Source organism: Variovorax sp. CCNWLW186 (genome assembly GCF_037203865.1).
Classification (GTDB): Bacteria; Pseudomonadota; Gammaproteobacteria; order Burkholderiales; family Burkholderiaceae_C; genus Variovorax.
The window spans coordinates 166,396-390,065 of the sequence record NZ_JBBCBO010000001.1 but is presented as its reverse complement, the minus strand read 5'-3'; the positions used below and the strand labels follow the sequence as shown (position 1 = coordinate 390,065).

The 223,670-nt window shown below is 65.6% G+C and carries 215 protein-coding genes, 3 tRNA genes, 1 other RNA gene, 1 pseudogene and 1 riboswitch (2 of these 221 only partly in view); of the genes and pseudogenes, 85 read left to right on the top strand and 135 right to left on the bottom strand.

From position 1 onward, the window contains the following. From V9K97_RS01930 to V9K97_RS01890, 9 genes are all read left to right on the top strand, one after another. Positions 1-348, top strand: partial view of a DmpA family aminopeptidase gene (locus V9K97_RS01930; RefSeq protein ID WP_337315956.1) — the 3' portion only. The gene continues 720 nt to the left of window position 1, outside the view; the window shows 348 of its 1,068 coding nt (coding positions 721-1,068); its start codon lies off the left edge, out of view; it ends in the stop codon at positions 346-348. Between the two features lie 19 nt (positions 349-367). Then, positions 368-1,186 carry a M55 family metallopeptidase gene (locus tag V9K97_RS01925; protein ID WP_337315955.1) on the top strand — a complete coding sequence of 273 codons (819 nt, stop codon included), beginning with the start codon at positions 368-370 and terminating at the stop codon, positions 1,184-1,186. 267 nt (positions 1,187-1,453) lie between these two features. Next, on the top strand, positions 1,454-3,232 hold the full coding sequence (locus V9K97_RS01920; protein ID WP_337315954.1) for a nitrite/sulfite reductase: 1,779 nt from the start codon (positions 1,454-1,456) through the stop codon (positions 3,230-3,232). Continuing rightward, positions 3,229-3,624 (top strand): DUF934 domain-containing protein, encoded by a 396-nt coding sequence (locus tag V9K97_RS01915; protein ID WP_126746440.1) that lies wholly within the window; start codon positions 3,229-3,231, stop codon positions 3,622-3,624. The genes V9K97_RS01920 and V9K97_RS01915 overlap by 4 nt, the downstream gene beginning before the upstream one ends. 21 nt (positions 3,625-3,645) lie before the next feature. Further along, complete coding sequence (locus tag V9K97_RS01910; RefSeq protein WP_281150693.1) at positions 3,646-4,278, top strand: phosphoadenosine phosphosulfate reductase domain-containing protein; 633 nt, start codon at positions 3,646-3,648, stop codon at positions 4,276-4,278. Between the two features lie 30 nt (positions 4,279-4,308). Beyond that, a complete protein-coding gene (cysD, locus tag V9K97_RS01905; protein WP_337315953.1) occupies positions 4,309-5,262 on the top strand; it encodes a sulfate adenylyltransferase subunit CysD in 954 nt (317 codons plus the stop codon). Continuing rightward, positions 5,262-6,599, top strand: a complete 1,338-nt coding sequence (locus tag V9K97_RS01900; RefSeq protein ID WP_337295872.1) for a sulfate adenylyltransferase subunit 1 — start codon at positions 5,262-5,264, stop codon at positions 6,597-6,599. The genes cysD and V9K97_RS01900 overlap by 1 nt, the downstream gene beginning before the upstream one ends. A gap of 42 nt (positions 6,600-6,641) precedes the next feature. Then, the gene (gene fdxA, locus V9K97_RS01895; RefSeq protein WP_055806301.1) at positions 6,642-6,971 is read left to right on the top strand and encodes a ferredoxin FdxA; all 330 of its coding nucleotides are present in this window, start codon (positions 6,642-6,644) and stop codon (positions 6,969-6,971) included. After that, positions 6,968-8,008: an NAD(P)/FAD-dependent oxidoreductase gene (locus V9K97_RS01890; RefSeq protein ID WP_337315952.1), complete on the top strand. Its 1,041-nt coding sequence runs from the start codon at positions 6,968-6,970 to the stop codon at positions 8,006-8,008. The genes fdxA and V9K97_RS01890 overlap by 4 nt, the downstream gene beginning before the upstream one ends. Here V9K97_RS01890 and V9K97_RS01885 read toward each other — a convergent pair. Beyond that, positions 7,995-9,299, bottom strand: a complete 1,305-nt coding sequence (locus V9K97_RS01885) for an aspartate aminotransferase family protein (protein WP_337315951.1) — start codon at positions 9,297-9,299, stop codon at positions 7,995-7,997. The genes V9K97_RS01890 and V9K97_RS01885 overlap by 14 nt on opposite strands. A gap of 111 nt (positions 9,300-9,410) precedes the next feature. On the opposite strand from V9K97_RS01885, the gene V9K97_RS01880 reads away from it, so the two are divergent. Together V9K97_RS01880 and V9K97_RS01875 are read left to right on the top strand one after the other, a co-directional pair. Then, a complete protein-coding gene (locus V9K97_RS01880; RefSeq protein WP_337315950.1) occupies positions 9,411-10,145 on the top strand; it encodes a TetR/AcrR family transcriptional regulator in 735 nt (244 codons plus the stop codon). Positions 10,146-10,171: 26 nt separating this feature from the next. Further along, positions 10,172-10,279, top strand: a riboswitch (TPP riboswitch). 76 nt (positions 10,280-10,355) lie between these two features. Further along, complete coding sequence (locus tag V9K97_RS01875) at positions 10,356-11,708, top strand: purine-cytosine permease family protein (protein WP_337315949.1); 1,353 nt, start codon at positions 10,356-10,358, stop codon at positions 11,706-11,708. On the opposite strand, the gene thiD is transcribed toward V9K97_RS01875, so the two are convergent. Beyond that, positions 11,662-12,522 carry a bifunctional hydroxymethylpyrimidine kinase/phosphomethylpyrimidine kinase gene (gene thiD, locus V9K97_RS01870; RefSeq protein WP_337315948.1) on the bottom strand — a complete coding sequence of 287 codons (861 nt, stop codon included), beginning with the start codon at positions 12,520-12,522 and terminating at the stop codon, positions 11,662-11,664. The genes V9K97_RS01875 and thiD overlap by 47 nt on opposite strands. Positions 12,523-12,662: 140 nt before the next feature. Between thiD and V9K97_RS01865 the strand changes: the two genes are divergently transcribed. The 6 genes from V9K97_RS01865 to V9K97_RS01840 all read left to right on the top strand — a co-directional run bounded on the left by V9K97_RS01865 (position 12,663) and on the right by V9K97_RS01840 (position 18,084). Beyond that, positions 12,663-13,754 carry an FAD-dependent oxidoreductase gene (locus V9K97_RS01865; RefSeq protein WP_337315947.1) on the top strand — a complete coding sequence of 364 codons (1,092 nt, stop codon included), beginning with the start codon at positions 12,663-12,665 and terminating at the stop codon, positions 13,752-13,754. Then, on the top strand, positions 13,751-13,954 hold the full coding sequence (gene thiS, locus V9K97_RS01860) for a sulfur carrier protein ThiS (RefSeq protein ID WP_337315946.1): 204 nt from the start codon (positions 13,751-13,753) through the stop codon (positions 13,952-13,954). The genes V9K97_RS01865 and thiS overlap by 4 nt, the downstream gene beginning before the upstream one ends. A gap of 34 nt (positions 13,955-13,988) precedes the next feature. Then, positions 13,989-14,816, top strand: a complete 828-nt coding sequence (locus V9K97_RS01855; protein ID WP_337315945.1) for a thiazole synthase — start codon at positions 13,989-13,991, stop codon at positions 14,814-14,816. Further along, positions 14,813-15,745, top strand: a complete 933-nt coding sequence (thiE, locus tag V9K97_RS01850) for a thiamine phosphate synthase (protein ID WP_337315944.1) — start codon at positions 14,813-14,815, stop codon at positions 15,743-15,745. Before V9K97_RS01855 ends, thiE begins: the two co-directional genes overlap by 4 nt. A gap of 11 nt (positions 15,746-15,756) precedes the next feature. Next, entirely contained in the window at positions 15,757-17,919 is a 2,163-nt protein-coding gene (locus tag V9K97_RS01845; RefSeq protein ID WP_337315943.1) for a TonB-dependent siderophore receptor, read from the top strand. An 89-nt stretch (positions 17,920-18,008) separates the two neighbouring features. Continuing rightward, a tRNA-Asn gene (locus V9K97_RS01840) sits at positions 18,009-18,084 on the top strand. A gap of 75 nt (positions 18,085-18,159) precedes the next feature. Here the strand turns inward: V9K97_RS01840 and V9K97_RS01835 are convergent. Next, positions 18,160-18,450: a hypothetical protein gene (locus V9K97_RS01835; protein WP_258505997.1), complete on the bottom strand. Its 291-nt coding sequence runs from the start codon at positions 18,448-18,450 to the stop codon at positions 18,160-18,162. Positions 18,451-18,578: 128 nt separating this feature from the next. Between V9K97_RS01835 and V9K97_RS01830 the strand changes: the two genes are divergently transcribed. The 5 genes from V9K97_RS01830 to V9K97_RS01795 all read left to right on the top strand — a co-directional run bounded on the left by V9K97_RS01830 (position 18,579) and on the right by V9K97_RS01795 (position 26,297). Further along, positions 18,579-18,938 (top strand): hypothetical protein, encoded by a 360-nt coding sequence (locus tag V9K97_RS01830; RefSeq protein WP_337315942.1) that lies wholly within the window; start codon positions 18,579-18,581, stop codon positions 18,936-18,938. Positions 18,939-20,182: 1,244 nt separating this feature from the next. After that, positions 20,183-24,460, top strand: a complete 4,278-nt coding sequence (locus tag V9K97_RS01810) for a YadA-like family protein (protein ID WP_443302354.1) — start codon at positions 20,183-20,185, stop codon at positions 24,458-24,460. 35 nt (positions 24,461-24,495) lie between these two features. Continuing rightward, positions 24,496-25,344, top strand: a complete 849-nt coding sequence (locus tag V9K97_RS01805) for an OmpA family protein (RefSeq protein ID WP_337315941.1) — start codon at positions 24,496-24,498, stop codon at positions 25,342-25,344. A 147-nt stretch (positions 25,345-25,491) separates the two neighbouring features. Beyond that, complete coding sequence (locus tag V9K97_RS01800; RefSeq protein ID WP_337315940.1) at positions 25,492-25,914, top strand: hypothetical protein; 423 nt, start codon at positions 25,492-25,494, stop codon at positions 25,912-25,914. Positions 25,915-26,081: 167 nt separating this feature from the next. Next, positions 26,082-26,297, top strand: a complete 216-nt coding sequence (locus V9K97_RS01795) for a hypothetical protein (RefSeq protein WP_337315939.1) — start codon at positions 26,082-26,084, stop codon at positions 26,295-26,297. Between the two features lie 44 nt (positions 26,298-26,341). Here V9K97_RS01795 and V9K97_RS01790 read toward each other — a convergent pair whose 3' ends face one another. The 5 genes from V9K97_RS01790 to V9K97_RS01770 all read right to left on the bottom strand — a co-directional run bounded on the left by V9K97_RS01790 (position 26,342) and on the right by V9K97_RS01770 (position 31,058). Then, complete coding sequence (locus V9K97_RS01790; RefSeq protein ID WP_258505991.1) at positions 26,342-26,644, bottom strand: hypothetical protein; 303 nt, start codon at positions 26,642-26,644, stop codon at positions 26,342-26,344. Positions 26,645-26,672: 28 nt separating this feature from the next. Further along, on the bottom strand, positions 26,673-28,142 hold the full coding sequence (locus V9K97_RS01785; protein WP_337315938.1) for a DegQ family serine endoprotease: 1,470 nt from the start codon (positions 28,140-28,142) through the stop codon (positions 26,673-26,675). A gap of 103 nt (positions 28,143-28,245) precedes the next feature. After that, positions 28,246-29,577, bottom strand: a complete 1,332-nt coding sequence (locus V9K97_RS01780; RefSeq protein ID WP_337315937.1) for an ATP-binding protein — start codon at positions 29,575-29,577, stop codon at positions 28,246-28,248. Continuing rightward, positions 29,574-30,233 carry a response regulator gene (locus V9K97_RS01775; protein ID WP_126746463.1) on the bottom strand — a complete coding sequence of 220 codons (660 nt, stop codon included), beginning with the start codon at positions 30,231-30,233 and terminating at the stop codon, positions 29,574-29,576. Before V9K97_RS01775 ends, V9K97_RS01780 begins: the two co-directional genes overlap by 4 nt. A 54-nt stretch (positions 30,234-30,287) precedes the next feature. After that, positions 30,288-31,058, bottom strand: coding sequence for an IclR family transcriptional regulator domain-containing protein (locus V9K97_RS01770; protein ID WP_126746464.1), 771 nt, complete (start codon positions 31,056-31,058; stop codon positions 30,288-30,290). A 130-nt stretch (positions 31,059-31,188) separates the two neighbouring features. Here V9K97_RS01770 and pobA point away from each other — a divergent pair, with 130 nt between their 5' ends. Beyond that, on the top strand, positions 31,189-32,370 hold the full coding sequence (gene pobA, locus V9K97_RS01765) for a 4-hydroxybenzoate 3-monooxygenase (protein WP_337316027.1): 1,182 nt from the start codon (positions 31,189-31,191) through the stop codon (positions 32,368-32,370). A 15-nt stretch (positions 32,371-32,385) separates the two neighbouring features. On the opposite strand, the gene V9K97_RS01760 is transcribed toward pobA, so the two are convergent. Together V9K97_RS01760 and V9K97_RS01755 are read right to left on the bottom strand one after the other, a co-directional pair. Next, entirely contained in the window at positions 32,386-32,781 is a 396-nt protein-coding gene (locus tag V9K97_RS01760) for an SRPBCC family protein (RefSeq protein ID WP_337315936.1), read from the bottom strand. Positions 32,782-32,787: 6 nt separating this feature from the next. Continuing rightward, the gene (locus V9K97_RS01755; protein ID WP_337315935.1) at positions 32,788-35,118 is read right to left on the bottom strand and encodes a xanthine dehydrogenase family protein molybdopterin-binding subunit; all 2,331 of its coding nucleotides are present in this window, start codon (positions 35,116-35,118) and stop codon (positions 32,788-32,790) included. Positions 35,119-35,312: 194 nt separating this feature from the next. Here V9K97_RS01755 and aat point away from each other — a divergent pair, with 194 nt between their 5' ends. Genes aat through V9K97_RS01740 form a run of 3 tightly spaced genes read left to right on the top strand, consistent with a single transcriptional unit; the run spans position 35,313 to position 37,678 of the window. Continuing rightward, positions 35,313-36,068: a leucyl/phenylalanyl-tRNA--protein transferase gene (gene aat / locus V9K97_RS01750; RefSeq protein WP_126746466.1), complete on the top strand. Its 756-nt coding sequence runs from the start codon at positions 35,313-35,315 to the stop codon at positions 36,066-36,068. After that, positions 36,065-36,814, top strand: coding sequence for an arginyltransferase (locus V9K97_RS01745; protein ID WP_337315934.1), 750 nt, complete (start codon positions 36,065-36,067; stop codon positions 36,812-36,814). The genes aat and V9K97_RS01745 overlap by 4 nt, the downstream gene beginning before the upstream one ends. Before the next feature lie 30 nt (positions 36,815-36,844). Next, a complete protein-coding gene (locus V9K97_RS01740) occupies positions 36,845-37,678 on the top strand; it encodes an IclR family transcriptional regulator (RefSeq protein ID WP_337315933.1) in 834 nt (277 codons plus the stop codon). Positions 37,679-37,683: 5 nt separating this feature from the next. Here the strand turns inward: V9K97_RS01740 and V9K97_RS01735 are convergent, their stop codons facing one another. The 8 genes from V9K97_RS01735 to V9K97_RS01700 form a co-directional block, all read right to left on the bottom strand. Continuing rightward, complete coding sequence (locus V9K97_RS01735; RefSeq protein ID WP_258505982.1) at positions 37,684-38,886, bottom strand: serine hydrolase; 1,203 nt, start codon at positions 38,884-38,886, stop codon at positions 37,684-37,686. Between the two features lie 114 nt (positions 38,887-39,000). Next, positions 39,001-40,539 (bottom strand): 2-isopropylmalate synthase, encoded by a 1,539-nt coding sequence (locus tag V9K97_RS01730; protein ID WP_258505980.1) that lies wholly within the window; start codon positions 40,537-40,539, stop codon positions 39,001-39,003. A gap of 52 nt (positions 40,540-40,591) precedes the next feature. Beyond that, complete coding sequence (leuA, locus tag V9K97_RS01725) at positions 40,592-42,295, bottom strand: 2-isopropylmalate synthase (RefSeq protein WP_337315932.1); 1,704 nt, start codon at positions 42,293-42,295, stop codon at positions 40,592-40,594. Between the two features lie 184 nt (positions 42,296-42,479). Beyond that, positions 42,480-43,304, bottom strand: coding sequence for a CDP-diacylglycerol--serine O-phosphatidyltransferase (pssA, locus tag V9K97_RS01720; RefSeq protein ID WP_055800083.1), 825 nt, complete (start codon positions 43,302-43,304; stop codon positions 42,480-42,482). A 186-nt stretch (positions 43,305-43,490) separates the two neighbouring features. Further along, entirely contained in the window at positions 43,491-44,507 is a 1,017-nt protein-coding gene (gene ilvC, locus V9K97_RS01715; protein WP_007834233.1) for a ketol-acid reductoisomerase, read from the bottom strand. 53 nt (positions 44,508-44,560) lie between these two features. Next, a complete protein-coding gene (locus V9K97_RS01710) occupies positions 44,561-44,824 on the bottom strand; it encodes a DUF4282 domain-containing protein (RefSeq protein ID WP_157613688.1) in 264 nt (87 codons plus the stop codon). Positions 44,825-44,879: 55 nt separating this feature from the next. Continuing rightward, positions 44,880-45,371, bottom strand: coding sequence for an acetolactate synthase small subunit (ilvN, locus tag V9K97_RS01705; protein WP_012747479.1), 492 nt, complete (start codon positions 45,369-45,371; stop codon positions 44,880-44,882). A gap of 106 nt (positions 45,372-45,477) precedes the next feature. Continuing rightward, positions 45,478-47,262 (bottom strand): acetolactate synthase 3 catalytic subunit, encoded by a 1,785-nt coding sequence (locus tag V9K97_RS01700; RefSeq protein ID WP_258505977.1) that lies wholly within the window; start codon positions 47,260-47,262, stop codon positions 45,478-45,480. Positions 47,263-47,544: 282 nt separating this feature from the next. Between V9K97_RS01700 and V9K97_RS01695 the strand changes: the two genes are divergently transcribed. Genes V9K97_RS01695 through V9K97_RS01670 form a run of 6 tightly spaced genes read left to right on the top strand, consistent with a single transcriptional unit; the run spans position 47,545 to position 51,055 of the window. Further along, positions 47,545-48,111, top strand: coding sequence for an RNA polymerase sigma factor (locus tag V9K97_RS01695; RefSeq protein WP_093019119.1), 567 nt, complete (start codon positions 47,545-47,547; stop codon positions 48,109-48,111). Then, positions 48,108-48,530 (top strand): DUF3619 family protein, encoded by a 423-nt coding sequence (locus V9K97_RS01690; protein ID WP_337315931.1) that lies wholly within the window; start codon positions 48,108-48,110, stop codon positions 48,528-48,530. Before V9K97_RS01695 ends, V9K97_RS01690 begins: the two co-directional genes overlap by 4 nt. Before the next feature lie 60 nt (positions 48,531-48,590). Continuing rightward, the gene (locus V9K97_RS01685; protein ID WP_337315930.1) at positions 48,591-49,448 is read left to right on the top strand and encodes a DUF3106 domain-containing protein; all 858 of its coding nucleotides are present in this window, start codon (positions 48,591-48,593) and stop codon (positions 49,446-49,448) included. A gap of 11 nt (positions 49,449-49,459) precedes the next feature. Then, positions 49,460-50,029, top strand: a complete 570-nt coding sequence (locus V9K97_RS01680) for an RDD family protein (protein WP_157613684.1) — start codon at positions 49,460-49,462, stop codon at positions 50,027-50,029. Then, the gene (locus tag V9K97_RS01675; RefSeq protein WP_258505974.1) at positions 50,026-50,433 is read left to right on the top strand and encodes a diacylglycerol kinase; all 408 of its coding nucleotides are present in this window, start codon (positions 50,026-50,028) and stop codon (positions 50,431-50,433) included. The genes V9K97_RS01680 and V9K97_RS01675 overlap by 4 nt, the downstream gene beginning before the upstream one ends. 31 nt (positions 50,434-50,464) lie before the next feature. Further along, a complete protein-coding gene (locus V9K97_RS01670; RefSeq protein WP_337311156.1) occupies positions 50,465-51,055 on the top strand; it encodes a TIGR00730 family Rossman fold protein in 591 nt (196 codons plus the stop codon). A gap of 26 nt (positions 51,056-51,081) precedes the next feature. Here the strand turns inward: V9K97_RS01670 and V9K97_RS01665 are convergent, their stop codons facing one another. Next, positions 51,082-51,420, bottom strand: coding sequence for a P-II family nitrogen regulator (locus V9K97_RS01665; RefSeq protein ID WP_126746480.1), 339 nt, complete (start codon positions 51,418-51,420; stop codon positions 51,082-51,084). Then, entirely contained in the window at positions 51,417-53,120 is a 1,704-nt protein-coding gene (locus V9K97_RS01660; RefSeq protein WP_337315929.1) for an NAD+ synthase, read from the bottom strand. Before V9K97_RS01660 ends, V9K97_RS01665 begins: the two co-directional genes overlap by 4 nt. A 19-nt stretch (positions 53,121-53,139) precedes the next feature. Between V9K97_RS01660 and V9K97_RS01655 the strand changes: the two genes are divergently transcribed. Then, positions 53,140-54,321 carry a GNAT family N-acetyltransferase gene (locus tag V9K97_RS01655; RefSeq protein ID WP_337315928.1) on the top strand — a complete coding sequence of 394 codons (1,182 nt, stop codon included), beginning with the start codon at positions 53,140-53,142 and terminating at the stop codon, positions 54,319-54,321. Positions 54,322-54,397: 76 nt separating this feature from the next. Further along, entirely contained in the window at positions 54,398-55,150 is a 753-nt protein-coding gene (locus V9K97_RS01650; protein ID WP_337315927.1) for a hypothetical protein, read from the top strand. A gap of 57 nt (positions 55,151-55,207) precedes the next feature. Here the strand turns inward: V9K97_RS01650 and ppa are convergent, their stop codons facing one another. Further along, on the bottom strand, positions 55,208-55,735 hold the full coding sequence (ppa, locus tag V9K97_RS01645) for an inorganic diphosphatase (RefSeq protein WP_021007095.1): 528 nt from the start codon (positions 55,733-55,735) through the stop codon (positions 55,208-55,210). Positions 55,736-55,989: 254 nt separating this feature from the next. Between ppa and V9K97_RS01640 the strand changes: the two genes are divergently transcribed. Beyond that, positions 55,990-58,209, top strand: coding sequence for a sodium-translocating pyrophosphatase (locus V9K97_RS01640; RefSeq protein ID WP_337316026.1), 2,220 nt, complete (start codon positions 55,990-55,992; stop codon positions 58,207-58,209). 13 nt (positions 58,210-58,222) lie between these two features. Beyond that, on the top strand, positions 58,223-58,591 hold the full coding sequence (locus V9K97_RS01635; protein WP_337315926.1) for a nuclear transport factor 2 family protein: 369 nt from the start codon (positions 58,223-58,225) through the stop codon (positions 58,589-58,591). Between the two features lie 37 nt (positions 58,592-58,628). Here the strand turns inward: V9K97_RS01635 and V9K97_RS01630 are convergent, their stop codons facing one another. Further along, positions 58,629-59,264, bottom strand: a complete 636-nt coding sequence (locus tag V9K97_RS01630) for a TetR/AcrR family transcriptional regulator (protein WP_126746486.1) — start codon at positions 59,262-59,264, stop codon at positions 58,629-58,631. Between the two features lie 109 nt (positions 59,265-59,373). Here V9K97_RS01630 and V9K97_RS01625 point away from each other — a divergent pair, with 109 nt between their 5' ends. Further along, positions 59,374-60,222: a metal-dependent hydrolase gene (locus tag V9K97_RS01625; RefSeq protein ID WP_337315925.1), complete on the top strand. Its 849-nt coding sequence runs from the start codon at positions 59,374-59,376 to the stop codon at positions 60,220-60,222. Here V9K97_RS01625 and V9K97_RS01620 read toward each other — a convergent pair. The 8 genes from V9K97_RS01620 to V9K97_RS01585 form a co-directional block, all read right to left on the bottom strand. After that, complete coding sequence (locus V9K97_RS01620; RefSeq protein ID WP_337315924.1) at positions 60,216-60,797, bottom strand: hypothetical protein; 582 nt, start codon at positions 60,795-60,797, stop codon at positions 60,216-60,218. The genes V9K97_RS01625 and V9K97_RS01620 overlap by 7 nt on opposite strands. Positions 60,798-61,013: 216 nt before the next feature. Continuing rightward, positions 61,014-61,244, bottom strand: coding sequence for a hypothetical protein (locus V9K97_RS01615; RefSeq protein WP_012747462.1), 231 nt, complete (start codon positions 61,242-61,244; stop codon positions 61,014-61,016). Beyond that, the gene (locus V9K97_RS01610) at positions 61,231-61,599 is read right to left on the bottom strand and encodes a hypothetical protein (protein WP_126746489.1); all 369 of its coding nucleotides are present in this window, start codon (positions 61,597-61,599) and stop codon (positions 61,231-61,233) included. Before V9K97_RS01610 ends, V9K97_RS01615 begins: the two co-directional genes overlap by 14 nt. Positions 61,600-61,617: 18 nt before the next feature. After that, entirely contained in the window at positions 61,618-62,529 is a 912-nt protein-coding gene (locus V9K97_RS01605; RefSeq protein ID WP_337315923.1) for a DUF6999 family protein, read from the bottom strand. Beyond that, the gene (locus V9K97_RS01600) at positions 62,513-64,468 is read right to left on the bottom strand and encodes a beta-ketoacyl-ACP synthase III (protein ID WP_337315922.1); all 1,956 of its coding nucleotides are present in this window, start codon (positions 64,466-64,468) and stop codon (positions 62,513-62,515) included. Before V9K97_RS01600 ends, V9K97_RS01605 begins: the two co-directional genes overlap by 17 nt. A gap of 3 nt (positions 64,469-64,471) precedes the next feature. Continuing rightward, positions 64,472-65,443, bottom strand: a complete 972-nt coding sequence (locus tag V9K97_RS01595; protein ID WP_337315921.1) for a fatty acid desaturase family protein — start codon at positions 65,441-65,443, stop codon at positions 64,472-64,474. After that, the gene (locus tag V9K97_RS01590) at positions 65,427-66,215 is read right to left on the bottom strand and encodes a sterol desaturase family protein (protein WP_337315920.1); all 789 of its coding nucleotides are present in this window, start codon (positions 66,213-66,215) and stop codon (positions 65,427-65,429) included. The genes V9K97_RS01595 and V9K97_RS01590 overlap by 17 nt, the downstream gene beginning before the upstream one ends. A 9-nt stretch (positions 66,216-66,224) precedes the next feature. Continuing rightward, complete coding sequence (locus V9K97_RS01585; protein ID WP_337315919.1) at positions 66,225-67,799, bottom strand: phospholipase D family protein; 1,575 nt, start codon at positions 67,797-67,799, stop codon at positions 66,225-66,227. A gap of 149 nt (positions 67,800-67,948) precedes the next feature. Between V9K97_RS01585 and V9K97_RS01580 the strand changes: the two genes are divergently transcribed. Together V9K97_RS01580 and V9K97_RS01575 are read left to right on the top strand one after the other, a co-directional pair. Then, a complete protein-coding gene (locus V9K97_RS01580) occupies positions 67,949-68,503 on the top strand; it encodes a peroxiredoxin (protein ID WP_258505954.1) in 555 nt (184 codons plus the stop codon). 48 nt (positions 68,504-68,551) lie between these two features. Continuing rightward, positions 68,552-69,985: an aldehyde dehydrogenase family protein gene (locus V9K97_RS01575; RefSeq protein ID WP_258505952.1), complete on the top strand. Its 1,434-nt coding sequence runs from the start codon at positions 68,552-68,554 to the stop codon at positions 69,983-69,985. A gap of 30 nt (positions 69,986-70,015) precedes the next feature. Here V9K97_RS01575 and V9K97_RS01570 read toward each other — a convergent pair whose 3' ends face one another. Next, entirely contained in the window at positions 70,016-70,900 is an 885-nt protein-coding gene (locus V9K97_RS01570; RefSeq protein ID WP_258508389.1) for a ZIP family metal transporter, read from the bottom strand. 205 nt (positions 70,901-71,105) lie between these two features. Between V9K97_RS01570 and V9K97_RS01565 the strand changes: the two genes are divergently transcribed. The 4 genes from V9K97_RS01565 to moeA all read left to right on the top strand — a co-directional run bounded on the left by V9K97_RS01565 (position 71,106) and on the right by moeA (position 75,044). Then, a complete protein-coding gene (locus V9K97_RS01565; protein ID WP_337315918.1) occupies positions 71,106-71,867 on the top strand; it encodes an SDR family oxidoreductase in 762 nt (253 codons plus the stop codon). 65 nt (positions 71,868-71,932) lie between these two features. Then, positions 71,933-73,084 (top strand): GTP 3',8-cyclase MoaA, encoded by a 1,152-nt coding sequence (moaA, locus tag V9K97_RS01560; RefSeq protein ID WP_337315917.1) that lies wholly within the window; start codon positions 71,933-71,935, stop codon positions 73,082-73,084. Continuing rightward, complete coding sequence (mobA, locus tag V9K97_RS01555; protein WP_337315916.1) at positions 73,081-73,731, top strand: molybdenum cofactor guanylyltransferase MobA; 651 nt, start codon at positions 73,081-73,083, stop codon at positions 73,729-73,731. Before moaA ends, mobA begins: the two co-directional genes overlap by 4 nt. Further along, positions 73,728-75,044 (top strand): molybdopterin molybdotransferase MoeA, encoded by a 1,317-nt coding sequence (moeA, locus tag V9K97_RS01550; RefSeq protein WP_337315915.1) that lies wholly within the window; start codon positions 73,728-73,730, stop codon positions 75,042-75,044. The genes mobA and moeA overlap by 4 nt, the downstream gene beginning before the upstream one ends. Positions 75,045-75,061: 17 nt before the next feature. On the opposite strand, the gene rnhA is transcribed toward moeA, so the two are convergent. Continuing rightward, positions 75,062-75,511, bottom strand: a complete 450-nt coding sequence (rnhA, locus tag V9K97_RS01545) for a ribonuclease HI (protein ID WP_126746501.1) — start codon at positions 75,509-75,511, stop codon at positions 75,062-75,064. Positions 75,512-75,552: 41 nt separating this feature from the next. Continuing rightward, positions 75,553-76,326, bottom strand: a complete 774-nt coding sequence (locus V9K97_RS01540; RefSeq protein ID WP_337315914.1) for a class I SAM-dependent methyltransferase — start codon at positions 76,324-76,326, stop codon at positions 75,553-75,555. Between V9K97_RS01540 and gloB the strand changes: the two genes are divergently transcribed. Then, entirely contained in the window at positions 76,325-77,104 is a 780-nt protein-coding gene (gene gloB / locus V9K97_RS01535; RefSeq protein ID WP_337315913.1) for a hydroxyacylglutathione hydrolase, read from the top strand. The two genes, V9K97_RS01540 and gloB, sit on opposite strands and share 2 nt — an antisense overlap. Then, entirely contained in the window at positions 77,101-78,714 is a 1,614-nt protein-coding gene (locus V9K97_RS01530; protein ID WP_337315912.1) for a transglycosylase SLT domain-containing protein, read from the top strand. Before gloB ends, V9K97_RS01530 begins: the two co-directional genes overlap by 4 nt. 5 nt (positions 78,715-78,719) lie before the next feature. Here the strand turns inward: V9K97_RS01530 and V9K97_RS01525 are convergent, their stop codons facing one another. The 7 genes from V9K97_RS01525 to dnaX form a co-directional block, all read right to left on the bottom strand. Continuing rightward, positions 78,720-79,553: an ABC transporter permease gene (locus V9K97_RS01525; protein WP_126746504.1), complete on the bottom strand. Its 834-nt coding sequence runs from the start codon at positions 79,551-79,553 to the stop codon at positions 78,720-78,722. Continuing rightward, on the bottom strand, positions 79,550-80,365 hold the full coding sequence (locus V9K97_RS01520) for an ABC transporter ATP-binding protein (RefSeq protein ID WP_337315911.1): 816 nt from the start codon (positions 80,363-80,365) through the stop codon (positions 79,550-79,552). The genes V9K97_RS01525 and V9K97_RS01520 overlap by 4 nt, the downstream gene beginning before the upstream one ends. Before the next feature lie 54 nt (positions 80,366-80,419). Further along, complete coding sequence (locus V9K97_RS01515; protein WP_258505943.1) at positions 80,420-81,454, bottom strand: ABC transporter substrate-binding protein; 1,035 nt, start codon at positions 81,452-81,454, stop codon at positions 80,420-80,422. A gap of 147 nt (positions 81,455-81,601) precedes the next feature. After that, positions 81,602-81,994 (bottom strand): MAPEG family protein, encoded by a 393-nt coding sequence (locus tag V9K97_RS01510; protein WP_258505942.1) that lies wholly within the window; start codon positions 81,992-81,994, stop codon positions 81,602-81,604. Between the two features lie 15 nt (positions 81,995-82,009). After that, complete coding sequence (gene recR, locus V9K97_RS01505) at positions 82,010-82,600, bottom strand: recombination mediator RecR (protein WP_126746508.1); 591 nt, start codon at positions 82,598-82,600, stop codon at positions 82,010-82,012. 7 nt (positions 82,601-82,607) lie between these two features. Beyond that, the gene (locus V9K97_RS01500; protein WP_012747441.1) at positions 82,608-82,940 is read right to left on the bottom strand and encodes a YbaB/EbfC family nucleoid-associated protein; all 333 of its coding nucleotides are present in this window, start codon (positions 82,938-82,940) and stop codon (positions 82,608-82,610) included. Between the two features lie 98 nt (positions 82,941-83,038). After that, positions 83,039-84,901: a DNA polymerase III subunit gamma/tau gene (dnaX, locus tag V9K97_RS01495; RefSeq protein WP_337315910.1), complete on the bottom strand. Its 1,863-nt coding sequence runs from the start codon at positions 84,899-84,901 to the stop codon at positions 83,039-83,041. A 122-nt stretch (positions 84,902-85,023) separates the two neighbouring features. Between dnaX and ffs the strand changes: the two genes are divergently transcribed. After that, positions 85,024-85,120, top strand: an RNA gene (gene ffs, locus V9K97_RS01490) — signal recognition particle sRNA small type. Positions 85,121-85,375: 255 nt separating this feature from the next. Next, entirely contained in the window at positions 85,376-85,834 is a 459-nt protein-coding gene (locus V9K97_RS01485) for a restriction endonuclease PLD domain-containing protein (RefSeq protein WP_337315909.1), read from the top strand. 63 nt (positions 85,835-85,897) lie between these two features. On the opposite strand, the gene V9K97_RS01480 is transcribed toward V9K97_RS01485, so the two are convergent. Beyond that, positions 85,898-86,200: a hypothetical protein gene (locus V9K97_RS01480; RefSeq protein ID WP_337315908.1), complete on the bottom strand. Its 303-nt coding sequence runs from the start codon at positions 86,198-86,200 to the stop codon at positions 85,898-85,900. 685 nt (positions 86,201-86,885) lie between these two features. Here V9K97_RS01480 and V9K97_RS01475 point away from each other — a divergent pair. After that, positions 86,886-87,782: a MarR family transcriptional regulator gene (locus V9K97_RS01475; protein WP_337315907.1), complete on the top strand. Its 897-nt coding sequence runs from the start codon at positions 86,886-86,888 to the stop codon at positions 87,780-87,782. Positions 87,783-87,825: 43 nt separating this feature from the next. Then, positions 87,826-88,458, top strand: a complete 633-nt coding sequence (locus V9K97_RS01470; RefSeq protein ID WP_337315906.1) for a hypothetical protein — start codon at positions 87,826-87,828, stop codon at positions 88,456-88,458. 88 nt (positions 88,459-88,546) lie between these two features. Here V9K97_RS01470 and V9K97_RS01465 read toward each other — a convergent pair whose 3' ends face one another. Then, a complete protein-coding gene (locus V9K97_RS01465; RefSeq protein WP_337315905.1) occupies positions 88,547-89,419 on the bottom strand; it encodes a class I SAM-dependent methyltransferase in 873 nt (290 codons plus the stop codon). Positions 89,420-89,528: 109 nt separating this feature from the next. On the opposite strand from V9K97_RS01465, the gene V9K97_RS01460 reads away from it, so the two are divergent. Continuing rightward, positions 89,529-90,218, top strand: coding sequence for a helix-turn-helix domain-containing protein (locus tag V9K97_RS01460; protein ID WP_337315904.1), 690 nt, complete (start codon positions 89,529-89,531; stop codon positions 90,216-90,218). A 55-nt stretch (positions 90,219-90,273) separates the two neighbouring features. Here the strand turns inward: V9K97_RS01460 and V9K97_RS01455 are convergent, their stop codons facing one another. The 6 genes from V9K97_RS01455 to V9K97_RS01430 all read right to left on the bottom strand — a co-directional run bounded on the left by V9K97_RS01455 (position 90,274) and on the right by V9K97_RS01430 (position 100,460). After that, on the bottom strand, positions 90,274-90,873 hold the full coding sequence (locus V9K97_RS01455) for an SCO family protein (RefSeq protein WP_337315903.1): 600 nt from the start codon (positions 90,871-90,873) through the stop codon (positions 90,274-90,276). Between the two features lie 22 nt (positions 90,874-90,895). Then, entirely contained in the window at positions 90,896-91,336 is a 441-nt protein-coding gene (locus tag V9K97_RS01450; RefSeq protein ID WP_337315902.1) for a hypothetical protein, read from the bottom strand. A gap of 33 nt (positions 91,337-91,369) precedes the next feature. Beyond that, entirely contained in the window at positions 91,370-93,283 is a 1,914-nt protein-coding gene (locus V9K97_RS01445; RefSeq protein WP_337315901.1) for a galactose oxidase-like domain-containing protein, read from the bottom strand. 81 nt (positions 93,284-93,364) lie between these two features. Next, positions 93,365-94,609: a TIGR03862 family flavoprotein gene (locus V9K97_RS01440; protein ID WP_337315900.1), complete on the bottom strand. Its 1,245-nt coding sequence runs from the start codon at positions 94,607-94,609 to the stop codon at positions 93,365-93,367. Then, the gene (locus V9K97_RS01435; RefSeq protein WP_337315899.1) at positions 94,606-97,866 is read right to left on the bottom strand and encodes a UvrD-helicase domain-containing protein; all 3,261 of its coding nucleotides are present in this window, start codon (positions 97,864-97,866) and stop codon (positions 94,606-94,608) included. The genes V9K97_RS01440 and V9K97_RS01435 overlap by 4 nt, the downstream gene beginning before the upstream one ends. Beyond that, positions 97,863-100,460, bottom strand: coding sequence for a PD-(D/E)XK nuclease family protein (locus V9K97_RS01430; RefSeq protein ID WP_337315898.1), 2,598 nt, complete (start codon positions 100,458-100,460; stop codon positions 97,863-97,865). The genes V9K97_RS01435 and V9K97_RS01430 overlap by 4 nt, the downstream gene beginning before the upstream one ends. A gap of 158 nt (positions 100,461-100,618) precedes the next feature. Here V9K97_RS01430 and trxA point away from each other — a divergent pair, with 158 nt between their 5' ends. Further along, positions 100,619-100,951 (top strand): thioredoxin TrxA, encoded by a 333-nt coding sequence (trxA, locus tag V9K97_RS01425; RefSeq protein WP_012747433.1) that lies wholly within the window; start codon positions 100,619-100,621, stop codon positions 100,949-100,951. Between the two features lie 178 nt (positions 100,952-101,129). Next, entirely contained in the window at positions 101,130-102,395 is a 1,266-nt protein-coding gene (gene rho / locus V9K97_RS01420; RefSeq protein ID WP_012747432.1) for a transcription termination factor Rho, read from the top strand. A gap of 53 nt (positions 102,396-102,448) precedes the next feature. Here the strand turns inward: rho and V9K97_RS01415 are convergent, their stop codons facing one another. Next, positions 102,449-103,522, bottom strand: a complete 1,074-nt coding sequence (locus tag V9K97_RS01415; RefSeq protein ID WP_337315897.1) for an oxidoreductase — start codon at positions 103,520-103,522, stop codon at positions 102,449-102,451. A gap of 153 nt (positions 103,523-103,675) precedes the next feature. On the opposite strand from V9K97_RS01415, the gene V9K97_RS01410 reads away from it, so the two are divergent. From V9K97_RS01410 to V9K97_RS01400, 3 genes are all read left to right on the top strand, one after another. After that, a complete protein-coding gene (locus V9K97_RS01410; protein WP_019653042.1) occupies positions 103,676-103,945 on the top strand; it encodes a type B 50S ribosomal protein L31 in 270 nt (89 codons plus the stop codon). Between the two features lie 81 nt (positions 103,946-104,026). After that, positions 104,027-105,763, top strand: a complete 1,737-nt coding sequence (locus V9K97_RS01405; RefSeq protein WP_337315896.1) for a hypothetical protein — start codon at positions 104,027-104,029, stop codon at positions 105,761-105,763. Between the two features lie 3 nt (positions 105,764-105,766). Continuing rightward, positions 105,767-107,110, top strand: a complete 1,344-nt coding sequence (locus V9K97_RS01400) for an MATE family efflux transporter (protein ID WP_337315895.1) — start codon at positions 105,767-105,769, stop codon at positions 107,108-107,110. Here V9K97_RS01400 and phoR read toward each other — a convergent pair. Genes phoR through pstS form a run of 7 tightly spaced genes read right to left on the bottom strand, consistent with a single transcriptional unit; the run spans position 107,099 to position 113,757 of the window. Continuing rightward, positions 107,099-108,436: a phosphate regulon sensor histidine kinase PhoR gene (gene phoR / locus V9K97_RS01395; RefSeq protein WP_337315894.1), complete on the bottom strand. Its 1,338-nt coding sequence runs from the start codon at positions 108,434-108,436 to the stop codon at positions 107,099-107,101. The genes V9K97_RS01400 and phoR overlap by 12 nt on opposite strands. A gap of 44 nt (positions 108,437-108,480) precedes the next feature. Further along, a complete protein-coding gene (gene phoB / locus V9K97_RS01390) occupies positions 108,481-109,173 on the bottom strand; it encodes a phosphate regulon transcriptional regulator PhoB (protein ID WP_126746518.1) in 693 nt (230 codons plus the stop codon). Positions 109,174-109,200: 27 nt separating this feature from the next. Continuing rightward, positions 109,201-109,902, bottom strand: coding sequence for a phosphate signaling complex protein PhoU (phoU, locus tag V9K97_RS01385; RefSeq protein ID WP_126746519.1), 702 nt, complete (start codon positions 109,900-109,902; stop codon positions 109,201-109,203). Between the two features lie 16 nt (positions 109,903-109,918). Further along, entirely contained in the window at positions 109,919-110,698 is a 780-nt protein-coding gene (pstB, locus tag V9K97_RS01380; RefSeq protein WP_021007056.1) for a phosphate ABC transporter ATP-binding protein PstB, read from the bottom strand. Between the two features lie 20 nt (positions 110,699-110,718). After that, positions 110,719-111,609: a phosphate ABC transporter permease PstA gene (gene pstA, locus V9K97_RS01375; RefSeq protein WP_126746520.1), complete on the bottom strand. Its 891-nt coding sequence runs from the start codon at positions 111,607-111,609 to the stop codon at positions 110,719-110,721. Then, positions 111,606-112,685 carry a phosphate ABC transporter permease subunit PstC gene (gene pstC / locus V9K97_RS01370; RefSeq protein WP_126746521.1) on the bottom strand — a complete coding sequence of 360 codons (1,080 nt, stop codon included), beginning with the start codon at positions 112,683-112,685 and terminating at the stop codon, positions 111,606-111,608. Before pstC ends, pstA begins: the two co-directional genes overlap by 4 nt. Positions 112,686-112,719: 34 nt before the next feature. Beyond that, positions 112,720-113,757, bottom strand: a complete 1,038-nt coding sequence (pstS, locus tag V9K97_RS01365; protein WP_258505926.1) for a phosphate ABC transporter substrate-binding protein PstS — start codon at positions 113,755-113,757, stop codon at positions 112,720-112,722. 248 nt (positions 113,758-114,005) lie between these two features. On the opposite strand from pstS, the gene V9K97_RS01360 reads away from it, so the two are divergent. Next, a complete protein-coding gene (locus tag V9K97_RS01360) occupies positions 114,006-115,526 on the top strand; it encodes a Ppx/GppA phosphatase family protein (RefSeq protein WP_258505925.1) in 1,521 nt (506 codons plus the stop codon). A 6-nt stretch (positions 115,527-115,532) separates the two neighbouring features. On the opposite strand, the gene V9K97_RS01355 is transcribed toward V9K97_RS01360, so the two are convergent. The 4 genes from V9K97_RS01355 to V9K97_RS01340 form a co-directional block, all read right to left on the bottom strand. Continuing rightward, positions 115,533-116,315, bottom strand: coding sequence for a hypothetical protein (locus V9K97_RS01355; RefSeq protein ID WP_337315893.1), 783 nt, complete (start codon positions 116,313-116,315; stop codon positions 115,533-115,535). A gap of 228 nt (positions 116,316-116,543) precedes the next feature. Then, on the bottom strand, positions 116,544-117,005 hold the full coding sequence (locus V9K97_RS01350; protein WP_185868070.1) for a SixA phosphatase family protein: 462 nt from the start codon (positions 117,003-117,005) through the stop codon (positions 116,544-116,546). Positions 117,006-117,024: 19 nt separating this feature from the next. Then, on the bottom strand, positions 117,025-119,163 hold the full coding sequence (ppk1, locus tag V9K97_RS01345) for a polyphosphate kinase 1 (RefSeq protein WP_258505922.1): 2,139 nt from the start codon (positions 119,161-119,163) through the stop codon (positions 117,025-117,027). 176 nt (positions 119,164-119,339) lie between these two features. Continuing rightward, positions 119,340-120,215: a GNAT family N-acetyltransferase gene (locus V9K97_RS01340; RefSeq protein ID WP_337295925.1), complete on the bottom strand. Its 876-nt coding sequence runs from the start codon at positions 120,213-120,215 to the stop codon at positions 119,340-119,342. 171 nt (positions 120,216-120,386) lie between these two features. On the opposite strand from V9K97_RS01340, the gene V9K97_RS01335 reads away from it, so the two are divergent. From V9K97_RS01335 to V9K97_RS01320, 4 genes are all read left to right on the top strand, one after another. After that, complete coding sequence (locus V9K97_RS01335; protein ID WP_337295926.1) at positions 120,387-122,066, top strand: FAD-dependent oxidoreductase; 1,680 nt, start codon at positions 120,387-120,389, stop codon at positions 122,064-122,066. A gap of 129 nt (positions 122,067-122,195) precedes the next feature. Then, complete coding sequence (locus tag V9K97_RS01330; protein ID WP_258505919.1) at positions 122,196-122,900, top strand: glutathione binding-like protein; 705 nt, start codon at positions 122,196-122,198, stop codon at positions 122,898-122,900. A gap of 35 nt (positions 122,901-122,935) precedes the next feature. Next, positions 122,936-123,012, top strand: a tRNA-Pro gene (locus V9K97_RS01325). Between the two features lie 45 nt (positions 123,013-123,057). After that, positions 123,058-123,134 (top strand) — tRNA-Arg (locus tag V9K97_RS01320). A 73-nt stretch (positions 123,135-123,207) separates the two neighbouring features. On the opposite strand, the gene V9K97_RS01315 is transcribed toward V9K97_RS01320, so the two are convergent. Continuing rightward, the gene (locus V9K97_RS01315; RefSeq protein WP_337315892.1) at positions 123,208-123,678 is read right to left on the bottom strand and encodes a DUF6130 family protein; all 471 of its coding nucleotides are present in this window, start codon (positions 123,676-123,678) and stop codon (positions 123,208-123,210) included. Between the two features lie 309 nt (positions 123,679-123,987). Between V9K97_RS01315 and V9K97_RS01310 the strand changes: the two genes are divergently transcribed. Further along, positions 123,988-126,057 carry a hybrid sensor histidine kinase/response regulator gene (locus V9K97_RS01310; protein WP_337315891.1) on the top strand — a complete coding sequence of 690 codons (2,070 nt, stop codon included), beginning with the start codon at positions 123,988-123,990 and terminating at the stop codon, positions 126,055-126,057. A 100-nt stretch (positions 126,058-126,157) separates the two neighbouring features. On the opposite strand, the gene V9K97_RS01305 is transcribed toward V9K97_RS01310, so the two are convergent. Continuing rightward, complete coding sequence (locus V9K97_RS01305; RefSeq protein ID WP_337315890.1) at positions 126,158-127,051, bottom strand: arginase family protein; 894 nt, start codon at positions 127,049-127,051, stop codon at positions 126,158-126,160. A gap of 301 nt (positions 127,052-127,352) precedes the next feature. On the opposite strand from V9K97_RS01305, the gene V9K97_RS01300 reads away from it, so the two are divergent. Then, positions 127,353-127,877 carry an arsenate reductase ArsC gene (locus V9K97_RS01300; protein ID WP_337295930.1) on the top strand — a complete coding sequence of 175 codons (525 nt, stop codon included), beginning with the start codon at positions 127,353-127,355 and terminating at the stop codon, positions 127,875-127,877. Position 127,878: 1 nt separating this feature from the next. Here V9K97_RS01300 and V9K97_RS01295 read toward each other — a convergent pair whose 3' ends face one another. From V9K97_RS01295 to V9K97_RS01255, 9 genes are all read right to left on the bottom strand, one after another. Continuing rightward, on the bottom strand, positions 127,879-128,793 hold the full coding sequence (locus V9K97_RS01295) for a DNA/RNA non-specific endonuclease (protein WP_337315889.1): 915 nt from the start codon (positions 128,791-128,793) through the stop codon (positions 127,879-127,881). 53 nt (positions 128,794-128,846) lie between these two features. After that, positions 128,847-129,089, bottom strand: a complete 243-nt coding sequence (locus V9K97_RS01290) for a hypothetical protein (protein ID WP_148110632.1) — start codon at positions 129,087-129,089, stop codon at positions 128,847-128,849. Positions 129,090-129,094: 5 nt separating this feature from the next. Further along, on the bottom strand, positions 129,095-130,735 hold the full coding sequence (locus V9K97_RS01285) for a S8 family peptidase (protein WP_337315888.1): 1,641 nt from the start codon (positions 130,733-130,735) through the stop codon (positions 129,095-129,097). Between the two features lie 39 nt (positions 130,736-130,774). After that, positions 130,775-131,329, bottom strand: coding sequence for a phosphatase PAP2 family protein (locus tag V9K97_RS01280; RefSeq protein WP_337315887.1), 555 nt, complete (start codon positions 131,327-131,329; stop codon positions 130,775-130,777). Beyond that, a complete protein-coding gene (locus tag V9K97_RS01275) occupies positions 131,317-132,867 on the bottom strand; it encodes an ArnT family glycosyltransferase (protein WP_337315886.1) in 1,551 nt (516 codons plus the stop codon). Before V9K97_RS01275 ends, V9K97_RS01280 begins: the two co-directional genes overlap by 13 nt. After that, the gene (locus V9K97_RS01270) at positions 132,867-133,868 is read right to left on the bottom strand and encodes a glycosyltransferase family 2 protein (protein ID WP_258505908.1); all 1,002 of its coding nucleotides are present in this window, start codon (positions 133,866-133,868) and stop codon (positions 132,867-132,869) included. The genes V9K97_RS01275 and V9K97_RS01270 overlap by 1 nt, the downstream gene beginning before the upstream one ends. A 153-nt stretch (positions 133,869-134,021) precedes the next feature. Further along, positions 134,022-135,440, bottom strand: coding sequence for a sensor histidine kinase (locus V9K97_RS01265; RefSeq protein ID WP_337315885.1), 1,419 nt, complete (start codon positions 135,438-135,440; stop codon positions 134,022-134,024). Beyond that, positions 135,409-136,095 (bottom strand): response regulator transcription factor, encoded by a 687-nt coding sequence (locus tag V9K97_RS01260; RefSeq protein WP_258505906.1) that lies wholly within the window; start codon positions 136,093-136,095, stop codon positions 135,409-135,411. Before V9K97_RS01260 ends, V9K97_RS01265 begins: the two co-directional genes overlap by 32 nt. 30 nt (positions 136,096-136,125) lie before the next feature. Next, complete coding sequence (locus tag V9K97_RS01255; RefSeq protein ID WP_337315884.1) at positions 136,126-136,863, bottom strand: SDR family oxidoreductase; 738 nt, start codon at positions 136,861-136,863, stop codon at positions 136,126-136,128. A gap of 89 nt (positions 136,864-136,952) precedes the next feature. On the opposite strand from V9K97_RS01255, the gene V9K97_RS01250 reads away from it, so the two are divergent. Then, positions 136,953-137,429 carry a MarR family winged helix-turn-helix transcriptional regulator gene (locus tag V9K97_RS01250; RefSeq protein ID WP_337315883.1) on the top strand — a complete coding sequence of 159 codons (477 nt, stop codon included), beginning with the start codon at positions 136,953-136,955 and terminating at the stop codon, positions 137,427-137,429. Between the two features lie 21 nt (positions 137,430-137,450). Here V9K97_RS01250 and V9K97_RS01245 read toward each other — a convergent pair whose 3' ends face one another. Together V9K97_RS01245 and V9K97_RS01240 are read right to left on the bottom strand one after the other, a co-directional pair. Further along, on the bottom strand, positions 137,451-138,113 hold the full coding sequence (locus V9K97_RS01245) for a carboxymuconolactone decarboxylase family protein (protein ID WP_337315882.1): 663 nt from the start codon (positions 138,111-138,113) through the stop codon (positions 137,451-137,453). Between the two features lie 88 nt (positions 138,114-138,201). Beyond that, on the bottom strand, positions 138,202-138,678 hold the full coding sequence (locus tag V9K97_RS01240; protein WP_258505902.1) for a (R)-mandelonitrile lyase: 477 nt from the start codon (positions 138,676-138,678) through the stop codon (positions 138,202-138,204). A gap of 213 nt (positions 138,679-138,891) precedes the next feature. Here V9K97_RS01240 and V9K97_RS01235 point away from each other — a divergent pair, with 213 nt between their 5' ends. Continuing rightward, positions 138,892-139,800, top strand: a complete 909-nt coding sequence (locus tag V9K97_RS01235; RefSeq protein ID WP_337315881.1) for a LysR family transcriptional regulator — start codon at positions 138,892-138,894, stop codon at positions 139,798-139,800. Here V9K97_RS01235 and V9K97_RS01230 read toward each other — a convergent pair. From V9K97_RS01230 to V9K97_RS01215, 4 genes are all read right to left on the bottom strand, one after another. Continuing rightward, positions 139,788-140,678 carry a LysR family transcriptional regulator gene (locus V9K97_RS01230; protein ID WP_337315880.1) on the bottom strand — a complete coding sequence of 297 codons (891 nt, stop codon included), beginning with the start codon at positions 140,676-140,678 and terminating at the stop codon, positions 139,788-139,790. The genes V9K97_RS01235 and V9K97_RS01230 overlap by 13 nt on opposite strands. Before the next feature lie 82 nt (positions 140,679-140,760). Continuing rightward, entirely contained in the window at positions 140,761-141,438 is a 678-nt protein-coding gene (locus tag V9K97_RS01225; RefSeq protein ID WP_337315879.1) for a helix-turn-helix transcriptional regulator, read from the bottom strand. A gap of 19 nt (positions 141,439-141,457) precedes the next feature. Next, positions 141,458-142,390 (bottom strand): NAD(P)-dependent alcohol dehydrogenase, encoded by a 933-nt coding sequence (locus tag V9K97_RS01220; protein ID WP_337315878.1) that lies wholly within the window; start codon positions 142,388-142,390, stop codon positions 141,458-141,460. Between the two features lie 169 nt (positions 142,391-142,559). Then, positions 142,560-143,516, bottom strand: a complete 957-nt coding sequence (locus tag V9K97_RS01215; RefSeq protein WP_337315877.1) for an AraC family transcriptional regulator — start codon at positions 143,514-143,516, stop codon at positions 142,560-142,562. A 142-nt stretch (positions 143,517-143,658) separates the two neighbouring features. Between V9K97_RS01215 and V9K97_RS01210 the strand changes: the two genes are divergently transcribed. Further along, entirely contained in the window at positions 143,659-144,693 is a 1,035-nt protein-coding gene (locus tag V9K97_RS01210; RefSeq protein WP_337315876.1) for an antibiotic biosynthesis monooxygenase, read from the top strand. Positions 144,694-144,713: 20 nt separating this feature from the next. Here the strand turns inward: V9K97_RS01210 and V9K97_RS01205 are convergent, their stop codons facing one another. After that, positions 144,714-145,712: a tripartite tricarboxylate transporter substrate binding protein gene (locus V9K97_RS01205; RefSeq protein WP_337315875.1), complete on the bottom strand. Its 999-nt coding sequence runs from the start codon at positions 145,710-145,712 to the stop codon at positions 144,714-144,716. A gap of 67 nt (positions 145,713-145,779) precedes the next feature. Next, positions 145,780-146,844 carry a tartrate dehydrogenase gene (locus V9K97_RS01200; RefSeq protein ID WP_337315874.1) on the bottom strand — a complete coding sequence of 355 codons (1,065 nt, stop codon included), beginning with the start codon at positions 146,842-146,844 and terminating at the stop codon, positions 145,780-145,782. A gap of 109 nt (positions 146,845-146,953) precedes the next feature. Between V9K97_RS01200 and V9K97_RS01195 the strand changes: the two genes are divergently transcribed. The 3 genes from V9K97_RS01195 to V9K97_RS01185 all read left to right on the top strand — a co-directional run bounded on the left by V9K97_RS01195 (position 146,954) and on the right by V9K97_RS01185 (position 149,548). Further along, entirely contained in the window at positions 146,954-147,901 is a 948-nt protein-coding gene (locus V9K97_RS01195; RefSeq protein ID WP_337295947.1) for a LysR family transcriptional regulator, read from the top strand. Between the two features lie 65 nt (positions 147,902-147,966). Next, a complete protein-coding gene (locus V9K97_RS01190; RefSeq protein WP_337315873.1) occupies positions 147,967-148,290 on the top strand; it encodes a hypothetical protein in 324 nt (107 codons plus the stop codon). A 115-nt stretch (positions 148,291-148,405) separates the two neighbouring features. Further along, a complete protein-coding gene (locus V9K97_RS01185) occupies positions 148,406-149,548 on the top strand; it encodes a DSD1 family PLP-dependent enzyme (protein WP_337315872.1) in 1,143 nt (380 codons plus the stop codon). A 68-nt stretch (positions 149,549-149,616) separates the two neighbouring features. Here V9K97_RS01185 and V9K97_RS01180 read toward each other — a convergent pair whose 3' ends face one another. Continuing rightward, positions 149,617-149,928 (bottom strand): hypothetical protein, encoded by a 312-nt coding sequence (locus tag V9K97_RS01180; protein ID WP_126747326.1) that lies wholly within the window; start codon positions 149,926-149,928, stop codon positions 149,617-149,619. A gap of 247 nt (positions 149,929-150,175) precedes the next feature. Beyond that, positions 150,176-151,003 (bottom strand): crotonase/enoyl-CoA hydratase family protein, encoded by an 828-nt coding sequence (locus V9K97_RS01175; protein ID WP_337315871.1) that lies wholly within the window; start codon positions 151,001-151,003, stop codon positions 150,176-150,178. Positions 151,004-151,099: 96 nt separating this feature from the next. Here V9K97_RS01175 and V9K97_RS01170 point away from each other — a divergent pair, with 96 nt between their 5' ends. Together V9K97_RS01170 and V9K97_RS01165 are read left to right on the top strand one after the other, a co-directional pair. After that, positions 151,100-152,953 carry a PhoX family protein gene (locus tag V9K97_RS01170; protein WP_337315870.1) on the top strand — a complete coding sequence of 618 codons (1,854 nt, stop codon included), beginning with the start codon at positions 151,100-151,102 and terminating at the stop codon, positions 152,951-152,953. A gap of 26 nt (positions 152,954-152,979) precedes the next feature. After that, the gene (locus V9K97_RS01165) at positions 152,980-153,372 is read left to right on the top strand and encodes a DUF488 domain-containing protein (protein ID WP_337315869.1); all 393 of its coding nucleotides are present in this window, start codon (positions 152,980-152,982) and stop codon (positions 153,370-153,372) included. A gap of 1 nt (position 153,373) precedes the next feature. On the opposite strand, the gene V9K97_RS01160 is transcribed toward V9K97_RS01165, so the two are convergent. Together V9K97_RS01160 and V9K97_RS01155 are read right to left on the bottom strand one after the other, a co-directional pair. After that, positions 153,374-153,982 carry a glutathione S-transferase gene (locus V9K97_RS01160; RefSeq protein ID WP_337315868.1) on the bottom strand — a complete coding sequence of 203 codons (609 nt, stop codon included), beginning with the start codon at positions 153,980-153,982 and terminating at the stop codon, positions 153,374-153,376. Positions 153,983-154,052: 70 nt separating this feature from the next. Continuing rightward, on the bottom strand, positions 154,053-154,955 hold the full coding sequence (locus tag V9K97_RS01155) for an SDR family oxidoreductase (protein WP_337315867.1): 903 nt from the start codon (positions 154,953-154,955) through the stop codon (positions 154,053-154,055). A 146-nt stretch (positions 154,956-155,101) separates the two neighbouring features. Here V9K97_RS01155 and V9K97_RS01150 point away from each other — a divergent pair, with 146 nt between their 5' ends. Next, complete coding sequence (locus tag V9K97_RS01150; RefSeq protein WP_337315866.1) at positions 155,102-155,980, top strand: CoA transferase; 879 nt, start codon at positions 155,102-155,104, stop codon at positions 155,978-155,980. Here the strand turns inward: V9K97_RS01150 and V9K97_RS01145 are convergent, their stop codons facing one another. Continuing rightward, positions 155,981-158,092, bottom strand: coding sequence for an esterase-like activity of phytase family protein (locus tag V9K97_RS01145; protein WP_337315865.1), 2,112 nt, complete (start codon positions 158,090-158,092; stop codon positions 155,981-155,983). It lies immediately after the preceding gene. A 125-nt stretch (positions 158,093-158,217) separates the two neighbouring features. Then, positions 158,218-158,982, bottom strand: coding sequence for a hypothetical protein (locus V9K97_RS01140; protein WP_337315864.1), 765 nt, complete (start codon positions 158,980-158,982; stop codon positions 158,218-158,220). 222 nt (positions 158,983-159,204) lie between these two features. Between V9K97_RS01140 and V9K97_RS01135 the strand changes: the two genes are divergently transcribed. Next, a complete protein-coding gene (locus V9K97_RS01135; protein WP_337315863.1) occupies positions 159,205-159,660 on the top strand; it encodes a DUF1294 domain-containing protein in 456 nt (151 codons plus the stop codon). Between the two features lie 7 nt (positions 159,661-159,667). On the opposite strand, the gene V9K97_RS01130 is transcribed toward V9K97_RS01135, so the two are convergent. Beyond that, positions 159,668-162,058 carry a YgiQ family radical SAM protein gene (locus tag V9K97_RS01130; RefSeq protein WP_337315862.1) on the bottom strand — a complete coding sequence of 797 codons (2,391 nt, stop codon included), beginning with the start codon at positions 162,056-162,058 and terminating at the stop codon, positions 159,668-159,670. Between the two features lie 164 nt (positions 162,059-162,222). Here V9K97_RS01130 and V9K97_RS01125 point away from each other — a divergent pair, with 164 nt between their 5' ends. After that, positions 162,223-163,170 (top strand): bifunctional helix-turn-helix transcriptional regulator/GNAT family N-acetyltransferase, encoded by a 948-nt coding sequence (locus tag V9K97_RS01125; protein WP_337315861.1) that lies wholly within the window; start codon positions 162,223-162,225, stop codon positions 163,168-163,170. On the opposite strand, the gene V9K97_RS01120 is transcribed toward V9K97_RS01125, so the two are convergent. The 6 genes from V9K97_RS01120 to V9K97_RS01095 form a co-directional block, all read right to left on the bottom strand. Continuing rightward, positions 163,157-164,665: a tripartite tricarboxylate transporter permease gene (locus V9K97_RS01120; RefSeq protein ID WP_337315860.1), complete on the bottom strand. Its 1,509-nt coding sequence runs from the start codon at positions 164,663-164,665 to the stop codon at positions 163,157-163,159. The two genes, V9K97_RS01125 and V9K97_RS01120, sit on opposite strands and share 14 nt — an antisense overlap. Positions 164,666-164,680: 15 nt before the next feature. Continuing rightward, the gene (locus tag V9K97_RS01115; RefSeq protein WP_258505879.1) at positions 164,681-165,154 is read right to left on the bottom strand and encodes a tripartite tricarboxylate transporter TctB family protein; all 474 of its coding nucleotides are present in this window, start codon (positions 165,152-165,154) and stop codon (positions 164,681-164,683) included. Between the two features lie 43 nt (positions 165,155-165,197). Continuing rightward, entirely contained in the window at positions 165,198-166,220 is a 1,023-nt protein-coding gene (locus V9K97_RS01110) for a tripartite tricarboxylate transporter substrate binding protein (RefSeq protein WP_337315859.1), read from the bottom strand. A gap of 125 nt (positions 166,221-166,345) precedes the next feature. Next, positions 166,346-167,128 carry a 3-hydroxybutyrate dehydrogenase gene (locus tag V9K97_RS01105; RefSeq protein ID WP_337315858.1) on the bottom strand — a complete coding sequence of 261 codons (783 nt, stop codon included), beginning with the start codon at positions 167,126-167,128 and terminating at the stop codon, positions 166,346-166,348. 76 nt (positions 167,129-167,204) lie between these two features. Beyond that, the gene (locus V9K97_RS01100; RefSeq protein WP_337295962.1) at positions 167,205-168,413 is read right to left on the bottom strand and encodes a patatin-like phospholipase family protein; all 1,209 of its coding nucleotides are present in this window, start codon (positions 168,411-168,413) and stop codon (positions 167,205-167,207) included. 51 nt (positions 168,414-168,464) lie between these two features. After that, positions 168,465-168,914 (bottom strand): CHRD domain-containing protein, encoded by a 450-nt coding sequence (locus V9K97_RS01095; protein ID WP_258505875.1) that lies wholly within the window; start codon positions 168,912-168,914, stop codon positions 168,465-168,467. A 125-nt stretch (positions 168,915-169,039) separates the two neighbouring features. On the opposite strand from V9K97_RS01095, the gene V9K97_RS01090 reads away from it, so the two are divergent. Beyond that, positions 169,040-169,591 carry a DUF924 family protein gene (locus V9K97_RS01090; RefSeq protein ID WP_337315857.1) on the top strand — a complete coding sequence of 184 codons (552 nt, stop codon included), beginning with the start codon at positions 169,040-169,042 and terminating at the stop codon, positions 169,589-169,591. Here V9K97_RS01090 and V9K97_RS01085 read toward each other — a convergent pair. Continuing rightward, positions 169,588-170,505 (bottom strand): YihY/virulence factor BrkB family protein, encoded by a 918-nt coding sequence (locus tag V9K97_RS01085; protein WP_258505873.1) that lies wholly within the window; start codon positions 170,503-170,505, stop codon positions 169,588-169,590. The two genes, V9K97_RS01090 and V9K97_RS01085, sit on opposite strands and share 4 nt — an antisense overlap. Positions 170,506-170,587: 82 nt before the next feature. On the opposite strand from V9K97_RS01085, the gene V9K97_RS01080 reads away from it, so the two are divergent. The 3 genes from V9K97_RS01080 (at position 170,588) to V9K97_RS01070 (ending at position 172,859) form a co-directional block, all read left to right on the top strand. Further along, the gene (locus tag V9K97_RS01080) at positions 170,588-171,178 is read left to right on the top strand and encodes a chromate transporter (protein ID WP_258505872.1); all 591 of its coding nucleotides are present in this window, start codon (positions 170,588-170,590) and stop codon (positions 171,176-171,178) included. Between the two features lie 79 nt (positions 171,179-171,257). Then, complete coding sequence (locus V9K97_RS01075) at positions 171,258-171,866, top strand: chromate transporter (protein WP_337295965.1); 609 nt, start codon at positions 171,258-171,260, stop codon at positions 171,864-171,866. Between the two features lie 27 nt (positions 171,867-171,893). Then, on the top strand, positions 171,894-172,859 hold the full coding sequence (locus V9K97_RS01070; protein ID WP_337315856.1) for an aldo/keto reductase: 966 nt from the start codon (positions 171,894-171,896) through the stop codon (positions 172,857-172,859). Between the two features lie 14 nt (positions 172,860-172,873). Here the strand turns inward: V9K97_RS01070 and V9K97_RS01065 are convergent, their stop codons facing one another. Beyond that, a complete protein-coding gene (locus V9K97_RS01065) occupies positions 172,874-173,395 on the bottom strand; it encodes a GNAT family N-acetyltransferase (protein WP_337295967.1) in 522 nt (173 codons plus the stop codon). A 70-nt stretch (positions 173,396-173,465) separates the two neighbouring features. Between V9K97_RS01065 and V9K97_RS01060 the strand changes: the two genes are divergently transcribed. Together V9K97_RS01060 and V9K97_RS01055 are read left to right on the top strand one after the other, a co-directional pair. After that, complete coding sequence (locus tag V9K97_RS01060; RefSeq protein ID WP_337315855.1) at positions 173,466-174,053, top strand: helix-turn-helix domain-containing protein; 588 nt, start codon at positions 173,466-173,468, stop codon at positions 174,051-174,053. 121 nt (positions 174,054-174,174) lie between these two features. Further along, positions 174,175-174,345: a SoxR reducing system RseC family protein gene (locus V9K97_RS01055; protein WP_148110631.1), complete on the top strand. Its 171-nt coding sequence runs from the start codon at positions 174,175-174,177 to the stop codon at positions 174,343-174,345. A gap of 232 nt (positions 174,346-174,577) precedes the next feature. Here the strand turns inward: V9K97_RS01055 and rlmB are convergent, their stop codons facing one another. The 3 genes from rlmB to V9K97_RS01040 are packed head-to-tail and all read right to left on the bottom strand — an operon-like array spanning position 174,578 to position 177,057. Continuing rightward, positions 174,578-175,324, bottom strand: a complete 747-nt coding sequence (rlmB, locus tag V9K97_RS01050) for a 23S rRNA (guanosine(2251)-2'-O)-methyltransferase RlmB (RefSeq protein ID WP_258505868.1) — start codon at positions 175,322-175,324, stop codon at positions 174,578-174,580. Positions 175,325-175,357: 33 nt separating this feature from the next. Then, positions 175,358-176,338 carry a hypothetical protein gene (locus V9K97_RS01045; protein ID WP_337315854.1) on the bottom strand — a complete coding sequence of 327 codons (981 nt, stop codon included), beginning with the start codon at positions 176,336-176,338 and terminating at the stop codon, positions 175,358-175,360. Then, the gene (locus V9K97_RS01040) at positions 176,335-177,057 is read right to left on the bottom strand and encodes an ABC transporter ATP-binding protein (protein ID WP_126747300.1); all 723 of its coding nucleotides are present in this window, start codon (positions 177,055-177,057) and stop codon (positions 176,335-176,337) included. Before V9K97_RS01040 ends, V9K97_RS01045 begins: the two co-directional genes overlap by 4 nt. Here V9K97_RS01040 and V9K97_RS01035 point away from each other — a divergent pair. After that, the gene (locus V9K97_RS01035; RefSeq protein ID WP_337315853.1) at positions 177,056-177,736 is read left to right on the top strand and encodes an arylesterase; all 681 of its coding nucleotides are present in this window, start codon (positions 177,056-177,058) and stop codon (positions 177,734-177,736) included. The genes V9K97_RS01040 and V9K97_RS01035 overlap by 2 nt on opposite strands. 76 nt (positions 177,737-177,812) lie before the next feature. Here V9K97_RS01035 and V9K97_RS01030 read toward each other — a convergent pair whose 3' ends face one another. The 3 genes from V9K97_RS01030 to V9K97_RS01020 all read right to left on the bottom strand — a co-directional run bounded on the left by V9K97_RS01030 (position 177,813) and on the right by V9K97_RS01020 (position 180,260). Then, positions 177,813-178,016, bottom strand: a complete 204-nt coding sequence (locus tag V9K97_RS01030; RefSeq protein ID WP_126747299.1) for a hypothetical protein — start codon at positions 178,014-178,016, stop codon at positions 177,813-177,815. A 69-nt stretch (positions 178,017-178,085) separates the two neighbouring features. Continuing rightward, complete coding sequence (locus V9K97_RS01025; protein WP_337315852.1) at positions 178,086-179,051, bottom strand: hypothetical protein; 966 nt, start codon at positions 179,049-179,051, stop codon at positions 178,086-178,088. 15 nt (positions 179,052-179,066) lie between these two features. Further along, complete coding sequence (locus V9K97_RS01020) at positions 179,067-180,260, bottom strand: PLP-dependent transferase (RefSeq protein ID WP_337315851.1); 1,194 nt, start codon at positions 180,258-180,260, stop codon at positions 179,067-179,069. Between the two features lie 85 nt (positions 180,261-180,345). Here V9K97_RS01020 and V9K97_RS01015 point away from each other — a divergent pair, with 85 nt between their 5' ends. Further along, positions 180,346-180,798 carry a VOC family protein gene (locus V9K97_RS01015; protein ID WP_337315850.1) on the top strand — a complete coding sequence of 151 codons (453 nt, stop codon included), beginning with the start codon at positions 180,346-180,348 and terminating at the stop codon, positions 180,796-180,798. A gap of 29 nt (positions 180,799-180,827) precedes the next feature. On the opposite strand, the gene V9K97_RS01010 is transcribed toward V9K97_RS01015, so the two are convergent. The 21 genes from V9K97_RS01010 to V9K97_RS00910 all read right to left on the bottom strand — a co-directional run bounded on the left by V9K97_RS01010 (position 180,828) and on the right by V9K97_RS00910 (position 202,120). Continuing rightward, positions 180,828-181,361 carry a hemerythrin domain-containing protein gene (locus tag V9K97_RS01010; protein WP_337295973.1) on the bottom strand — a complete coding sequence of 178 codons (534 nt, stop codon included), beginning with the start codon at positions 181,359-181,361 and terminating at the stop codon, positions 180,828-180,830. 187 nt (positions 181,362-181,548) lie between these two features. Next, positions 181,549-182,073 carry a phosphoribosyltransferase gene (locus tag V9K97_RS01005; protein ID WP_258505861.1) on the bottom strand — a complete coding sequence of 175 codons (525 nt, stop codon included), beginning with the start codon at positions 182,071-182,073 and terminating at the stop codon, positions 181,549-181,551. A gap of 18 nt (positions 182,074-182,091) precedes the next feature. Continuing rightward, positions 182,092-183,423, bottom strand: coding sequence for an adenylosuccinate synthase (locus tag V9K97_RS01000; protein WP_337315849.1), 1,332 nt, complete (start codon positions 183,421-183,423; stop codon positions 182,092-182,094). 23 nt (positions 183,424-183,446) lie between these two features. Then, on the bottom strand, positions 183,447-184,607 hold the full coding sequence (locus tag V9K97_RS00995; RefSeq protein WP_126747291.1) for an ATP phosphoribosyltransferase regulatory subunit: 1,161 nt from the start codon (positions 184,605-184,607) through the stop codon (positions 183,447-183,449). A 44-nt stretch (positions 184,608-184,651) separates the two neighbouring features. Continuing rightward, a complete protein-coding gene (locus V9K97_RS00990; RefSeq protein ID WP_126747290.1) occupies positions 184,652-184,840 on the bottom strand; it encodes a DUF2065 domain-containing protein in 189 nt (62 codons plus the stop codon). Positions 184,841-184,859: 19 nt separating this feature from the next. Next, a complete protein-coding gene (gene hflC, locus V9K97_RS00985; protein ID WP_126747289.1) occupies positions 184,860-185,762 on the bottom strand; it encodes a protease modulator HflC in 903 nt (300 codons plus the stop codon). Positions 185,763-185,778: 16 nt separating this feature from the next. After that, positions 185,779-187,143: an FtsH protease activity modulator HflK gene (gene hflK, locus V9K97_RS00980; RefSeq protein WP_337296127.1), complete on the bottom strand. Its 1,365-nt coding sequence runs from the start codon at positions 187,141-187,143 to the stop codon at positions 185,779-185,781. Between the two features lie 74 nt (positions 187,144-187,217). Beyond that, positions 187,218-188,387, bottom strand: coding sequence for a GTPase HflX (gene hflX / locus V9K97_RS00975; protein ID WP_157613551.1), 1,170 nt, complete (start codon positions 188,385-188,387; stop codon positions 187,218-187,220). Between the two features lie 54 nt (positions 188,388-188,441). Beyond that, positions 188,442-188,687 carry an RNA chaperone Hfq gene (hfq, locus tag V9K97_RS00970; protein WP_012747311.1) on the bottom strand — a complete coding sequence of 82 codons (246 nt, stop codon included), beginning with the start codon at positions 188,685-188,687 and terminating at the stop codon, positions 188,442-188,444. A gap of 164 nt (positions 188,688-188,851) precedes the next feature. After that, complete coding sequence (der, locus tag V9K97_RS00965; RefSeq protein ID WP_337295977.1) at positions 188,852-190,195, bottom strand: ribosome biogenesis GTPase Der; 1,344 nt, start codon at positions 190,193-190,195, stop codon at positions 188,852-188,854. A 48-nt stretch (positions 190,196-190,243) separates the two neighbouring features. Next, the gene (bamB, locus tag V9K97_RS00960; protein ID WP_337315848.1) at positions 190,244-191,386 is read right to left on the bottom strand and encodes an outer membrane protein assembly factor BamB; all 1,143 of its coding nucleotides are present in this window, start codon (positions 191,384-191,386) and stop codon (positions 190,244-190,246) included. A gap of 12 nt (positions 191,387-191,398) precedes the next feature. Continuing rightward, a complete protein-coding gene (locus V9K97_RS00955) occupies positions 191,399-192,091 on the bottom strand; it encodes a YfgM family protein (protein WP_126747285.1) in 693 nt (230 codons plus the stop codon). Positions 192,092-192,096: 5 nt separating this feature from the next. After that, positions 192,097-193,407 (bottom strand): histidine--tRNA ligase, encoded by a 1,311-nt coding sequence (hisS, locus tag V9K97_RS00950; protein ID WP_337295980.1) that lies wholly within the window; start codon positions 193,405-193,407, stop codon positions 192,097-192,099. Positions 193,408-193,422: 15 nt separating this feature from the next. After that, the gene (gene ispG / locus V9K97_RS00945) at positions 193,423-194,700 is read right to left on the bottom strand and encodes a flavodoxin-dependent (E)-4-hydroxy-3-methylbut-2-enyl-diphosphate synthase (protein ID WP_337315847.1); all 1,278 of its coding nucleotides are present in this window, start codon (positions 194,698-194,700) and stop codon (positions 193,423-193,425) included. Beyond that, positions 194,697-195,677 carry a helix-turn-helix domain-containing protein gene (locus tag V9K97_RS00940; RefSeq protein WP_337315846.1) on the bottom strand — a complete coding sequence of 327 codons (981 nt, stop codon included), beginning with the start codon at positions 195,675-195,677 and terminating at the stop codon, positions 194,697-194,699. The genes ispG and V9K97_RS00940 overlap by 4 nt, the downstream gene beginning before the upstream one ends. After that, positions 195,670-196,524, bottom strand: a complete 855-nt coding sequence (gene pilW, locus V9K97_RS00935) for a type IV pilus biogenesis/stability protein PilW (RefSeq protein WP_258505848.1) — start codon at positions 196,522-196,524, stop codon at positions 195,670-195,672. Before pilW ends, V9K97_RS00940 begins: the two co-directional genes overlap by 8 nt. A gap of 4 nt (positions 196,525-196,528) precedes the next feature. Continuing rightward, positions 196,529-197,680, bottom strand: coding sequence for a 23S rRNA (adenine(2503)-C(2))-methyltransferase RlmN (gene rlmN / locus V9K97_RS00930; RefSeq protein WP_337295983.1), 1,152 nt, complete (start codon positions 197,678-197,680; stop codon positions 196,529-196,531). A 21-nt stretch (positions 197,681-197,701) separates the two neighbouring features. Continuing rightward, a complete protein-coding gene (ndk, locus tag V9K97_RS00925; protein WP_258505846.1) occupies positions 197,702-198,127 on the bottom strand; it encodes a nucleoside-diphosphate kinase in 426 nt (141 codons plus the stop codon). Between the two features lie 151 nt (positions 198,128-198,278). Then, on the bottom strand, positions 198,279-200,090 hold the full coding sequence (locus tag V9K97_RS00920; protein WP_337315845.1) for a pseudouridine synthase: 1,812 nt from the start codon (positions 200,088-200,090) through the stop codon (positions 198,279-198,281). Next, positions 200,087-201,007 (bottom strand): SMC-Scp complex subunit ScpB, encoded by a 921-nt coding sequence (gene scpB / locus V9K97_RS00915; RefSeq protein WP_337315844.1) that lies wholly within the window; start codon positions 201,005-201,007, stop codon positions 200,087-200,089. The genes V9K97_RS00920 and scpB overlap by 4 nt, the downstream gene beginning before the upstream one ends. Before the next feature lie 129 nt (positions 201,008-201,136). After that, the gene (locus V9K97_RS00910; RefSeq protein WP_337316025.1) at positions 201,137-202,120 is read right to left on the bottom strand and encodes an RluA family pseudouridine synthase; all 984 of its coding nucleotides are present in this window, start codon (positions 202,118-202,120) and stop codon (positions 201,137-201,139) included. A gap of 56 nt (positions 202,121-202,176) precedes the next feature. Here V9K97_RS00910 and V9K97_RS00905 point away from each other — a divergent pair, with 56 nt between their 5' ends. Continuing rightward, positions 202,177-202,986 (top strand): outer membrane protein assembly factor BamD, encoded by an 810-nt coding sequence (locus tag V9K97_RS00905; protein WP_337315843.1) that lies wholly within the window; start codon positions 202,177-202,179, stop codon positions 202,984-202,986. A 79-nt stretch (positions 202,987-203,065) separates the two neighbouring features. On the opposite strand, the gene V9K97_RS00900 is transcribed toward V9K97_RS00905, so the two are convergent. Together V9K97_RS00900 and V9K97_RS00895 are read right to left on the bottom strand one after the other, a co-directional pair. Next, entirely contained in the window at positions 203,066-205,132 is a 2,067-nt protein-coding gene (locus V9K97_RS00900; RefSeq protein WP_337315842.1) for an ATP-dependent DNA helicase, read from the bottom strand. Further along, positions 205,129-205,332 (bottom strand): DUF465 domain-containing protein, encoded by a 204-nt coding sequence (locus V9K97_RS00895; RefSeq protein ID WP_126747274.1) that lies wholly within the window; start codon positions 205,330-205,332, stop codon positions 205,129-205,131. The genes V9K97_RS00900 and V9K97_RS00895 overlap by 4 nt, the downstream gene beginning before the upstream one ends. Before the next feature lie 106 nt (positions 205,333-205,438). On the opposite strand from V9K97_RS00895, the gene V9K97_RS00890 reads away from it, so the two are divergent. After that, entirely contained in the window at positions 205,439-206,209 is a 771-nt protein-coding gene (locus tag V9K97_RS00890; RefSeq protein WP_157613540.1) for a PP2C family protein-serine/threonine phosphatase, read from the top strand. Between the two features lie 34 nt (positions 206,210-206,243). On the opposite strand, the gene V9K97_RS00885 is transcribed toward V9K97_RS00890, so the two are convergent. The 7 genes and pseudogenes from V9K97_RS00885 to V9K97_RS00855 form a co-directional block, all read right to left on the bottom strand. Then, positions 206,244-206,918, bottom strand: a complete 675-nt coding sequence (locus tag V9K97_RS00885; protein WP_258505840.1) for a hypothetical protein — start codon at positions 206,916-206,918, stop codon at positions 206,244-206,246. Further along, positions 206,915-208,015, bottom strand: a complete 1,101-nt coding sequence (zapE, locus tag V9K97_RS00880) for a cell division protein ZapE (protein ID WP_337295988.1) — start codon at positions 208,013-208,015, stop codon at positions 206,915-206,917. Before zapE ends, V9K97_RS00885 begins: the two co-directional genes overlap by 4 nt. A 4-nt stretch (positions 208,016-208,019) precedes the next feature. Next, positions 208,020-209,450 carry a dihydrolipoyl dehydrogenase gene (gene lpdA, locus V9K97_RS00875; protein ID WP_157613537.1) on the bottom strand — a complete coding sequence of 477 codons (1,431 nt, stop codon included), beginning with the start codon at positions 209,448-209,450 and terminating at the stop codon, positions 208,020-208,022. 13 nt (positions 209,451-209,463) lie between these two features. Next, positions 209,464-210,732, bottom strand: coding sequence for a 2-oxoglutarate dehydrogenase complex dihydrolipoyllysine-residue succinyltransferase (gene odhB, locus V9K97_RS00870; protein WP_337295989.1), 1,269 nt, complete (start codon positions 210,730-210,732; stop codon positions 209,464-209,466). 55 nt (positions 210,733-210,787) lie between these two features. Beyond that, entirely contained in the window at positions 210,788-213,664 is a 2,877-nt protein-coding gene (locus tag V9K97_RS00865; RefSeq protein WP_258505837.1) for a 2-oxoglutarate dehydrogenase E1 component, read from the bottom strand. 178 nt (positions 213,665-213,842) lie between these two features. Next, positions 213,843-215,762: pseudogene (locus V9K97_RS00860) on the bottom strand (propionate--CoA ligase); the annotation flags it as partial. A 158-nt stretch (positions 215,763-215,920) separates the two neighbouring features. Then, on the bottom strand, positions 215,921-216,523 hold the full coding sequence (locus V9K97_RS00855) for an isochorismatase family protein (protein ID WP_337315841.1): 603 nt from the start codon (positions 216,521-216,523) through the stop codon (positions 215,921-215,923). 75 nt (positions 216,524-216,598) lie between these two features. Here V9K97_RS00855 and V9K97_RS00850 point away from each other — a divergent pair, with 75 nt between their 5' ends. Then, positions 216,599-217,405 carry an alpha/beta fold hydrolase gene (locus tag V9K97_RS00850; protein WP_337315840.1) on the top strand — a complete coding sequence of 269 codons (807 nt, stop codon included), beginning with the start codon at positions 216,599-216,601 and terminating at the stop codon, positions 217,403-217,405. 9 nt (positions 217,406-217,414) lie between these two features. Here V9K97_RS00850 and V9K97_RS00845 read toward each other — a convergent pair whose 3' ends face one another. After that, complete coding sequence (locus V9K97_RS00845) at positions 217,415-218,512, bottom strand: PQQ-dependent sugar dehydrogenase (RefSeq protein WP_337315839.1); 1,098 nt, start codon at positions 218,510-218,512, stop codon at positions 217,415-217,417. 274 nt (positions 218,513-218,786) lie between these two features. Between V9K97_RS00845 and V9K97_RS00840 the strand changes: the two genes are divergently transcribed. Continuing rightward, positions 218,787-219,371: a C40 family peptidase gene (locus V9K97_RS00840; protein ID WP_258505834.1), complete on the top strand. Its 585-nt coding sequence runs from the start codon at positions 218,787-218,789 to the stop codon at positions 219,369-219,371. A gap of 89 nt (positions 219,372-219,460) precedes the next feature. On the opposite strand, the gene lpdA (V9K97_RS00835) is transcribed toward V9K97_RS00840, so the two are convergent. The 4 genes in view from lpdA (V9K97_RS00835) to aceE are tightly spaced (at most 49 nt apart) and all read right to left on the bottom strand, a layout consistent with a single transcriptional unit that may run on beyond the window. Next, positions 219,461-221,284, bottom strand: coding sequence for a dihydrolipoyl dehydrogenase (gene lpdA, locus V9K97_RS00835; protein ID WP_258505833.1), 1,824 nt, complete (start codon positions 221,282-221,284; stop codon positions 219,461-219,463). After that, positions 221,281-221,874, bottom strand: coding sequence for an MFS transporter (locus V9K97_RS00830; RefSeq protein ID WP_126747261.1), 594 nt, complete (start codon positions 221,872-221,874; stop codon positions 221,281-221,283). The genes lpdA (V9K97_RS00835) and V9K97_RS00830 overlap by 4 nt, the downstream gene beginning before the upstream one ends. Beyond that, complete coding sequence (gene aceF, locus V9K97_RS00825) at positions 221,871-223,547, bottom strand: dihydrolipoyllysine-residue acetyltransferase (protein WP_337315838.1); 1,677 nt, start codon at positions 223,545-223,547, stop codon at positions 221,871-221,873. Before aceF ends, V9K97_RS00830 begins: the two co-directional genes overlap by 4 nt. A gap of 49 nt (positions 223,548-223,596) precedes the next feature. After that, positions 223,597-223,670, bottom strand: partial view of a pyruvate dehydrogenase (acetyl-transferring), homodimeric type gene (gene aceE / locus V9K97_RS00820; protein WP_258505830.1) — the end only. 2,641 nt of this gene lie beyond the right edge of the window; the window shows 74 of its 2,715 coding nt (coding positions 2,642-2,715); its start codon lies off the right edge, out of view — the gene reads right to left on this strand; the stop codon is at positions 223,597-223,599.

The window sequence follows — 223,670 nt, the reverse complement described above, 5'->3', positions numbered from 1 at the left end:
ATGCTCATTGCCACCGACGCGCCGCTGGACGCGCGGCAGCTGCGCCGGCTGGCGTTGCGCGCTGGCGCCGGGCTGGCGCGCACGGGCTCGGTTTTCGGCCACGGGAGCGGCGACATCGCACTGGCTTTCTCGACCGCCTACACCGTGCCCGACCGGGCCGAACGGCCGATGCCTGCCGTCGCCATGCTGCACGACAGCCTGCTTGACGATATCTTCCAGGCTGCGGCCGACAGCACCGAACAAGCCATCGTCCACGCGCTGTGGCGTGCCACGGCGGTGACCGGCCGCGACGGCCACCACCGGCGGGCGCTTTCGGAGCTGCTGCCGCCCTCTTCCTTCATCTCTTGATCCGCAGGCCTTGCTCCGCATGAAAGTTCTGATCTCCACCGACATCGAAGGCGTTGCCGGCGTCTACCACCAGGAGCAGGTGCGCCCCGGCAATCCGGAGTTCGAGCGTGCCCGCCTGCTGATGGCGCAAGAGGCCAATGCGGCCATTGCCGGCGCCTTCGAGGCCGGCGCCACCGAGGTGCTGGTCAACGATTCGCACGGCGGCTTTCGCAACATGCCGCCCGACGTACTCGACCCGCGCGCCCGCGTGGTCCAGGGCAAGCCGCGGTACTTGAGCATGGTGGCGGGCGTGGAAGAAGGCGTGCAAGCCGTCTGCATGGTGGGCTACCACTCGCGCGCGCAGGGGCGCGGCATCCTCGCCCACACCATCAACAGCTTTGCGTTCGCGGGCATCTGGCTGGGCGACCGGGAACTGGGCGAGGCCGGGCTCTATGGCGCGCTGGCAGGTGAATACGGCGTGCCGGTGGTCATGGCCAGCGGAGACGATGTGTTCATCGCCGAGAACCAGCCGGTCTTCCCGCATGCGGTCTTCGTGCAGACCAAGCGGGCCACGGGGTTCAGCAGCGGCGTGTCGCTTTCACCCGAACAGTCGCGTGCGGCCATCCATTCAGGGGTCAAGCAGGGCCTGGCGGCCAGGGCCAGCGCAGCCCCTTTGGTCTTCAAGGGCCCGCAGGTGGTCACTCTGCGCACCCAGTCACCCGCCATGGCCGATCTTTTCTGCCAATGGCCGTCGTTCGAACGCGTCGATGGTGTGAGCTTGCGTTTCACCGCCGACTCCGTGGAAGCCGCGGTTCGCATGCTGAACTGCTGCTCGGCCATGTCGGCCATGCTGCGCTGAAGCAGCACCCGCACTCTCCCCAAGGCGGGAGTGGACAAAACGCGCAATGCCAATGGGCCTTATCCTAGGCCTGCGGAGCACTCGCGCCCTTATCCAGAATAAGCATTCAACCGCCCGGCAACCCGCATGGGCATTGGAGAATAAGCTTATCCGCATAAGGCGCGAACCAAAAAATAGTTTGCTTCCATAAGGCGTGCTTTCAGAATCTCGGCTTCTTGCTGGGGCGCCCCGTTGGACGTGCGGCACCGCACTTCTTCAAGACTCACGATGTACCAATACACAGATTTCGATCGCCAGTTCGTCCACCAACGGGCAGCCCAATACAGAGACCAGCTCGAGCGCTGGCAAAAGGGCAAGCTCGCCGAAGACGAGTTCCGCCCGCTGCGGCTGCAAAACGGCTGGTACGTGCAACGCTATGCGCCCATGCTGCGCGTGGCCGTGCCGTACGGCGAGCTCTCGAGCCGCCAACTGCGCGTGCTGGCCCGCATCGCCCGCGAATACGACGAGCCCGAAGCCGAGGTCTACAAGAAGGCCATCGAGACGCAGGGCCTGCTCGGCAGCCACAAGCTGCCCACGCACTACGCCCACTTCTCGACGCGCCAGAACGTTCAGTACAACTGGATTCCGCTTTCCAAGTCCGCCGACGTGATGGACCTGCTGGCCTCGGTCGACATGCACGGCATTCAGACCAGCGGCAATTGCATTCGCAACATCACCAGCGACGAGCGTGCCGGCATCGCGGTCGACGAAATTGCCGACCCGCGCCCGTTCGCGGAAATCATGCGCCAGTGGAGCACGCTGCACCCCGAATTCGCCTTCCTGCCGCGCAAGTTCAAGATCGCCATCACGGGCGCCACCGAAGACCGCGCCGCCACCGGCTGGCATGACGTGGGCCTGCACGTGGTGAAGAACGAGGCCGGAGAAATCGGCTTTCGCGTGCAGGTGGGCGGCGGCATGGGCCGCACACCCATCATCGGCACCGTGCTGCGCGAGTTCCTGCCTTGGCAGCAGATCATGAATTACCTCGAAGCGGTGATTCGTGTCTACAACCGCTATGGCCGCCGCGACAACATCTACAAGGCGCGCATCAAGATCCTGGTGAAGGCCGAAGGCCAGCGCTATATCGACGATGTGGAAGCCGAGTACAAGCAGATCATCGAGCACGACGGCGCACCGCACACCATCACGCAGGAAGAGTACGACCGCGTGGCCGCCTCCTTCGTGCCACCGACGCTGGCCACCCGCGTGCTGCAAAGCGCCGAGAAGACCGACGCCGAGCTGCGCGCCCACGCCGCGGACGACGTGCAGTTCGCCCGCTGGCTGGCCCGCAACGTGGCCCCGCACAAGAACCCCGCGCTGCGCGCCGTCACCTTGTCGTTCAAGCGCCTGAAGCAGGCGCCCGGCGATGCATCGGCCGACCAGCTCGACACGCTTGCCGTGCTGGCCGACCGCTTTTCGGCCGGCGAAGCCCGCGTAACGCACGACCAGAACATCGTGCTGCCCTGGGTGCATGCCGAAGACCTGCACGCACTGTGGCTTGCCGCCCGCGCAGCCGGCTTTGCCAGCGCCAACGTGCACCTGCTCACCGACATGATCGCCTGCCCCGGCGGCGACTTCTGCGCGCTGGCCAATGCGCGCTCCATTCCCATCGCCGAAGCCATTACCGAGCGCTACCAGGACCTGGACGAGCTCGACGACCTGGGCGAGATCGACCTGCACATCAGCGGCTGCATCAACTCGTGCGGCCATCACCACAGCGGCCACATCGGCATTCTGGGCGTCGACAAGGACGGCAAGGAGTGGTACCAGGTCACCCTGGGCGGCTCCGACGGTTCCGCCCTCAGCGGCACGCCGCAGGCCGGCAAGGTGGTCGGTCCTTCGTTCTCGGCGGCCGAAGTGCCGGGCGTGATCGAGGCCGTGCTCACCACCTACCGCGACACCCGCGAAAATGGCGAGACCTTCATCGACACGCTGCGCCGCGTGGGCCACGCCCCCTTCAAGGCCGCGGCCAACAGTGCGCGCTTCAAGGTGGAGGAAGCAGCATGAACCGCAAGCTGAACATCCTGGCCGCCGAAGAGCACATCGACGACGGTGACCCGAAGGTGCTGCAACTGCCGAACGATGCCGACCCGCTCGCCATCGAAGTGTGCCTGGAAGACATCGAGCGCATCGACCTGAACTTTCCGAAGTTCACCGACGGCCGCGCCTACAGCCAGGCCTTTCTGCTGCGCCGCCGCCTGGGCTTCAAGGGCGACATTCGCGCCACGGGCGACGTGCTGATCGACCAGCTGGTGCAAATGGAACGCACCGGTTTTTCGAGCGCCGTGCTCAAAGAAGGCGTGGACGCCTCCGACGCGCAGCGCCAGTTCGACCGCTTTGCCGCCTTCTACCAGGGCGACGCGGTGCAGCCGGCGCCGCACTTCGCGGCCAGCAACTGAGCCCGCACAGGAAACTTCGACATGAGCATTGCCACGGACATCGACTTCGCGCGCATCAACACCGAACTCGGCCGCAACGCCGAGGGGTTGGTGGACTGGGCAATCGGCCTCGGCCAACCGGCGATCGTCACCACCAACTTTCGCCCGTTCGAGGCCGTGATCCTGCACATGGTCACGCGCGCCAAACGCGATGTTCCGGTGATCTGGATGGACAACGGCTACAACACCGAGGCCACCTACCGCTTTGCCGACGAGGTGACCAAGCAGCTGGGCCTGGATCTGCATATCTACCTGCCGCGCCGCTCGCGTGCGCACCGTGAAGCGGTGGAAGGCCCGACCCCGGCGCTGGACGATCCGCGCCATGCCGCCTTTACCGAAGAAGTGAAGCTGGAGCCCTTTGCCCGTGCACTGCGCGAAACGGCGCCCAAGGTGTGGTTTACCGCGCTGCGCGCCACCGACACCGCCGTGCGCGCGCAGATGGACCCGGTCAGCGTCAACCCCGACGGCCTGATCAAGGTTGCGCCGCTCTTGCACTGGTCGTCCAAGGATTTGTACGAATACTGCGAAGCGAACGGCCTGCCCAACAACTTCGACTACGTGGACCCAACCAAAGGCGAAGACAACCGCGAATGCGGATTGCATCTTTCGCACTGAGAGCCAACGCCTCACCTAACGCCCCCTCCGATGAACGCCCGTACCGAAGCCGAACTCTTGCTGCCCTCGATGCATTCCCCTGCGCACCTGTCCAACACGCACCTCGATGCGCTCGAAGAAGAAACGATCTTCATCCTGCGTGAAGTCGCGGCCGCCTTCGAGCGCCCCACCCTGCTGTTTTCGGGCGGCAAGGATTCGCTTGTGCTGCTGAAGTGCGCCGAAAAGGCTTTTGGTGTCGGCCGCATTCCCTACCCGTTGCTGATGATCGACACGGGCCACAACTTTCCTGAAGTGACGGCCTACCGCGACCAGCGCGCCAAGGAACTGGGCGCCGAGCTCATCGTGCGCAGCGTCGAAGACTCGATGGCGCGCGGCACCGTGCGCCTGGCCCACCCGGGCGAGTCGCGCAATGCGCACCAGTCGGTCACGCTGCTCGAAGCGATTGAAGAATTCCGCTTCGACGCGCTGATTGGCGGCGCCCGCCGCGACGAGGAAAAAGCGCGCGCCAAGGAGCGCATCTTTTCGCACCGCGACTCGTTCGGCCAATGGCAACCCAAGGACCAGCGCCCCGAACTCTGGACGCTGTTCAACACGCGCCTGGCACCGGGAGAGCACTTCCGCGTGTTCCCCATTTCGAACTGGACCGAGCTCGACGTGTGGCAATACATCGAGCGCGAGCACGTCGGCCTGCCGTCGATCTACTACACGCACAAGCGCGAAGTGGTCGAGCGCCGCGGCCTCTTGGTGCCGGTGACCGAACTCACCCCCCCGCGCGACGGCGAAACGGTGCAGGTGCGCGACGTGCGCTTTCGCACCGTGGGCGACATCACCACCACCTGCCCGGTCGAGAGCCTGGCCGCCGATGCGGGCGACGTGGTGCTCGAGACGCTGTCGGTCGATGTGAGCGAGCGCGGCGCCACGCGCATGGACGACATGACTTCGGAAGCTTCGATGGAGAAGCGCAAGAAAGACGGATATTTCTGATGAGCACGACGACGGCAACCCTCGATAGCAACGCCCTGCACGGCGACACCGGCACCGCCCTGCGCTTCATCACCTGCGGCTCGGTGGACGACGGCAAGAGCACGCTCATCGGCCGACTGCTGGTCGACAGCAAGACCGTGCTGCAAGACCAGCTGGCCGGCGTGCAGCGCGGCGGCGAAACCGACCTGGCCCTGCTTACCGATGGCCTCTCGGCCGAGCGCGAACAGGGCATCACCATCGACGTGGCCTATCGCTACTTCTCGACCGCCAAGCGCAAGTTCATCATCGGCGACGCGCCGGGCCACGAGCAGTACACCCGCAACATGGTCACGGCCGCCTCGGCCGCCGATGCCGCCGTGGTGCTGGTCGATGCCACCAAGCTGGCGTGGGCCGCCGAAGTGGAAGACGGCACTGTGGTCAAGCGCGAGCTGCTGCCGCAAACCCGCCGTCACACGCTGCTGACCCATCTGCTGCGCGTGCAGTCGATTGTGTTCGCGGTCAACAAGCTCGACGCCATCGACGACGCCGCCCTGGCCTTCGAACGCATTTCGACCGCGCTGAACGCCTTTGCCGAAGCGGCCGGCGTGCAGGTGGCCGCCATCGTGCCGATCTCGGCCCTCAAAGGCTGGAACGTGGCCACGCGCCATGCCGACTGGGTGGGCTACGAAGGCCCGAGCCTGCTCGAGCTGCTCGAGGAACTGCCGGTCACCGTGCAGGACGAGGCCGTGCCCTTCGCCTTTCCGGTGCAGTGGGTCGAAAAATTCTCTTCCTCGGCCGACACCTCGCAGGGCCGCCGCGTGTTCTGGGGCCGCGTGGCCTCGGGCCATGTGGAGCCCGGCCAGCGCGTGACGGTGCTGCCCAGCAACCAGACCGCCACGGTCGCCCAGGTGCTGAGCCACACGCGCCAGCCGAAGGTGGTGCATGCGGGCCACAGCGCCGGCATCGTGCTCGACCGCGAGGTGGACGTGTCGCGCGGCGACTGGCTGCTGGCACCCGGTGCCTTCGAGCCGGTGCGCGAAATTACCGCCACGGTCGCCTGGCTCGACGACGAGCCGCTGGTTGCGGGCCGCGTCTACTGGGCGCTGCAGGGCCATCGCTGGGTGAAAGCCAAGGTGGCGCGCATCGTCGACCGGGTGAACATCACGACGCTCGAATCGGAGCCGACGGCACAGCTGGAGGCCAATTCCATCGGCGATGTGGTGCTTGCGCTGCAGCAGCCGCTGGCCGTTCTGCCCTTCACGCAATCGCGGGCATTGGGCTCCCTGGTGCTGGTCGATACGGCCACTCACAAGACCGCTGCGGCCGTGCTCGTGCAGCCTGCCGCCGCAAAGGCCTAAAATCTGGGGTTTTCCCGACCTCACACTGACGCTAAAAGACAAATGACCCACGTCGTCTCTGAAGCCTGCATCCGCTGCAAATACACCGACTGCGTGGACGTATGCCCCGTGGATTGCTTCCGCGAAGGTCCCAACATGCTGGTGATCGACCCGGACGAGTGCATCGATTGCGCGGTTTGCATTCCCGAATGCCCGGTCAATGCGATCTACGCCGAGGAAGACCTCCCGGCCAACCAGATCGCCTTCATCAAGCTCAACGCCGAACTCGCGCTGGCCGACGGCTGGAAGAGCATCACCAAGCGCAAGCCGGCCCTCCCCGACGCCGAAGAGTGGAAAGACAAGACCGACAAGATCGGCGAACTGGTCCGTTGAACCCGGCAGGCGCAGCCCCCATCGAAACCGACGCCCTCATCATCGGCGCCGGTCCGGTCGGGCTGTTCCAGGCCTTCCAGCTCGGCCTGCTTGAGATTTCCTGCCACATCGTCGATGCGCTGCCCGCCGCGGGCGGCCAGTGCGTGGCGCTCTACGGCGACAAGCCGATTTACGACATTCCCGGCACGCCGGTCACCAGCGGACGCGGCCTTGCGCAATCGCTGCTGGAGCAGGTGGCGCCGTTCAAGCCGCAGTTTCATTTCGGCGAACAGGTAGCCACCCTCGCCCGCCAGGCCGATGAGCGCTTGCTGCTGACGACCTCGGCGGGCAAGGCTTTCCTGGCCAAGACCGTGTTCATCGCGGCCGGTGTCGGCGCCTTCGTGCCCAAGCGCATTGCCATCGGAGGCATTGCGCAGTTCGAAGGCAGCTCGCTTTTCTATCATCCCGATTCGCTGGACCGCTTCGCGGGACAGACGGTGGTGGTGAATGGCGGCGACGACGTCGCGCTGGAAACCGCCATTGCGCTCACGGCCATCGCCAAGCAGGTCACGCTGGTGCACCGGCGCGACGGCTTTCAGGCCGACGAAGGCACCGTCGTTTCGATGCGTGCGCTGGTCGCCGAAGGCAGGCTGGCGTTCAAGGTCGGCCAGCCCACCGCTTTCGACGGCAAGCAGCTGCAGATCACCACGCCCGACGCGACCACGGTCGACCTCCCGCTCGACGCGCTGGTCGCCTGCCTTGGCATTTCGCCCCGCCTCGGCCCCATTGCCGACTGGGGCCTGGAACTCGAGCGCAAGCAGGTGCCGGTCGACACCGAAAAGTACGAAACCCGTGAACGCGGCGTGTTCGCGGTGGGCGATATCAACACCTACCCGGGCAAGAAGAAGCTCATCGTCTGCGGCTTTCACGAGGCGACGCTGGCCGCCTGGGGTGCCACTGCCATCGTGTTCCCCGGCAAGGCCGTGCCGCTGCAGTACACGACCACCAGCACCCGGCTGCACGAGCTGCTGGGCGTGGCTGGCACTACTTCCAGCTAGGCAGCAAAGCCCGGTATTCGTCGATGAAGCTGCCGATGGCGGCGACGAAGCGGTCGATGTCCGCGTCCGGCAACGGCAGCGACAGCACGACGAAGCCTCGCGGCGAGGCGTAGATGCCCTGGCTCAGCAGGTGGAAGAACAGCAACTGGCGCACTCGTCCGTCCACCGCCGCCAGATCGTCCACGCGCCGCACTTCCCCTCGGAGGAAATGCGCGTTCATCAGCGAACCCACGCCGGTGAACTGCATGGCCACGCCCTCCTTCGCGCACAGCGCGTTGAGCCGCGCACGCATCGCCTCGCCGCGCTCGGCCAGCGCGCCGGCCGCCTCGGGGGTGAAGAGTTTCGTGAGGCCGGCATACCCGGCGGCCATGGTCATCACGTTGTTGTTGAAGGTGCCCGAATGCGTGAGCGAGCCCGTGCGTGGATCGAACTGCGCCATCACGTCCGCACGCCCGCCGAAAGCCCCGAACGACATGCCGCCGCCGATGTACTTGCCGAGTGTGGTGAGGTCGGACCGGATGCCCAGCTTATTGGCGAGGCCGTTCGGCGCAAGGCGCGAGGTCATGACCTCGTCGAAGATCAGCAGCGCGCCGACCTCCGTTGCGCCGTCGCGAAGCGCCTGAAGGAAGTCGAGACGCCCCGGAATGCAGCCGCTCGCGCCCTGCATCGGTTCGGCCAGGATGGCGGCGATCTCCGGCCCGTGCTTGGCGATCTGCTCGCTCGCAAGCTGCGGGTCGTTGTAGGGCAGCACCAGGAAATCGAAGGGCACGGTCGTCGGCAGAGGCTTGGCACCGAAGCCGAGCACGCCGCCGTGATAGCCGCCCGAGAACACCACGATCTTTCGCCTTCCCGTGAAGTGCAGCGCGGCCGTGAGCGCCATCAGGTTCGCCTCGGTGCCCGAGTTGGTGAAGCGCAATTGCTCGATCTGCGGAAAGCGCTCGCAGATGGTCCTTGCGAGCCGCCCTTCGAGCAGGTTGTGCCCCGTCAGGTTGATACCGCTTTGCATCGCCTCGATGACGGCATCGCGGATCTCGGGCGCCGAGTGGCCGTAGACGCCGGCCGTGTACTCGGCGATGAAGTCCGCATAGCGGTGGCCGTCGGCATCCCAGAGCGCAGCGCCCTCGCCCTTGGCGATGGTGAGCGGAAATGGCGCGTAGAAAAGCACCGAGCGGCTGTTGGCGCCGGGCATGTAGCGCGCCTGCTCCTCGAACTGGCGCCGGCTCGCGGGGTTGCCGTCGGTGAAGCGTCGATGCGCCTCGGCAAGGGCTTGGTCGATTGCGGCGTCGGTCATGGACTGATCCTTCGAAAGTGGAATGGCGGGCTTCCGCCTCCGATTAATTGATCAATGCTCAATTAATATTATTTATACAATCAATTTCCTCGCCGCACAATGGCAGCCTCCATGAAAAAGACCGCCTCCGAGCCCAAACCCAAGACCGCCGGCCGGCCCGTCGGTGGCGGCGCGCTGTCGAAGCGGCGCATTGCCGAAGCCGCCCTGGCGCACATCGACGAGTTCGGCCTCGGCGCTTTCAGCATGCGGGAAATCGCGGCGCGGCTGGGCGTCTATCCGGCCACGGTGCACTGGCATGTGAGCACGCGCGAGGCGCTGCTCGCTGAAGTGGCCGCCATGGTGATGGCCGATGTCACGCCGCCGCCCGGCAAAGAGGCCTGGCAGGAATGGATCGCGCAACTGTTCCGCCGCTGCCGCGCCGCGGTGCGCCGCCACCCGAACGTGGCGCAGTTGCTTGGCGCGCAACTGGTGTCGAACGGCAGCCTGCCCATCGAGCTGGTGGAAGGCGTGCTCGCGGCCCTGGTCGAGGCCGGATTCGAGGGACAACCGCTGCTGGAGGCCTACAACTGCGTGATTGCGGCCATGCTCGGCTTCGTGACGATGGAGTTCTCCCCCCTGCCCTCGGACAACACCCAGGCCTGGGCCGAGGAGCTGCGCGAGCGCGTCCACACCATTCGCCCGCTCGATCACCCGGTGCTCACGCGCAACCTGCCTCTCTTGGCCAACCAGGCCTTCATCGTGCGCTGGGACAACGGCAGCACCGTGCCGCTGGACAGCAGCTTCGAGCGGCATATCCAGATCGTCATCGATGGTTTGGAAGCTTTCGCGCGCAGGCTCGTACAATAGTTTCCGCTTTGCGCCACGGCGCGGAGCACCACCGCTAGGGGTGTCGAACCGGAATCCGTTCCGGGGCTGACTGAGAGAGTCCCTTTGAACCTGACTGAGGTAATCCTCGCGCAGGGAAGCTGGTCCGGCGGCCTGTCGCGTTGTCTCGCGCGATGGCTCCGCCGCCGGAGCCTCGCCCACCTGCCAAACCTTTTGCATTGGAGCAACTGGATGGCACACGACGATAGTTTTTCTTCCGCCAACGAGGCGCTGACGCCATTGCCCGCGTCTCAGCGCGTGTTCGGCTGGCACGACCACGCCTCGCTCTGGTTCAGCCTGGGCGTCGGGCTGCTGGTGATGCAGATCGGCGCCTACCTGGTGCCGGCGGTGGGCACGCGCGATGCGGCCATTGCGATCGTGCTGGGCTCGCTGCTCGGCGCGGGCCTTCTGGCCTGGACTGCGCGGCTGGGCTGCGAAACCGGCCTGGCGAGCGCCGGGCTGATGCACGCCACCTACGGCAGCGCCTTCGCGCGGCTGCCGGTGCTGCTCAACATCGTGCAGCTGGTGGGTTGGACCACCTTCGAGCTGGTGATCATGCGCGAGGGCACGCAGGCCATCGGCCAGCAGGCGTTCGGGCTCACGCTCACCGGGCCGCTGGGCGGCGCCCTTACCACCCTGCTCTGGGGCGCGGTGCTGCTGGCGCTGCTGGCGGGTTCCATGGTCAAGCTGGTGCGGCGCTTCGTCAGCCGCTTCGGCCTGCCGCTGGTGGTGCTTTCGCTGGTATGGCTCACCTGGCAGTTCGCAACGCGGCTCGAGGCAAAGGGTCTTGAAGCCTTCTGGGCCCGGCCGGGTGCCGGCGGCATGGGCATGTTCAGCGCGCTCGACCTGGTGATTGCGATGCCGGTGTCGTGGCTGCCGCTGGTGGCCGACTATGCCCGCCACGGCAAGCGCAATGCGAACGGACGGGGCGGCCTCGGCAGCGCATTCACCGGCACCTGGCTCGGCTACGCGCTGGCCAACATCTGGTGCTACGCGCTCGGCGTGATGGTGGTGAGCGTGGCGGAGCCGGGCACCGGGCTGGTCACCGCCCTGCTGCTCGCACAGGGCGGGCTGGTGGCGCTCGGCCTGATCCTGATCGACGAGCTCGACAACGCATACGGCGACGTGTACTCGGGTGCAGTGTCCACCCACAGCCTGCTGCCGCGCTGGAGCGTGCGCCGCTGGGGCCTGCTGATCGCGGCGCTGTGCACCGGGCTGGCGCTGGTGCTGCCCATGCACACGCTCGAGCCATTTTTGCTGATGCTGAGCTCGGTGTTCGTGCCGCTCTACGGCGTGATCCTGGGGCGACTGGGCACGGGCCGGGCCATAGCATCAGTCGGCAACAACCGCCGCGTCGACCTTGGTGCAGCGCTGATCTGGATTGCCGGCATTGCGGCCTATCACGCTGCCGCCAAGTGGGCGCCCCAGTTCGGCGCCGCGCTGCCGACGCTGGCAGCCACCTTCCTGCTGGCGTGGATCAGCCGGCCCAAGCCGACGCCTACAACGGCAGGCGGTGCGTCGGCACTGGCGCAAAACCGTGGTTGAGCGGACCGTGTCCCTCGCCGATGCGCACGCTCGCACCGGCGGCCATGGCGCCGAGCACGTAGGCGCGCGCGCGCTCCACGGCCTCGGGCAACGCCAAGCCCAGCGCCAGGTGCGCGGCAATGGCGGACGACAGCGTGCAGCCGGTGCCATGCAGATTGCGGCTCGCAATGCGGGCCGAGGCCAGGCGCTTGCGCATACCGCCGCGCCCCAGCAGCACGTCGACCACTTCGTCGCCGGGCAAGTGGCCGCCCTTGAGCAGCACGGCCTGCGCGCCAAGCACCAGCAGTTCTTCGGCCGCGTCGTCGAGCGCATCGATGCCGTCGATGGCATGGCCGATGAGCAGCGCAGCTTCGTCGAGATTGGGCGTGACGACCACGGCGCGCGGAAACAGCTCGCGCACCAGCACCTGCACCGTCTCGGCGGCAATCAGGCGGTCGCCGCTGGTCGCAACCATGACGGGGTCGAGCACCACGTTGGGCAGCCGGTAGTGATCGATGGCCCAAGCCACCACGTCGACCACCTCGGGCGCATGCAGCATGCCGAGCTTGACCGCATCGACGCCGATGTCTTCGACCACTGCCTGGATCTGCGCCTTGAGAAACGCCGGCGGCACGCCGTGGATGCCGGACACGCCGCGCGTGTTCTGCGCGGTGAGCGCGGTAATGGCCGTCATGCCGTAGCAGCCGAGCGCCGCGAAGGTCTTCAGGTCGGCCTGGATGCCCGCACCGCCGCCGCTGTCGGAACCGGCGATCGAGAGCACGCGCACGTAGCGCTGGGGCGCTTGGGGCGCGTTTGGGTGTGCAGCTTGGGTCATGCTGAAAATTATCGGCGACTCGCCTTGCCTTGCTCCCTCCCCTCCCGGGGGAGGGTTGGGGTGGGGGCACGCGGCGTATCCAATGGGCGCCCTGCCCGCCCCCATCCCAGCCTTCCCCCAAAGGGGGAAGGAGCAAAGCCATGAGCCTGCCGTTTCAATCGGTCGCCATCCTCGGCGCGGGGCTGATGGGGCGCTTGCTCGCGGTCACGCTGGCGCGGGCGGGTTGCAAGGTCGAGCTGTTCGAAGCAGGCCGTCCCGAGGCGGAAGGCGCGGCCGCGCGCGTCGCGGCCGCCATGCTCGCCCCGCTGGCCGAGTCGGCCGTGGCCCCGGTGTCTGTCGTGCGGATGGGCCAGTACGCGTTGAGCCGCTGGCCCGAACTGCTGGCGCCGCTGGCGCAGCCGGTGTTCTTCCAGCGCGAAGGCACGCTGGTGTTGTGGCACCGGCAAGATGCTGCCGAGGCAACGCGGCTCGCGCGCGTGCTGGCCCGCACCGGCGTCCAGGTGCCCGAACTCGCCGCGATGCAGACGCTCGACGGCTTGGGCATTGCCGCGCTGGAACCTTCGCTGGGCCAGCGCTTCGCACAAGGGCTCTTTCTTCCGGGCGAAGGCCAGCTCGACAACCGTGCATTGCTTTCCGCACTGCTCGCTACGCTGCAAACCAGCCCCGACGTGAAACTGCATTGGCAGTCGCCACGCGCACCGGAAGATTTTTCTCCGGGCGCACCGGGCCAGCCCGACTGGGTGATCGATTGCCGCGGCCTCGGCGCCAAGCCTCAATGGAATGCACTGCGCGGCGTGCGCGGCGAAGTCATTCGCGTGCATGCGCCCGAGGTGGCACTGCAGCGGCCGACCCGGCTGGTACATCCGCGCTATCCGCTCTACATCGCACCCAAGCCCGGCGGCGTGTTCGTGATTGGCGCGACCGAAATCGAATCGGACGACATGTCGCCTGCCAGCGTGCGCTCCACGCTCGAGCTGCTGAGCGCTGCCTATGCGGTGCACAGCGGCTTTGCCGAGGCCCGCATCCTGGAGATTGCAACGCAATGCCGCCCCACGTTGCCCGACAACCTGCCCGCCATTCGCCAATCGCACCCGCGCGTGCTGCAGATCAACGGCCTGTACCGCCACGGTTTCATGATCGCGCCCGCCGTGCTCGACGCCGCCATGGAGCTGCTGATGCACGGCCGCTCCGTGCTCGCGCAAAGCCTTGGCCTGGAGATTTCCGACACATGACGATCGACGTACTGATCAACGACAAGCCTTTTGCGCTGCCAGAAAGAGCCACGCTGGTGGATGCGCTCGCCGCGCTGAACGCCGTGCCGCCTTTTGCGGTGGCCGTGAACCGCGAATTCGTGCCGCGCTCCGCCTATGCGGCGCGCGCACTGCAACCCCAAGACCGCATCGAAGTGATCCGCCCCGTGACCGGCGGGTGAACAAAGCGACATAGCGACGGAGACAACACACACCATGACCACCTCTTCAATCTCTTCTGTTCCGGACGGCGATCCGCTGGTTCTCTACGGACAGACCTTTCACAGCCGCCTGCTGCTGGGCACCGCGCGCTACCCCTCGCCGGACCTGCTCGAAGCCGCCGTGAAGCGCGCCAAGCCCGCGATGCTGACGGCCTCGCTGCGGCGCCAATCCGCGAGCCCCGGCGCAAGCGACAGCGGCAACGGTTTCTGGGAACTGCTGCGCCGCCTCGCGGTGCCGGTGCTGCCCAATACCGCCGGCTGCCACAGCGTGCAAGAAGTGATTGCCACCGCGCAGATGGCGCGCGAGCTCTTCGATACGCCATGGATCAAGCTCGAACTCATCGGCGACGACTACACGCTGCAGCCGGACACGCTGAACCTTGTCGATGCCGCATCGCAGCTGATTCGCGACGGCTTCCAGGTGCTGCCCTACTGCACCGAAGACCTGGTGCTGTGCCAGCGCCTGGTCGATGTGGGCTGCCAGGCGGTCATGCCCTGGGCCGCGCCCATCGGCACCGGCCGCGGGCCGGTGAACCCCTACGCGCTGCAGTTGCTGCGCGAGCGGCTGAGCGTGCCGATGCTGGTCGATGCGGGCCTGGGCCTGCCCTCGCATGCCTGCCAGGTGATGGAATGGGGCTACGACGGCGTGCTGCTCAACACCGCGGTTGCGCTCGCGCAAGACCCGGTGTCGATGGCAGGTGCTTTTGCAGACGCGGTGCAGGCCGGCCGCGCGGCCTACCGTTCCGGCGCCATGGCCGCGCAAGACTCCGCACAGCCGAGCACGCCGGTGCTCGGTACGCCCTTCTGGCATCACACCGCATGACCGCATTGAACGACCACCGGGCGGTTGCCCACGCCATCGTCGCGGCGCACGGCTTGCGCTTCGGCGCCATCACGGCCGCGGCCGTTTCGGCCGGCAGCTTTTCGTCGGACGACCCCGTGTACCGCGGCGCCAAGCAGGCTTGCGCGGCGCTCGGCTTCATCGAGATCGACGCCGAATGCCTCGCGCTCGCATGGCAGGCACAGACAGTGCGCACCGGCGCATTCGAAGCAAGCCAATGGCCAGAGACCCCGGCCGATTTCGGCATGCGCGCGTTTCCGCCCAATGCGCGCGACGATGCCTTTGCGCCCTGCCCCGAACGGCTCGGCCTGTACGCCGTGCTGCCTGATGCGCAATGGGTCGGCCGCATGGCGCGCGCGGGCGTGCCCACCGTGCAGCTGCGCTTCAAGTCGGACGACGCGGCAATCGTCGAACGCGAAGTGCAGGCTGCGGTCGACGCCGTGCGCGGCACCGGCGCGCTGCTTTTCATCAACGACCATTGGCAGACGGCCATTGCAGCGGGTGCCTACGGCGTGCACCTTGGCCAGGAAGACCTCGATGCGCTTTCACCAGCGCAGGTGCGGCAAATACGCGATGCCGGTTTGCGCCTTGGCGTGAGCACCCACGGCTACGCCGAGATGGTGCGCGCCGACGCGGTGAGCCCGAGCTACATCGCCATGGGTGCGGTGTACCCGACCACCCTCAAGAAAATGGCGACGGCCCCACAGGGCGTGGCGCGGCTTGCAGCGTATGCGCGCCTGTTGCGCGGCTATCCGCAAGTGGGCATCGGCGGCATCGATGCGGTGCGCCTGCCTGAGGTGCTGGCCACCGGTGTCGGCTCCGTCGCCGTGGTGCGCGCGCTTGTCACCGCAGACAATCCGGAGGCCACGGCCGCTCAATGGATGGCCGCCATGAGCGCAGCCGCCGCATGAACAGAACAACAATGACCAAAAAGCAATCTCTTCTTCGCGCATGGCCGCTGTCGCCGGTTTCGCGCGCAACGGCCGCCGCCTTCCTTCTGGCGGCCGGCAGCGCGCAAGCCCAGCAGCCAACAGAGCTGCCCGCCATCACGGTCAACGAAAGCAATGCCTCGCCGCAAGCCGACGTGAGCGGCTTCGGCGACGTGCCGGTGCGCGAGCTGCCGCTCTCGGCCACCGTCATCGACAGCACGCAGCTTCGCGCGAGCGGCGCCCGCCGGCTGGCGGACCTCACGCAGTTCGATTCTTCCGTGACCGATGCCTACAACTCCGCCGGCTACTGGGACTACCTGACCGTGCGCGGCTTTGTGCTGGACAACCGCTTCAACTACCGGCGCGAGGGCCTGCCGATCAGCGCCGAGACATCGATTCCGCTCGACAACAAGGAGCGCGTTGAAATCTTGCGCGGCACCAGCGGCATCCAGGCCGGCACCAGTGCGCCGGGCGGGCTGGTCAACTACGTGGTCAAGCGGCCCACCGAGCAAGACCTGCGCACGCTGCGCCTCGAAACCACCAGCCGCGGCAGCGTGCTGGGCGCGCTCGATCTTGGCGGGCGCTTCGGTGCGAACCGCGAGTTCGGCTACCGCCTCAACGTGGTGAATGAAAACCTGAAGCCGCTCACGCACAACCTCGACGGCAACCGCAACATGTTTTCGCTGGCGGGCGACTGGCGCATCACGCGCGACTCGGTGCTCGAATTCGAGATCGAGCGCAGCCACAAGACGCAGCCGAGCCAGAACGGCTTCAGCCTGCTGGGCAACACGCTGCCCGCGCCGGTCGATCCGAAAATCAACCTCAACAACCAGCCGTGGTCGCAGCCCTCGGAGTTCAATGCGCTCACCGGCAGCGTGCGCTTCAGCCAGGCACTCAACGCCGACTGGCGCTGGAGTGCGCAAATCGGCCAGCAGCGGCTCAAGACCGATGACCGCCTGGCCTACGCCTTCGGCTGCGGCGCCGAAGGCAACTACGACCGCTACTGCTCCGACGGCACCTTCGACTTCTACGACTTTCGCAGCGAGAACGAGCGGCGCACGCAAACCGCCGGCAGCCTGAACCTCAAGGGCAACGTGATGACCGGCAGCGTGCGGCATGAGCTCGGCTTTGGCCTGCTCGCAAGCCGCGTGCGCAACCGCTTTCAGGACCAGGCCTACAACTACGTCGGCACCGGCAACATCTGGGCCACCGCCATCGTGCCGGCGGACCCGACGCTGACCGACGCCAACACCAACCGCGACGAGCGCTCGACCGAGCTTTCGGTGCAGGACGCCATTCGCTGGAACAGCCGCTTCACCACCTGGGTCGGGTTGCGCCACACGCGGCTCGACCGCGACAGCATTCGCACCGACGGCTCGCGCCCCACCGGCTACAAGGACGGCATCACCACGCCATGGGTTGCCGCCAGCTACGCCATCCAGCCCGGGCTGCTGGCATACGCAAGCTGGGGCAAGGGCGTGGAGTCGCAGGTGGTGCCGAACAAGAGCTCGCAGTACACCAACGCCGGCGAAGCGCTTCCCGCACTCACCTCCCGCCAGTGGGAGGTTGGGCTCAAGGGGGGCAGTGACGTTTTCAACTGGCAGCTTGCGTGGTTCGACATCAAGCGCCCGATGACGAACCTCGACGCCTGCAACCGGCTTGGCACCACGCCGTGCGATGGCCGCTACGACGGCAGCGCGGTGCACCGCGGGCTCGAAGCGGGCGCGCAATGGAACACGGGCCCCTGGCGCCTTGGCGGCAGCGTCACGCTCATGGATGCCAAGCGCCGCAACAGCACCGCAGAGCCCGCCGTCAACGGCCAGTGGCCCACCAACGTGCCCAAGCAGGTGCTGCGCGCGCAGGCTGCGTACCGCGTTGCATCGGTGCCCGGCCTCGAGCTGCTGGGACAGCTTTCGCATGAAGGCCGGCGCAACGTTTTGCCCGATGGTTCGATCACCCTGCCCTCATGGACCCGCGTCGATGCGGTACTGCGCTACGACACCAAACTGCGCGGCGTTCAGACCAGCTGGAGCCTTGCCGTCGACAACCTTTTCGACCGCCGCTACTGGAAAGAATCGCCCTACCAGTTCGGCCATGTGTACCTGTTTCCGGGAGCACCGCGCACGCTGCGACTTGGCCTGAGCGTGTCGCTGTGAGCGCCGCTCAAAAAATTTTCAAAAATTTATCGCGGACGTATTCGCGGGTTCGAAAGGCCCAAAAAATCACGCTATAATCTGAGGCTTGTTCCTCGATAGCTCAGTTGGTAGAGCGCCGGACTGTTAATCCGTAGGTCCCTGGTTCGAGCCCAGGTCGAGGAGCCACTAAAAAGCCGTAAAGGCCTCTGAATGCCCCGCTACTTTAAAGGTAGCGGGGCATTTACTTTTTAGGCGGTGCGTTCAAGCCAACGATGAACGCCGCATCTTGTTCCTGGCAATCTGCAGCGTCCTCGCCATTCGACGGGGTTCATGCAGCATCTTGTTGATTTCCGCGAGCCCGTCTTCGGTGATGCGCGTCACGGTCGCTGTCCGGGCAATGTGGTACTTGCCCCACGCGTCGGACGCCGGCGCGATGTCCGCTTCGACAAGCCCGGTTGCTTTCAACACGCTCACGTACTGAACATCTTCGGGTCTCGTCACCACCTTGGGCAGCAAGGCGGTCTGCAGGCTTAGCAAGTAGAACAACGGCATGGCTGAACCTCGTTGGATGCGTTTTTTTCTTCGACGCTGACACTTGCCGCATCGCTCCTTGAGAGAGAACTCGAAGGTATCGCGATGCCCTGCCCGGCCTGTCGGACGGCAGTCCTGGAGCGGGTAGGATGGGAAGAATTCACATTTTTTTGGAGTTGGTCATGAAATGCCTGCTACGCCCTTTGGCCCTTGCCGCCCTCCTGGCCGGCGGCCTGGTGGCTCCCGCCTTGGCAGACCCGCACAAAGACGAAAGCGGCCATGGCTACGGCAAGGGTCGCCACGGAAAGCGCGAACACAAGGAGGAATATTGGGACGGCCGCTGCAAGGTCGAGCGCAAGTGGGAAAAAGGCGGCGAATACAAAGAGGAGCGAAAGTGCAAGGAGCGCGCCGCGCGCCCTCGGCAATATGACGGCCCCTACTATGCGGCGCCCCAGCCGGTGGAGCCGCCCACCGTCGTCATACAGCCTCAGATCGTGATCCGGCCGTAGGCAGCCAGGCACTTGCGCGAGCAACTCGCCGTGCGCCCTCTTCATCAAGCTGCAAAAGGCAGCCCAGCGCCCGAGTCCAATCCAAAAGCGCATCGGACTCGTATCAGGGGCATGTGCACTGAAAGCAGCTTGGATCTGGCGCTAAGGATTGCGGCGCTCAACGCAGTTGCAAACCAGCTGATCGCGGAGTCCGTTTGTCTGCGCGAGCAGGCTGCCAACCTTCGATTCGAATGCACAAGAGTTCGGCGCAACGCTCGTGACCAAGGCGCGACCCCGCTGGAAGTCCCCGGGCAAAAAAAAGCCCAGCCCGAAGGCTGGGCGGAAGCCCTGACGATGTCGCCACGTCAAGGGCCCCGAGAGGAAGAACCAAGGATCGGGGCAACGGCAAAGTAGGTTTGGAGCGCCGGCCGGCTTGTCGGAATTGGCCGACTTGGGGGCCGGAGACCAGCCCGGCAATCATACTGTATGTTTGTACAGTTTTTGACTCATTCGAAGAAGCTGCTTCTTGGACGCGACCCAGCGATCGCCGGGTGCCTGCGCCACTCCGACATTGCACGCGGCTATCAACCCGGCCGGATATGCGCGGCCCATCGGATCGGTTTCAATTGCGATCCTTTATGGCCTTATTGAGCCGACGACATTCATTTGAAATCATAAGTTCGCAACCTCGATGCGAATTCGAAGCGATGCGAAGAGCAAGCTTGTCTTCGACGTGCATACGCAACTCATCCGTAGCATGTTTTAAAAGATACCGCTCGCTATAGTAATAAACCCCAAACAAAGGTCAGGGCAGCAGTATCGATCACGCATTTGCAATGCATCCATCTCCTTTTAATTATCAGACCCGGGTTGCCGCCGATGCTGGCCCTCCCCCTCGAGGGCCAGGCGGCGTCTCGCCTCCTCGGAGACAAGCTCGTGAATGGCAATTAGCCGCTCGGTATCTCATCTACCCGCATGGCGGACGCCTAAGAAACGATGGCTTTTGGATGACAACCAACTTCTACAAGTCGAAATTTAATCATGTATAAACTTAATTCTTATAGTAACTTGATATTACTATTGCCAATTTATTTGTGATTGAAATTCATTATCAATTCAACAATATGACTCCAAAATGAGACATTAACAGTTGCAACGCCTCAACCCTCTTCTAAGATTTGTTTGCAAAACGATATTTCACGATTTTGCAAAATTTGAACAGCCAAGGCCGTTCATTAACACTTTTATACGCATGGATGGGGCATATGAACAGTACTTATCGATCACTTTGGAACGAATCTTTGGGGGCCTGGGTTCCGGCGCCGGAGACCACCAGTGCTCGAGGTAAGCGCAGCGGAAGTTGCGTGGCAGGTAGCGCTGAAGCTGGCACGCAGGCACCGCGGCGCCTGCGTGCGCGGATCACGACCATGCTCATGGCGATGAGTGGACTGGGGTTGGCCTCGTTGGCGCAGGCGCAGTCTGTCACCTGCTTGCCCGCGCCTTACAACGACTACAGCGGCACCGCCTCCTGCATGGGCTATGGAGCGACCGCCGCTGGAGTCGGTGCGACGGCGCTCGGCTCTCTCGCGGCCGCCGACGTCCTTGGTGGACTTGCCGTGGGGTACACGGCCCACACGACGGCGCTGAATGCCATTGGCGTCGGCTTCGGAGCCTATGCCACTGGCGGCAACTCCATTTATTTGGGTGCCCGCACCGCCGCCGGTACAGGCGCGCTGGCTGTCGGCGCGATTGGCATCGGCACCGACGTCGCTTCTACGGGTGTCAATTCCGTTGCCATTGGCGCGGTCTCTCAAGCAACAATCGCGGGCGCGGTGGCGCTGGGCTACAACAGCCAAGCCACAGGGCTGAATGCCACGGCGGTCGGCACCAGCGCAGTTGCAAGCGACTCGGGCAACGTTGCTCTCGGAGTCGGGGCAATCGCCAGTGGACTGGAGAGCACTGCGCTCGGTTATGCAACGCGCGCCTTAGGCGTCAATTCCACAGCGGTCGGCAATCAGGTCACCGCAGCATCCGATGGCAGCATCGCAATCAGCACTAATAACTCCAAAGCTGTTGATGCAGCGTCGAAAAATGCCATCGCCATCGGTTGGGCGGCAACGGTTGCGAACGCTCCTTCAGCCATCGCACTTGGCGACACGGCCACAGCCTCTGGTCTTTATGCTACAGCGATCGGCTTTGAAGCAGTTGCAACGCAACAGGCGGCTCTGGCAATAGGCCGGGGGGCGGAGGCGCAGGCGCCAAACAGTGTGGCTCTCGGTATGCAGGCCGCTGCCACAGGCGCGACTGGATCAGTTGCGCTCGGTTCCCTCTCTACCTCGAGCGGGACCAACTCGACGGCGCTCGGCGTCGGTGCGACAGCCACGGACAACAGCGCCGTTGCCATCGGCACCGCTTCAAACGCAGCCGCGCTGCGCACTCTCGCCATTGGCAGCGGGGCAACTGCGACGGTACTGGATGGCATCGCCCAAGGTACCAGCGCCCAGGCCGGTGGCCAAAATGCCGTTGCCATAGGCTTCCAGTCGGTTGCTTCCAACACCAACTCGGTCTATCTCGGCTCGCGCACCGGGGCGGGTACGGGTGCCCTTGCGGAAAGTACCGTCGCGGTCGGCACGGACGTGACGGCATCTCAGTCTCGCGCTGTCGCCATGGGCTTCCAAAGCAAGGCGACAGCCGCCAACGCGTTGGCCGTGGGTCCCCTGGCCAGCGCCAGTGCCGACAACGCTGTGGCGATGGGCAATGGCGCGATCGCGGACTCGGCGGACGCCGTGGCGATCGGCAACGGTTCGAAGGCTACCGGCGGCAAAGCGGTGTCCATCGGTTCCGGCAACGTTGCCAGCGGCAACGGCGCGGTGGCAATCGGCGACCCGAACACCGCCACCGGCGATGGCGCAATCGCGAGCGGTTTGGACAACACGGCCACCGGCAACGGTTCCGTGGCAATGGGCAACACCAACATGGTGGGCGGTGGCGGCCAAGCGGTCGGCACTGCCGGAACGGCGGCGCAGGGCGCGGTCGGCATCGGCTACCAGAACACGGTGGTCGGCAAGGGCAGCGTTGCGATCGGCAGCACCAGCAAGGCACTGGCCGCAGGCGCGGTGGCGTTCGGCGATACGGCGCTAGCGAACAACGCTGGCGACGTGGCATTGGGTTCGAGCTCCACGACGAGCAAGGCGGTCCCCACGCTCAGTGCAGTGGTCGGTGGCACGACCTACAACTTCGCCGGTACCAATCCCCTGAGCACGGTCAGCGTTGGCGCGCTGGGTACGGAACGCACCATCACCAATGTGGCTGCCGGCAGGATCTCCGGCACCTCGACCGATGCCATCAACGGCTCGCAACTGTTCGGCACCAACCAACAGGTCACGGCGAACACGACTTCGATCACCAACCTCAACAACCAGATCGGCGACATCAACAACGGCGCAGGCATCAAGTATTTCCACGCCAACTCCACCCTCCCCGACTCCCAGGCCGTGGGTGTGAATTCCGTTGCCATTGGCCCGAATGCGGTAGCCAACAACGCCAGCGACGTGGCATTGGGCTCAGGCTCGACGACGACTGCAACAGTCCAGACCGCGAGCACCGTGATTGGCGGCACGACCTACAACTTTGCCGGAGCCACGCCGCTGAGCACCGTGAGCGTTGGCGCGGTGGGTGCCGAGCGCACCATCACCAACGTGGCAGCGGGCCGAATCTCGGGCTCCTCCACCGATGCCATCAACGGCTCGCAGCTGTTCGCCACCAACCAGCAGGTGACGGCGAACACAACGTCGATCAACAACATCAACAGCCAGATCGGCGACATCAACAACGGCGCGGGCATCAAATATTTCCACGCGAACTCCGTCCTGCCCGACTCGAAGGCCCTGGGGACCAACTCTGTCGCCATCGGGCCGAACGCGGTGGCAAACAATGCGGGCGACGTGGCGCTCGGCTCGGGCTCGACGACGACCGCGGCAGTCGGCACGGCCAGCACGGTGATCGACGGGGTTACCTACAACTTCGCCGGCACCACGCCGACGAGCACGGTGAGTGTCGGTGCTGTGGGTGCGGAGCGAACGGTCACCAATGTGGCGGCCGGCAGCATTTCCGCCACCTCGACCGACGCAATCAACGGCTCACAGTTGTTCGCCACGAACCAGTCGATCGAGAACCTGAGCAGCACGGTCACGGCCAACAAGACCCGGTACTACAGCGTCAACTCCACCGGCGGCGGTAACGAGGACAACCTTGGCGCAACCGGCGTCGACGCCATCGCGTCGGGCAAGGATGCGACGGCCACGGTCGACGGCGGCGTCGCACTCGGCTCGGGCTCGGTTTCCGACCGCTTCGTGGCGCCGTCGACCGGCAGCATTCCAGCCGGCAGCAGCCTGATCGAATACAACACCACCGACCGCACGCTGCTTGGCGCGCTCTCGGTCGGCAGCGCGACCACGTACCGCCAGATCACCAACGTGGCCGACGGCACGCAGTCGCAGGATGCAGTCACGGTGCGGCAACTCAGCGGCGCGCTGCAATCGTTCGCCGTCACGCCCATGCTGTATTTCCACGCCAACTCCACAGCTGCGGACTCGCTGGCCATTGGCGCCGAGTCGGTAGCGGTCGGGCCGCAGACGGTGGTCAACGGCAACAACGGCGTCGGCATCGGCAACGGCGCCATCGTGCAGCAAAGCGCGCCGGGCGGCATTGCCATCGGCCAGGGTGCCACTTCGCATCTGGCGGACTCGATCGCATTGGGCACCAATGCATCCGCCGCTGGGGTTCAAGGCGTGGCACTGGGCGCAGGCAGCAGCGTGACGCAAGCGGGCGGCGTGGCATTGGGCGCGGGCTCGGTGGCTTCCACCGCGGCGGGCGTGGCGGGCTTCGTGCCGCCCACGGCCACCGATGCGCAGCGCATCGCCATCGGCGCAACCACCAGCACGCTGGCGGCAGTGTCGGTGGGTGATGCGGCCAACGGGCAGTTCCGGCAGATCACCGGTGTGGCGGCGGGCACGGCCGACAGCGACGCGGTGAACGTCTCGCAGCTGCGCGGGGTGCAAGGCGTGGTGGCGGTGATCGACCAGTCGACGGTCAAGTACGACACCAACCCGGACGGCTCGATCAACTACAACAGCGTGAGCATGGGCGGCAGCGGCGCGACGGGCCCGGTGACTGTGCACAACGTGGCGCCCGGTGTGGCCGGCACCGACGCGGTCAACGTGAACCAGCTGAATGCCGGCATCGCCGGAGCCAACGCGTACACCGATGCGCGCGTCAACTCCCTGGGCGGCGAGATCCGCAGCATTGCCAAGGACGCCAGCGCCGGTGCGGCTGGTGCGATGGCAATGGCCAACATGCCGCAGGCCTACATCCCGGGCAAGAGCATGGTGTCCGCGGGTGTCGCGGGCTTCGACGGCCAGGCCGCGCTTGCCCTGGGCGTGTCGAAGCTTTCGGACAACGGCCGCTGGGTCGTCAAGTTCAGCGGCTCGGCCAACTCGCGCGGAAAGATCGGTGTGGCGGCCGGCGCGGGCTTCCATTGGTAAGCCGGCGGCATCAAAACAAAAGGAACAACATCATCATGACGAAAACGCAATTCCATCGCTTCTCCGCCGCCGCATTGGGAGCCGCCGCCATTCTGGTTCTGCAGGGCTGCAGCTCCTACGTGAGCAAGGGCATCACCGATGACGGCAAGGCCACCGAGGTGGTCTTCCCCAGCGTGGAGAACGACGCCTGGCTGAAGGAAGGCACGTTCCCCAACCTGGACAACCTGCGCGCGGTGGCGCCGGGGGTCACCAAGGACCAGCTGTACGACCTGCTCGGCCGCCCGCACTTTCGCGAAGGCGTGGCGAGCCCGCGCGAGTGGGACTACATCTTTCACTTCCGCAAGGCGGGCGGCGGCGTGACCACCTGCCAGTACAAGGTGATCTTCGACAAGGACTTCAAGGCGCAGACCTTCCACTGGCTGCCCGCCGGCTGCGGCGACGTGCTGGCGTCGCGCGCGGTGCCTGTGGCCGAACGGCCGGCCGGGGCGGCCCCGGCTGCGCCGCGCAAGGTCACGCTGGGCGCCGACGGCCTCTTCCGCTTCGACGGCAGCTCGCTGGCCGACTTGCTGCCCGAGGGCCGGCGCAAACTCGACGCCTTGGCCGGCGAGATCAAGAGCAGCGTCAAGTCGGTGGATGCTGTCAGGGTGACGGGCCATACCGACCGCTTGGGCAGCAGCACCTACAACAACGCCCTTTCACTGGCGCGTGCCAACACCGTTCGCAACTACCTGACGCAGTCCGGCGTGCCGGCGCAGAACGTGCAGGTGCAAGGCAAGGGCGAATCCGAGCCGAAGGTGCAATGCGCGCAAACCAGGCGCGCGGAGCTCATCGACTGCCTGGCGCCAAACCGCCGCGTGGAGATCGAAGTCTTTGGCGGAAGCTGAACGACCTTGCGGGCCCGGCCTGACCACGCCGGGCCCGCTGCGAGGGAAGCCCTTGGCGCGGTAGCCGCGTTACAAACAGTCGCGGCTTTGTCTGACATCTGCGATTTTGAAACAACTCGATCTTCCGTTCTCGATTAGGAGGTTGAGATGGAAGATCGCGACAAGAGAAACGGCCCGGATTCGCAAGCGACAAGGGCTCTTTGGTGGGTGATTGCCGCAATGGCCGCGGTGATCTGCACGCTTGCGCTGCTGCATCTTGCCGTGCAGCGCGAGCGCGCGGCCATGGCCGTCGGCCAGGTCGATTTTCAGCTGCTGCCCGAGGCCGTTGCCGAAGCCTGGAGGGCTACCCCACCCCTCTTGAATCCTGACAGCGCGCCCGCATCATTGATCCCATCAAAAAAACCGGAGGAAGATGATGTCGAGGTCTTCGGATGCGCGCGCCCTCTCGAAGCTCGCCTGGGAGGCGGCGTGGGAACGTCTTGGCAATGCGCTGCAGCCACCGCCGGGCTATCCGGAGCCGACGGCGGAGCAGCTTCAGGAGTGCTTTCGGGTGGCGCAGGAGCAGCTTGAAAACCTGCGCGAGGCCTATGACATCGCACCCCCACGCAAGCCGTGAAGCCGGCCAAAGCCTTCGCGCACGCGAAATATCGCAAAAAGAGGGTATTTCCCAGAGTGCGAGTCAGCCGCTAAACAGTAACGCCGCGTACATTACCGCCAATGTACTATCGGCTTGGTCCATGCACTTGAATTCTTTACTCTTGGTTGCGCTGCTTCTTGTTGCAAGCGGTTTGTTCTGGTGGTGGGCCTTTGGCGGAGGCCTCTTCGCTCTGATCTCCGTCGCGGTGATCGGCGTGGGGGCCGTGCTCTACCTGGCCATGCGCGGGGACAAGGGCATCAAGGACGAGCTCGACGCGCAAGTGCCCCAAAAAGACGCGGGCAACAAAGAGTCCTGAAGCGCGCCCGCCGCGCGGCGCCAGCAGCCTCCGCGGCTTGCGCGTCAGCGCAAGGCAAACGCCAGCGTCACGGCGCCCAGCGCCAGCAGCGCAAGCCCGGCAATGAATACCACCTCGCCCCAGGCTTCGAGGCGGGCTCCCGATTTGCGCGACCGCATCGAGATGAACGACAGCAGCGCGCTGGCCAAAAAGACCAGCGCGTCGATGGCCAGCATGCGGTCGATGACCAGCCGCAGGTCGTCGCGGGGGCCCAGGTGGCCGATCGACATCACGGTCATGCACACGCCGATCATGGTGGCCGACGTGGGCAGGATGTGGGCCGAAAGGCCGCCGATGGATGAGCTCATGTTGTGCGCAAAAGCGTGACGGCGCACCTCAGCCGATGCGAACCGGCACGAAGATCTTGTCTTCGCCGCGCTGGATCAAAAGCGCAACCGACTTGTCGGCCTTGGCCACCACTTCGCGCACCTGCTCCAGGCTCTTGGCGGGCGTGCCGTTGATGGCCAGCAGCACATCGCCCGCCTGCACACCGGCAATGGCCGATGGCCCCGCGACGTCTTCGACCAGCAGGCCGTTCTCGATGGCGGCTTCGCGCTTTTCCTGCGGCTGCAAGGGGCGCAGCGCAAGGCCGAGCTTGCCCTGCCCCACGGCGCTGTCGGCCTTTGCGACCTGCACGGGCTTGTCGCTCGCATCGCCCAGCCTGGCGGAGAGCTCCTGGCGCTCGCCCTGGCGCCACACTTCGAGCGTGACCTTCTTGCCGGGCGTCTGTTGACCGATCACAGCGGGCAGGTCGCCCGACGAGACGATGGGCTGGCCGTCGACCTTGCGAATCACGTCGCCCGCCTTCAGGCCGGCCTTGTCGCCGGGGCCGCCCTTCTCGATGTTGGAGACCAGCGCGCCTTCGGGCTTGTCGAGCTTGAACGAATCGGCGAAGGCCTGGTTCACCTCCTGCACCGCCACGCCCAGCCGCGCATGCGTGGCCTTGCCGGTGGCAACGATCTGGTCCTTTACCTGCACGGCCACATCGATGGGAATGGCGAACGACACGCCCTGGTAGCCGCCGCTGCGGCTGTAGATCTGCGAGTTGATGCCGACCACCTCGCCGCGCGTGTTGAGCAGCGGCCCGCCCGAGTTGCCGGGGTTCACGGCCACGTCGGTCTGGATGAACGGCACGTAGCTGTCGTCGGGCAGCGAGCGGCCCTTGGCGCTCACGACGCCGGCAGTCACCGTGCTCTCGAAGCCGAACGGCGACCCGATGGCCAGCACCCATTCGCCGACCTTCAGGTCCTTGGTGTTGCCCAGCGCAAGCGTGGGCAGGTTCTTCGCGTCGATCTTGAGCACCGCGATGTCGGTCTTGGCGTCGGCGCCGAGCACCTTGGCGCGATATTCGCGGCGGTCGGTCAGCTTGACGGTGACCTCCTTCGCGCCCTTCACGACGTGCGCGTTGGTCATGATGAGACCGTCGGGGCTCACGATGAAGCCCGAGCCCTGCGCCCGCACCGGCACGTCGCGCTGCTGGCCACGCGGGCCCATCTGGCCCTGGAAGCGGCGGAAGAACTGGAACATCGGGTCGTCCGGGTCGATGCCCTGCATCTCGGCCGCGGCCTCGGCGTCCGACTCCTTGGCGGTACCGGTCACGCTGATGTTGACCACCGCGGGGCCGTCTCGCGTGGTGATGGTGGAAAAGTCGGGCAGCGTGACCATTGCGGGGGCGGCGGCAACGGGCGTGGCGTTGGTCGGGGCGCTCACGGCACTGGTGTAGGCGCCGGCACCAACGGCGCCGATCATCCCGGCGGTCGCCAGGGCAAGAACCAGGGCGGAGGGAGAAGTCAGGCGGGTGTTCATTTCTAGCTTTCCTTTCAATGCGTCTGCACGCAAACACGATGAGAGGAATGTCGGCCCGTTGACTTAAGCGCGCCTTAAAGCGCGGCTCGAATTCGAGAAGAGCTCAGGCCTTGGCCGGAAAGCGCACAAGTACCCGCAGGCCGCCCAGGCTCGGTGACGCAGCGAGCGCCACCGTGGCGCCGTGCAGGTCGGCAATCGACTTGACGATGGCCAGGCCGAGCCCACTGCCCGGCGCCTGCGGCTCGCCCGACCGATAGAAGCGGTCGAGCACCCGCCCGCGCTCCTCCTCGGGCAGGCCGGGTCCGCTGTCGTCCACGCTGAGCTCCACGCCGCCGCCTTGGGCCGCGATGCCCACGTCGACGCGCCCGCCTTCGGGCGTGTACTTCACGGCGTTGTCGACCAGGTTGCGCAGCAACATGCGCAGCGCCTCGGGCTGGCCTTTCACCACGGCGGCGTCGTCCGCATGCGAGATGCCGATGTCGATACGCCGTAACTGCGCCGCCGCGACCGTGTCCGAAATGGCCAGCCGCGCGGTTTCGGCAAGGTCGACCGGTTCGGGCTTTGCGCCCGCGGCCATGCTGGCCTCGTGCCGCGCCAGTGCGAGCATCTGTTCGACCAGCCGCGTGGCGCGGTCGATGCCCGCGACCAGCCGGCTCACGGCCACGTCGCGCGCCGCGGCATCGGGCGCGCGCTGCAGGCCTTGCACCTGCAGCTTCAAGGCGGCGAGCGGCGAACGCAGCTCGTGCGCGGCATCGGCGACGAAGTGCTTCTGCGCATCGAAGGCGTGGCGAACCCGGTCGAACAGCAGGTTGAGTTCCTGCACCAGCGGGCGCACTTCGTCGGGCAGGCCTTCTTCGCTCACGGCGGAAAGATCGTCGGCTTGCCGCGATGCAACCTGTTTCCTCACGCGTGCCACGGGCGCGAGCGACAGGCTCACCACCCACCACACGATGAGCATGAGCAGCGGCGCCATGAGCGCCACGGGCGCGATGGTGCGCAGGGCCAGCGCGCCGGCCATGTTGCGCCGCGCCGCCATGTCTTGCGCCACCTGGATGACCAGCCCGCTGGTCTGCATGGAGAACACGCGGTAGGTGGTGCCGCGCGCACGCACGTCGGCAAAGCCCAGCACCGCCAGTTGCGGCAGCGCAGCCTGCTCGGCCGATTCGAAAATGCGCACGCCGTCGGCCGTCCACACCTGCACCACAAACTCGAAGTTCTGCTCGCCGCTGCCTATGCCGCCCACCGCCGCGCTGGGCGGCAGGCCGGCGCGCAGCGAAAGCGCCATCTGCTGCATGTGATAGTCGAAGATGTCGTCGGCCTCCTTCAGCACCGTGCGGTAGGCCACCACCGCCTGCGCCCCGGCGGCCAGCACAATGGCAGCAAGCAGAAACCAGAGCAGGCGCGCGCGCAGCGACCCCGTCAGCGCGCGGATCATGCCTTGGGCACCATATAGCCGACGCCGCGCACATTGCGGATCAGTTCGGCGCCCAGCTTCTTGCGCAGGCCGTGTACATACACCTCGACGGCGTTGCTGCTGATCTCGTCCTTCCAGCTGTAGAGCTTTTCTTCGAGTTGCGCGCGCGACAGCACCATGCCGGGCCGCGCGATCAGCGGTTCGAGCACCGCCCATTCCCGGGCCGAAAGTATCACCGGCTGGCCCGCCACCGAGACCTCGCGAGTGGCGGGATTGATGCTCACCCCCATGTGCTCGTACACCGGCTCGGCACGCCCGGCTGCGCGGCGCAGCAGTGCCCGGATGCGTGCCAGCAGTTCGTCCAGGTCGTAGGGCTTGAGCACGTAGTCGTCGGCGCCCGCGTCGAGCCCTTCGATGCGTTGCTGCACGGAGTCGCGCGCGGTGGCAATCAGCACGGGCATGCGCTGCTTGCGGGCGCGCAGGCTGCGCAGCACCTCGAGCCCGTCGCGGCGGGGCACGCCCAGGTCGAGCAACACCAGGTCGTATTGCTGGGTGCGCAATGCGGACTCGGCCGCCTCGCCGTCTTTCACCCAGTCCACGGCGTATTGCTCGGCGCGCAGCAGATCGAGCACAGCTTCGCCGATCATCACGTCGTCTTCCAGAAGCAGCAGTCGCATGGTTGTTGTGTTCCGTTTCGGGGTTCGAGGCAGCGGCGGCGCGGAAAGTTCAGGCTACAGCAGCGACCTGACCTCGCGCGCGGCCTCGAAGAGCAACGGGAGCATCTCGCGCTGGAGCGTTTCTTCCTGGTAGCGCGTGCCGGAGAGCACCACATTGAGCGCTGCCACGGTGTGGCCCTGCATGTCGCGCAGCGGCACCGCGAGCGCCTGCACGCCCAACTCATGTTCTTCGCTGGCAAAGCAGTAGTCGTTCTTGCGCGTTCGCGAAATCAGCTGGCGCAGACTGCGGGCCTGAGTGGTGGTGTGCGGCGTGAGCCGTGCGAGGTGGCGACCCTTGAGCCACTGCGTGAGCTGGGCGGGCGCCATGGCTGCAAGCAGCACCCGCCCGGTGGAGGTGGCGTGCGCCGGCAGGCGGGCGCCAAGGTGCAAGCCGTACGCCAGCACCCGGGTTGGCGTGCCGTAGCTGCCGCTGCGCGCGATGATGACCACCTCCTCGCCGTCGAGCACCACGGCCGAGAACGATTCCCCGGTTTGTGCCGCAAGGCGGTTGAGCGTGGGCTGCAGCGCACGCGGCAGGCGCGACGAAGCAAGGTAGCTTCCCGAAAAGCGCAGCACCTTGGGCGCCATCCAGAAATAGCTGCCGTCCGTCTCCAGATAGCCCAGGTGGGCCAGCGTCAGCAGGTGGCGGCGCGCGGCGGCCCGCGTGAGGCCGGCGCGCTCTGCGGCCAGGGTGGCGTTGAGGCGCTGGCGCTCGGTATCGAAGCTTTCGAGCACGGCCATGCCCTTGGCAATGCCCTCGATGAAGTCGGCTTTGGCGATGGTCATCTGGTCGAAGTGAGAAGTGTTGCGCGATCATCGCGCAGCCGCTCGCATGATCGCACAGAGCCTCGCCAAGCGCCGCGCCAGCATGCCGCGCACGCCCTACGCTCCGGAAAACCCCATCGGAGACATCCACATGCGCACACAGGTCGCGATCATCGGCGCGGGCCCAGCCGGCCTGCTTCTCGGGCAGCTGCTTTTCAAGGCCGGCATCGACAACATCATCGTCGAGCGCCAAAGCGGCGACTACGTGCTGGGGCGCATCCGCGCGGGCGTGCTCGAGCAGGTCACCATGGATCTTCTGGCGCGCGCTGGCGTCGATGCGCGCGCCAAGACCGAGGGGCTGCCGCACGAAGGCATCGAGCTGCTGTTCAAGGGGGCGCGCCACCGCATCGACATGCACGGCCTCACGGGCGGAAAGCAGGTTACGGTGTACGGCCAGACGGAGGTGACGCGCGACCTGATGGAGGCACGCTCTGCCGAAGGCCTGACCACCGTCTACAGCGCGGCCAACGTGAGCCTTCATGACTTCGACTCGCAGCGCCCGCGCGTGCGCTACGAGAAAGACGGCCAAACGCACGAGATCGAGTGCGACTTCATCGCCGGTTGCGACGGCTACCACGGCGTGAGCCGCGCCAGCGTGCCTGCGGACGCGATCCGGACCTACGAGAAGATTTACCCCTTCGGCTGGCTCGGCGTGCTGGCCGACGTGCCGCCGGTGTCGCATGAACTCATCTATGCCAACACCGAGCGCGGGTTTGCCTTATGCAGCATGCGCAGCGCCACGCGCAGCCGCTACTACGTGCAGGTGCCGACCGAAGAGCGCGTTGAAAACTGGAGCGACGAGGCCTTCTGGAACGAGCTGCGCGCACGGCTCGACCCCGAGGCGCGCGAGCGGCTGGTGACCGGACCTTCGCTGGAAAAGAGCATTGCGCCGCTGCGCAGCTTCGTGGCCGAGCCGATGCGCTTCGGGTCGCTGTTCTTGGCGGGCGATGCCGCGCACATCGTGCCGCCCACCGGCGCCAAGGGGCTCAACCTTGCGACGGCCGACGTGGGGTATCTCTCGCGTGCGCTCGAGATCTTCTACGGCGAAAAAACGCCCTCCGCGCTCGACCGCTATTCGGACCTTTGCCTGCGCCGTGTGTGGAAGGCGGAGCGCTTCTCGTGGTGGTTCACCTCGCTGATGCACCGTTTTCCGGAGACCGGCGCCTTCGGCCAGAAGATCCAGGAAGCCGAGCTCGACTACCTGGTGCACTCGCACGCCGCCTCCACCGCGCTGGCCGAGAACTACGTGGGCCTGCCGCTCGAAGACTTCTAGGCCGGGAGCAGCGGTTTACTTTTCGAGCGTCTTCTTCATCGCAGCGCCGCCCTGGTCCATCATCGGCCCGATGTAAGCGGCAAATTCGTCGGGCAGCACGTCGGTGATCCACACGAAGCGCGAGCGTCCTTCACCATGCGCGAACACCTGCGCCGATGCATGGTGATGGCTCGCCTTGCCGCCGGTGATGGTGTAGGCCAGGCGGCGGTTCGGCTCGTCGATGCCCACGAGCAACTCGCGAGCCACCATGCCGTTGGCAAAGCTCACGATGCGGGCGCCCTGCCCGTCCAGCTTGGCGTCCGTCAGAAAGCCGGGCGCGAGGCGCGTGTGCACGGCACCAAAGTCGCGCAGCGCATCCCATACTTTCGCCGCGTCGGCCTCGACGATGAATTCCTTGTAGATCGTTGCCATGGTTCTTCAATCCACCGTGTGCATGGCCTGCCACACGCGCGCCGGGCTCAGCGGCATATGCAAGCGCGGCGCGCTGGCCGCAAAGCCGTTGCGCGCAAAGGCATCGGCCACGGCGTTGACGATGGCCGGCGTCGCGCCGATGGTGCCCAGCTCGCCCACGCCCTTCACGCCCAGTGGGTTGTTGGTGCAGGGCGTCGACTCGTCCATTTCCATGTGGAACATGGTCTGCACGATGTCGGCGCGCGGCGCGGCGTAGTCCATGAGGCTGCCAGTGACGGGCTGGCCTGTTTCGTGGTCGTACACCACCTGCTCGTAGAGCGCCTGGCCAATGCCCTGCACCGCGCCACCTTCGAGCTGGCCGCGCACGATCATCGGGTTGATCACGCGGCCGACGTCGTTGACCGAGCTGTAGGCAACCACGCTGATCTCGCCCGTGGGCGGGTCGATTTCGATCTCGCAGATGTGGCAGCCGTTGGGCCAGGTCGGGCCGGCCACGGTGCTGGTGGAGTCGACGAAGATTTCGCCATCGGGCTGCTTGCCCGCCAGGGCGAACAGGTCGAGCTCGAGATCGGTGCCGGCCACGTTGAACACGCCTCGGCTATAGACGATGTCGTCGACAGAGGCTTCGAACTCCTGCGCCGCGAGCTCGCGCGCCTTGTCGATGGTGCGCTCGGCGCCAATGCGAACGGCCGAACCGCCGGTGAACAGCGAACGCGAGCCGGCACTGCCGAAGCCGTCGCCGCGGTCGGTATCGCCAAGCACCACGCGCACCTTCTCGATCGGCACGCCGAAGGCATCGACCGCCAGCTGCGCCAGCGACGTGGCAATGCCCTGCCCCATGGCGTTGACGGCCGAGAACACCTCGATCACGCCGTCGGCCTGAACCGAAACCGTGACGCGCTCCTCGAACACGTTGCCGCCGGTCCATTCAAGAAAAGTGGCAATGCCCAGCCCGCGGTGCTTGCCCTGCCGCGCCGATTCGGCCGCGCGGGTTTCGAAGCCCTGCCAGTCGGCGAGCGCCAGCGCCTGATCCATCACCGACTCGAACTTGCCGGTGTCGTAGGTCTGCGCCATCGGGTTCTTGTAGGGCATCTGCTCGGGGCGGATGAAGTTGCGGCGGCGCAGCTCGACGCGATCGATTCCGATCTGGCGCGAAGCCTCGTCCATCAGGCGCTCGATCGTGAAGATGGCCTCTGGGCGACCCGCTCCGCGGTAGGCGCCGGTGGGCGCGGTGTTGGTGAGCACCGCCTTGAAGTGAAAGTCGATGGTCTGGATGTCGTAGACGCTGGTTTGCACCCAGGGGCCGATCAACAGCTGGATGGCGACACCGGTGCCGGTGGCATAGGCGCCCACGTTGGCCAGCGTCTTGATGCGCAGCGCGAGGATTTTTCCGTCGGCATCTAGCGCGAGTTCGGCCCGGGCCTCGATGTCGCGGCCATGCGCGCTTGAAAGAAATTCTTCGCTGCGCTCGGCCACCCACTTCAAGGGGCGCTTGACCTGCAGCGCGGCAAACGCGACTGCGATGTCTTCGGGATAAGCGCCGGTCTTCATGCCGAAGCCGCCACCCACGTCGCCCACCACCACGCGCACCTTCTCCTTCGCGAGGCCGATGGCGGCGCACACGGAGTCGCGCACGCCCGAGGGCATTTGCGTGCTCATGCGAATGGTGAGGCGGTCGGATTCGCCGTCGTAGGCCGCAAGCACCGAGCGCGGCTCGATGGTCAGCGCGACCACGCGCTGGTTGACCACATCGAGCGCGACCACATGGCTGGCCTTGGCAAAGGCGGCTGTCGCGGCTTCGCTGCTGCCGTGCTTCATTTCGGCGGCAATGTTGCCGGTAGCTTCGGCGCACAACTGCGGCGCCCCGTCGGCGGTGGCGCTCGCAAGATCGACCACCATGGGGAGCTCGTCGTAGTCGACCATCAAGGCCTCGGCGGCATCGCGCGCCTGCTGCACGGTTTCGGCCACCACCGCCGCCACCGCCTCGCCAACGAAACGCACGCGCTCGTGTGCCATCGCAAGGCGCGGCGGGCTGGCGCAGTCGCCGCCATCGGCGCGCTTGAAGCCGGCGGCGCCCGGCATGGGCTGCACACCCGCCTCAGCCATTTCGGCGCCCGTGATCACGCGCAGCACGCCGGGCATGGCGGCGGCGGCGGCCGTGTCGATGGACACGATGCGCGCATGCGGATAGGGAGAGCGGAGAAAGACGAGATGCGCCTGTCCAGGCAGCGTGACGTCGTCGGTGTAGCGGCCTGCGCCGGCCAGCAGGCTCTCGTCTTCGAGGCGGCGAACCGCATGGCCGCTACCGAAACGCGTGGGGTTGGAGTCAGTGGTCAACGTGGTCCTCTTGGGCTGGCCTCCGCAAGGCAATGCCGGCCTGGCGGTCCGCTATGGGTCTGTTGTGATATTCCTGTGCGCCGTTGCACCGGGAGCCTGTGTCTCGCAGGCCGCAATCGTTTGCGAGCCGCTGAAGAGTGGCCATTTTCACCCATCCGGATGAAGCTCGCCACGAAGCCGTGTATACCTACGGCATGCAACAACTGCCTTGGCTCGAACCCGGCGACGCACTGCCCGACCCCGCATCCGCATGGGGCGAAACCGACCCCGTGCCCGGCCTGCTCGCGGCCGGCGGAGCGCTCGATGTCGGCACACTGACACAGGCCTACGGCCGCTGCGTATTTCCATGGTTCAGCGAAGACCAGCCGATTCTCTGGTGGAGCCCGGACCCGCGCATGGTGCTGCAGGTGGCCGACTTCAAGCTCCACCGGTCACTGCGCAAGACCCTGGCGCGGTTTGCAGAGGCGCCGGGCTGCGAAGTGCGCATCGACCACGATTTCGCATCGGTCATCAAGGCCTGCTCGCAATCGCCGCGCGTGGGGCAGTCGGGCACTTGGATCGTGCCGGACATGGTGAAGGCCTACTTGGCGCTGCACCGGGCCGGCCACGCGCACAGCGTGGAAACGTGGATCGACGGCGAGCTGGCGGGCGGACTCTACTGCGTTGCGCTCGGGCGTGCGGTGTTCGGCGAATCGATGTTCACCCGCCGACCGGACGCCTCGAAGATCGCGCTGGCGGCGCTGGTGTGCCTGTGCCGCCGGTTCCAGGTGAAGATGATCGATTGCCAGCAGAACACCGCTCACCTGGCGAGCCTGGGAGCGCGCGAAATGTCCCGCGACAGGTTCGTGGCGCATGTGGCCAACGCCCGCCTGCAAGAGGGGCCCCAGTGGCATTTCGAGCCCGTATACTGGACAGAACTCCTTTCCACGCGACCTTCTCAATCGACGTGACGCACCTCAAGGATCTTCCGCTTCACACGCTGCAGTTCTACGCGACGGCGCCCTACCCCTGCAGCTATTTGCCCGACCGCCAGGCCCGGTCGCAGGTGGCCACGCCCAGCCACCTGATTCACAACGACGCCTATTCCGACCTGGTGCTCAGCGGCTTCCGGCGCAGCGGAATGTTCACCTACAGGCCGTATTGCGACGGTTGCCGCGCTTGCATTCCGCTGCGGGTGCTGGTCGACAGCTTTCACGCCACCCGCAGCCAGCGCCGCGCCGTGAAGCAGCACAAGAACCTGCACGCGCGCGTGCTCAAGCTGTGCTTCGTGCCCGAGCACTACCAGCTCTATCTTCGCTACCAGAATGGCCGCCACGCCGGCGGCGGCATGGACCACGACAGCATCGACCAGTACACGCAGTTCCTGCTGCAGAGCCGGGTCAATTCGCGGTTGGTGGAGTTCCGCGAGACGCTGCCCGACGGCAGCGCTGGCGCGCTGAAGATGGTGTCGATACTCGACGTGCTGAACGACGGCATTTCGGCCGTCTATACCTTCTACGAGCCGGACGACAGCGCGGGCTACGGCACCTACAGCGTGCTGTGGCAGATCGAACAGGCCCGGAAACTCGGGCTGCCGCATGTCTACCTTGGCTACTGGATCGAGGGCAGCGCCAAGATGAACTACAAGGCGCGCTTCAGCCCCCATGAACTGCTGATTGACGGACACTGGCAGGGGCCAAACGATTTCACAAGGTAAAATGGCGCCCGGTCCACACCGCATCGCGCCATGAGAAAAAACCAATCCGACGTTCCTGCCGTTCCAGTCATCCAGGTGATCGAGCGCATGTTCGCGCTCATCGACGTGCTCGCCTCCCGCGAGGAGGCGATTTCGCTGAAGGAAATCAGCGAAAAGACCGGGCTGCACCCCTCCACCACCCACCGAATCCTCAACGACCTGGCGGTCGGCCGCTTCGTCGATCGGCCCGAAGCCGGCAGCTACCGGCTCGGCATGCGGTTGCTGGAGCTCGGCAACCTGGTCAAGGGCCGGCTCAACGTGCGTGACGCCGCCCTGGGGCCGATGCGCGAGCTGCACAAGCTCACCCAGCAGCCGGTGAACCTGAGCATGCGGCAAGGCGATGAAATCGTCTATATCGAGCGCTCGTACAGCGAGCGTTCGGGCATGCAGGTGGTGCGTGCCATCGGCGGCCGGGCCGCCCTGCACCTGACCTCGACCGGCAAGCTGTTCCTGGCGGCGGACGATCCGCAGCGGGTGCGCAGCTATGCCACGCGAACCGGCCTGGCGGGCCACACGCGCAACAGCATTACCCAGTTGCCCGCCCTGGAGCGTGAGCTCTCGAAGGCGCGCCAATACGGCATTGCGCGCGACAACGAAGAACTGGAACTGGGTGTGCGATGCATGGCCGCCGGCATTTACGACGACCAGGGCAAGCTGGTGGCGGGCCTGTCTATTTCCGCGCCGGCGGACCGGCTGGATGAAGGCTGGTTGCCCAAGCTGCAGGCCACGGCCAATGAAATTTCGGGGGCGCTGGGCTACAAGGACGCTGCCTCGGCATCCGCTGCTCCAAGCGCAAGCGGCAACGGCTCTTCAGCCGCTGCCTGAGTCGTTCAGCCGGCGACCTGGTAGGTCGCGTTGCTGCGCGAGGCTGCCGGCGAGCCGGTGGAGGCATGCGCTGCCTCGACCCAGCGGCGAACCCGCTCTGCATCGGCAATGCGGCTGTACTTGCCGGCCGAATCCAGGAACACCATGATGAGCTTGCGCCCAGCCACCTTCGCCTGCATCACGAGGCACTGGCCGGCTTCGGAGATGTAGCCGGTCTTCTGCACACCAATTTCCCAGTCCGGGCTCTTCACGAGACGGTTGGTGGTGTTGAACTGCAGCACGCGGTTGCCCACCTCGACCTGGTATTCAGGCGAAGTCGACAGCGAGCGCACCGTGGCGTCGGAATAGGCGGCATTGACGAGCAGCGCCAGGTCTTGCGCGCTCGACTGGTTGCGGCTCGAGAGGCCGGTGGGCTCCACGTAGCGCGTGTCCTTCATGCCGAGCATCTTTGCCTTGGCGTTCATGATGCTCACGAAGGTTGCAAGGCCACCCGGATAGGTACGGCCCAGCGCGTGCGCAGCGCGGTTTTCGCTCGACATCAGAGCCAGGTGCAGAAGCTCGCCGCGCGACAGCGTGGTACCCACGGTCAGGCGCGAACGGCTGCCCTTTTCGGTGTCGACGTCGTCCTGGGTGATGGTGATCAGCTCGTCGGTAGGAAGATGGGCTTCGCTGATCAGCAGGCCGGTCATCAGCTTGGTGAGCGATGCAATCGGGAGCACCGCATGGTCGTTCTTGCTGAACAGCACTTCATGCGTGTCCTGGTCGATCACCAGTGCAACGCTCGACTTCAGGTCGAGCACGTCTTCGGTGCCATGCAAGCCGGCCAGTTGGCCGAACGACTGGCGTGCCGGCGTTTCGACACGAACGACCGAGCGGCGTTGCACGGCAACCACGGTCTTGCCGTTCTTTTGGCGAATGGAAGCCACTACGTTGCGGCCGCCACGAACGACTTTTTCGCTTCTATCGGCCTTGCCGCCGCGCTTGGCGACAACGGCAGCGCGCGGCGCCTTGGCCGAACGCTTCACTTCCACTGGCACGGGTCCCGCGGCCTTCTTGGCCGTGGACGTCTTGGCGACAGTTGTTTTTTCCTTCTTGGCGGCCTGTGCACCGGACAGCAAAAACGCCGTGGCGCAGAGCGCGACGGCGACGAATTTGACTGCGGGCAAGAACCGCTGGCTGGAAACTCGGCGGGGGCGGGTTTCGGGCATTAATAAATCTCCAGCGGCAAAATGAGAACCGCAGTGTATCGAAATCAAAAAAGGCACGCAATATCAGTTACTTGCGTCCTTTTCTTCACTCGAATCCAAGGATCACTCGTAAAACTAACCTTGTGCCGCCACTCTCTCAGCTTGGCTCTGTAACTTATTGAGAGCACTCAAATAAGCCTTGGCCGATGCGACCACGATGTCGGGGTCCGCACCTACTCCATTCACTACCCGCCCTGCATTTTGTAACCGAACTGTAACTTCTCCTTGGCTTTCTGTCGAGCCACTAATCGCATTAACCGAGTAAAGCACCATCTCGGCGCCGCTCTTGACAAGCGATTCGATAGCCTTCAGAGAAGCATCAACCGGGCCATTGCCGTCGGATTCGCCCGTGACTTCCTTGCCCTGAACGGTAAAGACGACCTTGGCCTGGGGGCGTTCGCCGGTTTCGCTGTGCTGGGAAAGCGACACAAAAGCAAACTGTTCATCAACGTGCGCCAATTCCTCGGCGCTGACGAGCGCGAGGATGTCCTCGTCAAAAATCTCCGACTTGCGGTCGGCCAGTTCCTTGAAGCGCAGGAAGGCGGCATTGATGTCCGCTTCGCTGCCCATCGTCACGCCCAGGTCTTGCAGGCGCTGCTTGAACGCGTTGCGCCCGCTGAGCTTGCCCAGCACAATCTTGTTGGCCGTCCAGCCCACGTCTTCGGCGCGCATGATCTCGTAGGTGTCGCGCGCCTTGAGCACGCCGTCCTGGTGAATGCCCGAGGCATGCGCAAAGGCATTGGCGCCCACCACGGCCTTGTTGGGTTGCACCACAAAGCCCGTGGTCTGGCTCACCATGCGGCTCGCCGCCACGATGTGCCGGGTGTCGACGTTCAGCTCCAGCCCGAAGTAGTCCTTGCGGGTCTTCACGGCCATGACGATTTCTTCGAGCGAACAGTTGCCCGCGCGCTCGCCCAGGCCGTTGATGGTGCACTCGACCTGGCGTGCGCCGCCGATCTTCACGCCTGCCAGCGAGTTGGCCACGGCCATGCCGAGGTCGTTATGGCAATGCACCGACCAGACGGCCTTGTCGCTGTTGGGCACGCGCTCGCGCAGCATCTTGATGAAGTTGCCGTAGAGCTCGGGAATGGCATAGCCCACCGTGTCGGGCACGTTGATGGTGGTGGCGCCCTCGTTGATCACGGTTTCGAGCACGCGGCAGAGAAAGTCCGGGTCGCTGCGATAGCCGTCTTCGGGGCTGAACTCCACGTCTCCCACCAAGTTACGCGCAAAGCGCACGGCAAGCCTGGCTTGCTCATGCACTTCGTCCGGCGACATGCGCAGCTTCTTTTCCATGTGAAGCGGCGACGTCGCGATGAAGGTGTGAATGCGCCCGCGCGCCGCGCCCTTGAGCGCTTCGGCCGCGCGCGAAATGTCGCGGTCGTTGGCGCGCGAGAGGCCGCAGATCGTCGAATCCTTGATGGCGTTGGCAATGGCCTTGACCGCTTCGAAGTCGCCGTTCGAGCTGGCCGGAAAGCCGGCCTCGATGACGTCGACCTTGAGCCGCTCGAGCTGCTTGGCGATGCGCAGCTTTTCATCGCGCGTCATCGAAGCGCCGGGCGATTGCTCGCCGTCGCGCAAGGTGGTGTCGAAAATAATGAGTTGGTCGGTCATCGTGGATTTCCTTGTGTTCGTTTGCACCTTGCGCGTTCGGCGGCGGACAGCTTCAGGCGACTTCAACCACCGATTGTGCGCTGTGCGCGCCCCGGGTGCGTGCGCGCTGCACGCCCGAGACAATGGCCTTGAGCGAAGCCGAGATCACGTCCGCATCGATGCCCACGCCGAACAGCGTCTGGGCTTCATCCACGCGCAGTTCGAGGTACGCCACCGACCTGGCATCGGCACCCGCGCCAATCGCATGCTGGTGGTAGTCCATCACGCGCACGGTGTGGCCAGTGGCCTTGCAGAGGGCTTGCGTGAAGGCGTCGATCGGCCCGTTGCCGCGGCCTTCGATGGCGCGGATTTCACCGTCCCACGGCAGGTTGCCGCGCAGCACCACCGAAGCATTGGCGCCCTCGCCTTCTTCCTCGAGCACGCGGTGCTGCAGCGAGTGAGCGGCCTCGATGCCGTATTCGCGAACGAACAGCTGCCAGAGGTCGGCCGCGGTGAGCTCCTTGCCGGCCACGTCCATCACGCGCTGTACGGTCTGCATGAACTCCATCTGCAGGCGGCGCGGCATCTCGATGCCGTATTCGCTTTCGAGCAGGTAGGCCATGCCGCCCTTGCCCGACTGGCTGTTGACGCGAATCACGGCCTCGTAGCTGCGGCCTACATCCTTCGGGTCGATGGGCAGGTACGGCATGTCCCAGATGTCACCTTCCTTGCGGGCTGCAAAGGCTTTCTTGATGGCGTCCTGGTGCGATCCCGAGAACGAGGTGTACACGAGATCGCCCACATACGGGTGGCGCGGATGCACCGGGATCTGGTTGCAGTGCTCCACCGTCGCGCGGATCTCGTCGATGTTGGAGAAGTCGAGCTCGGGCGAAACGCCTTGCGTGTAGAGGTTGAGCGCAACGTTCACGAGGTCGAGGTTGCCGGTGCGCTCACCGTTGCCGAAGAGGCAGCCTTCGATGCGCTCGGCGCCCGCCATCAACGCCAGCTCGCCGGCTGCGGTGCCCGTGCCGCGGTCGTTGTGCGGATGCACGCACAGCACGATGGAAGCGCGCCGTGCCAGGTTGCGGTGCATCCACTCGATCATGTCGGCAAAGATGTTCGGCGTGGAATGCTCGACCGTGGTGGGCAGGTTGACGATGCACTTGTGCTCGGGCGTCGGCGCCCAGACTTCGGTGACCGCATCGACCACGCGCTTGGAAAACACGACATCGGTGCCCGAGAACATTTCGGGCGAATACTGAAAGGTCCACTTCGTCGCAGGCTGCTTCGCGGCGAATTCGTTGAACATGCGCGCGTGGCTGCTGGCCAGCTCGACGATCTGGTCTTCGTCCATGCCGAGCACCACGCGGCGCATCACGGGGGCTACCGCGTTGTAGAGGTGAACGATGGCACGCGGCGCGCCTTGCAGCGACTCGAAGGTGCGCGCAATGAGGTGGTCGCGCGCCTGCGTCAGCACCTGGATCGTCACGTCGTCGGGAATGCGGTCTTCCTCGATGAGCTTGCGCACGAAGTCGAACTCGACTTGCGAAGCGGAGGGGAAGCCGACTTCGATTTCCTTGAAACCAATGGCCACGAGCGTCTCGAACATCCGCATCTTGCGCGCAATGTCCATCGGCTCGACCAACGCCTGGTTGCCATCGCGCAGGTCCGTCGACAGCCAGATGGGCGCCTTGGTCAGCACGGCATCGGGCCAGGTACGGTCCTTGAGGCCGATCGGGGCGAATGCGCGGTATTTGGCTTGAGGTTGCTTGAGCATGTCGATTTCTCTGGATGGTTGGAATTCAACCAGCAACCCCAAAAACAAACGGCCCGTTGCTGGTGCGAACGGGCCGTGGTGAGGGATTTGCGCGTGCGCTACCGTCTCCGCCCGTGAGGGAGGGCTAGTAGGGCCAGCAGCGAAATCTTGGTCATGAGGGTTTCGAATGTAGCACAAGCCGCGGTCAGTTATGCAAGCCCCGCTCGTCCGGCTCTTCGGTCGAGGTGCTGATCACGCTGGCCTGCTGCCCCTTGGCCTTGCGCCAGGCGTACACCACATAGCCGCTCAGGCCATAGGCCACGAACAATCCGAACAGCACCGTTGGCGGGTGGATGTTGATGACCGCAATGCCCAGGGCAATCAGCACGATCACCACGAACGGCACGCTCTTCTTCATCTGCACGTCCTTGAAGCTGTAGAACGGCGCGTTGGTGACCATCGAAAGACCCGCGTAGAGCGTGAACGCGAAGGTGATCCACGTGATTTGCGTCCACGAGAGGTACAGCACCTCGCCGCCCCGCTTGCCCCATTCGGTCATGAGCCAGATGAATCCGGCCACCAGCGCGGCCGCGGCCGGCGACGGAAGCCCCTGGAACCAGCGCTTGTCGACCACGCCGGTGTTGACGTTGAAGCGCGCGAGCCGCAGCGCCGCGCAGGCGCAATACACAAAAGCCGCAATCCAGCCCCAGCGGCCCAGGCCCTTGAGCGACCATTCGTACGCGATGAGTGCCGGCGCAGCGCCGAAAGACACCATGTCGGACAGCGAATCCATCTGCTCGCCGAACGCGCTTTGCGTATTGGTCATGCGGGCCACGCGGCCGTCCAGGCTGTCGAGAATCATGGCGGCAAACACGCCGAGCGCCGCAAGATCGAAGCGCCCGTTCATTGCCATCACGACCGAATAGAAGCCGCCGAACAACGCGGCCAGCGTGAACAGGTTCGGCAGGATGTAGATGCCCTTGCGGCGCTTGCGCGGCGGCACTTCGTCGGGAACCGTGTCGTCATGCATTGAGTTTGCCTCCGTCCCTCATGGGCACTGCGTGAGCAGCTACCCATTCGATAGCATCTTGATCTGTAAATCGCATGGGTTCGCAGTGTAGTTCAGGGGCATGGTGCGCCCCACATGAAAAAGGCCACCCCAGCGGGTGGCCCTCGGGAAACAGGCGCCGCGGCGCCCGCTTCATTCGCTTGCGGATCAGTTGCGGGTCTGGTCGACCAGCTTGTTCTTCTTGATCCAGGGCATCATCGCGCGCAGCTTTTCGCCGACGACTTCGATCTGGTGCTCTGCGTTCAGGCGACGGCGGCTGATCAGCGCGGGCTGGCCGGCAGCGGCTTCGAGCACGAAGCTCTTGGCGTATTCGCCGGTCTGGATGTCGCGCAGCACTTGCTTCATGACCTTCTTCGTCTCGTCGGTCACGATGCGCGGGCCCGTGACGTACTCGCCGTATTCGGCGTTGTTGGAGATCGAGTAGTTCATGTTGGCGATGCCGCCTTCATAGATCAGGTCGACGATGAGCTTGAGCTCGTGCAGGCATTCGAAGTACGCCATTTCGGGCGCGTAGCCGGCTTCCACCAGCGTTTCGAAACCGGCCTTGATCAGCTCGACCGTGCCACCGCACAGAACCGCTTGCTCGCCGAACAGGTCGGTTTCGGTTTCTTCGCGGAAGTTGGTCTCGATGATGCCGGCCTTGCCGCCGCCGTTGGCGGTGGCGTAGCTCAGTGCGAGGTCACGCGCCTTGCCGGTCTTGTCCTGGTGCACGGCCACGAGGTGGGGCACGCCGCCGCCCTGCGTGTAGGTGCTGCGAACGGTGTGGCCGGGGGCCTTGGGAGCCACCATCCACACGTCGAGGTCGGCGCGCGGCTGCACGAAACCGTAGTGCACGTTGAAGCCGTGCGCGAAGACGAGCGAAGCGCCTTCCTTGATGTGCGGGGCCACGTCGTTCTTGTAGACATTGGCAATCTGCTCGTCGGGCAGCAGGATCATGACCACGTCGGCGGCCTTCACCGCATCGGCCACTTCGGCGACCTGCAGGCCGGCCTTGCCGACCTTGTCCCACGAAGCGCCGCCCTTGCGCAGGCCGACCACGACCTTGACGCCGCTGTCGTTCAGGTTTTGCGCGTGCGCGTGACCTTGCGACCCGTAACCGATGATTGCGACCGTCTTGCCCTTGATGAGGCTGAGGTCGGCGTCCTTGTCGTAGTAAACCTTCATGATGCGTCTTTCCTATTTAATCTCTGGCACCCCCAGGGCGGGGGTGCTTTCACTCACAGTTGGCCGGAGGGATTCCGGTCCTTCATTTGATGGTTGATGGACACGAGGTTGTCGTGAATGCGGAACAGCAGGATCAGCAGTTCGCTGTAGACGCGAACCATGATCGCGCCGAAAACGAGGATGCCGATGGCAGCGAGGAAGCGCCCCTGGAACAACGAAACGACCGTTGCGGCGAGCACGCCCAGCAACCCGAGGAAGTACAGAATCCGAATGATGATCGGTGTCACCATCTTCTCGAAACCCAGCAAATCTTGCATTACCTTCTCCTCATGTGTTGGTTTAGAACATTGAAACTGAGGGGATCTTCACCCCCTACACGCGCAGGATGCGCTCGCCGCGCCCGATGCCGCTGGCACCGGTGCGGACAGTCTCGAGGATAGCGCTACGGTCGATTGCTTCCAAGAAAGCATCGTTCTTGCCGTGGTCGCCGGTGAGTTCGATGGTGTAGCTCTTGTCGGTAACGTCGATGATGCGGCCGCGAAAGATCTCGGCCATGCGCATCATTTCTTCGCGTTCCTTGCCTACGGCGCGCACCTTGACCATCATGAGTTCGCGCTCGGTATAGGCGCCTTCGGTCAGGTCGACGACCTTGACCACTTCGATCAGGCGGTTCAGGTGCTTGGTGATCTGCTCGATCACGTCGTCGGAGCCGGCGGTGACGATGGTCATGCGCGACAGGCTCGCGTCTTCGGTTGGCGCCACCGTCAGCGACTCGATGTTGTAGCCGCGGGCCGAGAAAAGGCCCACCACGCGGGAAAGAGCACCGGGCTCGTTTTCCAGCAGCACTGCAATGATGTGTTTCATGTTTGCGCGACTCCTCTTTTCGCCGCCCTCCCCCGTGCACGGTAATGCGCGGGCTTGGCGGGCAATAGATTCGTCGTCAGTAAGTTAAGAGCGAATGCGCCGTCGATCAGAGATCTTCGGAGCCCAACAGCATTTCGGTGATGCCCATGCCGGCCTTGACCATCGGGAACACGTTCTCGGTGGGGTCGGTACGGAAATCCATGAACACGGTGCGGTCCTTGAGCTTGCGCGCTTCACGCAGCGCGGGCTCCACGTCTTGTGGACGCTCGATCAGCATGCCGACGTGGCCGTAGGCCTCGGCAAGCTTCACGAAGTTGGGGAGCGCATCCATGTAGCTGTGGCTGTAGCGGCCGGAGTATTCGATCTCCTGCCACTGGCGCACCATGCCCAGGTAGCGGTTATTGAGCGAGCAGATCTTGATCGGCGTGTTGTATTGCAGGCAGGTGGAGAGTTCCTGGATGCACATCTGCACCGAGCCTTCGCCGGTAATGGTGAACACTTCCGAGTCGGGCTTGGCGAGCTTGATGCCCATGGCATACGGAATACCGACGCCCATGGTGCCCAGGCCGCCCGAATTGATCCAGCGGCGCGGCTCGTCGAAGCGGTAGTACTGCGCGGCCCACATCTGGTGCTGGCCGACGTCCGACGTGATGTACGTGTCGGCATCCTTGGTCATGTTCCAGAGGGTTTCGACCACGTACTGCGGCTTGATGACATCCTTGTTGTCGCGGTCGTACTTGAGGCAGTCGCGCGAGCGCCAGGCCTCGATGGTCTTCCACCAGTCGGACAGCGCGCCAGCGTCCGGCTTGGTGGTGCTCTCGCGGATCATCGAGATCAGCTCGGTCAGCACGTCCTTCACGTCGCCGACGATCGGAATGTCGACCTTCACGCGCTTGGAGATGCTCGAGGGATCGATGTCGACGTGGATGATCTTGCGATCGTTCATCGCAAAGTGCTTCGGGTTGCCGATCACGCGGTCGTCGAAGCGCGCTCCCACCGCCAGCAGCACGTCGCAGTTCTGCATCGCGTTGTTGGCTTCGATGGTGCCGTGCATGCCCAGCATGCCCAGGAACTTGCGGTCGCTCGCCGGGTAGGCGCCCAGGCCCATCAGCGTGTTGGTGACCGGATAGCCGAGCATGTCGACCAGCGTGCGCAGTTCGTTGGTGGCGTTGCCCAGCAGCACGCCGCCGCCCGTATAGATGTAGGGGCGCTTGGCGTTCAGCAGCAGGTTCAGCGCCTTGCGGATCTGGCCGCCGTGGCCCTTGCGCACCGGGTTGTACGAGCGCATCTCGACCTTGTCGGGATAGCCTGAATAAGGGGTCTTCTTGAACGAGACGTCCTTGGGCACGTCCACCACCACCGGGCCCGGACGGCCGCTGCGTGCGATGTGGAAGGCCTTTTTCATCGTCAGGGCCAGGTCTTTCGGGTCCTTGACGAGGAAGTTGTGCTTCACGATGGGGCGCGTGATGCCGACGGTGTCGCACTCCTGAAAGGCATCGAGGCCGATGGCGGCGGTGGGTACCTGGCCCGAGATGATCACCATCGGGATGGAGTCCATGTACGCGGTGGCAATGCCGGTGACCGCATTGGTCAGCCCGGGGCCGGAGGTAACCAGCGCCACGCCCACTTCGCCGGTGGCGCGCGCATAGCCGTCGGCCGCGTGCACGGCTGCCTGCTCGTGGCGTACCAGCACGTGCTGGATGGTGTCCTGCTTGTAGAACGCGTCGTAGATGTACAGAACCGCGCCGCCCGGATAGCCCCAGATGTACTGAACGCCTTCGGCCTGCAGTGCCTTGACCAGCACTTCAGCGCCCATGAGCTCTTGCGTTTGATTGCCGGCGCCAGAGGACGCGGCTGCTGCGGAGATGATCTCCGCCTTCGAGATTTCCATGATCAACCTTTGTGTTTTTTCGGGAACGAAAAACCTTGGGTGCCCCTTGCCAACCCTTGTGGGGTCGCGCCAGGACTTGAGGCCAAAGCCATGAGCGGACTGATGTTCCGCCGGACCGTGACCCGTTTGCCTTTTGACTTGCAATGCGAATTATGACATCGATGCGCCGGCCTTCGCGCGAAAACCGCGACGAAAAGGCAGGAAGGCATAATCCGCGGCGGAAAACATAAGCGCTTCCAGACACCCCATTCCCACGCGGCGCCCCACGGCGCCCCCTCTCGCTTGGCCACTGAACAAGAACTTTCCGACTTTCTGAAGAGCGTCGAACGGCGCGCTTTCAAGCGCTCGGTCTACCACGTGCGGGACGAGGAAGCGGCTCTCGACATCGTGCAGGACAGCATGATGAAGCTGGCTCAGCACTACGGAGACAAGCCGCCGGAAGAGCTGCCGATGCTGTTCCAGCGCATTCTTTCGAACTGCACGCTCGACTGGTTCCGCAGGCAGAAAACCCGGCGCGCCCTGTTCTCGAACCTGGGCGACTTCGAAGCCGCCGGCGACGACGGAGATTTCGATCTTCTGGAGAACTTCGTCTCTCCGACCGACTCTAGGGAAACGGAGAGCGCCGAGGACACGACCCGCCGCGCCCAGGTCTTTCACGAAATCGAAGAACAGATCGCGGCTTTGCCGGGTCGTCAACGAGAGGCTTTCCTGATGCGTTACTGGGAAGAAATGGATGTGGCGGAGACGGCCGCTGCAATGGGCTGCTCCGAAGGCAGCGTCAAAACCCACTGTTCACGGGCCGTGCACGCCTTGAGCAAAGCGCTCAAAGCCAAGGGAATTTCGCTATGAACACTAAGGTTCCAACTTCTTCTTTTGCTGCCGAAGATCAATTCGGCCAGCACGTGGCTGCGCGGCTGTCCGCCGGCAGCCAGGAGCTGCCGCACGACATCGGCGAGCGGCTGCGCGTGGCGCGGGCGCAAGCCGTTGCAATGCGCAAGCAGGCGCCCCAGTTGCGTGCGGCATCCACAGTCATCCAGTCAGGCAATGTGGCCACAATGGGCGGCAGCTGGTGGACGCGCATCGGCTCGGTCGTTCCGCTGATCGCCCTCGTGGCCGGGCTGATCACCATCAGCGTCATGCAGGACGAAGACCGCGCCAGCGAACTGGCGGACGTCGACTCGGCACTGCTCACGGACGATCTGCCCCCGGCCGCTTATACCGATCCCGGGTTCGCCCAGTTCCTGAAGTCGGACGGCGCTTCCGACTGAGTCCTGCCGAACGAACGAATGCGACCTCTTCCCGTTTCCCGCGCTTCCACGCCCCGCCTGATGCGCCCGCAAACGTCGGGCGCAGTCATTTGGGCGGGTGCGCTCGCCTTGGCGGTCTTCGGACTGGGCGGCGTGAGCAGCCTGAACCTCGCGAACGCTCAAACTCACTCCGAATCGCTGAAGGCGGCCACCGACACAGCGCAGGCTTCGACGTCGTCGTCGGCTTCCCACCCGTCCACCTCGAAAGTGGCATCGGCAACCAAGCCGCACTGGAGCGAACTGACTGCCGAGCAGCAGCAGGCGCTGCAGCCGCTCGCGTCGCATTGGCACACCTTGAGCACGGGGCACAAGCGCAAATGGCTGGCGCTGTCACGCAACTACGCGAACATGTCGGCCGATGACCGAACAACCCTGCACAGCCGAATGATCGAATGGGCCGCCCTGAGCAATCAGCAGCGCGCCCAGGCGCGCCTCAACTTTGCCGAGGTCAAGAGCGTGCCGGCCGACGAGCGCAAGGCCAAATGGGAGCAGTACCAGGCGCTGAGCGAAGAAGAGAAGCGCCGTCTTGCCGAGCGTGCGCCGGTCAAGCCCCGCGGCGCCGCCGTTCCGGTGCGCCCCGTTCCCGCCCAGAAGCTGGTTGCGGTTCCCGCAGTCACGCCCGCCGGACAGCACACGCCGCGAATCTTGCTGGCGCCACCCGCGTCGGCGACTGCAGCGGCAGCGCCGGCCGCCTCGCCCGCGGCCGTCATGGTGGCATCGCCGCCGGAGCGGGTGCCAGGCGTCGTACCCGTGGTTCCCTCTTCTGTTTCTGGTTCGCCGTCCGCTCCCACTCCTGCCGAAGCACAGGTGCCGGCCCCCTCTTCCGCCGCGCCCTCCACTGCGGCAGGACGGCCGGCCGAGCAGCCCTTGCCCCCCTGAACAAGATTTCGATGGTTTCACCTTCCCCTGAAGTTTCGGAATCGAATTCCTCTTCCTCCCCCGCAGACTCTTCGACCAGCGCTCCTCTTTCGATAGTGCCAGGCCTGTGGAGGCGAATGGCATGCTGGCTCTATGAAGGCATGCTGCTGTTTGCCGTGGCCATGATGTCGGCCTGGCTGTTCAGCGCACTCAGCCAGATGCGCAACGCCATGGACGACACGCGCCGTCCGCTGCTGCTGGCTTATCTCTTCGTGGTGTTCGGCGTCTATTTCGTCTGGTTCTGGTCCAAGGGCCAGACGCTGGGCATGAAAACCTGGAACATTCGAATCGTGGACAAGCAAGGCCGCCCGGTCACCCAGCCGCGGGCCTTCTTGCGCTACGTGCTGAGTTGGGTTTGGCTGCTGCCGCCGCTGGCATTGCACCCGCTGCTGGGCGTTCCGGTGGTCGAGACGCTGGTCCTGCTGTTCGGCTGGATTGCCGTGTGGGCCGTGCTGGCCCGCTTTCACCCCGAGCGCCAGTTCTGGCATGACGCCTGGGCCGGCACGCGGCTCATAACCTCCAAGCCGATGAGCCGCCGATGAGTGCCCTGCCCAAACTTCCCGACCCCGCCGTCAATCCGCAAAAGGCCCGCAAGGGTTTCGAGCGCGTATGGCACGCCACCCTGATTTCCCTGCACGGCCTTCGCGCGGGCTGGAGCGAGCCGGCCTTCCGCCAGGAAGCCATCATGGCCATCGTGATGATTCCGGCTGCCTTCTGGCTCGGCCGCAGCTGGGTCGAAGTGGCCCTGCTCGCCGGGAGCGCCATTCTGGTGATGATCGTCGAGCTGCTCAACACGGCAGTCGAAGCCGCCATCGATCGCATCGGCCCCGAATGGCACGACCTTTCCAAGCGCGCCAAGGACATGGGCAGTGCTGCCGTTCTGCTGTCTCTCACCCTGTGCGGGGGCATCTGGCTGGCGGCGTTGTGGCAGCGCTTCGCGTCATGAAAGCGCCCCCGGCAAAAGGCATGATGGCGGGATGAATCCTGAATTTTCGATCTGTGTGTATTGCGGCTCCCGCCCCGGCGAGCGAGCCGAGTTCTCCAAGGCCGCCGAAGCGGTCGGCCAGTGGATCGGCCAGCATCGCGGCCAGCTGGTCTACGGCGGCGGGCGCACCGGCCTGATGGGCACGGTGGCCGAGGCCACGCGCGAAGCCGGCGGCCGCGTGGTCGGCATCATTCCCAAGGCGCTGGTCGACCGGGAGCTGGCGAACACGCTTTGCGACGAGCTCCACGTGGTCGACACCATGCATGAGCGCAAGGCCATGATGGGCGAGCGCGCCGATGCCTTTATTGCCCTTCCGGGCGGCATCGGCACCTTCGAGGAACTGTTCGAGATCTGGACCTGGCGCCAGCTCGGCTATCACGACAAGCCGACCGGCATCCTGAACACGGCGGGCTACTACGACGGCCTGCTGGGGTTCCTGGCGCACAGCGTGCGCGAAGGCTTCATGGGCGAATGGCAGATGGAGCTCATCCGTACGGGCACCAACCCCACCGAGCTGCTCACAGCCCTGCGCGCCCAGGTGCCGCTGCACCCCCGCGGCGACCGCCTGGCCGAAAACCTTTAGGCCCGGCCAGGCTGTGAGCGCGCCGTTTACACGGCGTTTTCGTTCTCTTCGCCGGTGCGGATGCGCACGATGCGCTCGACTTCCGTGACGAAAATCTTCCCGTCGCCGATCTTGCCCGTGCGGGCCGAGTTGACGATGGCCTCGATGCAGCGTTCCACGTCGCCCTCGTTGACGACCACTTCGACCTTCATCTTCGGCAGGAAGTCGACCACGTATTCCGCACCACGATAGAGCTCCGTGTGCCCCTTCTGGCGGCCGAAGCCCTTGACTTCGGTCACCGTGAGGCCGGTAACCCCCACTTCGGCCAGCGCTTCGCGCACGTCCTCGAGCTTGAAGGGTTTGACGATGGCGGTGATCTGCTTCATGGTTTTTGCGCTCCGGCGGTTTCGTTGAATTTGCTGGTGATAGGGTAACGCCAATCTTTGCCGAAGCTGCGATGGGTGACCCGGATGCCCACTGGCGCCTGGCGCCGTTTGTATTCATTGATCTTGATGAGCCGCGCAACCCGCTCGACCACCGCGCGTTCGTAGCCCGCCGCAATGATCTCGTCGATGCCCTCGTCGTCCTGCATGTAGCGTGCCAGGATGCCATCGAGGATGTCGTACGGCGGCAGGCTGTCCTGGTCGGTCTGGTCGGGCCGCAGTTCGGCACTGGGCGGCCGCGTGATGATCCGTTCGGGAATCGGCGAGCCACCGGTGCCGTACGGGTCATGGGCATTGCGCCAGCGGGCCAGCGCAAACACGGTGGTCTTCAGCAGGTCCTTGATGACCGCGAAGCCCCCCGCCATGTCGCCGTACAGGGTGCAGTAGCCCGTCGCCATTTCGCTCTTGTTGCCGGTGGTGAGAACGATCGAGCCGAACTTGTTCGACAGCGCCATCAGGAGCGTGCCGCGGATGCGGGCCTGGATGTTTTCTTCGGCCGTGTCTTCGGGCAGGCCCTTGAACTCCTCGGCCAGCGCGCCCTTGACCGACTCGAAGGTGTGCTTGATCGAGATTTCGTCATAGCGCACGCCAAGACGCTTGGCCATCTCGCGTGCATCGATCCAGCTGATGTCTGCCGTGTAGGGCGAAGGCATCATGACCGCGCGCACCTTGTCCTTGCCGAGCGCATCGACCGCAATGGCAAGCACCAACGCCGAATCGATACCGCCCGAGAGCCCCAGGATCGCTCCTGGAAAGCCGTTCTTGCCGATGTAGTCCCGCACGCCCAGTACCAGTGCATCCCACAGCTGGGCCTCGGCATCGCGCGGCGGCGCGATTGTTTCAGGCTCGGCCACGAAGCCGATGCCCTCGCCGCCTTGCGCGGGCCGCTCCAGCTGCATGAAAACCAGGCGCTCCTTGAAGCTCTCGGCCTGCGCGGCCAGCGCACCATCGGCCTGCAGGGCGAAGGATGCCCCGTCGAAGACCACTTCATCCTGCCCGCCAACCAGGTGCGCGTAGACCAGCGGCAGGCCCACGGCGCGGGCACGGTCGGCCATTCGCGCCACGCGCTCGCCTTCCTTGCCGACGTGGTACGGCGAGGCGTTGATGACCGCCAGCACTTCGGCGCCGGCCCCGCGGGCCAGCTCGGCCGGTTCGTCGAACCAGGCGTCCTCGCAGATGAGCAGGCCCACCGAAACACCTCCGGCCTCGAACACGCAAGTGCCCTGCCCCGGCGTGAAATAGCGGCGTTCGTCGAACACCTGGTAGTTGGGCAGTTCGCGCTTGGCGTGGGTTTCGAGGATGCGCCCTTCCCTGATCACGCTGGCGGCGTTGTAGCGCATCTGCACCGCCACCGAGCGGCTGCGAAGGCTCCCGCCTGTCGGATGCCCCACCACCACGACCATGTCTTTGAGACCGGCCAGCGCGGCGGCAATGCCTTTCACGGCATCATCGCAAGCTTCGGTAAACGCGGGACGCAGGAAAAGATCCTCCGCCGCATAGCCGGCAATCGAGAGTTCGGGCGTGAGCAGAAGACGCGCGCCCTTTGCGTAGGCTTCATGCGCGGCATCGACGATTTTTTTCGCATTGCCGGCGAGGTCGCCCACCACAAAATTGAGTTGCGCGATGGCGAGCTTGAGCGTCATACGGAAGGAAGAAAAAGGCTTGAACGATTATGTCATTCGGGTGATGGCATCGCTGTCGGACCTGAACCCGAAAGCATGGAACGCGCTGCTCGACGCCCAGGCGGAACCGTCGCCTTTCATGCGCTACGAGTACCTTGCCGCGCTGCACGAAAGCGGCAGCGCCTCGCCCGAAAGCGGATGGATGCCGCAGTTTGTCACGCTCTGGTGCAAGGATGAATTGCAGGCGGCCTGCCCCGTCTACATCAAGACGCACTCCTATGGCGAATACGTCTTCGACTGGGCGTGGGCCAACGCCTATGAGCAGCACGGCCTTGCCTACTACCCCAAGGCAGTGGTGGCGGTACCGTTCACGCCGGTGCCGGGCGCACGTCTGCTGGCCCGCGATGCGCAAACCCGCACGCTGCTGGTGCAGGCATTGGTGGCGTGGTGCAAGACGCAAGAACTTTCGTCGTTGCATTTGCTGTTTGGCGCCGAGGCCGACATTGCCGCCTGCGCCGAAGCGGGCCTCATGCTGCGCAATACGGTGCAGTTTCACTGGACCAATGCGGCGCCGGCCGGGGCTGATGGCACCGGGCCTTACTCGGACTTCGAATCCTTCCTTGCCAGCCTCTCGCACGACAAGCGCAAGAAGATCCGCCAGGAACGTCGCAAGGTGGCCGATGCAGGCGTGACTTTCCGCTGGTCGCGCGGCCCCGACATTGCCGCATCGGACTGGGATTTTTTCTACCGCTGCTATGCGCGCACCTATCGCGAGCACGGCAATCCGCCCTATCTTTCGCGCGATTTCTTCCAGCGCATGGCCGACACGATGCCGGAAGCCTGGCTGCTGTTCGTCGCCGAACGCGGCGGCAAACCGATTGCCACAAGCCTGATCGCGCTGTCCACGCATGACGACGGCGCGCTGGTTGCCTATGGCCGCTACTGGGGCGCCATGGAGCGCGTCGATTGTCTTCACTTCGAAGCTTGCTACTACCAGCCGCTGGCCTGGTGCATTGCGCACGGCGTGAGGCGATTCGAGGGCGGCGCACAGGGCGAGCACAAGATGGCGCGCGCGCTCATGCCGGTCAAGACCACCAGCGCCCATTGGCTGGCACACCCTGCGTTTGCCGATGCGGTCGAGCGCTTTCTGGAGCGCGAGGGCGAAGGCATCGGCAACTACATGGACCACCTGGGCGAACGCAGCCCGTTCAAGGCCGGCTGAGACGCGGCGGCGCGGTCGGCCTGCCGCAATGCGGGGCTGCTATAAACGCGCCCAATCCAACAACAGAAAGAAACCGATGCCGTTCGTCGGACTGGGGCTGCACATCCTCATTGCGCTGTTCTTCGCCGTGCATGCCATGCGCCACGGCAAGCAGATGTACTGGCTCATCATTCTGTTCAGCTTTCCCCTGCTGGGCAGCGTCGTGTACTTTGTGGTCGAGTACCTGCCCGCCTCCCGCATGCAGCGCACGGCGGGCAAGGTGGCGAGCGCGGCCATCGGCTTCATCGACCCCGAGCGCGAGTACCGCGCAGCCACCGAGGCGTACGACCTCGCCCCTACCGCCCAGAACAAGCTGCGCCTTGCCAAGGCCGCGCTCGACAAGGGCCAGGCTGCAGACGCAGTCGGGCACTACCGCAACGCCCTGAAAGGTCCGCTCGCATCCGATCCTGAATTGCAATTTGGCCTGGCCAGCGCGCTGCTGGCCGCAGGCGGCGCGGCTTCGGGCCGCGAAGCGCTGCAGGCGCTCCAGGCCCTGCGCGCCTCACGCGACGACTACCGGAGGGACGAAGTCGCCGTGCTCACCGCCCGCGCGCTCGCTGCCGATGGGCGCCATGCAGAGGCTCGCGAGGCCTTCGAATCGGCGCTGAGCCAGTACAACACGGTCGAAGCCCGTGCCCGCTACATCGCCTGGCTGGCGGAGCAAGGCGATACCGCTGCCGCGCAGCGGCAATGGAACGAACTCCAGCAGGCCGCGCGCCACTGGAATTCGCACGCACGCTCCGTCAATCGCGAATGGATGCGTCTGGCCGGGGACGCGGCGCAGGGCTGAGGCCCCGCCGCCTGGTGCCCTGCTCTTCGGCAGGACCGATCAGGTCAATTACCCCGCTTACTTCTTGTAAGCAGCAATGCCGTCGACGACTTCCTTCTTGGCGGCGTCGATGCCTTCCCAGCCGAGCACCTTGACCCACTTGCCGGCTTCCAGGTCCTTGTAGTGCTCGAAGAAGTGGCTGATGGCCTTCAGGCGCATCGGGTTCACGTCGTCGACCGACTTCCAGTGGCTGTAGATCGGCAGCACCTTGTCGGTGGGTACCGCCAGCACCTTGCCGTCCACGCCGGCTTCGTCTTCCATCATCAGGATGCCAAGCGGACGACACGGCACCACCACGCCGGGCAAGAGTGGGTACGGTGCAATCACCAGCACGTCGACCGGGTCGCCGTCGCCCGACAGCGTCTGGGGCACGTAGCCGTAGTTGGCGGGGTAGTACATCGCGGTCGTCATGAAGCGATCGACGAAGATCGCGCCAGATTCCTTGTCGACTTCGTACTTGATCGGGTCGGCATTCATCGGGATTTCGATCACCACATTGAAGGCGTCGGGAATATTCTTGCCGGGGGAGACTTTGTCGAAGGACATGACGTTTTCGAGTAGTTGAAAAGTATGAGAGGAGATGGGGACAAACCCGGAGTTTACTTTCCGTGTCACGGCACGGTCGCACACGTTCCTGTATTTGCCTGTAAATTGCACCCGTTGGCCAATCGGCTCCGCACTTCGGTGCAGCGAGCTTCGAGGAAGCAACGCGACGGAAAACATGGGTCCCGTACGCGTTGCGCGCAGGACCCATGCTGTCCGTCTCCACAAGTCACAACGAACGAATGGAGAAGCAAAGCATGATCGGCAACACCCCCCTGATACTCGCCATCGTCTGCGGCCTCGTGGCCGTCGGATACGGTTTCTGGGCCCGAAGTTGGATTCTCGCCAAGGACCCGGGCAACGCCCGGATGCAGGAAATCGCAGCCGCCATCCAGGCCGGCGCATCGGCCTACCTCGCCAAGCAGTACACCACCATCGCGGTGGTCGGCGTCGTATTGGCCATTCTCATCGGCATCTTTCTCGACGCGACCACGGCCGTCGGCTTCGTGGTGGGCGCGGTGCTTTCGGGCGCCTGCGGCTTCATCGGCATGAACGTGTCGGTGCGCGCCAACGTGCGCACCGCGCAGGCGGCCACGCAAGGCATCGGCCCGGCGCTGGACGTCGCGTTTCGCGGCGGCGCCATCACGGGCATGCTGGTGGTGGGGCTGGGGCTTCTGGGCGTCTCGGTCTTCTATTGGTTTTTGGCGGGCAACGGCAACCTCACGCCGGACCGCAGCCTTTCGGCCATTCTCAATCCGCTGATCGGCTTCGCCTTCGGCTCCTCGCTGATCTCGATCTTCGCGCGGCTGGGCGGCGGCATCTTCACCAAGGGCGCCGACGTGGGCGCCGACCTGGTGGGCAAGGTCGAAGCCGGCATTCCGGAAGACGACCCACGCAACCCGGCCGTCATTGCGGACAACGTGGGCGACAACGTCGGCGACTGCGCCGGCATGGCGGCCGACCTGTTCGAGACCTATGCGGTCACGCTCATCGCCACCATGGTGTTGGGCGCGCTCATGGTGGCGGCGGCGCCGGTCAACGCGGTGCTGTACCCGCTCGCACTGGGCGGCGTGTCGATCATCGCGTCGATCGTCGGCTGCTTCTTCGTCAAGGCCTCGCCGGGTATGGTCAACGTGATGCCGGCGCTCTACAAGGGCCTGGCGGTGGCGGGCATCCTGTCGCTGATCGCGTTCTGGTTTGTCACCAGCTGGATCATTCCGGACAACGCCATCGCCCCGAGCGGCAGCCAGCTCAAGCTGTTCGGCGCCTGCTTCGTGGGCCTTGCGCTCACCGCAGCGCTGGTGTGGGTTACCGAGTACTACACCGGCACGCAGTACAAGCCGGTGCGGCACATCGCGCAGGCCTCCACCACGGGCCATGGCACCAACATCATCGCGGGCCTGGGCGTCTCGATGCGTTCCACGGCCTGGCCGGTGATCTTCGTCTGCATTGCCATCCTGGCCTCGTACGCGCTCGCAGGGCTCTACGGCATTGCCGTGGCTGCCACGTCGATGCTGAGCATGGCGGGCATCGTGGTGGCGCTCGACGCCTACGGCCCCATCACCGACAACGCCGGCGGCATTGCCGAGATGAGCGAACTGCCCGACAGCGTGCGCGCCGTGACCGATCCGCTCGATGCGGTCGGCAATACCACGAAGGCGGTGACCAAGGGCTACGCCATCGGCTCGGCTGGCTTGGCCTCGCTGGTGCTGTTTGCGGACTACACCCACAAGCTGGAGAGCTTCGGGCTGAACATCAGCTTCAACCTGAGCGATCCGATGGTGATCGTCGGCCTCTTCATCGGCGGGCTGATTCCCTATCTGTTCGGCGCCATGGCCATGGAAGCCGTGGGCCGGGCTGCCGGCGCGGTGGTGGAAGAAGTGCGCAGGCAGTTCCGCGAAATCCCCGGCATCATGGAAGGCACCGGCAAGCCTGAGTACGGCAAGGCTGTGGGCATGCTGACAGGCGCGGCCATCAAGGAAATGATGATCCCCTCGCTGCTGCCGGTGGTGGTGCCGATCCTGGTCGGCCTGCTGCTCGGGCCCAAGGCGCTGGGCGGCCTGCTGATGGGCACCATCGTCACAGGCCTGTTCGTGGCCATCTCAATGTGCACAGGCGGCGGCGCATGGGACAACGCCAAGAAGTACATCGAAGACGGCCATCACGGCGGCAAGGGCTCCGAGGCGCACAAGGCCGCAGTCACCGGCGACACAGTGGGCGACCCCTACAAGGACACGGCCGGCCCGGCAGTCAACCCGCTGATCAAGATCATCAACATCGTCGCGCTGCTGATCGTGCCGCTGGTGGTCAAGTTCCACGGCGGCGATGCGGCGGCGGCCATGCCGCACAAGGTTGAAGCGCCCGTGGCGGTCACCGCGCCCGCCGCTCCTGCACCCGCGCCTTCGGCTCCGGCTCCGGCTGCTCCGGCCGCGTCCGCAACGCCGCCGGCAGCCGTGGCTTCAGGCGCAGTGAAATGAAAGCCAAGATCTGATGCCTTCCGCGGAAAGACTCGAAGCCTTTATTGCCGCCGTCGAAAGTGGCGCGCATGCCAAGGCCATCGAAAACTACTACACCGAAGACGCAACCATGCGTGAGAACCAGGCCGAGCCCCGTCGCGGCCGTGCCACGCTGGTTGCGCACGAGCAGGCGATGTTGGAACGAACCGAATCCGTCGTTTCGACCTGCGTGCGCCCCGTGCTCGTGAACGGCGACCACGTGGTGATCCGGTGGGTGTTCGATTTCCGCTTCAAGGGCGGCAGGACCATGCGCATGGAAGAGCTCGCCTGGCAGCGCTGGGCGGGCGACCGCATTGCCGAGGAAGAATTCTTCTACGACCCGGCGCAGGCCAAGCCGGCTTGATCGGCCGATCTGCCGCTACCTAGCCCCTGCCTGACCGCTACCTGGAGCTCTCGGCGGCGACGGCGCGCACCAGGCGCGTGGCCGGTGCAACCAGTTGGCTCAGATCGCCGGCCCGGTTCTGCTCGATGGCCTGGAGCACCAGCTCGTTGATGCCGCCCACCACCGTCATGGCCATTTCGCTGGTGAGGTGTGCCGCGGGGCCGCCCTGCGCGTTGCCGCCGCTGCCATTGATGGCCAGCTGGATGAAGCTGGCAATCTCATCGTTCACCCGGCGCCGCGCCGCCAAGCCTGGCATTCCGAGCCCTAGTATCTCGATGAACAGCGTACGCAGCAGCACCGGGTCCTGCGCAAGATAGTCGAAGTAGGCGGTCATGGCCCGCTCCACCTGCGCGTGCCACGGATGCGCCGGATCGAAGGCCTCGCTCACCGCCCGCAGCGCCAGCTTGCTGGCAGCCTCGTACAGGGCAATCAGGCATTCCGATTTGGTCGCGAAGTGCTCGTAGAAGGTTCGGCGCGAAACCGCCGCTTCGCGCACGATGTCGGCAATGGTTGTCTCCGCGTAGCCTTTGGCCGCTACGGCGCGGGCCATGCCCTCCAGCAGGCGCGAGTAATGCTCGTGCACCGGCTCTCCCGAAGGGCCGGCAAGGGCTGGTTTTTCAATCGCGATGCTCATGAGGGTACATTTTCCTACGCCTTGGTACTTGACGGTACCAGCAGATGTGCGCACTATTCAGGCAACCGGTACTGACGTGTACCAACCCACTCTCCAGAGGATTGCTTTCATGACCGAGCTTGTGGTGCGCCGCCTTCTCATCGATCTGCAAACGCCGTTCGGCCGCAACTGGTGCGGGGGCGATGCATTCTCCACCGCCTTCTTCAACGCCTTGTCGATGAGCTTTCCGTTCGGCGAGCAGTTCTTCATCGATGCCGTGCGCGACACCGTGGCCACGCTGCCGGCGGAAGCGCAAGAAAAATACCGTGCCGAGGTGCGCGGCTTCATCGGGCAGGAAGCCACGCACCGTCGCATCCACACCCTCTTCAACGGCCACCTCGAAGCGCAGGGCCTGAAGGACGGCTGGACGGCCCGTGCTGCCAAGCGAATGGAGCTGATGGAAGGCGCCGATCCTCGCCACGCGCTGGCCGTGACCGCGGCGACTGAGCACTTCACTGCCATGTTTGCCGAATGGCTGCTGGGCCACCCTGAAGTGCTCGACGGCGCCGAACCTCGGCTGCTGACGATGTGGCTCTGGCATTGCGCCGAAGAGCTGGAGCACAAGTCCGTCGCCTTCGACATCTACAAGGCCGCGCAAGGTTCGGACGCGTGGCGCACGCGCTGGTTTCGCCGCGTGACCGTGATGTTCCTGGGCGACCTGCTGCACCAGACGGTCGACAACCTGCGCCATGAAGGGCAGCTGTGGAAGTGGGCGACCTGGAAAAGCGCCGCGCGCATTCTGCTCAGCAGAGGCGGCTTGCTGCGTGGAAATTGGAGCGCCTGGCGCAGTTACTTCCGCGAAGACTTTCATCCGGCGCAGCAAGACAGCAGCCTTTCGGCGCGCTGGCTCGAAAACAACCGCGCGCAATACGCCGCCGTGGGCGCGGCACCCGAAGCGGCCGGCGCGGCTCTTCAGTAGAAGCTGGCCCGGTGCGTGGGAGGGGTGACAGCCGGCCGCTGCTCGGGCCGCATCGTCAAGTCGTGCAAGGTGTCGAAGTCCGAGGGAGCATCGGGAACACGCATCACGGCTTCCAGCTCATTCAATGAGGCAACCCACTGGCCCGCGGCCGACTCGGCGGGCTCGTCGTTGGCAAAAGTGCCGTCGCGGATGTACAGGGTTTCGTTGTCGGGGCGTTCGGCGTGCAGCTCGATCAGGCGCGCAATCGAGAAGTTGTAGGTCACCAGCTTCTCGCGGGTGTTGCGGTCCTTGCCGCCGCAGTTGAACGAGCCTTCGGCTGCAATCACGATGCAGGAGCCCTCGACGCCGCTGTCGACATGGCTGCCGGTGCGCCAGATGGCATTCGGAAGCCGCACCCGCACCTTGTCGATCACCAGGTCGCGCTGCTTGTTGAGGCTGCCGAGCGGCGGCACCAGCGAGCGCAACTGCCGAAGGCGTTCGGCAAAGGTGTTGTCCATGAAGAACTCGACATGGTGCGTCGCGCTGCCGGACGAGCGCCTGACCACCTGCATGACGACATGACGTGATTTATTCATTGCAGGTCCTTCCGCACATTGCCCGACGCCGGGCGCGCCTATACAAAATCATTTGCCGTCGACTACAAATTAGAACTTTTTATTGACTGCAATTACTTGCATCAATTGTGTCTAACTGTATATCCAATACCGCAAATAGGGAAGGAAATCTGCACCGGCGGTGCTCGGGCATGTCGCCAAAAAGACGCTCAGCCCTGCTAGCCGAGCGCCGCCAGATTATTCGAGCGACTCGTCCAGCGCCTTGCACGAAGGCGCGCAAACGGTTTGCGACTTGCCGAGCACCTGGCGGGTGCGCAGCTGCGAGCGTACGCGGTGCTTGCCGCACATGAAGCAGGACATGGTTGCCCCGCTGAAAGACGCGGACGCACGGAACGGCGACCCTGGTGCTTTCGATTTGTAACGCAAGCCATCGGCCACGACGGCAGTCTTCACCTCAGCTTTGGCCATCGGCTTTGTCCTTTTTGGGTTCGGTATTACGCATGGCCCGTGCGATGACTTCTCTGGCGCGGACTTCGGCTGCAAGTGCCGCGTCCAGCGCCGAGCGGCACAGGCCGGCGTGTTGATAGTTGATATTTTCGTACACCTCGGCGGCAGCGGGATAAGCGTCGAGCAGGCGGCCCAGATCGGCGCCCGGTTCAACGTCGCTGAATTCGTGCACGAGGTGCTCGACCACCGAGCGGTACTGCTCCGCCCCGACGGGAACGGTGCTGTGCTCGAGCCGTTCCAGCAGTTGAGCCAGCACGTGGGTCACTGCCAGATCGGTCTTGGGAGACGGATTTTGGGTCGTGTTCATGGAGTCCATCTGGGGGCAGCATACGCTTTATGCAAGTGCCTCCTCCCGTGCAGGTGTTGCCTCGGGGGTCGCCTCATGCGCGGCCTGCAGGCGCCGCAGCAGGCTGTGCAGCATTTCGGTCGAAAGCCCATGGATAACCAGCCGATGTCCCGCCCGCAAGGTGGAAAGCGGCACCAGTGGGTGCTTGTTGTTGACCAAAATCAGGTGCTCCGGAGCGCCCAGCACCGTCGCGGCGTAGATGCCGATGGTTTCGTCCAGCTGCAGGGAGTTGGCTGCTCGCCAAAAGTCGTTATCGGTCAACATCAACTGATAAAGCGGCGTAAAGAGTTCAATGGCGCTCTGCAGGTCGAGAAAATTCAGTTTGCCTTGCGGCATGTCCGAAAGCCGCAACCCAGGGTCCTTGATCATCGAAAAGTCGACATTCGGCGCCTTGCCGAGAACCATACCCTTGTCGCGCAGCGCTTGGTTCAGGCGGATCACGAAATTGAACAGGTTCAGATCGTGCTTCAGGAATGTCTCGTCCCTGAGTGCGTCGATATCGGCAGGCTCCAGCGGCGAGGTGCCCACCGGCGCGGGGGAATTGCGGCCAATGAAGCTCAGCACCTGCGAACCCAGATGGAAGTGCCGCAGGATCAGCCAGTTCGCCTCCGGCGACACGAAGCGCTTCAGCCCCCAGGCCAGCAGGTTGTGCAGCATCTTCGAATGCGACCAATTGCGCGGCACGAACACCTTCACTACCTGGATCAGGATGATCGTCAGCCGCGCCACCGGCCGCAGGAACGGCAGAAGGTACTGGCGCGAGCCCGAACTCGAATCGGCGAGCCATGCGGCCTTGACCTCGTCGGGCAGCGGCGTGCTCTGGTCGAGATAGAGGGCGAGCCATGGGCTGGGGTCGCGCTCATCGTGGCCCTGCTCGAGAAAATCAGGCGTTCGGCTCATGTGACATTCGCTCCGTGATGTGCTGAAACTGCATCAAGTACAGCGCGGCCGTGTGGCGCGCCGTGTCGATGATCTGCCGGGCTGCGCGGCCCTGCCCTTTGGTGCCTTGGCCGTCCTTGTCCGCTTCCACAGCCATCACCATCTCGACGGCGGCGAGCCATCGGTTCAGGTGGTTCTCGTCGTTGTGGCCGTGGTACTCCAGAAAACGGAACGCATCGGGCGGCAGCTTCAGGCCGGCCTTGATCAGCGGAAGCAGCGCCGGCACGATGCGCTGGCCGGTGCCTTCGATGATGTAGATCGCGCCAAGCAGCCCGATGGGGTCGCGCGTGGCCGCCAGGCCGTGCAGGTAGGCGTTGAGTGCCTCCCCACCGGGGTTGCGGCGCAACTCGCCGATCTCGGCCACGGTGCCGCCAGCCTTCCGGTAGTCGCTGAAAAGAATGTTGAAGTCGTCCTGCTCTTCGCCCGCGTGCACGTCGATCAACGCGGCAAGCGTCTTGTAGGGCCCCGTCAGCGAAGCGGCGCCTTCGCGCATCCAGCGGCTGCCTTCGCGCACCTGCGGAACCCACTGCTCCATCCAGTTCAGGTAATCGGGCAGCGCGAAGCGGCGCTCGCGGATCTGGCGGATCAGAGGCGTGCGCCAGACGTTGGAGCGATAGTCGTGCCAGATGCCGGCCAGCTCGGTCAGCAGCGCGCCCAGGCCTTCAGGCGCGGCGGCGGGATCGTGCGGCGGCGCAATCGCCGTCTCGTCGTCGGCGGGTGCGGGTTCGGCGGCCGCGCGTGGGCTGGGCACCGCCTGCAGCGGCGCATCCGCCGCCTCGACCTCCAGCAGCATGTAGGCAGCCATGAAGCGCCCCGACTCCGGCACGTAGCAGAAGATCTGCTCACCGGGCTTCAGCGTCTTGGTGTGCAAGAACTCCGACAGCATGATCAGGATCGACGCCGCGCCGGTGTTGCCGCGCCAGGCCAGGTTGCTCCACCACTTCTCGCGGGGAATGGCAAGGTCGGCCTTGGTCATCAGGTCTTCGACCACGGGAATGAATTTTTCCGACGAGTAGTGGCACAGGAAGTGATCGACCCGCTTCGGATCGACCCAGCCATCGCGCACCAGCGTCGCGTATTCGTGAATGCCGATGTCGAACAGGTGCGGCAGAAGGCGAATGTCCTGCCGCAGCGACAAGGCACCGGCCGCTTCCGCCTCGGCCCAGGAGCCGTAGTCCAGATGCCCGCGCGCACGGTCTTCGGTCAGGCCCAGTTGCATGCACACCGGGTAGTCGCCCGAGAACGCGCGCTGGTGCACCCATTTCAGCCGCAGGCGCAGCCCGGGGTTGCCGGCCAGCCCCGGCGCGCCGTCGGAGAGCAGCAGCGCGCCCGCGCCGTCGGAAAGCATCCACCGCAGGAAGTGCGAATCGAAGTCCGTTTCATAGCCACGCGCCGCGAAGCGCGAGCGCTTGAAAAGCCGCGACGGCATTTCGCTGGCCACCGCAAGCGCGCTGCGGTGCGCGCCCAACTCGATGCCTTGCGCGGCCGACTGGATGGCCGACACGCCCGCGGCGCAGATGCCATGCACCGACAAGGTCTCCATTGGCGCTGCCGCCAGTTCGCCCTGGATCATGTTGGCAAAGCCCGGCATGAGCGTGTCGCCGCCCGACGAACCGCTGGCCAGCAGCGAAACGCGCGACAGCTCGGCCCCGCCGCGCTGCAGGCAATCGCGGATCGCGCCCGCCGCCAGCTGCGCATTGGTTTCACGCGTCATGCCCTCCTCGTCGATTGCGTAGTGCCGCGTGAGAATGCCGTTCTCGGCCAGGATGCGCCGCTTGATGCGCTCCGACATGCGGTTGAGCGGCGCGATGTAGGCGTCCATGCGCTCGTTGGGAATGGGCTCGCCGGGCATGTAGTAGCCGGCGCTCTCGATATAGACGCGTTGAAATGGAACAGGCATGGTTCAGAGGGTTGAAGACTCGGGCGGCACGAAAGGCACGGAGGACATCAGCGAGCGGCTGCGAAAGCGCGGCCACAGCGCTCCCAGCACGAACACGCGAACCATGTAGGGCACCAGTCCTTGCTCGTTGAGTGCGGGATCGACCCGCGCGCGGTAGTGCGTGCGGTGCAATTGCGTGAGTTCGGACCAATGGACATGCGGGTTCTCGTGATGTGCGGTGTGCAGGCCGATGTTGAACAGCAACGGGTTCACCAGCCCTTCGAAATTGCGTGCGTAGTTCAACCGGGTACCCGCGGTATCGCGCCGCGCCTCCGCACTCGCCTCTGCCTTCGGTGTGGGCCTGCATCCGTCCGCATGCGCGTGCTGCAGATAGTTGGTGGCCAGCAGCCAATGCAGCCCGTGCAGTTGCGGCACGATGACGAACAGCAGCGCCTTGCGCCAGTCGAGCAGCAGCAGCGCGCTCCAGCTCCCGAGCCAAAGCGCGTATTGCGCCATGCAATAACGCCAAGGCCCCGGCTGGTGCCTTCGAAGCCGCCCGAGCCAGCCCAGGAACACGGGCACCAGCACCCACACCGTCTGGAACGGATGCAGCAAGTACCCGCGCAAGTGGTTGGTATCGCCGCCGAAGCGGTAGGTGCGCGCCACGTCCTGCGGCCCATGTCGGTGGCGATGGTGGTTGGCCACGTGCGCGGGCCAGAAAACGAAAGTCGGGTGCCCCTGCAGCAGCGTGATCCAGAAGTCGGTGAGCCGGTTCATGCGCCGCCCGCGCCACATGCGCAAGTGCACGTGGTTGTGGTGGATCACGCCCACGCCCAACGTCAGAAACAGCATCAATCCATAGAGCAGCACGGCAAAGCCATGCACCCACTGCCATGCCACCAGCGCCGGAAGCACCACCAGGTAGGCAAGGCTCTGCCAGTCGCGCCAATGGCGCAGGCGTGCCGGCCGGCGCAGCGCGTCAGGCCGGCGTGCCATGCTGCTGTTGGCGTTGCTGCTTGTCTTGAAAAGCCTGGAACTGCGGCTCGGCCGCATCGGCGGCGATGCGCGTGCCGAACAACCGGTCCATGAAAGTGAACTGGAAGCCGTAGTTGCCGCCGTGGCAGGCGTGGTGCAAATGGTGCCGACGGCTCGCGGCGAACCAGTGGCTGTAAGACACCCCGGGAAAAAAGTCGTAGTTCGAGTGGCCGATGCTGTTGAAGAACAGGCTGAACAGCGGCACCGAGGCAAGCGACCAGAAGCTGAAGTCGTGCAGCAGCATCGGCAGCAGGATCACGTTGCCGAGCATCGCCGCCTCGATCGGGTGAAAGCTGTACGTGGCCCAGGGCGTTGTCACCACCGAGCGGTGGTGCGGCCCGTGAAAACGCCGCAGCCACCGCATGTGCAGCACGCGATGGTTGAACCAGAAATGCACGTCGTTCCAGACCGCGAGCACCACGATTTCAAGCGCGATCTGCCGCCAGCCCGCATCCGCGTCGAGCCGCGCCCAGCCCAGCTGAAGCAAGCCCCACGGAAACACCATGCCCAGCCCGAAAACCAGCACCGAAACGCCCGACTGCGTCAGTTCGCGGCGCAGTTGCCCCGGCTGCAGCGGGCGCGGATCGAGCACCCGCCCGATTCCGAGCGCCGGCAGCACCCGACGGGTCAACAGCCAATTGAGCGCGCCAAACCCAAGGTAGATCGAGCCGAAAAACGCCAGCCCCCAGCACATCACCTGGAGGGCGGACAAATTTGTAAAGGTTTGCGCCATCCCCCGAGGCTACAGCAGCATTTCAGGAACCAGAGGCGCAATGATCATGTTGTGGAGCCGTTGGAAGAAGGTCGACTCCGGCTCCGAGGTCAGGATGACTTCCTTTTCCCCGTCGCTCGTGAGCCACTGCAACGTGCCGGTGTCCTTGGCAAGGCGCAGGCGGTACGAGTTCTGCAGCTTGCTGATGTTGATGACGCGCAGCATCTCGCGCGCCAGCTGAGGGCTGTCGACCACAAGGCCCATCTCGGTGTTCTGGCTCGCCGAGCGCGGATCGAGGTTCATCGAGCCGATGAAGATGCGCGTCTTGTCGATGGCCGCCGTCTTGGAGTGCAGCCGCCCGAGCGATTTGCCGAACATGCCGAAGCGCTCGCCCGCGGTGGTGCGCTGCGGGCTCAGTTCGTACAGGTCGGCCCCGCCCTTGAGCAACCGCTCGCGGTAGCGCGCGTAGCCGGTGTGCACCAGCGGTTCGTCGTTGGCGGCCAGCGAATTGGTGAGCAGCGTGAGCTTGACGTTGCGCTTGGCGAGGTCTTCGAAGGCCGCCATGCCGCGCTCGCCGGGGACCAGGTACGGCGAGGTCAGGTCGACCTGGATCTTGGCGTTCATCAACAGCGTCCAGACCTGCATCGTCACGCTGGTGGCAATGGCCTCGTCCGCCGTCATGGTGGTCGGCTTGGTGGGCGGGTCGGCAATGGCTCGGGCCTCGCCCCACAAAAGCCCCATGCGGCCGCCGTCGAGCTCTTCGGCAATCGGCCCGTAACCCAGGATGTCGGAGGGCGGCAGCACGATCTTCGGCGGCGCCGCCGCCATGCCGATCCACGCATCGAAGTCCGCGGTGGTGGGCGTGCGCCTGCCCTCGCCCCGCACGATGTCCGCCACGGGCCAGACCTGCTTGCTGTTCCAGTAGGCATCGAAGATCGACTCCAGCTGCGGCAGCACCTTGCCCACCACCAGCGCGTCCATGTCGATGAAGTTCTGCGCCTCGCTCAGCACGAAATACTCGTCGGCGATGTTGCGCCCGCCCACCACCGCCATCACCCCGTCGGCGATGAAGAGCTTGTTGTGCATGCGGTGGTTGAGCCGCCCGATCTCGTGCGGCGACGCCGCGAAGCGCGACAGGAATCCGTTGCGCCCGCAGCAGAACGGGTTGAACAGCCGCACGTCCACATTGGGCGTCTGCGAAAGCGCAAGCAGCAGCTGCTGGCTCCTGGCCGTGTAGAGATCGTCCACCAGCAAGCGCACTTTCACCCCGCGCGCCGCCGCTTCGCGCAGCGAGCGCATCAGCAGCCGGCCGGTGGCGTCGTTCTCGAGCTGGTAATACTGGACCACCAGCGAACGCTGGGCACGCTGCGCCAACTGGATGCGCGCGTCCAGCGAATACACGCCGAGCGGCATCAGCCGGAAGCCCGAATGCTCACCGGGCGGCGTCGAGGCCGCCACGATCTTCGAGAGCGTTGTGGAGGGGTCGGCCGCGTCTGCAGTTACCGCCGCCCGCTCGCGCGCCGGCGGCAGCGACCCGCAGGCACCCAGCGACGCGATCATCACGCCCGCAAGGCAAATTCGAAGGAGTCGAGACCAGGCATTCATGATGGTGGATCGGTGTTCTCTTTGGTTTTCTTTGGTTTTTCTTGACTGCTGCCGGGTATACGCTGGCCGGCGCCTGCCGGTTTCATTCGGGCCATCTTTAAATGCTCGCCCATCCTAGAATTCGCTTCACACCTGTTCGGAGTTACACCATGGCAAGACCGATCCTCTCACGCATCGCACTGATGTCGGTCGCCGCCGCAATGGCGCTCCCCGCCAGCGCCGCCCTCGATATCGGCGACCCGGTACCCAAGTTCACCGCCAATGCCGCGCTCGGCGGCAAAACCTTCCGCTACTCGCTGGCTGAAGCCTTGGCCAAGGGGCCGGTGGTGTTGTACTTCTTTCCCGCGGCCGACTCCAGCGACTGTTCGATCGAGGCCCATGCGTTCGCCGAAGCCATCGACCAGTTCACGGCGCTGGGCGCCACCGTCATCGGCGTTTCGGCCGACGACATCGACACGCTCTCGAAGTTCTCGGTCAAGTCGTGCCAAAGCCGCTTTCCCGTGGCCTCGGACGAATCGAAGACGGTAATCAACGGGTTCGACGCCCTGATGCAGACGCGGCCGGACTTTGCCAACCGCCTCTCCTATGTGATTGCGCCGAACGGCACGGTGGCTTACTACTACCAGAACCTGAATCCGGACAAGCACGTGGAGCGCATGCTCAATGCAGTGCGGGCGCTGCCGCGCCCCGGCGCACCAAGATAGCCCGGGGCTGCCGGCGGGTTTGCGCGGCTTCGCGCAAAATCCCGTTCCATGCAACTCAACTTCATCGCCAACGCCGACGTCCCGTCTTCCTCAGGCCGCACCCTTCAGGTGCTCGACCCCTCCGATGGCCAACCTTTCGACGAAATCCAGCGCAGCAATGCCGCCGACATCGACTCCGCCGTGCGCGCGGCGCGCGATTGCTTCGAGGGCGTCTGGCACAAGGTGAGCGCGGCCGATCGCGGCCGCCTTCTCTACAAGCTTTCGCAGAAGATTGCCGAGCACGTCGACGAGTTGGCCCTGCTCGAGCAGCGCGACTGCGGCAAGCCCGTGAAGCAGGCGCGTGCCGACGCGGTGGCGCTGGTGCGCTATTTCGAGTTCTATGCCGGCGCCTGCGACAAGCTGCACGGCGAGACGATTCCCTACCAGGACGGGTACAGCGTTTTCACCTGGCGCGAGCCGCACGGCGTCACGGGCCACATCATTCCCTGGAACTACCCGATGCAGATCTTCGGGCGCAGCGTGGGCGGGGCCCTGGCGGCCGGCAATGTGTGCGTGGTGAAGCCGGCCGAAGACGCCTGCCTTTCCTTGATCCGCGTGGCGCAGCTTGCAGCCGAAGTCGGCTTTCCGGCCGGTGCGCTCAACATCGTGACGGGCTATGGCCACGAGGTGGGCGACGCGCTCGCGCGGCATGAAGGCATCGACCACATCAGCTTTACCGGCAGCCCCAAGATCGGCACGCTTATCCAGCAGGTGGCCGCCGAGCGGCATTGCCCGGTGACGCTCGAGCTCGGCGGCAAGAGCCCGCAGATCATCTTTGCCGACGCCGATCTCGACGCGGCCATTCCGGTCATCATCAACGCCATCGTGCAGAACGCCGGCCAAACGTGCTCCGCGGGTTCGCGCGTGCTGATCCAGCGCGGCATCTACGAGCCGCTGCTCGAGCGCCTCGGCCACGCCTTCGAGGCCCTGCGCGTCGGCCCCGCGGCGATGGACCTCGACGTGGGCCCGCTGATCCGCCAGACCCAGCAGCAGCGCGTGTGGGACTTTCTGAGCGACGCCCAGGTGGCCGGCATCCCCATGGTGGCCCACGGCGTCGTGGTCGACGAAGCGCCCGAAACCGGCTTCTACCAGGCCCCCACCCTGCTGCGCGACGTGCCGGTGAACCACCGCCTCGCGCAGGAAGAAGTGTTCGGCCCGGTGCTTGCCGCAATGCAGTTCGCCGATGAGGACGAAGCGGTGGCGCTCGCCAACGCGACGCAGTTCGGCCTTGTTGCCGGCATCTGGACAGCAGACGGCGCACGCCAGTTCCGCATGGCCAAGCGGGTGCGCAGCGGCCAGGTGTTTATCAACAACTACGGCGCGGGCGGCGGTGTGGAACTGCCGTTCGGTGGAGTCAAGTCGTCGGGCTACGGACGCGAAAAGGGCTTTGAGGCGCTCTACGGCTTCACCACCCTCAAGACCGTCGCCATCAAGCACGGTTGAAGGCCGGGCCGGCCGGGTCGTGGCGCAGGTCTACCCCAGCGCCGTGTCCAGCAGCATCATCAGCACGAAGCCGAGCATCAGCCCGCTGGTCGCAAAGCTTTCGTGCCCCTTGCGGTGCGACTCCGGAATGATCTCGTGGCTGATGACGAACAGCATGGCGCCGGCCGCGAAGCCCAGCCCCCACGGCAGCAGCAAGACGGAGTGGCCGACCACGGCGGCACCGAGCACCGCACCAAGGGGCTCGACCACGCCTGAAACCATTCCGATGAAGACGGCGAACCCGCGCCTGTAGCCCGCCGCCAGCAGCGCCACGGCCACCACCAGGCCTTCGGGCACGTCCTGGATTGCGATGCCAGTGGCCAGCGCGTCGGCGCGCAACCCGTTGCCGGCCGCATAGCCGACGCCGATCGCGAGGCCCTCCGGCAGGTTGTGCAGTGCGATGGCAAACACGAACAGCCAGGTGCGCCGCAGCCTGTGCGCGGTCTGGCCCTCCAGGCCCTTGATGAAATGCTCGTGCGGCAGCACGCGGTCCAGCAGCATCAGCGCGATGCCGCCGAGCAGGATGGCCGAGCCCAACACGCCGCCGGCGGCCCAGCTGCCGCCGCCGAACATTTCCGCCTTTCGCGCCGCCTCCAGGCCGGGAATGATCAGGGAGAAGGCGCAGGCGGCCAGCATCACACCGGCGCCGAAACCGAACAGCGTGTCCTGCAGCCGCTCAGGAAGCTTCTGGGAGAACAGCACGGGCAGCGTGCCCAGCGCAGTGGCCAGCGCCGCTACCGAACCGCCCAGTAGAGCGCTCCAGACCACCGGGTCGGCGCGAACGAACTCGCAAAACCGGAAGGCCAGCGCAAGCGCGCCGGCAGAGACGATTGCCAGACCGATCCATTGGCGTGCCGAGAGATCGGTGCGCTGCATGTAAAGCACGATTGCAAGCTCCTTGTGTTGAAAGAGCCCTTTGCGTCCATTCGAGTGCTGCGTACTCAGGCACCTGGATGATAGTAATTCTCAACAACGGCGTCCAGCACGCGCTGGGCGCGCTGCGCAAAAGGCGCCATGCACAAGCACTTGGCACCATGGCCCGATACACTGCCCCGCTGCACTTTTTTCGAGGAGACACAGCGTGCGCGTCAAGGACAAATCCATCATCGTGACCGGTGCCGGCGGCGGCATCGGCGAAGGCATCGCCAAGCGGCTCGCGGCCGAAGGCGCCCAGGTGCTCGTGAACGACATCAACCCGGCAGCCGGCCAGCAGGTGGTCGAAGCCATCCTGCGCGACGGCGGCAGGGCCTCGTTCTTTGCGGCAGATGTCACGCAGTCGGCACAGGTCAAGGCCTTGGTCGAAGCCGCGGTGGAGCGCCACGGCAAGCTCGACGCCATGGTCAACAACGCCGGCTGGACGCACCGCAACCGCCCTGCCCTCGAGGTTGGCGAAGACGAGTTCGACAAGTGCTACGCGGTCAACGTGAAGAGCATCTATCTGGCCACCGTGCACGCGGTGCCGGCGTTCCGCGCCAACGGCGGCGGCTCGTTCATCAACATCGCCTCCACGGCCGGCGTGCGTCCGCGTCCGGGGCTCACCTGGTACAACGGCTCCAAGGGCGCCGTCATCACGACGAGCAAGTCGCTGGCCGCCGAGCTCGGCCCCGACAACATCCGCGTGAACTGCATCAACCCGGTGTTCAACCCCGACACCGGCCTGGCCACCGAATTCGCAGGCGGGCCGCTCACCGAAGAGCGCAAGGCCAAGTTCCGCGCCACCATTCCGCTCGGCCGCTTCTCGACGGCGCTCGACGTGGCCAACGCCGCGCTGTACCTCGCGAGCGACGAGGCCGCGTTCATCAGCGGCGTGTGCATCGAAGTGGACGGCGCGCGCTGCGTCTAGCAGCCCTGCCGAGTAGCCCTTTCCGGCTCGGCCCATCGCCGATGGAGTAAATTGGCCGCTGTCCCATGAACAGCAAAAGCACCACCGTCATTCCGCTCTCCGAAATCGGCCGCGCGCGCCCGGCGGTTTCGGTGCCGGAGATTGCCGTTCCCGCCACGGGCCACCTGCTCGACCGCCTCGGCCGGCCGCTGACCGACCTGCGCATCAGCGTGACAGACCGCTGCAACTTTCGCTGCAGCTACTGCATGCCGAAAGACGTGTTCGACAAGGACTACCAATACCTGCCGCACAGCGCCCTGCTGAGCTTCGAGGAAATGACGCGGCTCGCGCGGCTTTTTGCAGCCCACGGCGTGCGCAAGATCCGCCTCACCGGCGGCGAGCCGCTGCTGCGCAAGAACATCGAGGGGCTGATCGAGCAGCTTTCCGAGCTTCGCACGCCGGCCGGCGAGCCACTGGCGCTCACGCTCACCACCAACGGCTCGCTGCTGCGGCGCAAGGCGGCAGCGTTGGCGGCTGCCGGCCTGCAACGCGTGACGGTAAGCCTCGACAGTCTCGACGACACAGTGTTCCGCCACATGAACGATGTCGACTTTCCGGTGGCCGACGTGCTGGCCGGCATCGAGGCGGCGCTGGCCGCCGGGCTCGGCCCGATCAAGGTGAACATGGTGGTGAAGCGCGGTACCAACGAGCAGGAAATCCTGCCGATGGCGCGCTACTTTCGCGACAACCACGGCGGCAAGGTCGTGCTGCGCTTCATCGAATACATGGACGTGGGCGCCACCAACGGTTGGCGCATGGACGAGGTGCTGCCTTCGGCGGAGGTCATCGCGCGCATCGGCGCCGAGTTTCCGCTGGTGCCGCTCGAGGCCAGCGCGCCCGGCGAAACCGCGCAGCGCTGGGCCTATGCCGACGGCGGCGGCGAAGTAGGCGTGATCAGCAGCGTGACGCAGGCCTTCTGCCACGACTGCAGCCGCGCGCGCCTGTCCACCGAGGGCAAGCTCTATCTCTGCCTTTTTGCCAGCGCGGGGCACGACTTGCGCCCGCTGCTGCGCGGCACCGCCACCGACGAGGAGATCGCCTCCGCCATCGGCCACATCTGGCAGGGTCGCGCCGACCGCTATTCCGAACTGCGCGCGCTTCGCGGCCCTGAAAGCGCCGAGCACGACACCAACGACAAGGCGCCGCGACGCGTCGAAATGAGCTACATCGGCGGATGACCCCACAGACACAAGAACCCATTTCCCCCAGCGAGATCACCGGCCTGCTGCTGGCCGGCGGCCGCGGCACGCGCATGGGCGGCATCGACAAGGGCCTGCAGAACTTCAACGGCTCGCCGCTCGCAATGCACGCCGTGCTGCGGCTGGGCATGCAGGTCGGCGAGGTGATGATCAATGCCAATCGCAACCTGGCCGCCTACGAGTCCTTCGGCGTGCCGGTGTGGCCCGACAGCCTGGCCGACTACGCGGGTCCGCTCGCGGGCTTTTTGACGGGCCTCGAGCGCTGCGAAACGCCTTACCTGTTGACCGTGCCTTGCGACACGCCGCTGTTCCCGCTCGACTTGGCAAGCCGCATGGCCGAGGCACTGGTTGCCGACAACGCGGAAATCGCCATGGTCAGCGCCCCCGAAGCCGCCGCCGAACCCGGCGCGGCGCCGGTGCTGCGGCCGCAGCCGGTGTTCTGCCTGCTACACACCGCGTTGCTCGAAAGCCTGGTGAACTTCACCCAGTCCGGTGGCCGCAAGATCGACGCGTGGACCGCGCAGCACCGCACCGTGCTCGTGCCCTTCGACCGGCCCGGCGATGCGCCCGATGCTTTCTTCAACGCCAATACGCTGGCCGAACTGCACGCGCTAGAAAGCCGATGAGCCGCATCGCCGACATTGCCGCCGCCCTTGCGGGCTATGACCCCCAGGCGCTGAGCGTCGACGGGGTCCAGGCCTTCCTGGCCCAGCTCGTCGCCCAAGCCGTGGTCTCCGAACGCGAAGAAGTCGGCGTGCGCGAAGCGCTCGGCCGCGTGCTGGCCGAAGACATCATCTCGCCAGTCAGCGTGCCTCCGCACGACAACTCCGCCATGGACGGCTTTGCCTTCGATGGCGCCGTCCTGCGCGACGATGCGCCCATCGACGCATCGATCGATCTGCGCGTGGTGGGAACCGCGCTGGCCGGCGCGGCGTGGCGCGGCTCATTGGGTGCGGGCGACGCGGTCCGCATCATGACGGGCGCGGTCATGCCCGAAGGGCTCGACACCGTGATTCCGCAGGAGTTCTGCAAGGTCGACGGCGACCGCGTGAGCTTTCCGGCCAAGGTGCTCCGCCGCGGCGACAACCGCCGCTTCGCGGGCGAAGACCTCATGCAGGGCCAACCGGCCCTGAAACGTGGCGAGCGCCTGTCGCCCGCAGCTCTGGGCATGATTGCGAGCCTCGGCCTGCCTTCGGTTTCCGTGCTGCGGCGCCTGCGCGTGGCCTACTTTTCGACTGGCGACGAAATCCTGAGCCTTGGCGAACCGCCGCGCGAAGGCGCCGTGTACGACAGCAACCGCTACACGGTGTTCGGCCTGCTCACGCGGCTGGGTTGCGAAGTCATCGACCTGGGCCTGGTGCGCGACGACCCCGCCACGCTCGCCGCCACGCTGCAGCGCGCCGCCAGCGAGGCGGACGCCATCATCACCAGCGGTGGCGTGAGCGTCGGTGCCGCCGACCACACGCGCGCGGTGATGCAGCAGCTTGGCGACATGGCGTTCTGGCGGGTTGCCATGCGGCCTGGTCGGCCGATGGCCGTCGGGCTGATCCCGCGCAACCAAACCTCTTCATCGCAGCCGGGCGCAGCCGTGTTGTTCGGGCTGCCTGGCAATCCGGTGGCCGTGATGGTCACTTTTCTTGCGTTCGTGCGGCCTGCACTGCTGCGCATGATGGGCTGCCACGACATTGCCGCCGCGCCGCGGCCGCTGCTGCGTGCACGCAGCGTGGGCGCTATCCGCAAGAAGCCAGGCCGCACCGAATACCAGCGCGGCTTCGTCACGGCCGTGGCCGGCGCCCTGCCCGAGGTTCGCATCGCTGGCAACCAGGGTTCGGGTGTGCTGAGTTCGATGGTCGAGGCCAACGGGCTCGTGGTGCTGCACCACGATCAGGGCAGCGTGGCCGCGGGCGATGAAGTCGACGTGATGATGCTCGAGGACTAGTCCGGTCCGGATCCGGCCTAGATCCGGCCGAGGGCCTTGTCCACGCCCTTGTTCGCAAGCATGTCGGCGCGCTCGTTGCCCGGATCGCCCGAGTGGCCCTTGACCCACCGCCATTCGATGACGTGGCCACCCTCCGCCACCAGCTTGTCGAGCTTTTGCCAGAGCTCCACGTTCTTTACCGGCTGCTTGGTCGAGGTGCGCCAGCCCTTGGCTTTCCAGCCGCGGATCCATTCGGTGATGCCCATGCGCACGTATTGGCTGTCGAGATAAAGAATGACCTTGCATGGCCGCTTGAGGGCGGCCAGGCCCTCGATCACGGCCGTGAGTTCCATGCGGTTGTTGGTGGTGTTCAGTTCGCCGCCGAACAGTTCCTTTTCGGTGGCGCCCGACTTGAGCCACGCGCCCCAGCCACCGGGGCCCGGGTTGCCCTTGCACGCACCGTCGGTGTAGATCACGACTTCGTTCAAAACTTTCTTTTCCTTCTTCTTTCAATCGATCATTGATTCAATCATTCGGCGTGGTCGGCCTTGTGCACCTTGCCGGCCAGGGGCACCGGCGCTGTGGCGCGGGCCGCGGCGGCGCGGCGCCATTCGGCCCCAAGCAGTCGCATGCCGCGCACCCGCTTGACGGCCACCAGGAAATACACGGCGCCAAAAATGGGCCACCAGCGCTCGCCGGCGGTGTCCATCCAGCGGCAGCGCTCGAGCCATGCCTCGCTGCGCACCGCGGGGCGGTACACGCCAAACCGCCCCGACTCCACCTCGAAGCTCAAGAGCCGCAGCCAGTCGCGAATGCGCCAGTAGCCGATGAACTCACCGCCCTCGGGCAAGAAGAGTTCGCCGAAGCCGAGCTTGCGATACAGGTGCGCGCGGCGCTGCCGCATGCCCCACAGGCTGGCCGGGTTCAGTCCGCAAATCACCACGCGGCCTTCGGGCACCAGCACCCGCTCCACCTCGCGCAAGGTGGCGTGGGGGTCGGGGCTCAGCTCCAGTGCGTGCGGCAGCACCACCAGGTCGAGACTATTGGCCGCGAACGGCAGCGCCGCAAAGTCGGTGAACAGCGCGGCCCTGCCGGGTTGCTGCAAGGGGTCGCTCAAGGCGAGCCAGCGGTGCGGCATGCGGTTGGCGCGCAGTCCGTCGATCTCGGCGGCGCCCAGCTGCAGCGCGTGATAGCCGAAGACATCCGCCACGGCTTCGTCGAACTGGGCCTGCTCCCACGCCAGGAGGTAGCGGCCGGGGGGGGTCGCGAACCAATCCTGCAAACCTATAATTTGACCGCTCATGACCCTTGTTCCGCTGCCCGCCTTCGCTGACAACTACATCTGGATGCTGCAGGACGGGTCCAACGCGATCGTGGTGGACCCGGGCGACGCTCAACCGGTATTCGACGCGTTGACGCGCGACAAGCTGCAGCTCGCCGCGATTCTAGTCACGCACCACCACCCCGATCACACGGGCGGCGTGGCCGCGCTCCATGCGGCAACCGGCGCGCCGGTCTTCGGCCCCGCGCGCGAGCGCATCCCCGAACCCTTCACGCCGCTTTCGCATGGCGACAGCGCCGAAGTGCTCGGGCTGCGCTTCCAGGTCATCGATGTGCCGGGCCACACGGCCGGCCACATTGCCTACTTCTTGCCCGCACACCAGGGCCAGGCGCCGCTGCTGTTTTGCGGCGACACGCTGTTCTCCGGCGGCTGCGGCCGCCTGTTCGAAGGCACGCCGGCGCAAATGCTGGCTTCGCTCGATGCGCTTGCAGCGCTGCCCGGCGACTCCCGCGTGTGTTGTGCGCACGAATACACACTTGCTAACCTGCGTTTTGCCCAAGTGGTGGAACCCGGCAATGCCGATCTGACTCAGTACACCGCGCATTGCGAAAGCCTACGCGCGCAGGGGCAGCCCACGCTGCCTTCGCAATTGGCCACCGAACGCCGAATCAACCCCTTTCTTCGCAGCCGCGAAGCCACTGTCCTTAGAGCGGTGCGCGAGCACGCCGAGCTTTCCGCGAATGCGGGCGAAGCCGATGTGTTTGCCGCACTGCGCCAATGGAAAAACGACTTCCGATGAAATTTATCGCTGCTGCCTGCCTTGCAGGCTCACTGTTGCTCGCGGGCTGCGCGGGCACCACCACGGCCCCCTCTTCGTCCGGCACTTCCGCCCCATCCACCGCCACCACCGGCGGCACCGCCTCCAAGGTGGCCGGCAGCGCGGCGCCCGTCTACCCGGGCGGCCCTCTCACTCCCATCACCAGCAGCGAAGCGCATTCGCAAAGCGTCGTCACGCTCGCACCGCCCGCAGACATGTGGGACCGCATCCGCCGTGGCTTCAAGATGCCCAACCTCGAGAGCGACCTCGTGCGCGACCGCGAGCAGTGGTATGCCAGCCGGCCCGACTACATCCAGCGCATGACCGAGCGCTCGAACAAGTACATGTTCCACATCGTCGAGGAACTCGAGCGGCGCAACATGCCCACCGAACTCGCGCTGCTGCCTTACATCGAAAGCGCATTCAACCCGCAGGCCATTTCCAGTGCGCGCGCCGCGGGCATGTGGCAGTTCATGCCGGCCACCGGCACCGACTTCGACCTGAAGCAGAACATCTTCCGCGACGACCGCCGCGACGTGGTGGCATCGACCCGCGCCGCGCTGGACTACCTGCAAAAGCTCTACCGCATGTTCGGCGACTGGCAGCTTGCGCTGGCCGCGTACAACTGGGGTGAAGGCAGCGTGAGCCGCGCCATTGCCAAGAACCAGCGCCTGGGCCTGCCCACCACCTACAGCGATCTTTCCATGCCGGCCGAAACGCGGCTCTACGTGCCCAAGCTGCAGGCCGTGAAGAACATCGTTGCGAACCCGCAGGCGTTCAACACCGAGCTGCCGCTGATCGCCAACCACCCGTACTTCCAGACCGTGACGCTCACGCGCGACCTCGACGTCGAGCTGGCGGCCAAGCTGGCCGACGTTCGGCTCGAAGACTTTCGCGCACTGAACCCCGCCGCGCACAAGCCGGTGCTGCTTGCTGCCGGAACGCAGCAGATCCTGCTGCCCTGGGACAACGCAGCCGTGTTCCAGCGCAATTTCGACGCCTATTCGCAAGGCCAGTACGCCAGCTGGACGGCATGGGTGGTTCCCAACACCATGACGGTGGCCGATGCCGCCCAGCGCTCGGGCATGAGCGAGGCCGATCTGCGCGCGCTCAACAGCATTCCGCCGCGCATGCTCATCAAGGCGGGCTCCACGCTCATCGTGCCGCGCGGCGCCCGCGTGAAAGAAGACGTGACGGCCGTGGTCGCGGACAGCGGACACCTGAGCTTCCAGCCCGAAATTGTCAACCGCCGCACCACCATCAAGGCCGGGCGCAACGACAGCGTGGCCAGCATTGCGCGCCGCTACAAGCTCGCGCCCTCCAACGTGGCCGAGTGGAACGACGTCAAGCCCAACCACGCATTCAAGCGCGGCTACAGCGTGGTCGTGTACCTGCCGGTTCGCGCCGCTCCCGCGGCTCGCGTCGGATCTGGGGCAGGCCCGGCTCGCGGCCGCGCCACCGCAAGCGCCAAGCGCGGCGGCAGCGCGGTAAAGGCGACTGCCGCGCGCGGCAGCAACGTGGCGAAGTCGAGCGGCAAGCAGCAGGTCGTGCGCGAAAAGCGCGGCGGCACGCCGGCAAAGAAGAAGCGCTAACCCGGCTAGAGCTTTTCAGTCTCGCCGCTGCGCGGCTGCCACTTCATCAGGCGCTTCTCGATGAGCCCCACCAGCCCGTCGAGCAGCAGCGCAAAAGCGGTGAGCACCACAATGCCGGCAAACACGGTGTTGACGTCGAAGGTGCCTTCGGCCTGCAGTATCAGGTAGCCCACGCCGCGCGCCGAGCCCAGGTACTCGCCCACCACCGCTCCCACGAAGGCCAGGCCCACCGAGGTGTGCAGGCTCGAGAACACCCAGCTGGTGGCGCTGGGCAGATAGACGGTGCGCAGCAGCTGCCGCTGATTCGCGCCCAGCATCTTCGCGTTGGCCAGCACCACGGGGCTGACCTCGCGCACGCCCTGGTAAACGTTGAAGAACACGATGAAGAACACCAGCGTGACGGCCAGCGCCACCTTGCTCCAGATGCCCAGGCCGAACCACAGCGCGAAGATCGGCGCCAGGATCACGCGCGGCATCGAATTGGCGGCCTTGATGTAGGGATCGAGAATCAGGCTCGCCGTGGGCGCCAGCGCCAGCCAGAGTCCGCACGCCAGGCCCAGCACCGTGCCGATGCCGAAGGCCAGCACCGTCTCGAGCAGCGTGGTGCCCAGGTGGCGGTAGATATCCGCATTGCCTTTCAGCCCCTCTGGGAACAGCAGGTTCGGCGGCACTTCGAACGGCAGAAACCAGCTCCAGATGCGGCCGGCCACCTGAATGGGCTCGCCCAGGAAGAACGCGATCTGCTGGTTGCGCGAGGCCACGTGCCAGGCCACGAGCAACACCACGAGCAGCACCAGTTGCCAGAAGCGCGCGTTGCGTTCGTTCAGGCGCGGCATCATGCGGCCTTCCTCAGTTGCTGCGCGTAGCCCTTGAGAACTTCGTCGCGCAGCACTTCCCAGATCTGCGTGTGCAGTTCGACAAAGCGCGGCTGCGTGCGCACCTCGGCCACGTCGCGCGGACGGGCGAGGTCGATCGCGAATTCGCCGATCGGGTGCGTGGCTGGGCCGGCCGACAGCACCACCACGCGGTCGCTCATCGCAATGGCCTCGTCGAGATCGTGCGTGATGAAGAGCACCGCCTTTTTCTTGGCACTCCACAGTTCAAGCACTTCGTTTTCCATCAGCTGCCGGGTCTGTATGTCGAGCGCGCTGAAGGGCTCGTCCATGAGGATGATGTCGGGGTCGAGCACCAGCGTCTGCGCCAATGCCACGCGCTTGCGCATGCCGCCCGACAGCTGGTGCGGATAGCGGTCGCCGAAACCCGAAAGCCCCACGCGCGAAAGCCAGGCCTCGGCCTGCTCGCGCGCATCGGCATCCGAAACGCCCCGGTACTGCAGCCCCACCATCACGTTGGCGACGGCGCTGCGCCACGGCATCAGCGCCTCGGTCTGGAACATGTAGCCGGCCCGCGCGTTCACGCCGGCAAGCGTCTGGCCAAACACCTTCACCGTGCCCGACGACGGCTCGAGCAGGCCCGCGCCCAAATTCAGCAACGTCGACTTGCCGCAGCCCGTCGGCCCCACCACCGACACGAACTCCCCCGCCCTGACGCGCAGCGTGGTGTCTGCCACCGCGGTGTAGCGCTGGCCCGGATCGTCCTTCGAGTGAAAGGTGCAACTGATGGAGAGAAGTTCGAGTGCGTAGTCGGACATGTCTGGCTGCAAGAAAAAACCCGGCCGAAGCCGGGTCGCGAGGACGTCCGGAGGTCAGGCTTTGAACCTGTCCTTCGCGCGCCGGGCAAAATCGTTGGTGTAGGTCTTGGCAAGATCGATCTTGTCGGCCTTCACTGCCGCGTCGAAGCTCGAAATAGCCGTGAGCGCCGTCTTCGGCCCCTCGGCCGGCACGAGGCCATCGGTGGCAATCGATTCGCGCACCTTGTCGAAAGACGCAAGGTACAGCGCGCGGTCGCCGAGCAGATAGGTTTCGGGCACCGTCTTGATGATGTCGCCTGGCCCCGCCGTCTGCAGCCACTTGAGGCCGTGCACGATGGCGTTGGCCAGCGCCTGGCAGGTGTTGGGGTTCTTCTGGATGAAGTCCATCGGCGCGTAGAGGCAGGCCGCGGGCATCGGCCCGCCGAACACCTGCTGTGTGCCCTTGAGCGTGCGCGTGTCGCTGATGATCTTCACGTCGCCCTTCTGCTCGAGCATGGTCATCACCGGGTCGGTGTTGCTGATGGCGTCGATCTGGCCCGAGCGCAGCGCCGTGAGTGCGCCGGCCGCGACACCCACGCCGATGTAGCTCACGTCGCTGGCCTTCAGGCCGCCGCGCGAGAGCACGAGGTTGGCCACCATGTTGGTCGACGAGCCCGGCGCGGAGACGCCGATCTTCTTGCCCTTCAGGTCGGCAATGCCGGCATAGCCCGCCATGTTCTTGGTCGACACGCCCACCGCGATTTGCGGCGCGCGGCCCTGCAGCACAAAGGCCTGGAAGAACTGGTTCTTGGCCTGCAGGTTGATGGTGTGTTCGTAAGCGCCGGAGCACACGTCGGCCGAACCACCCACCACGGCCTGCAGAGCGCGTGCGCCGCCGGCAAAGTCTGAAATCTCGACCTCGAGGCCTTCGGCCTTGAAGTAGCCGAGCTGCTCGGAGATGGTGAGAGGCAGATAGTAGAAGGCCGCCTTGCCGCCGACTGCGATGGAAATCTTCGTCTTCTCGAGCTTGGCTTGCGCAAAGACCCGCGGCAGCGCAACTGCTGCGGCAGCGACTGCGGAGGCGGTGATGAGGGTTCTGCGATGGAGCATGGAGCGGTCCTGCGGGCTCTTTGATTCTGGTGAACTGAATCGAGCTTAGGGGTGCGCCCGCGTTGCCTGCATCGGGGTCATCCCGTGCGGGTTTTCACGTAAACATGAAGACCTCTACGAGGCCTCTTGCGAATGGCGTGCGTGCGCCTATCGCGCGATGAAAAGAATCGCGATGTTGACCAGGAATCCGAGTGCCCACACCGCGCTGCGCACGCTGCCGATGCCCTTGATGTACACCGCGATGTAGATCACGCGCAAGACGACGTACGCGGCTGCAAGCATGTCGAGCCTTGCCTGCGCCGCGCCGAGCTGATGAGCAATGATCACCGCGCCGATGAAGAACGGCAGCCCTTCGAAGCTGTTGGCCTGCGCACTGTTGGCGCGTGCGCGCCAGCCGCTCTGCCTTGCGGCCCAATCGCGCGGCTGAACGTTGTCGCGCGGCCCGAAGCTGCCGACCTTCGCGATCCATGCCGCCAGGTACGGCAGGCCGCAGGCAATGAACACGCACCAGTAGGCAATGGTGAGCAATGAAAGAGTCATGTCGGTTGTCTGTGCCTACCTGCGGTCTACCAGCGCATGCGCGATGGTGCCGAGGTCGACGTATTCGAGTTCGCTGCCCGCCGGCACGCCGCGCGCAAGCCGCGTCACGTTGAGGCCGCGCTGCTTGAGTGCCTCGCCGATCACGTGCGCGGTGGCTTCGCCTTCTGCCGTGAAGTTGGTGGCAAGGATGACCTCGCTGACCGTGCCGTCGAGCGCGCGATCAAAAAGCTTCTGCAGGCCGATGTCCTTGGGCCCGATGCCGTCGAGCGGACTGAGCTTGCCCATCAGCACGAAGTAATAGCCGCGGAACGCACCCGTGCGCTCGAGCGCCGCCTGGTCGGCGGGCGTTTCGACCACGCAGAGCTTGCTCGCGTCGCGGCGCGGGTCCAGGCATACGTTGCAGACCGGCGCTTCGGTGAAGGTGTTGCAGCGCTCGCAATGCCGCACGTTGCCGGCCGCCTGCTGCAAGGCGCGCGCGAGCAGCTGCGCACCCTCGCGGTCGTGCTGCAGCAAGTGAAAAGCCATGCGCGAGGCCGACTTCACGCCGACACCGGGCAGGCGGCGCAACGCATCGACCAATGCGTCGAGCGAACTGGCGTCCGCCATCAACGGCTCAGAACGGCAGCTTCATGCCGGGCGGCAGGCCCGGCATGCCGGCCGTGAGCTTGCCCATCTTCTGCTCGCTGGTTTCCTCGGCCTTGCGCACGGCGGCATTGAAGGCGGCAGCCACCAGATCTTCGAGCATGTCCTTGTCGTCGGCCAGGAGGCTCGGGTCGATGGTGATGCGCTTCACGTCGTGCTTGCAGGTCATCACGACCTTGACCAGGCCGGCACCCGATTCGCCTTCGACCTCGATGGTGGCCAGCTCTTCCTGGGCCTTCTTGAGGTTGTCCTGCATTGCCTGCGCCTGCTTCATGAGGCCGGCCAGTTGTCCTTTGTTGAACATCGTTGGTCCTGATTGATTGGAAATGGGGGAAGGATAAGAGAGATGGCGGTCGAACCGGAATGCCGCAAGAGCCGGCACGAGTTTTCAGTAGCGTTCTGTCAGGCCGGCTTGAGCGTTCCAGGCACGATCTTCGCATCGAAATCACGCATCAGCATCTGCACCTCGGGGTCGCTGCGAATGGCCTCTTCGGCCACGCGCTGGCGTTCGTCGGCGGCCTGCTTGTTGCGCCGTGCGGGGCTGTCGACCACGCCGCCGATTTCAATGGCGAGCTTCACGCCGTGGCCCAGCGCGGCCAAGGCGTCGGTGAGCTTCTCGCGGGCGGAAGGCTGGTTGAGCAGCTCCCGCTCCACGCGCAGTATCCACTGGTCGACATCGCGCGCCACCAGCTGCGACTGCAGCGCAAGCTCGCGCGCCAGCGCGTTGATGCTCTCGGCCGCAATCATCTGCGTGACCGTGGCGTGCCAGAAATCGCCGTCTTCGCTGGGCGGAATGGGCGGCGCGGGGGCGCGCTGCTCGTCGAAGCGCGGCACGTCCCGTTGGCCCGGCGGCGGCTGCACGCGAATTGGCACCGCGAGCACCCTGGGGCTATCGCCGGTCGGAGCCTCTGCCGAGGTAGACGGCCTGGGAGGCCCGCCCTGCCGCATCGGTTCGCTGACCACCGCAAGGCGCTGGCCCGCCGGCGCCGCACTGGCTTGCTGCGGCACCGGTGCGGCGACCGGAACCGGCGTTTCGGCAACCGGTGCAACCCGAGCCGGCGGTGTGGCCGCAGGGGTCAAAACCGCCCGCGGGGCTTCATTCAGAGTTTTTTTTTCCGTGGCGGCCGAAGAAGCCACTGAGGATGTTGTCGCGCCGGAAGGCTTGAAGGCCAGCAGCCGCAACAGCACCATCGTGAGCGCCGCGTACTCGTCGGGCGCCAGGCCCAGCTCGCCGCGCCCGTGCAGGCACAGGCTGTAGAGCAATTGCGTTTCGTCGGCCGGCATCAGCGCCGCAAGGCGCGCCGTATCGGCCGCGTCCGGGTCGGTGGCCGAATCGGCCGATTCCACGCGCGAAGGCACCGCCTGCAGCACGGCCATTGCCTGCAGCACGGCGGTCATTTCTTCCAGCGTGGAAGCGGCGGACATGCCGTCGCGGCGCAGCGCCTCGGAGGTGTCGACCACCGTCTTGCCGTCGCCCTGCGCCAGCGCTTCGATGAGCTTGAACACGTGGCCGCGGTCCACGCTGCCGAGCATCTGGCGCACGCCGGTTTCGAGCAGTTCGCCGTTGCCGAAGGCAATGGCCTGGTCGGTGAGCGACAGCGCATCGCGCATCGAGCCGCGCGCGGCGCGCGCCAGGAGCCGCAGCGCCTGCGGTTCGGCCGGCACCTGTTCGGTCTGCAGCACGCCCGTCAAATGTTCGAGCACCGTTTCGGGCGCCATCGGCCGCAGATTGAACTGCAGGCAGCGCGACAGCACCGTGACCGGCACCTTTTGCGGATCGGTGGTCGCCAGAACGAACTTGAGGTATTCCGGCGGCTCTTCGAGCGTCTTCAGCATCGCGTTGAACGCGGTGTTGGTGAGCATGTGCACTTCGTCGATCATGAAGACCTTGAAGCGCCCCTGCACCGGCTTGTAAACCGCCTGCTCGAGCAGCGACTGCACCTCGTCCACCCCGCGGTTCGAGGCCGCGTCCAGCTCGGTGTAGTCGACGAAGCGGCCCGAATCGATGTCCTTGCAGGCCTGGCACACCCCGCAAGGCGTGGCCGTGATGCCGCCCTGCCCGTCCGGGCCCTGGCAGTTGAGCGACTTGGCCAGAATGCGCGAAACCGTGGTCTTGCCCACGCCCCGCGTGCCGGTAAAAAGATAGGCGTGATGCAGGCGCTGCGTGGTCAACGCGTTCTCGAGCGCCTGAACCACGTGCCCCTGACCGACCATCTCACCGAAGGTTTTCGGACGGAACTTGCGAGCGAGCACGAGATAAGACATTGCGGGCATTCTAAAAGGCGCCGCGCCCGTCTTCGGCGCCTTCCCGCAATCAAAAAGACCTGTCTTTTCCGTGGGACTCCGAGGAACCAGCCCCGCCAGGCGGCCGGGTTACAATCGAAGTTGACGGGCCTCCCTGCATGGTGAAGTGGCCAACCGGGTCAGGTGGGGAACCAAGCAGCCCTAACTGCGTAGTCAGTGCCAGGGGTAAGGCTCGTCAACCTCTTCTAGAATTCCGTTTTCTGCTCTGAAAACGCGAAGCTCCAAGGCTGGCGCGGCCTACAGCGCGCTCCGATGTACTCCAGACGTGTGAACCTCACCATCTGGAGCACCATCAAATGACATCACCACCGAGACCGATACTGGTTTGTCCCGTCGCCAGTAGGCTGTGGAGGCTATCCGGTACCCTTCGCTCAAGTTGGCCGTCGTGAGGCCGTATCCCCCTGTGTGTCCGGCGCCGATCAGCTAGAGAACCAAATGCAACTGGTCCATAACAACGGCAAACACAATCACCGGAAGCTACTTCAGGAACTGATACAGGATTCGGAGACTTCCGTGCTTTGTTCGGGCTGGATAAATCTGGCCGGACTGAAACGTCTCATGGGTTCGATTGACTTGGCAATACGGAACAAAGCCAGTATCACGGTCTTCTCGAATAGGAAGCACACCGAGGCAGGGGCCGTCGAAGCGCTGAGGATGAGGCCAGAAGTCCGGCATTTCATCGCAAACGAAGACCACCGCTACCTGCACTCGAAAATCTATTACTTCGAAAAAGGTGGTCAGTACACCGCCCTAATCGGCTCCGGAAACATCACTCGCGGCGGCTTGGTCTCGAACGAAGAGCTTTCGATCCGCTTAACGGGCACCATAGGTGATGCTCGTCAGGAGCAAATCAGTGCGTACCTCACCAATTTGCAAGTCGTCCTTAAGAGATAGCAAGGAAACCGTGCAGATGGCAACCACGACGACCGGCGCGGAGAGGCAAGACAAGCACCCTATTTAGTAGCGTGTGCCTGACTTACCGGTGTAGGGATTCACGTTCCCCTTCGTACCGTAATTGTCGGAACGGGTGCTGTTCGGATTGGTCGCATGACTGGGCGCAACGTAGGTCCCATTGCTCCGCACGTAGCCGTCCACGGCATGGCTGTTGGGATTCGTGTAGCCGCTCGCGGGCGCACTTCCGTAAGGGTTCGAGTTCGAACTCCCGTATGGATTGCCATAAGGATTGCTCTGCCGCTGCGCGAAGGCCCCGCAAGAAACGACGCAAGCCACAACCACAACGATCATCTTCGACGTCTTCATGTGTTCTCCTCGCGCCAGGAGCGGCGCTAGGGCACTCTGAGGGTGCTGACGAGAGATCGGCAAAGGGTATGCCCTCGTCTCCGTGAAGAAAGTCACGCACAGTTCACATTGTTTTCCAGAACGTGTCCCACACATAACTTTTGCGCGGCGCTACGGAGGCATAGACCCTACTTAGCCGACACAAGCTGAGCAACGATTGCTCCAACGGACAAAGCCAGAGCTACGATCGAGACGCATAGGGACCATGCGAACTTGGAGTGCTCTTGATCATGGTCGGCCAAAATGGCCGCAAGGTACGGGAAGTTGACTGCGTTCTGAAGATGGCCTGCCTGGGAGTAAACAGGTGCACTGACGCATTCTCGCCTGTCTTGTACCGATGCTTTTAATCTAGGTGGTAGTACAAGTACCCAAACAGAAGGTACTTACTGCACCCGAGCCTTGATGAATCGGCGTCTAACCATGCGACCAAGAGGACAGCTATCACGTCATGCTGGTCAGGTGTGTGGTCGAGGCAGTGCGGCAATCATCGAGGTGCCGCAGGACTTCCCTGGGAAGCAAGGCAGAGGACCACCAGGGGCAGCGAAAAGGTGTCAGGGAGTACTTCGGCCCGCGATTTTCTTGAATGGCCTCTGACAATTTGTGGCAAGAACAAATTCCTGCCTTGTGCAGCGCAATGGAGGAGACCATGGAGACGGTTAAAGAGTTTTACGAGGCAATTAAGGGCCAACTAGCGGAGCGCCTTGCCAATCCCTTCACAGGTGCCTTCTGCATCGCATGGGTGATCTGGAATTTGAGGCTTCTGATCGTCATTGCGGGCAAAGGGACGTATCAAGAAAAATTCGCCTACATCGACATCAGCCTATACCCGCATTGGGGCTACTGGGTGCTCCGTGGCTTCACGATTCCACTAATAACCGCCGCTGTATATCTGTGGGCTTACCCGAGAGCCACTCGATGGCTTGCTGAGGATTACCGCAAACAACAAACTAAAGCAAATAACTTGATGAAAGCTGCTGCGGGCGAGGCCTTGCTATCGGTAGAAGAATCGCTGGCGCTGCGCACCCGCTTTGCCGAGGCTGAACAAGCTTGGAAGACGGACCGCGCAAGGATCAACGGAGAGGTTGACGGCGAGCGTGCGGCATCCGCAGTGCTTGCGAAGACAAATGAAGAATTGCGCGCAGAAATTGCGCAGTTGCGGTCCTCGCTCGTGCCTCCTGGTAGGTCGGGGGGAACTGACCTTGTATTTTCAGAGCCTGTTCAGCAAGCAGGACCAAGCCGATTTAGATTGCCATTGGATCTTCGCAGCGTGCTGGGCAATGAGCTTGTCGGAGAAACCTACACTACAGCCCAACTACGAATACTGTCCTGGCTGCGTGAAGGGCGTGCTGCCGATGTTTCGACAATCATCAACAACCTGAAAATAGACAAATTTGAGGTTGCCCGCGCTATTGATCGTTTGACCGATCTTGAACTTCTAGCCTTAAACCGTGACGATGAGCATTTCATTTCTGCCAAAGGCCGTGCTGTGCTAGGCGCATTCGTGGACAACAATCTATGGGATTTTTCGAAACAAGGAGCCTAAGAGAATTCCGCGTTTAGGACCTGCACTTCCCGACAGCTAACTCATGACTGAAGATTCGATCGAAAAGTACGTGCTCTTGCTTCTAGGGTGGCTCTTGGGCCTTCTGTCGCCCGTTATCGTTGACGGTATCAAGCGACGGCGCGACAACAAGATGGGCCGCGCTGCGATCCGTGTCGAACTGCGTCAGCTTCGAGAGCGGTTGGTCATGGCAGCATATGGGGTAGAGGACCATCTCGGAACGCAAACGAAGGAGAAAATCCGTTGGGCTTTGGAGCACCTGTCCAACCGCGAAGACGACAAGATTCGCTCCGCAATGGAGATGCGCCTCAATCTATCCGACGAGCAGTTTGCCGCGGTCGCCTCCCATTTGGCGGGAGAGGGGAATCAATCAATTAGATTGCAGAACTACGCCACCCCGCTCCTCGATGCGAGGGTCTCGGCCCTTTGGAGCTTTGGCACGGAAGCGCAGCGCACTCTGCTGGAGCTGAAAACAGCGATGGGCTTCCTTGAAGACGCTGTCGACCAATCGAGATACTTCAACGAGCTGACCTTCAAGGACCTCCCATCGGTGAACTACGATATTGCTGTCAAGAGCGTTGATGAATACTTCGCGCTGTACGCCAAGCGAGCGCGTCGGGCTGTTGAATTGATAGACAAGTTCAACGGGCAGCGATAAGGCTCGTCAACCTAACATCAAAAAACCGCGAGTTCTCAAGACAAGAACTTGCGCGTCGAAAGAGGGGCTCTGAGCCCCTCTCCCACCCTCACGTGCTTCCCGCGCCAACGAGCATCTCGCACGGCCCGACGAAGCCTTCGCTACCCTCGAACTGGCGCAGCGCCTCTTCGATGGCATCCCAGGTGCTCGCACGCTCGGCCTCGTCGAGCCCGACCATCATCTGGTGCAGCGCTCCGAAGGACTCGCGTTCGAAGCGCACGCATTCGGCCGCACTGGCCAGCCGCACCGGCGACGGCACCCGGCGCACCTCGATGTCGTGCAAACCCGCTTTGGCAAACGCAGCCTCGAGCGCGCCCTCGGCACCGAGCGAAAAGGGTCCGGGCTGACCCGGCAGCGGCGCGGGAAGCTGCGCGCGTTCGCGGATGATCTTCACAGGAATCGAGAAGAACCCGTTGCGCTCGGGGGTCGAGTAGACGACCGCCGACACCCGCCCGCCCGGACGCAAGGCACGCCGCATGCCGTCGAGCGCACGCTGCTGGTCGGGGAAGTAGATCAGACCCACGCGGCTGATTGCCGCGTCGAAGCTGCCGGCGGGCAGCGTGTCGAGCGCCTCGCCGTCGAGTTCAAGAGTCTCGAGATTCGACAGTCCCGCGGCCTTGGCATCCGCCGTCGCGCGCTCGAGCAAGGCCGGCGCGATGTCGGTTGCAAGCACATGGCCGCTGGCGCCTGCGCGCCGCGCAGCACCGATCGACTGCTCACCCGCACCGGCCGCGACGTCGAGCACCCGGCTGCCGGGCCCGATGCGGGCCAGGTCGAACATCGTTTCCGTTGCATCGCCGAGCCAGCGGCCGAGAAACGGTCCCCAGCGATGCCAGGCCTCAGCGGCAGCTTGCCACTGAGCCCGGGTGGTGGTCTTGAAGGCGGCAGCGTTGAATGCCGGCGGGGCTGTGACGGTGGTCATGATGGGTCTCCATCGAGTGAGGGAGTCTCAAGAATGGCAGCGCGGCCCGAGGTTCGCCAGTCCAGAATTTGTACTGGCCTCGGCTCGCCTCAAGGACTAAATTGGCACCATGATCGATTACGGCCAGTTTTGTACCGTGGCGCGCGGCGCCGAGGTGCTGTGCGAGCGCTGGACGCCCCTGGTCGTGCGTGAGCTGCTGTGCGGCAGCACGCGCTTCAACGACATCCGGCGCGGCGTGCCGCGCATGTCGGGCTCGCTGTTGACACAGCGCCTGCGCAAGCTGGAGGAAGTAGGTGTCATCAAGCGGGTTCAGGGCGACGGCAGCACGGCCGAATATCACCTGACCGCTGCGGGCGAGGAGCTGCGCCCCATCGTGATGGCGCTGGGCCATTGGGGTGCGCGCTGGATCGGCAGCCGGCTCAAGCGCGACCAGCTGGACGCCGGCTTCCTGATGTGGGACGTCCGCCGCTTCGTGCGAATCGACGAGTGCCCGCGCGCTCGCTGCATCGTGATCCACTTTCGCTTCACCGACGCACCCGACGGCGAGCGGCGGTGGTGGCTGGTCGTCGATCACGGCAGCGCCGACCTCTGCCGAGACAACCCCGGCGACGAACCGACGCTGATTGTCGAATCGACCGTGCGGACGCTGACCGAGATCTGGACCGGCGACCTCAACGCCGAGGCTGCGTTGCGCGAGCGGCGCCTTCGCGTCATCGGCAGCGAATCCGATACGCGCGACCTGTGGCGCTGGCTGAGCCGCAGCGTTTTTGCCGACACCCGGACTGCAGCGCGGCTCTGAGGCGTTCCCCGCCGCAGCCGCGCGAAACCGTCAGAGACCCAGGCGCTGCATCCAACTAAGCAATCTGCCGTAGTCCGGCCATGACCTCTTCGGTCGGCGGCAACTCGCTGGTTCGCCAGACCAGCCGGGCCTGACGATCGAACAGAAAAACCTGGCCGGTATGGCGGTCGCCCGCCGCCGCGCCTCCCGTGAACAGCGAGAGCATCGACTCAAGTGCCTCGGGGGCTGGCGCCGCCGCGCTCCACGTTGGCCTTGCGCCGAAGCGCCGCAACCAGGCGCTCAGTGCAACAGGGTCGTCTGACAGCGGGTCGATGCTCAGCGACAGCAGGCGCACCGCTGCGTAGCGCTCGGGCAGCAATGCCGCCTGCAGCGTCGAGAACAGGGCACCCTGGATCGGGCAGACCGTGCTGCATCCGGTAAACATCAATTGAACGGCGGTTGGGGCGCCTCGCAACTGCGCCGCGAGCATCGGTTTGGCGCCGTCGTGGCGCCGCAGCGGCAGGGCCGGAGCCGACACCGCCGGCAGCACCGGGCCGATGCTGGTGTTTGCTCGGGCCGAAGGCACACCCAGCCACGCCAGTGCACCGGCGGCAAGCAGGCGCCGGCGCCCGCGAGATGCACCTCGTGAGGGTATGAAGGGGCTCCGCGTGTTCATTGGGTTCATTGAGTTCATTGAGTCATTGAGCAAGGGCTTGCGTCAGGTAGTCCCACAACGCCGCGCACTGGCCTTCGTCGGCATCGAAGCGCGGCATGGCTCGGGGCAGCGCGACATGGGCTGGGTCGATGCCGGTGCGCAGCGTGCGGCAGAAGGATGCGCGCTCGTACGCGACGGGCGGTCCGCCGCGGCGCGGGAGGACTTCGCGCAATTGGCGCCGGTCGAGCGGCGGCGCAAAACCGTGGACAGCGGCAGTGGACTTGCCGGGTCCCGCGTGGCACTGGATGCAGCGCGTCGCTGCGCCCGGCAGCGGCACGCTGTGGCCGGACAGCGTGCCGGCGAGTGGCTCGGTGCCATCGAACAGGCGCGCGCCACGCGCCACCGACGAAGGCACCGCGGCTTCAGTCTTTTCCGACGGGCCAACGGCCAGTGCGGTTCCGAGCGCCAGCGCCAGCAGCATCATCGAAAGCCTCGGCTTCGCGAAGCGCGCCGGCCGCTACCGGATGTTGATGGTGCGCGCCACGCTCGGCACGCCGCTGCTGTCGAGTGCGAACAGCATGTAGTTGCCCGGCAGCACCGTCCCGTGATCGGTCGGAATGCCCAACTGGTAGTTGCCTGCCGTGCCCGTGAATGACAGCGGGATGCGGCGCTGATCGGTGTTGACCGAGTGAGTGGCCGATGCCATGCGCACCAGCGAAAAATGCGCCGCCGCGCGGTCGGTCGCCACGGCGATCTGGCTCCCCCATGTGGCGCTGGCCGGCGCGGCCGTGATGGCCGGGCGGGGCGCCGGCGAACCGTCGGCCGCCAGCAGGTACGGTGGCGTGTAGATCTCCGCATCCGGATGGTCGCCCGCACAGTCGCACAGCCCGCCGCCGCCCGTCAGCACGCGTCCGTCCGGCAGCAGCAGGGCCACGCTGTGATAGTTGCGCGGCTTCTGCATCGGCGGCACCGTGATGAAGCTCTCCAGCGCCGGGATCCACAGCTCGGCCGCCAGCACACTGTAGGAGTCGGAAAACGGAACGGGCTGCGTCTGTCCGCCTATCACGAACACCTCGCCGTTAGGCAGCACCACGCTGTTGACAAAGGTTCGGCCATAGGCCATCGGCGAAAGCTTGCGCACCGTGGGCGCCGCCGCCGGGCCCGCGCTGATGTCGATGATGTAGGCGGTCTTGAAGGCGTTGCCGCTGTCGTGGTTGGGCGCGCCACCGAGCTTGAGGATCTTGCCAATGTCGTACATCACGGCGCTGGCGGTCATGGCATAGGGGTCGTCGCTGCGTAGTCCGGCCTGCAGGATGGCGCCGCTGCCGCGCGTGTCGATCCAATGCATTGCGGCAGCAGGCCCGGCGTGGAATACCCAGCCGTCGGCGGCGCCGAACAGCCACATGTGGTTGTCGCCCCGGTAGACCCCGGCCGCGTCCGGGCCGGCCAGCGGCGGGTTCGAAGCATTGCTCGCATCGGGCATGTGGGCCGGTACGCCGGACAGCGTGCGCCAGGTCTTGGTGGCGGCCGACCACACCTCGCCGTACTTGCCGCCCTGCCCGCCGTTCCACGATCCGCCGACTGTGAACACGGAGCCGTCGGACATCGTCGTGCTCGACTGGTAGGCACGTGCAATGCCGAGCTGCGCACCGGTCACCCAGCCGCCCAGCGTCGGGTCGTAGATCGAGGTCTTCGTCGCATCGCTGCCGCCGCTGACCAGCACGCTGCCATCGGCCAGCATGCTCAGGCCGGGGCAGAACATCTGGTGGCCGGTGGCCGTGACCACCAGCGGGCTGGCGCTTCGCGTGACGGGGTCGAACACCGAGGTGTAGGTGTACGCCTCGTTGCTGCTCGTGCTGAAGCTGGTGGGCGAGCGGGCTGCCCACAGCAGCAGCTTGCCGTCGGGGAGGTTGGCGGCCGATGCGGGCACGAGTGGCAGCGCGATCGGATCGGACCAGGGCTTCACCGCGGCGGTCGATTGCGCCGCGGTGTATCCGGCTGCCGTGAACAGGTACTCGTTGGCCGGCAGCCACTTCCCCTTGAATCGGGAGCGCAGCCGGACCACGAGCCCCGCGCCGTCTATGGGAAGGTTTGTCACCGTCAGCGTTGTCGCGCTTGTCGATGTGTCCACCACCGGTGTCGCCGAAGCGGCCGACAGGATCGTCAAGCCGTACTGGTTGGCACCCGTGTTGCTCCAGACGAAGGTCGCGCTGCGGCTGGCGAACTTTGTGCCGGGGGACGGACTGGTGAGGGACGCCGGCTGTCCGTCTGGTGGCGCCGGCCTGTTTGCCGATGCGGACGTGCCCGCCAGCGTCGAATTTGCGCCCTGCGCGCGGGCGCCGCCTCCGGCGTCACCACCGGACCAAACCAGGAACACCAGGGATGCATAGGCAAGCCCGCGCGCGGCGCGCGGCGATGGAACGCTGGTCATCGCTGCTCCTTTTGTTTTTGTCTGGTCGCAGCTTATTCCTTGTGCGCGCAATAAACAATACAAAAGTATTCAGCTATGCCTTCAAAGGCCCAGTTGCTTGATGGCTCCGCGGGCCGCGGCCGCACCACTGGCCATGGAGGCCGTGAGTAGGTAACCGCCGGTCGGCGCCTCCCAATCGAGCATTTCTCCCGCAACGAACACGCCGGGCAATGCAGTTGCCATGAGCCCTTCGTCCAGCGCATCGAAGCGAACACCACCCGCGGTGCTGATGGCTTCATCGATGGGGCGTGCTGCAACCAGCCGCAGCGGCACGGCCTTGATGGTTGCTGCCAGCTGCGCAGGGTCTTGCATCGCGTCGCGGCTCAATACCTCGTGCAGCACGCCGGCCTTGATGCCTTCCAGGCCGAGTCGGCTTTTCAGATGGCTGCTGAGCGAGCGGGCGCCGCGCGGATGCGTGACGGCGGCCAGCACTTGCTCGGCGCTGCGGTCGGGCAACAGATCGAGCAGCAAAGTCGCACTGCCGTGCGCGGCAATCTCGTCGCGCAGCAATGCCGAAGCCGCATAGATCAAACTGCCTTCGATGCCCTTCGCGGTCGCAACGAACTCACCCTTGCGCGCAAAGCGGCTGCCCTGGCTGTCGGTGAACGAAATGGCGACCGACTTGAAGGGCTGGCCCGCGAAGCGGCTGGAGAAATGTTCGCTCCACCCTGCCCCATCGAAGCCGCAATTGGCGGGAAGCAGCGGCGCAACGTCGACCCCGCGTGCCTGGAGCCACGGCGCCCAAGCGCCATCGGAGCCCAGCCGCGCCCAACTGGCACCACCGAGCGCGAGCACTACCGCATCGGCGTTCACGGCGGCCTCGCCTGCCGGGGTGGCAAACCGCAGCGAAGCCGCAGCGATCGGCTCATCTCCGCCCACAAGCCAGCGATGGCGCATATGAAACTGCACGCCCGCTGCGCGCAGCCGCTGCAGCCACGCACGCAGCAACGGCGCGGCTTTCATGTCGGTCGGGAAGACGCGGCCCGAGGTGCCGACGAAGGTCTCGATGCCCAGGCCTGCAGCCCATTCGCGCACCTGCTCAGGGCCGAACTGGGTGAGCATGGGTTCGAGCTGCGCGCGCCGGTCGCCGAAGCGGCTCATGAAGATGTCGAAGGGCTCGGAGTGCGTAAGGTTCAGCCCGCCACGGCCGGCCAGCAGGAACTTGCGGCCCACCGAGGGCATGGCGTCGTACACGTGCACCTGCACGCCGGACGCGCTCAAGACTTCGGCCGCCATGAGGCCGGCAGGTCCGCCGCCGATCACGGCGACGGTATGGGAAAGAGTCATTCGAGATTTACCAGTTCGCCCTGCCCGGTCAGGAACGCGGCGCGCACCGTGGCACCGGGATAGGCATGTTGCACGGCGGCGCGGTAGCGCTGCATCTGTGCGATGAGTGCCGCGTCGCGCTCAGGGCGGGCGGCAGATTTGTAGTCGAGGATCCACCAGGCGCCGGTGATGCGCTCGCGCACCAGCCGGTCGATGCGCAGCGTTTCGCCCTCGTGCACCAGGGTGACTTCGTTGCCGTGCCAGTCGATCATGCGCTCATTCCAAGCCCATGCGCCGGCGCCGCCGCGAATGCGCTCGGCGAGCACCGCGGCGCCGCGTGCCTGCTGCGCGTCGAGCAAGAACTCGCGCGCCGCGGCGCGCACATGCGCGGCCGGCAGCGGCTCGCCCGGCTCGGCCCATTCGAGCAGACGGTGCATCGCCTGGCCGAACGCGGCAGCGCGCGCATCGACCGTGGCGTCGGCGGCTTTCTTGATAACCACGGGTTCCTTGACGGTCGGCGCGAGCGTGGGCATCTGCTTCATCGGGAAGCTGCCCGCACCGGAAGCCACCGGCAACACGATCAGCGGCTCATCGGCTTCGGCCGGTTCGCACATCGACTCGAGCCGCGACCACCAGCTGCCCTCGTTGGCGCGGGCCGGCTGCACCGACGACAGCACGAGGCGCTCGCGCGCCCGGGTGGTTGCGACGTAAAGACCATTGAGCTCTTCGCGGTGGCGCGCGCGCTGTTCTTCTTCGAGCAACGTGGTGGCGCAGCCCGGCGGTGTTTTCTCGCTCGCCAGGAACACGAAACGCGTGGGCGCACTGTCGCTGCCCTTCCATTCGACCAGCACGCCCATGGTCTGGGCGCGCGGCGGCGGCGCGTCGCAGTCGAGCATCAGCACGGTGTCGGCCTCGAGGCCCTTGGCACCGTGCACGGTAAGCAGTTGCACCGCATCGGGCACGGCAACGGACGGCGCCCTGACGCCCCCGGCCCGCAATGCGCGCACCAGCGCATAAGGCGTGGCGTAGCGCGCGCCTTCGATCTCCAGCGATGCCGCCAGCAGCCCCCGCAGATTGGCCAAGGCACTCTGGCGCATGGCCGAGGGCATGGCGGCACCGAACCTGGCGATCACATCGCCATCGTGAAAGATCGCATCGAGCGCATCGTGCGGTGGCAACGCAGCAAGCCAGCGCCGCCACTGCTTGAGCTTGGCGCCCGCCTCTACCAGTTCCGGCGGCAGGCCTTCGCCTTTTTGAATCAGCGCGAACCAGCTCACAGAGGGGTGCTCGCGCTGGCGCAGCGCCAACTGCACCAGCGCGTCGTCGCCGATGCCGAACAGCGGTGACTTGAGCGCACGTGCCAGGGAGAGGTCGTGCGCGGGCGAGACCAGCGCATCAATCAGCGCGACCACGTCCTGCACTTCAGGCGCATCGTGCAGCTCATTCTTTTCGGGCTGCTGCACGGGAATGTGGCGCTGGCGCAGCGCGTCCTGCATGGCGGACAGGCGGTTGCGGCGGCGCGCCAGCACCATGATCTGCCGCGGCGGCGTGCCGTCGGCAATGCGCTGCGCCACCCAGCGCGCGGCCTGCTCGCATTCCTTTTGCAGCAATTGCTCTTCGGGCAGCACGCGGGGCGTCACGAGGCTGTCGCGCCAATGCAGCATGCCGTCGTCGGCAGGTGCGGCTGCGGCCGTGCTGACCGCATCGCGGTCGATGGGCGGGAGCTTGAGCAGTTCGCCCTCGTCGTTGCGCTCGGTGGTGTGCGCGCGGTAGCCGTCGAACTCGCCCGCTTCCTGCGCGGCGAGCATCGCCTGGTTGACAAGGCCGACCACCGCACGCGCGTTGCGGTGGGTGTGATCGCAGTTGAGCAGTTCGCCGCCCAAGCCTTCGCGCACGAACTTCTTCGCGGCAATGAACACCTGCGGCTCGGCCCGGCGAAAGCGGTAGATGCTCTGCTTCGGGTCGCCCACGATGAAGACGCGCGGCGCCTTGCCGCCCGCGCCGGTGTAGGCACTGAGCCAGCCGTAGAGCGCCTGCCACTGCAACGGGTTGGTGTCCTGGAACTCGTCGATCAACAGATGGGCGATGCGGGCATCGAGCCGCTCCTGCACCCAGCCCGACAGCGCCGACTGGCCCAGCAGCAGTTGCGCGGCCTGCTCGACGTCGTTCATGTCGACCCATCCGTGCGCGCGCTTCACATCGGCAAACGCGGAGACGAGGATGCGCGTGAGGCGCGTCATGCGCTGCTGGTAGAGCCACGCCGCGTGCTGGGCCTGCGCCATGCACAGGGTCTGGAGCTCGGCTTCGGCTTCTTGCGCGGCGGGAAATTTCTGCAGGTTCTTGGTGAGCCGGTCTTCCGTCGCGACGAAGAAATTCTTGCGCAGGTGCGCCAAGGCGGCGGCACGCGATTCGCTCGGCGGCTCGCCGGTGCCGAACACGTCGATGATCGCCTCGGCGGCCTTCTGCGGCGTCTTGTTGGCCTCCCGGCCGAGCGCGGCGGCGCGATCGAGCCAGCGGCGCCTGACAAGGTCTCCACTCAAGGCATCGGTCGGCTCGTCCAGGCCTCGGAGCGAAGGATGCATGGCGCTGAAGTGCTGCACCGCCGACGCCGGGTCGGACAGCGCAAACTCGACGCGGCGCGTGAGCGCTTCGCCCAGGGCCTTGGCGGTCTGCGAGCGGCCGTAGGTGGCCACGACGGCGTAGTAGTCGGCTAGCGCCTCCTTGTCGGCCGTCACGGCCTCGAAGAAGGGCCGCCAGGTGCGCGCGCGCGCCTCGGCATCGTCTTCGAGCAGTTCGTAGTTCGCAGGCAGGCCGAGTTCACGCAATACCGCCAGTGGCGCGTTGCGCAACAGCCCTGCAAACCAGGCATGGAAGGTACGAAACTGCACCGGCCGGCCGCCTTCGAGCAAGCGCCTGTAGAGGCCTTTCAGGCGCGGGACGGCGGCAAGTGCGGCCGCGGGATCGACACCGCGCATGACGAGCTCGCGCACCAGTTCTTCGGGGCTGCGCTCGGCGAACTGCTCCAGCCATTGGTCGAGCCGCTCACGCATCTCGCCAGCGGCCTTCTTGGTGAAGGTAATGGCCAGGATCTCGTGCGGCTCGCAGGCGGATTCGCCCTCTTCGAGCAGGGCGCGCAAGATGCGGGACACCAGCATCCAGGTTTTGCCCGCGCCGGCACAGGCTTCGACCGCAACGGAGCGCCGCGGATCGCAGGCGACGGTGTAGAAGGCCTCGCGCGTGACGTGCCGGCCGTTGTGTTCGTAGGCGGCGCCGTTCATTGGGCAGGCCCTCCGGGCACAGCGTCAGTCGAAGGCGGAGGTTGTTCGATTTCCCAGAAGTCCTTTCTGCAGAGTCCGCGTGCGGCGCAGTAGTCGCAGATTGCGCCCTCGCCCAACGGCGGGAGCGCCGCCCCCTCGGCAATGCGCGTGAAATCATCGAGGATGCCCGCGACGAGCGCATCGCGCGCCTCGACCACCACAGGCTGCTCGACGGTCTGCGTGCCCGATGACTTCTCGCCGACATTCACGTAGGCCGCGCGCAATGTGTCGTCGGCCACCAGCGCGGCATAGAAGGCCAGCTGCGTGTCCTCGGTCGGGTCCTTCACGCGCTCCTTGGTGACCGCAGCCGATTCGGTCTTGTAGTCGATCACGAAGGCCTGCCCATCGGGCATGCGGTCGATGCGGTCCAGGCGGCCGACCAGTTGCAAGTTGCCCAGTGGTTGCTCCATCCACGGTTCTGATTCGGCGAAGACTGCGCCGCTTGCCTCATGGCCGGCAAGCCACTGCAGGTAGCCGTCGCGCACCGCCGGCCATGCGGCGGCGAACGGCAGGAACTCGGCATCGGACAGCGCGAACTCGTGCGTGGCGCGCTCGGCTGCGGCCGTGATGTACGCCACGCGTTCCGCCATGCCATCGGTGGGGGTTTCCTTCAGCGCCTCATGAAAGTGGCCGAGCACGGCATGCAGCCAGTTGCCGAAGTCGCGCTTGTCGACCTCGGCGTCGAGCTCGTCGGCACTGCGAAGCCCGAGTTGCCGCAGCGCGAAGAATCGGTAAGGGCAGCGGCGCAGGTCTTCGTAGACGCTGGTCGAAATGTTCCGCAGCGGCAGCAGCGCTCCGGAGGGCGTCGGATACAAGGTCGGCTGCAACGGAACCTCGCGCGGCGTGCGCGGATCCGGCGCCATTTGCAAGGCATGGTCGAGTTGCAGCGACTGCACCAGCGGGCTCGGCCGGACAGGTTCGCCGCTGGCATCGGATTGGCGCCACAGCAGTTCGCAGCACGGGTTGCACAAGGCGGCGGCCCAGGCCGAACGCTGCGCGGCCTCGAGCGTCTCGCGCGCGGGCAGGCCGAGCTCTGCGCGCTGTGCGGCGCTCCAGTTGCCGGGCGGCTCGGGCGAGGCAGGCAGGCGCCGGTCGTCGCAGCCTGGAATGACCACCGCGCCGAATGCGCGTCCCAGCAGCTGGTGCAGCGGCAACACCACCACCTGCGGCACGTCGCCACCGGCTGGCGGCACAAAGCTGGCATCTTCGAGCACGTCGCGCACCCACGCGGTGAACTCGGCCAGCGTGTGGCGTCCGCCTGGAAATTCGTCGTCGTCGCCGTGCGCGCCGGCGTCGAGCCACAGGGCGCCGATCACCTTGCCACCGGCCATGTCGGCGGCGAGCGGCTCCCACTGCCCGCCGGCTTCGAGCAGCTCGCGCAAGGCCCGGAGCCAGTGTGCAAGCGGCCTGGAACGGGCCATGGCCATGCGGCGGCCTTCGACGGCTTCGGTGAAGGGCAGCAATGCGATGTCTTGCGGCTTTTCGCTGCGCGCGGCCTGCCCGCACCAGGCAGCCCACTCGCGCACGCCCTCGCGCCGCAGCCGCGCCTCGAGCGCCTGCACGGCGAGCGCATCGCCGTCGACGCTGCTCTTGAGCCACTCGAGCACCTGGTCGCTGCCCGCGTCGTGCGCACAGGCGCGCAGCGCGCTCATCACGGTGGCGGCGGCGCGCGTGGTGGAAAGCTTCCAGCCGGTTTCGTCGTGCGCCGTGATGCCGTGCGCCTGGAGCTGCGCGCCGATGCGCCGCGTGAGCGCACGGTCGGTGGTGATGAGCGCGACCGGCGCGCGGCCCTCGGCCAGGTGCCGCAGCACACAGGCGGCGGCCAGTTCCGCCTCGTCTTCGGGGTCGTCGGCAATGTGCGCGCTGGCGGCCGCGGCGGGCGGCGCCGTGGGCACCAGCGAGAGATGAATCGCGCGATCGCCCCACAGGTTGCACAGCGTCTGCGTGAGCGGATCGGTCTGGAAGCCCTCGAGCACGATGAGCGCATCGACCTGCGTGCGCACGTTCTCGCGCAGCAACACATCGGTGGCATAGCCCGAGTTGGCGGCCCAGGCCACCGCAACGCGGATCAGCGCGCTTTCGATGCGGAACCACTCCGACTCGCTGCCCGCTTCGGCCACGTGGGCCGCCTTCTGCGCCCATTCGCCGCCGCGCTCTTGCGGTAACGCGGCGGCCGCCAGCGGAGCCAGCTGGTAGGCCAGTTCGACCACCCGCCCGGCCAGCGCAAAGCGTTCGGCGGCAAAGCCGGCCTGCGACAGCAGCGCCTGGGCCGTGACCAGGTCGCGCGCCATGTCGAATGCGATGTCGTAGCCCGTGGGCAAAAAGCCGCCCGAGCTGCGCGCCCAGTTGCGGGTGGTCTCGAACCGGGGCACGAAGCCCGGGCTGCCGCAGCGCGCCCACATGCCGCGGGCGACTCCCATGAGTTGTGCATAGGGCACCAGCACCACGGTGCGCGCCGCGTGCAGCTGGCGCTGCGCGATGGCGGCGGCAATGCGGGCAACCACGCCGTCGGCGGGGTCGCACCACAGGGCCTGGACGGGGTGGCCTTCGTTCATGTTCTATCGAGGGGTTGGAGGGCGTGGGGGCGCGACGCGCAAAGGGCTTTTGCTATCGGCGCCATAGCGTTCCCGCACGGCACCCCACCCCTTGGTTTCTGTCACAATGACCAGCACTTTAGCTGCACCGAAACTCTCCGCGCACAAGGACACATCACATGGCCAGCGACCTGATCAAACACATCTCCGATTCTTCCTTCGAAGCCGACGTGCTCAAGTCCAGCCAGCCCGTGCTGGTCGACTACTGGGCCGAATGGTGCGGCCCCTGCAAGATGATCGCACCCATCCTGGATGAAGTGTCGACCGCCTACGAAGGCAAGCTGCAGATCGCCAAGCTCAACGTGGACGAAAACCGCGACATTCCGGCCAAGTTCGGTATCCGCGGCATCCCCACGCTCATGCTGTTCAAGGACGGCCAGCTGGCCGCCACCAAGGTCGGCGCCATGAGCAAGGCGCAACTCACGGCCTTCATCGACCAGCAGCTCGCCTGAGACATTTCAACCGGCCAGCGCGCAATGCGTTGGCCGGACGATTTTCCTGTCATAATCTCCCACAGATCACCGGCCCTTCCAGGCAACCGGTTCGAGTTCCCCGGTTAGTGAAGCAGTTCTCGCTTCACGTTTAACCTCCCCCCGTTTTCCGATCGATTACCCCGCGAGGGGTCATTCCATGCACTTAAACGAACTCAAGGCACTCCACGTGTCTGAAGTCCTCAAGCAGGCTGAAGCGCTTGAGATCGAAAACGTCGGCCGCATGCGCAAGCAAGAGCTGATGTTCGCGATCATCAAGAAGCGCGCCAAGGCCGGCGAGCAGGTCTTCGCCGACGGCGTGCTCGAAATCCTGCCCGACGGCTTCGGTTTTCTGCGCAGCCCCGACACCAGCTTTACGGCCAGCACGGACGACATCTACATCTCGCCGAGCCAGGTGCGCCGCTTCAACCTGCACACCGGCGACATGATCGAAGGCGAAGTGCGCACGCCCAAGGACGGCGAGCGCTACTTTGCGCTGACCAAGCTCGACAAGGTCAACGACGGTCCGCCCGAGCAGAACAAGCACAAGGTGATGTTCGAGAACTTGACGCCGCTGTTCCCCAAGGAGCAGATGAAGCTCGAGCGCGACGGCATCAAGAGCGACGAGAACATCACGGGCCGGATCATCGACATCATCGCCCCCATCGGCAAGGGCCAGCGCGCCCTGCTGGTCGCGCCGCCCAAGAGCGGCAAGACGGTGATGATGCAGCACATCGCCCACGCCATCAGCGCCAACTACCCCGAAGTGCACATGATGGTGCTGCTGGTGGACGAGCGGCCTGAAGAAGTGACCGAAATGCAGCGCACCGTGAAGGGCGAGGTCATTGCCTCCACCTTCGACGAGCCCGCAGCGCGCCACGTGCACGTGGCCGAAATGGTGATCGAGCGCGCCAAGCGCCTGGTCGAACTCAAGAAGGACGTGGTGATCCTGCTCGACTCGATCACCCGCCTTGCCCGTGCCTACAACAACGTCGTGCCCTCGTCTGGCAAGGTGCTGACCGGCGGTGTCGACTCCAACGCGCTGCAGCGCCCCAAGCGCTTCCTGGGCGCGGCGCGCAACGTGGAAGAAGGCGGCTCACTGACCATCATCGGCACCGCGCTGATCGACACCGGCAGCCGCATGGACGAAGTGATCTTCGAAGAGTTCAAGGGCACCGGCAACTCCGAAATCCATCTGGACCGCCGCCTGTACGAAAAGCGCGTGTTCCCGTCGATCCAGCTCAACCGCAGCGGCACGCGCCGCGAAGAACTGCTGCTCGCCCCCGAGATCCTGCAGAAGACGCGCATCCTGCGCCAGCTCATGTACAACATGGACGAGATCGAGTCGATGGAGCTCATGCTCAAGAACATGAAGGCGACCAAGACCAATGTCGAGTTCTTCGACATGATGCGTCGCGGCGGCTGAGCTCCCACGCTCACCGCAAAAGCGCGTTGACCCTCCCGGTCAACGCGCTTTTTTCATGGGCGTTCGACGATACGGATCGCCCGCCCCTCGGCCGCGCTCCGCTGGCCGATATCGAGCAGTTCCATCAGCGCGACGGCCTGCTCGGGAGGCACCGGATTCGGGCCATTGCCAAGGATCGCATCGCGCACCGCAGCGTAGTAGTCGACGTAGTTGCCGGCCCGCGTGGGCCAAACGCGGCGCTGCGGCTCCCCGCCATCGCTGCCGGGCACCACGAGTTCGCCGTCTTGCGGGTCTGCGCCCCACCCCGCCATGGGCGGCCGCTGTCCGGCGCGCAGCGCGTCTTCCTGCGGATCGACGCCATGCTTGATGTAGCTGCCGCGCGTGCCGTGGACGATGTATCGCGGCGCCGCATGGGCCGCGAGCGTCGTGGCGTGGAGCACCACGCGCAGCGGGGCATGCGGGCCGCTTTCGTAGCGCAGCACGGCATGAAAGTAGTCTTCGACCTGCGCCCCGTCTCGCAGCGCCGCGGTGTCGAGCTGCAGCGAGTCGGGCTTTCCGAACAGCTGGGCAGCCTGGTCGACCAGGTGCGCGCCCAAGTCGACCCACAGGCCGGCGCCGGGCACCTTCTGCTCGCGCCAGCGGTCGCGCACCTCGGGGCGAAAGCGGTCGAAATGCGATTCCAGGTACACCGGGCGGCCGAGCTCGCCGCTGGCCAGCACGTCCTTGAGCGTGAGGTAGTCGGCGTCGAAGCGCCGGTTCTGGTAAACCGCCAGCACCCGGTTGTTGCGCCGGGCCAACAGCTCCAGATCCCGGGCCTCGGCCACATCGAGGGTGAAAGGCTTGTCCACCACCACGTGCTTGCCGGCCTCCAGCGCCGCCTTGGCAACCGGATAGTGCAGCGCATTGGGGGTGGCGACCACCACCAGGTCGATGTCCGGCCGGGCCACGAGAGCCGCCACGTCGGGCACCACGGCTGCATTCGGCCAGTCGGCATTGACTTTTTGCGGCTGCGAGCTGGCCACGGCCGCCAGTTCGAACCCCGGAACGGCCGAAAGCACGGGCGCATGGAAGGTCTGGCCGGCAAAGCCGTAGCCGACGAGGCCGGCGCGCAAGGTTCTGGAGGTCATCTACGGAGGCCTTTCGCTCGAAACGGCCAGTATGCGATAATCGACGGCTCCGCGAAAAGTGCGGCTGGGCGTTTTGCCCGGCGCTTCCCCAAGGAACAGCTTGCCCTCTGCCGGCACGCTTGTGGCTCTCGCATCGACCCCAAAGGAAACACCATGGCAAAAGAAGGCATTCACCCGAATTACCGCGAAGTTCTGTTCGTCGACATGTCGAACGGCTTCAAGTTCGTGACCCGTTCGTGCGCGAACACCAAGGAAATGGGCAAGACCGACGACGGCCGCGAACTGCCGCTGTTCAAGCTCGACACCACGAGCGAATCGCACCCGTTCTACACCGGCACGCAAAAGTCGGTCGACAACATGGGCGGTCGCGTCGAGAAGTTCCGCAACCGCTTCGGCAAGACGACCGGCGCTGCTTCCAAGTAAAGCACGCGCTTTCGCACTGAGGGCAGCCCGGTTTACCGCGCTGCCCTTTTTCTTTCCCAAAACCGCCGTTCGCTCATCTTTGTGAATCAACCCACTCCTGCGATCGTTGCCCAGAGCGCCGTGCGCCGGTTGCCGCGCATTGCGTTGCTGTTGTTATGCGCCGCCTACCTTCTGCCGGGCCTCGTGGGACGCGGCCCGTGGAAGAGCGCAGACATCACGTCGTTCGGCTACATGGCCGAGCTGGCGCGAACCACCGAAGGCATTGCACGCTGGTTCGACCCCATGCTGCTGGGCCTGCGGCCTGAAACGCCAGCGCTCATTCCGTACTGGATCGGCGCTTGGGCCATCAAGATCGCGCCCTCGTGGCTGCACCCCGACCTGGCCGTGCGCATCGTCTTTGCGCTGATGCTCTGGGGCACGTTCACCGCCACCTGGTACGCGGTTTACTACCTTGCCCGCACCTCGCGGGCCCAGCCGGTGGCCTTTGCCTTCGGCGGAGAGGCACGCCCCACCGACTACGCACGCGCCATCGCCGACGGCGGATTGCTGGCGCTGATCGCCTGCCTGGGCCTGGCCCAGCTCGGCCACGAAACCACGCCGGCACTGGCGCAGCTGTATTTCGCATCGCATCTCTTCTACGGCGTGGCCGCGTTGCCATACCGCCGAGTCGGCCCCGTTATCGCGCTGATCGTCGGCACGGTCGGCATGACGCTGAGCGGTGGTCCCACGGTCGGGCTCGCACTGGCGATCGGTAGTGCGCTCTTCATGGCCTACGAGCGGCGCACCGCGCGCAAGGCCGACACAACGACCGACGAAGGCCCCGGCTACACGCGGGGCGCGCTCGCGACGATGATCGCAGTCGCTCTGGTGGCCGCGGCGCTGGCCGTGGGCCTCGGGTTGCTCGAATGGAAAATCCAGCTGCCGGGCAGGCACCCGAGCAGCACCTCCGTGCTGGGCGACGTGCGCAGCCAGGCCAAGCTGCTGGTGTGGTTCACCTGGCCGGTGTGGCCCCTTGCCATCTGGACGCTCTGGCGCTGGCGGCGGCAACTCACCGCGCGCCACGTGGCGCTGCCCTTCTGGTTTGCGCTGGTGCCGCTGGCCGCCACCTGGACCACCGATTATTCCGACCGGTCGCTGCTGCTGGCGCTGCCCGCGTTCGCCACGCTGGCGGCCTTCGCGCTGCCGACCTTCCGGCGCAGCGCGGCGGCGCTGATCGACTGGTTCAACGTGCTGTTCTTCAGCGGCCTGGCCGTGCTGGGCTGGGTCTACTGGATCGCCATGCAGACCGGCGTGCCGCCCAAGCCGGCCGCCAGCGTGGCACGCCTGGTGCCAGGCTTCGTGCCCGAGTTCTCTATGGTTCCGTTTGTCCTGGCGCTGGCCGCAACCATCGCCTGGTGCTGGGTGGTGCGCTGGCGCACCGGGCGGCACCAGGCCGCGCTCTGGAAAACGCTGGTGCTCCCTGCCGGCGGCACCGCGCTGTGCTGGATGCTGCTGATGACGCTCTGGTTGCCCTCCATCGACTACGCGCGCAGCTACGTTCCGCAAGTGCGCGCGGTGGCCGAACGGGTCGGACAGCCGAGCTGCGTTGCCGAACTGGCGCTCAGCCGCGCGCACATTGCGGCCCTGCAGCACCATGGCCGCTTCAACCTGCAGCCGCTGCTGCTTGGCACCAACTGCCCGTGGCTGCTGGTCAGCCCCGAGACCATCGAGCGGCTGCACACCATCATTCCCCTGGAGCAATGGCGTTTCAGCGGCACGCTGCGCCGCCCCAGCAGCGCGACCGACGACCTGCTGCTCTATCAAAAGATCGCACCGTAGCAAGTGACCGGCGAAAGAGGTCTGATCGCGCGGCACGCCGGCACGGTGCTGGTCGGCCAGCTGGCCGTGATGGCATTCGGCGTGACCGACACTATCGTGGCCGGGCGCTATGCCGAAAGCGCCCTCGCCGCGCTGTCGGTGGGCGCGGCCGTCTTCATCAGCGTGTTCGTCTCGCTGATGGGCGTGCTGCAGGCGCTGCTGCCGGTGTGGGCCGAACTGCACGGCGCCGACCGCAGGAGCGAAGTCGGCCGCTCGGTGCGGCAGTCGCTTTACCTGAGCGCCATCACCATCGCGATCGGCATGGTGGTGCTGCTGTTCCCCGGCGCCGTATTGCGCTGGACCCAGGTGCCTTCCGACATGCGCGCCGGCGTGGAGGCCTACCTTGCGGTGCTGGCCTTTGCGCTGCCGCCTGCCCTGCTTTTCCGCTTGTTCAGCACGCTGAACCAGAGCCTTGGCAAGCCGCAGGTAGTCACCTGGCTACAGCTCGGCTCGCTGTTCGTGAAGCTGCCGCTGTCGATCTGGTTCACCTTTGGCGGCGCGGGCCTGCCGGCCATGGGCCTGGTGGGCTGCGCCTGGGCCACGCTGTGCGTGAACTGGGCGATGCTGGCCTGTGCGGCATGGCTCCTGCGCAGCAGTTCCTTCTACAAGGACTACCGGCTGTGGGAACGCATCGAGGCACCCGACTGGCGGCAGATCCGCCAGTTTGCAAGCCTTGGCATTCCCGGGGGTTTGGCGGTGCTGGTGGAGGTGACTTCGTTCACCTTGATGGCGCTGTTCATCGCTCGGCTCGGCACGGCCGCGGCAGCAGCACACCAGATTGCCTCCAACCTGCTGGCGGTGGCCTACATGGTGCCGCTTTCATTGGCTATTGCCACCAGCGCGCGCGTGAGCTTCTGGCTCGGCGCCGGCCATGCGGCCAAGGCGCGGCGCGCCTGCCGCATGGGGTTTGAGCTCACCGCCCTCTGCGCGCTGTTCTTCGCGGGGGCCATGGTGGCCCTGCGCTTCAAGCTGGCCCACGTGTATTCGGACAACCCGGCCGTGGTCGCGATTGCCGCGGCGTTGTTGCTGGTGGTGGCGCTCTATCACTTTGCCGATGCGTTGCAGACGCTGTGCGTGTTCGTGCTGCGCTGCTACCGCGTCACGCTGGCGCCGCTCGTCATTTACTGCACGCTGCTGTGGGGGCTGGGCCTTGGCGGCAGCTATCTGCTGGCCTACCGCGGATTGGGGCCTTGGCCCGCGATGCAGTCGCCGCTGGCGTTCTGGCTCATGGGCTCGGGCGCGCTCGCGGTCACTGCCGTGCTGTTCGGCGCCCTGCTGCGGTGGACGATGCGGCGTTCACTTCGCTAGCAGCCGCGCTTCCCGTACCCGGTTCGCCGGAAAAACCAGCGCAAAGCGGGAGCCCTTGCCCACTGTGCTCTCGATGCGCAGTTCAGCCCCGTGTCGCTGCGCAATGTGCTTGACGATGGCCAGCCCCAGCCCGGTGCCGCCAGTCTCGCGCGAGCGGCTGCGGTCGATTCGGTAGAAGCGCTCCGTCAAGCGGGGAATGTGCTCGGCGGCAATGCCGGGGCCGGTGTCGCGCACCGCGTATTCACCGCGCCCGTCGGGCAGCCGCCGCCAGGTCACCGCCACCTCGCCGCCGCCGGGTGTGTAGCGAATGGCGTTGGTCAGCAGGTTCGACATGGCGCTTTGCAGCTCGGTCGGCGCGCCCGAGATTTCGGATTCGGCCTCGATGGTGAAGGAAAGCCGATGCCCCTGCGGCACCAGCCGCCCGGACAACCCGCGCCCTTCGTCCTCGCACTGCGCAAGCAGCGCGCGAATGCGGATCCACTGGCTGCCCGAAGGCGGCGCGCTGCCTTCAAGGCGCGAGAGCGTCAGCAGGTCGTTCACCAGCGTTTCCATGCGGTGCGACTGCTGGCTCATCAGCGAGAGATACCTTGTGCGCTCCTCCGCATCGAGCGGAAGGTTCTGCAGCGTTTCGACAAAGCCGGCCAGCACCGTGAGCGGCGTGCGGATTTCATGCGAAACATTGGCGACGAAATCGCGCCGCATCGCCTCCGCCTGCTCTACCGCGGTGATGTCGCGCGTGAGCAGCATGCGGCGGTTGCCGGCATAGGGGTGCACCTGCACCGAGAGCCGTACCGGATGGCTGCGCTGCTGCGCCTGGCCATGGCCCGAGGCATCGATGACGACGTCGCGGCTGTAGTTCCACGAGGCCAGGTAGGCCACGAAGGCCGGGTCGCGCACCAGGTTTGCAAGGTGCTGCAAGAGGTCGCGCTCGGCATTGATGCCGAATTGGGCGGCCGCCGTCTGGTTGCACCATTCGATGCGGCCCTGCTCATCGAGCAGGATCACGCCATTGGGAGACGCCTGGATGGCCGCCAGAAACTCCTGAAGGCGCTCTTCGGCCTGCCGGGTCTGCTGCTCGCGCTCGCGCAGCAGCTTGCGGATGCGTTCCGCGAGCTCGCCCCATACGCCCGCGCCGCGCGTCGGCAGGCCCGAGGCGTTGTTGCGCAGCACCCTCAGCAGGCGCTCGGCTCGCCATGCGTCCAGCGCGAGCCAGAGCACCGCGCCCAGCCAGGCGCCCAGCCATCCGAACTTCCAGCCAAAAATGGCTGCAGCGCCCAACCCCAGAACGATGGACGCTATAAGAAAAGTAGCAATACGGAAAGGCATGGCGCGCGATTATCCGCGCCCGCGGTCGATGAACACCGCGCTCTTCAAACCGTGACTTGGGCAGTCAGGCGATAGCCGGCACCGCGCACGGTTTCGACCATGGGCGCCGCGGCGCCCAGCGATTCGCGCAGGCGCTTGACGTGCACGTCGACCGTGCGTTCCTCGATGTAGACATGGTCGCCCCAGACCTTGTCGAGCAACTGCGCGCGGCTGTGCACGCGCTCGGCATGCTGCATCAAATACGCCAGCAGCTTGAACTCGGTCGGGCCCACCTTGAGCGCATTGCCCTGCCAGGTGACGCGATGCGTGGCGGTGTCGAGCGCGAGCTCGCCGATTTCAACCCGCTCGGTCACCACCTCGGGCGCACGGCGGCGCAGCACGGCGCGGATGCGCGCGAGCATTTCCTGGGTGGAGAACGGCTTGGTGATGTAGTCGTCGGCACCCGCGTCCAGGCCGGCCACCTTGTCGGGCTCGTCGCCGCGCGCGGTCAGCATCAGGATCGGGATTGCCTTGGTGCGTGCGTCCTTGCGCCACTGGCGGGCGAGCTGCAGGCCGCTCTGGCCCGGCAGCATCCAGTCGAGCAGGATCAGGTCCGGCAAAAAAGCGTCGATCTCGCGCTGGGCTGCGGCACCGTCTTCCGACCAGATCGGCTCGAAGCCGTTGTGGCGCAGGTTGACGGCGATCAGCTCGGCGATCGACGACTCGTCTTCGACGATCAGGACTCGGGGTTTCTTCATGCTTTCTGGGGAGTCTGGCGCTCGTTGTTACTGCAGCGCCGATTCGATTTCCTGCATCGAAGTGTGCCGCACATCGGCGCCCTTGACGATGTAGATGATGAACTCGGCGATGTTCTTGGCGTGGTCTCCGATGCGTTCGATGGCCTTGGCCAGAAACAACAGGTCGAGGCTGGCCGAGATGGTGCGCGGGTCTTCCATCATGTAGGTGACCAGCTTGCGCACGAAGCCGTCGAACTCCTTGTCGATCAGGTCGTCGTCCTTCAGGATCGACAGCGCGGCGGCCGTGTCCAGGCGCGCGAACGCGTCCAGCGCGGTGCGCAGCAGGCCCGAGGCCAGGTCGGCGGCAATGCGCAACTCGTTCGAGGGCAGCGCGCGGGCCGAACCGCTCTCGATGATCGACTTGACCATGCGTGCGATCTTGTTGGCCTCGTCGCCCACGCGCTCGAGGTTGGCCGTGGTCTTGGAAATGGCGATCAGAAGGCGCAGGTCGCGCGCGGTCGGCTGGCGCCGCGCGATGATCGACGACAGCTCGCGGTCGATCTCGATCTCCATCGCGTTCACGCGGTGCTCGGTTTCCATCACGCGGTCGGCGGCTTCGGGGTCGAACTGCAGCAGCGCATACACCGCCTGGTGGATTTGCGCCTCGACCATGCCGCCGAGCTCCATCACGCGCGACGAAACGCCGTTGAGTTCGCTGTCGAACTGGCTGGAGAGATGTTTTTCAGTCATGTGTGCCTCCTTGGCATCAGCCGAAACGGCCGGTAATGTAGTCCTCGGTCTCCTTGCGCTGCGGCTTGAAGAACATCTGTTCCGTCGCGCCGAACTCGATCAGGTCGCCCAGGTACATGTACGCGGTGTAGTCGCTGCAGCGTGCGGCCTGCTGCATGTTGTGCGTCACGATGACCACGGTGTACTCGTTTTTCAGCTCGGCAATCAACTCTTCGATCTTCGCGGTCGAAATCGGGTCGAGCGCGGAGCAAGGTTCGTCAAGCAGCAGCACCTCGGGCTTGATGGCGATGCCGCGTGCAATGCACAGGCGCTGCTGCTGGCCGCCCGAAAGGCCCGAGCCGCTTTGCTGCAGCTTGTCGCGCACTTCGGTCCAGAGCGCGGCCTTCTTCAGGGCCCACTCGACGCGGTCGTCCATTTCGCTGGCGCTCAGGTTCTCGAACAGCTTCACGCCAAAGGCGATGTTGTCGTAGATCGACATCGGGAACGGCGTGGGCTTCTGGAACACCATGCCGACCTTCGCGCGGATCAGCGCCACGTCCTGCTTGGACGTGAGCAGGTTCTCGCCGTCCAGCGCAATGGTGCCTTCGGCGCGCTGCTCCGGGTAGAGCTCGAACATGCGGTTGAAGGTGCGCAGCAGGGTCGACTTGCCGCAGCCCGACGGGCCGATGAAGGCCGTGACCTTGTTCTCGGGAATCTCGAGGTTGATGCCCTTGAGCGCGTGGAACTTGCCGTAGTAGAAGTTCAGGTCCTTGACCGAGATCTTCGAGCGCGACGGTTGTGCGACAGTGTTTGGCATGGTTGCTACTTCTTCTTGAATCAGAGTTTGTTGCGCGTGAGAACGCGCGCCAGGATGTTGAGGGCAAGCACGGCCACGGTGATCAGGAACACGCCGGCCCAGGCCAGCTGTTGCCAGTTTTCGTACGGGCTCATCGCAAACTTGAAGATCGTCACCGGCAGGCTGGCCATCGGCTGGCTGATGTCGGCGGTCCAGAACTGGTTGTTCAGCGCGGTGAAGAGCAGCGGCGCGGTTTCGCCGGCAATGCGCGCCACGGCCAGCAGCACACCCGTGACCACACCGGCACGCGCGGCGCGCAGCGTGATGCTCAAGATCACCTTCCACTTCGGCGTGCCAAGTGCATAGGCCGCTTCGCGCAGGCCCGGCGGCACCAGCTGCAGCATGTTCTCGGTGGTGCGAATCACCACCGGAATCACGATCAGCGCCAGCGAGAGCGCACCCGCAAGCCCCGAGAAGGTCTTGAAGTACGCCACCACCACGGCATACACGAACAGGCCGATCACGATCGACGGGGCCGACAGCAGGATGTCGTTGACGAAGCGCGTCACCGACGAGAGCCAGCCCTTGGGGTTGTACTCGGCCAGGTAGATGCCGGCCATGATGCCGATCGGCGTGCCCACGAAGGTGGCCAGCGCCACCATCACGAACGAGCCGAAGATCGCGTTGGCGATGCCGCCCGCCTCGTTCGGCGGCGGGGTCATTTCGGTGAACGTGGCAAGCGCCAGGCCGCCAAGGCCCAGGCGCAGCGTTTCCCAAAGAATCCAGATGAGCCAGAACACACCGAACATCATCGCGGCGAGCGACAGCGTGAGCGCGATCTGGTTGACTCGCTTGCGCGAGGCGAACTTGGCCTGGCGCGTTTCGGCAAGTGCCTTGGCGCTCAGCAGGTTTTGGGCAGTGCTCGTATTCATGACTTGGTCCCTTCGCTCTTCTTCATCTGGGCCAGCAGCACCTTGGAGAGCGTCAGCACCACGAAGGTAATGAAGAACAGCACCAGGCCGAGGTACATCAGCGCGGCCTGGTGAAGGCCGGCGCCTGCTTCGGCAAACTCGTTGGCAAGCGCCGAGGTAATGCTGTTGGCAGCCTCGAACACCGACAGCGAATTGAGCTGGTTCATGTTGCCGATCACGAAGGTGACCGCCATCGTCTCACCGAGCGCCCGGCCAAGGCCGAGCATGATGCCGCCGATGACGCCGGCCTTGGTGTAGGGCAGCACGACCTTCGAGACCACTTCCCAGGTCGTGGAGCCGAGGCCGTAGGCCGACTCCTTGAGCAGCGGCGGCGTCACTTCAAACACGTCGCGCATCACCGAGGCAATGAACGGAATGATCATGATCGCGAGGATGATGCCGGCCGACAGAATGCCGATGCCCACCGGCGGGCCGGACACCAGGGCGCCGAGGTACGGCACGCCGGCAAGCAGCTTCTGCAGCGGCTGCTGCACCCAGGTGGAAAGAATCGGGCCGAACACGAGCAGGCCCCACATGCCGTACACGATGGACGGCACCGCGGCAAGCAGCTCGATGGCCGTGCCCAGCGGGCGCTTGAGCCAGCTGGGCGAAAGCTCAGTCAAAAACAGCGCAATGCCGAAGCTCACCGGCACCGCAATCACCAGCGCGATGATCGAGGTGGCCAGCGTGCCGTAGATCATGACCAGGCCGCCGTACTCGTTCTGTACGGGGTCCCACACGCTGCTGGTGAGAAAGCCCAGGCCGTATTTCGAAATGGCGGGCCATGCGCCGGCGATCAGCGACAGCAGGATGCCGATCAGCATCGCGAGCGTGAGCAGCGCGGCGCCCTTGGCGGCCCAGCCGAACAGGCGGTCGGCCATGGGGCCGGAGCGCGGTGCCTTGGCGGGCGGTGGAGCAGTGGCGCGGCCACGCTCGGCAGCGAGGTCGAGCGCGGATGCGGAAGCAGGAAAAGTGGATGACACGGGTCGCTCCGGCAAAGACGAATGCGGCGCATCCTGGAGCGGTGTACTGCTCATGGATGCGCCGTTCTGGGCTGGGTGGGTGGGTTGCTTACTTGAACGCGACCGGCTTGCCCGATGCGTCCTTCACCTCACCCCATGCCTTGGCAATCGTGGCCTTCACCGTATCGGGCATCGGCACGTAGTCGAGCTCGTCGGCGGTCTTGTCGCCGTTCTTGTAGGCCCAGTCGAAGAACTTCAGCACGGTGGTGGCGTTGGCGGGCTTGTCCTGCGCCTTGTGCAGCAGGATGAACGTCGCGCCGGTGATCGGCCATGCGCCCTTGTCGGCCTGGTTGGTCAGCACCTGGTAGAAGCTCTTGTTCCAGTCGGCAGCGGCGGCAGCGGCCTTGAAGGCCGTGTCTTCCGGCGAGACGAAGTTGCCGGCCGCGTTCTGCAGCTGGGCGTACGTCATCTTGTTCTGCTTCACGTAGGCGTATTCGACATAGCCGATCGAGTTGGGCAGGCGGTTCACGAAAGCGGCGACGCCTTCATTGCCCTTGCCGCCCGCGCCGGTGGGCCAGTTCACGGCCGTGCCTTCGCCGACCTTGCTCTTCCACTCGGCGTTGACCTTGCTCAGGTAGTTGGTGAACAGGAAGCTGGTGCCCGAGCCGTCGGCGCGGCGAACCGGTGCAATGGCGGCGTCCGGCAGGGCCAGCGAGCCGTTCAGCGCCTTGATGGCCGGGTCGTTCCACTTGGTGATCTTGCCCAGGTAGATGTCGCCCAGCACCTGGCCGTTGAGCTTCAGCTCGCCCGGCTTGATGCCAGGAATGTTGACCACGGGAATCACGCCGCCGATGACGGTGGGGAACTGCATCAGGCCCTTGGCCTGGAGCTCTTCGTCCTTCAGGGGGGCGTCGGAAGCGCCGAAATCGACCGTCTTGGCTTCGATCTGCTTCAGGCCGGCACCCGAGCCGACCGACTGGTAGTTGATCTTGACGCCGGTGCTCTTGTTGAAATCGGAGGCCCACTTGGCATACAGCGGTGCCGGGAAGCTGGCGCCGGCGCCGGTCACATCTTGTGCGAAAGCGGGAACATGGGCGAAGGCCGCGGCCACGAGGCCGGCAGCTGCAAACTTGAAAGTCGTTTTCATAAGGCTTCCTTTTTTAGAAGTAAGAAGTAGTCCCTTTCGGGCTTGGGACGGACTCTAGAAAGCTTGTGTGACATCGGTGTGACACCCCGTCATAGAGGGAAAGGCCGCCTTTGCGCAGGGAGTTTTTGTGACGCTGTCACGGAACCGTCATGCACGGTCTCTAGCCTTCCAACCCTCTCGGCGACGCGACCGGGGCGGCGCGCCAGGCCATGGCGCTACGATCACAGCCCCGCCCTCTTCACTACAAAATGCAAAACGGCACCCGCCTCGCAGCGGTCGATCTCGGTTCGAACAGCTTCAGGCTGGAAATCGGACAGGTCGACCACGGTCAGATTCACCGCACCGAATACCTCAAGGAGACGGTGCGCCAGGGCAACGGCCTGGACAGCGCCCGCAACCTCACGCCCGAGGCCATGCAGCGGGGCTGGGACGCGCTCGCCCGGTTTGGCGAGCGGCTGGCCGGCTTCAAGCGCTCGCAGGTACGCGCCGTGGCCACCCAGACGCTGCGCGAAGCCCGCAACCGCGAAGAATTCCTATTGCGCGCACGCACCATCCTGGGGTTCGGCATCGACGTGATTCCGGGTCGCGAGGAAGCCCGCCTTATTTACCAAGGCGTGGCGCACATGCTGCCGCACACCGACGCCTCCGACCGGGAGCGCCGCCTGGTGGTGGACATCGGCGGGCGCTCGACCGAAATGATCATTGGCCAGGCGCTCGAGGCCGAGCTCATGGAGTCTTACCGCGTTGGCAGCGTCGCCTGGTCGATGAAGCACTTTGCGGAAGGCCTCTTCACCCCCGCCGCATTCCGCGCCGCCGAGGTGGCCGCCAAGGCCGTGCTGGACGATGCGCTTTCAAGCTACACCCGCGACCAGTGGGACGTGGCCTACGGCGCCTCCGGCACCATCGGCGCGGTGGGCGACGTGCTGGCCGCGGCCGGCGGCGAGCCAGGGCTGATTACCCGAGACGGGCTCGACTGGCTCGTCGACCGCCTGCTCAAGGCCGGCAGCGCCGACAAGCTGCGCATCGACGGCATGCGCGAAGACCGCAAGCCCGTGATCGGCGGCGGTGTGAGCGTGCTGCGGGCGGTGTTCGACCTGCTCGGCATCGAAGAAATGAAAGTGGCCCAGGGCGCGCTTCGCCACGGCGTGCTCTACGAGTTGCTGGAACGAGACGAAGGCGTGGCCGATTTGCGCACCGCCACCGTGGCGCGGCTGGCCACCCGCTTCTCGGTCGATGCCGCCCAGGCCAAGCGCGTGGGCGACACGGCCGCCGCGCTGTTCGTGCAACTGGCGCCGGCGGCACGCGGCGGCAGTTCCACCAGCCGCGCCGGCCGGGCGCTGCGCAAACTGGGCTGGGCGGCGCAGCTGCATGAAATTGGCACGCTGGTGTCGCACAGCGACTACCACAAGCACGGCGCCTACATCCTGGACAACACCGACGCGCCCGGCTTTGCCGTGAACGAACTGCACGCGCTCGGCCAACTGGTCCTGGGCCAGCGCGGAAAACTGCGCAAGCTAGAGGCGGCGCTGGACGACGAGACCTTCGTGATGCAACTGCTGTCGCTGCGCCTGGCGGTCATCCTCTGCCACGCGCGCCGCGACCCCGATCCTCAGGCGCTGCATCTTGCGGCGTTGGGCGCCAGGGCTTTCACGATTGTCTGCGCGCCCGACTGGGCCGATGCCTACCCCCAGTCCGCGCACCTGCTGCGCGAAGAAGTGCTGGCCTGGCAGAAGACCAGCAACTGGCGCGTGGAACTCAACGGCGCCTGAGCCCGTTCACTTCGCCTCGAGTCCGGCGGTGCGGGTAGCTTCCGCGCTGGCCATGCGCGACGACTCGTCTTCGCCGAACATGCCGGCATAGGCGGTGTGGAGAATCTCGGAAAGCCCCTGCCGCAGGCCGTCCTGGGCCTTGGCGTTCTCCTGAAGCAGGCCGTCGTAGGCCAGGAAGGCCGGCTCCTCCATGTCGGAAGTGTGGGTCGTCTGGTAGAGAACGGCCTGCTGCTCGTTCTTGAGCGACTGCTCGATCGCCACGAAGGGCTTGAAGCTCGACGTCATGTCAGGCGCCGAATAGATCGTGGTGACCCGAACCACCAACGTGCTGTAGCCGGGCGTGGGCTGGAAGCCGGCTGCGTGCAGCTGCGCGAGCTCGCCGTCCACGCGTGGCGCGGGCGTCAGCTTGACTTCGCGGCCCCCGGTACGCAGCCGCGCCGCCAGCTGCTCGGCGAATTGCCGGTTGAGCGACGCCGCCCCGCTGTTCTTTACGGCGGCCGTGAACTCGAGGGTGCGCCGCTCCATGCGACTGGCCTTCGTCACCCGGGTGCCGACCTCGACCCCGAGCGCCACCAGCGTTCCGACCGGCCCGAAAACCCCAGCCCATCCGATGATCGCGGAGCCGCCGCCGTCCATCACCGTGAGCTGGTCCTGTTCGTTGTAGACGAGTTCGATCTTCGAGATCGACCGGGTGGCGTCGTGGCGAACCTGCGGCGCAGGCTCGGGCGTGCTCGTGGCGCATCCGGCCAAGAGGGCTGCAGCAGCCAACAGGGAAACGAGCGCTTTCATAGGGCATCCGCGGTGAAAGACGGCTGCAACAGCCCTCGCCACCTGGCGCCCGGAAATCCGCGGCACACAAGGCACTTGCTGCGCAATCGCCTTGTGGTTGTAAGTTATGGATGCAATTTGTGACTAAATGCATCTGGCGCGGCCATTGTGCCTACATATGGCTGCCGTGCGGCCCGAATTTGGCCAATTAGTTTACAGTTTTGGGCAAATTTTCTGCTCTCGTCACCGTCAGAGAAGCTCGGGCGACTGAACCGTGACCACGACGGTCTGCACGTCGCCGTCGCGCTCGCGCGTTCGAATCCACCACAGCGCGCCCTTGCGCACCGGGCAGCTGTCCTGCTTGAGCCCCAGCAGAAGCGAGATCGCCTGCCCCACCGAGGGCTGGTGCCCGATCATCAGCACCACGGACTTTCCGTTGGGCCAGCCCGCCGCCCCCAGCATGGCCTCGGCCGTGGTGTCGGGCGCGAGTTCGGAGCGCAGCTTGTATTTGCGGCCGAGCGCGAGCGCGGTCTGCTCGCAGCGCCGCGCGGGGCTGCAGATGATGCGGGTGCCGTCGGGCAATTGCCGGTCGAGCCAGCTTGCCATGCGCTTGGCCTGCTTCTCGCCGCGCGCGGTAAGAGAGCGCTGCAGGTCGTCGCAGCCCTCGGTCCAGTCCTCGGCTTCGGCATGGCGCCAGAAGATCAAGTCCATGCTCATCGTCTTTCGATGGTCAGTTGCTGGATGCATCGGAGTGATGCCCTCGCGATGCATATCGATTCATGAGCGCGGTCTGTGCGCCGTGCGCCTCGACGGCGCGAGAAGCACCCGCCTCGCCGCGATGGGTGTCGTGGTCGACGCGCGTGTAGATCCCGTCGCCGCCAAGATCCCATGCGTCGCGGCCGTCGTGCAGGTAGGCCACCAGGCATTCGTCGATCAAGCGCTGGCGAAGGCTCGGATCGGTGACCGGCCAGGCCAGTTCCACGCGCCGCATCATGTTGCGGTTCATCCAGTCGGCGCTCGAGAGGTAAAGCGACTCTTCCTCGCCGCTGCGGAAATAGAAGACGCGCGAGTGCTCCAGGAACCGTCCGATCACCGAGCGCACGCGGATGTTGTCGGTCAGCCCCGGCACCTGCGCCGGCAGGGTGCAGGCGCCTCGCACGATGAGGTCGATCTTCACGCCCTTCTGCCCCGCGCGCATCAGCGCGGCAACCAGCTGGTCGTCGGTCAGCGCATTCATCTTGGCGACGATGCGCGTGGTCTCGCCGGTTGCGGCTGCCAGGCTCAAGGCATCGATCTGCGCAATGAGGTTCTTGTGCAGGTCGAACGGGGCCAGCCACATGCGGTTGAGCTTGGGCAGGCGGCTCTGGCTTGCCAGATGGACGAACACCGCTTCCATGTCGGCCGTCAGCAGCGGATCGGCCGTCAGGTGGCTGATGTCGGTGTAGAGCTTGGCGGTGCGCGGGTTGTAGTTGCCCGTGGAAAGATGGCCGTAGCGGCGCATCTGCTTGCCCTCGCGGCGCGTCACCAACAGCATCTTGGCGTGCGTCTTCAGGCCCACCACGCCGTACACCACCTGCGCGCCAATCGACTCGAGCATTTCGGCCCAATTGATGTTGGCCTCTTCGTCGAAGCGCGCCTTGAGCTCCACCACCACCGTCACTTCCTTGCCGCGGCGGACGGCCTCGCGCAGCAGGTCCATCAGTTCCGAATCGGCACCTGTGCGGTAGATGGTCTGCTTGATGGCCAGCACCTGCGGGTCTTGCACCGCCTCTCGCAAAAAGGCGAGCACGCCGTCGAAGCTTTCGAAGGGCTGATGGATCAGCACATCGCCGCGCTGCAGCCGCTCGAAGAACGACTGCGCCGGAGACAGCGTGACCGGGTACGAAGCCGAGTAAGGCGGAAAGCGCAGCTGCGGCTCGTCCAGCAGGTCGATCAGTTGCGTGAGCCGCGCCAGGTTCACGGGGCCGTGCACACGATAGAGCGCCTGCGGCGGCAGGTTGAACTGCGCCAGCAGAAAACTCGCGAGCGACTCGGCGCAACTGGCCGACACCTCGAGCCGCACGGCCTGGCCGTAGTGGCGGTGCTGCAGCCCTTGGCGCAACGCGGTGCGCAGGTTCTTGACGTCTTCCTCGTCGACCGCAAGATCGGAATGCCGTGTGACACGGAACTGCGAGAAGTCGCCCACCTCGCGGCCCGGAAACATGCTCGACAAATGTGCGCGCACCACGCTCGAAAGCGCCACGAACAGCGTCTTGCCGTCGGACACCTTGGCCGGCATGCGAATGACGCGCGGCAGCACGCGCGGCACCTTGACGATCTGGATCGGGTTTTCGCGCCCGAATGCGTCCTTGCCGCCAAGCCGCACGATGAAGTTGAGCGACTTGTTGGCCACCTGCGGAAACGGGTGTGCCGGATCGAGCCCCACCGGGATCAGCAACGGGCGCACTTCGCGCTCGAAATATTCGCTGACCCATTTGCGCTGCGCCGCATTGCGCTCCCCGTGCGAAATGATGTGGATGCCGTGCTTGGCAAACGTGGGCATCAGCTCGTCGTTGTAGAGCGCGTATTGGCGGCCCACCAGCGTGTGGGCAGCCTCGGCCAGGCGCTCGAACGACTCGGTGGTGTAGGTGCCCTTCTGGTCGCTGGCGCTGCTGGCGATCAGGTGCGGTGCGGCGCGGACCTCGAAGAATTCGTCGAGGTTGGATGAAACGATGCACAGGTAGCGAAGGCGCTCGATGAGCGGCACCTCGGGCCTGTGGGCCCAATCGAGCACACGCTCGTTGAATGACAGGATGCTGTGATCGCGGTCGAGCAGCGTGAGCGCCGATGCCGCGACCTCAAGTGTCCGGTCAGCGGTAGCAGATTGCATGGGCACTGATTCTGGGGCAAGGGGCACGGGAGCACACGTAGGCGGAAATATGACAGTTTCGTCCTTGTTTGTGACGTTTCCGTGACGCTCCTGTGACGTCGATTGGCCAGTGCCCGGCTCTCCCGAAGCAGCCGAAGAAGCAGATGGCCGGGCAGCGGGCCGGGCGACCGCTGGTTTCATGCGCCCAGAAAGTGCTTGCGGTAGCGCGCCGGCAAGTCGTCGATGCGCATCAGCATCGGCAGGTCCGCGGTGTTGAAATCCGGGTCCCATGCGGGAGCACCCAGCACCTTGGCGCCCAGGCGCAGGTAACCCTTGATGAGCGCGGGCGGCTCGACGTCGAGCGCGCTGTCCAGGCGCTCGACCGGCAGCGGCAGCCTTGGCTGCACCTGGTACTGGATCGGCGCCATGTGGCTGGCCGACAGCTGGCGCCAGATACTGGCGGCCGCATCGCCGTTGGTCACGCCGTTGTGTGACATGGGAATGCTCGCGCAGCCGATCATTGTGTCGAGCTTGTTGCGATGCATGAAGCCCGCCAGCGCGCCCCACAGCGCAAGAATGACCCCGCCCTGGCGGTGATCGGGATGCACGCAGCTGCGGCCGAGCTCCACCATGCGCTCGCGCAGGTCGCGCAGCCGGGTCAGGTCGAACTCGGTGTCGCTGTAGGTGCTGCCCACGCGACGGGCCTGGGCCGGCGTGAGCACGCGGTAGGTGCCAATCACTTGCTGCGTGAGCTCGTCGCGCACCAGCAGGTGCTCGCAGAAGTCGTCGAACAGGTCGATGTCGTGCCCCGCCAGCGGCGTGCTCACGCGTGCGCCCATTTCGCCGACGAACACTTCATAGCGCAAGCGCTGCGCGGCGCGCACGTCATCGAGGTGGCGTGCCCAGCTCACCGTGATGCCCTGCTTGGCATCGACGACCGGCGGCACCAGAACCGCGGCGGGCGCCTCCGGCACCGACGTGCGCGCGGCGTTTGCAACGGCAGGGACGGGCCACAAGGCGGCGCGCAGTCCGATCTGCGACAGCGGAAACGTCGGATTGGGCAGTTCTTTCATTGGGAACCCTTTCTGCCGATGGAGTCTCTGCACTCGCGGTGAAACCGGCATGTCAGCGGCATGGCATTTGCATGACGGTGTTACAGCGTGTTTGGGCCCTGTTTCGGGGCCGCCCCATTCGGCCCGCAAGGCTGTCTAATGCGGTGGGTCGCGACACTGGAGTTTCTTTAAATGGCCACAGACGCAAGCAGCAATTTCGACAACCGCCTTCACCAGACCTTTCCCGTTCTCAGCGATGCCGAGATCGCGCGCATTGCGCGGTTCGGGACGGTGCAGCGATTCGCGCGCGGGGAACGGCTCTTTACCGCCGGAGAAACAGGCCCGGGCATGTTCGTGCTGCTCAAGGGCGTGGTGGCCATCACCCAGCGCGACGGCCTCGGGCATGTGGTGCCCATCGTTCGCCAGGGGCCGGGCGAGTTCCTTGCCGAGGTGGGCCAGCTGAGCGGCCGCCCTGCCCTCGTCGACGGCCATGCAGACGAAGAAGTCGAGGCGCTGGTCGTTCCGCCGCCGCAACTGCGCGCGCTGCTCGTGGCCGAAGCGGATCTTGGCGAACGCATCACCCGCGCACTGATCTTGCGGCGCGTGGCGTTGATTGAATCGGGCGCGAGCGGGCCGGTGCTCATCGGCAAGCCAGAGTCGCCCGACATGGCGCGGCTCGAAAACTTTCTGCGTCGCAACGGCCACCCCTATCACCTGGTCGATGCGGCGGAAGATCCCGACGCCGCGGCGCTGCTCGAACAGTACGGCACCTGCAAGCTGCTGGCCGTATGCCCCGACGGCTCGGTCCTGGTTAACCCGGCCGAAGATGCACTGGCGCGTTGCCTTGGCATGGTGGACACCGCCGAGCGCGATGAGCTGTTCGACGTGGCCGTGGTCGGTGCCGGCCCCGCCGGCCTGGCAACCGCGGTGTACGCAGCGTCTGAAGGCCTGCACGTGATCGTGCTCGACTGCCGCGCCTTCGGCGGACAGGCCGGCGCCAGCGCGCGCATCGAGAACTACCTTGGCTTTCCGACCGGCATCTCGGGGCAAGCCCTCGCGGGCCGGGCTTTCGTGCAAGCCCAGAAATTCGGCGTCGAGATGCTCATTCCGGTGAAGGTCACCTCGCTGGACTGCACCCGCAACAACCCGATGGGCAGCCTGCGCATTGCACTGGCCGACGGCCGCACCATCAATGCGCGCACCGTGGTCATTGCCAGCGGCGCGCGCTACCGGCGGCCCGATGTGCCACGGCTGTCCGAGTTCGAAGGCCGGGGCATCTGGTACTGGGCATCGGCCATCGAAGCAAAGCTTTGCTCGCAGCAGGAAGTGGCGCTTGTCGGCGGCGGCAACTCGGCCGGACAAGCCGCGGTGTTCTTGTCGCGCCACGCGGCCAAGGTCAACGTGCTGGTGCGCGGCCCTTCGCTGGCGGCCAGCATGTCGCGCTACCTCATCGACCGCATCGAGGCCACGCCCAACATCGAACTGCATCCGCACACCCAGTTGGTCAAGCTGAACGGCGGCTCCGACGAAGGCCTGACCGGCGCCAGGTGGCGCTGCCAGACCACCGGGGACGAACACGACTGTGCGGCCCGCAACATCTTTCTCTTCGTTGGCGCCGAGCCTGAAACCAGCTGGCTCGAGGGCTGCGGGGTTTCGGTCGACAAGCACGGCTTTGTGCTGACAGGCGACGCGGCGAGCAGCGGCTTTCCGGCACGGCCCTCCACCGCGCTCGAATCCAGCGTGCAAGGCGTGTTTGCCGTGGGCGACGTGCGCTCGGGCTCGGTCAAGCGCGTGGGCGGCGCCATCGGTGAAGGGGCCGCGGTGGTGGCGTTGATTCACCAGCACCTGTCGTCCAGCTCGGCCGTTGCCTGAGCGGCTTCGCAACGCGGTGGCGCGGCGCACCGCAATTCCCGGCGCTGCACGCATTTGAATGGCCGCGTATATGCTGCCTGCCTCGAATCACAACCCGCAAATCACAACCCGCATATCGGAGCGCTAGACATGCCCGCATCGCCCATCGAGGTTTATTCCTGGCCCACGCCCAACGGCCACAAGATTCACATCATGCTGGAGGAGTGCGGCCTGCCGTACAACGCCCGCCCGATCAACATCGGCAAAGGCGACCAGTTCGCGCCCGACTTCCTGCAGATCAGCCCGAACAACAAGATTCCCGCCATTACCGACCCGGACGGGCCGGACGGCAAGCCGATCTCGCTTTTCGAATCGGGCGCCATCCTTGTGTACCTGGCGGGCAAGACCGGCAAGCTGCTGCCCAAGACCGACCGCGAACGCTACGACGTGCTGCAGTGGCTCATGTTCCAGATGGGCGGCGTGGGGCCCATGCTCGGCCAAGCGCATCACTTTCGCATGTATGCGCCTGAAAAGATCAGCTACGCCATCGAGCGCTACAGCAACGAAGCCAAGCGGCTCTACGGCGTGATCGACAAGCAGCTGTCGAAGAACAAGTTCATTGCCGGCAAGACCTATTCGATTGCCGACATCGCCATCTTCCCGTGGCTGCGCAGCTGGGACAAACAGGGCATCACCCTCACCGACTACCCACACCTGAAGGCCTGGTTCGACGCGATTGCCGCACGGCCCGCCGTGCAGCGCGGCGTGAAAGTGCTGGCCGATTTGCGCCAGCCGATCACCGGCGACAAGGAACGCGAGATTCTTTTCGGCAAGACTCAGTACGAGAAACGCTGAGAGCACCGATATTCAAGCTAGAATGGAAGGCTTGTCGGGGTGTAGCGCAGCCTGGTAGCGCATCTGGTTTGGGACCAGAGGGTCGAAGGTTCGAATCCTTTCGCCCCGACCAAGTTTCTTCTGTATCTTTCATTTTTGCTTCTGTCCGGCCCGGAATCTGCCCGTAGCTCAGTTGGATAGAGCACCTGCCTTCTAAGCAGGTTGTCGGGGGTTCGATCCCCTCCGGGCAGGCCAATCTCCCTCCTCTCTCTAGCCAAAGCGGCTCGGCCGCACTCGCGGGCGCCTGTCTGAAACCGAGGCAACAGCCTCAATGCGCATGCGCCTGGGGCGCTGCTGAAGCCGGCCGTTCGGGAACCGTTACCAAAACGGTCTCGCTGGTCAGAATCTTGTGCGTCGGGTCTGCGACCTCGATCAGCATCTTGTGCACGCCGGGTGTGAGCCCGACGACGATGATCGGGTCCGCACTGGTGTGCGCCCAGGTGCCCGGCCGGTCATCGACCGTCACATGAAGGTGGCCGACACGCGGCGACACGCCGCGTGCGCCCTCGCCGAACACCGGGATGACGCGCACGTTCTCGGTCCGGTACTGAATGATCACGACTCCCCGCGCCAGTGCCTCGGGCAACGGCGGGTACACGACCAGCTTTGCTAGCGACTCCGACGCGATCGGAAGGATCGGCGCGGGGCGCCCGAGGTCCGTCGCGGTCTCGCCCCCTGCATGGAAGGAAGTCAGGGTGAGCGCGGCAAGCGCTGCGGCGGCAAAGAGGGACAGTTTCATGAAGCTTGGGAGAGAGAGCGGTACATCGACTGAACCGGTCTCACCCGGGTCTTATGCGATGAGTGGATTGAATCGACGGCTTGTATCTCCGGTGTGTCGTGGACCCGGGGATTTGGACGCTCATGTATCCGGATCGCCATCCGACACATGGCCATACAGAAATCGTGAGTCACGGAAGGCGGTCGAGGTCTTGGCAGGTCTTGTAAATAGCGAATTCGGCTGACACTGGCCAGAGAGCCGCGATGATCCACTCGCTGGTCGACCATCAGGGGGCGCCATCGAATTCCTCCTTCCACCAGAGACAATGCCGTGAGTTCAGAAGCCGCCCCGCCTTCCCGATCAGACGCGACGGCGGACTCCGTCGCAGACCTGGAACCGCAGATCGCGTTTCTGGACAGCCTCGCCAGAACAACGCAGCCACTGAGCGATCCCGCGGAAGTCATGCAGATCACCGCGCGTTTGCTTGGAACGCATTTGGGGGTCAACCGGTGCGCGTACGCCGAAGTCGACGCCGACGAGGACCACTTCACGCTGACCGGGGATTTCAGCCAGGGCGTCGATTCCATCGTCGGCCGCTACACGTTCTCCCAGTTCGGGCTGGATTGCCTTCAGCTCATGCGCGCCAACCTGCCCTACGTGGTCCACGACATCGACACCGATCCGCGCGCGACCGGCATGGATCTGAGTGCGTATCGGCTCACTGCCATCCAGGCCGTGATCTGCGTTCCACTGCACAAGGACGGCCGCTTCGTGGCGGCCATGGCCGTGCACCAGCGCACGCCGAGACGATGGAACAAGCAAGAGATCGAGCTGGTCCAGCTGGTCTGCAGCCGATGCTGGGAGAGCCTGCAGCGCACCCGCGCCCACCATGCGATGCAGCTGACCAACGAGCGCTTGAACATTGCGTTGGCCGCGGCTGAGATGGGCGACTGGAGCTGGAGCGCGGCCACGGACGTGGTTTCCCTGTCGCCGCGCGCGGCAGCACTTTTCGGTGTTCCGGTTGCCCCCATCACCTGGCATGAACTGGCGCAACTCATTCATGAGGATGACAGGGAACGAACGCTTGGCGCTGTCCAGGCCAGCGTGCGCAGCGGCATGACCTATCGCGAGGAGTACCGCCTGGCCGGGAGCCGCCCGCCGCGGTGGCTGGCAGTCTGGGGAACGCCGCAAACCGATGATGCAGGTGCTGTCGCGGGCATCTTCGGTGTGGTGCAGGAATCCACGGCCAGAAAGCAGATGGAACAGGATCTGCGGGAGGCCGATCAGAAAAAGGACGAATTTCTTGCGGTGCTCGCGCATGAGCTGCGCAACCCGCTCGCGCCCATAGGCCTTGCCGCGCAGATGCTCAGGCAGTCGCCTGATCCCGCCACGCAGAACACCGCCGAGCTGATCCGCACGCAAGTCGTCCAGATATCGAGACTGCTGGACGACCTGCTCGACACCAGCCGCATCAAGACCGGTCGCATGACAGTCAAGAAGGAGCCTGTCTACGCGCGTACAGCGATCGATCTGGCGTTGCAAAACACAGGCCCCGAGCTGCGCAGACGGAGTCACACGGTGACCTTGCAGGTCGAAGACGACCTTGCGCTCCAGGCCGACCCTGTGCGTCTCGCACAGATCATCACCAATCTTCTGACGAATGCCGCCAAATACACCCGGGCGGGCGGGCGCATCCAGGTGAGTGCGTCGAGCGCCGGCGAGTTCTGCGAGTTCGTGGTCAGCGACAATGGGATGGGGCTGACGCCGCAATCGCTCGAGCGCATCTTCGAGATGTTCTCGCAAGAGGGTGCCGTGCTCCATCGGCCCGAGGGCGGCCTTGGCATCGGCCTTGCCCTGTCGCGTGCAATCTGCGCCGCACACGGAGGCAGCATCGTGGCGGAGAGCGAGGGCCTGGGAAAAGGCAGCCGCTTCGTCGTGCGGCTTCCCATCGGCAGCATCCCGCTGAAACCGGCGTTGGACAACGCGCCTCCTGTGCTCACCATCAGCGGGCGGCGCGCTGCAAGCATCGTGATTGCCGATGACAACGTCAGTGCCGTGACGCTCCTGGCCGAACTGCTGCGCATGGAAGGCCATCAGGTGCACGTCGCCACCGACGGGGCGCAAGCCCTCGCCATTGCGGAGGCGGTCCGCCCTTCGGTGCTGATTCTTGACATAGGCATGCCCAAGCTCACCGGGTATGAAGTCGCCCAGGCGGTGCGCCTTACTCCGTGGGGCCGGCAAGCCTTCCTGCTTGCTGCCACTGGATGGGGCCAGGAGTCCGACAAGGCACGGGCACGCGCCGCAGGTTTCGACGCCCACCTGATCAAGCCCTTCGATCCGATGGAGCTTTTGGACGTCCTCGAACGAAGAGTGGCAATGGCCGGCCAGGTCAGCCCCTAGTTCGCCGGCCGGCCCCTGCGCGCATGTTGCCAGCGGCTAGCGCCGATGGACCTGTCGCATCCTCGACAAGCTCATTGGTGCGGCCTTCTGCCCGCTGTGCTCAGGACGCCGCTGTTCCAAGCGCCGCGGCCAGTACGTCTGCCAGGCCGCGACCGGCGCTGCCGTCTTCATCAAGGCGAGGGTTGTAGATGGTGACCTCGAGGCCGACCGCCTTGCCGCTTGCCAAGGCAACGCGAAGCGCAGTCCCCAGTTCGTCCCACGACAACCCGCCCGGCACGCGAAAATCGACGGCCGGCATGATGGCGTCGTCGAGGCAATCGGCGTCGAGGTGGATGAAGAAGCCATCCAGCTCCTCGCGTGTCAGGTGGTCGACCGCCTGGCGCGCCGCGGCCTCGATGCCAATCGCGCGCACGGCGGGAAGGTCGATCGCCATGAGCGCTTTGGGGAGCGGCTGGCTTCCGTACTCCTCCTGATCCTTGTGATCGCGATACGCGAACGCGACCGCGTCTTCGGGGCGGACCAGGGGAGCGCGGCCTTCAATGCCGGTCAGGAGCGAGGGGCCGTGGCCGGTGACGAGGGCAAGGTCCATCGAGGCGCCCTCGCCATTGGGTTCCGCCTCGGGCTGGAAGAAATCGGCGTTGCCGTCGATGAAGAACAAACCGTAGCGGCCGCGCCGTTTAAACGCGAGCATCGAGCCCAGGATGATTGTGCAATCGCCGCCCAGCACGACCGGGAATTCGCGCGCGCCGAGCACCGCTTCCACCGCATCGGCAAGGCGGGGTGACCACGCCGCAATGGCCCTGGCATTCAGGACGCCGGTCGCTGGGTCGGGTACAGGGTACTTCGGCGGCACTGCCAGCCGCACGGCGCGCCGTGCACAGATGCGCTCGGCAAGGCCGAGACCCAGGAGCTGCTCGGGCAAGCGCTCCACTCCGTCCGTCGCCAAGCCCAGCGTGGAAGGGGCTTCGAGAATTGCATAGGGAAGTGTCGGCATGGCGCCTCCATAAGCGACTGCAATAACCGAGGATGCCGCCGGCTCGAGGTCCCGCACTGTGGCGGGTGCCGAAGGCAACCTCTACCAGCGCCGACAGGCATCCGCTGCAGTATGGCTCCGCGGCATGAAAAGCGGATGACTTGGCAGCAAGTCTGCGCGCCTTGTGAGTAACGGAACGAAACTCCGTCCCAAGCAAGCATCGGTCGCGTCTTCCACTCGTCATACACACGTCATCCATGTCGGGATCAATGGCGCAGCCAACCACTTGAAGGCCGCCTGTACGCGGCCGCCTGGACGCACCATGACCACTTCCACACACCCTGTTCATGTTCTCTTCCTCTGCAACAGCAATGCGGCACGCAGCCTGATTGCAGAGGCGCTGCTCAACCACCTCGGCAAGGGCCGCTTCGCCGCGTATTCCGCCGGCCATGAGCCCACGCCAGACGGCCAGCCCGATCCGCGCACCATCGAAGCGCTGAAGGGTGCCGGCCTGCCCACCGACGGGTTGCGCAGCAAGAATTGGGACGAGTACGGCCTGGCCTCGGCGCCGCACATGGACCTGGTCGTCACGCTGTGCGACGAGGCCGCGGGCGAAACCTGCCCGGTCTGGCCCGGGCAACCCGCCGCCGCGCACTGGTCGCATCCAGACCCCCGAGCGGACGACGCCGGCGGCGCCGAGGCTTTCGTGAAGACGATGCACGCGATTCGCAGACACGTGGAACTGCTGGTCAATCTGCCCGACGAGCGCATCGACCGCCTGGTGATCGAGTCCGAGGCTCGGCATATCGGCACCACCACCGGGGAGCAAGTCTCCCCTACCCCGTAGATCAGCCCGGAAGCCGGGTGTCGGCGAAGCGGCGGATCGGCTGCACGAAGCTGATGTCCGCGCCGTCGAGCACATCGCGTCCCTGGAGGCTTTCAAACCTGAGGCCAGTCTCGGCCTCGATGAACGACAGCGGGCGCTGCGAGGTGCCGAAGTCTTCCAGGTCACGCGCCACCCCTGAATCGAGGTAGATGCCCTGGCTCATCAGGTAGGCAATGGCGCTCAGCTCACCGGTCGCCTCGCTGATGAATGCGACGACCTTCCAGAAGTCGCGCGGGATCTGGATGCCGAATCTCTCGGCATCGTCCGTCCGGAGAATGGGCCCCGTGAAGACGCTGATGCGCTTGTCGTCGCCCTGGGCGTTGGCGAGGATGTAGTCCTCCAGGTCGCCCCACAGTCCGTCATTGAAAGGCTGCCACTGCGGGCATGCATTGGTTGCAAAGAAGGTGTCGATGTTGGCCCGCTGCGCGGTGGCCAGCGAGCCCCAGTTCGGGTCCTGCCGGCGCGTCATGTGGCCACGGGAAAACTTCTTGTCCTGCTCGGGGCCATAGGCTTCCCGCAGCATCTGATATTCCTTCTTGATGCGGCCGTCGTAGTTCCAAGTGTCGTGGCGCGGAACGTTCTTGGACTTGGACCCATCGACGTTGCAGGCGGAATAGAGCGGCACGCGGCGGGAAATGCACTGCACCGTGCTGAAGTGCTGGTACTTGAGCTCGAAGGAGCCGTCTTCGAGCGTGGCGATGTCGTCCATCGATATGGCGTCGCTCATCGAAGGCAGTTCCACGCGGTTGCCGTCTCCGAAGAAGTCCGGCGCGTAGCCTTCCCGGCCGCTGAAGAATTCCGGTGGCTTGGGCGTTGCGGCAACGCGCTGAATTCCGGCCCAGGAGTTGCTCACGACCTGGACGTCTGTATCGGACATGGGACTTCCTCTCCAAAAAACCGGCGGCCAACAGCGGCCGTGGCGCCTTGCGACTATTTGCCGAGCTTGGCGCGTGCGTTTTTCAGATTGAAGACAGGCTTGCGGATTTCCGCGAACGTCGATTGGGTCACCACCCATTCGGGGTTCTGCTCGAGCGCCGCGAGTTGCGTGTCGTCGACCTGGGCCTCTACCAGGGTGCCAGTCTTCGGCGTCAAGACGACGCCCGGCACGCAGCGCCGCAGCCGCGCCTCGGCCGACAACTTCTGGTCGGGACTGCCTGTGTAGGTCAATACCACGCTTGTCACTTCAGAACTCCAAACCCTTCGTACTCGGCCGACCAGCCCACCTTTCGGGCTGCCTGCGACAGCATCTTGACGATGGCGTCGGCCTTTTCAGGACCTCTGGGCATGTTAAGCAGGTTCGGATTCCCTGACAACAGACGGGCCGCCATGCCCGATGTGAACGGCGTGGCCATCGAAGTGCCGGACATCATTGCGTATCGCCCGCCCGGAAACGCCGACAAAACGGCAACGCCGGGGCCGATGAAATCCGTCGAAAGGCCGTAGTTGGAAAACTCGGCAACAAACTCTTTCTTGCGGCGGATCTCGCTCTCCTGAAAGCTCTCCGGGCAGTCCGCCGGAAATGTTCCGTCGCGGCCAAGCGCGCCGACTGCCAGCGTGTGGCTGTACCGGGCGGGATAGCGCAGCAGCGACTGGCCGTCGTTGCCGGTGGCCGCGAACACGGCAATGCCGGCATTGCGCGCTTTTTCAAGAATGTCGGGCATCTCCGGCATCGGCTCGAGACTGCCCATGCTGATGTTGACGATGTCGCAGCCGTCGGCGATCGCACGTTCGAGCGCGCTGGCAATGTCGCTGGATCTGGCACGGCCGCGTTCACCGGTCTTGGGACACACGCGATACGCGAGCAGGCGGCAAGCCGGCGCCAGGCCGTAGATGCCGCTGCCCGCGGCCATCTTGCCCGCGATGATGCCCGCGACGTGCGTGCCGTGTCCGATGCCGTTGTCGAGAAAATCCGCCGGGTCTTCGCCGGTAACGAAGCAGCCGCCACCCGCCACGGCAATGTCGGCGTGCGGCCCGACGCCGCTGTCGATCACGCCGACGGTGACACCCGCTCCCGCCTGGGGATCGTAGGGCGCGTAATTCGAGAGCAGCTGATAAGCGTCAGGCACCAGCGGCGTGGTCTGGACATCCAGGCGCTTCGGTGCGGCAACACGGTCGAACCCCTTCACGAAGACCGACCAGTGCGTGTGTTCCGGCTCGACCAGAATCAACTCGACACGAGGGTAGAGCACCGGAATTCCCAGGCTCGCGATTCCCTGCGCGTCGGTGACCGCGGGCACGTGCGCGCCGTCCCAATCGACGAGCGCCTTGACCCGAACGCCCGCCACGGCGTTTCCCTTGGGATCGGCAAGGCGCAGCTCGAACCTCTTGACCTTGGCTCCCGCGGTCACCTGGATTGCGGAGGCTTCCAGCTCGTCGCCCAGCGGGCGGATGTATTGGAGATAGGCCCATGCAGCGGGCGCAATCCGCAGGCCCGGCGTATTCCGGCGCATCGCCAGCAACGCGGATGAATTGGCCTTCATCACCGACACGCCGTCCAGTTGCTTGACCAGATTCATCCGCGGCGCGCCGCGGCCTTGCACTCCTTGCCCAAGCGCCTCTTCTGCATTGCCCAGGTTGATGGCTCCAAGGGCCGCCAGCTCCGTGCCACCGGGCACGGCGCTCTTCGACGGCCACACGATAACGTCGTCAGAAAACTTGGGCTCGGCCGCTATGCGGCGCAGACGCAACTCCTGCAGCAGCCGCTCCAACTTCTCGCTGTCGGACTTCGACATGTCGCCCTTCGCGTGCTGATAGGCGCGCTCCGGATGCGCAGGGGCGGCTTGTTTCTGCGGTTTTTGTCGCTTGCTCGCTGCAGCCATGCGTTCTCTCCTGTTGCCTGCTTGTCGCACGAGGGGGTTTCACGCGGATGACGAACCGCGCTCCAGCACACCGCGCACACGCCGACCCACATGCTCCAGCCCGCCGAAGACCGCCACCAGCACCAAGGCCAGCAGCAGCCCGGCCGGAATGTCGGCGGGAAAATGAACACCGACGTGGATGCGTGCCCAACCGGTGAGTATGCCGGCCGCAAATGCCACCGCACCGGCGCGCCGCAACGCAGGCCGGCGCAAGCACAGCAGTGCGACGGTGAACATGACCGTCGCATGCGCGCTCGGCAGCGAACCGCGCGCACCGTGCTCGATGTACGCAGGGCTCAGGCCCACCATGAAAGGGCGCGGCAGGTTCAGCACTGCTGCAAGTTCATGGGCCAGCATCGAAGCAAGCGCCGCACAGCCCAGCACCGCCAGCAGGTAGCCGCGCTCCCGGCGATGCAGCCAGGCCATCCAGCCCAGCAAGCCCGCACACAGCCAAGGCCCGCCAACGGCGATGGCCCCCGCAGCCGACACCAGCCAGGCGCAGGGTGCGTGCCCTGCGGCAATCCACAGGAAGAGAAGAAGATTCAGTTCTTCCATTCGCCCTCCCCGCCCTCTTGATTGGCGCCGGCGTGCGACGCCATGGCAGCACTCTGCTCGGTGCACGGCTTGCGCAGAAAAAGGCGGTAGCTCCCGGCGTCGCCTACGACTTGCAGGCATGGCCAGACGGCCTTGGGCAACTGCGCCAGCGCAACGCGCGGCATTGCGACAAACAGCAGCTCGTGCGGCCGTTCATGCGCGAGCTGCAGCGGGTCGGCGATGTGCAGCGCCTGCCCTGCCGAATAGAACGCAGCAGAAAACATGCGCTCCTGCACAAATGCCAACGGCGCCTCCGGCTGCAGCTGCGCACGATACAGCTGCACCACCGCCTCGGCCGATTTGGCTTCAGCCCGGCCGCCCGCGGTAAGGTCCAGCAGCCTTCCCACGAACAGTGCCGTTGCGAGAAGAGTCCCGGCGAGCAGCGCCCGGCGCGCAAAGCCGTCGTCGCGGGGGCCCAGCCAGAGCGCCGCCGCAAGCGCGAGCGGCGGCAGGCCTGGAAGTACATAGGTCCAGAGAATGTTGCCGGCCGCCGTGAAGACCACGCACGGAGCAAGACCGCAGATCAGCAGGTAGCGCATGAACGATGGCTGCGCTTGCGTATCGCTCGCACCGTCCACCTGCAAACTTGTGCTCTTGCGCTCGCGCGCACGCCAGGCCGCAAGCGGCACCACGATGCTCCACGGAAAAATGGCTCCTGCCAGGAAAAGCCAGATGGTGCCGCGCGGAAACGCATGCGCCGAGCCGTAGCGGTCGCCCTGCCAGCCCGCGACCACGAACCGGTTCCAGTGCTCTCCGATGAAGAAGTAGTCCAGGAAACCAGGAGTGCGTGCCTCGGCAAACGCATACCAAGGCGCGGCCACGGCAACGAGCAGCGCACCACTTCGCAGCCACGGCACTGCCCGCCACACGCTGCGTGCCTGTCGTGTCCACAGGGACCACACGCCAACAGGCAGCAGGATCAGCACGCACCCCACCGGCCCCTTCGCCAACAGCGTGATCCAGAGCCCGGCGAAGAAAATCCACGTCTCGCGCCGCCGATGTTCGGCCGGCCCTTGCAGTGCCAACCAGAAGCCGCGCATCGACAACGCCGTGCCCAGGCACAGCGCCATGTCGGTGGTTACGGCGCCGGAGACCATCCAGAAAAGGACGGTGGTCGCGAGCAAAGGCAGCACGTAGACGGGCCGCCTCATGCCGGCCCGCCGCGCCCAGCCGAACGTGAGCACGACGATCGCTGCAGCCATCAGGAAGTGAGGCAGGCGCGCGGCGAATTCGTTGACTCCGAAGATCCGCATGCTTGCCGCGGTCAGCCAGAAAGCCAGCGGCGGCTTGCCCCAGAACGGCTCGCTATCGGTGAACCACGGCGTGATCCAGTCGCCGCGCTCCGCCATCTTTCTCGCGATTTCGCCGTAGCGCCCCTCGGTGGTGTCCATCAGTGGATAGCCCGCCAGTGAAGCCAGGCGCAGCACGATGAGAAAGACCAGCACGCAGGTGGTCGCAGTGCCCAGCGTCTGCCGGGTATCGGTAAGAACGCACGGCATCAGCGGCCCGCGCTTGCGTTCGATGGCACGGTCGCCGGTTCATACACGTCGATCAGGTAGACCGGGCGGCCCTTTGTCTCCGTGAAGATGCGCGCCACGTATTCGCCGAGCATGCCCATGCACAGCAGCTGCAGCCCGCCGAGAAAGAGCATCGTCACGATCAGCGTCGGAAAGCCCTGCACCGCATCGCCAAGAATCAGCGCCTTGAAAAAGAAGAACATCGCATAGGCAAAGGCGCTGCCCGCGCTGGCCATTCCCAGCAGCGTGGCCACTTTCAGCGGAGCGGCCGAGAACGCCGTGATGCCGTCGAAGGCCAACCCGACGAGCTTGAGAAAAGGCCACTTGGTCTCGCCGGCCGCGCGGGCAGCGCGCTCGTAGTCGATGGTGGCCTGCGGATAGCCGATCCAGGCGAACAGCCCCTTCATGAATCGCCCGCGCTCAGGCAGCTGGTTCAGTGCATCGACTGCCCGGCGGCTGAACAGGCGAAAGTCACCCACGTGCCGCGCGATCGGCACGTCGCTCACTCGCTCGATGAAGTGATAGAACGCGCTGGCGGTGGTTCGCTTCCACCAGGACTCGCCGAGCCGCTCTCGCCGCCTCATGTTCACCACGTCGGCCCCGCCACGCCATGCCGCAAGCATCGCGGGGATGAGCTCTGGAGGGTCTTGCAAGTCGGCATCGATGACCACCACGGCCTCGCCGCTTGCAAGTTGCAGCCCGGCGCTCATGGCTGCTTCCTTGCCAAAATTTCGGGTCAGGCGCGCATACGAGATTCCCGGATGGCTGCGCTGCAGGCGCTGCAGCAGATGAGCGGTCTGGTCGGTACTCCCGTCGTCGATATAGACGACTTCGTATCTCACGCCAAGGCCAGCCAGCACGGCGTTCAGGCGACGCTGGAACTCGACGAGCACCGCCTCTTCGTTGAAAACCGGCACCACCACGCTGAGCGCCACGTTGGACGCCGAGCCCGATGCTGGCCGTGCGGGCTGGCTTGGTGCCATGTCCGGCAGCAATCCGCCTGCAGTGCGGTCGGCGCGGAACCGCTCAGCAATGCGCGCGCGATGAAGGGGACGTGGACCGACAGAGTGAAGCATGACATCGCACCAGGACAAACAGGATGTCTGAATCCTCCGCCTGGAAGACTTTCCGGCGACTTACCGGCCCTGCGTTGTCACCTGGGTCGTCGCGATCTCCTCCTGCGCGTCCGAACGAGCCAGCAGAAATCTCATGCCCGGTTCGGCCCTTTGAGCGGAGAGCTTCCATCCGTGCGCCTGCGCGATCTCCTGGCATATGGCCAAGCCCAGGCCGGCGCCATGGTCGCGGCGATGCGGCCCGCGCCAGAAGCGCGTGAATATCTTCGAGAGCTGTTCCGGATCTGCGCCCGGCCCCCAGTCCCGAACCGCCACTGCCTCGGCGCCCACCTCCACCATCACCTTGGTGCCTCGCGGTGCATGCTGGATGGCGTTCTCCATGAGGTTCTTCAGCACCGTGAAGAGTGCCCCTCTGTCGGCGGTCCAGTGAACTGCCTGGCTGTCCTGATTGTTGAAATGTGCTGAAAGATGCACGCCTGCCGCCTGCGCCATGCGCTCCAGGTAGGCAACGCCCTGCCCTGCAACCTCCCGCACATCGACTTGCGCGAAGCTGTAGTTCTGAACCTCGCTGGCCTCGGCAAGATGAAGCAGTTGCTGCACCTGGCGCGCCATGTGCTCGACGTCCATGAGCAGTGAGTCGCGGCCGGCGCCTGCTTCACTCAGTTCGATTTGCGCGCGAATCAACGCGAGCGGCGTCTTCAGCTCATGCGCCGCAGTCGCAAGAAACTCCTGCTGAATGCGAAACCCGTGCTCCAGCCGTTCGAGCACGCGATTGAAGCTTTCGACCAGCGGCACAACCTCCGACGGCACTCCGGCCACCTGGAGCCGGGCATGAATCGACCTCGGTGCAATGGCGGCAGCGGAAGCAGCCACGTTTCGCAGGGGCTTGAGCGTGCAACGCAGCGCCAGGTAAGCGCATGCGCCAAAAACCACCAGCAGGACCAGACTGAAGACGCCGATCCCCGCCACCATGAACGGCAGCGCGAAATGCCGGTGCATGAGATCTGCGAGCCGTGCACTCGCAGCAAACTGCAAGAGCCACTTCTGGCCCGCGTGCTCCACAGGCACGGCGGCACCGTGGATCGGCTCCCCGTTGTGTTCGAACTTGAAGTACCCACGGCCGGCCTGCCGGGCAGCGCCTGCCCAGAATGCATCGCCCCCAACCGAAGACATCACGGCATTGCCTGATGCGTCCAGGACGCGGTACGCCACCTCTTGCCTCAGGCTGTCGTACATCCAGTCCGCACTGCTTTCTTTCGCATCGAACCCGACGGGTGTTCCCGAGCTGTCGAACTGCAGCGCGCCCGCCAATTCTTCCGCGCGCCCCACCAGGTCGGCAACGAACAGGAGGTCGCTGCGCACTGTCAACACCGTGATGAGGATCGAGGCGATCAGCACGATGCTCAGCACCACGCCGACCACGAATGCGAGCAGTATCTTGAAGCTGAGGCTATTCAGCCACGCCGACTGGACGAAGCGCATAGCCGAGGCCTCTTACGTTGACAACCCGCTGCCGCGAGCCAATGGCGAGTAACTTTCGGCGAAGCCGGTGAAGGGCCACGTCAAGTGCATTCGGCGTCACCGCGCCGCCCAATCCCCATGCAGCCAGTTCGAGCGCAGCGCGGCGCACCGTGTCGCCGCCTCCCTGCACCAGCAACAGCAGGATCTGCATTTCCGACGGTGCCAATGACACGCGCCCCTCACCGCAGCAAACGCTTCCCTCGGCCGGTTTCAGCTGCAAGTCGCCATGCGCGGGCTCGAGCGGCCGGCATTGCACCGGGCGGCGCAGCAGCGCCCGCACGCGCGCCACCATTTCGTCCATGGCAAAGGGCTTGGCAAGGTAGTCGTCGGCCCCGGACTCGAGCCCTTCCACGCGGTCGTGCAAGGCATCGCGGGCCGTCAAAACAAGGCACGGCACGCCCACCCCTCGCGCGCGCAGGCGCTGCAGCAAGGCGAGCCCGTCTCCGTCGGGCAGCCCCCGGTCGAGCACCAGCGCACCGTACGGCACCTCCTGGATGGCCGCCCACGCAGCATCGCCGCGGTGGACAACATCGGCCGCAATACCGGCGGCTTCCAGCCCGCTGCACGTGAGCCGGGCCAGCCGCTCGTGGTCCTCGACCAGGAGAACGCGATTCATCGCATGCGATATGGAAGCGGTTCGACAGGCTCAATTGCCATTCATGCGCTGGAAGAGTTTTTCGCCGTGCTGGCGCGTGCCCACCGAAAGCCCGACCAGCACTTCGTCGTGCCCCTCTTCGAGGAGTGCCAACGCTTCGGTTGCAAAGGCGTCGGGGCTCATCATTCCGGCGTTCTTCGTGCCGTCGCTTCGGGTATTGCCGCCCAGTCCGGTGTCGACGATGGGGGGCACCATTTCCACCACCTTGATTGCGGTGTGTCGGAGTTGATGCCTGAGCGTGAGAGTGAATGAGTGCAACGCGGCCTTGGCAGCGCAGTACACGGGCACATCAGCCATCGGTGCAAAGGCCAGACCTGACGTGACGTTGACGATCACAGCCTGCTTCTGCCGGCGCAGCAGCGGCAGGATCTCGCCGACAAGTTGCACCGGTGCAGTGAAGTTGACCGCAACCTCTTGCTCCAGATCGTCCAGCGCATGATCGCCGGTAAAGCTGCGGCGATATTGAACGCCGGCATTGTTGAAGACAACGCTGAGGTCCGGGTGCTCGGCGGCAATCCAGTCGATCAGCGCCCTTCGGCTTTCCGCGTCGGTCACGTCGCAGATTCGCGTGACAAGCGCCGGCTCGATCGCTTGCGCGCGCGCCAGCGACTCGGCCCCGCGGCCACAGACGATGACGCGGTTTCCCCGCTGAAGAAGCTGCTGCGCGAGCGCAAATCCGATACCGCTGGCGCCCCCGGTCACAAGGATGGTGCTGTTGCTCAATGTCATCGTCTGGGCCTTTGAGACTGAGGTCAGTCTGGTACGATCAAATGATGCCAATATGACACCATATTGTCAATAAAGCCTTATAGCGACAAATGACAAAGACCAAGCGAACTGCTGCCGGCGAAGCGATGAGCAGCTTGATGCTCGAACTGTTCAGGCTGAACAGCCGCCTGCTGACCGCAGGCGATCGGCTGGTGGCGCCGCTCGGGCTGACGAGCGCCCGCTGGCAGATTCTTGGCACCATCTTCAAGGGCGAACACCCGCAGCCCGTGGCGTGGCTTGCCCGCACGCTGGGTGCCAACCGGCAAAACGTGCAGCGGATCGTCAACGACCTGGAGAAGGAAAAACTCGTCGCGTTCGAAACCAACCCTCACCACCGGCGGGCGCAGCTCGTGGTGCTGACCGACAGGGGCCGGCAGGTCTACACAGCCGCCATGACCTTGCAAGCCCCGTGGATCGACAGCCTCTCGGACGGGGTTGCGGTGAACGACATCAAAACCATGCAGAGAGTCATGGCCTCGATTCGGCAGAAGCTGGAGCAGGACATGGAGGACGAAGAGCAAGGCTGACCGGCTCCGGCCGCGGTTCTGTCAACCTGCCGGCTTGCTCGCCAGTTGGCGCTCCAGCGCGTCGCGCATGCGCCGGGCGCTGTCGGCATCCACGCGGTCGGCCAGCACGCTGCCCAGTTGCCGCAGCTGCTGCGCCGAGAGGCCCACGTTCATGCTGATGCGGATGTGCGACTGCAGCTGCGACTCGACACCCGCAAGCGCGGACAGCATGCTGACCGTGGCCACTTCGCGGCTTTGCCAGTCGAGGTTGTCGCGTTCGAAAATGTCGCCGAACAGATGGGACCGCAGGTACTCGTTGGCTACCGGCGCAAAGTCGAACAACGGCCCCTGGACCGGCGCACCCGACAGCCTGGTCTGATTGGCGGTTCCCGCCGCCATCAAGGCGTCGCCTTTCGGAATGGGGCGGTTCGGCCCACGGCCCTCGGCATCTTTCACGCCGCGCTGCTTGCGCGCGTCGACGACCTTCATCAGCTCCGTCAGCGCATTCAGGCTGCGCGGGAAGCCGGCATACGCGTAGAGCTGCACCAGCACCTCCTTGGCTTCGCTCACGGTCAAGCCGGCATCCAGCCCCTGGTTCAAGGCCGCGTTCAGCCTGGCAATGTCGCCCGCGGCGGCAAAGGCCGCGATCGGCACGATGGCCTGCTGCGTGGCCGACAGGGCCTGGGACTGGGGGGTGCTGGTCATGCCGGCTGGCTCCTGCTGGTTCTGGGATGCATGGATGGCCGGGGCCGCGAGAACCAGGGCCAGGGCCGCCACGGCGACGGTGCGATGTCTAGCGCGCGCCATATTGCTCTTCGCTGACTTTCTCCATCCATTCGACGTTCTTGCCGTTCACCGTGCCGGTCACGGCCAGGTGGCTCATCGCGGAGCCCGGCGCCGCGCCGTGCCAGTGCTTGACGCCCGGCGGGCACCAGACCGTGTCGCCCGCGCGGATCTCCTGCACGGGCTTGCCCCACTCCTGGGTCAGCCCCACACCCGACATCACCAGCAATCGCTGCCCAGCGGGATGGGTATGCCAGGCCGAGCGCGCGCCCGGCTCGAAAGTCACCACGCCGCCCGAGGCATTGATGTGCGCATTGGCAAGCCACACGGGATCGACCCGGACGCGGCCGGTGAAGTATTCAGCCGGGCCCGCGGACGAAGTCTGGCTGCCCGCGCGCGTGACCTGCTGGGCGGCGTCGGGCTGCGCTTCAGCGGCGCCGGCCTGAAGCGATACGGCGCAGAGCGCGCAATACAAGGATGTTTTCATGCGGAAGACCTTTCACTGGCTCCAAGCGTAGGCGGGCTCGCCCACCCTGACTAGCCGCCCTCGTCCGCATGCACTTATCGACCGGGCGCATGAATCGCGAGCCGTTTTCCTACCCGAAGCGACCTAGACTCGAGGGCATGACGACCGCCCTCTTCCACGGGCCGCGCGGCCCGGCCGTACTGCCGCAGCTGTCGATGGCGGCTTGAGGCAGCCATGCCGCGCGACGACTTCAATGACCTGCTCGCATTCCTCGCGGTGGCGCGCGAGCGCAGCTTCACGCGCGCGGCGGCCACGCTCGCCATGTCGCCATCGTCACTGAGCCACAAGATGCGCGCACTCGAAAGCCGCATGGGCGTGCGCCTGCTGACCCGCACCACCCGCAGCGTGGTGCCGACCGAAGCGGGCGAGCGGTTGATGGCGACGGTGGCGCCGCAGTTCGATGCAATCGAAACCGAGCTGGAGGCATTGGCCGAGTTCCGCGACAAGCCGGCCGGCACGGTGCGCATCACTGCGATCGACACCGTGGCGGACCTGTTCATCTGGCCGCGCCTCGCACCGCTGCTGCACCAGCACCCGGACATCAAGGTCGAGATCGACACCAGCTACCGCATGGTCGACATCGTCGAGGAGCGCTACGACATCGGCGTGCGCACCGGTGAAGCCATTGCACGCGACATGGTGTCGGTGCGCATGACGCCGGACTTTCGGCGCCTGATCGTCGGTGCACCGTCCTACTTCGAGCGCCACCCGGTGCCGCAAACGCCGCAGGACCTGCTTGCGCACAACTGCATCACGCTGCGGCTGGCGACGCGCGGCGGCCTCTTTGCCTGGCCGCTGGAACGCAACGGACAGGCCGAACGCGTGCAGGTGCAGGGGCAGCTCACCTTCAACGGCAGCTACCAGATCCTGCAGGCGGCACTGGACGGCTGCGGACTCGCTTTCACGCCCGAATACCTGGCGCGGCCGCACGTGGAGGCCGGTCGCCTGCGCTGCGTGATGGAGGAATGGTTTCCGACTTCGCCCGGCTTCTTCATGTACTACCCCAGCCGGCGCCAGAAAACGCAGGCGGTTTCCATGGTGATCGACGCGCTGCGTTTGCCCGATGGGCCTCAGCCGCGGTAGCGCAGCGCGTCGATCACCAGCGTCAACGCACGCGTCGACTGGCGCCGGTTCGGGTAATAGGCATGCAGGCCCGGGAATACCGGGCACCAGTCCTCCAGCACGGCCTGCAAGCGCCCCACCTGCAGATGAGGCCAGGCCAGGTCTTGCGGCAAGAAAGCCAGGCCGCAGCCGCTCAACGCGGCATTCAGTATCTGGTAGGCGCTGTTGAAGGTCGCCTGCCCACCCACGCGCACCTGCAACTCGCGGTCGCCGCTCTTGAGCTCCCATGCATACAGGCCGCCGCCCGCCAGGCGCAGCGCGATGCAATTGTGCGCAAGCAATTCCTGCGGTGTGGCCGGCACGCCGCGCTCCGCGAGGTAGCCCGGCGCGCCGGCGATCACCATCTGCTGGTCGGGCGCGAGGCGCACCGCAATCATGTCCTTGGCCACCTGGTCGCCCCAGCGCACGCCGATGTCGAAGCGCTCGGCCGCGATGTCGATCATTCGGTAGTCCGAGCTGACCTCGATCTTGAGGTCAGGGTACTCGGCAACCAGCGGCCTCAGCCGGGGCCAGAGCACGGTGTCCACCACGTAGTCGATGGCCGTGATGCGGATGCTGCCGGCCATCTTGGTGCCGAGCTCGCTGACTGCGGCGACTTCGGCTTCGATTTCCTGCAGCCGTGGGGCCACCGTTTCCAGCAGCCGCTCGCCGGCCTCGGTGGGCGCCACGCTGCGCGTCGTGCGCGTCAGCAGGCGCACCCCCAGGCGGGTTTCCAGCGCACGGATGGTGTGGCTCAGCGAAGATTGAGACACGCCAAGCTTGGAGGCGGCACGCGTGAAGCTGCGCTCGCGCGCCACCGCCATGAAGGCCAGCAGGTCACTGATCGAGTCACGCTTCATTTCATCGTCAAGTTCGGGAATGCGGCATTCTGTCACCGCCCCATCGCCTCCCAGTAGCCAGCGAAGATGCGCTGCGGATGGGCTACGCGTTGTCGGGCTGGTTGCATGGAAGCCCCTCTCGCCATTCCTTGACAAGCTGCCGGCGAGCACGCGGGTAGCGTTCGTCCAGCAAATCGACCGTCACGATGCGGTCTGTGCGAATACGGCAGAAGTCACCGCTGGACTCGCACCACGCAGCAATCAACCGCTGCGATTCGACGAAGCCGAGCATGATCGGCCAGATGGTGCGCTGTGAAATGGCCCCGTTGTCGTCCGCGTACCCGATGTGCATCTTTCGCTGCTCGCGCATCGCCAGACGAACCTGCGCCAGATCGAGGACCGATGCTTCTTTTCTTTTGCGAAAGATGTAGAGCGCGTTGTCGTCCAGCTCTGCTCTCATCTCTGGCGTCAGGACGCCATTGATTTTTGCAAGCGCGTTCTGAACAGCCAACGCGAGGGCTTCGTCGCCATGGCGGCTGACCCACTGCGCACCGACCACGAGCGCCTGGACTTCTTCCTCCGTGAAAGACAGTGGCGGCAGCAGAAAATCCGGCCGAAGGATGTAGCCGACGCCAGCCTCTCCGTCGATGTGCGCCCCAATGGATTGCAGCGTGGCGATGTCGCGGCGAATCGTCCGGAGCGACACACCCGTCTCGCGCGCCAGAGTTTCGCCGGACACGGTTCCACGATGCCGGCGAAGCACCTGCATGAGGTCGAACAAGCGGTGGCTTCGCGACACGTCAGGTCATGGCCACAAGGCCCTTGCCGCCGAGCTTGCGGCCCGCCTCGAGGGCGGTGACGAGGCCAATCGCCTCGTCCAGGGGAACGATCTCGGCAATCGGCATGCGGAACTTGCCGTCCTCCGCAGCATGGGCAAGGCTGTCGAGAATGTCGGGCCGCGGTGTGCAGACGATGGGTTTCAGCCGACGGTTGAAGATCGAACGGATGAACTTGCCCGGCGTGGGATCGAGGTCCAGGAACACGCCGTCCTTGCGCAGCAGGCTCAAGCCAAGGGCGGTCGTCATCGTGGCGGCCGTGTCGTAGACGACGTCGAAACGCTCACGCAGCTTGGACAGATCGGTGGTCCGATAGTCGAAGACGTTTTGGACACCGAGCGCCCGCGCGCGCTCCATGGCTCCCGCGCTGCAACTGCCGGAAACAACGGCCCCGTGCATTCGCGCAATCTGGACAGCCGCTTCGCCGACCGCTCCGGTGCAGCCGTTGATGAAGACATGCTGGCCGGTCGCCACTTTGGCCTTGTCGACCAGGCCATTCCACGCCGTGACGCCGGGCGTGCCAAGGCAAGCCGCATCCTCGAAGGAGACGTTGTCGGGCTTTCTTGCCAAGGCGGTTTCGTTCGCGATCGCGGCTTCTCCCAACGCACCGCTTTCCTTGAAGCGTGCAAGCCCGAAGACGTCATCGCCAGGGCTGAAGCGGGTCACTCCGGGGCCGACGGAGATGACCGTGCCGGAGAGATCGAACCCCATGGCGCGTGGAAAGGCGTTTCCTGTGACGATTTTCATCTGGCCGTTGCGCAGCTTCCAGTCGATCGGATTGACGGCTGCAAAGTTGACCTTCACGGCTACTTGTCCTTTACCGGGCGCGGCCAACTCGAACTCGTCGAGACGCATCAACTCCGGCCCCCCGTACATGCCGTATTGAACGCGCTTCATGGCAGGCTGCTCCTGGCCAACGGTTCAGCGAAGCCCCGGATCACCACGTGCGCAATTTCCAGCGCACCGCTATCAGCTTGGGTCACGATATTTCCTTGTTTTCTTGTCTTGGAAATTTCAGTCTAGGCAGCAGTGGTGCCAGATTTTGGCACCAGTGTTTTCGGGCCAGCTACCGCCCGCTACCCTCGCCGCCCTTCTGCCGCAGGTCTTCGATGTCCCGCCGCGGCGGGGCGCCGAACAGGCGGCCGTATTCACGGCTGAACTGCGACGGGCTCTCATACCCGACCTGGAACGCCGCACTCGAAGCATCGATGCGATCCGCCAGCATCAGCCTGCGTGCTTCGTTGAGGCGCAGCCATTTTTGAAACTGAAGCGGGCTCATGGCCGTCAGGGCGCGGAAATGATGGTGGAACCGCGATGGACTCATTTGCACATGGGCGGCAAGCTCCTCGACGCGCAGCGGCTGGGCGAAATTGAGCTTCAGCCATTCGATGGCGCGCGCAATGCGCTGGTTCTGGCTGCCCGCGGACGCCATCTGCCACAACCATGCGCCCTGTTCGCCGGTGAGCAGGCGATAGAAAATTTCCTTGCGCACCAGCGGCGCAATCACCGCAAGGGCGGCCGGCTCGTCCAGCAGCTTGACCAGCCGCAGGAATAGCTCGAGAAGCGCCTCGGTCGTATCGCCCAATACGAGGCTCGGTGCCAAGCCCGATGCCGTGGGCGTGTGCCCGGGCGACGTGGGTGGCTCGGCCTGCATGACCAGCTCCGCGATACCGCGTGCATCCAGTTCCAGCACCAGGCTCAGGTATGGCCGATCGGGATGCGCCTCGACCGCCTGCAGCACCACCGGCAGGTTGAGCGCGGCAATGAGGTGGCGGCCGCTGTGATAGCTGTAGCTCCGGCCTCCCAGCAGCGCGCGCTTGGCGCCCTGCACTGTCAGCGCAATGCTCGGCCCGACCATGCAGTTCATCGGCGGGGTCGGCGTGTCATGCCTGTAGAACGCAAGTCCGGGAATGGCCGTGTCGAATTGCTCGGCACCGTCTGTCCAGCGCGCAATGCGTTGAGCCAGCGCCGCGCGCAAGGCTTCGAACGTATCCGCCGGTACACCGGGCAATTCCTGCTTCACATCTTCACTCCGCGGCCGAAAGCTCCATGGTAGGGCGTGACTGCCTGGTGGCTGCTCATTGCTTGCAGCAACAGTCGGATCAGGCAAGAACTCGGTCGGATCTGTCTATTGCCACGGTACTGTCTGCTCAAAGAATTGCGGCATGCTGTTCTCCACGATTCACATGCCACGCCGCCTCTGGAAACTGGCGCTTGTCGGCACATCGCTGCTGACGCTGGCGCTGTGCCGGACCGCGCTCGCGCAGCCGCCCAGTCTCACGCCCTTCGTGCGATTTGCCCAACTCGACATCGACAATGCCCGGCTCGAAGAGTTTCGCAAGGCCGCCCTTGAAAACGGCGAGGCCAGCCTGCGCCTGGAGCCGGGAGTCCTCGCCTTCCATGCCGTGGCTGAAAAAGGCAACCCGGGCCGGGTGCGGGTGTTCGAGATGTATGTCGATGCGCAGGCCTACCAGGCCCACGTGCAGACGCCGCACTTCCAGAAGTTTCGGGCGCAGACAGACACGATGATGCTGCGCCGCGAACTGCACGAAGCCGTGCCCGTGCGCCTGGGCGCCAAGAAGAGCTTGCCCTCCCGGCCTCCTCATGTGCGGGTTGCAGAGCTGACGATCGATCCGGCCCAGCTCCAGGCCTACAAGGACGCGGTGTCGGAAGAAATCGACACATCGATCCGCGTCGAACCCGGCGTGCTGGGCATCTACTCCTTCGCGCTGAAAGAGCAGCCGGCACAACTGCGCTTTGTCGAGATTTACGCCGATGAAGCGGCGTACCGGCAGCACATCGACTCGCCGCATTTCAAGAAGTATGTGGAGGCCACCAAGTCGATGATCACCTCGCGCACGCTGTTGGAAGCGGAGCCGGTGTTCCTCGGCCTGCCGCCGGCAGCCAAGGCACCCGCGTACTACGTCTCCGAATTCGAACTCACCGACCCCGAAGGCATCAAGCCCTACAGCGCACAAGTGGAGGCAACCTTCAGGCCCTTCGGCGGCTACTACTTCGTGCGGGGCGGAAAGGTGAGCGCGCTCGAAGGCGAGCCTGCGAAGCGCATCGTCATGATCGCCTTTCCCAGCCTGGAGCGGGCACAGGCCTGGTACGACTCGCCGCAGTATCGGGAGATCCGTCCCATCCGCTCCAGGTCGGCGAAGTCGCGCGTGTACATCGTCGAGGGCGCGCCGCCTTGACCGGTGCGCAGCGCCTCGCCCTACTCCACCGCCACCTTCCCTTCTTTCACGAGCCTCGCGAACTTCGCCGTCTCGTCGCGGATGCGCGCTGCCATGTCGGCGGAGCTGTCGCCTATCGGGTCGGCGCCGATCGCACGCATTCTTTCTGCGAAGTCCGGCGACTTGATGATCTTCACCATCTCGGCATTCAGCTTCACGACGATGTCCTTCGGCGTTCCAACTGGTGCCAGCACGCCGAACCAAGTGCCGATGTCGAAGCCCTTCAGCCCCGCCTCTTCGAGCGTCGGCACATCGGGCAGCACGGCGGAACGCTTGGCGGTGGTCACGGCCAGGGCGCGCAGCTTGCCGCCCTTGATGTGCTGAAGCACGGGCGTGATGGTGTCGAAGGACATGTCCACCTGTCCGCCCAGCAGGTCGGTGGTGAGCGGGCCGCTGCCCTTGTAGGGCACGTGCAGCAGCTTGACGCCGGTGCTGGCCTGGAACTGCGTGCCGATGAGGTGCTGCGCGGTGCCGTTGCCATTCGAGCCGTAGGCCAGTTCCTTGGATGATGACTTGCCAGCGGCAACCAGCTCAGCCACCGACCTTGCGGGCGTGAGCGACGCATTGATCACCAGCACATTGGGCACCATCGCCACCGTGGTGATGGGCGCCAGGTCTTTCTGGAAGTCGTAGGGCAGCTTCTTGTACACGCTGGTGGCAATGGTGTGGTGCACCGCACCCATCAGCAGCGTGTAGCCATCGGGCCTGGCCTTGGCGACGTAGTCTGCACCTAGCGTGGCACCTGCGCCCGGCTTGCTTTCCACGATCACGGGCTGCCCCAGGCTCTTGGAGAGCGCATCGGCGAGCGCGCGGGCCAGCACGTCGGTGGTGCCGCCGGACGGAAAAGGCACGACCAGGCTGATCGGCTTGGCCGGCCACGGCTCCTGCGCAGCGGCCCAGGGCGCGGCGGAGAGTGCCACGGCTGCCAGCACAGTTCCCGCGACGGCGCGGCGCCCCATGGCGAATGGTTGCTTCTTCATGTCTTTGTCTCCAGGCTGACGGCGTGCGCCGTTCTTCTTGCGGTTGGCGGCGGAAATGCGGCGGTCTCTATGCGAGCCGTGCGCACACGGCCTGCGTGACCTGCGCGGTGGTGGCGGTGCCGCCGAGATCGCGGGTATGAAGCGACGAGTCGGCCGTCACGGCTTCGACCGCCTGCATGACGCGCCTTGCGGCCTCGGCCTCGCCCAGGTGCTCGAGCATCATCACGACCGACCAGAAGGTGCCGACCGGATTGGCCAGGCCCTTGCCCATGATGTCGAAGGCGGAGCCGTGGATCGGCTCGAACATCGACGGATAACGGCGCTCGGGGTCGATGTTGCCGGTCGGCGCAATGCCCAGGCTGCCCGCGAGCGCGGCGGCCAGGTCGCTGAGGATGTCGGCGTGCAGGTTGGTGGCAACGATGGTGTCGAGCGAGGCCGGCCGGTTGATCATTCGCGCGGTCGATGCGTCGACCAGCTCCTTGTCCCAGGCGACGTCCGGAAACTCCCTGGAGACCTGCAGCGCAATCTCGTCCCACATCACCATGGCGTGCCGCTGGGCGTTGCTCTTGGTGATGACCGTGAGGAGCTTGCGGGGCCGCGACTGCGCCAGCCCGAAGGCGAAGCGCATGATGCGTTCGACGCCCGCGCGGGTCATCATCGAGACATCGGTAGCGGCTTCGATGGGGTGCCCCTGGTGCACGCGGCCACCGACGCCGGCGTATTCGCCTTCGGAGTTCTCGCGCACGATCACCCAGTTGAGGTCGTCAGGCCCGCAGCGCTTCAGGGGGCCGTCGATGCCAGGCAGGATGCGCGTCGGGCGCACGTTGGCGTACTGGTCGAAGCCCTGGCAGATCTTCAGGCGCAGGCCCCACAACGTGATGTGGTCGGGAATGTGCGGATCGCCCGCCGAGCCGAACAGGATGGCGTCCTTGCCGCGCAGCGCATCGAGCCCGTCGTTCGGCATCATCACGCCGTGCTCGCGGTAGTAGTCGCCGCCCCAATCGAAGTTCTCGAACTCGAAATTGAAGCTTCCGCCGGCCGAGGCCAGCGCCTGGAGCACCTGCTGGCCTGCGGGAATCACTTCCTTGCCGATGCCGTCTCCGGGAATGGTTGCGATCTTGTACGTCTTCATTTGGGCCGTCGTCCTTTGAGTGGTTCGGCCGATTCTGTGGTTTGCACCCGATGGCGTCGCACGGGTAAAGTGAATCCATCATTAACCGCAAGTCAACAATCAATCGACCATGAGCCACGGCATCCAGCCCTCCGAACTGGGCTTTTTCGTGCAGATTGCCACCGGCGGCAGCTTGAGCGCCGCGGCGCGCAACCTGGGGGTGTCCACGCCGGCGGTGAGCAAGCGGCTTTCGCAGATGGAGCAACGGCTTCGCATGCCGCTGGTCAACCGCACCACGCGGCGCATGAGCCTGACGCCGGAGGGCGAGGTGTTTCTGGAGCATGCGCGCCGCATCCTCGGCGAGCTCGACGACCTCGACCAGCTCCTGGCCAAGGGCAGAGGGTCGCCGAAGGGCCTGCTGCGGGTGAACGCGACCCTGGGGTTCGGCCGCATGCATGTGGCACCGGTGATCTCGCGCTACAGCCGCCTGTGTCCCGACGTCGAGGTACAGCTGCAGTTGTCCGCCGACCCGCCGCCGCTGACCGACGATGCCTTCGACGTCTGCGTCCGCTTCGGCGAACCGCCGGATGCGAGAGTGATCGCCAAGCGCCTGGCGCCGAACCGGCGGCTGCTGTGCGCCTCGCCCAAGTACCTGGCCCAACGCGGAATGCCGGTGGTTCCGAGCGACCTGGCGCGCCATGACTGCATCGGCATTCGCCAGGGCAACGACGCCTATGGGGTGTGGCGCCTTTCCAGCGGAAAAGGCCGCCGCGAACAGACCGAGACCATCAAGGTCCGCGGCGCGCTGACCACCAACGACGGGGAGATTGCGGTGCGCTGGGCGCTGGACGGACATGGCATCGTCATGCGGGCCGAATGGGACATCGAGCGGTATCTCGCGAGCGGCCGCCTCGTGCAGGTGCTGCCGCAGTACCGCACGCCCGGCGCGGACATCTACGCCGTGTACGCGCAACGGCATCAGCTTTCTTCGCGCATACGCGTGTTCGTGGATTGCCTCTCCGACGCCTTCGCGCGCCTGGGGAACAAAAGCGACCCTGGCTCGGCAGGCATCGCCTGAAGACTTACATCGCTTCGCGCAGGCGGCTGTCGCGGCACACTGCGGGTGCCTGCAATCGTTGCCACATGGACACCACAGACCGTCGGCCGCCCTTCCCCTCCTGGTGGCGCATTGGCGCGCTCGCCTACTCCACGGTGGGCGTGGTGTGCGTGGTGTCGTCCGCCGCCTTTCCCGCAAACGAACTGGCCATGCTGGCGGCCATTGCGGGGGCGCTGCCATGGTCGCTGGCCCTGCTGACGCTCGATCTCGAACCGGGCGTTGCGCAGACGGCGCTGCTCCTGCTCGCGGGTGGCTGGGCCGTCAATGCGGCGCTGCTCTGGTGGCTGGCGCTCAGGCGCTCGGGGCGGCCGGGGCGCTCGGGGCACCGGGCGCCGTCACGGGCCGACTGAGCGACACTCTTTTTCAGCCGCTGCGCGCAATACCGCAAGCGGCTTTTCGATGCGATCATTTCGCCTGCCTCGTGCCTGGCGCGCGCACCCTGAACTCTGCATACGAAGGTTTCCCATGCTCCCTGATACGCAAGTCAACACGCCGCTGATCGGGCTGGCCGGCGGCCGGCAATCGCTCGATACGCCCGCGCTCCTGCTCGACCTTGGCGCTCTCATGCGCAACATCGAGCGAATGGCCGCCTTTGCCAAGGCGCGCGGCGTGGGCCTGCGCCCGCACGTGAAGACGCACAAGTCGGTGGAGATTGCGCGGCGCCAGGTGGCCGCGGGCGCCATCGGCGTGAGTTGCGTCACGCTGGGCGAGGCGGAGGTCATGGTCAAGGCGGGCATTCCGGATGTGCTGATCACCTCGCCCGCCGTGACGCCGAGCAAGATTGCGCGGGTGGTCAAGCTTGCCAGGCTCGCGGGGCCGGGCGGAATGATGGTGGTGGTGGACGACCCGCGCAACGCCGCGGACCTTGCCGCCGCCACGCTCGGGCTGCCGCACCCGCTCGAGGTGCTGGTCGACTACGGCGCAGGCTACAACCGCACCGGCGCCGCAACCGAAGCGCAGGTGCTCGACCTGGCGCGCCGGATCGCGGCCGAGCCGCGCCTCAAGCTGCGCGGCTTGCAGGCCTACGCCGGCAACCTGCAGCACATTGTTGATCGGGAAGAGCGCAGCGCCGCGGCTGCCGGCCTGCGAGAAACCGTTGCAAGGATCGTCGCGCAGGCCAGGCAGGAGGGCATTCATTTCGAGATCGTGACGGGCGCCGGTACCGGCACGCACGATCTCGACGCGCAGCGCGACGCGTTCACCGAACTGCAGGCGGGCTCCTATGTCTTCATGGACGCGGAATACGCCCAGGTGCTTGGTGCCCCGGGGCAGCCGTCGCCCTTCGAGGTGTCCTTGTTCGTGCAGACGGCGGTGGTGAGCGCCAATGCGGCGGATTGGGTCACGGTCGACGGCGGCACCAAGTGCTTTGCCACCGACGCCGGCGTGCCGCTGGTGGCGCGCGGCGCCGACCCGGCGAGCCGCTACGCGTTTTTTGGCGACGAGCATGGCAAGCTGCTGTTTGCCGGGGCGCGGCCGGCGCTGGGGGAGCGTGTCGAGTTCGTCACCCCGCATTGCGACCCGACGGTCAACCTGCATGACGCCTACCACGTGGTCGATGGCGACACCCTGGTGGCCATCTGGCCGGTGGATGCGCGCGGCAGGCACTAGGGCCGGGTGCTAGGGCTGGCGCTGCGGCTCCGGGCTGAGGCAATGGCGAAGAATCGCCGAGCGGGCGGTCAAACCCTCGGCAGCGCCGCCAGATAGGTAGACACCACGATCGCCGCCGCGCGGTCCAGCTGCAGGATGTCCGCAACGTCGAACGCGCGCGCAGCAGCGCTCCCGCTCATTTCGGGCGGTACGCGGATCTCGACAAGAACTTCGGCCGCGAGCTCGCGGTCGCTCCGGGGCTTGCCGTCGGGGTGCATTACCCACTCGTCTATTTGCTCGAACGGAATGCTTCGGAAGACGCCGACGACAGGGATGTACTTGTAGCGATCCTCGCCCACCAGGATGGGCACACTGAGATTGCAGAAAAACGTGGTCGACATGCAGGATCGCCGTCGCAGTCAAAAGGATTAATTGTTAAGGAATGTGACTGAATCAGCCACCCTTCCGAACCCTTAATCCCAACCAAGACGTGACCTTAGTCACACAAAGGTCATGTTTGTCCGCGTGGCCGACCAGTCTTCGGGAAGAACCCTTAATTCTTACAGTCAAGACCCAGCCGCGCCGAAATTGGCCGCTTTTAGCGGCCAAAGGCGAAAAACACAGGGGTTTTCTGCCGCGGCGATGCAGTCAGGCGGCTGCGTTGAATCGGGGCGGCCGCTGCTCGATGTTGGCTTTGACCGCCTCGGTCTGGTTTGCGCTCCCGATCAGCGCGCGCTGCTCCACCGACTCGGCAACCAGCAGATCGGCCGCGCTTTGCGACAACGCGGCGTTGAGCAGGCGCTTGCCTGCCCGGATGGCGTCGGGGCTCTTGCCCGCGATGTCCCGCGCCATCTGAAGGGCTTCGGCCAACGGTTCGGCGGCCAGCCGGGTGGCAAAGCCAAGCTGCAGCGCCTCCTCGCCCGAGAAGATGCGTCCGGTGAAGGTGAGCTCGCGCACCACGTCGCTCCGGGCGAGTTCGCGCATCAGCACCATGCCGCCCATATCAGGCACTAGGCCCCACTTGATCTCCATCACCGAAAGCTTGGTGTCCGGCGCCACGATGCGGATGTCGGCGCCCAGTGCCACCTGCAGGCCGCCGCCAAAAGCCACGCCATGCACGGCCGCGATGACCGGCACCGGCACTTCGCGCCAGACCATCGCCACGTATTGGGCCGCGTTCGAAATGCCGTGGGTCCGGCTGGCCAGGTCGGTGCCGCCGGCCGCGGCACCCAGCACGGCACTCGCGGCGCCCTGCCCCATGCGCTCGAACGAAGCCATGTCGAGCCCGGCGCAAAACGCCTTGCCCTGGCCCGAGATCACCACGGCGCGCACCGCGGCATCACGGCGCAAGGATTCGCCGGCCTCGATCAGCGCGTCGAACATCGCGGGGTCGAGCGCGTTCATCTTGTCGGCGCGTGCAAGCTGCAGTTCCACCACCCCGTCGGGGTGGCGGGTCCATTCGATTCGGTCGGCCATGTCTTGTCTCCTTCGGTTTTCTTCGCGCCAGTATCGCGCGGTGCGGGCGCTCGGCGATGATGGCGCCTGTCGCCTACCCAACACCTGCCTCGACCCATGCCCCTGGATCGCCGGATCTTTCTGCAATCGGGTGCCGCCGCCGTGGTGGCGCTGCTCCACCGAAGCGGTGCCTATGCGTCCCCCAGCGCCAATGAGCCGGCCATGCTCGGCTTCACGGCCGTGCCCGCTTCGCTGCGGGACGCCGTGGTGGTGCCGCCGGAATACGAATGGCAGTTGCTCTATCCATGGGGCACGCCCACCGGAGTGAAGGGCCAGCCGATGCCGGCCTTTGCGCCCGATGGCTCCCACAGCGCGGCCGACCAGGCACTGCAGGCGGGCATGCACCACGACGGGATGCACTTCTTTGCGCTTGCAGCGCCGGACCGTGCACTGCTCGTGATGAACCACGAATACACCGACGAGCAATTGCTCCACGCGGACGGCATCAAGGAATGGACCGCCGAGAAGGTGCGCAAGTCGCTGCATGCCATGGGTGTGTCGGTCATCGAAATCCGGCGCACGCGCGATGGCTGGCGGCAGGTGCGCCCGTCGCCCTATGCCCGCCGCGTGCACGGCAACACGCCCATGCGCATTGCGGGCCCCGCGGCGGGTACGCCGCTGATGCGCACACAGGCCAACCCCGCCGGTGACGAGGTGTTCGGCACCGTCGCCAACTGCGCGATGGGTGTGACGCCATGGGGCACCTACCTGACCTGCGAAGAGAACTTTCACGGCTACTTCGGCGGCCCCAAGGAAGCGGCCAAGGACCTCACACCCGCGCAGCGCCGCTACGGCACGGTGCCGGGCTCGCACTGGGTGGACTACTGGCGCTTCGACGAACGCTTCGACATGAGCCGACATCCGAACGAGGCCCACCGCTTCGGCTGGGTGGTCGAAATCGATCCCTTTGACCCTGCGGCCAAACCGATCAAACGCACGGCGCTCGGCCGCAAGCGCCAGGAAAGCGCCACCTGTACGCTCGCCAAGGACCAGCGCCTGGTGGTCTACATGGGCGACGACGCGCGGTTCGAATACATCTACAAGTTCGTCAGCCAAGGAAAGGTTTCAGCCAGCGGCGGCAGTGCCGCCAACAGCCGTCTGCTCGACGAAGGCACGCTCTACGTCGCCCGGTTCGATGCCGACGGCCGCGGCCGATGGCTCGAACTCGTTTACGGGCGCAACGGCCTCGATGCGGCCGGCGGCTTTGCCGACCAGGCCGAGGTGCTGATCCACGCCAGGCTGGCGGGCGACGTGGTGGGCGGCACCCGCATGGACCGCCCGGAATGGATTGCGGTGCACCCGCAAACCGGCGAGGTGTACGCCACGCTCACCAACAACAGCCAGCGCGGCGAGCTCGGCAAGCCCGCGCCGGACGCAGCCAATCCGCGCGCCGGCAACCTCTTCGGCGGCATCCTGCGGTGGCGCGAGGACGGCGGCGATGCAGGCAGCGAAGGCTTCGCCTGGGACCATTTCGCGCTCGCCGGCGACCCGGCACAAACGGACAGCGGCGCGCGCTATCCCTCCGCCAATGCAGACGTCTTCGGCAGCCCCGACGGCTTGCACTTCGACGGCGGCGGCCTGCTCTGGATCCAGACCGACATGAGCGGCCAGCTCATCGGCAAGCCGCCCTATGCCTCGTTCGGCAACAACCAGATGCTGTGCGCCGATCCGGCGACGGGCCGCATCAAGCGCTTTCTGACCGCACCGAACGGCAGCGAGGTGACGGGTTGCGTGGTAACGCCCGACCGGCACACGCTGTTCGTCAACATCCAGCATCCGGGCGAATCGCGCGACGACGGCAGCGGAACGCCGACCAGCGCCTGGCCCGACGGCACCGAGCCAGGCAGCGCACGCCCACGCTCGGCCACGCTGGCCATTCGCCGGCGCGACGGCGGTATCGTCGGCACCTGAAGCCCGTCCAGAAAAGGAGACCCTGAATGAGCATTCGCATCGTTCGCCTCGGCACACCGCGCGCCCAGGGCGAGGGCCTGCGCATCGGCACTGTGCGCCGACCGCCGCGCGGCGTTCTTAAGACCGAGTTCGCCTCGCAAGATTGGTACGACGTGTGGTACCCGAACCTTGCACCTTCGGCCGAGACCATGAAGCTCGGCCAGGAAGCGGAAACGCCCGCGCAATGGAACGCCTTCATGCGCAAGTACAAGGCCGAGATGGCCGAGGCCGACGCGAGCCGCAGCCTCGACCTGCTGGCGGCGCTCTCGCACAGCACGGCGCTTGCGGTGGGCTGCTATTGCGAAGACGAGTCGCGCTGCCATCGCTCGCTGCTGCGCGCCCTGCTGGCCGAGCGCGGGGCGGACTTCGCCGCGAACTGATTCAGACCTGTGGAAGAGCCACGAACGCCGGCAGCTTTTCCACTTCGGCCGCAAAGGCTGCAAACGACGGGTAATCGGCCGGCGCAATCACGTCCGGGAGCACCAGCTGGGTGAAGCTCCATGCCACGGCGCTTGTCAGCGCGGCCTGCCCGATGGTGCCTTCGGCGCTGGGCGCAGGCAGCTTCCGCAGCTCGGCCTGGAGCCCTGCGTAAGCCGCATCAAGCTGGCCTCGTACCCTGTCGACCCATGGCGCGTGCTGCTTTTCCGGTGGGCGCAGCTTGCGCTCATAGACGATCTGAACCGACTTCTCGCACGCCGCCAGCGCAAGCCCGAGCACCTTCAGCGCATGCTGCCGTTCCGCCAGTCCAGAAGGCATGAGGCTGCGGCCGGCGAGTGTTTCGGCGTAGTCGATGATCAACGTGGAATCCATCAGCAGCGTGCCGTCGTCGCACACCAGGGTCGGTGCCTTGACCACGGGATTGATCTCCCGAAACTGTTCGAAGGTGCTGAAGACCGAAATCGACCGGTGTTCGAACGAAAGCCCGAGCAGCCGCAGCGAGACAGCCACGCGGCGGACATAGGGCGAATCGAGCATGCCGATGAGTTGCATCTGCTTTTATTCCTGGTTGATATGGCGCAACGATACCGCGCGATCGGCTGCCGGCGGCAGGGTGGGCCCGTCAGCGCTGCGCCTTGTCCTTCTGGTTCTGCGCCTCGATGCGCTCGCGCGCGGCCTGCCAGTCGTCATCGCTCCATTGGCGCAGCTCGTAGAAGTTGCCGCCCGTGGCCAGCGCGTTGCCGCCGTCGATCATGATGCTCTGGCCGGTGAGCCAGTCGCACTGGCCCGGCGCCATGAGAAAGGCCGCCAGGTTCTGCAGTTCGCTCATGCGGCCGGTGCGCGCCATCGGGTTGGTCTTCTTGCTGCGCGCGCCGGGCTCCTCGCCGGGGTTCAGGCGCTTGCTCATGCCCTCGGTCGGAATTTCGCCCGGCCCCACGGCGTTCAGGCGAATGCCGTGGCGCGCCCACTCCACCGCCAGTGACTTGGTCATGACTTCGATGCCGGCCTTGCTCATGGCCGAAGGCACCACGTAGGGGCTGCCGTTGTCCACCCAGGTCACGATGATGCTCATCACGCTGCGCAGCGCGTCGCCCTCCTTCCATTTGCCGGCCTTCGCTTCGGCCACCCAGCGCTTGCCCACGGCCTGCGTGACGTAGAAGCTGCCGTGAAAAACGATGTTGGCAATGGCGTCGAAAGCGCGTGGCGAGAGGCTTTCGGTCGGGGCCACGAAGTTGCCCGCCGCGTTGTTGACGAGCCCCGTGAGGCCGCCGCTCTGGAAGAGGCTCTCGACCATCTCGTCCACGTTTTGCGCAATGCGGATGTCCACGCCGAAGGTGTCGATGCGGCGCCCGGGAAACTGCTGGCGCCACTCTGCAGCGGTTTCTTCGCAGACCGAGTGGCGCCGGCCGCAGATTGCAACGTCGGCCCCCAGGCCCAGAAAGCGCTCGGCCATCGCACGGCCGAGGCCGGTGCCACCGCCTGTCACAAGAATGCGCTGGCCGCTCATGAGGGAAGCTTCAAACATGGTGAATCTCCTTGGTGGTTGCAACAGAGCGGCAAGGCGCGGGGCCGCCATGGCGCATGCTACGCCGCCGGCAAATGCCATGGCTTGCGAAATCTGGCTCCGCGCAGGTAAAAATGCCCTTCGCCCTGATCACCGGATACATGACCATGCAAAGCCCCGCTGCTTCGTCTTTCCAATCGCTCGCCGGCGTACGTGTGCTGAGCCTTGCGCTCAACCTGCCGGGCCCCGCGGCACTGCTGCGCTGCCGTGGCATGGGCGCCACCTGCCTGAAGTTCGAGCCGCCGGCCCGCGACCCGATGGCGCTCTACAACAAGGGCGCGTACGCCGCGCTGCACGAAGGCATCGAGGTTCGCACGGCCGACCTGAAAACCGAAGCCGGCCAGCAACTGCTGCATGCCGAGCTGGCGCGCACCGACGTGCTGCTGACCTCTTTCCGGCCGTCGGCACTCGTCAAGCTGAAGCTTGACTGGGCATCGCTCCAGACGCGCCATCCCTCGCTGTCGCAGGTCGCCATCTTCGGCGCCCCTGGCGAGCGCGCCGAGGAGCCGGGCCACGACCTTACCTACGTTGCGGAGAGCGGCCTGGTCACCGGCACCGAACTGCCGCCCACGCTCTATGCCGACATGGGCGGCGCCCTGCTCGCGAGCGAAGCGGTGCTGCAGGCGACCTTGCATGCGCGGTCGACAGGCAAGGCGAACGGCGTGTACCTCGAGGTGGCACTCAATGCATCGGCCGATTGGCTGGCGCTGCCGCGCACCTGGGGCCTCACCCGGCCCCAGGGCGCCGTGGGCGGCGCGCACGCGGGCTACCGCGTGTATCCCTGCGCGGACGGACGCGTGGCGGTTGCCGCGCTGGAGCCGCACTTTGCGGAGCGCCTCTGCGAAGCGGCCGGCGTAGCTTCGCGCGACATGTTCTCGGCGGCCACGCGCGAGGGCATTGCCGCCTGGATAGGCACCCGCACCCGCGCACAGCTCGAAGCCATGGCGCGGGAGCGCGACGTGCCGCTGCTCACGCTGGCCGACTGATCAAAGGCGCAGTTCGCTCAGCTTGCGATCGAGCTTGATGAGCCAGATGCGCACCGGCCGTTCCAGGTCGCTGCCACGCGTGATGCGCGCGCCCGTCACGCCCGCCGGACACTTGGCGATGATCGCGCCGGTGGCATCCACCGTGCAGTCCTCGACGCTGCCTGCGACGGTCTTGCCGTCGGCATCGAGCAGGATCGTGCTCAGGCCGAAGTCGTTGTCGTTCACCAATGCCAGGGTCTGGTCGTCCACAACAGTCAGGCCCTCGGCCTTTTCGGCCAGCCAGCCCAGCGCATTGAGGTCGAGCAGCTCGGTCTTGCGCATGGTCACCACCGTGGAGTAGTCGGCAGCTCCCGAAGGCGCCTGCGTGATGCTGCTGATTTCCAGGTTGCGGTCGAAGGCCGCAATGTCGGTTGCATTGGCCGGCAGCTCGACCAGCATGAGCTTGTTGAACACCTTGCCGTCGCTCTTGCGCGCACCCTGCTCGATCACGATGAAACGACCGTTGCCCAGGCTCACCACGTCGCCGAGCTTGGCGTTGCCGGTGCGGTTCTTGTCGTACTGGCTGCCGTCGATCGGGTAAGCGTAGAGCTTCGACGTCTCGGTGGCCGGATCGAATGCGAGCCAGCGCGTGAACTTCGCGATGTGGCGCACATCGGTCTTGCTCCCGCCCGGCGGCGTGGCCTGGATCGACTTGCCCGCGCCGTCTTTCGGATCGATCGGGCTCTGCAGGAAGCCGTGCAGCTTGCCGTCTGCCGCGTCGAGCGTCAGCCCTTCCATGCCGCGGTTGGCGCGGCGCTGCGCGAGCACCAGCGGCAGGTCGGCGGCGCCGTTGCCGGGGGCATATTTCTTCTCGATCACACCCGTTGCGATGTTGATGCGTGCGATGAACGGGCCGTACTCGTCGCTGGTCCACAGCACGTTGCGCGCCTTGTCGAGCACCATCGTCTCGGGGTCGAGGCCGTTGGCGTCGTAGTTCGCCTTGGCGGCATCGAACACATAGCGGTCGGTCAGCGGCGTTTCGCCCGTCGAGCCCACGCCCGACTGCGGGGGCAGGCCGGTGATCTTCTTGCCGGCATCGAGCTTGAGCGGCAGGCTCGACGAGAGCACCGCACCCGTCTTGCCGATGCGCACGATGCCGAAGCTCGGCGCGAACGACGGCGCGGGAAACACCTTGCTGATGCTGGTCGCACCGCCGCCGTTGGGCACGGGTGCGGTCGGGCCGTCGCCGTTCGGGCCGCGGTCGGTAATGGCATAGAACTCGAGCGTGCCGTCGTCGGCCTTGCCCTTGAATGCCAGGCCCGACCCGTAGGCCGGCAGGAAGCCCGCGGGAAAGTCGGCCTTGGTCTTCTCGTTGTCGCCCTCGTAGGGCACGTTGAAGCTGGCATCGGCCTGCAGCTGGTAGCGCGTGACGTCGATGCCGATGGTGCCGAGCGCGTTGGTCTGCGTCGAGGTTTCGGTCACCGGCGCGCCGAGGCGCGAAGCCAGCGTGTCCTCGAAGTGTTCACGCGCCAGCGTGCGGCGGCTTGAATCGACCATGCGGGCATTGTAGGGAGCAGGCAGGCCCGCGAGCACCGCGTTGAGAGCGGTGTCGAAGCTCGCGGCCGCGGCGCTGAAATCGATGGCGCCGGCCGTGAGCGCGGCCTTCAGTGCCGGGGTCAGGCGGATGCCGTTCGAAGGATCGCGGTCCTCGTCGAAGCTCTGCAGCGCGAGCAGCCGGTTGACGACGGCATCGGCCTTTACGTCGGTGCCGCCGGCCAGGGTCAACGGGGTGATCGCGTCGCCGCAGGCGGCACTGCCGAGCGCGAGCGCACCGACGCTGAAGACAACGGTCTCGCCGTCCTTGCAGGTGAATTCGCCCGCTGCGTTGGTGGTGGCCTTGGCGGCGCTGCCGGCAACGTAGTCCAGGCCTTCGACCGCCGAATCGAGGAAGGTGCCGGTCTTCGACTGGGCGGCCGGTGGATTCGTGGCGCCACCGCCGCCGCCCCCGCCGCCGGACGCGGGGGGAACCGCCCATCCGCCACTCCCGCCGCCGCTGCCGCCGCAGGCACTCAACAGCACGCCGGCACTCGCGAGCGCCAGCCACCCCATCCTCGATCCTCTTGTCTTCCGCATTGCTTGTCCTTGTGAAGCGCCCGCGCAAAGGCGCAGGCCCCGGCGATTAGCGCCGAGGCAGATGACAAGCCCGTGAAATTGCAGTCGAAAGACTGCGGTTGGCCGCGCCTTTTCTTCGCGCCGGCTCAGCGCTTCGTGCCGTCGCGTTCGCGGTCCTCGCGCTTGACCGCAAGGTAGGTTTCCAGCTCGATCTCGTGCAGCTGCCGCGGATACTGCTCGGCCGCAGCGAACCAGGAGCGCTCGCGGCGCTCGGCCGGCGCGCCCGCTTCCGAAGAGAGATACGTGTCGAGCGTCAGAAAGTAGCGCATCGCATTGCGCTCCACCAGCCCGCGCGCGCCGCGGATGTACTCGGGTTGCCCGTCGACCTCCTTGCCCACCACGGTAAAGCCCACCTTGTTGCGGCCGAAGGTGGCCAGGTACGCCTGCGTGGCCATGCGAACCATCATGTTGTGGTCGTAGCTGTAGCCAAAATGCAGGAAGCTCTTTTTCTCGTCGAGCGCCACCGCTTCGAGCGTGACGCGGTAGTTGCTCGTGCCCAGCGGCCCGCTGGCGGCGTTCATCTCGACCGACAGGTACTCCGGCGTTGCGTTGGCCACGCGATAGATGAAGGGCAGCTGAAACGCCTGATCGACCGGCTTGTCGTAGCGCCGCACGACGAACAGCGTCAGCATGTCCTGCCCCTGCGGCGTGGTGCCCGCGCGGCATCGGCGATTGTTGACGTGCAGCTTGAGCAGTTCGCACCAGTGGGACGACTCCTTGAGCGCAGCGCTGATCTCCGGCAGCGAGTGGTCCACCACCGCGTAGATGTCGCCCTGCAGCCCGCCCGGCGTTTCCAGCGAATCGAGCTGAATGGGCCTTCCGAAGCCGCTGCGCTCGAGCTTGCCCTTCATGCGCTGGTGCGTAGCGCGCAGCGCTTCAGCCGAAGCGCTGGCCGATGCAGATGGAGATTCGGAAGGCGCCGCGAACGCATGCACTGAAGTGGCGAACAGAATGCCCCCCGCCAGGGCTCGCAACCATGAAACCGGCGGAGAGAACAAAGTACTCATGGGGCCACACGATACAACGGGCGGCGAGAATCCCGCCATGCATCCTTCTCTTTCAGTCTGCAAACCGTGAAGCGCCAAGCTCCCGCATCGCCGAATGCAGGCCGCACCGCAGCCGATTCGCGACGACGCAGCGGGGCTGCGCCCTCCTCCTCATCGTCGATGCTGCCGATGGGCCTGCTGCTCCTGGGTTATGCGGCCCTGCTCGGCTACGGCGTATGGACCGCACGCCTGCCGCCGCTTGCCTTGGGCGTGGTGCTGCTGGTCAGCCTGCTGACCTTCGCGGTTTACGGCTTTGACAAGAGCGCCGCGCAAGCCGGACGTTGGCGCACCTCGGAGAGCACGCTGCATCTGCTGTCGTTGGCGGGAGGATGGCCGGGCGCATGGTGCGCGCAGCGGCTCTTTCGCCACAAGTCGCGCAAGGCGAGCTTCATGGCGGGCTACTGGGCCACCGTGCTGCTGAATATCGCCGCTGTGGCTGCCTGGGTCGGCAAGCTGGTGCCGGCCGGACTGCTCGCGGGCTGAGCTCGGCTCAGCGTGGCTTGCGAATGCTGCCGCGCACCGGGCCGGCCGCAGCCTTACGCGGTGGTGCCGAACCGTTGTCGCGCGGCGGCAGGCCGGTGTGCTGGGTGAGCATGCGGCCCTTCGAGGGCTTCACGGGCGCGAGCCTGACCGGCGCAGCAGCCTTGGCCGCGACCGGCGCGGTGGTCGAGTTCTTGCGCCGCGCGCTCGTGTAGCCGCCGTCGGTGAGCGGCTGCCAGGTCGGAATGAGGTGATGCTTGCCGTTGCCGATCAGGTCGGCACGGCCCATGCTTTTCAAGGCCTCGCGCAGCAGCGGCCAATTGTTGGCGTCGTGGTAGCGCAAAAAGGCCTTGTGCAGGCGGCGGCGCTTGTCGCCGCGCACGATGTCCACCGTCTCGCTGTCGCGCGTGATCTTGCGCAGCGGGTTCTTGTTGGTGTGGTACATCGTGGTGGCCGTGGCCATTGGGCTCGGGTAGAACGTTTGCACCTGGTCGGCGCGGAAACCGTTCTTCTTGAGCCAGATCGCGAGGTTCATCATGTCCTCGTCGCTGGTGCCCGGGTGCGCGGCAATGAAGTACGGAATGAGGTACTGCTTCTTGCCCGCCTCGGCCGAGAACTTCTCGAACATCTGCTTGAACTTGTCGTAGCTGCCGATGCCGGGCTTCATCATCTTGGTGAGCGGGCCCTGCTCGGTGTGCTCGGGAGCGATCTTCAGATAGCCGCCGACGTGGTGCTGCACCAGTTCCTTCACGTACTCGGGCGACTGCACGGCCAGGTCGTAGCGCAGGCCCGAGCCGATCAGGATCTTCTTGATGCCCTTGAGCGCACGCGCACGGCGGTAGATCTTGATGAGCGGGTCGTGGTTGGTGCCCAGGTTCTGGCAGATGCCCGGATACACGCAACTGGGCTTGCGGCAGGCGGCCTCGATCTCGGGGCTCTTGCAGCCGAGCCGGTACATGTTGGCCGTGGGGCCGCCCAGGTCGGAGATGGTGCCGGTAAAGCCGCTCACGCTGTCGCGAATGGCCTCGACCTCCTTGATGATCGATTCTTCCGAGCGGCTCTGGATGATGCGGCCCTCATGCTCGGTAATGGAGCAGAAGGTGCAGCCGCCAAAGCAGCCGCGCATGATGTTCACGCTGAAGCGGATCATTTCCCACGCGGGGATCTTGGTCGGGCCGTCGTGGCTGCCGTTTTCGTCGGCATAGCGCGGATGCGGACTGCGTGCGTACGGCAGGTCGAACACGTAGTCCATCTCGGCCGTGGTGAGCGGAATGGGCGGCGGGTTGATCCACACGTCGCGCGCCGTGGCGCCCTCGCCGTGCGCCTGCACCAGCGCGCGGGCGTTGCCAGGGTTGGTTTCGAGGTGCAGCACGCGGTTGGCGTGGGCATAGAGCACCGGATCGGCGCGCACCTGCTCGTACGAAGGCAGGCGAATCACGCTGCGGTCGCGCGGAGGCACCTTGATTCTGGTGCGCTGCGCGAGCGCGGGGTTCGGCACGAAGGTGAGCGGCTTGATGGCCGGATTCACAGCGGCGCCTGCTTCAGCAGCTTGCGCCACGGCCTGGGCTTCGTCTTCCTTCGCACAGGTCGCGCCGTTGGCCTTGGCCTGCTCCGACACCATCAGGTATGGGTTGACGTGGGCCTCGACGCGGCCGGGTTCGTCCACGCTGGTGGAGTTGATCTCGAACCACTCTTCTGGCGTGTCGCGCCGCACGAATGCGGTGCCGCGCACGTCGGTGATCTCGTGCACCGGTTCGCGGGCTGCCAGGCGGTGGGCAATTTCGACGATGGCCCGCTCGGCGTTGCCGTACAGCAGCAGGTCGCACTTCGAGTCGACCACGATCGAGCGGCGGACCTTGTCCTGCCAGTAGTCGTAATGCGCAATACGGCGCAGCGAGCCTTCGATGCCGCCGAGGATGATGGGAACGTCGTTCCAGGCTTCCTTGCAGCGCTGCGAATAGACGATGGCCGCGCGGTCAGGCCGCGCGCCGCCCACGTCGCCGGGCGTGTAGGCGTCGTCGCTGCGAATCTTGCGGTCCGCCGTGTAGCGGTTGATCATCGAATCCATGTTGCCGGCGGTCACGCCGAAGAACAGGTTCGGCTTGCCCAGCGCCTTGAAGGGCTCGGCGCTCTGCCAGTCGGGCTGCGCGATGATGCCCACGCGAAAGCCCTGCGCCTCGAGCATGCGGCCGATCACCGCCATGCCGAAGCTCGGATGGTCGACGTAGGCGTCTCCCGTCACCACGATGATGTCGCAGCTGTCCCAGCCGAGCGCGTCCATTTCCTTGCGCGTGGTGGGCAAGAACTTGGCCGTGCCGAAACGGGCCGCCCAGTACTTGCGGTAGCTGGTCAGCGGCTTGGCGGCACGCGCAAAAAAGGAGACGTCGACGGGGGCGTTCATCAGTGGGAAGTTGGCGGCGCGGCTTGGCGGGCTCGGCGCCGCAGTGGGCAACCCACGATTTTAGGGTTTTCCATCACTTCTGTCGCGTCCGGTCGCTTTGGCGCGACCGGAACAAGGCCTTTAATTGATTGCCAAAGTCAACTATCAATATGACAATAGCAATCATGTCGAGCACCCTGGCCACTCCCGATACCGCCGCCGTCAAGGCGATCCGGCAGTTCAACCGCTTCTATACGAGCCGAATCGGCGTGCTCGATCCGTACCTTGGCAGCGACATGTCGCTGACCGACGTTCGCGTGCTGTACGAGCTGGCCCACCGGCCAACGCCCGTGGCAAGCGAGATCGGCCGCGACCTGCGGCTGGACGCCGGCTACCTGAGCCGCATCCTGCGCCGCTTCGAAGCCGAAGGCTGGCTCACGCGCCAGCCCCACGCCCGCGACGCGCGGCAAAGCGTGCTGCGCCTTACCGAAGCGGGCCACGCCGCATTTGCGCCGCTGCAACAAAAGTCGCGCGACGAGGCAGCCGCCCTGCTCTCCCCGTTGCCGCCGCACGACCGCCAGCAGGTGGTCGATGCCATGGCGCGCATCGAGCGCCTGCTCGATCCGGCCACCGCCCCTGCGGCGCGCACCCGCACCGTCGTGCTGCGCGACCCGTTGCCCGGCGACATGGGCTGGGTGGTGCAGCAGCACGGCGAGCTGTATGCGCGCGAGTACGGCTGGAACAGCGAGTTCGAGGCGTTGGTGGCCGACATCGTGGCCCAGTTCGTTCGCAAGTTTCAACCGGCGTGGGAGAAGTGCTGGATTGCGGAGCTCGACGGCGAGCGGGTGGGCGCGATCTTCGTGGTCCGCAAATCGGCCACCACGGCCCAGTTGAGGCTGCTTTTGCTCGCGCCGTCTGCACGCGGCCTGGGGCTTGGCGGCCGGCTTACCGACGAATGCATCGCCTTCGCACGCGCCAAGGGCTACAGGAAGATGGTGCTTTGGACCAACAGCTGCCTGGAGGCCGCCCGTGCCATCTACGCCAAGCGCGGCTTCAAGCTCGACAGGTCCGAGCCCTACGAAGGCTTCGGCCAGCAGCTGGTCGGCGAGACGTGGTCGCTCAAGCTGCAGTAGACGAAGCCGTTCGCCGGCTTCTGATCCAGAGCTGTCGAAGCAAGGGCGCGAGCCACACCAGCACCACCACCGCGGCCAGCGAAGCGGCGATGGGCCGCGACACGAAGCCCGCGAGGTTGCCGCCGGACTTGATCATCGAGGTGATGAAGTTCTCCTCGAGCATGCCGCCGAGCACCACACCTAGGATGGCAGGCGCAATCGGAAAACCGTTCTCCTCGAGCAGGTAGGCCACGATGCCGGCCGCGAGCATCACGCCCACGTCGAACAGCGAGTTGTTGATGGCGAATGCGCCGACGATGCAGAACAGCAGGATCAGCGGCATCAGCACGTTGCGCGGCACCCGCAAGATGCGCTTGGCCACCTTGATGCACAGGATGCCGAGCGGAATCATGATGATGTTGGCAATGATGAACAGCATGAACACCGCATAGATGTTCTGCGGGTTGGTGGTGAAGAGCGTCGGGCCCGGGTTGAGGTTCTTCATGTAGAGCACGCCGATCACGATGGCGGTGATCGAGTCGCCCGGAATGCCGAACACCAGCGCCGGAATCCACGCGCCGGCCAGCGCGCTGTTGTTGGCCGAACCCGATTCGACAATACCTTCGACATGGCCCGTGCCGAACTTCTCGGGCTCCTTCGAGAACTTCTTGCTCATGGCGTACGACATCCATGCCGCGATGTCGGCGCCCGCGCCCGGCAGCGCGCCCACCGCCGTACCCAGCACGCTGCCGCGCAATATCTGCACGGGGTACTTCTTGGCCAGCGCCCATTGGCCCGAGAGCACGCGGCCCACTTTCTCGACCACGATCTCGCCGGGCGGCAGCGTGTCGACCGCGAAGCGGATCACCTCCGAGATGGCGAACATGCCGATCATCATCGGGATCATGCCGATGCCGCCCGTCATCTCGGCATTGCCGAAGGTAAAGCGCGGAAAGCCCGCCGGGTTGCCGAGCCCCACGCAGGCCACCAGCAGGCCGAGCAGCAGCGTGACCATGCCCTTGAGCGGCCGGTCCGAAGTGATGAACACCGCGCAGGTCAGGCCCAGCAGCACGAGCCAGAAGTACTCGAACGAACTGAAGTTGAGCGCAAAGTCGGCCAGCGCAGGCGCCGCCACGATGAGCACCACGGTGCCGAAGAGCCCACCCACGGCGGAGAACACCAGCCCCGCGCCCAGCGCGGTTTCGGCCATGCCCTTGCGCGTCATCGCGAAGGCTTCGTCGGTATAGGCGGCGGATGCGGGCGTGCCCGGGATGCGCAGCAGGCAGCCGGGAATGTCGCCCGAGAAGATGGCCATGGCGGTGGCCGTCACCATGGCCGCGATGGCGGGAATGGGCGGCATGAAAAAAGTGACCGGCACCAGCAGCGCAACCGCCATGGTGGCCGACAACCCCGGTACCGCGCCAACGAACAGGCCATAGAGCGAGGCCAGCACCATCACAAGGAGGGTGTAGGGCTCGAAGACCATCGAGAAAGCCTGCAAGAGTGCTGCCGACATGAGTAGAGGCCCCGGTTACCAGGCAATGGGCGTCAGCACGCCCCAGGGAAGAGGAACGCGCAACAGCTTGTAGAACGCGGCATGGATGAGCAGCGAGGCAACCAGCGCAATGAGCACCGCGCGGCCCGCCGGCACGCGCATGGCAAGCATCAGTGCCAGCAGCGAGACAGAGGCGGTCAGCAGGAAGCCCAGCCGCTCCGAGGCGAACATGTAGAACAGCACCGAGCCGATGACCAGCGCGGCCGACAGCACGTGGCGCGGCGAAGCGGCCCAGTCGCCGAGCCGCATCCAGGCCACGGCCTGGCGTTCGCGCCAGCCCTTGACCAGCAGCATGAGGCCGCAGACGCATAGGCCGATGGCAATCAGCCCAGGGAAAAGCGCCGGCCCGACCTGCTGGCCCGGTATGCCCGGATAGCTGCGCACCACGGCCAGCACCAACGCGCCGAGCACCAGCAGAATCAAGCCGAAGACCGCGTCGTTGAACTTCATTGCGCCGCCCCCTTGCCGGGCGCGCATGCACGCCGCGCGGCGCTCACTTGACGATACCCACGGCCTTCATGGTTGCGCCGAGTTCGGCGTCGGACTTGGCCATGTAGGCGGCAAAGTCGTCGGGGCCCGCATAGATCACGCCAAAGCCGCGCGAGGCCATGAAGTCGGTGTACTCCTTGCTCGCCACCACTTTCTTGAGCGCGCCCGCGAGCTTGTCGCGCACGTCGGCCGGAAGGCCCTTGGGCGCGACGATGCCGCGCCAGGCCGCCATCGACCAGTCGCTGCCGATGGACGCCTTGAGCGTGGGCACATTCGGGTACAGCGCCGAAGGCTTGTCGCTCATGATTGCAAGGCTCTTGACCTTGCCGGCGTCGATGAGCGAGCGCGCCTCGGGCAGCGAGACCGGCGCGATGTCGACGCCGCCGGCCACCACGTCCTGCAGCCCTGGCGCAGCGCCGTTGCTCGGCACCCAGGGTACGGCCGCGGGATCGATCTTCTGGTCGCGCAAGAGGCCCGCAATGGCCAGGTGCCAGATGCCGCCCTGCCCGGTGCCCGATGCCTTCAGCTTGCCGGGGCTGGCCTTGATGGCTGCGAGCAATTCGGCCACGGTCTTGTAGGGCGCATCGGCGCGAACCTGGATGCCGGCCGGATCGAGGTTGGCAAGGCCGATAGGGGTGTACGACGTGCTGGTCAGTTGCGTCAGCCCCTGCCAATGCATCATGCCGATCTCGACGGTGGCCATGCCGATGGTGTAGCCATCGGGCGGTGCGGCGGCAATGGCGGAATGGCCCACCACGCCGTTGCCCCCGGTGCGGTTCACCACGGTGAAAGGCTGGCCCAGTTCTTTTTCGAGCAGGCTCGCAATGATGCGCGCCGTGGCATCGGTACCGCCGCCGGCGCCCCAGGGAACGATCAGCGTAACCGGGCGGCTCGGATAAGCCTGCGCGGCTGCGGGAGCCGCCGCTGCAAACATGGCAAGCCCCGCCGCAACGCCCGCGGCATGGGCAACGAAGGAGCGGCGCGAAAAGAAATTGGACGAACTGTCACGGGACGAACTGACACGCATGGTTGTTGTCTCCTGGCGAAGGTCATTGGTATGACGTTTGAATGGCCATGCGATTTTTCGCACAGTTCACTCGCCGGAGACATTAGGGTGAACCATCGTGTGCCGCACCCGGCGGCGTGATTTGGTTACTGCATGAACCAGCCGTGGCTCACCACCAGCGACTGCCCGGTCAGCGCATTGGTCGGAAAGGCCGCGAACAGCAGCGCCACGCGGGCGACGTCCTCGGTGGTGGTGAACTCGCCATCGACCGTTTCCTTGAGCATCACGTTCTTGATGACCTGCTCCTCGGTAATGCCCAGCGTCTTGGCCTGCTCCGGAATCTGCTTTTCAACAAGCGGCGTGCGCACGAAGCCGGGGCAGATCACGTTGGCTCGCACGCCGTGCTTGGCACCTTCCTTCGCAACGGTCTTGGCCAGGCCGATGAGACCGTGCTTGGCCGTGACGTACGGTGCCTTCAGCAGCGAAGCTTCCTTCGAATGCACCGAGCCCATGTAGATCACGCTGCCGCCGCGGCCCTGGGCGTACATGTGCTTGAGGCAGGCCTTGGTGGTGAGGAAGGCGCCGTCCAGGTGAATGGCGAGCATCTTCTTCCAGTCGGCAAAGCTGAACTCATCGACCGGGTGCACGATCTGCACGCCGGCATTGCTGATGAGAATGTCGATGCCGCCGAAGGCCTTGGCCGCTTCTTCGACCGAAGCGTTGACCTGCTCTTCGCTGGTCACGTCCACCGCCACACCGATGGCCTGCGCGCCGGCGGCCTTGAGCTCGGCAGCCGTAGCCTCGGCCGCTTGCTTGTTGAGGTCTGCAATGACGACCTTGGCGCCTTCGCGCGCAAACAGAACGGCAATCTCCTTGCCGATGCCGCTGGCCGAACCGGTGATGTAGGCGACCTTGTCCTTGAGTTGCATGGTGAACGTCCTTGAGGTTGAAAAAAAAGAAAACGGAACTGCAGGATTCAGGCGAGCACGCGAGCGGCGCCTTGCATCAGCGGGAGAGCCCGGGCCGCTTGATGCGCCCCACACCCGGCTCGCCGAGGTCGAAGGTGGTCACGCCGTTCACCGTGGCATCGCTGCGCAGCGTTTCGGGGTGCGCCAGGGTTCGCCGCATGTCGCGCGCGCCGGCTTCCCAATGCTCTTCGACCGCGGCGCGCGAGAACTCGTAGTCCTTCGATTCGGCCTCATAGGGCTTGTCGCGGTAGATCAGGTGAAAGATGTCGATGGGGTGGTGCGTGAGCTCGGCCTGCACCGCAAGCACCGAGGGGTCATTGCGCAGGTTCGCGGGCAGCTTGGAGATCAGGTCCGCAATGGCTTGCTGCAGGTTGAGGTTGGCGGCCAGTGCATCGGTGTTCATGCGGGTGCGGCTTGAATAGGTGATGTCCTTCTGCCGCTCCAGCACGCCGGAAAGCGTGCGCGGCATCTCGCCGCGCGCATTGAAAAGGTCGACCTGCAGCACCACCAGCGGCTCGGAGCGCGGGTGAATGTCGAGCACGTATTGCAGCGGCGTGTTCGAGACGATGCCGCCGTCCCAGTAATCGTCGCCGTCGATGGTCACCGGCGCAAAGCCCGGCGGCAGCGCGCCGCTGGCCATGATGTGCTCCGGGCCGATGCGCTGGCGCGTGTTGTCGAAGTACACCGAGTTGCCGGTGCGCACATCGACCGCGCCCACGCTGAAGCGCGCCTCGCACGCATTGATGCGGTCGAAATCGATCAGACGCTCGAGCGTGAGCTTGAGCGGCGTGGTGTCGTAGTAGCTCAGGAGCGGTGCCGCGGCTCCCATCAACAATGCGGGCGAATAGCGCGGCTCGAAGAAACCCGGAATGCCGACCAGCATCGCCATGGAGGCGCTCCACTGGTTCTGCGCAGCGCGGTCGCCCAGCCATGCCGGCAGACGCTGCGCCGGCCCGGAAGACACCAGGTGCCAGAACTCCCGCAGCCTGTCGACCCGCTTGTCGGGCGCGTTGCCCGCGATCAGCGCGGCGTTGATGGCGCCGATCGAGACGCCGGCAATCCAGTGCGGCTGCAGGTCGGTCTCGCTGAGCGCGGCATAAACGCCGGCCTGGTAGGCGCCGAGGGCGCCTCCGCCCTGCAGCACCAGCGCCTTGCGCGCGGAGCGCATGTCTTCGCGGGGCGCTGCGAACGGGCTCAGGGTCTTCTTGCTTGCCGTGCGAGGCTTCCGGGGCTTCTTCGTCGTCATATGGTGTCATTTGACACCAGCCCCGCGACTGCAAGCTGACCGCAGTCGCCCTTACATCTTGGGCAGCATCTGTCCCCGGATCTCACCCGCCGGATTGGCCGCCGTGTGGATGTTGGCGTACCACTTGCCTGCAAGCAGGTCGGCGGCCTGTGCCGGCGTGAGCGTGGCCTGGCCTTCGATCGGGCTCTCCGTCCTGGCAAAGGGCAGCACCACGCCTGCATTGGCACCCGCTGCCGCGGGTCCGTGGAAGTGGCCGGCGGTGGCCGGGCCGCTGAGGCCGCTGTAGGTGATCTTGTATTTCAGGACGTTCGTGTCCCTGTTGAGCCAGGCTTCAGCCAGGCCGCTGCCGCGCGTCATGTTGGGCGGCACTTCGCTGGCGGCGTTCATGGTGCCGCTGAAGCTCGCGACGTTCGACTTCGACATCATCCCGCAGCCGGCCAGCGCAACGCTGGCTACGCCGGCGATGAGGGTTGCGCGCAAAAGAGTGCCATATCGGTTCATGAGCTTTATCTCCTGAGTTATGAAACCGCTTCAGCATAGGCAGCCCCGGCGCGTGCCGATGTCGGCCACCACCGCGACTTTCAGGGCCGCCGGCGCGGCGCCCCAAGCTGAAAGAGAATGCGGCGATGAACCCTGCCAACCTTCCCACCGCCCACGACGTGGTCGACTTCTGGCGCAGCGCCGGGCCCGACCGATGGTTTGCCAAGAACGATGCCTTCGATGCCGAGTTCGGCGGGCGCTTTCTCTCTGCGCACGAAGCCGCAGCTCTCGGCCAGCTCGACCATTGGGTGAACGACGCCGAGGGCGCGCTTGCGCTGATGGTGCTGCTGGACCAGTTCCCGCGCAACACCTGGCGCGGCAACGCGCGCATGCTTGCGACGGATGCGAAGGCGCTGGCCGTGGCCCGCACGGCAATTGAAGCGGGCCTCGACCTGAAGGTGGACGAAGCGCTGCGGCGCTTTTTCTACCTGCCCTTCATGCACTCCGAATCGCTGGCCGACCAGGAGCGTTCGGTCGAGCTCAATGCGGCGCTCGACGCCAACACGCAGCGCTTTGCGGTATTGCATCGCGACATCATTGCGCGTTTCGGCCGCTTTCCGCACCGCAACAAGCTGCTCGGGCGCACCAGCAGCGCCGAGGAACAGCGCTTCCTGGACGAAGGCGGCTTTGCCGGCTAGCGCTGGGGCAGCGGCTCCGACCGGGTGGGCGAAGGATTCGCGCTGGCGCTGTCCCTGGCGTTCTTGAGCGAGCCGTAAGTCTTGGCATACACCCAGGTGAACTCGGCGCCCAGGAGAAAAATCTGCGCCGAGTAGTACACCCACACCAGCACCACCACCAGCGAGCCCGCGGCACCATAGCCGGAGGCCACGCTGCTCTTGCCGATGTACAGGCCGATGAGATGTTTGCCCACGGTGAAGAGCAGCGCCGTGACCGCGGCGCCCACCCACACGTCGCGCCATTGCACCTTTGCGCGCGGCATGATCTTGTAGATCATCGCGAAGATCACCGTCACCATCGCAAAGCTGAAGACGAAGTTCACGGCCTGCGCCAGCGTCGCCCAGGCGCCGAACACCGGCGACCACCACTTGCTGAGCGCAGCCAGCGCCGCGCTCGCCACCAGCGATACCATGAGCAGAAAGCCGATGCCCATGATCATGCTGAACGACAGCAGGCGCACGCGCAGCAAGTTGAAGAGCCCCTTGTTCTTTGCGCGGGCCGGTGCGCGCCAGATGCGGTCGAGCGCGTCCTGCAGTTCGCCGAAGACGGTGGTCGCGCCAATCACCAGCAGGCCGATGCCGGCCACCGTGGCGACGATGCCTTCGGCCGGCTTGTTGACCGCCTGCAGCATGCTCTGCACCGCGGCCGCGCCCTGCTCGCCCATGAGGCCCGCAAGCTGCAGGAAGATTTCGCCTCGCGCGGCCTCCTGCCCGAACACCAGGCCCGCCACGGCGATCACGATCAGCAGCAGCGGCGCAATGGAAAACACCGTGTAGTAGGCCAGCGCGGCCCCCATGCTCGGGGCATAGTCGTTCGACCATGAGGCCACGGCCTCTTTGCACAGTTCGAAAAGCGCTCGCATCTGCATGATCATGAAGTCTCCCTTTTGAATGACACAACGGCATGTCAGCCCGCTGCCCGGCGTGTTGCAGGTAGGACTACGATAATCGCTCCACATGCATCCGTCTCCCTCAGGCGCGGCGGCGCCATCCGACCCTCCGCAACCGAAGTCGCCACGCGACCTTTTTGTTTCATTCACCTGGCTTGCGCTGCAGGGATTCGGCGGCGTGCTTGCTATCGTCCAGCGCGAAATGGTCGAGAAAAAGCGCTGGCTCACGCCCGAGCAGTTTCTGGAAGACTGGGCCGTGGCCCAGGTGATGCCGGGCCCCAACGTGGTCAACCTTGCGCTGATGATCGGCGACCGGTATTTCGGACTGCGCGGCGCCATCGCCGCCGTGGCCGGCATGCTCGCAATACCGCTCGTCGTCATCCTGATGCTGGCCGTGCTGTACGCGCACTACGCCGGCAACCCGCAGGTGGCGGGCGCACTGCGCGGCATGGGCGCGGTGTCAGGCGGGCTGATTGCCGCCACCGGCATCAAGCTGATTCCGCAGCTGCGCAAGCACCCGCTGGGCTTTGCCGCCTGCCTGGTGTTCGTGGCACTGGTGTTCGGCGCCATCGCGGTACTGAAGATTCCGCTCGGCTGGGTGCTGCTGGCGGTGGGCGGCGTGGCCTGTGCGTGGACCTGGCGGAGGATTGCGCCATGAGCACCGCCGGACCGCCCCAAGGTGCGAGCGCCCCCTCGGGGGGCAGCGAGCACACGCCAGTGCCGAGCGTGGGGGCCACATGAGCCCTGTCACGATCGCGATGCAGTGGCACGACTGGCTTGCACTCTTCGGCCAATACCTGTTGCTGTCGCTGCTGTCGATCAGCGGCGCCATCACCACGGTGCCCGACATGCACCGCTACCTGGTTGCGCAGCACGGCTGGCTCACTGAAGCGCAGTTCAGCTCGTCGGTGGCCATAGCCCAGGCAGCGCCTGGGCCCAACGTGCTTTTTGTCGCGCTCATGGGCTGGAACGTCGGCCTCAATGCGGGCGGCGGCATCGGCGCCGGGCCGAGCGCCTGGCTGCTCGGCTTTCTCGGGCTTTCGATCACCATGGTCGGCATCATGCTGCCAAGCACCACCCTCACCTACCTTGCCACCCGCTGGGGCCACCGCAACCGCGACAAGCGCGGAGTGCGCGCCTTCAAGCAGGGCATGGCGCCGGTGGTGGTGGGCCTGTTGATTGCCACCGGCTGGGTGCTCGCGGCGGGCAATCATTCGGGCGACGCGCCCGCCTGGCATCTGTGGCTGCTGAGCGCGGCGGCAACCCTTGTCGTGTGGCGCACGCGCATTCACTTGCTGTGGCTGCTCGGCGCGGGCGCGCTGCTCGGCGCCATCGGTTTTGTCTGATCCTCGCTCTTTTTAGGGAAGAAATTCATGTCGCAACTTCGCTCGCTGGGCCGCTCGGGCCTCCTGGTTTCACCGCTCGCCTTCGGCGGCAACGTGTTCGGCTGGACGGTGGACGAAGCCACCTCGTTCCGCCTGCTGGACGCCTGGCTGGATGCGGGCTTCAACTTCATCGACACGGCCGACGTCTATTCGAGCTGGGTGCCGGGCCATACCGGCGGTGAGTCCGAAACCATCATCGGCAAGTGGCTCAAGCAGAGCGGCAAGCGCAACCGCGTGGTGCTGGCCACCAAGGTCGGCAAGCCCATGGGTGACGGCAAGTCGGGCCTGTCGCCTACGTACATCCGCGAAGCGGTGGAGGCTTCGCTCAAGCGCCTGCAGACGGACTTCATCGACCTGTACCAGGCGCACGACGACGATACCGCCACGCCGCTGGAGGATTCACTGGGCGCTTTCGACGAGCTGATCAAGGCCGGCAAGGTGCGTGCCATCGGTGCCTCGAACTACAGCGCGCCGCGGCTGGCCGAAGCGCTCGATATATCCGAGCGGCTTGGCATTGCGCGCTACGAAAGCCTGCAGCCGCTCTACAACCTGTACGACCGCGCAGTGTTCGAGGACGAACTGGAACCGCTGTGCGTGAAGCGCGAAGTGGGCGTCATCAACTTTTATGCGCTGGCGGCCGGTTTTCTGACCGGCAAGTACCGCACCGAGGCCGACGCCTCGAAGAGCGCTCGCGGTGCCAATACCACCAAGAAGTACCTGAACCCGCGCGGGCTGCGCATTCTCGAGGCGCTGGACAAGGTGGCCCAGCAGTACAACGCCAAGCCGGGGCAGGTCGCCATCGCATGGCAGATCGCTCGGCCTTCGGTCACGGCGCCCATTGCCAGCGCAACTTCGATTGCCCAGCTGGAAGAACTGGTCGTGGCCACCCAGCTCAAGCTGGACGCCGGCACCATCCAGATGCTGGACCGTGCCAGCGAAGAAACCCCGGCCTGACACCGGGGGCCTGCCTACCCGTCGACCGGATTCAGCGGCGTCGAGAGAATCCGCTGATAAAAGGCCACGTCGAGCCAGCGGCCGAACTTGAACCCGGCCTGCCGAACCGTGCCGGCATGTTCGAAGCCCAGCCGTTCGTGCAGGCCGATGCTGCCGGCGTTCGCAGCATCGATGGCGCCGACCATCACATGCACGTCGCGCGCAGCCGCCTCCGCAATGATCGCCTCCATGAGCGTGCGGCCGAGGCCCGCGCCGCGGTGCCCGGCCTCGACGTACACCGAGTGCTCCACCGTGTACTTGTAGGCCGGAAAGGCCCTGAACGCGCCGTAGCTTGCAAAGCCCAGCAGCTTGCCGCTCTCGTCTTCCACGCCGATCACGGGAAAACCGTTGGCGCGCTTGGTGGCGAACCACGCCACCATGCTCTCGGGCGTGCGCGGCTTGTAGTCGTACAGCGCGGTCGAATTGACGATGGCTTCGTTGAGGATGGCGAGGATCGCGCCCGCGTGGGCTTCTTCGGTGCAGGTAATCAGGCGCATGTGGGTTCCTTTCGAACTGGCGGCGACGTGTGGGGTAGTTTTGTCTAATATAGGAGAATAATAGTCTCATATGAGAAACAATTCTTCTCCGCCCGACGAACCCGCCGACATCGACTCGCTCATTGCCGGCCGGCTTCTTGGGCTGCGCCAGGCCAAGGGGCTGAGCCTTGCGGGGCTGGCCAGTCTTTCAGGCGTCAGCAAGGCGATGATCTCGAAAGTCGAGCGTGCGGAAAGTAGCCCGACCGCCGTGTTGCTGGGCCGGCTTGCCGCGGGACTGGGCGTGCCGCTTGCGCAGCTGCTGACCGAAGACAAGGGCTCGCCGCGCCGGCTACGCGCCCGGGCGCAGCAGGAGGTCTGGCGCGACCCCGAGGCCGGCTATTTGCGCCGCCAGATTGCCGAGCGCGGTGCAAACAGCGGCGTGGAGATGGTGGAGATCGAACTGCCGCGCTCGGCCCAGGTCGGCTATCCGCGATGGAGCGGCAAGCCGTATCGCCAGTGCCTCTGGATGCTCGAAGGCGCGCTGCGAGTGGACTATGGCGACGAGCGTTTCGAACTGGCCGAGGGCGATTGCCTGGATTTTGGCGTGGACCGCCCCCTGGTCTTCAAGGCGCTTGGCCGCACTGGCTGCCGCTACCTGCTGGTTGCATCGCCTCCTTAAGCCTGCGCTGGCTTGCCCAGAAGTAGTAGGCAAGTTCCCACAGCGACTGGCGACGAAGGCCTGTGCCGGCTCCGGCACTGGCCGGGATACTGCAAGGCATCACAGTTTCGGGGAAACAAGCATGTCTTTTGTGCTCTACATGATCGGTTTTCTGATTTTCCTGGGTGGCCTCGCCTGGGGCGCATCGGTCGCCGGCGTGCCCACGCTCTACATCGGCATTGGCGCGCTGATCATCCTGGGCATCGGCATCTTCAGCGCGGTGGGACGCACACGCAGCAAAGACCCTTCCTGAGTTCGATGCTGGCTGCAGCCCATTCCACACAGGCTTCACGCCGCACGCGCATGGCCTAGCTAACTTCGCGTGCGCACCGCAGGTCGCGGTGCGCGTCGCCACAGGTTAGCTTCCCCATGTCCGTTTTCAGTTCCTTCGCCCATCTCGAAGGCACCTCTTCTCCCCTTTGCTACTCCTGCTCCGCTGACGGTCGTCGAACAGGTTTCGACCATCCCCAGCCGAGCAATCGGCCTCAGGTGCCGCGCTGGCGCATCGCCTCGTAGAGGCACACGCCGCTGGCCACCGAGACGTTCAGGCTTTCGACCGCTCCGGCCATCGGAATGCTCACGAGCTCGTCGCAGGTCTTGCGGGTGAGCTGGCGCATGCCCTCGCCTTCGGCGCCGAGCACCAACGCCAGCGGGCGTTTGAAGTCGCTCTGGTAGAGGGTGCCGGGCGCATCGTCGCTGGTGCCCACGCACCAGATGTTGCGTTCCTTGAGCTCGTTCAGCGTGCGCGCCAGGTTGGTCACCATGAAGTACGGCACGGTTTCGGCGGCGCCGCTCGCCACTTTGGCCACGGTGGCGTTGATGCCGGCCGCGTGGTCCTTGGGGGCGATGACCGCGTGCGCGCCGGCGCCGTCGGCCACGCGCAGGCAGGCGCCCAGGTTATGGGGGTCGGTCACCCCGTCGAGCACCAGCAGAAGGGGCACGGTGCCGGCTTCTTCGAGGCCCTCGAGCAGTTCGTCGAGCGAGCGGACCTGCGCAATGGGTTCGACCCGCGCCACCACGCCCTGGTGGCCGTGGCTGCCGCTGAGCTTGGCAAGGCGCAGGCCATCCGCCTCGACCAGCCTCACGCCGGCTTCCTGCGCACGCGCAATGAACTGTTTCATGCGCGCATCGCGCCGACTGGTGTCGAACATCACTTCGAGCACCGATTTCGGCGCGGTCTTGATGCGCACGCCCACGGCATGGAAGCCGAAGATCACTTTAGGGGAAGACATCCCCCGATTATCGAGGGCGACGCGACCTGCTCTTCAGGCAATCGGCAATCCGCTGTGCGCCCGGGTCTTTTCGTCGTGCAGTTCCTGCACGGCCAGCGCGTTCGGATGCACCCGGCCGCTGTTGCCGGCGCTCTCCAGGTACTGGCAGGCGGCATGGCTTTCGGCCGCCTTTTCATAGCGCGCCACCCAAGCGTCGCGCGCCGGCAGCTTCTCGGGGGACACGGGCCAGACACCCGGCTGCGGCCGCATGTGTTCGCCGATGCCGATGCGCCAGGGCTTGGCGCTCAACCGGGCGCGAAAGCAGTTCTGGTTGCGGCACATGCGCGCATAGGTCTTGTCGACGCCCAGCGCTTCAAAGCACTCGGCCACCGCCGGGTCGGCCGGGCTGAAGACGTCGTGCATCGCCAGCACGCGAAAGCCGGCCGGGGTACGGTAAAGGCGCAGATGCCAGTCCGGGTTTTGATGCACGAAGCGCCCGATACGCTCAGCCGCGCGCTTTTCGGGCGATGGGTTGCTGCTGGCCTCGCCGCGCTTCCTGGCCAGGCCGACGCGGTAGGCAACGATGAAGACCACGATGGCCGCAATCAGGCCGCCCAGCCAGGTCTTGGCGGCCCATCCGCCGACAACGCCCGCAATCAGCGCAGGCGCCAGCGCAAAGCCGAACACGCTGCCTCGCAGCGGCTCGTCGAAGTCGATGTCCACGAACAGCACATCGGGCGTGTTGAGGCAGCGCGCGCCGTAGCTGTTGCGCGTAATGACGGTGTCGCCCTGCCGCTCGACGATTTCCTCGCGGATGGGCACGCCGTGGGCGCCGTTGTAGGCCAGCTTGCGCTCGCGGCGGTCGAGCTGCTCGCCACGGGCGATGCGCTCGAAGGCTTCCTGCGTGCGCTGGTCGGCATGCGCCTGGGCGGCAATCGGGCTGTCGTCGGACCAGCCGTAGCGCCGCACGGTGATCTGCTTGCCCGCCACCCGCTCCTGAATTCGGCCTTCGGCCCAGAACTGCGGAACGATCATGCCTCGAGCGAGGCCACCAGCACAGGCTTCGACTCATTGAGCGCCATGCGCCCCGCTTCGATGGTGATGCGGCGCTCGCACTGTGCCGCTATGCCGCGGTCGTGAGTGACGAGCACGAGCGTGGTGCCGAGTTCGCGGTTCAGGTCGAACATCAGCCGCATCACCTGCTCGCCCGTCGCAAAGTCGAGGCTGCCGGTGGGCTCGTCGGCCAGCAGCAGGGCCGGCTGGACCACAAAGGCCCTGGCCAGCGCCACGCGCTGCTGTTCGCCGCCCGAAAGCACCTTGGGATAGTGGCCGAGCCGCTGCCCGAGCCCGACCCGTCCGAGCATCTCCGTGGCGGCCTTGCGCGCGTCCTTGCGGCCGGCCAGCTCCAGCGGCAGCATCACGTTTTCGAGTGCGCTCAGGTTGCCGAGCAGCTGGAAGCTCTGAAAGACGAAACCCACGCGTTGGGCCCTGAGAGCGGCGCGCGCGTCTTCGTCGATGGCAAAGATGTCGTCGCCCGCGAGCTTGACGGTGCCGCGCGTGGGCGTGTCCAGCCCCGCGATGATCGACAGCAAGGTACTCTTGCCGGAGCCCGAAGCCCCCACGATGGCGGCGGTTTCCCGCGCGCCCAGGGTGAAATCGATGTCCTGCAGAATGTCCAGCGTACCGGTCGAGTCTGTAACGGACTTGAACACGTGCTCGACGGCGACAATGGCTTCAGACGGGAGTTGGGACATGGAAAGGCTTTTCGTTTTGAATCGACGTGACTTTATCTTGACCGCCGCCGCATCCGGCATTGCAGGGGCATCGGCAACGGCGCACGCCCAGACCGCACAGGCTGCGGCACCTCGCAAACCGGTGATTCTGGTGCTCGGCGATTCGCTGAGCGCCGAATACGGCCTGAAGCGCGGAGAAGGCTGGGTGCCCCTGCTTGAGAAGCGGCTTGCCGAGCAAAAGATCCCGGCCACGGTGGTCAACGCCAGCATCAGCGGCGACACCAGCTCGGGCGGCCGCGCCCGCTTTGCCTCGCTGCTGGCGCAGCACAAGCCCAGCCACGTGGTGGTGGAGCTTGGCGCCAACGACGCGCTGCGCGGCCTGCCGCTTCAGAACACCGAGGAAAACCTGCTGCAGATCACCAAGGCCGCGCAGGCGGCCGGAGCCAAGGTGCTGATCGTCGGCATCCAGGTGCCGCCCAACTACGGCGGCGACTACACGCGGCGCTTCGAAGCGGTGTTCGGCAAGGTGGCCGGCGCCACCAAGGCGGCACTGGTGCCCTTTCTTCTCAAGGGCGTGGCCGATGCGCCCGATGCGCTGGCGCTCTTCCAGGCCGACCGCATTCACCCCACGGCCGCGGCACAGCCCCAGTTGCTAGAGAACGTGTGGCCGGAACTGCGCAAGCTGCTCGCTGCCAAATAGGCCCGGCACAAACAAAAAAGCCGCTGCAGGCCTTAGGGCTTGCAGCGGCTTTTTTTCGAAAGCGTCGATCGGTGAATCAACCGTTCTTGGTCGGCAGCTCGGGCACCGTCGGCGGGTCGCGCTCGAGCGAGGCCACGTCGGTTTCCGGGTCGCCCGGGGCGAGTCCTTCGCTGCTTGGAGAGAGCTTGCGATTGGCCTTCTCGCGGAGCTTCTCTTCCTTTTTCTTCTTCTTGGCCAGCTCCTTCTGGCGCTTTTCGTAGCCGTAATTTGGTGTTGCCACTGCTTCTCCTTGAGGCGAGACAGTCACGGTGACTGTGCGTAGCCTACTGTAAGCGATAACGGTGCAGTCTCAAGGCGCGGGGCCGGCGGGTGTTTCGAACTCGAACACACCTTGCAAACCTGGATAGCGCTGGTCCATGAACCAGCCCATGGCACCGGCGCCGGCCAGCATTGCCAGGACAAGGACCGCAATCATCCAGCCGACGTGTTCGCCCAGCGGCCAGACCAGAAACACGGCCAGTACCGGCAGCAGCGCGGCAAGGGACGAAAGCCACATCCACCGCCTAGGTGCCAGCATGGGCTCCCAGGTCTGAGGATCGATGCCGGCGTCGATGAACACCTCAGCGGCAAAGCGCAGCCGAGGCCGGGGCTGGGTGGCGAGCCGCAGCAGCAACGCCCGCAGGAGTGCGGCGCGGTTGCGAAAGCGCAGCACGCGCGGAGCGCCCATGGTCAGCGCCAATGGCAGCCTCACATCCATGGTTTCACCACCGCCCGCAGCCCGCTGGAAGACCAGCCGCTTGACGATCGCATCGCTCGAAGTGAATTCGGTTTTCACATCCTGCAGGCCGGCGCGCACGCGGCAGACCTCGCGCCAGGCCACCGCCTGCGGCGACGCCGGATTGCCCCAGCGCATGCCGTCGGCGTCGATCCGGATCGAGCCCTGGCCCACATGCGCAAATTGCCGCAGCAGATACCAGAGGCCGCCGCCCAGACCGGCGAGAAGCGCGAGCACGGCCAGCGCGACGATCCCCTCGTTGCCGTGCAGGTTCGACCAGTCGTCCTGCAGCACCACCGCGGCGGCAAAGGAGAGCGCCATCAGCGCAAAAAGCGCCACCAGCCCGCCCAGCAGGAGCCGCGTGGCGACGAGGTCCGGCACACCCTCCACCGCTCCATCACGCGCGAGCGCTTCCAGCACGTGCGCGGGAACCTCGAGCACGCGCGGCACGGCGACATGGGTATCCGCTGTGCGTGCCGGCGCCATGCCGCGGGCGGCCGGCGCGGCGATGGACTGGCTCTTGCGATTCTTTCTTGCCATGCGCCTGGGCAAGGCCTACATCTGCAGCAGCGCCTGCTGCAGGTCGGCGCGCAGGTCTTCCACGTCCTCCAGGCCGATCGAGAAGCGCACGAGCATGCCCTTGTGCGGCCAGGGCGCCACGTTGGCATCGCGCATCAGGCCGATGTCGTAGGGCACCACCAGGCTGACCGGGCCGCCCCATGAATAGCCGAGACGGAACAGGTTCAGGCTGTCGCAGAAGCGGTCGACCTGCTCGGTGCTGTAGCTCGCATCGAACACGACCGAGAACAGGCCCGCGGCCAGGTCGGTTTCGCCGCAGAGGGCGCGCCAGTTTTCATGGCCCGGCGATTCCTCCAGCGCCGGGTGGAGCACCTGCGCGATCTCTTCCCGGCCGCTGAGCCAGCGTGCCAGTTCGCGCGCGGTGCGGTCATGGGCGGCATAGCGCAGCCCGATGCTGGGCAGCGAGCGCAACAGCGTCTCCACGTCGCCCACGCCGACGCCGAAGCCCATGCGCATGTGGGTGAGCTTGAGCGCGCGGTGCAGCCGCTCGTCGCGGGTGGTGACGCTGCCCATCAGCACGTCGCCTCCGCCGCTCGGGTATTTGGTGAGCGCATGCACCGAGATGTCCACGCCCTGCCCGCTGCCGTTGAAATCGAAGGGGGCAAACGCCAGCCCCGCGCCCCAGGTGTTGTCCAGCGCCATGACCACGCCGCGGGCGCGGCAGATGTCCACCAGCGCCGGCAGATCGGGAAACTCCATCGTCACCGAACCCGCCGCCTCGACCCAGACGAGCCGCGTACGCTCCGAGAGCTTGGCCTGCAGGTCGGCCGGGTTCATCGCGTCGTACATGCGATGCGTGATGCCGAAGTTGGCCAGCTCGCCGGCGGCCAATGCCTTGTTGGGGCCATAGGCATTGTCGGGAATCAGCACCTCGTCGCCGCTCTTCAGGAAAGCAAAGGCAACCAGCGAGATGGCAGCAAGCCCGCTCGGCACCAGCAGGCATTCGGTGCCGCCTTCGAGGGTGGCCAGGCGTTCCTCGAGCGTGAAGGTGGTCGGCGTGCCGTGCAGGCCGTAGGTGTAGCCGGCCTTGGTTTTCCAGTCGCGCGCGCGCATGGCGGCCACGTCGGCGAAGAACACGGTCGAGGCCTTGTAGATGCCCGGCTGCGGCGCGGCGAAGTTGGCGGGGGGCTTGTAGGGATGGTGAATCAGGGTCGTGGAGGGCTTGCTCATGGCCCCGATGCTAGCGCGGCGTTTCGCCGCACAATGCGCCGATGGGCAACAGCCTGTTTTTCCCCTCACCCGAAAGGCAGCTTCCATGGCCATCCACGAGCTTTTTCCGTATCTCTGCGTCGACAACGCCGGCGCCGCCATCGACTTCTACTGCAAGGTCTTCGAGGTCAAGGAAATCTTCCGGCTGACCGAACCGAGCGGCCGCATCGGGCATGCGGAACTCGACTTCCACAACGGTGCGATCCTGATGCTTTCAGACGAGTTCGCCGAATACAGCATCCACAGCGCCAGGACGCTAGGCGGCACCGCGGTCACGCTGCATCTGCACGTGGACGATGCCGATGCCGTGGTGGCGCGGGCCGTCGAGGCCGGTGCCACGCTCGACATGGCGCCGCAGGACCAGTTCTATGGCGAGCGATCGGGCGTGTTCCGCGATCCGTTCGGGCATCGCTGGAACGTGGGCCACAGCATCGAGAAGCTGACGCCTGAAGAGATGCAGCGTCGCTACACCGCGATGTTCGATTCCGGCGGAGCGTAGGCACCGGTCGCACTGGGTTTCCGAGAGGTTTACCCGTTCACCGTTGGGCGCCGATGCTCGCGCTTTCTCGCTGCGCCTACTTCCTTCGAGATGGACGAGACCACGGTCGCCCACTCTTCGGCCGTGAGCAGCAGCGCGGTTTGCGAATGCAGGAGCGTGTCTTCCTTGTCCAGATGCGTGGACATGAACTGCCGGTGCTGCCGCAACAGGGCGCCGGCCTGCCCGGCCGCATCGGTGTCGCCGGACCGGGCGCGCTCGAGCAGCAGCCGCGCCTGCGAGATGAGGCCGTTGCAGCACTCGCTCTCGGCATCGAGCTGCTCGAGGAGCTCGTCGGCTTCGCGCGACCTGCCGCGAAGTATGTTCAGCATGACAACGCCTTTGGGGCGATGCGTGTTTTCTTCGAAGGCCCGAAGCCGCTCGATGATCTCGATGGCGGACGTTGCGCGTTGCCGAACGCTCGCCTCACCCCCCGCCTTCATCGCCTCGCGGAGGCAATCCAGCAATTCCCGGGTGCGAACGTGCTCGGCGCGCAAGATGGCCCACGCGCATTCGGCTGCCAACATGCCTGACTCCTTTGGAGCCGCTGACTGCTCCAAAACTGCCTGTGAACTTCAAGTTTTAACGCTATCGTTCTACATCGTTGCAGCGGGGACTGCAAGCCGTGGCGGCGCATACGCGCCGTGCGCCTACATGCCGGGGAACCTGGGGAACTGATGAGTTGCAGCCCCCCCCCGGGGGGCCGCTATCAGTTCAGACCGACCACTTCTCGAGCAGCTTTTCAGGCCCGAGCGAGTCGTAGCCTTCGAAGGGCTGGTGAATCCAGGGGTTGGTCGCGAGGTATTCGACCGAGTAGTCGGGCGTGAATGTCGACAGCGCCTTGGTCCAGAGCACGGCGCTGCGCAGCTCGGTAATCGGTGCGTAGTTGTTGCGCAGCATGTCCATCACCGCGTGCAGCGTGTGACCCGAATCGGCGAGGTCGTCCACAAGCAGCACCTTGCCGGCGATCTCGCCCTTGGGCGTGGTGATGTAGCGGGCGATGTCGAGGTGGCCCTGCACCGTGCCGGCGTCGGCGCGGTACGAGCTGGTCGACATGATGGCGAGCGGCTTGTCGAAGATGCGCGAAAGCACGTCGCCCGGACGCATGCCGCCGCGCGCAAGACAAAGAATGGTGTCGAACTCCCAGCCCGACTGGTGCACCTTGATCGCGAGCTTCTCGATCAGGTTGTGGTACTCGTCGTAGCTGACGTAGAGATGTTTGCCGTCTTCGGTCAACATGGTCTGGTTCGTTCCTGTTCAGTCGGCAAGATAAGGGTGGCGCATCATGATCGTGTGATCGCGGTCGGGGCTGGTCGACACCATGTGGATCGGCACGCCCGTGATCTGCTCGATGCGCTGCAGGTAGAGCCGCGCATTGACGGGCAGCTTGTCGTACTGCGTGACGCCGACGGTGCTTTCGGTCCAACCTTCGAGGGTTTCGTAGATGGGCGTGCAGCGTTCGATTTCGTCCGCGCCCATCGGCAGGATATCGGTGACCTCTCCGTCGAGTTCGTAGCCGGTGCACAGCTCGAGCTTTTCGAGGCCGTCCAGTACGTCGAGCTTGGTGATGCACAGGCCCGACAGGCCGTTGACCTGCGCCGAGCGCTTGAGCAGCGCGGCATCGAACCAGCCGCAGCGGCGGCTGCGGCCGGTGGTCACACCCTTTTCGGCGCCCACGGTGCTCATGTGATAGCCGGGCGTGCCCGGCGTCGCCCAGTCGAGCTCCGTCGGGAACGGACCGCCGCCCACGCGCGTGCAGTAGGCCTTGGTGATGCCCAGGATGTAGTGCAGCATGCCCGGGCCCACGCCCGAACCGGCGGCGGCATTGCCGGCCACGCAGTTGCTCGAGGTGACGTACGGGTAGGTGCCGTGGTCGACGTCGAGCAGCGTGCCTTGCGCGCCTTCGAACAGCAGGTTGGCGCCGGCCTTGTGCGCGTCGTTCAGTTCGCGCGACACGTCGGCCATCATCGGCTTGAGCAGTGCCGCATGGCGCATGGCCTCGTCGAACACCAGGTCGAAGTCGATGGCGGGCGCGCCGAGCACCTGGGTCAGCACATGGTTGTGCAAGTCGAGCAGCACGCGCAGCTTGGTGGCAAAGCGTTCGGGGTGCTTCAGGTCCTGCACGCGCAGCGCACGGCGGGCAATCTTGTCTTCGTAGGCCGGGCCGATGCCGCGGCCGGTGGTGCCGATCTTCTCGACGCCGCCCTTTTCGCGGTAGGTTTCGCGCGCAATGTCGAGCGCGGCATGGAACGGCAGGATCAGCGGGCAGGCCTCGCTGATGCGCAGGCGCGAACGCACTTCGACGCCGGCTTTCTCCAGGCCTTCGATTTCCTCGAAGAGCTTGGCCGCCGACAGCACCACGCCGTTGCCGATGTAGCACTTGACGCCCGGGCGCATGATGCCGCTCGGGATCAGGTGCAACGCGGTTTTCACACCGTTGATGACCAGCGTGTGGCCCGCGTTGTGGCCGCCCTGGAAGCGGACCACGCCCTGGGCGCTTTCCGTCAGCCAGTCGACCAGCTTGCCCTTGCCTTCGTCGCCCCACTGGGTACCGACGACGACCACGTTTCTTCCGGTGGTTACGCTCATGCTCGTTCCATTACTTCAAAAATTCAGATGGCTCGGACTTGCCACTGCCCTGCTTGCTCGACGAGCTCACGGTCGCAATGGAATTCATCGATTTCGCTGCCGTGGCCGGGCAGTACGCAGACCACGGTTTCGCCGGCCTTGCGCAGCCCCGCAATGGCCTGGCGCAGGCCGGCGGCGTCGCTCCACGGTGCGCGGATGGCAGCGCGCAGCGGCCGTGCCGGCAGCACGCCGACCAGCTCGCGCACGTCGAGGCTGAAGCCGACCGCGGGGCGGTTGCGGCCGAACACGGCACCGACTTCGTCGTAGCGGCCGCCGCGCACCAGCGCATCGGCCGCGCCCGGCACATAGATGCCGAAGCGCATGCCGCTGTAGTAGGCATAGCCTCGCAGGTCGGCCAAGTCGAAGCTGATCTGCCGCCCCGAATCGCCCTGCAGGCTGTCGGCAAGCTGCTTCAGTCCGGCGAGCGCCGCGCTCACGGCGGGGGTGCCCTTGAGGGCCTTGGCAGCCTCGTCGAGCACCGAGGCATCGCCATACAGCTGGACGAGGGCGCGCAAGCCGTCGCGAGACGGCGCCGGGAAGTTGCGCGTGAGCGCATGCAGCTCGCTTGCATCCTTGGCAACGAGGGCCGCATGCACGCGCGCCAGCACCGAGGCATCGACCGGCACGCCGGCAAACAGCGCCCGCACGATGCGTGCGTCCGCCAGGTCGACGATCAGGCCATTGCCGATGCCGGCCGCCTGAAGGCAGTCGAGTGCCAGCAGCAGGGTTTCGGTGTCGGCTTCGAGCCCGGCATGGCCGTAGATTTCAGCGCCGAACTGCAGCGGCTCGCGCGTGGCGTGCGGCCGATCCGGGCGGGTGTGCAGCACCGGGCCGCAGTAGCAAAGGCGGGCCACGCCCTCGCGGTTCAGCAAGTGGGCGTCGATGCGCGCCACCTGGGGGGTGGTGTCGGCGCGCAGGCCCATGCTGCGGCCCGAGAGCTGGTCAACGAGCTTGAAGGTTTGGAGGTCGAGCGCCTCGCCGGTGCCCGACAGCAACGACTCGAGGTGCTCGAGCAGCGGCGGCATTACCAGCTCGTAGCCATAGCCACGGGCGGTATCGAGCAGCTGGCGTCGAAGTTCTTCGATGTGGCGCGCCTCGGAAGGCAGCACATCGGCAATGTGATCCGGGAGGACCCAGGCGGACATGGGGATCGGGGGCGTGGTTAAACCGGGATTCTACCGGGACCGAGCTACCCCAAAACCCAAAGGAGGAGCAAACCCAGCAAGATGCTGCAAAGTCCGAAGAAACGCAGCTGTCCGTCGCGCAGCTGCATCAGCTGGCCGAAGCCGCGCCGCCACCCGCCCGGCGACACGAAAGGCAGGATGCCTTCGATCACCAGCACGAGCGCCAGCGCGCTCCAGAAGATCTCGGCGCTCACGACGAAGCCGCCCGCCGGATCAGCGGCGCGGCGCGTTGCCTGCTGGCGTGCCGGCGCTCTGCATGGCGCGGAAGAAGTCGGACGACGGGTCGAGCACCATCACGTCGCTCTTCTTGTTGAAGCTCTGCTTGTAGGCTTCGAGGCTGCGGTAGAACTGGGCGAACTGCGCATCGCGGCCAAAGGCCTCGCTATAGGCGGCGGCAGCCTGGGCATCGCCCTCGCCCTTGATCTTCTGGGCATCGCGGTATGCGTTCGCCACGATCACTTCGCGCTGGCGGTCGGCGTCGGCGCGGATCTTTTCGCCTTCGGCAAAACCGGTCGAACGCAGCTCGTTGGCAACGCGCTTGCGCTCGGCCTCCATGCGGCGGTAGACCGATTCGGTGATTGCTTCCACATAGTCGACACGCGTGATGCGCACGTCGATCACGTCCACGCCCCAGGGCTTGGCGCCCTTCACCACGGCCAGCACTTCGCGCTGCACGTCGGCCATGAGGGCTTCGCGGCGCACGGAGATCAGGTCGCGCACGGTGCGCTTGTTGATGTTTTCCTGGAAGGCGTTGCGAACCACGCGATTGAGCTGCGTGGCGCCCGCGCTCTCGTCGAGGCCGACGTTGCGGATGTAGGCCTGCGGATCGGTGATGCGCCAGCGCACATACCAGTCGATCACCACGCGCTGCTTCTCGGCCGTGAGCATGGGCTCGGTGTCGAGGCTGGACAGCGTGAGCAGCCGCTTGTCGATGTACGAGACGTTCTGCAGCGGCGGCGGCAGCTTGAAATGCAGGCCCGGCTCGGTAATGACCTGCTTGATCTGCCCCAGGGCGTACACCACGCCGAACTGACGCTGGTCGACCACGAAGAGGGTCGAGCTCAGCAGCACCAGCAGCACGAGGATCGACGAGGCGATGAATCCGATTCTGTTCATGTTCTTCTTAGCCTTTTCAACGCACGTCGCGGTCGCGCGAACGGCCGTCGCGGGCGCGGTTGTCGCCGGCGGCGGGGGCCACGGGAATCACCGAGGACTGGGCGGGCGCGGTACCGGCCACGCTGGGGCTGGCTGCATCGACGGGCGTTGCCTGGTTGTTGCCGCTCGCCTGCATGAGCTTGTCGAGCGGCAGGTACAGCAGGTTGGAGCCTTGCTTGGTGTCGACCAGCACCTTGGTGGTGCTGGCGTAGATCTGCTGCATGGCGTCGGTGTACATGCGGTCGCGCGTGACCTGCGGTGCCTTCTGGTACTCGGCCAGCACGGCGGCGAAGCGGCCGGCATCACCCTGCGCCTGCGCGACGATGCGCGCCTTGTACGCCTCGGACTCTTCCTTCAGGCGCGATGCGGTACCCGTTGCACGCGGCACCACGTCGTTGGCATAGGCCTGGGCTTCGTTCTTGGCGCGCTCGCGTTCCTGTCCGGCCTTGAGCACGTCGTCGAACGCGGCTTGCACCTGCTCCGGCGGTCGCACGCCGCCCTGCTGCAAGTTGATGTTGACCACCTCGACACCAACCTTGTAGCGGTCGAGGATGGTCTGCATCAGCGTACGCACGCGGGGCGCGATCTGGTCGCGCTCCTCGGCCAAGGCCGCATCCATCTTCATCTTGCCGACCACCTCGCGCACGGCGGTTTCGGCCACCTGCACCACGGTTTCGGTGGGCGACTTGCTTTCGTACAGGTAGGCGCGTGCGTCGCTCAGGCGGTACTGCACGGCAAACTTGATTTCGACGATGTTCTCGTCTTCGGTCAGCATGGCCGACTCGCGCAGGCCGGTCGAGCGCACGATGGCGTCGCGGCCCACGTCGGTGGAACGGATCTGCGTGACCACGACCACTTCGTGGCGCTGGATCGGGTAAGGCAGGCGCCAGTTGAAGCCCGCACCCACGGTCGCCTTGTAGCGGCCGAACTGGGTAACCACGGCCTGCTGGCCTTCGTTCACGATGAAGAAGCCGGTACCCAGCCAGATGAGAACGGCGACGATGGCCACGAGGCCGATGCCGAAGCCCGCATTCTTCATGTCGGGCCTGTAGCCGTTGCCGCCGCCATCGTTGCCGCTCGGGCGATTGCCGCCGCCCTTGCCGCCGAAGAAGCCGCCCAGCTTGCGATTGAGGTCGCGCCAGAGTTCGTCCAGATCCGGCGGCCCCTGGTTGGGGCCCTGTCCGCGAGGGCGGTTGCCGTTGTTCTGGTTGCTGTTGCCCGAAGGCGGGGGCGTCGGGGCGCCCGGTGGGTCTGCGTCGGGAGGTCGGTTGCCGGTCGGGCGGTCGCCGTTGGATGCGGGCTCATCGCCACGCCCCCACCGGCCATCGTTCAGGTTGAACATGCCCAGAAACCCTCTCCACGCTGGCTTTGCATTCATTCGCTTCGTTCTCTTGTCAGTGGCGGGATTGTGCCCAATCAATTGGCGGTATCGTGCAATTCAGTGTCGGCCTCTGGGGTCATCGTATCGCCCACGGAACCCGACCGGCGGGCCAGCTCGGCCCGCAGCAGGGGAACGCCCTCGCCGCTTCGCGCGCTCAGGAAGATACGCGGGACCTGCACGCCGTCGATTTCCATCTCGTCTTGCAGATGCAGCGGATGTTGCGCGGTTTCAAGGGCGTCGAGCTTGTTGAACACCAGAAGCTGCGGAACGGCATCGGCCCCGATGTCGCGAAGAACCGATTGAACCTCGGCCATCTGCTCGGGGAAATGCGGGTTGGAGGCATCCACCACATGCAGCAGCAAGTCGGCATCGACCGCCTCTTGCAAGGTGGCCTTGAACGCGTCGACCAGGCCGTGAGGCAGGTCGCGAATGAAGCCGACGGTGTCCGAAATGGAAACCTGCCGGCGGGCGTCGCCCAGGTAAAGGTTGCGCGTGGTGGTGTCGAGCGTTGCAAAAAGCTGGTCGGCTGCATACGCGCGGGCCTTCACCAGCGCGTTGAACAACGAAGACTTGCCCGCGTTGGTGTAGCCGACGAGCGAGATGTTGAAGGTCTCACGGCGCTCACGCTGGCGGCGCTGCGTTCCGCGCTGCTTCTGCACCTTGGCGAGGCGCTCGCGTGTGCGCTTGATCGACTCGCTGATCATCCGGCGATCGAGTTCGATCTGCTTTTCGCCGGGGCCGCCGCGCACACCCGCACCACCCGTCTGGCGCTCCAGGTGGGACCAGCGGCGAACCAGGCGCGTGCTGAGATATTGCAGCCGCGCCAGTTCGACCTGCAGCTTGCCCTCATGGGAGCGGGCCCGCTGCGCGAAGATTTCGAGAATGAGGAAGGTGCGGTCGTACACCGCCACATCGAGCTGACGCTCGAGATTGCGCTGCTGCGCGGGGCTCAGCGACTGGTCGAAGATGACCTCGCTGGCCTGGTGCATCGCAGCCAGTTCCTTGATTTCATCGGCTTTGCCGCTTCCGACGAAGAGCGCTGCGTCGGGCGCCTTGCGCTTGCAGATGAGTCGGGCGACAGGTTCCAGGCCCGCGGTCTGCGCAAGCAGGCCGAGTTCCTCGAGTTCGCTGTCGAAATGGGGCAGCCCGAAATCGACGCCGACGAGAACGGCGGCGCCTTCCTGGCGGGAGTTCAGTTCAGACAAGCGGGATCAAATATGGAAAAAGCGCGGCGGTGGATACCGCCGCGCTCCGCGCGATCAGGCTGCGGCGTCGTCGTTCTCGGCAGCCGAGAAGTTGACGGCACGACCCGGCACGATAGTGGAAATGGCGTGCTTGTAGACCATTTGTGTCACCGTGTTGCGAAGCAACACGACGTACTGGTCGAAAGACTCGATCTGGCCCTGCAGCTTGATACCGTTCACCAAATAAATGGAGACCGGCACATGCTCGCGACGCAGGGTGTTCAGAAACGGGTCTTGTAGAAGTTGCCCTTTATTGCTCACGATATTCTCCGTGTTCAAGAGTAGTTGTTGGAGAGATGACCTTAACACAGCGTTTCTGCGCCGCAGCAGGCGGGGTCAAAAGCCTTTGAAAAATAACGTCTCTCAAAAGGCGGAACTTCCGGCGCAGCCGCAGCTCATTGGCTGCCATCGGTCGGCAAGCGCGCTCAGTCGTCCTTGTCCGCAAAGGGATTCTGCGAGCTTTTGAACTGGATGCGCAAGGGCGTGCCCACGAGGTCGAATTCCTTGCGGAAGCGCCCTTCGAGAAAGCGCTTGTACGCCTCGGTCACGTGCTCCAGCGAATTGCCGTGGATGATGATCACCGGCGGATTCATGCCACCCTGGTGCGCATAACGCAGCTTGGGGCGGAACATGCCCGCGCGCTTGGGCGACTGGAACTGCACCGCCTCCAGCAGCAGCCGGGTCAGCACGGGCGTGGACATCTTGCGGGTGGCCGACTTGTGGGCCTGCGCAATCGCCTGCCACACCGGGCCGAGACCCTGGCGCTTGATGGCCGAGATGAAATGCAGCGATGCGAACTTGAGGAACGGCAGGCGGGTTTCAATCTGGCGCTGAATCTGCTCGCGCTGGTAGCTGTCGACCGCGTCCCACTTGTTGATGGCAATCACCACCGCCCGTCCGCTTTCGAGGATGTAGCCGGCAATGTGCGCGTCCTGGTCGGTCACGCCCTGCGTGGCATCGAGCAGCAGCAGCACGACGTTGGCCGATTCGATGGCCTGCAGCGTCTTGACCACCGAGAACTTCTCGATCGCCTCGAACACCTTGCCCTTACGGCGCAGGCCAGCCGTGTCGATGAGCTCGAAGCGCTGACCATTGCGCTCGAACGGCACCGAAATGGCGTCGCGCGTGGTGCCCGGCATGTCGAAGGCCACCAGGCGCTCTTCGCCAAGCCAGGTGTTGATCAGCGTGGACTTGCCCACGTTGGGCCGCCCGGCCACGGCCAGCTTGATCGGCTTGTTGACATCGTCTTCGTCGGCGTCGTCTTCGGGATCCGGCAGGTTGAGCGGCGCGAGGGCCAGCTCGACCAGGTCGCGCATGCCCTGCCCGTGCGCGGCGGAAACGCCGTGCACGTCGCCAAAGCCCAGTTCGTAGAAGTCGACGAGCTTGGTGCCGTCGTGCATGCCTTCGGCCTTGTTGGCCGCCAGCACGCACGGCTTGCCCAGCCTGCGCAATTCGTTGGCAATGTCGTGGTCTTGCGCCGAAAGGCCTTCGCGCGCGTCGACCACGAAGATCACCACGTCGGCCTCAGCCACGGCCTGCCGCGTCTGCTTGGCCATTTCCTTGTAGATGCCGCTGCCGGCATCAGGCTCGAAGCCGCCGGTGTCGATCACGATGAACTCGTGCTTGCCCAGGCGGCCGTTGCCGTAGTGGCGGTCGCGCGTGAGCCCCGCAAAGTCGGCAACGATGGCGTCGCGCGTCTGCGTGAGGCGGTTGAAAAGGGTCGACTTGCCGACGTTGGGACGCCCGACCAGGGCCACGACCGGCTTCATGGCCGGCCTTTCATTGGCGCGGTTTTCATGGGCGGGCCTTCGAGAAAGTTATTCAGGGCGATAGCCAAACACACCGCCGTTGGCCGTCACGACGACAACCGTATTGCCGGCCATCACCGGGGTTACGCCAATGGCGGAGCCGTCGGGCGTGACGCGATTGAGCAGTGCGCCGTCTTCGCGCGAGACGAAGTGCAGCGTTCCGGTGCTTTCGCCGATGACGAGCGAACGCCCCACGGCCAGCGGGCCGGTCAGGACGCGGTTCCTGAAGCGGGTCGACTGCCAGGCGCGCTCGCCGTCGGCGCGGCGCCAGGCCGTGACGCTGCCGTCCGATTCGGTGCCGTACACAAAGCTCTCGTCACCGCTCACGCCTTCGGCGCCGGAAGCCGGCTTGGTCCAGAGCAGCTGGCCGCGAACGGTGTCGACGCAGCCAACGTTGGCGTAGTAGGCCCGTGCGCAGACCGTGTCGCCGACACGGCTCACGCTACCGGTCAGGTCGACCAGGCGCTCGACGTCGTTGGTGCCGCGCGGTGCGGCAATCGGCGCTTCCCAGCGCGAGGTGCCGTTGCCCGGGTTCATGCCGACCAGGCGGCCGCCGATGCCCGACACCAACGTATCGCCCACCGCAATCAGCACGCCCGATTTCTTGAGCACGAGGTTTTCGGCGGTGCGCTGCTGCAGCCACAGGCGGCGGCCGCTCTGGCCGTCCCAGGCGCTGATGCTGCGGTCGGCTGTTTGCACGAAGACACGCCGGCCAGCCACCAGCGGTGCGGTAAAGGCCTGAGCCGAGAGGCGCTGCTTCCAGAGGACCTTGCCGCCTTCGATGGCGACCAGTTCATTGTCCGCGGTGACGACGGCGGCCAACGACCCATCGCTGCCGACGCCTGCCGCCAGCTTGGCGCCGACGTTGCCGCGCCAGGTTTCGCGGCCGGCGCGGGCATCGATGGCCACCACGGTGCCGTCGGTACCTGCCACGGTCACGATGTCGCCGCTGACATCGACCGCAAGCGGGAAGCTCACGGCGGGGATGCGCACGCTCCAGGCCTGCCGGACCCCAAACAGGCCCGGGTTTGGCGGCAGTTCGGCGGGCTTGGGCTTGCTGGTGCCCGAGCAGGCAGCCAGCATTGCTACCAAAACAATAGCCGAACCCGCGCGCAGGACAGACGACTCAGGCATGAAACGCTTGAAATTCATAATGCGATGCGATCAGGATTTTTGGGGGGCTGCCGGCGTGACCGTGATCACGGGTGCCAGGCTTTTCGGATCGACGCCGGAGGCATTGAGCTTGAATTCGACGAGACGCCGGTAGTCGGACGTCGCGCCAAGACCGGTCCAGGCCTTGCGGTATTCGGCTTGCGCTTCGTTGCGCTTGCCCTGGGCCATGTAGATATCGCCCTTGCGATCTGCCACGAGAGGCTCGAATTCCTTGGGCACATCGCCAGAGAGTTGCTTCAGCGCTTCGTCGTACGACTTGCTGTCGAGCAGCTCGGCCGCCAGCCGGAGCTTGGCAACCGCCTTGTAGCCCGGATCGACAGCGCTTTCGGCGACCCAGCCGAGGGCTGCGCGCGAAGCGTCCAGATTGCCCTTCTCGTACAGCGCCTTGGCGGCGAGCAGGCCGGCCTGCTGCGCATAGGCCGTCTTGGCGAAGCGTTCCTTCATGTCGGCCAGCACGCGCTGGATGCGTTCCACGTCGCCGGACTGCGCGCTGCGCTCGACCTCGTCGTAGAGCGCCGCGGCCTGCGCCGCCTTGCTGCGCTGGAAATACTGCCAGCCGTTCCACGCCACGAAGGCTCCGGCCACAAGCAATACCACCCAGGTGATCAGGGTGCCGTAGGTGTTCCAGAAATGCTTGAGCTGGTCGAGCTGTTCCTGTTCGTCGAGATCGAGATGGGTTGCCATGCGTATCAGGTGTTGGGAGCCGGCGATTGTAGGGTGGCGGCCCAGGTGGCCACTTCGGCAAGAGCGCGGGCGCTCTGCGCACCGCTTCCGTCGCGCAACGACTTGAGAGTCACTTCGCCGCGCGCAAGTTCATCGGCGCCGAAAATCAGCGCGTAGGTAGCGCCGCTGGCGTCGGCTTTCTTCATCTGCGCCTTGAAGCTGCTGAGCCCGTCCGCAGTGGCCGCATGCATCTGCACGCTGACACCCGACTCGCGCAACTGCTGCAGGGTACGCAACACCACGGGCATCGACGCGGCGTCGGGCACCACGGCATAGGCATCGGGTGCGGGCGCGGAAACCTCGGCGCCCTGCTCCTTCAGCAGATCGAGCACCCGTTCGATGCCCATTGCCCATCCCACGGCCGGCGCCGGCTTGCCGCCGATCTGCGCAATCAGGTCGTCGTAGCGGCCGCCTGCACACACTGTGCCCTGCGACCCCAGCCGGTCGGTCACGAACTCGAACACGCTGAGGTTGTAGTAGTCGAGACCACGCACCAGACGCGGATTGATCGTGAACGCCACGTCGTTGGCCTTGAGGATGGCTTGCAGCCCCTCGAAGTGCGCAAGCGATTCAGCCCCGAGAAAGTCGATCAGCTTCGGTGCCGATTCGACCACGTCCTTCATCGCCGGATTCTTGGTGTCGAGAATGCGCAGCGGATTGCTGTGCAGGCGCCGCTTGCCGTCCTCGTCGAGCTTGTCGGCATGCTTCTCGAAATGGGCTATGAGCTGGGCGCGGTGCAACGCGCGCTCGGCGGGTTGGCCCAGGCTGTTGAGTTCGAGCCGCACGTCGGTCAAGCCGATGGCCTTCCACAGCGCGTTGGCCAGCAGGATCAGCTCCGCGTCGACGTCAGGGCCTGCAAAGCCCAGGGCTTCCGCGCCGATCTGGTGGAACTGCCGGAACCGCCCGCGCTGCACGTTCTCGCGGCGGAACATCGGCCCGGTGTACCAGAGCCGCTTGGGGCCTTCGTACAGCATGTTGTGCTCGATCACCGCGCGCACCAGTCCGGCCGTGTTCTCGGGGCGCATGGTCAGGTGTTCGAACTTGCCGTGCTTGTCGGCGCGATCCTCAAAGGAGTACATCTCCTTCTCGACGATGTCGGTGACCTCGCCAATGCCGCGCACGAAGAGAGCCGTGCGCTCCAGGATCGGCGTGCGCACGTTGCGGTATGCAAAGCGCCCCATCAGGTCGCGCACGGTGGCCTCCAGCCACTCCCAGCGCGCCGATTCGGGCGGCAATATGTCGTTCATGCCTTTGACGGCATTCAATTTTTCAGCCATGAGTCTGCGGAGGTGTCAGGCCACGGCGGCGTGCTCGCCGCCAAAGCGCTTTTCGATGTAGTTTTCGACGAGCTGATGGAACTCGTTGGCGATATTGTCGCCGCGCAGCGTGAGGGCCTTTTCGCCGTCGATGAAGACCGGTGCGGCGGGTGCTTCGCCGATGCCGGGCAGGCTGATGCCGATGTCGGCATGCTTGCTCTCGCCGGGGCCGTTCACGATGCAGCCCATGACGGCCACCTTCATGGTTTCGACGCCCGGATATTTCTTGCGCCACACCGGCATCTGCATGCGCAGGTAGTCGTCGATCTGCTTGGCGAGTTCCTGGAAGGTGGTGCTCGTGGTGCGGCCGCAGCCCGGGCAGGCCGTCACGCTCGGCACGAACACACGCAGGCCCAGGGCTTGCAGGATTTCGTTGGCGATCAGCACCTCTTGCGTGCGCGACTCGCCCGGCTGCGGCGTGAGCGACACGCGAATCGTGTCGCCGATGCCCTCTTGCAGCAGGATCGAAAGCGCCGTGGCCGAGGCCACAGTGCCCTTGGTGCCCATGCCGGCTTCGGTAAGGCCAAGGTGCAGCGGGTATTCGCAGCGCTTGGCGAGCTCGCGGTACACCGAGATCAGGTCTTGCACGCCGCTCACCTTGCACGACAGGATGACCTGGTTGCCGGCCATGCCCATCGACTCGGCCAGCTTGGCTGACTCGATGGCCGAGGTGATCAGCGCCTCGTACATCACCTGCTTCGCATCCCAAGGTTCGGCGCGCTGGCTGTTGATGTCCATCAGGCTGGCAAGCAGTTCCTGGTCGAGGCTGCCCCAGTTCACGCCGATACGCACGGGCTTGTTCCACCGCATGGCCGCATCGATCATCTGGCCGAACTGACGGTCGCGCTTATCGCCCTTGCCCACGTTGCCGGGGTTGATGCGATATTTACTCAGAGCCTCGGCGCAGGCCGGATAGTCGGTCAACAGGCGGTGCCCGTTGTAGTGAAAGTCGCCGATCAGCGGCACGTCGATGCCCATGCGGTCGAGCTGCTCGCGGATGTAGGGCACCTGGGCCGCGGCCTCGGGCGTGTTGACGGTGATGCGCACCATCTCCGAACCCGCGGTGGCGAGCTCCTTCACCTGGATGGCCGTGCCGATGGCGTCGACCGTGTCGGTGTTGGTCATGGACTGCACCCGCACGGGAGCGTCGCCGCCCACCGTGACGGTGCGCGCGCCCCAGACCACCTGGGCCTGGCGCGAGCGGCGCGCCTTCGGCGCTGCCGATTCAATGGGTTGAGGAGTGCAGTCGCTCAAGATGTCACCTCGAAACGCGCCACGCCGCCACCGCGCGTGACCGGCTTCAGATCGTAGGGCTTTCCGCGCACTTGCACATCGACCGCCGATGCGCGCCCGACCACCACCGACAGCGGCAGCGCGCCAGACAACCCGACGGTTTCGCCCGCTTGCACGATGCGGCGCAGCAACTGCTTGCCGCCCGCCTCGGTCACCGTGATCCAGCAGTCTTCGCGCGCGACGAAGACAAGGGGTTGCCCACCACCGGCAGCGGGTGCTGCAACTGTTGCAGCCGCATTGGCCGCGGGCAAGGCCGTAGCGGATGGCGCACCCGGTGCGGCAGGTGCGACCGGCGTTCCGGGCGCCGCCGCGGTCGCGGGGCCAGTTGCCGCAGGCGGTACGGGCGACACCGGCGTGTTCTCGACCACGGAGGCTCCGCCTGGCGCCGCTGCAACCGCAGGCGCCTCGGTGACCGAACCTGTTTCGGTTTCGCCACGCGCCGTCCAGCGCGAGACGGCGGCACCGACCTGGTCGAAAGCCGACTGCGGCAGCCAGAACAGCACCGCTGCCCCCACCAGCAGCAAAGCGACGACGATCAGCAATGCGCGAGACGGAAGACCGTTGGAGCGGCTGCCGTTCCAGCGCGGCGTGCCGGAAACGATGTTGCTCTTGAGCGTGCGGTCGGCCGTTGCCAGCGGTGCGCGCTGCGCTCCCGGCAGCTTTGCCAAGACGGGAGCGGCATCGATGCGCAAGGCGCGGCAGACGCTGCTTGCCAGGGCACGCGCAAAGACCGGGTCGGGCAGCGAATCGATATCGTCCGCCTCCAGCGCCATGAGCTTCTGCGGCGGCACCTTCAGAGCCGCGGCCACCATTTCGATATGCAGGCCATGGGCCTCGCGCGCCTCGCGAAGCATGTCGCCGGCCGTCTTGTGCGTGATGTCGCCTTCCTCGAGCGGCAGTGCCGCGGAAGTGCCGAACTCCGAAACCCGTTCAGTCATTGAAATTCCCGCGCTCGTACGCTATTGCCTCCCGGGACTGCGGAAAGCGCCGTTGCAGTTGCCCTCCCAACTGCGCAACTGCCTCGCGGTTGTTGAGCCGTCGTTCGATCTTGATGCCGAGCCACAGCGTCTCGGCGCTGGCCGAAGGACTGTTGTTGACCCGGCGAATGTAGAACTGCGCACGCGACCATTCCTCGCGTTGCGCCAGCAGTGAGGCCAGGTTGAATCCGACCACCGGATTGCCGGCATCGATCTCGTAGGCCTGCATCAGGCTGCGCTCCGCCTCCGGACGCTGTCCGGCCCTGAGCTCGCAGACGCCTTGGGTCATGAGCGTCTTGGCGCGGTCGGTGTAGCTCGGCACCGCGAGCGCAGCGCTGAACTGCTGGGCCGCGTCGCCATAGCGGTTCTGCTGGCACAGCAGCCAGCCGTAGTTGTGCCGCACATTGGGATCGCGCGGGTTGATGGCGATGGCGCGCCGGAAGCTGTCTTCGGCCATACCGGCATCGTCGAGCCGCATGTAGACCAGGCCCCGCAGGCTGTAGGCATCCGCGTAGTTGGGGTCGGCGACCAGCGCCTGCTTGATTTCGTCGAGCGCGACGGTGTTCTGGCCATGCTCGAAGTAGCCCGAGGCCAACTCCAGCCGCAGCCGCGCGCGGCGCTGGCGGCTGCTCTCATCCGACTCGGTAACGATCTCCGCGCCCTTGCCCGAGCTGGTGTCGGCCAGGCTGGTGGTGGTGGTCCGCGTGTTGACGCAGCCCCCGAGCAGAAACGCCACGGCCACACCGGCAAAGCTTGCAGCCAGCAGCCGCTGCGCGCTCGCGGTGGTCATCGGAAAGGCCATGCTCATTGAATCAGTGCTCCTGGGGGGTGGTCTTTCGAACCGGATGCAAAACAACAGGCCGCTCCGACACGGCACGGCGCTGGGCCATGCGTTCGGCGGCGCGCGTGCGGTCCTTCACGTCGCCGGCCAGCTGTCCGCAGGCCGCGTCGATGTCGTCGCCGCGCGTCTTGCGCACGGTGGTCACAAGGCCCGCCTCGCTCAGCGTCTTGGCAAATGCCAGCACCCGCGGCTGCGGCGAACGCAGCAGGCCCGAGGCCGGAAACGGGTTGAACGGAATCAGGTTGAACTTGCAAGAAATGCCATGCGTGCGAACGAGTTCCACCAGTTGCCGCGCATGCTCGGGCTGGTCGTTCACGCCGTCGAGCATGCAGTACTCGAAGGTGATGAAGTCGCGCGGCGCATGCGCCAGGTAGCGCTTGCAGGCCTCGATCAGTTCTGCAATGGGGTACTTGCGATTGAGCGGCACCAGATCGTCGCGCAACGCATCGTTGGGCGCGTGCAGCGACACGGCCATGGCCACCGGGCAATCGGCGCCCAGGCGGTCGATCATCGGCACCACGCCGGAAGTCGACACGGTCACGCGGCGGCGCGACAGCCCATAGGCGTTGTCGTCGAGCATGGTGCGCAGCGCCGGCACCAGCGCCGAGTAGTTCTGCAGCGGCTCGCCCATGCCCATCATCACCACGTTGGAAATGACGCGCTCGTCGCGCTTCAGGTGCTTGCGCAGGAAGTGCTCGGCAAACCACAGCTGGGCGACGATTTCGCCCGTGCTCAGGTTGCGGCTGAAGCCCTGGTGCCCCGTGGAGCAAAAGCGGCAACCCACCGCGCAGCCGGCTTGAGACGACACGCACAGCGTGCCGCGGTCGTCTTCGGGAATGAATACGGCTTCGACGGCATTGCCGTCGCCGACGTCGAACAGCCACTTGATCGTGCCGTCCTTGGATTCGTGCTGCGTGAGAACCGTGAGGGCCTCGACGCGAGCGGTGGTGGCGAGCTTCTCGCGCAGCGACTTGGCCAGATCGGTCATCTGGGCAAAGTCGCTGGCGCCACGCTGGTGGATCCAGCGGAACAGCTGCGTGGCGCGGAATCGCTTCTCGCCGAGCTTTTCGCAGAACGCAGCCAGCCCCTCGAGATCGAATTCGAGCAGGTTGGCCGTGGTCATGAAATCAGCCGGGATACGGCTTCAGCGTGCGTAGACGTTGAGGCCGGCGAAGAAGAAGGCCACTTCGTTCGCTGCGGTTTCGGGAGCGTCCGAACCGTGCACGGCATTGGCGTCGATGCTGTCGGCGAAGTCGGCGCGGATGGTGCCGGCGGCTGCCTTCTTGGGGTCGGTGGCGCCCATCAGGTCGCGGTTCTTGGCAATTGCGTTCTCACCTTCGAGCACTTGCACGAACACGGGGCCGGAGATCATGAACTCGACGAGGTCCTTGAAGAAAGGACGCTCCTTGTGGACCGAGTAGAACTGCTCGGCTTCATTGCGCGAGAGGTGCACCAGCTTGGCGGCGACGATCTTGAGGCCGGCAGCTTCGAAGCGGGAAACGATCTTGCCGATAACGTTCTTTGCAACGGCGTCGGGCTTGATGATGGAGAGGGTACGTTCGATAGCCATTGAAGTGCTTCCTGAGCTTTGATTTTGAAGTGTTTTGTCACGGCTGCAACGAATATGTTGCACTCTACGGCGACAAAGCCTCTGATTTTAACCGGCGCAGCCCGGGGCCTTGGTGAAAACCCCGCGAAAGGCTGCGCTCGGCGGCTGGGTTTCAGCGTCCGCGGCGGCGATTGCCACCCGGGCCGCCCTGCCCGCCGAAGCCGCCGCCTGCCGGACCGCCGCCACGGCGGCCAGGGCCCTGGCGCTGCTCCTTGCGCTGGCGCGAGAAACTGTCGGCGCCGATGTAGCCGAGCGAGGTCTTCATCGGATCGGGCTGGTTCGCGCCGCTTGGCGGACGCTCCTCACCCTGGCGGTTGCCACGATTGTTGTTGTTGCCGCGACGCCCTTGCGGCGGCATGCCTGCGTTACCGCCGCCGCCACCGCCCCGGTTGCCGCGCCCCCCGCGCTCACCGCGCGGCGGCCGGCCGTCGCCGAGCGGGTTCGGAATGGGCGCTTCGCGGCCGTCATCGCGCATGTCGCGGGGCTGCTGCTGTGCGCCGCCGGCGTTGCGGTTGTTGCCGCGGCGCTTCTTGTTGCGCCCGTTGCGTCCGCCTCCGGCACCGGGACCGTCTTGCCCCCCCGGCCCGCGTTGCTGCTGCGGGCGCGGCGCGCCGCCGCCGGATGCCTGGAACAAAGCGCTGATGTCGCGCTCGTCGAGCTCCATCCAGGCGCCGCGCTTCAGCCCGCGCGGAAGCACCATGGCACCGTAGCGGATGCGGATCAGGCGGCTGACTGCGTGGCCGACCGATTCGAACAGGCGCCGCACTTCGCGGTTGCGGCCTTCGGAAATGGTGACCCGGTACCAGCAGTTCGAACCTTCGCCGCCGCCCTCTTCGAGGGTGCCGAACTGGGCCATGCCGTCGTCCAGGCGCACGCCTTCGAGCAGCTTCTTCTTTTCGTCGGCGCTGAGCGCGCCGAGCACGCGCACGGCGTATTCGCGCTCCAGGCCGAAGCGCGGATGCATCAGCTGGTTGGCCAGATCGCCGGAGCTGCTGAACAGCAGCAGGCCTTCGGTATTCAGGTCGAGCCGGCCGACCGATTGCCACTTGCCCTGCTGCAGGCGCGGCAGCTTGCGGAACACGGTGGGGCGGTTCTGCGGATCGTCGTGCGTGACGACCTCGCCCACAGGCTTGTGATAGGCGATGACGCGCGGCGGAGGCGGCGCGATGCGGTAGCGAATGGGCTTGCCGTTGATCTTGACCTGGTCGCCGTACTGGATGCGCTGGCCGATATGGGCCGGTTCGTTGTTGACCGAGATGCGGCCCTGGAGAATCAGCGCTTCCATTTCGAGCCGCGAGCCCAGGCCGGCCTGGGCCAGCACCTTGTGCAGCTTGGGCGAGTCGGCCTCCGGCAGCAGCACGCGCTTGAGCGGCGGGACTTCGGGGCTTTCCTCGTCGGCGTCGAACTGACCGGAAATGACGTCCGCGAAACGGATCGGCTCGGGCGGCAGCGCATTGCGCTGCTCGCGCTCGGCGGCACGGCGTGCGCGGTCGAGGTCGTCTTCTTCCTCGTCGGGCTCGTCTTCCTCTTCTTCGTCCTCGTACTGGCCTCGAGCGCCCTCCTCTTCACGGCGCTCTTCGCGCTGTTCAGCTGCTTCAACCGGGGCGGGAGCCTTGACGGGAGCGGCAGGGGTTGGCGCCGAAACGGGAGCCGCTACGGGGGCCGCCTCAGCGACGGCTTCGATCACCGGCTCAGGACTTTCCGCGGGTGCTGCCGCGGCTTCGCCCTCCGCAGCCGGCTCTACGGTCTTCTTGCGGCGCGGGGCACGCTTTTTCTTGGGAGCTTCACTCTCGCCGGCAACTGGAGCGGATGCATCGGCATCGGCATCCGAAGAAGGGCTGGACACTTCCGTGACCGACTCTTTTTTTTCTGATTCGGGCTGGACCGGCACGATTGCCGCGTCGTCGGAGTCGGAGGGGCTCATGAGGTTTTTCCGGGAGAAACAGCGTGGGGATCGGTCTCGTCGGGCGACGGGACTTTTTCGGATTCGAGCGCAACGGAAGGCTCGGCTTCGTCGGGGCTGGGGATTTCCGAAGGCTCTTCGGGCGAAGCCGCATCTTCGGCAAATTGCGCGGCAGCGGCATCGACCGCTTCGATGGCTTCGGTCGCATCGAGCACTTCGGCGTGCGCCTCGGCGGGCTGCGACTCTTCTTGCGCCTGATTTTCCGTTGCCTCGGGACTCTCGGCACCGGGCAGGGTCAATTCTGCTTCGAGCGCCGCGTCCGTCGCAGCGGACGCGTCGGCATCGGATTCGCCGGCAATTTCCATCGGCAGGCCGGGCTGGTTGCCCGAGGCCTGGTCCAGCGCATCGACCAATGCCGCCTGCTGGGCCGGCGTCTCGATCAGCGGCAACTGGTCCAGCGATGCCAGGCCGAGATCGTCGAGAAACTGCCGCGTGGTGGCGTAGAGCGCCGGCCGACCCACGGTTTCGCGGTGGCCGATCACCTCGACCCAGCCTCGGTCCTCGAGCTGCTTCAAGATGAGGGAGTTGATGGTAACGCCGCGAATATCTTCCATGTCGCCGCGCGTAACCGGTTGGCGGTAGGCAATGATGGCCAGCGTTTCGAGGGCGGCGCGCGTGTAGCGCGGCGGTTTCTCGGGGTGCAGGCGATCGAGGTGGTCGCGCATCTCGGGCCGGCTTTGAAAGCGCCAGCCGCTGGCGACGTTCACCAGCTCCAGGCCGCGTTGCGCCCAGTCTTCCTGCAGTTCAAGCAACAGCACCTTGATGGTGTCCACGCCCAGCTCGTCGTCGAACAGCACGCGCATGTCGCGCACTGGCAGCGGCTGGCTCGAACAGATCAAGGCGGTTTCTAGAATGCGCTTGGCATCCGCCGTATTCATGGTTCGCGTTATCCGGGAAAAGGCGTCTGTTGGACGCTGGCTCACAGGGATGGAAGGAGTAGGCGTTGCCGGCACGCGGCGAGTGCAACGCAAGGCCGGCATCGAGTGGCCGGCGCGGCCCTCGGGCCGTCAGGCGCGATTGTAATCCAGCCCCCAGGTCTGCAGCGCATGAACAAGATCGGCCGGCGGAAGGGAGCGAAACTCCAGCGGCGCCTGCGTGACCGGGTGCATGAACGCCAGCCTGAAGGCGTGCAGCGCCTGCCGCTCCAGCCCGGCGGCGGGCGCGCCTCCATAGAGCGCGTCGCCAACCAGCGGATGCCCGATGGACGCCATGTGCACTCGAATCTGGTGGGTTCGGCCGGTTTCGAGCGTGCACCGCACGGCACAGCCCTGCGCATTGCTGTCCAGCCGCTCGATGAGGGTACGGGCTGTCTTGCCCGCGTGGCGCTCCAGATCGACCACCGCCATGCGCAAACGGTTGCGCGGATCGCGGCCAATGGGCGCGTCGACCTGCCGGGCGGCTGCGCCGGCCCAGGGCTTGTGCCCGACGGCCAGGTATTGCCGCTTGACCTCGCGTGCGGCAATCAGCGCCACCATGGCGTCCATGGCAGCCCGAGTCCGCGCCACCACCATCAGCCCGCTGGTGTCGCGGTCGAGCCGGTGCACGATGCCGGCGCGCGGCAGCAGCGAGGCCTTGGGGTCGAGCGCCAGCAGCCCGTTCAGGAGGGTGCCGCTCCAATGGCCCGGCGCCGGGTGCACCACCAGGCCCGCCGGCTTGTCGATGATTCGCAGGTGCTCGTCCTCGTGCACCGTCACGATGTCCATGGCCTCGGGCCGGAACGCCTGGCTTTGCGGCGTGGGCCGCAATTCGATGCGGCCGGCCTGCCCGGCGCGCACCGTGGCGGACGGCTTCAGCACCGTGCGCCCTTCCAGCTCCACGGCCCCGGCTTCGATCAGCTGTTGCAGATAGTTGCGAGAAAATTCCGGCACCAGGACGGCCAGCGCGCGGTCCAGCCGCTGGCCGTGCTCGGCGGCCCCCATGGCAAAGGGCCGCAGCTCGCTGGATTCGACCGGGTCGGCGCTCTCGTCGGCCTCGGCTGTTTCAGGCACCAGGTCGAGAGGGTCGGTCGATATAATTGAAGGCAACTGTTTCACGAAAGCCGTATGTGATGTTTCGCGCCAAATTATCGGTCCCCTCCTGGATCGCGCTCAGCGCAGCAGCGCTGCTTGCAGCCGGCTGCTCCTCCACCCCCACCGCCGACAAGACGGCGAGCTGGAGCCCCAACCGCATTTATGCCGAAGCCAAGGACGAAGCTGGCTCCGGTGCCTACGACAAGGCCGTGCCCCTGTACGAGAAGCTCGAAGGCCGCGCCGCCGGTACGCCACTCGCACAGCAAGCCCAGCTCGAGAAGGCCTACGCGCAATACAAGGCGGGTGAAAAGGCCAACGCCGTTTCCACGCTCGACCGCTTCATGAAGCTGCACCCGGCGAGCCCGGCGCTCGACTACGCGCTGTACCTCAAGGGCGTGATCAACTTCAACGACGACCTGGGCATGTTCTCGTTCCTGACACGGCAAGACCTGTCCGAACGCGACCAGAAGGCGGCCAAGGAATCGTTCGAGTCGTTCAAGGAGCTCGTGACGCGCTTCCCCGCATCGCGCTACGCGCCCGACGCGCGCCAGCGCATGAACTACATCGTGAACTCGCTCGCGCAGTACGAAGTGCACGTGGCACGCTACTACTACTCGCGCGGCGCCTACCTCGCGGCCATCAACCGGGCGCAGCTTGCGCTGTCCGACTACCGCGAAGTGCCCGCACTCGAGGAAGCGCTGTACATCATCGTTCGCTCCTACGACGCGCTCGGCATGAAGGACCTGCGCGACGATGCCCATCGCGTGCTGACCACCAACTACCCGCAAAGCGAGTACCTGGCCCGCGGCTTCAAGGGCAAGGACGATCCGTGGTGGAAGGTCTGGTAAGTCGATAAAGAACAAAGCCCTTCGGGGCTTTTTCTTCGTCGGGACGAGAGCAGGCCCCTGCCCCTCCGGCCTCTCGCCTTCAGGCCGAGAGCGAATTCTTCAGGTCGCTGATGGCGGCCTCGAAATCCGCTTCGCTCTCCAGCCTGCGCATCGGCGGCAACGCGGACAACAATCGCCGGCCATAGCCCATCGCCACCAGGCGGGTGTCGCAGATCGCAAGCACCCCGCAATCGGTTTCGCGCCGAATCAGGCGCCCCGCACCTTGCTTCAGCGCCACGGCCGCCTCGGGCAGCGAGTAGTCGCTGAACGAATTGCGGCCCTGCGCTTCGAGCCGCTGCGACCTCGCTTCGACCAGCGGATCGTTGGGCGGGGGAAACGGCAGCTTGTCGATCACCACCAGCTGCAGCGCGTCGCCCGGTGCGTCGAAGCCCTCCCAGAACGATGCCGAGGCCACCAGCACGCAACCCGCTCGGCCGCCGTGCGCGCCTTCGCGGAAGCGGTCCATGAGCACGCGCTTGGGCAGTTCACCCTGCACCAGCACCTCGGGCCGTACGTCGGCTTCGAGTCGCTCGAACTGCTGCTTCATCTCGTCGCCGATGGTGCGCAAGGCACGCAGCGTGGTCGTCAGCACCAGCGTGCGCCCGCCGAGTTCGCTGGCGCCCCGCGCAGCCAGTTGCGCAACCCGTGCGCTGTGAGAAGCATCGTTGGGCTTCGGAAAGGCCCGCGGCACATAGAGCCCCGCTTGGGCGGCATAGTCGAATGGGCTCTGCACCCGCAGCACCTCGGCATCGCCCAGCCCGCACGGCTCGGTGAACCAGCGCAGCGTGGGCTCGTCGCCCAGCGTGGCGGAAGTGAAGATCCAGGCGCGCCCGCTGTCTTCCGGCGCCGGGCGGCTGTCTTCCTGTTCTTCGCCATAGGCATCGAGTTCAGGCTCGCCGTGGCTGATCTTGAGCACGCGCGTGCGCATTGCCTCGGCAATGTCGAGCGGCGATTCGACCAGGCGCAATTGCGTGCCTACGTCGACCCAGCGCACCGACTCGACCTCGCAAGGCAGCGCGAAACGCGCCGCGCGCTTGGCGAGCTGCTGCGCCCGCTCGTACAGGCGCACGAAGTCGGGTGATATCTCGCTGACGGTATCGAGCCCTTCGGCCGCCATTTCGAATGCATGCTGGAAGTCGTCGAGCGCGCCCTGCCAGATGCCGGGATCGATGCCCTCCGGCGCAGGCCCCACCCAGCGCAGCTTGGTCCCGGGCCACTGCTTGCCGACTGCAAGGCGCAGTTCGCGCGCCGCACGCTCCACGGCCGCCGCGAGTTGCTGCCAGTCGACCAGCCCGCGCGCATGCTGCAAGCCCGCGCCGAGCAGATCGCGCGCGAAATCGAGCGCCTGGCCGCTGCCGAGTTGCGCCCCGAGAAACTGCACGCCGGTTTCGTTGAGCTGATGGGCCTCGTCGAACACCACCACGCTCACGGTGGGCAACAGTTCCGCCATGCCGGTCTCGCGCACCGCGAGATCCGCAAAGAACAAGTGGTGGTTGATGACCACCACATCGGCGGCCAGCGCCTCGCGCCGTGCCAGGTTCACGTGGCAGGGCTTGAACTGCGGACACTGCGCGCCCAGGCAGTTCTCGCGCGTGGAAGTAATCAGCGGAATGAGCGGCGAGCGCTCGTCCAGACCGGGCAACTCGGCCAGGTCGCCGGTTCGCGTGGCCTTGGACCACTGCTCGATCTTGGCGAGCGTGCGCAGGCTGCCGCGTTCGGGCAGCGACGCGTCGTGGCGCGCAAGGTCGAGCCGGTGCAGGCACAGGTAGCTCGCGCGGCCCTTGAGCAGCGCCGTTCGCACCGGCAGTTCGAGCGCTTCGACCAAGCGCGGCAAGTCGCGGCCGAACAGCTGGTCTTGCAGGGTCTTGGTCGCGGTCGACAGCAGCACGCGTTCGCCGCTCAGCAACGCCGGCACCAGATACGAAAAGGTCTTGCCCACGCCGGTGCCGGCCTCCACCACCAGCACGCCGCCGTCTTCGATGGTGCGCGCCACGGCCAGCGCCATTTCGGTTTGTCCCGAGCGTTCGCGAAACTGATCGGCGGCACGGGAAAGCGCACCGCCGTGCGCGAAGGCGTCGCGCACCTTGTCCTCGAGTGTGTCGGTCACGCGGGTTCTCTCGGATCGAGCAGGTTTTCGAGCCGCACGATCTGGTCGCGCAACCCGAGGCGGCGCTTCTTCAGGCGCCGCAGCAGGAGTTCGTCTTGCGGCAAGGCCTCGGCCAGACGGTCGATGGTGGCATCAAGGTCGGCATGTTCGATGCGCAACTCGATCAATTGGCGGGAAAGGGAGTGGAGATTGGAGTCCAACGTGGGCGATGCGAGCGTATTCCGCGCGCACTCGTGTTCGCTCGATAATACGTCCTGACACGAATCCACGAGAAGACAGAAAGCGCGCCATTGGCGCATTGCGCTCATGACCCTAGGCTTTCGACTTGCCGCCGCCACAGGCCTCCACAAGGGAGACCGCCCCTACCAGCAGGACCAGGTGCTGATGATGAGCCACCCGCGCGTGCCGGGCTGCATGCTGGGCGTCATTGCCGACGGCATGGGCGGGCGCAGCGGCGGGCGCAAGGCGTCCGACCAGGTGCTGATGACGGCGCGCCAGCTGTTCACCCGCTACCACCCCGACCGCGACAGTTCCACGGCCGTGCTGCGGCAATTGCTGGAAGACGCGCACACGGTCATCAAGCTCACCGCGCTGTCGAGCGAGCAGGAGCCGCACAGCACGCTGGCGGCCTTTCTCATGAATCCCAAGGGCGACTGCGCGTGGATTCATGCGGGCGACTCCCGCATCTATCACTTCCAGGACGGCGAGCTCGTCACGCGCACGCGCGACCACTCGTATGTGCAGGTGCTCATCGACCGCGGCGAAATCAGCGAGGCCGAGGCCAACGTCCACCCCAAGGGCAACATTCTCCTGGGCTGCCTGGGCATGACAACGACTCCGCCGCCGATCGAGCCGCACTACATTCCGGCAATGCAGCCTGGCGACCTGCTCATGGCGTGCAGCGACGGGCTCTGGCATTACTTCAGCCCCGAGGAACTGGCCAGCGTGCTGTATGCGGAGCCGCCGCGCGACGCGGTTGAAATTCTCGTGGGCGAGGCGCGCCGCCGCGCCCGGGGTACGGGCGACAACATCTCCATTGCGGTATTGAAACTCGAAGCGCTGCCAGCCGAAGCCTGACCTGCGACCGCCGAGCGGTGTTCGGCCCCGGCGCCTAACGAGAAGGAGACGACGCCGGCGATGCCGGTGGCGGCGGAGGCAAAGGCGCACCGCGCGGCTTGCTCCGATCGGCGTTCTGCCGTTCGCGGCTGGCCCGGCGCTCCGCGGCTTTTTGCTGCTTGCTCTCGAAGCGCTCGACCTCCGCCGGTGCTTCGGCGCGGCGCTGGGCGGCCTTGGCCTGGTCTTCGGCGTTTGCCCTCTGCTTGGCCTCGAGCTGGCGACGGCGCTCGTCCGCCTCGGCAGCCGTGGCGGCGCGGCTTGCCGCGTGGTCGGCAGCGCGCTGCTCGCGGTCTTTTTGCGCTTGGCGGGACTCGTCCTGCTTCTCGGGCGTGTCTTGCGGGCGCCGCGTGGCGGCCTTCTGGTCGAGCTTTTCGAGCTCGGCGGCACCGCGGCGCTGGCGCTCGATGTCGTTGATGGCCGTTTCCTGGCGCTTGATGTGATCGGTTTCGGTACGGCGGCGCCTGCGGCTGTCGCGCAGGCAGTCTTCGACCGCAAACTTTTGATAGCAGGCGGCGCGCTCCTTTTCGAAGCGCGCCTCGATGGCGGCGCGCTCGGCGGCCAGCCTGCTGCGCTCGGCTTCGAAGTCGGCAGTGCCTGCGGCCGCATTGGACTGCGCCCAGACCGGCAGGCTGCCCAAGCTCATCAGCACGGCGAAAACGATATTTTTCATGTCAGTCGAGTGTCGACGATCCGGCGCTCCAAGGAGAGGAATTCGCTCGATTGCATTTCGGTGAGCCTTGAAACCGTGCGCGGAAATTCATGCGCCAGCGGTCCCTCGGTATACAACGCCTCCGGCGCCACCTCAGCCGACATGATGAGCTTGACGCGGCGGTCGTACAAGACGTCGACGAGCCAGGTGAAACGGCGTGCTTCAGAGGCCATGCGCACCGGCATGTGCGGCACGTCGGAGAGCAGCACCGTGTGGAACTGGCTGGCTATTTCGAGATAGTCGTTCTGCGAGCGCGGTCCGCCGCAGAGCGTCTTGAAGTCGAACCAGACCACGCCGCCAGCCTTGCGCCTTGCCCGGATCTCGCGCTGCTCGATGTGAAGGATCGGGTTTTCGTCGGCCGTTTCGGCCAGCTTGTCGAAAGCCTTGCGCATTTCCTTCTCGGCCGCCGCATCGTTGGGCGTGAGGTACATGCGCAGTTGCTCGAGCGTGCGGCGCCGGTAGTCGGTGCCGTTGTCCACGCTCAATACTTCGAGCTTTTCGTTCAGCAGTGCAATCGCGGGCAGGATGCGGTCGCGATGCAGCCCGCCGGGGTAGAGGTCGTCGGGCCTGAAATTGGAGGTGGTGACAAAGCCCACGCCGTTCTCGAACAGCGACACCAGCAGCCGATGAAGAATCATCGCATCGGTGATGTCCGCGACGTGGAACTCGTCGAAGCAGATCAGCTTGTAGCGCTTGGAAATACGCAGTCCAAGCTCGTCGAGCGGGTTGACCGTGCCCTGCAGCTCGCGCAGCTCGCGGTGCACCTCGCGCATGAACTCGTGAAAGTGCAGGCGCGTCTTGCGACGCAGCGGCACGGCGTTGAAGAACAAGTCCATCAGGAAGCTCTTGCCCCGCCCGACGCCGCCATACATGTAGACGCCGCGGGGAAGCTCCGGCCGGTTGATGAACTTCTTCAGCGCATTGGAGCGCTGGGCCTTGTAGCCGGCCCACTCCCGCGCGCAGCGATCCAGCGCCTCCACGGCGCGCAGTTGCGCGGGATCGCTCTGGAACCCGCGCACCGCGAGTTCCGCCTCATAGGCCTCTTTAACGCTGGTCAATGGATCAGAAGTTCAGCGTGCGCTTGTCCACGGCAAGTGCCGCTTCCTTCGTGGCTTCCGACAGCGACGGGTGCGCGTGGCAGATACGTGCGATGTCTTCGGCGCTGGCCTTGAACTCCATGGCCACCACGGCTTCGGAGATCAGCTCGCTGGCCTGTGGGCCCACGATGTGCACGCCGAGGATCTCGTCGGTTGCGGCATCGGCCAGGAACTTGACCATGCCCGTCGTGTCGCCCAGCGCGCGTGCGCGGCCGTTTGCCAGGAACGGGAAGGTACCGGCCTTGTAGGCGCGGCCTGCGGCCTTGAGCTGCTGCTCGGTCTGGCCGACCCACGCGATCTCGGGGCTGGTGTAGATGACCCACGGAACCGTGTTGAAGTTGACGTGGCCGTGCTGGCCTGCAATGCGCTCAGCAACCGCAACGCCCTCTTCCTCGGCCTTGTGCGCGAGCATCGGGCCGCGAACCACGTCGCCGATGGCCCACACGTTGGGCAGGCTGGTCTTGCAGTCGTCGTCCACGGCAATGGCACCGCGCTCGTCGAGCTTCAGGCCCACGGCTTCGGCGTTCAGGCCGATGGTGTTGGGCACGCGGCCGATCGAGACGATCAGCTTGTCGACTTCCAGCGTCTGGGCTTCGCCCTTGGCGTTGGTCCAGGCCACACTCACGCCCTTCTTGGACGACTTGATCTCGCCGACCTTGACGCCGAGTTCGATCTTGAGCTTTTGCTTGTCGAAAGCCTTCTTGGCTTCCTTGGCGATCTGCTCGTCCACCGCGCCGAGGAAAGTCGGCAGGGCTTCGAGCACCGTGACTTCGGCGCCAAGACGGCGCCACACCGAGCCCATTTCCAGGCCGATGACGCCCGAGCCGATCAGGCCCAGCTTCTTCGGCACCGCGCCGATGCGCAGCGCGCCGTCGTTCGAGAGGATGTTCTCTTCGTCGAAAGGCGTGCCGGGCAATGCGCGGGCGTTGGAGCCCGTGGCGACGATGATGTGCTTGCCGCTGATCGATTCTTCGGCGGCGCCCGCAACCTTGATCTCATAGCCGGTTTCGTCGGTTTTCACGAACGAGCCGCGGCCATGGAAGAAGCTGATCTTGTTCTTCTTGAACAGGTACAGGATGCCGTCGTTGTTCTGCTTCACGACCTGGTCCTTGCGGGCCAGCATCTTGTCGATGTCGAGGCCCAGGCCCTCGACCTTGATGCCGTGATCGGCAAAGTGGTGGCCGGCCTGCTCGAAGTGCTCCGACGATTGCAGCAGCGCCTTCGACGGAATGCAGCCGACGTTGGTGCAGGTGCCGCCCGGTGCCGGGCCGCCCTTGCCGTTCTTCCACTCGTCGATACACGCGACGTTGAAGCCGAGTTGCGCGGCGCGGATGGCGGCAATGTAGCCGCCGGGGCCGCCGCCGATGACGATGACGTCGAATTGTTTGTTTGCCATCTGATCAGTCTCCTCAGATGTCGAACAAGAGGCGCGACGGATCTTCCAGCGCTTCCTTCATGGCGACCAGGCCCAGCACGGCTTCGCGGCCGTCGATGATGCGGTGGTCGTAGCTCATGGCAAGGTAGTTCATCGGGCGGATGACGATCTGGCCGTTCTCGACCACGGCGCGGTCCTTGGTGGCGTGCACGCCGAGGATGGCGGACTGGGGCGGGTTGATGATTGGCGTCGAAAGCATCGAACCGAAGGTGCCGCCGTTCGAGATGGAGAACGTGCCGCCGGTCATCTCTTCGATGCCGAGCTTGCCGTCTTGCGCCTTCTTGCCGTATTCGGCGATTTTCTTCTCGATGTCGGCAAAGCTCATCTGGTCGGCGTTGCGCAGGATGGGCACCACCAGGCCGCGCGGCGAACCGACGGCAATACCGATGTCGAAGTAGCCGTGGTACAGGATGTCGTTGCCGTCGACCGATGCGTTGATCACCGGGTACTTCTTCAGCGCATGCACCGCAGCCTTCACGAAGAAGCTCATGAAGCCGAGCTTCACGCCGTGCTCCTTGGTGAAGCTGTCCTGGAAGCGCTTACGCAGTTCCATCACGGGCGCCATGTTCACTTCGTTGAAGGTCGTGAGGATGGCGTTGGTCGATTGCGATTGCAGCAGGCGCTCGGCAATGCGGGCGCGCAGGCGGCTCATCGGCACGCGCTGCTCTGGGCGTTCGCCCAGGTCTGCAGCGCCGCTGGGTGCGGAAACTTGCGGCAGCGCAGGCTTGGCAGCCGGTGCGGCCACGGTGGCGGCGGGCTTGGCGCCCGAAGCCACGGCGCCGAGCACGTCGCCCTTGGTCACGCGGCCGTCCTTGCCGGTGCCGGCCACGTCGCTGGTCTTCAGGTTGTTGTCGGCCAGCAGCTTGGCGGCAGCGGGCATGGCAACGTCGGACTTCGAACCGCCGGCGGCTGCGGCAGCGGCCGCGGGGGCCGGTGCAGCGGCGGGCGCCGGAGCTGCTGCTGCAGCGGGCGCTGCCGCGGGTGCGGCGGCCGCGCCCTTGCCTTCGGTGTCGATCTTCGCGATCAGCTGATCGGCCACCACGGTGGCGCCATCGGGCTGCACGATTTCAGCCAGCACGCCGGCCGACGGCGCGGGCACTTCGAGCACAACCTTGTCGGTCTCGATCTCGATCAGGATTTCATCGACGGCGACGGCTTCGCCGGCCTTCTTCTTCCAGGTGAGCATGGTGGCTTCGGCCACGGATTCGGAAAGCTGGGGGACTTTGACTTCTACGATAGACATTTGGAGTGAGCTCCGTTTTGTTCTTGAGGGTGTTCGTGTGAAAAGAGGCTTTTGATTACTTGGTCAGCACGAAGCCCTTGAGCTTGCCAAATGCGCCATCGACCAGCGCCTTCTGCTGTTCCTGGTGCAGGTGCGAGTAGCCGACCGCTGGCGATGCCGAAGCGGCACGGCCGGAGTAGCCGAGCTTCTGGCCTTCCTGCATGTTTTCGTGGATGTAGTGCTGCACGAAGAACCAGGCACCCTGGTTCTGCGGCTCGTCCTGGCACCAGACCACGTCGACGAGATTCGGGTACTTCTTGATCTCGGCGGCAAAGGCCTTGTGCGGGAACGGATAGAGCTGCTCGACGCGGATGATGGCCACGTCGTCGTTGCCCTGCTCTTCGCGCTTCTTGGACAGGTCGTAGTAGACCTTGCCCGAGCACGCGATCAGGCGCTTGACCTTCTCCGCCTTCAGTCCCTTGCTGTCGGGAATGACCGTCTGGAAGCTGCCCTTGGTGAACTCGGACAGCGGCGACGTTGCATCCTTGTTGCGCAGCAGCGACTTGGGCGTGAGGATGACCAGCGGCTTGCGCAGGTTGCGCACCATCTGGCGGCGCAGCACGTGGAAGATCTGGCTGGCCGTGGTCGGCTGCACCACCTGCATGTTGGTGTCCGCGCTCAGCTGCATGAAGCGCTCCAGGCGTGCCGAGCTGTGCTCGGGGCCCTGGCCTTCGTAGCCGTGCGGCAGCATCATGGTCAGGCCGTTCACGCGGCCCCACTTCACTTCGCCCGAGGCGATGAACTGGTCGATCACCACTTGCGCGCCGTTCACGAAGTCGCCGAACTGGGCTTCCCAGATGACGAGCGTGTTCGGGTCGTTCGAGGCGTAGCCGTATTCGAACGCGAGCACGGCTTCTTCCGACAGGATGGAGTCGATGACGACGAACGGTGCCTGGTTTTCAGCCACGTTCTGCAGCGGCGTGTAGGTGCCTTCGTCGAACTTCTCGCGGTTCTGGTCGTGCAGCACGGCGTGGCGGTGCGTGAACGTGCCGCGGCCGCAGTCTTCGCCCGACAGGCGAACCGGGTAGCCGCTGGCCACCAGCGAGGCAAACGCCATGTGCTCACCCATGCCCCAGTCGACGTTCACGTCGCCGCGGCCCATGGCGGCGCGGTCGTCCAGCACCTTCTTCACGAGCGGGTGCACCGTGAAGCCGGCCGGCACCGTGGTGATCTTCTCGGCCAGGCGCTTCCACTCGCTGGACGGAATGGCCGTGTCGCCGGCGTCGGTCCACTTCTTGTTTAGGTAAGGGCTCCAGTCGACCGCGTACTTGCTCTTGAAGTTGGTGAGCACCGGGTCGATGGTGTTCTTGCCTTCGTCGAAGGCGGCACGCTGCGCCTTGACCATGTCGTCGCCGAGCGTGTCGCCAAGGCCCTGTGCGGCCAGCTTGTCGGCGTACAGCTTGCGCGTGCCGGGGTGCTGGGCGATCTTCTTGTACATGAGCGGCTGCGTGAGCGAGGGGGTGTCCTGCTCGTTGTGGCCCAGCTTGCGGAAGCAGACGATGTCCACGACCACGTCCTTCTGGAACTCCATGCGGAATTCAAGGGCGAGCTGGGTTGCCAGCACCACGGCTTCGGGGTCGTCGCCGTTCACGTGCAGAACCGGCGCCTCGATCATCTTGACGATGTCCGAGCAATACAGCGTCGAGCGGCTGTCGCGCGGGTCGCTGGTGGTGAAGCCGATCTGGTTGTTGATGACGATGTGCACCGTGCCGCCGGTGAAGTAGCCGCGCGTTTCGGCCAGCGCCAGCGTTTCCATCACCACGCCCTGGCCCGCGAAGGCCGCGTCGCCGTGCACCAGCACGGGCAGCACCTGCTTGCCCTGCGGGTCGGCGCGGCGGTCCATGCGCGAACGCACGGAGCCTTCGACCACGGGGTTCACGATTTCAAGGTGCGAGGGGTTGAACGCAAGGCTCAGGTGCACCGGGCCGCCGGGGGTGGTCACGTCCGAGCTGAAGCCCTGGTGGTACTTGACGTCGCCGCTCGGCAGGTCTTCAGGTGCGGTGTGGTCGAACTCGGCAAACAGGTCGGCCGGCAGCTTGCCCAGCGAATTGACCAGCACATTCAGGCGACCGCGGTGGGCCATGCCGATCACGATTTCCTGCACGCCCTTGATGCCGGCCTGGTTGATGAGCTCGTCCATCGAGACGATGAAGCTCTCGCCGCCTTCGAGCGAAAAGCGCTTCTGGCCCACGTACTTGGTGTGCAGGAAGCGCTCGAGGCCTTCGGCCGCGGTCAGGCGGTTCAGCACGTGCTTCTTCTGCTCGGCCGTCAGCTTGGGGTTGGTGCGGGCGCTTTCGAGCTTTTGCTGCCACCAGCGCTTGTGGTTCTGGTCGGTGGTGTACATGTACTCGGCGCCCATGGTGCCGCAGTACGTTTCACGCAGGGCATTGAGCAGGTCGCGCAGCGACATGGTCTCTTTGCCGAAGAAGGTGTTGCTGGTGTTGAACACCGTCTCGAGGTCGGCGTCGGTAAAGCCGTAGAACGAGGGCTCGAGTTCCGGAATGGCCGGGCGCTCGGCGCGCTTCAGGGGGTCGAGGTCGGCCCAGCGGGCGCCGACGTTGCGGTAGGCGGCAATCAGTTGCTGGACAGCGGTGCGCTTGCGGCCGAGTTCGGAGTCTGCGCCGCTGGCCTGGACCACGCGCGTGGTGCCCTGCTTGGCACGCTCGGCAAAGGCGTTGATGACCGGCTGATGCGGCACGTCGCGCGCATTGGTGCCGTCGACGGCGGGTACGTTCTGCAGCGCATCGAAATACGAGCGCCAGTTGTCAGGCACGCTGCCCGGGTTGGCAAGGTAGTTTTCGTACATCTCCTCGACATAGGGCGCATTGCCGCCGAAGAGGTAGGTGTTGCCTTGATAGGCGGTGTACGCCGATGGCGTAGATGAATCGCTCATATTCCGCTGACCTTCGCTTCCCTGAAGGAAGCACTAGCTGGTTAAGAAACCTTCCGCGACACGGCTGAACCGGTTGGCGGATGCGACTGTGGCTGGGGAAGGGCCTGAGTACCTTGGCATTGTGCCACGTCAGACATATGACGGCTCGGCGCAACTTCGCAAGATAGCCCTTGCTCATTCAGTCAGAAGAAAGTAGTTGTTTGATCTGCTGCAGCGTGGAGGGGTCGTCGATGGTGGTCAGGTCGCCCGGGTCGCGCTGCTCGCACACGGCCTGGATGGCTCGCCGCAGCAGCTTGCCGCTGCGGGTCTTGGGCAGCCCGTTCACAAAGCGCACGCGCGCCGGCCGTGCCAGGGCCCCGAGCTGGTCGGCCACCACTTTCATGATCTCGCCCTCGAGCTTCAGCGCCGCATCGGAATTGGTAACCGCCCCGCCGTCCCGGGGCACGACAAACGCCATGGCCACCTGCCCCTTGAGCGCATCGGCCACACCAACCACGGCCACCTCGGCCACGCCCGGGTGGCCCGAAATGCTCTCCTCGATCTCGCGCGTGCCAAGGCGGTGGCCGGCCACGTTGATCACGTCGTCGGTGCGGCCGAGGATGTAGAAGTAGCCGTCTTCGTCGCGAATACCCCAGTCGAAGGTCGAATAGACCATCTTGCCGGGTATGGATTTCCAGTAGGTGTCGACGAAGCGCTTGTCGTTCTTCCACACCGTTTGCATGAAGCCCGGCGGCGTGGGGCCTTCGATCACGACCACGCCCTTCTCGTTGGCGCCGGTCAGCTCCTCGCCGGTGGATTCGTGCAGGATCTTCACGCGGTATCCGTACATCGGCACGCCGGGGCTGCCGAATTTGCTGGGCTTTTTTTCCACGCCGTTGGCAATGGTGATGATCGGCCAGCCCGATTCGGTCTGCCAATAGTTGTCGATGATCGGCACGCCCAGTCCGTCGGCAATCCACCGCGCGGTGGGCTCGTCGAGCGGTTCGCCCGCCAGGAAGAGCGCGCGCAGGCTCGACAGGTCGTATTTTTTCAGCAGCGCCGGGTCTTGCTTCTTGAGCACGCGCACCGCGGTGGGCGCGCTGAACATCACCGTCACCTTGTACTTCTCGACCAGGCGCCACCAGATGCCGCCGTCAGGCTGCTTGTCGATGCCCTGCGTAGGCAGGCCCTCGTACATCAGGGTGGCCATGCCGCCGATCAGCGGCCCGTAGACGATGTAGCTGTGGCCCACCACCCAGCCGATGTCGCTGGTCGAAAAATAGGTTTCGCCCGGCCGTCCGTCAAAGATGTGCTTCATGCTGGCGGCCAGCGCCACCGCATAGCCGCCGACATCGCGCTGCACGCCCTTCGGCTTGCCCGTGGTGCCACTGGTGTAGATGGTGTAGCTGATGTCGGTGGCGGCCAGCCAAGTGCATGGAACCTCGGTTTCGGCGTGCTTCAGGTTCAGCTCGGCCGCCAGATGGTCGCGGCCGGCGGTGAGCGTCATGGGGGCCAGGCCGCGGTCGGTGAGCAGCACGGCCGCCGGCTTGTGCTTCGAAATCCGGATGGCCTCGTCGAGCAGCGGCTTGTACGCAATGACCTTGCCGCCGCGCGAGCCGGCATCGGCACTCACCACCACCTTGGGTTCTGCGTCCTCGATGCGCGCGGCCAGCGAGCCGCTGGCAAAGCCGCCGAAAACCACGCAGTGGATCGCGCCGATCCGCGCGCACGCCAGCATGGCGAACGCGGCTTCAGGAATCATCGGCATATAGATGAGCACCCGGTCACCCTTGCCCACTCCCAACTCGACCAGGCTGGCCGCGGTGCGCTGCACCTCGGCGTGCAGTTCGCGGAAGCTGTAGGTTCTTTCAGTGCCGGTTTCGGTCGACACGAAGATCAACGCGGGTTGGTCGCCACGTGCGGCCAGGTGCCGGTCGACCGCGTTGTGGCACAGGTTGGTGGTTCCACCCACGAACCAGCGGGCAAATGGCGGCTGGCTGGCGTCCAAAACCTGGGCCGGCGGCGTCTTCCAATCGATCAGCCTGGCCTGCTCGGCCCAGAACGCCTCCGGCGCATCCACCGACTGGCGATAGAACTCTTCGTAGCGGCTCATCTGCGATGTCTCCTGGTTATGGAATCAGCTCCGGCGATCAGCGCCGCCTAAAACTGAATTCATAATTATGGAGATCGATCTTGCAGCAAGCTGACGCGCCGGACAATCAGGTATCGCCCGCGTCGCCCCGGCCCCGGGCCCCCTCGGGGCCGAACGCAAGGTCGTTATCGAATGATCTTCAGCAGCTCGGGGAATGCCGGGTGCTCGGCCGTGCGCAGCCACTCGAACCCGACCATCTCGGTGGTCACCAGTTCGGCGCCCGCGCCGGCCAACCGGTCGAAGGCCGCGTCGCGATTGCGCTCGGTGCGAGAGCTGCAGGCGTCGGTCACCACCCAAACTTCGAATTCGTCTTCCAGCAGATCGAGCGCGGTCTGCAGCAGGCACACATGTGCCTCGCAGCCGGCAATCACGATGGTGTTGCGCTCTTCGGCCGCGGCAACGGGCTTTTGCAGGTGCTTCGGCAGGCTTCGGGCATTGCCCTGCGGCGCCTTGGGTGGCACGCGCAGCCACTCGCCAAGGCCCTCCTCCATGCCGCTGAAATGCATCTTGGGCAAGGTTCGCTGATACAGCGCGCGAATGTCGGGCACGGTTTCGCCAAGCTTCGACGGGTTGTGCTCGGTGCCCCAGACCGGCACTTCGAGCAGGCGCGCCATCTTGCCCAGTCGCACGGCGTTCTGCGACACGGCATCGGCCTCGAAGATCGCAGGCATCAGTTGCGCCTGGTAGTCGATCAGCACGAGTTGGGATTGCGAGGCGTCGAGCAGCATGAACTGATTCTTTCAGATGAAAATTGATTGGGCTAGACCGTACCACCGAAAAGCCGTGCACCTAGACTCCGCCGGATGCGGATCTTTTCACGACGCCTTTCGGCGCGGCGCCCTCTCTCGCTGCTCGGCCTTTGCGCCGTGCTCCTGGTCGCCGGCTGCGGCGGGCTGCGAACGGCCAATGCACCGCTGAAGAGCACGCTCGAAAAGAGCAGTTGCACACCGAATGCCGACACGCTGCTGGTGCTGCTGCCCGGCGCATATTCGCACCCGGACGAATTCACGCGTGAAGGTTTCGTCAAGGCGCTGGGCGACAACAGGCTCGCGGTGGACGCAATGCTGGTCGATGCGCACCTCGGCTACTACAACAACAAGAGCATCCTCGACCGCCTGAGCAAGGATGTGATGGCGCCGGCACGCAGCAAGGGCTACAAGTCGATCTGGATCGTCGGCATCTCGGTCGGCGGTTTCGGCGGGCTCCTCTATGCGCAAACCCACCCCGGCGAACTGGCCGGCCTCGTGACCATCGCGCCCTACCTCGGGGAACGCGCGCTCAGCCTGGACATCGCCAATGCGGGCGGCGTGGCCCGGTGGACCGGGCCGCTTGAGGCTCCGCCGGGCAGCGACCTGCGAACACCGAACGAAACGCAGCTCTGGCAATGGCTGCGGGGCTACGTCGGCCACAGCGCCACATTCGGCGCGCGCCCGCCGCTTTACCTGGGCTACGGCATCGACGACCGGTTTGCTTTCAGCCACCGGCTCCTGGCCGCGGCGCTGCCCGAGGGGCGCGTGTTCACGACCGAGGGCGGCCATGACTGGCCCGAGTGGATGCGGCTCTGGCGCCGCATGCTGCCGACGCTGCCTCTGCCGGGCTGCCCCGGCTGAAAAGCAAACTCAATTGGGTCGTAGACGCAGCAGCTTGCCGTCGGATTCATCGGTCAGCACGTAGAGCAAACCATCCGGCCCCTGCTTCACGTCGCGAATGCGTGCCCTGCCGTCGGCCAGGAGCTTGTGCTCGGCAGCCACTTTGCCGTCCTTCAGTTCGATGCGGTCGAGGTAGCCGAACTTGAGCGACCCGACGAACAGGTTGCCCTTCCACGCTGCGCCATAGCGGTCGCTGGTCAGAAACGTCATGCCCGATGGCGCAATCGACGGCACCCAGTAGTGCAGCGGCTGCTCCAGGCCGTCCTTGGAGGTGAGGCCGTCGCCGATCTTGCCGCCGCCGTAGTTTTCGCCATAGGTGATCACCGGCCAGCCGTAGTTGCGGCCGGCCTGCGGCACATTGATTTCGTCGCCGCCTTGCGGACCATGCTCCGTCATCCAGAAACGGCCATCGGGCGCAAGCGCCGCGCCCTGGCCATTGCGGTGGCCGTAGCTCCAGATTTCGGGCAGCGCACCCGCCCTGCCGACGAACGGGTTGTCCTTGGGCACGGTTCCATCCTTTGCGATGCGCACGACCTTCCCGATATGGCTGTCGAGCTTCTGCGCGTCTTCCTTGCGGCTGTACCGGTCGCCGAGCGTGAGAAACAGCCTGCCGTCTCGCGCCTCGACGATGCGGCAGCCGAAGTGGTTGCGGCTGGCCACCTTGGGTTGCTGGCTGAAGATGATGCGCAGGTTCTCCAGCTTCGCGCCGTCTTCAGAAAGCTGTGCGCGTGCCAGCGCAGTACCGTTGGCCGAGCCCCCTGCCTGGGGTTCGGAAAAACAGAAGTACAGCGTGCGGTTCTTTTCGAATCCTGAATCCGCCAGCACGTCGAGCAGGCCACCCTGGCCGCCGGCCGCAATCGCGGGCAGCCCGGTCACTGGGGGGCTGATTTTTCCGTCCGCGGCAATCACCCGCAAACGACCGGCGCGCTCGGTCACCGCGAACCGGCCATCCGACAAGAAGGCGACGCCCCATGGATTCTCGAGACCTGACGAAATGATCTCAGCGCGTATCTGCGCTACAACGGTGCCCGCGAACGCCAACCCCGCCAAAACAGCTGCGCGGCCCATAGGCCGAAAGTTTGATCCAATTTGCAGATTCATGAATTTTGCGGGAAGTTGGAGCGTTGTTGCGGGATTTTGTCGATCAAACACGATCCATTGGCCGATTCACCTTTGGGGCGCAGGTTCATTTACGGGCAAACGCTTATGGTTCATAAAGGTCCGCCGTTACATTTTTTCTTCAGCCGAATCGAAAAATTTCAAGCAAATCAATCATTTGGAGATACATTCGCCAATTCAGATGAGGTTGACATAACCGCGCGTCATCAATATCCTACGCGCCATGCGTTTTTTCGTCCTACCCGCTTCCCTCCTGTTTGCCGTCGCCGTCCAGGCCGCTCCTCAACAGGACCGAACCGATGACGAACTGGCCCGCCTCCTTGCCGACAAGGGCCTGATCGGACAACTTCAGCAGGTTCGCCAAACCGTCACCGAACGGACTTCCGATCTGGTGGTTACCGCCATCGGCTTCCTTGGCGTTCCATATCGCCGTGGCGGCAACTCGGCGGAATCAGGCTTCGATTGCAGCGGCTTCGTTCGCGCCATGTACAACCAGACGGTCGGCCACCTCTTGCCCCGCCGTGCCGAAGAACAAGCCGCCGCCACCGAAAAGATCGACCGCAGCCAGCTCAAGCCCGGTGATCTCGTTTTCTTCAACACCATGCGCCGCGCCTTCAGCCATGTCGGCATCTATGTCGGCGAAGGCAAGTTCATCCATTCGCCGCGCACCGGCGCCCAGGTGCGGGTGGAAGACATGAACGGCAGCTACTGGAGCCGCCGCTTCGACGGAGCCCGCCGCGTGCTTGGCGGCGCCCCCAATGAAGAGGTCAAGGCCGCGGCCACCGCCGCGACCCGCTCCGGCGACTGAGCCGCCCGCCCTTCAAGGCCATAAAAAATCCCGCCGCGGCGGGATTTTTTGTGTCCGCTCCGATTATCCGGAGCGGCTCAATCGGCTCGTCAGGCCTTCTTTGCCGGCGGCAGGTCGGTACAGGTACCGTGCGCCACCTCGGCCGCCATGCCGATGCTTTCGCCCAGGGTCGGGTGCGGGTGAATGGTCTTGCCGATGTCGATCTCGTCGGCGCCCATTTCAATGGCCAGCGCAATTTCGCCGAGCATGTCGCCGGCGTGCGTGCCCACGATGCCGCCACCCAGGATGCGGTGCGTCTCGGCATCGAACAGCAGCTTGGTGAAGCCCTCGTCGCGGCCATTCGCAATGGCGCGGCCCGAAGCGCTCCACGGGAAGTGGCCCTTCTTGATCTTGATGCCTTCAGCCTTGGCCTGGTCTTCCGTGAGGCCGACCCATGCCACCTCGGGATCGGTATAGGCCACGCTCGGAATCACCCGGGCATTGAAGGCGGCGCTCGAAAGCTCCTTGTCGCCCTTCTGCTCACCGGCAATCACCTCGGCCGCCACGTGCGCCTCGTGCACCGCCTTGTGCGCCAGCATGGGTTGGCCCACGATGTCGCCGATGGCGAAGATGTGGGGCACGTTGGTGCGCATCTGGATATCGACCGGAATGAAGCCGCGGTCGCTCACCGCCACGCCCGCCTTCTCGGCGCCGATCTTCTTGCCGTTGGGGCTGCGGCCCACGGCCTGCAGCACCAGGTCGTACACCTGCGGTTCCTTGGGTGCGTTCTCGCCTTCGAAGGTGACCTTGATGCCCTCTTTCGTGGCTTCGGCGCCGACAGTCTTGGTCTTGAGCATGATGTTGTCGAAGCGCGGCGCATTCATCTTCTGCCACACCTTGACCAGGTCGCGGTCGGCGCCCTGCATCAGTCCGTCGAGCATTTCGACCACGTCGAGGCGCGCGCCCAGCGTCGAATACACCGTACCCATCTCCAGGCCGATGATGCCGCCGCCCAGGATCAGCATGCGCTTGGGATCCGTGCCCATTTCGAGCGCGCCGGTGGAGTCGACCACGCGCGGGTCGTTCTTCGGCATGAACGGCAGGCTCACGGCCTGCGAACCGGCCGCGATGATGGCGTTGCGGAACTTGACGGTCTGCTTCTTGCCGGTGGTGTCCCAGCTGGTGCCGGACGTCTCGTCCACTTCCAGGTGGTAGGGGTCGATGAAGTTGCCGACGCCGCGCAGCACCGTCACCTTGCGCATCTTGGCCATGGCCGTGAGGCCGCCGGTGAGCTTGCCCACCACCTTGTTCTTGTGGCCGAGCAGCTTGGCGCGGTCGACCGTCGGCGCGGCAAAGCTCACGCCCAGGTCGGCGAAGTGCTTGACCTCGTCCATGACCGACGCAACATGCAGCAATGCCTTCGACGGAATGCAGCCCACGTTCAGGCACACGCCGCCCAGCGTGGCATAGCGCTCGATCAGCACCACCTTCAGGCCGAGGTCGGCAGCGCGGAATGCGGCCGAATAGCCGCCAGGGCCGGCGCCGAGCACGACAACGTCGCACTCGACATCGACCTTGCCACCGTAGGTGGAAGCGGCGGGCGCTGCGGCCGGCGCGGGTGCCGGAGCCGCCTTGGGAGCGGGCGCCGCGGCGGCTGGCGCAGGAGCGGCTGCTGCGGGCGCGGGCGCTGCGGCACCGTCCACCTCCAGCGTCAGCACCACGGAGCCTTCCTTGACCTTGTCGCCCACCTTGACGGCGAGCGACTTCACCACGCCGGCGGCCGACGATGGAATTTCCATCGAGGCCTTGTCCGACTCGACCGTGATCAGCGACTGCTCGGCCTTGACCGTGTCGCCGACGTTGACCAGCACCTCGATGACCGCGACTTCGTCGAAGTCGCCGATGTCCGGCACCTTGATTTGTTGTTCGCTCATTTGGACACTTTCAGTTTGAGTGTGAGAACGTCGACCGGTGGGGCCGAATTGCGATCGAATTCGCAGGCGGCGGCAATCCCCGCCTCCGCCACGTCGCGCGAGGTGCGCGACTTCATGTCGTAGGCCGCGTGCATGGCGCCAAGTGCAAAACTGCGCCCCGAGCCGATGGCCCAGAACTGCTTGAACTCGAACACCTCGCGGTAGCTGTAGATGCCGTAGATGCCGCTCTGGTTGGCCATCAGCATCGTGAACTGGCTCGACTCGTAGGGCTCATGCTCGTCTTCCTTGGTCTGCATGAAGAACGAGTCTTTCAGCACCGGGTGCAGCAGCGTGAAGGTGCGGAAGATCTCGTGCTTGCTGCCGAACAGCAGCGCTTCGCGCGGCTGCGCGGCCAGCGCATGCTGCAGCACCAGGAAGTGCGCAGCAGCCCCGGCCACGGCAAAGAGGCTCTGCCCCGCCGCATCGTCGATGGTGAAGATCTTCTGGTTCGCCTCGGCGCGGTGCGAAAGCCGCGTGTCGCCGAAGGTCACCAGCGAATCCGCCGCCATCGTGACCTGGCCGCCTTTGCGGACGGCCACAACCGTGGTCATAGCAGGATTCGGCGATAGTCCGCGAGCACCTGGCCCAGGTAGGCGTTGAAGCGCGCAGCCAGGGCACCATCGATCACGCGGTGGTCGTAGGACAGCGACAGCGGCAGCGTCAGGCGCGGTACAAACTGCTTGCCGTCCCACACCGGCTTCATCTGGCCCTTGGAGAGGCCGAGGATGGCCACTTCGGGGGCGTTGATGATGGGCGTGAAATGCGTGCCGCCGATGCCGCCGAGCGAGCTGATCGAGAAGCAGCCGCCCTGCATGTCGGCCGAGCCGAGCTTGCCGTCGCGCGCCTTCTTGGCGAGCTCGCCCATTTCAGCGCTGATCTGCAGGATGCCCTTCTTGTCCGCATCCTTCAGCACCGGCACTACGAGCCCGTTGGGCGTGTCGGCCGCAAAGCCGATGTTGTAGTACTGCTTGTAGACGAGCTGGTCGCCGTCGAGGCTGGCGTTGAAGTCAGGAAACTTCTTGAGCGCCGCAACCACCGCCTTGATCACGAAGGCCAGCATCGTGACCTTGATGCCCGACTTTTCGTTTTCCTTGTTGGTGGAGACGCGGAAGGCTTCGAGCTCGGTGATGTCGGCTTCGTCGTTGTTGGTGACGTGCGGAATCATCACCCAGTTGCGGTGCAGGTTGGCACCACTGAGCTTCTTGATGCGCGACAGATCCTTGCGCTCGACCGCGCCGAACTTGGCGAAGTCGACCTTTGGCCACGGAATGAGGCCCAGTGCCGCGCCATCCCCGCTGCCGCCACCGGCGGGTGCCTTGGCTGCGGATGCCTTCGTGCTGGCCTGGCCGCTCATCACGGCCTTGGTGAAGCTCTGGACGTCTTCCTGGGTGATGCGGCCCTTGGGACCGGAGCCCTTGACCTCTTCGAGCGGCACGCCGAGTTCGCGGGCGAACTTGCGCACCGAAGGGGACGCATGCGGCAGCTTGCCGGTGGGCGCCACAGTGGGTTCGTGCGGTGCGGCAGCAGCTGGCGGAGTGGCAGCGGCCGCCGATGGAGCGGCAACCGGAGCTGGCGCACTGGCGGTCGCCGCTGCCGGCGCGGCTGCAGCAGCCTGCGCAGGCGCAGGGGCCGCACCACCTGCGGCGCCTTCCAGCACGGCAATCAGGTCACCGATATTGACCGTATCGCCCACCTTGACCTTGAGCTCCTTGAGCACGCCCGCAGCCGACGACGGAATTTCCATCGAGGCCTTGTCCGATTCGACGGTGATGAGCGACTGGTCGGCCGCGATCGTGTCGCCGGGTTTCACCAGCAACTCGATGACCGCGACATCCTTGAAATCGCCGATGTCGGGCACCTTGATCTCGAGGGGACCCGAAGCCGCAGGCGCGGCAGCCGGAGCAGGCGCCGCGGCTGCGGGCGCCGGGGCGGCAGCCGCAGGAGCCGGAGCTGCTGCAGGCGCCGAAGCCGGTGCCGCGGCAGACCCTTCGGCCTCGAGCACGAGGACCACGGAGCCCTCTTTCACCTTGCCGCCGACCTCGACCTTGATTTCTTTCACCACACCGGCGGTCGACGACGGAATTTCCATCGACGCCTTGTCCGATTCCACGGTGATGAGCGACTGCTCGGCCTTGACCGTGTCGCCCACCTTCACAAGCACCTCGATCACCGCGACTTCATCGAAATCGCCGATGTCCGGCACCTTCACTTCCACTGCTGCCATATCGTTGTCTCCCGCCGTGAGGCGCCGTTCGTTCGTTGGTTGTTGATGTTCAGGCGTAAAGCGGGTTGACCTTGTCGACATTGATGCCGTACTTCTTGATCGCTTCCACCACCTTGGCTACGG

Coding starts and splice junctions, on each gene's coding strand:
- V9K97_RS01925 (WP_337315955.1), top strand. CDS start 368: ATGAAAGTTCTGATCTCCACCGACATCGAAGGCGTTGCCGGCGTCTAC.
- V9K97_RS01920 (WP_337315954.1), top strand. CDS start 1,454: ATGTACCAATACACAGATTTCGATCGCCAGTTCGTCCACCAACGGGCA.
- V9K97_RS01915 (WP_126746440.1), top strand. CDS start 3,229: ATGAACCGCAAGCTGAACATCCTGGCCGCCGAAGAGCACATCGACGAC.
- V9K97_RS01910 (WP_281150693.1), top strand. CDS start 3,646: ATGAGCATTGCCACGGACATCGACTTCGCGCGCATCAACACCGAACTC.
- cysD (WP_337315953.1), top strand. CDS start 4,309: ATGAACGCCCGTACCGAAGCCGAACTCTTGCTGCCCTCGATGCATTCC.
- V9K97_RS01900 (WP_337295872.1), top strand. CDS start 5,262: ATGAGCACGACGACGGCAACCCTCGATAGCAACGCCCTGCACGGCGAC.
- fdxA (WP_055806301.1), top strand. CDS start 6,642: ATGACCCACGTCGTCTCTGAAGCCTGCATCCGCTGCAAATACACCGAC.
- V9K97_RS01885 (WP_337315951.1), bottom strand. CDS start 9,299: ATGACCGACGCCGCAATCGACCAAGCCCTTGCCGAGGCGCATCGACGC.
- V9K97_RS01880 (WP_337315950.1), top strand. CDS start 9,411: ATGAAAAAGACCGCCTCCGAGCCCAAACCCAAGACCGCCGGCCGGCCC.
- V9K97_RS01875 (WP_337315949.1), top strand. CDS start 10,356: ATGGCACACGACGATAGTTTTTCTTCCGCCAACGAGGCGCTGACGCCA.
- thiD (WP_337315948.1), bottom strand. CDS start 12,522: ATGACCCAAGCTGCACACCCAAACGCGCCCCAAGCGCCCCAGCGCTAC.
- V9K97_RS01865 (WP_337315947.1), top strand. CDS start 12,663: ATGAGCCTGCCGTTTCAATCGGTCGCCATCCTCGGCGCGGGGCTGATG.
- thiS (WP_337315946.1), top strand. CDS start 13,751: ATGACGATCGACGTACTGATCAACGACAAGCCTTTTGCGCTGCCAGAA.
- V9K97_RS01855 (WP_337315945.1), top strand. CDS start 13,989: ATGACCACCTCTTCAATCTCTTCTGTTCCGGACGGCGATCCGCTGGTT.
- thiE (WP_337315944.1), top strand. CDS start 14,813: ATGACCGCATTGAACGACCACCGGGCGGTTGCCCACGCCATCGTCGCG.
- V9K97_RS01845 (WP_337315943.1), top strand. CDS start 15,757: ATGACCAAAAAGCAATCTCTTCTTCGCGCATGGCCGCTGTCGCCGGTT.
- V9K97_RS01835 (WP_258505997.1), bottom strand. CDS start 18,450: ATGCCGTTGTTCTACTTGCTAAGCCTGCAGACCGCCTTGCTGCCCAAG.
- V9K97_RS01830 (WP_337315942.1), top strand. CDS start 18,579: ATGGGAAGAATTCACATTTTTTTGGAGTTGGTCATGAAATGCCTGCTA.
- V9K97_RS01810 (WP_443302354.1), top strand. CDS start 20,183: ATGAACAGTACTTATCGATCACTTTGGAACGAATCTTTGGGGGCCTGG.
- V9K97_RS01805 (WP_337315941.1), top strand. CDS start 24,496: ATGACGAAAACGCAATTCCATCGCTTCTCCGCCGCCGCATTGGGAGCC.
- V9K97_RS01800 (WP_337315940.1), top strand. CDS start 25,492: ATGGAAGATCGCGACAAGAGAAACGGCCCGGATTCGCAAGCGACAAGG.
- V9K97_RS01795 (WP_337315939.1), top strand. CDS start 26,082: ATGCACTTGAATTCTTTACTCTTGGTTGCGCTGCTTCTTGTTGCAAGC.
- V9K97_RS01790 (WP_258505991.1), bottom strand. CDS start 26,644: ATGAGCTCATCCATCGGCGGCCTTTCGGCCCACATCCTGCCCACGTCG.
- V9K97_RS01785 (WP_337315938.1), bottom strand. CDS start 28,142: ATGAACACCCGCCTGACTTCTCCCTCCGCCCTGGTTCTTGCCCTGGCG.
- V9K97_RS01780 (WP_337315937.1), bottom strand. CDS start 29,577: ATGATCCGCGCGCTGACGGGGTCGCTGCGCGCGCGCCTGCTCTGGTTT.
- V9K97_RS01775 (WP_126746463.1), bottom strand. CDS start 30,233: ATGCGACTGCTGCTTCTGGAAGACGACGTGATGATCGGCGAAGCTGTG.
- V9K97_RS01770 (WP_126746464.1), bottom strand. CDS start 31,058: ATGACCATCGCCAAAGCCGACTTCATCGAGGGCATTGCCAAGGGCATG.
- pobA (WP_337316027.1), top strand. CDS start 31,189: ATGCGCACACAGGTCGCGATCATCGGCGCGGGCCCAGCCGGCCTGCTT.
- V9K97_RS01760 (WP_337315936.1), bottom strand. CDS start 32,781: ATGGCAACGATCTACAAGGAATTCATCGTCGAGGCCGACGCGGCGAAA.
- aat (WP_126746466.1), top strand. CDS start 35,313: ATGCAACAACTGCCTTGGCTCGAACCCGGCGACGCACTGCCCGACCCC.
- V9K97_RS01740 (WP_337315933.1), top strand. CDS start 36,845: ATGAGAAAAAACCAATCCGACGTTCCTGCCGTTCCAGTCATCCAGGTG.
- V9K97_RS01735 (WP_258505982.1), bottom strand. CDS start 38,886: ATGCCCGAAACCCGCCCCCGCCGAGTTTCCAGCCAGCGGTTCTTGCCC.
- V9K97_RS01730 (WP_258505980.1), bottom strand. CDS start 40,539: ATGACCGACCAACTCATTATTTTCGACACCACCTTGCGCGACGGCGAG.
- leuA (WP_337315932.1), bottom strand. CDS start 42,295: ATGCTCAAGCAACCTCAAGCCAAATACCGCGCATTCGCCCCGATCGGC.
- pssA (WP_055800083.1), bottom strand. CDS start 43,304: ATGCATGACGACACGGTTCCCGACGAAGTGCCGCCGCGCAAGCGCCGC.
- ilvC (WP_007834233.1), bottom strand. CDS start 44,507: ATGAAGGTTTACTACGACAAGGACGCCGACCTCAGCCTCATCAAGGGC.
- V9K97_RS01710 (WP_157613688.1), bottom strand. CDS start 44,824: ATGCAAGATTTGCTGGGTTTCGAGAAGATGGTGACACCGATCATCATT.
- ilvN (WP_012747479.1), bottom strand. CDS start 45,371: ATGAAACACATCATTGCAGTGCTGCTGGAAAACGAGCCCGGTGCTCTT.
- V9K97_RS01700 (WP_258505977.1), bottom strand. CDS start 47,262: ATGGAAATCTCGAAGGCGGAGATCATCTCCGCAGCAGCCGCGTCCTCT.
- V9K97_RS01690 (WP_337315931.1), top strand. CDS start 48,108: ATGAACACTAAGGTTCCAACTTCTTCTTTTGCTGCCGAAGATCAATTC.
- V9K97_RS01685 (WP_337315930.1), top strand. CDS start 48,591: ATGCGCCCGCAAACGTCGGGCGCAGTCATTTGGGCGGGTGCGCTCGCC.
- V9K97_RS01680 (WP_157613684.1), top strand. CDS start 49,460: ATGGTTTCACCTTCCCCTGAAGTTTCGGAATCGAATTCCTCTTCCTCC.
- V9K97_RS01675 (WP_258505974.1), top strand. CDS start 50,026: ATGAGTGCCCTGCCCAAACTTCCCGACCCCGCCGTCAATCCGCAAAAG.
- V9K97_RS01670 (WP_337311156.1), top strand. CDS start 50,465: ATGAATCCTGAATTTTCGATCTGTGTGTATTGCGGCTCCCGCCCCGGC.
- V9K97_RS01665 (WP_126746480.1), bottom strand. CDS start 51,420: ATGAAGCAGATCACCGCCATCGTCAAACCCTTCAAGCTCGAGGACGTG.
- V9K97_RS01660 (WP_337315929.1), bottom strand. CDS start 53,120: ATGACGCTCAAGCTCGCCATCGCGCAACTCAATTTTGTGGTGGGCGAC.
- V9K97_RS01650 (WP_337315927.1), top strand. CDS start 54,398: ATGCCGTTCGTCGGACTGGGGCTGCACATCCTCATTGCGCTGTTCTTC.
- ppa (WP_021007095.1), bottom strand. CDS start 55,735: ATGTCCTTCGACAAAGTCTCCCCCGGCAAGAATATTCCCGACGCCTTC.
- V9K97_RS01640 (WP_337316026.1), top strand. CDS start 55,990: ATGATCGGCAACACCCCCCTGATACTCGCCATCGTCTGCGGCCTCGTG.
- V9K97_RS01635 (WP_337315926.1), top strand. CDS start 58,223: ATGCCTTCCGCGGAAAGACTCGAAGCCTTTATTGCCGCCGTCGAAAGT.
- V9K97_RS01630 (WP_126746486.1), bottom strand. CDS start 59,264: ATGAGCATCGCGATTGAAAAACCAGCCCTTGCCGGCCCTTCGGGAGAG.
- V9K97_RS01625 (WP_337315925.1), top strand. CDS start 59,374: ATGACCGAGCTTGTGGTGCGCCGCCTTCTCATCGATCTGCAAACGCCG.
- V9K97_RS01620 (WP_337315924.1), bottom strand. CDS start 60,797: ATGAATAAATCACGTCATGTCGTCATGCAGGTGGTCAGGCGCTCGTCC.
- V9K97_RS01615 (WP_012747462.1), bottom strand. CDS start 61,244: ATGGCCAAAGCTGAGGTGAAGACTGCCGTCGTGGCCGATGGCTTGCGT.
- V9K97_RS01610 (WP_126746489.1), bottom strand. CDS start 61,599: ATGGACTCCATGAACACGACCCAAAATCCGTCTCCCAAGACCGATCTG.
- V9K97_RS01605 (WP_337315923.1), bottom strand. CDS start 62,529: ATGAGCCGAACGCCTGATTTTCTCGAGCAGGGCCACGATGAGCGCGAC.
- V9K97_RS01600 (WP_337315922.1), bottom strand. CDS start 64,468: ATGCCTGTTCCATTTCAACGCGTCTATATCGAGAGCGCCGGCTACTAC.
- V9K97_RS01595 (WP_337315921.1), bottom strand. CDS start 65,443: ATGGCACGCCGGCCTGACGCGCTGCGCCGGCCGGCACGCCTGCGCCAT.
- V9K97_RS01590 (WP_337315920.1), bottom strand. CDS start 66,215: ATGGCGCAAACCTTTACAAATTTGTCCGCCCTCCAGGTGATGTGCTGG.
- V9K97_RS01585 (WP_337315919.1), bottom strand. CDS start 67,799: ATGAATGCCTGGTCTCGACTCCTTCGAATTTGCCTTGCGGGCGTGATG.
- V9K97_RS01580 (WP_258505954.1), top strand. CDS start 67,949: ATGGCAAGACCGATCCTCTCACGCATCGCACTGATGTCGGTCGCCGCC.
- V9K97_RS01575 (WP_258505952.1), top strand. CDS start 68,552: ATGCAACTCAACTTCATCGCCAACGCCGACGTCCCGTCTTCCTCAGGC.
- V9K97_RS01570 (WP_258508389.1), bottom strand. CDS start 70,900: ATGCAGCGCACCGATCTCTCGGCACGCCAATGGATCGGTCTGGCAATC.
- moaA (WP_337315917.1), top strand. CDS start 71,933: ATGAACAGCAAAAGCACCACCGTCATTCCGCTCTCCGAAATCGGCCGC.
- mobA (WP_337315916.1), top strand. CDS start 73,081: ATGACCCCACAGACACAAGAACCCATTTCCCCCAGCGAGATCACCGGC.
- moeA (WP_337315915.1), top strand. CDS start 73,728: ATGAGCCGCATCGCCGACATTGCCGCCGCCCTTGCGGGCTATGACCCC.
- gloB (WP_337315913.1), top strand. CDS start 76,325: ATGACCCTTGTTCCGCTGCCCGCCTTCGCTGACAACTACATCTGGATG.
- V9K97_RS01540 (WP_337315914.1), bottom strand. CDS start 76,326: ATGAGCGGTCAAATTATAGGTTTGCAGGATTGGTTCGCGACCCCCCCC.
- V9K97_RS01530 (WP_337315912.1), top strand. CDS start 77,101: ATGAAATTTATCGCTGCTGCCTGCCTTGCAGGCTCACTGTTGCTCGCG.
- V9K97_RS01525 (WP_126746504.1), bottom strand. CDS start 79,553: ATGATGCCGCGCCTGAACGAACGCAACGCGCGCTTCTGGCAACTGGTG.
- V9K97_RS01520 (WP_337315911.1), bottom strand. CDS start 80,365: ATGTCCGACTACGCACTCGAACTTCTCTCCATCAGTTGCACCTTTCAC.
- V9K97_RS01515 (WP_258505943.1), bottom strand. CDS start 81,454: ATGCTCCATCGCAGAACCCTCATCACCGCCTCCGCAGTCGCTGCCGCA.
- V9K97_RS01510 (WP_258505942.1), bottom strand. CDS start 81,994: ATGACTCTTTCATTGCTCACCATTGCCTACTGGTGCGTGTTCATTGCC.
- recR (WP_126746508.1), bottom strand. CDS start 82,600: ATGGCGGACGCCAGTTCGCTCGACGCATTGGTCGATGCGTTGCGCCGC.
- V9K97_RS01500 (WP_012747441.1), bottom strand. CDS start 82,940: ATGTTCAACAAAGGACAACTGGCCGGCCTCATGAAGCAGGCGCAGGCA.
- dnaX (WP_337315910.1), bottom strand. CDS start 84,901: ATGTCTTATCTCGTGCTCGCTCGCAAGTTCCGTCCGAAAACCTTCGGT.
- V9K97_RS01485 (WP_337315909.1), top strand. CDS start 85,376: ATGCAACTGGTCCATAACAACGGCAAACACAATCACCGGAAGCTACTT.
- V9K97_RS01480 (WP_337315908.1), bottom strand. CDS start 86,200: ATGAAGACGTCGAAGATGATCGTTGTGGTTGTGGCTTGCGTCGTTTCT.
- V9K97_RS01475 (WP_337315907.1), top strand. CDS start 86,886: ATGGAGACGGTTAAAGAGTTTTACGAGGCAATTAAGGGCCAACTAGCG.
- V9K97_RS01470 (WP_337315906.1), top strand. CDS start 87,826: ATGACTGAAGATTCGATCGAAAAGTACGTGCTCTTGCTTCTAGGGTGG.
- V9K97_RS01465 (WP_337315905.1), bottom strand. CDS start 89,419: ATGACCACCGTCACAGCCCCGCCGGCATTCAACGCTGCCGCCTTCAAG.
- V9K97_RS01460 (WP_337315904.1), top strand. CDS start 89,529: ATGATCGATTACGGCCAGTTTTGTACCGTGGCGCGCGGCGCCGAGGTG.
- V9K97_RS01455 (WP_337315903.1), bottom strand. CDS start 90,873: ATGAACACGCGGAGCCCCTTCATACCCTCACGAGGTGCATCTCGCGGG.
- V9K97_RS01450 (WP_337315902.1), bottom strand. CDS start 91,336: ATGATGCTGCTGGCGCTGGCGCTCGGAACCGCACTGGCCGTTGGCCCG.
- V9K97_RS01445 (WP_337315901.1), bottom strand. CDS start 93,283: ATGACCAGCGTTCCATCGCCGCGCGCCGCGCGCGGGCTTGCCTATGCA.
- V9K97_RS01440 (WP_337315900.1), bottom strand. CDS start 94,609: ATGACTCTTTCCCATACCGTCGCCGTGATCGGCGGCGGACCTGCCGGC.
- V9K97_RS01435 (WP_337315899.1), bottom strand. CDS start 97,866: ATGAACGGCGCCGCCTACGAACACAACGGCCGGCACGTCACGCGCGAG.
- V9K97_RS01430 (WP_337315898.1), bottom strand. CDS start 100,460: ATGAACGAAGGCCACCCCGTCCAGGCCCTGTGGTGCGACCCCGCCGAC.
- trxA (WP_012747433.1), top strand. CDS start 100,619: ATGGCCAGCGACCTGATCAAACACATCTCCGATTCTTCCTTCGAAGCC.
- rho (WP_012747432.1), top strand. CDS start 101,130: ATGCACTTAAACGAACTCAAGGCACTCCACGTGTCTGAAGTCCTCAAG.
- V9K97_RS01415 (WP_337315897.1), bottom strand. CDS start 103,522: ATGACCTCCAGAACCTTGCGCGCCGGCCTCGTCGGCTACGGCTTTGCC.
- V9K97_RS01410 (WP_019653042.1), top strand. CDS start 103,676: ATGGCAAAAGAAGGCATTCACCCGAATTACCGCGAAGTTCTGTTCGTC.
- phoR (WP_337315894.1), bottom strand. CDS start 108,436: ATGCCTTTCCGTATTGCTACTTTTCTTATAGCGTCCATCGTTCTGGGG.
- phoB (WP_126746518.1), bottom strand. CDS start 109,173: ATGAAGAAACCCCGAGTCCTGATCGTCGAAGACGAGTCGTCGATCGCC.
- phoU (WP_126746519.1), bottom strand. CDS start 109,902: ATGACTGAAAAACATCTCTCCAGCCAGTTCGACAGCGAACTCAACGGC.
- pstB (WP_021007056.1), bottom strand. CDS start 110,698: ATGCCAAACACTGTCGCACAACCGTCGCGCTCGAAGATCTCGGTCAAG.
- pstA (WP_126746520.1), bottom strand. CDS start 111,609: ATGAATACGAGCACTGCCCAAAACCTGCTGAGCGCCAAGGCACTTGCC.
- pstC (WP_126746521.1), bottom strand. CDS start 112,685: ATGAGCAGTACACCGCTCCAGGATGCGCCGCATTCGTCTTTGCCGGAG.
- pstS (WP_258505926.1), bottom strand. CDS start 113,757: ATGAAAACGACTTTCAAGTTTGCAGCTGCCGGCCTCGTGGCCGCGGCC.
- V9K97_RS01360 (WP_258505925.1), top strand. CDS start 114,006: ATGCAAAACGGCACCCGCCTCGCAGCGGTCGATCTCGGTTCGAACAGC.
- V9K97_RS01355 (WP_337315893.1), bottom strand. CDS start 116,315: ATGAAAGCGCTCGTTTCCCTGTTGGCTGCTGCAGCCCTCTTGGCCGGA.
- V9K97_RS01350 (WP_185868070.1), bottom strand. CDS start 117,005: ATGGACTTGATCTTCTGGCGCCATGCCGAAGCCGAGGACTGGACCGAG.
- ppk1 (WP_258505922.1), bottom strand. CDS start 119,163: ATGCAATCTGCTACCGCTGACCGGACACTTGAGGTCGCGGCATCGGCG.
- V9K97_RS01340 (WP_337295925.1), bottom strand. CDS start 120,215: ATGAAAGAACTGCCCAATCCGACGTTTCCGCTGTCGCAGATCGGACTG.
- V9K97_RS01335 (WP_337295926.1), top strand. CDS start 120,387: ATGGCCACAGACGCAAGCAGCAATTTCGACAACCGCCTTCACCAGACC.
- V9K97_RS01330 (WP_258505919.1), top strand. CDS start 122,196: ATGCCCGCATCGCCCATCGAGGTTTATTCCTGGCCCACGCCCAACGGC.
- V9K97_RS01315 (WP_337315892.1), bottom strand. CDS start 123,678: ATGAAACTGTCCCTCTTTGCCGCCGCAGCGCTTGCCGCGCTCACCCTG.
- V9K97_RS01305 (WP_337315890.1), bottom strand. CDS start 127,051: ATGCCGACACTTCCCTATGCAATTCTCGAAGCCCCTTCCACGCTGGGC.
- V9K97_RS01300 (WP_337295930.1), top strand. CDS start 127,353: ATGACCACTTCCACACACCCTGTTCATGTTCTCTTCCTCTGCAACAGC.
- V9K97_RS01295 (WP_337315889.1), bottom strand. CDS start 128,793: ATGTCCGATACAGACGTCCAGGTCGTGAGCAACTCCTGGGCCGGAATT.
- V9K97_RS01285 (WP_337315888.1), bottom strand. CDS start 130,735: ATGGCTGCAGCGAGCAAGCGACAAAAACCGCAGAAACAAGCCGCCCCT.
- V9K97_RS01280 (WP_337315887.1), bottom strand. CDS start 131,329: ATGGAAGAACTGAATCTTCTTCTCTTCCTGTGGATTGCCGCAGGGCAC.
- V9K97_RS01275 (WP_337315886.1), bottom strand. CDS start 132,867: ATGCCGTGCGTTCTTACCGATACCCGGCAGACGCTGGGCACTGCGACC.
- V9K97_RS01270 (WP_258505908.1), bottom strand. CDS start 133,868: ATGGCACCAAGCCAGCCCGCACGGCCAGCATCGGGCTCGGCGTCCAAC.
- V9K97_RS01265 (WP_337315885.1), bottom strand. CDS start 135,440: ATGCGCTTCGTCCAGTCGGCGTGGCTGAATAGCCTCAGCTTCAAGATA.
- V9K97_RS01260 (WP_258505906.1), bottom strand. CDS start 136,095: ATGAATCGCGTTCTCCTGGTCGAGGACCACGAGCGGCTGGCCCGGCTC.
- V9K97_RS01255 (WP_337315884.1), bottom strand. CDS start 136,863: ATGACATTGAGCAACAGCACCATCCTTGTGACCGGGGGCGCCAGCGGT.
- V9K97_RS01250 (WP_337315883.1), top strand. CDS start 136,953: ATGACAAAGACCAAGCGAACTGCTGCCGGCGAAGCGATGAGCAGCTTG.
- V9K97_RS01245 (WP_337315882.1), bottom strand. CDS start 138,113: ATGACCAGCACCCCCCAGTCCCAGGCCCTGTCGGCCACGCAGCAGGCC.
- V9K97_RS01240 (WP_258505902.1), bottom strand. CDS start 138,678: ATGAAAACATCCTTGTATTGCGCGCTCTGCGCCGTATCGCTTCAGGCC.
- V9K97_RS01235 (WP_337315881.1), top strand. CDS start 138,892: ATGCCGCGCGACGACTTCAATGACCTGCTCGCATTCCTCGCGGTGGCG.
- V9K97_RS01230 (WP_337315880.1), bottom strand. CDS start 140,678: ATGAAGCGTGACTCGATCAGTGACCTGCTGGCCTTCATGGCGGTGGCG.
- V9K97_RS01220 (WP_337315878.1), bottom strand. CDS start 142,390: ATGAAGCGCGTTCAATACGGCATGTACGGGGGGCCGGAGTTGATGCGT.
- V9K97_RS01210 (WP_337315876.1), top strand. CDS start 143,659: ATGCTGTTCTCCACGATTCACATGCCACGCCGCCTCTGGAAACTGGCG.
- V9K97_RS01205 (WP_337315875.1), bottom strand. CDS start 145,712: ATGAAGAAGCAACCATTCGCCATGGGGCGCCGCGCCGTCGCGGGAACT.
- V9K97_RS01200 (WP_337315874.1), bottom strand. CDS start 146,844: ATGAAGACGTACAAGATCGCAACCATTCCCGGAGACGGCATCGGCAAG.
- V9K97_RS01195 (WP_337295947.1), top strand. CDS start 146,954: ATGAGCCACGGCATCCAGCCCTCCGAACTGGGCTTTTTCGTGCAGATT.
- V9K97_RS01190 (WP_337315873.1), top strand. CDS start 147,967: ATGGACACCACAGACCGTCGGCCGCCCTTCCCCTCCTGGTGGCGCATT.
- V9K97_RS01185 (WP_337315872.1), top strand. CDS start 148,406: ATGCTCCCTGATACGCAAGTCAACACGCCGCTGATCGGGCTGGCCGGC.
- V9K97_RS01180 (WP_126747326.1), bottom strand. CDS start 149,928: ATGTCGACCACGTTTTTCTGCAATCTCAGTGTGCCCATCCTGGTGGGC.
- V9K97_RS01175 (WP_337315871.1), bottom strand. CDS start 151,003: ATGGCCGACCGAATCGAATGGACCCGCCACCCCGACGGGGTGGTGGAA.
- V9K97_RS01170 (WP_337315870.1), top strand. CDS start 151,100: ATGCCCCTGGATCGCCGGATCTTTCTGCAATCGGGTGCCGCCGCCGTG.
- V9K97_RS01165 (WP_337315869.1), top strand. CDS start 152,980: ATGAGCATTCGCATCGTTCGCCTCGGCACACCGCGCGCCCAGGGCGAG.
- V9K97_RS01160 (WP_337315868.1), bottom strand. CDS start 153,982: ATGCAACTCATCGGCATGCTCGATTCGCCCTATGTCCGCCGCGTGGCT.
- V9K97_RS01155 (WP_337315867.1), bottom strand. CDS start 154,955: ATGTTTGAAGCTTCCCTCATGAGCGGCCAGCGCATTCTTGTGACAGGC.
- V9K97_RS01150 (WP_337315866.1), top strand. CDS start 155,102: ATGCAAAGCCCCGCTGCTTCGTCTTTCCAATCGCTCGCCGGCGTACGT.
- V9K97_RS01145 (WP_337315865.1), bottom strand. CDS start 158,092: ATGCGGAAGACAAGAGGATCGAGGATGGGGTGGCTGGCGCTCGCGAGT.
- V9K97_RS01140 (WP_337315864.1), bottom strand. CDS start 158,982: ATGAAGGGCAAGCTCGAGCGCAGCGGCTTCGGAAGGCCCATTCAGCTC.
- V9K97_RS01130 (WP_337315862.1), bottom strand. CDS start 162,058: ATGAACGCCCCCGTCGACGTCTCCTTTTTTGCGCGTGCCGCCAAGCCG.
- V9K97_RS01125 (WP_337315861.1), top strand. CDS start 162,223: ATGTCGAGCACCCTGGCCACTCCCGATACCGCCGCCGTCAAGGCGATC.
- V9K97_RS01120 (WP_337315860.1), bottom strand. CDS start 164,665: ATGTCGGCAGCACTCTTGCAGGCTTTCTCGATGGTCTTCGAGCCCTAC.
- V9K97_RS01115 (WP_258505879.1), bottom strand. CDS start 165,154: ATGAAGTTCAACGACGCGGTCTTCGGCTTGATTCTGCTGGTGCTCGGC.
- V9K97_RS01110 (WP_337315859.1), bottom strand. CDS start 166,220: ATGCGTGTCAGTTCGTCCCGTGACAGTTCGTCCAATTTCTTTTCGCGC.
- V9K97_RS01105 (WP_337315858.1), bottom strand. CDS start 167,128: ATGCAACTCAAGGACAAGGTCGCCTACATCACCGGTTCGGCCAGCGGC.
- V9K97_RS01100 (WP_337295962.1), bottom strand. CDS start 168,413: ATGACGACGAAGAAGCCCCGGAAGCCTCGCACGGCAAGCAAGAAGACC.
- V9K97_RS01095 (WP_258505875.1), bottom strand. CDS start 168,914: ATGAACCGATATGGCACTCTTTTGCGCGCAACCCTCATCGCCGGCGTA.
- V9K97_RS01090 (WP_337315857.1), top strand. CDS start 169,040: ATGAACCCTGCCAACCTTCCCACCGCCCACGACGTGGTCGACTTCTGG.
- V9K97_RS01085 (WP_258505873.1), bottom strand. CDS start 170,505: ATGATCATGCAGATGCGAGCGCTTTTCGAACTGTGCAAAGAGGCCGTG.
- V9K97_RS01080 (WP_258505872.1), top strand. CDS start 170,588: ATGCATCCGTCTCCCTCAGGCGCGGCGGCGCCATCCGACCCTCCGCAA.
- V9K97_RS01075 (WP_337295965.1), top strand. CDS start 171,258: ATGAGCCCTGTCACGATCGCGATGCAGTGGCACGACTGGCTTGCACTC.
- V9K97_RS01070 (WP_337315856.1), top strand. CDS start 171,894: ATGTCGCAACTTCGCTCGCTGGGCCGCTCGGGCCTCCTGGTTTCACCG.
- V9K97_RS01065 (WP_337295967.1), bottom strand. CDS start 173,395: ATGCGCCTGATTACCTGCACCGAAGAAGCCCACGCGGGCGCGATCCTC.
- V9K97_RS01060 (WP_337315855.1), top strand. CDS start 173,466: ATGAGAAACAATTCTTCTCCGCCCGACGAACCCGCCGACATCGACTCG.
- V9K97_RS01055 (WP_148110631.1), top strand. CDS start 174,175: ATGTCTTTTGTGCTCTACATGATCGGTTTTCTGATTTTCCTGGGTGGC.
- rlmB (WP_258505868.1), bottom strand. CDS start 175,324: ATGTCTTCCCCTAAAGTGATCTTCGGCTTCCATGCCGTGGGCGTGCGC.
- V9K97_RS01045 (WP_337315854.1), bottom strand. CDS start 176,338: ATGATCGTTCCGCAGTTCTGGGCCGAAGGCCGAATTCAGGAGCGGGTG.
- V9K97_RS01035 (WP_337315853.1), top strand. CDS start 177,056: ATGGAAAGGCTTTTCGTTTTGAATCGACGTGACTTTATCTTGACCGCC.
- V9K97_RS01040 (WP_126747300.1), bottom strand. CDS start 177,057: ATGTCCCAACTCCCGTCTGAAGCCATTGTCGCCGTCGAGCACGTGTTC.
- V9K97_RS01025 (WP_337315852.1), bottom strand. CDS start 179,051: ATGGCAAGAAAGAATCGCAAGAGCCAGTCCATCGCCGCGCCGGCCGCC.
- V9K97_RS01020 (WP_337315851.1), bottom strand. CDS start 180,260: ATGAGCAAGCCCTCCACGACCCTGATTCACCATCCCTACAAGCCCCCC.
- V9K97_RS01015 (WP_337315850.1), top strand. CDS start 180,346: ATGGCCATCCACGAGCTTTTTCCGTATCTCTGCGTCGACAACGCCGGC.
- V9K97_RS01010 (WP_337295973.1), bottom strand. CDS start 181,361: ATGTTGGCAGCCGAATGCGCGTGGGCCATCTTGCGCGCCGAGCACGTT.
- V9K97_RS01005 (WP_258505861.1), bottom strand. CDS start 182,073: ATGTTGACCGAAGACGGCAAACATCTCTACGTCAGCTACGACGAGTAC.
- V9K97_RS01000 (WP_337315849.1), bottom strand. CDS start 183,423: ATGAGCGTAACCACCGGAAGAAACGTGGTCGTCGTCGGTACCCAGTGG.
- V9K97_RS00995 (WP_126747291.1), bottom strand. CDS start 184,607: ATGTCCGCCTGGGTCCTCCCGGATCACATTGCCGATGTGCTGCCTTCC.
- hflC (WP_126747289.1), bottom strand. CDS start 185,762: ATGAACAGAATCGGATTCATCGCCTCGTCGATCCTCGTGCTGCTGGTG.
- hflK (WP_337296127.1), bottom strand. CDS start 187,143: ATGTTCAACCTGAACGATGGCCGGTGGGGGCGTGGCGATGAGCCCGCA.
- der (WP_337295977.1), bottom strand. CDS start 190,195: ATGAAGCCGGTCGTGGCCCTGGTCGGGCGTCCCAACGTCGGCAAGTCG.
- bamB (WP_337315848.1), bottom strand. CDS start 191,386: ATGAATTTCAAGCGTTTCATGCCTGAGTCGTCTGTCCTGCGCGCGGGT.
- V9K97_RS00955 (WP_126747285.1), bottom strand. CDS start 192,091: ATGGCAACCCATCTCGATCTCGACGAACAGGAACAGCTCGACCAGCTC.
- hisS (WP_337295980.1), bottom strand. CDS start 193,407: ATGGCTGAAAAATTGAATGCCGTCAAAGGCATGAACGACATATTGCCG.
- V9K97_RS00940 (WP_337315846.1), bottom strand. CDS start 195,677: ATGACTGAACGGGTTTCGGAGTTCGGCACTTCCGCGGCACTGCCGCTC.
- pilW (WP_258505848.1), bottom strand. CDS start 196,524: ATGAGCATGGCCTTTCCGATGACCACCGCGAGCGCGCAGCGGCTGCTG.
- rlmN (WP_337295983.1), bottom strand. CDS start 197,680: ATGACCACGGCCAACCTGCTCGAATTCGATCTCGAGGGGCTGGCTGCG.
- ndk (WP_258505846.1), bottom strand. CDS start 198,127: ATGGCTATCGAACGTACCCTCTCCATCATCAAGCCCGACGCCGTTGCA.
- V9K97_RS00920 (WP_337315845.1), bottom strand. CDS start 200,090: ATGAGCCCCTCCGACTCCGACGACGCGGCAATCGTGCCGGTCCAGCCC.
- scpB (WP_337315844.1), bottom strand. CDS start 201,007: ATGAATACGGCGGATGCCAAGCGCATTCTAGAAACCGCCTTGATCTGT.
- V9K97_RS00905 (WP_337315843.1), top strand. CDS start 202,177: ATGTTTCGCGCCAAATTATCGGTCCCCTCCTGGATCGCGCTCAGCGCA.
- V9K97_RS00890 (WP_157613540.1), top strand. CDS start 205,439: ATGACCCTAGGCTTTCGACTTGCCGCCGCCACAGGCCTCCACAAGGGA.
- V9K97_RS00885 (WP_258505840.1), bottom strand. CDS start 206,918: ATGAAAAATATCGTTTTCGCCGTGCTGATGAGCTTGGGCAGCCTGCCG.
- lpdA (WP_157613537.1), bottom strand. CDS start 209,450: ATGGCAAACAAACAATTCGACGTCATCGTCATCGGCGGCGGCCCCGGC.
- odhB (WP_337295989.1), bottom strand. CDS start 210,732: ATGTCTATCGTAGAAGTCAAAGTCCCCCAGCTTTCCGAATCCGTGGCC.
- V9K97_RS00865 (WP_258505837.1), bottom strand. CDS start 213,664: ATGAGCGATTCATCTACGCCATCGGCGTACACCGCCTATCAAGGCAAC.
- V9K97_RS00855 (WP_337315841.1), bottom strand. CDS start 216,523: ATGCTGCTCGACGCCTCGCAATCCCAACTCGTGCTGATCGACTACCAG.
- V9K97_RS00850 (WP_337315840.1), top strand. CDS start 216,599: ATGCGGATCTTTTCACGACGCCTTTCGGCGCGGCGCCCTCTCTCGCTG.
- V9K97_RS00845 (WP_337315839.1), bottom strand. CDS start 218,512: ATGGGCCGCGCAGCTGTTTTGGCGGGGTTGGCGTTCGCGGGCACCGTT.
- V9K97_RS00840 (WP_258505834.1), top strand. CDS start 218,787: ATGCGTTTTTTCGTCCTACCCGCTTCCCTCCTGTTTGCCGTCGCCGTC.
- lpdA (WP_258505833.1), bottom strand. CDS start 221,284: ATGAGCGAACAACAAATCAAGGTGCCGGACATCGGCGACTTCGACGAA.
- V9K97_RS00830 (WP_126747261.1), bottom strand. CDS start 221,874: ATGACCACGGTTGTGGCCGTCCGCAAAGGCGGCCAGGTCACGATGGCG.
- aceF (WP_337315838.1), bottom strand. CDS start 223,547: ATGGCAGCAGTGGAAGTGAAGGTGCCGGACATCGGCGATTTCGATGAA.